Raw genomic sequence first — 224,982 nt, 5'->3', positions numbered from 1 at the left:
AAATCTTCCGAACGGAACTCATGGCGTGGGGGATAGCAGAGGGAGGGCGCTGAGCCAATAGATGCTCCCCCGTGATACGGGGGAGCTGTCACGGAGTGACTGAGGGGGCGAGCGGGAAGTCGGCCGCGTTAGCCCCCTCCGGCCCTCTGGGCCACCTCCCCCGCGTCGCGGGGGAGGAACTGGCGCGCTCCCTAAAACGCCGGCGCGACGATCGCCCGCGCCGCCTGCTCGTCCCGATGGATCTGCTCGATCATCAGGTCCAGGCTGTCGAACTTCAGCTCCGGCCGCAGGAAGGCGACGAGGTCGGTTTCGATGATCTGGCCGTAGAGATCCTCGTCGAAGTCGAACAGCCAGGTCTCCAGTCGCGTCTCCACGACGCCCGTCGTCGGGTTGTTGCCGAGATTGGCGACGCCCGGGACCTCGCGGCCGTCCGGCAGGCGGGTGCGGGTGGCGTAGACGCCGAGCTTGGGGACGACATAGTCCTCGACCTCGACATTGGCGGTCGGAAAGCCCAGCTGGCGGCCCAGCTGCTGGCCGCGCCGCACCACGCCCTCGATCGCGAACGGCCGGCCCAGGATGTGCGCGGCCTGTTCGGGGCGGCCGTCGCGCAGGGCCTCGCGGACGCCGGTCGACGAGAACTTCTCCTCGCCCTCGCCGCCCACGGGCTCGGCCACCGAAACGGTGAAGCCGTACTCGTCGCCATAGGCCTTCATCAGCTCGGCGCTGCCCGAGCGGCCGCGGCCGAACGAGATGTCGAAGCCGACGGCCACATGCTTCACGCCGAGCCCTTCGACCAGCACCTTCTCGACGAACTCTCGGTCGCCGAAGCTGGCCATCTCGAAGTCGAACGGCAGCAGGTAGAAGACATCGACGCCCAGGCCCGCCAAGGCGCGCGCCTGCTGGCCGTGGGTCATCAGCTTGAAGGCCGGTTCGGTCGGGCGGAACAGTCGGCGCGGGTGCGGGTCGAAGCTGACCACGCCTAGCGGGGTCTGGCCGGCCAGGGCGGCTTTCGCGGCCTGGGCGATCACCTGCTGGTGGCCGCGATGCACGCCGTCGAAATTGCCCAGCGCCACCGACGCGCCGCGCGCCTCGGCCGGCAGGTCCTTCCAGGCTTGGATCGTCTTCAGAGGCATCAGGCGGCCTTGCGGGGGACCATGACCACGGCCTCGCCATCGACCACCGGCTTGCCGTTCACAAGGCACACGGTCGAGAAGGTGACGCGGGCCTTGGCCTCGTCGATTTCGGTGATGGTGGCGCGGGCGGTGACCTCGTCGCCGATCTTGACCGGCCGCTTGAAGCGCAGGGCCTGGGACAGGTAGATCGCGCCCGGGCCGGGCAGGGTGGTCCCCAGAACCGCCGAGATGTAGCCGGCCGACAGCATGCCGTGGGCGATGCGCTCGCCGAAGCTGGTCTTGGCCGCGTAGTCGGCGTCCAGGTGGACGGGATTGTTGTCGCCGGTCACTTCAGCGAAGGCCTCGATGTCGGCCTCGCCGACGGTGCGGACCAGCTCAGCCGATTGGCCGACGCTCAGCTCTTCCAGAAACTTACCCTGCATGACGCTTTCCCCTCGGGTTCTTATTGTGCGTTGCACACAGCATAGCGTTCCGAAGCTCGATCACCAGACCAGATCACCGACGGCGTGCGTGGCGCCGACTTGCTCGGCTTCGAGCAAAGCCAGCACCGCTTCCGGGTTCAGGCGGCCGTCCGGGCCGATCGCCTTCTCGCCGTGGATGCCCTTGGCGATGAACAGGCAGGCCAGTTTTTGGTCGTGGGCCCCCTTCACGTCGGTGATGACGCCGTCGCCGACGCACAGCACCCGGTCGCGGTCGACAGGACGACCAAGCAGGCGCTGCGCCTCCGCTAGCGCCAGGTCATAGATCGCGCCATAGGGCTTGCCGGCCATCACCACCTTGCCGCCCAGGCTCTCGTAGAGATCCGCCAGGGCGCCGGCGCAGAAGATCAGCTTGTCGCCGCGCTGCACGACGCGGTCCGGGTTGGCGCAAATGAACAGCAGGCCCCGTTCGGCGGCGACCTTCAGGCGGTCGCGATAGTCCTCGGGGGTTTCGTTCTCGTCGTCATAGAGGCCCGAGCACAGGATGAAGTCGGCGTCCTCGCAGCCGGCCAGGGTCAGGTCGAAGCCGGCCCACAGCGGCGCGTCGCGCTCGGGCCCGACCTTCCAGACCTTGGTCCCGGTATGCGGCGCCAGCAGCGCCCGGGTCGCGTCACCGGAGGTGACGAAGCCGTTCCAGGCCGAGCGGGGGACGCCCAGGCTATCCAGTTGCGCGACCACGTCGGCCGACGGGCGCGGTGAGTTGGAGATCAGCACCACCGGGCCCTTCTCCTGGCCCCACTTGGTCAGGGCCGCGCAGGCTTCCGGAAAGCTCGCCACCCCGTTGTGGATCACGCCCCAGACATCGCAGAGCACCACGTCGTAGCGGTCGGAGAGGGCGCTGAGGCCAGGCGGGAAATCCATCATGCTGGGGCGGTACCGGTCGGGAGGCGGGGCGTCAATGTCGCCGGGCCCTTAGCTGTTCCCCCGCGCGCCGGAATTCAAGACCGCGCGGCGACGCTTCCGAAGACGAGTGTTCCATGGCTATCCTCCCGCAACCTTGGGAGGGGCCGATGACGATACTGATCCTGGGTCTGGTGGTGTTCTTAGGCATTCACTCGGTGCGGATCCTGGCCGCGCCGCTGCGCGACAGCCAGATCGCCGCCAACGAGAAGCGCTGGAAGGGGCTCTACTCGCTGATCGCGGGTCTGGGCTTCGTGCTGATCATCCTGGGCTGGATCGCCGCCCGGCCGACCGCGCCGCAGGTCTATGACCCGCCGGCCTGGGGGCGTCACGCGGCCATGGGGCTGGTCTGGGTCGCCTTCGTGCTCCTGGCCGGCGCGAACGGTCCGGTCGGCCGGATCAAGGCCACGGTGCGCCATCCGATGCTGCTGGGGACCATCGCCTGGGCCAGCGGCCACCTGCTGGCCAATGGCGACCTGGCCTCGATCGTCCTGTTCGGGGCGTTTCTCGCCTGGGCGATCCTGGACCTGATCTCGGCGGTCAACCGGAGGGAGCCGGCGCCGGTCGTGACGAAGCCGATCGCGGACGTGATCGCGGTGGTCGGAGGGACGGTGTTGTACGGGGTGTTCGTGCTCTTCCTGCACCGGCTGCTGTTCGGCGTCTCGCCTATGGGGTGAGGGGTGGCGGGGGTCAAGATGCTCCCCCGCGATGCGGGGGAGCTGTCGCGAAGCGACTGAGGGGGCTAATGCGGCATGGGCCGAGCTAGCCCCCTCCGGCCCTCTGGGCCACCTCCCCCGCAACGCGGGGGAGGAACCTAAAGCGCATCGTGAAAGATCACGCCCAACGTCCGTCTCCGCCCGGACCGCACCTCGCTGACCCCATGCCGCAGCACCCGCCGGTGCACGCCGCGCGTCCCCTCGGCCGGGCGCTCCCGCACCGCGAAGATCACCCCCTCGCCCTGCCTTAGAGGAACCACCTGCGGCGCCGACTGCTGGCGGGGGCGCTGCTCGACGATCACGAACTCGCCGCCGTCGAAGTCGCGGCCGGGCTCGTCCAGCAGGAACGCCGCCTGCAGCGGGAAGACGTGCTCGCCGTAAAGGTCCTGATGCAGGCAGTTGTAGTCGCCGGGGCCGTAGGTCAGCAGCAGCGGCGTGGGCCGGACCTGACCCGCCGCGTGGCAGCGCGCCAGCATCTCGTCCAGCGTCTCGGGGAAGCGGTGGTCCTGGCCCAGCCGCTCGGCCCAGCGATTGGCGACCTGGGCCAGAGGGCCGTACAGGCCCTGCCGCAGCCGCTGCACCAGGTCCGGCAGCGGATAGCTGAAGTACTTGTACTCGCCGCGCCCGAAGCCGTGGCGGGCCATGACCACCCGGCTGCGGAAACCGTCGTCGCGCGGATAGAGGTCGGCGATGTTGGCGCAGGTCTCCGGCTTCAGCAGGGGGCCGGTCAGGGCCCAGCCGCGAGCGTCCAATTCGGCGCCGATACGGGTCCAGTCGAGGTTCACGCGGCCTCGCGGTCGGGCTTGCAGCGCAGGCAGGCGCGGAAGCCGGCGGCGCGGGCGCTCTCTCGGCTATCGTGGAACTCGACGTTCTTGCGCAGCGGCCGCCCGGCGCAGCTGGCGACGCAATAGACGCCGGTGGTGCGAACGGCGACGTAGAAGGCTCCGTCGGCGGCGCGATCACGCGTCTCCCACGCGGCCCAGCGGGCGTCTTCGGTGTCGTAGGCCATGAGGGGCTCCTTTCGAAGGAGACCCTGCCGCCAACGCGTGGCGGCGTCATTCCGATGCTTGCGGCCTTACCAGCCCACCGCGCGACGACGCGGGCCGCCGCGCATGAAGTCCGACGGCGGCTCGGCTTCGGCCAGGATGGCGTCGCGGATGGCGCGGGGCTCGCCGAACAGGTTGCCCTGGCCGTAGCCGATGTCGAGGTCGAGGATCTCGGCGACCTGCTTCTCGGCCTCGACCTTCTCGACGATGACCTCGATGCCGTAGCGGCGGGTCAGCGAGGCGAAGTCGGCGGCGTTCAGGTCGGGCAGGGAGGCGATGACCAGCTTGCCGTCCTGCTCCTCCAGCTCGTTCATCATCATCTGGGCCGCGACCTTCAGGTAGCGCACGTCGGCGCGCGCCAGGTCCTGGAAGTCGATGTCCAGGTCGACGACCTTGTCGAGGCTGAAGCTGAAGCCCAGGCTGGCCAGGCGGGCCATGTGGCGGGCCTCGACCGGGCCGCGGCGCTCGAAAGCGTCCTGGCCCAGCTCGAAGATCACCGCGCCGGCCAGGTCCTTGTTCTCCTGCATGAACTCCAGGAACTGCGGGAAGAAGGCCTCGTCGCCCAGGCTGGCCAGCGAGATGTTGCAGAAGATGCCGACCTTGCGGTCCTGCTTGGCCAGGCGCCGGACGATCTGAACGCAGCGGAACAGCAGCAGATTGTCGATGTTGCTCATCAGGCCTTCGGGCTCGGCCACGGCCAGGAACTCGGCGGGCATCAGCACGCGGCCGCTCTCGTCGCGCAGGCGCGAGAAGCTTTCGTAGTAGACGGTGCGGCGCTGGGGCAGGCTGACGATCGGCTGCAGGTAGAGGTCGACGCGGTTGTCGGCCAGGGCCTCCTGCACCATGCGCAGCAGGCGGTCGCCTTGCGGGGCGCGATCGGACAGCGGGCCGCGCGGGGCGGCGGCGGCGGCGGCCGGTTGGCTCAACTGGCGCTCCAGCCGGTCGTTCATCTTGTGAACGAGGTCTTCCAGGTGGCTGACCTCGTTGGACAGCGCTTCGGTGCGGCGCTGGGCGTCGGCGGCGACGACCTCCATCAGGTCGGTGACGCGGCCGTCCACCTTCTCGACCTGATCCAGCAGGATGGCGTGGGCCTCGCGGACGGTGTCGATGTCCAGGCGCAGGGCCGCGCCCAGGAAGGTCTGGGCCAGCAGGCCGTGGAACGCGAAGCAAAGGCCCAGCATGCCGATGAAGGCCGAGACGCCGACAGCCGGGGTCGCGCCCATCCTCCAGAGGAAGAGGGAGACAATCAGGGCCAGACAAAGATAGGCGCCCGTCAGGAGCGCCAGCATCAGCTTACGCATCATTTCGCCTACACGAATCAATACGAACCATCAGACCGATCCGAGCACCGAGAGTCGAATAGATTAACGCCCCTGCGCCAAACGGTCCCAAGGATCCTTAACGGCTAGCATACACCCGCCTCCGTATTATCGCTGAATCGACATTCGCGCGCTCGACTGATAATCGTTCGCAATCTTATCGGAGCGGTTATGTCCGAAGCGTTCGTCCTGTCCCCAGAATTCGAGCCTGTCGCCGTCGATCCCACTGGGGATCCGGCCGGCGTCCGCCCCCTGGCCGTGGCCGGTCCGGGTGATCGCGGCGTGATCGTCAAGGTCACGGGCGTCTCCGGCGCGGCCGAGGCCGTGGCCGCCGAGGAACTGGAGCGGCGCCTGCTGGAGATGGGTTTCGTCGAGGGCGCGACGATCGAGGTGCTGCACCAGGGCCTGTTCGGTCGCGACCCCATCGCGGTCCGCGTCGACGACACCCGCGTGGCCTTGCGTCGGCGCGAGGCGGGCGCCGTCTCGGTGAAGTTCGACGGACGCTAAGACCTTGACCTCCGACACCAGCGTCGCCGCCACCGTTACCGACACCACTCTCAAGATCGCCCCGCTGGAGCCCGCTCGGGTCGCCCTGGTCGGCAATCCCAATTCCGGCAAGACCGCGTTGTTCAACGCCCTGACCGGCAGCCGCCAGAAGGTCGCCAACTACGCTGGCGTCACCGTCGAGCGGAAGGAAGGCGTGCTGACAGCCCCCAGCGGCCGCCAGATGCGCGTGCTCGACCTGCCCGGCACCTATTCCCTGCGCGCCCGCAGCCCGGACGAGGCCGTCACCCGCGACGCCGTCCTGGGCAAGCTGGCCGGCGAGGCCGCGCCCGAGGCGCTGATCTGCGTCGCCGACGCCACCAACCTGCGGCTCGTCCTGCGCTTGGTGCTGGAGCTCAAGCAGGTCGGCCGCCCGTTCGTGCTGGCCCTCAACATGTTCGACATCGCCCAGCGCCAAGGCCTGCGGATCGACCTCGAGCGCCTGTCGCAGGAGCTGGGCGCGCCGATCGTCACGACCGTGGCGACCCGCAAGCGCGGCCTGCCCGATCTACTCGCGCAGGTCGAGGGCCTGGTCGCCGCCCAGAAGCCTCACGCCGACAGCGTCTGGCGCGAGCCGTCCGCCGCCGAGATCCGCGCCGCCCACGCCGAGGCCCAGCGCATCTTCAAGGCCTGCGTGAAGCCGCCCGAGCGGCCCGACACGGTGACCGGCAAGATCGACGGCGTGCTGCTGCATCCGGTGGCGGGTCTGCTGATCCTGCTGACCTTGCTGTTCGTGATGTTCCAGGCGGTGTTCACCTGGGCCACCCCGGTCATGGACGGCATCGACGGCGCCTTCGCGGCTCTGGTCGAGTGGACCAACGCCCATCTGCCGCATGGCCTGCTGACCAGCTTCATCGCCGACGGCCTGATCGCCGGCGTCGGCAGCGTGCTGGTCTTCCTGCCGCAGATCCTGATCCTGTTCTTCTTCATCCTGATGTTGGAGGACAGCGGCTACATGGCCCGCGCGGCCTTCCTGATGGATAAGATCATGGGGGGCGCCGGCCTGCATGGGCGGGCCTTCATCCCGCTGCTGTCCAGCTTCGCCTGCGCGATCCCCGGCATCATGGCCACCCGCGTGATCGACAACCGCGAGGACCGGCTGACCACGATCCTGGTCGCCCCGCTGATGACCTGCTCGGCGCGCATCCCCGTCTACACCCTGATCATCGGCGCCTTCGTGCCGCACCAGACCGTTTGGGGCGTGCTGTCGCTGCAGGGGCTCGTCATGTTCGGCCTCTACGCCGGCGGCATCGTCTCGGCCCTGGCGGTCTCGTTCGTGATCCGGCGCGTGTTCTGGCGCGGCGCGGTCGAGCCTTTCATGATGGAGCTGCCGACCTATCGCTGGCCGGAGCCCCGCAACCTGCTGACCAATCTGTGGACCCGGGTGCGGATCTTCCTCAGCCGCGCCGGCCGCATCATCCTGCCGCTGATGGTGGCGGTGTGGGTGCTGTCGACCTTCCCCTATCCGCCCGAGGGCGCGACGGGGCCGGCCATCGACTACAGCTTCGCCGGCCGCATCGGTCACTTCATCGCCCCGCTGATGGCGCCCATCGGCTTCAACTGGCAGATGACCGTCGCCCTGATCCCCGGCTTCGCGGCCCGCGAGGTCGCCGTGGCGGCGCTGGGCACGGTCTATGCGGTGGGCGGCGACGCCGACGCGGCGGCCACGACCCTGGGCGGCGTCCTGGCCACCAAGTGGTCGCTGGCCACGGCCCTGTCGTTCCTGGCCTGGTACGTCTTCGCCCCGCAGTGCGCGGCGACCCTGGGCGTGGTCAAGCGCGAGACCAACGGCTGGACCTGGCCGACCGTCATGTTCGTCTACATGGTGTCGCTGGCCTATCTGGCCTCGTTCATCACCTACCACGTCGCCGTGGCGCTCGGAGCGGGCTAGGAGTTGGGCGCGGGCTAGAGCAGCCCCCGCAGCCAGTCGAACACGTCGTCGGGCCGCTCGATCGCCGAGAGGCCCTCGCGCCGCGCCGGCTCGCCCAGGGTCCGCAACCGGCCGGGGGTCATGCCGAAGCGGGCGCGGAAGGCGCGGCTGAAATGGGCGTCGGAGCGGAAGCCGACGCGATAGCCGATCTCGCCCAGGGTCTGCTGGTTGGCCTGGTCGCCGGTGATTTCGTCGAAGGCCTGGTCCAGGCGCCGCGCCTGGATGAAGGCGCTGACCCCGCCGATGGGTTCGAACACCTTGTAGAGCAGGCTGCGCGACACCCCTAGGTGGTCGCGGACCGTCTCCGGCGACAGATCCGGATCGGAAAGGTTCTGGATCACGAACCGCTGCGCCGAGGCCAGCAGCATCTTCTCCACGGGCCGGACGTCGTCGCCGGCGGGCGCGCCATGGGCCAGGATCACCGCGCTGACGAGCGCCGCCGCGGCCTTGCCGGCCAGGGTCAGGTCGGTCGCCGACATCGCCGCCGCGCCGGCCCAGGTCGCCCGGATGTGCGAGCCCAGCAGGCGGCCGCTGGGGCTGTCCTCGCTGACCACGCAGCCGTGGAAGTCGAGGTCGGCCGTCTGGGGCTCCAGCGCCGCGCGCGACAGGATCAGGTGCGCCGTCTCATAGGCCTCGGTGACCATGTCGAAGGGGCGAGCCATGTCGATCAGGCGGATCGCGCCCATCTCGCTGCTGGCGGCGCGGCCGTCATAGTCGCCGCGCCAGCCTCCGGACTCCAGCTCCAGCACGGCCATGACCGAGTCCGACACGTCGGCGGCGATGTGCGACAGCCTGCGCTCGTAGCGCTGCGGCACGCCCGAGCAGCGCGCCAGGACCACGCCGGCCAGGTTGTAGCCCTCCATCCGATTGTAAAAGGCCTCGTCCGGCGTCAGCAGGGTGACATCGAACAGATGGGCGCAGGCTTCGCGATACTGCTGAGCCGCGTCCGCGCGCTCGCGGGCGTCCAGGATCCAGAGGTCGCGACGCGCAGAGTCGGTCATTTCACGTTTAACGGGAAACGTTTGCAAAGGGCCGCGTCAGAGGACGGCAAGGCAAGAGAACGTGGATCTCTGGTCAATGACAACCTGGCCTTGGCGCGCGAGAAGGAGCGGGCTTTCGGGGCGCGCCGGTGGGGAAAATTGGCGAGCCGCGGAGAAGGTCGCCGGCTCTCCGCCAGAGCTGAGGCGACCAGGCTGTCGGGACCCCATCCCGCCAGCTTCGGGAGAGCGGGACGGTCTTGAATTGGTGAATTCGCGACGGTTCCGCTCTTCTTTGAAGCGCGTCCTTGATGGCGCCTAGGCGGCTAGCGCGTGGGGACCGGGGTCTCGCCGCGATAGTCGTAGAAGCCGCGACCGGTCTTCTTGCCCAGCCAGCCGGCCTCGACGTACTTCACCAGCAGCGGGCAGGGGCGGTACTTGCTGTCGGCCAGACCCTCGTGCAGCACGTTCATGATGCTGAGCACGGTGTCCAGGCCGATGAAGTCGCCCAGCTCCAGCGGGCCCATCGGATGGTTGGCGCCCAGCTTCATCGCCGTGTCGATGGCGTCGACCGTGCCGACCCCCTCGTAAAGCGTGTAGATCGCCTCGTTGATCATCGGCACCAGCACGCGGTTGACGATGAAGGCGGGGAAGTCCTCGGCGTTGCTGGTGATCTTGCCCAGCGACTTGGCGAAAGCCACGGCCGTCTCGTAGGTCGGGACGTCGGTGGCGATGCCGCGGATGATCTCCACCAGCTTCATCAACGGCACGGGGTTCATGAAGTGCAGGCCGATGAAGCGCTCGGGCCGGTCGGTCGCCGAGGCCAGGCGCGTGATCGAGATCGACGAGGTGTTCGAGGCCAGCAGCGTGTCGGGCTTCAGGTGCGGCTGCAGGCTGCGGAAGATCGACTTCTTGATCTCCTCGTTCTCGGTGGCGGCCTCGATGGCGAGGTCCGTGGCGCCGACGGCCTCCAGCCCTTCGGCGGGCGAGATGCGGGCCAGGGCCGCCTTCATGGCGGCGTCGTCGATGATCCCACGGCCCACCTGGCGGGCCATGTTCTTCTCGATGACGGCGAGGCCGGCGTCGATCCGCTCGCGCGAAACGTCGTGCAGCTTCACCCCGTAACCGGCCAGAGCGACGACATGCGCGATGCCCGCCCCCATCTGGCCGGCGCCGATCACGCCGACCGTCTTGATTTCACTCATGAACGCCAAGCCTTCGCTCGATATCGCGGCGGGCTGTCGCGCCCACGCCTTCGACTATGCCGACTTTTCTAGCACGAGAAACCACGACGCCGCCAAGGCTTTGCTGCGTCGCAACCGAAGGGCGTCCATTCGCCTCAGTCGGCGGCCGGCGGATAGGCGTGTCGGCGGCCATTCGGGTCCTCTACCTGGCCCTCGCCGAGGTAGGCGGGACCGACCGGCGCCTTGCCGTGGCCGCCGGGGATGTCGAGCACATAAGTCGGCTGGGCCAGGCCCGAGAGCGTCCCGCGCAAGGCGCGCATGATCGCCTGGCCTTCCGCGATCGTGGTGCGCAGGTGGGCGGTGCCGGGGGCGAGATCGCCATGGTGCAGGTAGTAGGGCTTGATCCGCGTCTCGACGAAGGCGCGCATCAGCGCCGCCAGGGTCGCCGGATCGTCGTTGACGCCCTTCAGCAGCACGGTCTGGCTGACCATGGCGATCCCGGCGTCGACCAGCCGAGCGCAGGCGGCGCGGGCGGCCGGGGTCAGCTCGCGGGCGTGGTTGGCGTGCAGGGCGACATAGACGGCCTTGGTCGAGCGCTTCAGCGCGGCGACCAACTCATCCGTGACGGCGGTCGGATCGACGGCCGGGACGCGGGTGTGGAAGCGCACGACCTTGACGTGGTCGATCGCCTCCATCCGGTCGATCAGCTTGGCCAGGCGCCGGGGCGACAGCACGAACGGATCGCCGCCGGTGACGATCACCTCCCAGATCCCGGGCCGGCCGGCGATATAGGCGAAGGCCGCGTCCAGCTGGGCCGGCGTCAGGTTCGACAAGCCCTCGGGTCCGACCATCTCGCGACGGAAGCAGAACCGGCAATAGACCGCGCAGGTGTGGGTGGGCTTCAGCAGCACGCGGTCGGGATAGCGATGGACGATTCCATCCACAGGGCTGTGGATGGAATCGCCGATCGGGTCGCCGTCTTCGCCGGGGCTGGCGATCAGCTCCTCGGGCGCGGGCACGAACTGTCGGGCGATGGGGTCGTGCGGATCGGCCGGGTCGATCAGCTCGGCCATGGCGGGGGTAATCGCCACCGCATAGCGCGCCGCCACCGCCTCCAGAGCGGGGAGGCGGTCGGACGAGGTCAGGCCGGCCTCGGCCATGGACCGGACGTCACGGAGGGTCTTTGCGGTGGGGGACATGAGGCGGCGGGATATGATGGATTTTCGCCGTCGGGGCAAATCCGCCGCCGTTCGCCCTAGCTTCGCCGCTCGCCCTCGGTCGCCGCCAGGAACCAGTCCCGCAGCTTCAAGATCCGCGGCAGCTTGGGATTCTCGGCGCGCCAGACGAAGTTGTGGCCGGTCTCGACATCGACCTCGCCCGGCAGGGGGCGGACCAGGCGGCCGTCCTCGAGGTTGCGTTGGGCGTAGCCGGCGCGCGCCAGGGCGAAACCCATCCCTTGGGCGGCGGCGTCCAGCAGCATGGTCGAAGCGTCGAAGGTCAGGCCTGGCGGCAGTTCGGGCGCCTCTATCCCCATGGCGCGGAACCACGTCGACCACGGCATGTCGGTATGCCGCAGCAGCGGCGCGGCCAGCAGGTCCTCGGGCTTCTCGATCGGATAGCGGGCGAGGGTCTCGGGGCTGCAGACCGGGAAGGTGCGCTCGTCGATCAGCCGGGCGCTTTCCACGCCGGGCCAGGGACCGACGCCGTAGCGCAGGGCGATGTCGACGCCGTCGGTGGAGAGGTTGGCGACCCGGTCCTCCACCCGGATGGTGAGGTCCAGCTCCCCGGTCTCGGCGGCGAGGCGGGCCAACCGGGGCGTCAGCCAGCTGGCGGCGAAGGCCCCGCCCGTGGAGATCACGATCGGCCCGCTGCCGGCGCGGCGGGCGTCCTCGACGCCATGCCTGAGCGTGTTGATGGCCTGGCGGACCTGCTCGGCCAGGGCCGCGCCCGTGGGCGTCGGCTCCATCTGGTTGCCGCGTCGGGCGAATAGCTGGACTCCCAGCTCGTCCTCCAGCTTGCGGACCTGCTGGCTGACCGCGCCGTGGGTCACGAACAGCTCCTCAGCCGCGCGGCTATAGCTCTTGTGGCGGGCGGCGGCCTCCAGGGCGACCAGGGACGAGAAGGGCGGAAGGCGCATCGGCGCGCTCAAGGTTGTTAGTCTGGCTTACAAGTTCGCACAGATACCATCGTTCGCAAAGCGGGCGTGGAAGCGGCATGTTCCTCCTCGCGACGCCGCTCCCCACCGCTTCAGACCGATAGAGGATCACGCCATGAAGACCCTGCTGATCGCGGGCGCGCTGCTGCTCGCCATCGCCACCGGCGCCGCGAGCCATTCGCCCAGCCTGTCCGACCCGCAAGCGGCTTGGGCCAAGCCGGTCGTCACCGTCCGCTAGCCCATGACTGGCGCACGAAAAAAGGCCCGGAGTCGCCTCCGGGCCTTTCATGTTTTCTCCTTCTCCCGCAAGGGGAGAAGGGAAGAGCCTTACTTGCCGGCGGCGGACAGGGCGTCCATCAGCTCCGGCACGGCCGTCTTGTAGTCGGCGACCAGGCCGTAGTCGGCGACCTGGAAGATCGGCGCGTCGGCGTCCTTGTTGATCGCGACGATCACCTTGGAGTCCTTCATGCCGGCCAGGTGCTGGATCGCGCCCGAAATGCCGATGGCGACATAGAGCTGCGGGGCGACGACCTTGCCCGTCTGGCCGACCTGATAGTCGTTCGGGGCGTAGCCGGCGTCGACCGCGGCGCGCGAGGCGCCGACCGCGGCGCCCAGCTTGTCGGCCAGGGGCTCGATCACGCGCTGGAACTCTTCGGCCGAGCCCATGGCGCGACCGCCCGAGACGACGATCTTGGCCGCGGCCAGTTCCGGACGGTCGGACTTGACCATCTCTTCGCTGACGAAGCGGGTCTTGCCGGCGTCGGCGCCAGCGACGCTTTCCACCGAGGCCGAGCCGCCTTCCGCCGCCGCCGCGAAGGCGGTCGGACGGACGGTGATGACCTTCTTGGCGTCGCTGGACTGGATCGTCTCCAGGGCGTTGCCGGCGTAGATCGGGCGCGTGAAGGTGTCGGCGCTGACGACCTCGACGATGTCCGAGATCGGGGCGACGTCCAGCTTGGCGGCGACGCGCGGGGCGAAGTTCTTGCCGCCCGAGGTGGCCGGAACCAGGATCGCGTCGTAATTGCCGGCCAGCGCCAGGACGGCGTCGGCCTGGGCTTCGGCGATCCCGTGACCCAGGGCGTCGGACTCGGCCAGCAGCACCTTGCGGACGCCGGCGATCTTGGCGGCGGCGTCGGCCACGGCCTTGGCGCCCTTGCCCAGGACCAGCACGTCCACGTCGCCCGAGATCTTCTGGGCGGCGGTCACGGTCTTGTGGGTCGCGTCACGCAGGTGCGCGTTGTCGTTATCGGCGATGACGAGAACAGCCATTACAGCACCCCCGCGGTGTTGAGCTTGGACACGAGGTCAGCGGCCGTCTCGACCTTGACGCCCGCCGAACGCTTCGGCGGCTCGGTGACCTTCAGGACCTTCAGGCGCGGCGCGACATCGACGCCGTAGTCGGCGACCGCCTTGGTGGCGATCTCCTTCTTCTTGGCCTTCATGATGTTGGGCAGAGACGCATAGCGCGGCTCGTTCAGGCGTAGGTCGGCGGTGATCACGGCCGGCAGGTCGACGTCCAGCGTCTGCAGGCCGCCGTCGACTTCGCGGGTGACCTTGGCGGTCGAGCCCGAGACTTCCAGCGCCGAGGCGTAGGTGGCTTGCGGCCAGCCCAGCAGGGCCGACAGCATCTGGCCGACGGCGTTGTTGTCGCCGTCGATCGCCTGCTTGCCCATGACGACCAGGTTCGGGTTTTCCTCGGCGACCACGGCGGCCAGCAGCTTGGCCACGGCCAGGGGCTCGAGGTCGGCGTCCGAGGTGATCAGGATGCCGCGATCGCCGCCCATGGCGAGCGCCGTGCGGATCGTTTCCTGAGCTTGGGCGGGGCCGATGCTGACGATGACGACCTCGGTCGCCACGCCTTTTTCCTTGAGACGCACGGCTTCTTCGACCGCGATCTCGCAGAACGGATTCATCGACATCTTGACGTTGGCGAGGTCGACACCCGTCTGATCCGCCTTAACGCGGGCCTTCACGTTGTAGTCGATCACCCGCTTGACCGGGACTAGGACCTTCATCGGTTTTCACCGCCTCCAGGTTTTGCGTTTTCTCCTGCTTGCCAATCGACTTAGCGCTTGTGCGCCGCAATGCAAGTTTCCCTTGGCGTAAGCGTAATGCGTTATCTGCGCGCGGGTTCAAACGGTCGTAGGGATTGCGGGGGCTCGCGCGCGTGGGCGAGCGCGCTCCCAATTCCCTTAAGGACGGAAAGGCGCTAAGGGGCCGGCCATGAACAAGACCTTCACCCGCCTGAAGTACATCTTCCTGGGCCTGTTCCTGCTCTCCAGCGCCGGCGTCCTGGCCTATCACGGCCTGTGGGTGTGGCCGAAGCAGCGCTGCGAAGAGCGCGGCGGCGCCTGGGCTGGCAAGTGGATGAAGTGCGCCACGGTCTATCCGATCGAGACCCTGACCCGCCGCCCGACCAACGTGCCGCCGATCAATGGCGAGCCGAAGCTGGCGCCTGAAGCGCCGGCCGCTCAGGCCGCTCAGCCGCAGAAAAAGTAGTCCGAACCCGCGCTACCGCGTCGCGCCGGGCTTCCACAGCACGTCGGCCTTGCCCTTGTCGTTGGCCCAGCGGGCGGCGACGAACAGCAAGTCCGACAGGCGGTTCAGGTACTTGATGGCCGGCGCGCCGACGATCTCGCCCTCGACGGTCATCAGCGCCACGCAGCCGCGTTCGGCGCGCCGGCAGACGGTGCGCGCCACGTGCAGGGCCGCAGCCGCCGGCGAACCGGCCGGCAGTACGAACGAGGTCAGCGGCTCAAGCTCGGCGTTCAGGAGATCGATCTCGCGCTCCAGCCGTTCGACCTGGCTGTCCAGGATGCGCAGCGGCTCCCATTCCGGCTTGCCGTGCTGCTCGGGCGTGGCGAGATCCGCGCCCAGGTCGAAGAGGTCATTCTGGACGCGCTCCAGGATCGCGTCGAGCACGGGATCGCCTGCGGTATGCTGTCGCGCCTGGCCGATCGCGGCGTTGGTCTCGTCCACCCCGCCATAGGCCTCGACCCGTTGCGAGGCCTTGCTCACCGGCGCCCCGGTCGCCAGTCGCGTCGAGCCGGCGTCGCCCGTGCGCGTATAGATGCGATTCAGCGTGACCATCCGTCGCGGACTCTCGTTCCCTGAGTGGCGTTATCTAGCGAGCGAGCCTTCAAGCGCCCTTCCGCCACCAGAAGGCGGCGGCGACCAGGACGATGATGGCGATGAATTGCAGGAGCACCCGCAACCGCATCAGCTTGTTGGAATAGGAACGCCCGAAGTCGCCGCCGCGAAACAGGGCGTAAAGGCCCGCGCCCAGGGCGATCAGCACCGCCAGAAGGGCGGCCGGGACGAGGAAGTCGAACAGATGGGACATGGCCCTAGGATAAGGGCTCACGCGCCGGCGCGCCATAGCGGCGGTCGATCGGCGAAACCCGTCTCCGTTGAGTTTGTTCGGCGAACTCGTTCGACGGGCAAAATGTCGCAGTGACGCTATGGTAGCGTTCACATATCAAGGTTGAGCGCGTTCACTTACGCATTTTCGCCGGATTTCGCGGTTGCAAACCCGTCCTGCTGGCGTTAAGGCCCGCGCGTCCTATTTAGTAGTCTGCGTTCGTTGAACATGATCAACTCCCCACCGCGGATCGTTCAACGCCTTTCAATGACCCCAGCGGGGGTAGGAGATAGCCGCATGGCTCAGAGCGCCTGCTCTGTGGACATGGTCGAGCCTTCCGCGTTCGAGCGCGAAGAGGCCCTGGCCGAAGTCCGCCAACTGATCACCGATCTGCGCGACGCCGCGCAGGACGGCCGCCAGCTGGCTCGCCGTTACGCCGACGTCCTTCAGAACGTCGTCGATGAGTATTGCACCGAGTTCGAGAAGCGGGCCGAAGCCGCTCTCGCCCGCCTGGAGGCCGCCGCATGAGCTTCGTATCCGTCAATATCGACCAGGGGGCCGAGACCCCGGTGAAACTGACCCGCCGGGCCCTGGCCAAGCAGCGCACCCGCGAGCGCGTCCTCGCCGCCGCCCGCCGCCTGTTCAGCGAGCGCGGCTATGAAGGCGCGACCATCCGGGACATCGCCCAGGCCGCCGGCATGTCGACCGGCGCGGTCTTCGCCAGCTTCGCCGACAAGTCGGAGCTGTTCGAGGAGATCCTGACCGCCGACTACGAGGTCATCTACGCCCAGATGACCCAGGCCGCCCGCAACGCCAAGACGATCGATGAGGCGCTGATGGGCCTGTTCGGCGTCGCCTACAGCTTCCATGTCGAGCAGCTGCCGCTGCTGCGCGCCAGCATCGCGGTCTCGTGGACCCACTCCGAGGCCGCCGAGAGTCGCGCCCGGACGGATCTCAAGCATATCTTCCGCCTGATTGGCGAGGCGCTGCAGCGCGGTGTCGACCAGAAGCAGTTGAAGGCCGACGCCGATACTAAACTGTTGGCGGAGATCGTCTGGGACGTGTATCTCGCCAACTATCGTCGTGCGATTTACGACGGCTGGTCGGTCGAGGCTTTGCTGGCGCGGTTCTCCGATCAACTGAAGATCATCTTCGCGGGCGCTCGCGCCTAACGAATGGCGATCCCGTTCCGGGGGGGACGGGGCCGTGTTTGAAGTCAATCATGACGCTGGCGTGTTCGAGGGGGACGTGCGTGGGCGTAAGGAACGAGCAGAAGGCCGCGACGCGCGAGAAGGTTCTCGACGCGGCGCGCGACCTGTTCAACGAGATCGGGTACGACGAGACCACCATCCGCGCCATCGCGGAGCGGGCGGGGGTCTCGGTCGGCAGCGTGTTCACAACCTTCGCCTCCAAGGCGGAGGTGCTGAGCCATGTGATGAACCACAGGCTCAGCGAGCTCTATGCCGAGTTCGACCGGGTGATCCCGGTCCTGCGGGGCAGCACGGCCGACCGGCTGTGCTCGATCTTCGCCATCCACTACGAGTTCGAGACGCGGCGGGTGAAGCTGTTCCTGGCCCACATCGCCGCCTCGTATAATCCCAGCAACGACCCCGAAGTCGCGCCGTTCGGGCGCAATCCCCGCCTGACCCAGATGCTGCTCGACGTGCTGCGCGACGGCGTCCAGAGGGGCGAGGTGCGCGAAGACCTCGACCTCTTGCTGATCGCCGACACGCTGAAGGCCGCCTACGCCTGGAACTACCGCATGGCCGCCGCCGCCGGCGGGCGCCTGCCCGCCGACCAGATGTCTTCGGTGATGGACAAGCAGATCGCCCTGATCGCCGAGGGCTGGAAGCCGCGCTGAAGGGAGCGTTGATAGAAGCGCCCCCTCCGTCGTGATGCGTATCCGCATCCCGCCACCTCCCCCGTTTCACGGGTGAGGAGGAAGCTGCTCCCCTCCTGCCCCGCTTGCGGGGGAGGTGGCGCGGCGCCGATAGGCGGCGTGACGGAGGGGGCGCTCCAAGGCCGAAATAGGTTCGCCGTTCGGGCCCTTAAGACACCTTGCTCAGCCGCAGGTCCTGGTAGTCGTAGCTGAAGTCGGCCAACGGCGAGACCGCCTTGACCAGGGCCGACGCCACGCGCCCGTCCTTCAGGTCGAAGGTGAAGAAGGCGTCCTCCTGGGTGCGGTCGTCGAAGACCGTCTTGAAGACCTCGCCGTCGAACGGCTCAAGCTTGCCGCGCAGGGCGGGGGTCTTGTCGAACGAGACGTGGAGGCCTTTGGCCTTACCCTTCCCGATCACGCTGATCGTCACCGCGCCGTACCAGGGGTCGCGATAGACGCCGGCATAGGCCTCCAGCGGCAGGCTGGGCTTGGCGCCGCCGCTGGTCGGCGTGGTGGCCTTGGCCAGGTCCTTCAGCAGCTGGGTCTCGTTTTCGGCCTGGACTCGCTTGCTGGAGGCGATCCAGTCGTAGTCGCTCCGGCCTTGCAGCCGGTCGGGGCCGCCAAAGCGCAGCGACCGCAACACGGGCGCCTCCTCGGCGTTGGTCATGACCATGATCCCCGATTTCCGGCCGGGCAGCAGGCCCGTGTAGGAGATGAAGCCCGCGAGGCCCCCGGTGTGCCACAGCAGGCGCTCGCCGCGGTGATCCTGGACGAACCAGCCCAGGCCATAGGCCTGGATCGACGGGCGGACGGGGTTCTCGTCGATCGGACCGTCCGACCAGGTGGTGATCGTGTGAGGCTTCCACATCTCGCGGGCGGTGGGGGCGCTCCAGAGGCGCTTGCCTTCAGGCGTCATGCCCAGGCTCAGCTGCGCCTGCATCCAGCGCGCGATGTCCTTGGGCGTCGAGTTCACGCCGCCCGCCGGCGCGGCGGCGTCGAAGCTGTTATCGAAGGGCAGCGCCTTCTGGGGGCCCAGGCCCCGCGTCGGCGGGCCCAGGCGCGCGTGCGGCGAGGCCCGGCGGGACCTGTCGACCAGGGCTGGGCTGGAGACCGTGCTGGTCATGCCCAGCGGATCGAAGATCCGGGTCTTGATCATCTCCTCCCAGCTCATGCCGCTGACCGCCTCGATCACCGCCCCGGCGGCGACGTAGAGGACGTTGTCGTAGGCGTAGCCGCCCCGGAACTGACCGCCGATCGGCAGGTACTTGAGGCCCGCCACGATCTCGGCCCGGGTGTGGGTCGGCGCAGGCCAGATCATGAGGTCGCCCGCGCCCAGGGTCAGGCCGCTGCGGTGGACCAGGAGGTCGCGGACCGTCATCAGCTTGGTGACGATCGGATCGCTCATCTGGAAGGCCGGCAGGTGCTTGGTGACCGGATCGTCCCAGGCCAGGCGCCCTTCCTCGACGAGCATGCCGATCAGGGCTGCTGTCATGGCCTTGGTGTTCGAGGCGATGCCGAAGACGGTGTTCTCGTCGCAGCGGTCCTGGGTTCCCAGCGTCTTGACGCCATAGCCCTTGGCCAGGGTGACCCTGCCGTTCTCGACCACCGTGATCCCGAGCCCCGGCTGGTCGGGGAAGGCGGCCATCACGTCCTGGGCGAACTGGTCCACCGCCGCGCCGACGGCGCCGGTCTCCTGGGACCAGGCGCGGCTCCCAAGCGCCGCCAGGCCCGTCGTCGCGAGGGCCGAGACGAGGGCGGAGCGGCGGGTCGTGGTCAGCATGGGGGAAAGCCTCTGAGATCAGGGCGCGAGGCTATGCTGATGCTCCGGCGGCGGACAAGGGGCGCGGACATGATCCCTCTCTCTTTGAGAGAGGGAGGGGCCCGCCGCGCAGCGGTGGGAGGGTGAGTGGCGGCAGCGGTGACCGATGCGCCGGCACGCCGTCATGTCTCGCAACCTCTCACCCCAACCCTCTCTCAAAGAGAGAGGGAGCTTGTCCGGGGTGTCCTAGTTCCCCCCGTCCAGCAGCCGCCGCGCGATCACCTGGGCCTGGATCTCGCCGGCGCCCTCGAAGATGTTGAGGATCCGCGCGTCGGCCAGCAGGCGGCTGGCGGCGTACTCCATGGCGAAGCCGTTGCCGCCGTGGATCTGCAGGGCGTTGTCGGCGGCGGCCCAGGCGACGCGGGCGGCGATCAGCTTGGCCATGCCGGCCTCGAGGTCGCAGCGCTTGCCCTCGTCCTTCTGGCGGGCGGCGAAATAGGTCAGCTGGCGCACGCCCATGATCTCGGCCGCCATCATCGCCAGCTTGTTGGCCACGCGCGGGAACTCGAAGATCGCCTGGCCGAACTGCTTGCGGTCCAGCGCGTAGCCAAGGCCGACCTCAAGCGCCGCCTGGGCGACGCCGACCGCGCGGGCGGCGGTCTGGATGCGGGCGCTCTCGAACGTCGCCATCAGCTGCTTGAAGCCCTGGCCTGGGACGCCGCCCAGCAGGTTCCCGGCCGGGACGGTGAAGCCGTCGAAGCCCAGTTCATATTCCTTCATGCCGCGATAGCCGATCACCCCGATCTCGCCGCCGGTCATGCCTTCAGCGGGGAAGGGGGCCTCGTCGGTTCCGCGCGGCTTGGGGGCCAGCAGCATGGAGAGGCCGCGATAGTCGGTGGTGCCCGCCTCGGTGCGGACCAGCAGGGTCATGACGTCGGCGCGGGCGGCGTGGGTGATCCAGGTCTTGTTCCCGGTCACCACATAGTGGTCGCCCTTCAGCTCGGCGCGGGTGCGCAGGGATCCGAGGTCCGAGCCGGTGTTCGGCTCGGTGAAGACGGCGGTCGGCAGAATCTCGGCGCTGGCGATCTTGGGCAGCCAGTACTGCTTCTGCTCTTCGGTCCCGCCGGTCAGGATCAGCTCGCCGGCGATCTCGGAACGGGTGGCCAGCGAGCCGACGCCGATCCAGGCCCGCGACAGCTCCTCGGAGACCACGCACATGGCGGTCTTGCCCATGCCGCTGCCGCCGTATTCCTCGGGAATGGTCAGGCCGAAGACGCCCAGTTCGCCCAGTTCCTGAACGAGCTCGATCGGGATCAGCTCGTCCTTCAGGTGCCATTCGTGGGCGTGAGGCGTGACCTTTTCCTCGGCGAAGGCGTGGAACTGGTCGCGGATCATCTCGAAGGTTTCGTCTAGGCCGGTGTTTTCCAGCGTCGGGCGGCCGCGCGCCTCCGCCAGGCGCTGGGCGATCCGGCTCTTCACGGCCTGGGTCCCGCCCTCGACCATCAGCTTCATCAGGCCGTTGGAATAGAGCCGGTTCAGCACCGCGCGGTCCTCGACCAGATGGGCCGGGCGGACGATCTCGCCCTGGTTCATCGGCACGCCGCCGACCAGCTGGGCGCAATATTCGGAGAACAGCAGCTGGGCCAGCAGGGCCTCGATCTCGCCGAACCGCCCCTCGGCCTCCAGCCGCTCGGCCCAGCCGGCGACCTGGTTCAGGAGCTCGGCATATGAGGCGTACCAGCCATAGCCGTGGACGCGGTGCTGGTGGACGTCCGCCAGCTTGCGGTCGACCTTCCCGCCTTCCGGCGCGATGTGGGCGAGAACGGCGGGCTTGGCTTCGGCCACGAACAGCCCCGCCGCGTCGGCGGCCTCGCGCAGCAGGCCGATCAGGCCGGGAAGAACGGGGTTTTCGGCGTTATCGCGCGCGAGGGTCGTGGTCATGGCTTGCTCCCCTTGGCCAAACAGATGTTTTGCGCCAAACAATTGTTTTCTTTCACCGTGGCGCATTTCGCATCTGCGAGCAATGCCGCGCTGCAGCATAACGATCACAAAACGGGGAGTCCGATGCTCAAGGTCCACCACCTCAACGAGTCGCGCTCGCAGCGCATCCTGTGGCTCTTGGAGGAGCTGGGCCTGCCCTACGAGATCGTCCAGCATACCCGCGATCCCCAGACGCGCCTGGCGCCCGCCTCGCTGACCGCGGTCCATTCCCTAGGCAAGTCGCCAGTGATCGAGGACGACGGACGGGTGATCATCGAGTCCGGGGCGATCATCGACTATGTGATCCGCCGTCACGGCGGCGGCCGCCTGGCGCCGGACATGAAGAGCGCCGACTACGACGTCTATCAGCAGTGGCTGCACTACGCCGAGGGCTCGGCCATGCTGCCGTTGCTGCTGAACATGTATGTCGGCCGTCTGGGCGAGGCCGGCGCGCCGCTGCATCCGCGCATCCAGTCCGAGATCGCCAACCACCTGGCCTTCGTCGACCAGAGCCTGGCGGGACGGGACTTCTTCGTCGGCGACAGCCTGACCGGCGCCGACATCCAGATGAGCTTCGTGCCCGAGGTGGCGAAAGCCATGGGCAAGCTGGCCGACTATCCGAACCTGGCCGCCTGGATCGGGAAGATGCACGCCCGTCCGGCTTGGAAGGCCGCGCTGGAGAAGAGCGGGCCGTACGCCCTGGGGGCGTAGCGGCAGCGAGGGTATTCGTGATGAAGCCGGCCCGAGGACAGATCGATCTCAAGACCCGCCTTCCTGGGCCCCGTGCCCAGGAAGGCAAGTTCCTTGGCTTACCCGCCGTGTTGAATACCGTTTCGACCCCTACTGCGCGTTCGCGACCGCCCAGGAGAAGTCCGTGTGGGTGGTGCGGGTCGTGAAGTAGGCCGGGTCGGTGAAGAAGGCGATCGGCTTGTTGTAGTTCGGCGGATAGGGCGCCTTGCCGCCCACGACCGCCACGCCATGGCAGCTCATGCAGTTCGAGGTCAGGCCGGCGGGGATGCCGGACGAGGTCTCGAGATAGGGGTTGAAGCAGACCTGCATGGTCGAGCCGTCGACCGTCGTGGTCTGGCTGTAGGCCGCGCAGGCGGCGTAGTTGTTCCAGGGCGCGCCCAGGCTGGCGGGCTGGTTCTGCTTGCTGCCGGGGAAGCCGTTCGGGGTGTCGGCGCCGGGCTGCCACCAGAAGGTCTGCCAGGTCCAGAACGGGATTTCCTTGGTGCTGACGTGCATGGCCTGAAGCACGGCGAAATCGCCCTCGGCCACGGCCCTGCCGGTCGAGGTCGCGAACTCCTTGGCCTCGGCCGCGCTGAGCCGCACGGCGTAGAAGGTCGAGAGCGGCGCGTACAGGAAGGTCTTGCACGCGCCGGCCGGACCGGCCGAGGCGATCTCGGCCCGGGTCGCCGGACGCACCGCGCCGACACCCGTCGGGGCCACCAGCACGCAGGTCGTCCAGGTGTCGGGCGTGGGGTTGTTCGGGTTGGTGGAGGCGGCCGGACCTTGCCAGAGCGGCTGGATCGTCAGGCCGGTCGCCTTGACCGTGCTGAACACCGGCTTCAGCTCGACGCCCTCGACCGGGAATTCGTTGATCCCGCGAGCTTCCGGCGTCGTGCCGGCGGGCCAGGAGGCGTTCAGCTTCGCCAGGCCGGCGGCGCTGGCGTAGCTGTAGGTTCCGCCGCCTGGACCTGGTTGCGGCGCGTCGATGAAGGTCGCCGCGGCCGGGCTGAACTTGTTGAAGGCGGTGACGGCGGCGTTGCCGAAGGGCAGGGCGGCCTTGGTCGAGAGCCCGTGGTGGAACTGGTGCGGGACCCGGAAATGGCGAAGCGCGCGCGGCTGGGCCAGGCGCGCGGCCAGGGTGGCGGCGCGCGGTCGCAGGGCGGCCTTCAGGGCGGCCGGCGTGCCCGGGAAGACGTCGTCCGAGGTCGCCCAGGTCTCCCAGATCGGCAGTTGCTGGCCGTTGAAGAACTGGCCCGACGGCGTGGCCATGGCTTGCCACAGGCTCCAGGCGTGGCCGCGGATGGCGGTGGTGTCGCCCGCGGCGATCCAGCCGTTGATGACCGCCGGCGGCGCGGGGTAGTCCGGTCCCGTCGGCAAGGGCACGGGCGTCACGGTCGCGGCCGCCAGTAGCGGCTTGGCCGTGGGCTTGGAAACGGCTTCCTTGGCCAGGTACGCGCCGCCGCCGCCCAGCACGACGGCGATGGCCGTCGCGGTCAGACCGATCCTACGCATGTTCGCCCCCTACAGGCCCGGGCGCCTCGCCGCGTCCAGAAGATGAGGCGCTCGCCCAATGCACCTGTCAAGGGTATCGTCAAGAAACGCTCGTTTCGCGCGTGTCGCGATATCGACGCTCAACATGAACGAACTCTGTCAGTCGGGTCCCCGACGCCGTTCAGCTTCACCCTGTCATGGTCTGTCTCACGGGGTTGATGACCCCGGACACATTCCAAGGGACGAAGGAGTTCTCTCATGTTTGGCCAAATGGCTTTCAAGCAGACCAAGACCATCACCCTGACCCTGGGCGCCGCCGCGGCGGCCCTGAGCCTGAGCGTCGCCCCGCAAGCCAGCGCCGGCGTCGTCGGCTGCAAGGCCTCGGGCGGCAAGCAGGAGGTCGGCGCTCTGATCGGCGGCCTGATCGGCGGCCTGGCCGGCAACCAGATCGCTGGCCACGGCGATCGCGGGACCGGCACGGCCATCGGCGCCGTGGTCGGCGCGGGCGCCGGTTCGGCGATCGGCTGCGACATGCAGAAGACCCGGGCCGAGCAGGCGGTCGGCGGCGTCTACAAGTCGGGCGGCTATCGCTACGCCCGGAACGTCGAGGCCGAGCCGCTGGTCAAGATGGGCCACAAGTACGTCGCCCGCTCGACCCTGAACCTGCGCGCCGCCGCCACCACCCGCGCGCCCCGCGTCGGCGCGGTGAGCTCGGGCGAAACCTTCCAGGCCCTGGGCCGCACGGGCGACGGCAAGTGGATCCTGGTCGGCCAGGACGGCGTCGGCGTCGGCTACGTCTCCAGCGCCTACGTCTACCGCGCCTAACGGGTTCTAGAGTTCAGAGTTTTCGGGGCGCGACCGAACCCGTCCCTCAAGGCGCGTTCCGAGGAGAGAGCCCGTCCGGCCCCCATGCCGGGCGGGCTTTTTCGCGGGCATGATCAATGATCTGCGCGAGCGTCCAAGCAAGTAGATTGTGCTTGTGGAGGACATCGAGCCTCTCGGCTTAACCGCCATCCCTTACTTCGAAGCTGCCCTATTGCGCGCAGTGCCAAGGTGACAGTGGCGATCCAAACCAAAAACAAGCCGACGGGGAGCTTGAGCGCTCCGATCGCAACGAGACCAAGGAAACCTAGGACCAACAGCGCCAGGATTTGTGCGAGCGCAAAGGCCAGATCCCGGACATGGGAATGACCGACTGGCGCTAGTGGTTCGTAAGCCGGTGCATGGCTAAAAACATTTGTCTCGTTTGGATCGAGCCCGAGCCTGTTCGCTTTCCGACGTTGGTAGCGAAGGGAGCCGCGCGAGCGATAGCCAACTCCCGCATCCGCCCTTGCTGCTTGTAGGAACAGCCAAGCGATTACCGCAAGGATCAACACTACGATCGCCATCTCAGCACCCTCACGTCCGCCAGCGCAGCGTCTGTTCCTTGACCGGGTTGCGGAACGGACGGCCCTCCAGCCGGCTCCCAGCCCATTCGCGCTTGCACTGGTGGTACCAGCGGGCCTGGGCGTCGGCGTCGCCCACCCACATCAGCGGCGGATTGTGCTTCAGCCCCGGCGTCTGGCAGTCGACGATCTTGCCGTCCTGGCGCAGGAAGGCCCGGGCCGCGATCCGGATGATGGGATAGAGCGCGACGAAGGCCCAGTGGTCGGACCAGATGATCTGGCTCATCCGGGTCTTGCCGGCGTTGATCGGGGTCATGGCCGACAGGGCCAGCACCTGGCGCTTGCCCACCGTCACATGCTCCCAGCGCAGGGCCGGCAGGCGGAAGGTGATCTCGGTCAGCGGCTCGCCGCCCAGGATGGCGTAGGCCTTGGAGTTCTTGGACGGCTCGTGCCGCACCATGGTGAAGCCGGCCTCGGACGGGCGGAAGGTCTTCTTCTTCTCGTGCTGGCTGGCCTTGGTCCGCCACCACCACTGCTGGTGGACGTAAGGCCCGTGCGCCGGGTCGATCAGGCCCAGCACCGCGTGGTCGACATGGACGTCGTAGTCCAGGCGGTCGACCAGCTTGGGCTTGCCGCCCACGACGCCGGGGATGGTCGGGGGCGGTTCGGGCGGCGAGGTCGCGCGGCGTGGGTCCGAGGCCATCCAGATCCACACCAGGCCTTGGCTCTCGACCACCGGATAGCGCGCCACGCGCACCTTGGAGATGTCGAACTCGCTGTCGGCGGTCAAGGACGGGATCGCCTTGCAGGCGCCGTCCGAACCGAAGCGCCAGCCGTGATAGGGGCACTCGATGCTGTCGCTCCCGTCGGCCTCGCGATGCACGCGGCCGGCCGAGAGGGCGGCGGCGCGGTGCGGGCACAGGTCGCCGATCGCATAGGCCTCGCCCTTGCGGGTGCGGCCCATCAGGACGGGCTCGCCGAGGAACTCGTGCTTGGCGGTCTTGCCGGGCTTCAGGTCGGGCGACAGGCAGGCCACGTACCAGGCGTCGCGGACGAAGCCTTCGCCGAACCGGTCGGGAAGCTTGGCCGTGCGGGTCAGGATCTGGGCGTCGTCGGCGGGCATCGGCGGGGTCCAGGGGAAGAAGGTCTTATCGCGGATCAATGCGACAATCGTGCTGACGCTTGGAACTCAGCGGGACGCGGCGGTCTCGACCAGACGCTGGTAAAACCGGACCATCCGCTCGACATTGGCCAGGGTCAGGTGCTCGTTGGTGCCGTGGATGATCTTGGTCTCGTCGACCGTCAGCACCAGCGGCTGGAAGCGGTAGACGTCGTCGGCGACCCCGCCCATGTAGCGGCTGTCGGTGCCGGCGGTGACCAGGCCCGGCACGACCGGCGCCTCGCTCTCGTCGCCGGCCAGGCCCGCGAGGGTCTTCCAGGCCTCGGAGTCGGTCGAGGACACGGCCGAGGGCTCGTCCGGGGTCTTGGTCCAGGACAGCTCCACCGGCAGGCCGCCGACGGCGTCCTTGGCCCTGGCCATCACGGTGGCCGAGGTGTCGCCGGGGGCGATGCGGTAGTTGATCCAGGCCGTGGCGTCCTGCGGCAGGACGTTCTCCTTGGGCGAGCCCTTCAGCATGGTCGGCGCGATCGTGGTGTGCAGCATGGCCGCGCCGGCGGGCGTCTTGGCCGTCACCGCCACCAGCAGCGGCGAGAACAGCCAGGTGTTGGCCGCGAAGATCTTCACCACCGGCGAGGCGTGCGGGGAGATCGCCTTCAGCATGTCCGCGCCCGGCCCCTGGAACTTCATCGGGAAGCCGTTGTCGTGGATCGCCTGCACCGCGCGGGCCAGGGTCACGACGCCGCCGCCGTCCTTGGGCGGGGCCGAGGAGTGGCCGCCGGCGGCCGGGGCGACGACCTTCATCGTCGCATAGCCCTTCTCGGCCGTGCCGATGATGGCCGCGGGCTTGCCGGTGACCGGGTGGTCGGCGACGACGGCCATGCCTTCGTCCAGCACGAACTGGGCCTTGACCCCGCGCGACTTCAGCAGGGCCGCGGCGGCGCGGGCGCCGACGCCGCGCACCTCTTCGTCGTGGCCGCTGACCACGATCACGGTGCGCAGAGGCTTGAAGCCGCTGGCCGCCACCGCGTCGAGGGCCTCGAACAGGGTGACCAGCGAGCCTTTGTCGTCGATCGAGCCCCGGCCCCAGACGGCGCCCTCGGCGATCACGCCGTCGAACGGCGCGTGCTTCCACTGGCCCTCGCTGCCCGGCGTGACCGGCACCACGTCCTGGTGGGCCATCAGCACGATCGGGGGCAGGGCGGGGTTCGAGCCGGTCCAGGTGTAGACCAGGGTGTGGTCGGCGATGACCTCGCGGGTCATGACCTTGTGCGCCTCGGGATAGGTCGCCTGCAGCCAGGCGTGCAGCTTGTCCCACTCGGCCGGCTGGTCCTCGGCGCGATCCTGGTGGCTGACGGTCTGGAAGCGGACGGCCTGCGCCAAATGGTCGGCGGCCTTGGCCACGTCGACGGGCCGCGCGGCGGCCAGACGGACCGAGGCCGGATCGGCCTGGGCCGGCGCCTTGAACGTCGCGGTGCGGACGGCGACCACGGCCGCCACCCCCAACACCAGACCCACGGCCGTCAAAGCGACCCTTCCGCCCCAGCTCATTTTACGCTCCCCGCGACCTTCCCCCGAAGGCCGGGCCTCATGGACCAGAAGCGACTGTGAGGTCGGACGCGACCGCTGGCAATTGGCGGAACGCGAAAATTTATCCACAGGGTGGGCGGGGAAGGGGGCTCAACGCTCGTGGTTTTTGAGGAAAAGCGTCTTGTATTCAGAGGCTTGATGGAAAATACAGGTTTCTTACGCACGGGGGTCTGGAGCGACCCCAAACTCGGGTCATGACCCAAGTCCAAGCCCAAACCTGGTGCGACCGCCTGCAAGCCAAGCTGATGGCCGCCCTCGACGCCGCCTGGGAGACGATCGCGACCAGCGACGATCCCGACCTGATCAAGCGCGCCCGCGAGCGGGCCAAGGCCTGCGGCGACTTCGCCGCCCACGCCCGCAAGATCGCCGCCATGAGCCCGAAGCCGAAGGCGGCGCGGCCTTCGAACGGGTTTCCGGCCCCGTTCGCGGCGTCGGAAAGCCAGCCTCAAGAACCGCCTGCGCGGAAGCTCGACCGCCTCAAGGGCGGCGCGCGCGGGCGATTATAGGCTCTAGCGTCCTGTTTGATCGCCCCCTGGCAGATACAGGGTCGCGCTCAAACGCGCGGGCGCGACCCTATGCCGGTCAAGCGAGCGGAATTTCTAGAAGACGTATTCGACCACTCCAGGCGAAGCCGTCTGGGCCACGCTGACCAGGTATTTCGGGTCCCAGGCGGCCGCATTGCGGATCCGCAGCACCGCGGTCGTGTCCATCTTGCCGATGAAGCCGATCAGTTGCTCCGGCGGGTAGATGAGTGCGTCGATCTCGAAGCCGCCGCCGGCGTTGGCGATGGCGATCAGGGTCTCGATGGAGATTGGCATGGTTCAGTCCCCCGTCCCGCGTCGCGATGCGCCCCCTATGAGCCTCGCGGTGAGACGGACCGAACATGCCAGTCGGAGTTGAGTATTTGGTAAAAGGCGCGCGGGGCGGTCAGGACTTGCATTGACGCGGCGTTGTCAGCGCACGCGCCAGGACCTTAAACTCGCAGCGGATTGCCATGCGGGGAGGGGTGTTGCGGACAATTTCGTCATGGCTCGCCTTGGCTTTCGGCTTGTCTCTCGCGGTGCTGGAGGTCGTGCGAAATTGGGGTCACTGGGAGTGGTGGCCCTTTTGGCTCGTGGACTATATCTCCGCGTCCATGCTGGTGGCTGGCGGCTTGACCGCCCTGAAGACGAGAGCAACCCCATTGCTCTGTGCGGCCTGGGGATTTTCGTGCGCGATGTTCTGGATGTCGTTTTTCGGTCATCTGGACGAGGCGATGAAATCTCTCGCGCTGCTCACCCCGCGCGACCGGTCGTTGACGACAGCCATTGGCGGCATGTTCGTGATCACGGTGGTTGGCATGACCACCGCGCTGTGGGCCTCCATCATGCCTGAGCGACGACGGTGACCAGCGAGAACTCAGCCCCGAGCGCTAAGATACGCCTGGCTCGACCCGAGGAGGCCGATCGGCTGACGCGGTTGGCCATGACCGCCAAGGCCTCTTGGGGATACGACGAAGCCTTCATGGCGATGTGTCGAGCCGAACTGACACTTACGCCCGAGAAGATGAACGCCTGGACGATCTGGGTCGCCGAGTGCGTTGGCGAGATTGTCGGCATGATCGCCCTCGCCAGCAAAGGGCTGAGCGGCGAGGTCGAGGACTTCATGGTTGACCCCGACTTTCAGGGGCGAGGTCTGGGCGCTGCGCTGATGGGCGCACTGCTGGACGAATGCCGCGCGCGCGGTCTTCAGACCATTGGCTTGGACGCCGATCCCAATGCGGAGGGCATCTACCAAAGGCTCGGCCTCACAACGGTCGGCCAATCGCCGTCGCGATCCATTCCCGGAAGAATGCTGCCTCGCATGGTCTTGGCGGTCTGAACGGCCGAGACGTCTCAGCCGTTCAAAGGGAAGCCCGCGCTACAGCCCGTCGCTCAGCTCCTGCACTTCCTCGACCGTGCGCAGGCCGGGGCGCTGGGCGCAGACCAGCACGGCCATGTTGCCGGGCAGGTGCTTGTTGGCCAGCATCTTCTCGTGGGCGGCCGGGATCTGGTCCCAGGGGAAGACCTCCGACAGGCACGGATCGACGCGGCGGTCGACGACCAGCTGGTTGGCGGCGCTGGCCTGCATCAGGTTGGCGAAGTGGCTGCCCTGGACGCGCTTCTGGCGCATCCACAGGAAGCGGGCGTCCATGGTCAGGTTGAAGCCGCTGGTGCCGGCGCAGATCACGACCATGCCGCCGCGCTTGACCAGGAACACCGACACCGGGAACGTCTGCTCGCCCGGGTGCTCGAACACCATGTCGACGTCGCGATTGCCGGTGATCTGCCAGATCGCCTTACCGAACTTGCGGCTTTCCTTCATGTAGTCGTTGAACTCGGGGCCGTTGACCTTGGGCAGCTGACCCCAGCAGTTGAAGTCGTTGCGGTTCAGCACCGCCTTGGCGCCCATCGACAGCACGAACTCGCGCTTGTCCTCGCTGGAGACCACGCCGATGGCGTTGGCGCCGGCGACGGCGGCCAGCTGGGTGGCGAAGACGCCCAGGCCCCCGGACGCGCCCCAGACCAGCACGTTCTGGCCGGGCTTCAACTCGTGCGGCTTGTGGCCGAACAGCATGCGGTAGGCGGTGGCGAGCGTCAGGGTGTAGCAGGCGCTCTCTTCCCAGGTCAGGTGCTTGGGGCGCGGCAGCAGCTGGCGCGACTGCACCCGGCAGAACTGGGCGAAGCTGCCGTCCGGCGTCTCGTAGCCCCAGATGCGCTGGCTGGGCGAGAACATCGGGTCGCCGCCGTTGCACTCCTCGTCGTCGCCGTCGTCCTGATTGCAGTGGATGACGACCTCGTCGCCGGGCTTCCAGCGCTTCACCTTGGCGCCGACCTTCCAGACGATGCCCGAGGCGTCGGACCCGGCGATATGGTAGGGCTGCTTGTGGCCGTCCAGCGGGCTGATCGGCTCGCCCAGCGCGGCCCAGACGCCGTTGTAGTTGACGCCGGCGGCCATCACGAGGACCAGCACCTCGTCCTCGCCGATCTCCCAGACCGGGACCACCTCGACCTGCATGGCGGTCGAGGGCTTGCCGTGGCGCTCCTTGCGGATGCTCCAGGCGTACATGGTCTTCGGCACGTGGAAGGCCGGCGGGATCTCGCCGATCTCGTACAGGTCCTTCAGGACGGGCTTGTCGATTGTCGCGGTCGTCATCTCACTCCCCATTCCTTCTGCGCTGCAACCCTTTATCGCGGTGCAACAACGCTCGAAGGCCAAACTCGGCTGCGCGCCCGGGCGGTAAAGGCGCTAAAAACACCTCCCCTTCGGGTCATTTTTGGCTTCCGGACGCAAAAATCGTTCCAGAAGATCCCTACGCTGAGACAGATGTTTGAAACTGGCAAGTAGAATCTTGTGCGCCGCAACATCATCGCCCGGGCGCCGCGGCGGAAAGGTTGCGACGGGCGGCGGAGCGGGCCACGGTGGCCGCCGATGATCCATCTGTCCCATCCCGAACCTTCGATCGCCCTCGTCGAGCTGGATGTCGCGCCGGCCAACGTCTTGGCTCTCTCCGAGCGCGCGCGGCTGCTAGACGCCTTCGCCGCGATCGAGGCCGATCCGGCCATCCGGGCGGTGGTGCTGACGGGCCGCAACGGCGCCTTCTGCACCGGCGACGACCTGGCCGAGTCGATGACCCGCGACGTCCCGGCCCAGACGGCGGCGATCCTGCACTTCCTGGAGATGTGCGACCGCATCGCCGCCTGCCGCGTCCCGGTGATCGCGGCGATCGACGGCTGGTGCATCGGCGGCGGGCTGGAGCTGGCCTTGGCCGCCGACATCCGCCTGGCCAGCGACCGCGCCAGCTTCGCCTGCTCGGCGGTGCGTATGGGCCTGACCGCCTCGGCCGAGCGCCTGGTGAAGCTGATCGGCGAGAGCCGCGCCAAACCCCACCTGCTGACCGGCGCGCCGTTCGACGCCGCGCGGGCCCTGGCGGACGGGGTGGCGGCCGAGGTGTGGCCGGCGGCGGAGTTGCTGGACGCGGCGCTCGACATGGCGCGGGTCATCGCCTCGCGCGCGCCGCTGGCGGTAGCGGCGACCAAGCGCGTGGCGTCGGGGGTGACGAGTACGGCGGCCGAGATCCCGGCCCTGGCGGCTTCGGCCGATCACGCCGAGGCGCGTGCGGCCTTCGTGGGGAAACGCGCGGCGGTGTTCGAGGGGAAGTGAGCGCAAAATCCCTCTCTCTTTGAGAGAGGGAGGGGCCCAAGCGAAGCTTGGGAGGGTGAGTGGTAAGGGCCCGGGCCGGCCCCCCGAGCTCACGGGATTAGACTCTGCGATAACTCACGGGCCTCGCCCCACTCACCCTCCCACGCCTGCGGCGCGGGCCCCTCCCTCTCTCCAGAGAGAGGGATTTCAACTCCCTCATTCGCACTCGCGAAACGGATATTGCATCGCAGCAAATCCGGGTTCATGATCGCCGATAATCAAGGCCGCCAGAGCCAAAACCGGGAGCGATCATGACCTCGACGCCGCACCAGCATGCGCCCGATCCGCCTTGGATCTTCCGCACCTATGCCGGACACTCGACGGCCGAGAAGTCGAACGCGCTGTACCGGGCCAACCTGGCCAAGGGGCAGACGGGGCTGTCGGTGGCCTTCGACCTGCCCACCCAGACCGGCTACGACCCCGACCACATCCTGGCGCGGGGCGAGGTCGGCAAGGTCGGCGTGCCGATCAGTCATCTGGGCGACATGCGCCAGCTCTTCAGCGAGATCCCGCTGGAGAAGATGAACACCTCCATGACCATCAACGCGCCGGCCGCGTGGCTGCTGGCGATGTACGTCGCCCTGGCCGACGAGCAGGGCGCGGACCGCAAGAAGCTCCAGGGCACGACGCAGAATGATCTGATCAAGGAGTATCTGTCGCGCGGCACCTACATCTTCCCGCCGGGGCCGTCCCTGCGGCTGATCGGCGACATGATCGCCTGGTGCTATCGCGAGGTTCCCAAGTGGAACCCGATGAACGTCTGCAGCTATCACCTGCAGGAAGCGGGGGCGACGCCGGAGCAGGAGCTGGCCTTCGCGCTCGCCACCGCGATCAGCGTGCTGGACACCGTGAAAGCCGGCGGCCAGGTCCCCGACGAGGACTTCGAGATCGTCGCCTCGCGGATCAGCTTCTTCGTCAACGCCGGCGTGCGGTTCGTGACCGAGCTGTGCAAGATGCGCAGCTTCACCAAACTCTGGGACCAGATCCTCTTGGAGCGCTACGGCGTCCAGGACGCCAAGGCCCGCCGCTTCCGCTACGGGGTGCAGGTCAACAGCCTGGGCCTGACCGAGCAGCAGCCCGAGAACAACGTCTACCGCATCCTGATCGAGGCCCTGGCCGTCACGCTCAGCAAGGACGCCCGCTGCCGGGCCCTGCAACTGCCGGCCTGGAACGAGGCCTTGGGATTGCCGCGCCCGTGGGACCAGCAGTGGTCGCTGCGGCTTCAACAAGTCTTGGCCTACGAGACCGATCTGCTGGAATACGAGGACCTGTTCGACGGCTCCCACGTGGTCGAGGCCAAGGTCGCCGAGCTGTCGAAGGGGGCGCTGGCGCAGCTGGCGCTGATCGACCAGATGGGCGGGGCCCAGAACGCCATCGACTACATGAAGGGCGAGCTCGTTTCCTCCAACGCCAAGCGGGTGCGGGCCGTCGAGACCGGCGACCTGACCGTCGTCGGCGTCAACCGCTGGACCGAAACCGAGGTCTCTCCGCTGTCGGCGGGCGAGGGGGCGATCGAGACCGTGGACCCGAGGCTCGAGGCCGAGGTCGTCTCCCGCCTCAAGGCCTGGCGCGAGGCGCGCGACCCGGCCGCCGTCGAGGCCGCGCTCTCCGCCCTGAAGGCCGCCGCCGCCTCTGGCGCGAACATCATGGAACCCTCGATCTCCGCCGCCAAGGCCGGCGTCACCACCGGCGAGTGGGCCGGGGCCCTGCGCGAGGTGTTCGGCGAATATCGCGGCCCGACGGGCGTCGCGGTCGTCGTCTCGACCGGCGAGGCCGAGGACGTCGAGGCGGTGAAGAAGGAGGTCGAGCGCGTCTCCCAGGTGCTGGGCCGCACGCTGACCTATCTGGTCGGCAAGCCGGGGCTGGACGGCCACTCCAACGGCGCCGAGCAGATCGCCACCCGCGCCCGCGCCTGCGGCATGGAGGTCGTCTATGACGGCATCCGCTCGACGCCGGAGGAGATCGTCCGCCGCGCCAAGGAGACCCGCGCCCACGTGATCGGCCTGTCGATCCTGTCGGGTTCGCACCTGGACCTGGTGCAAGAAGTCATCCGCGTGATGCGCGCCGAGGGCCTGGGCCACATCCCCGTCGTCGCCGGCGGCATCATCCCCGAGGCCGACGCCCTGATCCTGAAGCAGATGGGCGTGGCGCGGATCTACACGCCCAAGGACTTCAAGATCACGCAGATCATGGGCGACGTCGTGAAGCTGGTGGAGGCGACGGCGCTGGCGGAGGCTTAGCGCCGCCCCAACCGCCACGCCGCCAGCACGCCCACCACCGCCAGCGGCAGGAAGGCGGCGAACAGCAGCGGGCCGCGCTGGGCCGCTAGCGTCTGGTCTATGCCGTGGCTGAAGCCCAGCAGGTTGGCCATGGCGCCCGCGCCCGCCGCGCCGGTGGCGCCGCCGATCAGCTGCGAGGTCGGCACCGCGCCCGAGGCCATGGCCTGCTCCTCGGCCGGCGCGCCGCCGATGGTCCGGCGGGCGATGAAGGCGTGGCAGAGTCCAAAGCCCGCGCCCATGACGGCCAGGGCGATGGCCGTCTCGGTCAGGGTTCCGCGCGTGATCGCCCAGGCGCTGGCGAGAGCGCCCAGCAGGATCACCACCACGCCCAGCCGCACGAAGCGGCCGTCGCGCTCGGCGGGCACCTTGCCGACCAAGAGGGCGCACAGGGTCCAGCCCGCGGCGATCGCGCCCACCACATAGCCGGCCAGCAGCGGCGAGGCGTGATGCTGGGCCTGGATGAAGGCGGGGCCGTAGACGGTGAAGCCGATCACCGCCGCCTCGGTCGAGAAGATGGTCAAGAGGCCCAGGCCCGTGGCGGTCGAGAGGTCGGCGGCGCTCTTGGGCAGCAGGCGGTCGTGGGTTCGGGTGTTGACGGCCAGCATGGCGGCCATGCCGAGCGCTCCGCCGATCGCCAGGCCCACGGCCAGGCGGGGCGAGGCGACGACGCCGGCCGCGCCGATCAGGCTGACGGCCAGCACCAAGAGGGCCAGCTGCGGGACGGGCGCGCGGCCTCGGGCGGCGTCGCCGCGCTCGGCGGGCAGCATGGCCATGACCGCGCCGACGAAGATGATCGCCTGGACCACGAACAGCCAGAAGGCGCCGCGCCAGAAGCCGGCGGCGGCGAACAGGCCGCCCAAGGTCGGACCCAGCAGCGTCGCCGCGCCCCAGACCCCGGCGACGGCGCCATAGACGCGCGGCCACAGGCGCTCGGGGAACAGGGCGGTGATGGCGACGTAGCACAGGGCCACGACCGCGCCGGCCCCCAGGCCCTGGACGAGGCGGCCGAGGATGAAGGTGATGAACTCCGGCGCCAGGGCGCTCATCGCGCAGCCGACCGCGTAGACGAGGCCGCTGAACGCCGTAGCCTGCCGCAGACCGAACGCCAGGGACAGCTTGCCCGAGCAGGCGCCGGCCACGATCGAGCCGGTCAGATAGGCGGCCACCGACCAGCCGAAATAGGCGTAGCCGCCGATCTCGCGCGCCACGCTGGGCATGATCGTCGCCGTCACCAGGGTGTCGGCGGCGTTCAGCCAGATGCCCAGGCACAGCAGCGCGAAGCGGGGCGCGAGAGCCTTGTCGATCAGACGCGAGGAGGCGGCGGAGGCGGTCATGCGGGCCAAATGACCGCTTTCGCCGCCCGCGCCAAGGGGTGTTGTGGGGCGGCGTTATCTGCTCTGGCGATCTTCCCGGCGTTCGCCGGAGAGGTTGGGGGTTAGATCAGCGTCTTGGCCAGCGCGATCAGCTGGTCGGTCGCGACGCCCCAGCCCTCGTGGAAGCCCATCTTCTCGTGGGTGTCTCGGTCCTCGACGGTCCAGTGGCTGACCACGGCGCGGTAGTGTGTCTTGCCGTCGCCCAGGTCCTCCAAGGTGATGGTGGCGACCATGAAGGGCTTGGCCGAGGGCTTCCAGGTCTCGGTGAAGGCGTCGGTGAAGACCAGCTTCTCGTTCGGAATGACCTCCAGATAGACGCCGGGCTGGGGCACGCGCTCGCCGTTGGGGCCGTTCATCACCAGATAGCTGTTTCCGCCCGAGCGGACGTCCTGGCGCACGTCCGAGACGTACCAGGGCTTGGGGCAGAACCACTGGGGCAAGAGCTCCGGCGTGGTCCAGCAGCGGTAGAGCGTCTCGCGCGGAACATCGATGATCCGTTCCAGGACGAGGTCGCGGTCTTCCGAAGCGGCTGCGGCGTCGAGGGGCATGGGGCGTCTCCTTGTGGCGTGATCTTGCCTCAAGGACGGACCGATGGCGCGGGGGCCGACAGGGGCGATGGGAAAAATCATCCCCCCAGCGGGGGAGGATTTCCGGATGCTTGACCCAACGTCCGCTCCGTCCCACTGTGTCCAAAATTCAAACAAGTGTTTTATGGAGTCCGCCGTGAACCTCTTCGATCTCTCCGGCAAGGTGGCCATCATCACCGGGTCCTCGCGCGGGATCGGCAAGGCGATCGCCGAGCGGATGGCCGAGCACGGGGCCAAGGTCGTGATCTCCTCGCGCAAGGCCGGGCCCTGCGAGGAAGTGGCCGAGGCGCTGAACGCCAAGCACGGCGCGGGGACGGCCATCGCGGTCCCGGCCAACATCGCCTCCAAGGAAGAGCTGCAAAACCTGGTCGACGAGACCCGCAAGGCGTTCGGCCGGGTCGACGTCTGCGTCTGCAACGCCGCCAGCAACCCCTATTACGGCCCGATGGAGGGGATCAGCGACGACCAGTTCCGCAAGATCCTGGACAACAACATCATCAGCAATCACTGGCTGATCAGCATGGTCGCGCCGGAGATGCGGGCGCGCAAGGACGGGTCGATCATCATCGTGTCGTCGATCGGCGGCCTGCGCGGCAACGCCATCATCGGCGCCTACAACATCTCCAAGGCGGCCGACTTCCAACTGGCCCGCAACCTGGCCCACGAGTTCGGGCCCGACAACGTGCGGGTCAACTGCATCGCGCCCGGCCTGATCCGCACCGACTTCGCCCGCGCCCTTTGGGAAAACCCCGAGACCCTGAAACGCTCGACCCAGGGCGTGCCGCTGCGCCGGATCGGCGAGCCGGACGAGCTGGCCGGGGCGGCGGTCTATCTGGCGTCGAAGGCGGGCAGCTTCATGACCGGCCAGGCGCTGGTGGTGGACGGCGGGGCGACGATCTGACGCCTGCCGGCCGCGCTAAGCTTAACGCGTCCTACATCAGTTCCCGCGAAGGGTGGTCCCGGATTCCGGGATATTCGGTCTTGCGGCGTTTCTTGATTTCACTCGTCCTGCTGGGGACCTTGGCGGCGGGAAGCGTCCAGGCGCAACCCGGCGTGTCGCTGGACCAGCGCCTGGATCAGCTGAGCCGCAAGGTCGGCGTCGATACGGTCCGTCCGTCTTCCGACAATCAGGACGTCGAGCGCGCCGGCGAGGCGGCTCTGAAGGAAAGCGGCCGCCAGCGGCTCTATGACACCTGGCGGGTCCTGTACGCCTACAAGAGCAATCAGGTGCGCCGGCGTTTCGACGCCTGGGCCGAGCGCGCGCGGGCGGTGGCGCGGCGCGACCACGACCCGGCGCTGGCCGCCCTGGTCGAGCTCCAGACGCTGGCCCTCCGACATGAGACCCAGGGCTTCCGCGTGTTCACCGACGCCGACTGGGCGCGGTTCATGGACCATTCGGGCCCCGATATCCGCCTGATGGCCGGGATCGAGCGCGTGCGGCACCTGGGCCAGGTGGGCCGCTGGCGCGACGCCGCGCGGTTGGCGACCGAGCTGACCAACGAGGCCGAACGCCAGGACAAGCTCGCCCAGCCGATTCTCGCCGAGCTTCACCAGATCCACAGCTACACCTTGGCCGACATGGGCGACAAGGAAGGCGCGCTGGAGCACATGGCTCGCGCGGCCGACATGGACGAGGGCGACGTCTTCTTCATCCGCAAGATCGAGCGGCTCTACGACATCGCCTACACCGCCGCCGACCTGGGGGCGATCCAGCAGGCGCGCCGGTTCGCGGCCCTGCATCATCGCTGGGTGACCAGTTCGGGCGACGCGGATCTCGTGACCTGGGACCGCTATCTCTGCGCCAAGATCGCCGCCCTGGCCGATCAGCCTCAGGAGGTCCTGACCTGCCTGGCCGACGCCAAGGCGGTGATCGACCGGCCGGAGCGGCGCCTGCAGGTGATCATGCTGAGCCGCCGGGCGACCGCTTTGGCGCAGCTGGGCAAGGCGTCGGCGGCGCGCGCCGATCTCCAGCGGATGCAGACCATTCCGGAGGCCCTGGGCCCCCGCGACCTCGCCGCCGAGGCTCTGATCAAGGCCTATATCGACCAGGCCGAGGGGCGCTCGGCCCAGGCCTTCCGCGAGCTCGACGCCTGGCGCAAGGCCGACGCCTTGAACACGGCTCGGCGCAACGCCCGCAACGTCGCCGAGATGTCGGCGGCCCTGGACGGCGAGCTGCGGGCCAAGCGCGACGAGAGCCGACGCTTGGCCGAACAGGTCCGCCTGTCGCGCAGCCTGGTCCGCGCCTCGGTCGTCATCGCCCTGCTGCTGGCGGTGCTGGTGGCCGGCGGGATCGGCTGGGCGATACACCAGCGCCGCGCCTCCGGACGCCTGAAGGGCGCCCAGGAGCGCGCCGAGGCCGCCAACCAGGCCAAGTCCGCCTTCCTGGCCGTGATGAGCCACGAGCTGCGCACGCCGCTGAACGGCATGCTGGGCTTGGCCCAGGCTCTGCGGACCGAGGGGCTGACCCCCGAGCAGCGCGAGCAGGTCGACCTGATCCTGGACAGCGGCGACACCCTGCTGGTGCTGCTGAACGACATTCTCGACCTGTCCAAGATCGAGGCCGGCAAGCTGGAGATCGCTCCGACGACCGGCGACCTCGTGGGGAGCTGCGCGCGGCTGGTCGGCGGCTATCAGCCCACGGCCCGCGAGAAGGGCGTGGCCCTGTCGTTCCGGCTGGAGAGCGCGCCGCCGGGCCCGCTGATGTTCGACGGCGTGCGGGTGCGCCAGTGCCTGACGAACCTCGTTTCCAACGCCTTGAAGTTCACCACCGAGGGCAAGGTCGAGGTGGGCCTGGCCTGCTATCCGGACGATAGCGGTCGGGTGCGCGTGCGCCTGCGGGTCTCCGACACCGGCATCGGCATGAGCCAGGAGACGATCGCCAAGCTGTTCCGGCCCTTCACCCAGGCCGACGCCTCGACGACCCGCAACTTCGGCGGCACCGGCCTTGGCCTCAACATCACCCGCCGCCTCGTCAAGATGATGCGCGGCGAGATCAAGGTCGAAAGCGAGGAGGGCCGCGGCTCGGTCTTCACGATCGAGATGCTGGTCGACCCGGCCGAGCCCGTCGAGGCCACGACCGGCGCGGACGACGCCGCCGACGCCGCCGAGGGCTTCGCCGCCCTGCACGGCCGCCGGGTGCTGGTGGTCGACGACCATCCGGTCAATCGCCGGGTCATCCGCCTGTTCCTCGAGCCGTTCGACTGCGAGCTTATCGAGGCCGAGAACGGCCAGGTCGCGCTCGATGTCCTGGCCCAGCGCCCCATCGATCTGGTGCTGATGGACGTCAACATGCCGGTGCTGGACGGCCTGGAGGCCACGCGCCGCCTGCGCCTGGACCCGCGCTTCTACCGCCTGCCGGTGATCGCCCTGACCGCCGACGTGATGTCCGCCCAGATCAAGACCTGCCTCGACGCCGGCTGCGACGCCCACGTGGCCAAGCCGATCGACCTGCGCAACCTGCTGTCGGTGATGGACCGGTGTCTGACCCGGACGCGCGAGGCGGTGGGGTAGGGGAGACTTAGATCCTCCCCCGCGATGCGGGGGAGGTGGCCCGGAGGGCCGGAGGGGGCAAGCTCCGCCTATGCCGCGTTAGCCCCCTCAGTCGCTCCGCGACAGCTCCCCCGCATCGCGGGGGAGCATCTTTCGCGCCGCGGCCAATCGCTCCACCGCCGCGTCCAGCGTCTCGTCGGACTTGGCGAAGCACAGGCGGACGACGCTCGTCACCGGATCCTCCGCGAAGAAGGCCGAGACCGGGATGGCCGCGACGCCGAAGTCCGTCACGCAGCGCTCGCAGAACGTCACGTCGTCCAGGGCGATCCCCGAGGCGGCGAGGTCGACGTTCAGGAAGTAGGTCCCCTGGCTCTCCAGCACGACATAGCCGGCGGCGCGCAGGCCGGCGGCCAGGCGATCGCGGGAGCGCTGCAGGGCGGCGGGCATCTCGTCGAACCAGGCGCGGTGGTGCTCAAGGCCCCAGGCCACGCCCGCCTGCAGGTTCGGCGGCGTCGTGAAGGTCAGGAACTGGTGGGCGGCGGCGAGCGCCCGGGTCAAGGCCGGGGCGGCCATCAGGAAACCGACCTTCCAGCCGGTCATGCCGAACAGCTTGCCGGCCGAGCCGATCTTGACGGTCCGCTCGCGCATGCCGGGGAAGGTCATCAGCGGCCGGTGGCGGCGGCCGTCTAACACCACGGCCTCCCAGACTTCGTCGCAGATGGCGACGACGTCGTGGCGCACGCAGAACTCCGCCAGCAGGGCCAGGTCCTCGTCTGGCGTGACCACGCCGGCGGGGTTCAGGGGACTGTTCAGCACCACCATCCGGGTGCGGTCCGAGAAGGCCGCCTCTAGCATCGCGCGATCAAAGCGCCAGTGCGGGGGCGAGAGGCGGACAAGCTTGGGAACCCCGCCCGCGCGGCGCACCAGCGGCAGGTAGGCGTCGTACAGCGGCTGGAACAGCACCACCTCGTCGCCGGGCGAGATCAGCGACAGGAACGCCGCCGCCAGGGCCTCGGTCGCGCCGGAGGTGACGGTGATCTCGGCGTCGGGATCGAGCTCAAGGTCCTGGGTGCGCGCGTAGTGGCCGGCGACGGCGGCGCGCAGCTGCGGCAGGCCGCGCATCGGCGGATACTGGTTCGAGCCCTCGATCAGCGCCCGCGCGGCGGCCTCGCGGACGGGCAGCGGCCCCTGGTCGTCGGGAAACCCCTGACCGAGGTTGATCGCGCCATGTTGGCGGGCCAGGCCGCTCATGCGCTCGAAGATCGTGGTCGGCAGGTTGTCGAAGACGGGATGGACCATGGGGGGAGTTATTGGGCGAATTACGGTTCGACCAAAAGTCCAAATCCAACCGTCATTCCCGCCCTTGTGGCGGGAACCCCTGGTTCAGTGCGCACGCGCCGCGCCAGCGGACCGCCAGCGGTCCGCCCCACCTTCACTTGCGGCGGATAGAGAGGTTCCCGCCACAAGGGCGGGAATGACGGAAGTTGATGAAGGGGTGGAGATCACCCCGCCGCGGCCTCATCGTCCCAGTCGTCGTCCCAGTCCTCGTCCACCTGCCAGCCGCGCAGCCGGCGCGCCGTGGCGGCCATCAGGAAGCTGGGGATGTCGCCGACGGGCATGGGGCGGCCGTACAGGAAGCCCTGGAAGTGGTCGCAGCGCATCTCGGCCAGCAGCCTGGCCTGGTCGATGGTCTCGACGCCCTCGGCGGTGACCTCGAGGTTCAGGGTCCGGCCCAAGAGGGCGATGGTGCGCAGGATGTCGGCGATGGCCGCGTTGTCCTGCATCTCGGCCACGAACGAGCGGTCGATCTTGATCTTGTCGAACGGGAACCGCCACAGATACGACAGGCTGGAATAGCCGGTGCCGAAGTCGTCCATGGCGATCTTCACGCCCAGCTTCTTCAGCTGCGCCAGCTGCTCCAGGATCTTGGCGCTGTCCTGCAGCAGGAGACCCTCGGTGATCTCGAGCTCCAGGCGCGACGGGGCCAGGCGCGAGGCCTTCAGGGCCTTGCGGACGTGGGTCACCAGGTCGCCGGACACGAACTGGTGGGGCGACAGGTTGACGGCCACGGTCAGGGGCGAGGGCCAACTGGCGGCCGTGCGGCAGGCCTCGTTCAGCACCCACTCGCCGATCTTGCCGATCAGGCCCCATTGCTCGGCGCATTCGATGAACTCGCCCGGCGCGACCAGGCCCCGGCGCGGGTGCTGCCAGCGCAACAGCGCCTCGAAGCCGGTGACCTGGCCGCCCTCGCGGCCGATCAGCGGCTGGAAGAACAGCTTCAGCTCGTCGTTGTCCAGCGCGTCGCGCAGGTCCATCTCCAGCTCGCGACGCTGCTTGATCCACAGGTCCATCGAGGTCTCGAAGAAGCGGTAGGCGCCGCGGCCGTCGCCCTTGGCCTGGTAGAGCGCCAGGTCGGCGTTCTTCAGCAGGCCGTCCGGATCGTCGGCGTGCAGCGGGGCCTCGGCGATGCCGACGCTGGCGCCGATCAGCACGTGGTTGCCGCGCACGTCGTAGGGACGCGAGAGGCTGTCGACGATGCCCCGGGCCAGCTCGCCCAGGATCTCGGCGCCGGGCGAGGGGGCCACGACCACGGCGAACTCGTCGCCGCCCAGGCGGGCCACCAGGCCCATGTCGCCGACGCAGTCGCGCAGGCGGGCCGAGGCCTGGACCAGCAGGTCGTCGCCGATCGGGTGGCCCAGGCTGTCGTTGACGCCCTTGAAGTGGTCGAGGTCCAGGCACAGCACCGCGCAGCCGGCGCCGCGCGGCTCGCGGTCGGCGCGGCCGTGCTCGGTCCAGGCGCGGCTCAGGGCCTGCAGGAACGACAGGCGGTTGGGCAGCTGGGTCAGCACGTCGTAATGGGCCAGGCGCGAGATGCGGGCCTGGTCCTCGCGGGCCTGGGTGATGTCGGCGCCCACGCCGCGGAAGCCGGTGAAATGGCCGTCCAGGTCGTGGACGGGCTTGGCCGACAGCGACCACCAGTGAGTCGCTTCGCCGACCTCGATCGAGACGACGACGTCCCGGAAGGTCTTCTGCTCGACGAACAGGGCCGAAAGGGCCGCGACCGGGCCGTCGGGGCCCTCGGCCGCGCCGCATAGGTCCGACATCGGCTGGCCTAAGAGCTTGGCGCGCTCGACGCCGGCGGCGGCGACCATGCGGTCCGAGACGTAGGTCAGGCGGCCCAGGGCGTCGACTTCCCACAGCCAGTCGCTGGCGCCCTCCTCGAAGTCGCTGAGCAGCAGGCTGACCACCTGGCGCTGGGTCTCCAGTTCCTCGGCGGCGACCAGGCGGTCGACGAAGATCCGGGCGTGCGACAGGCACGAGGCCGCGACCACGGCGTGGCAGAAGATCAAGAGGCCGCCCAGGGCGTAGAGGATCGGGTCGTGGCTGGTCGACAGGGCCCACAGCGCGCCCAGGGCCATGGGCGTCGAATAGGCGATGGCGGCGGCGGGCAGGGTCAGCAGGGCGAAGCCGCCGCAGCCGATCATGCCGGCGATCACCGAGGCGACCAGCATCGGCATCGAACCCTTGAAGCCTTGTTCGGCCGGCATGGTCAGGATCGGCAGGACGCCCCACAGCAGGCCCAGCAGGCCCGCCTGCCAGGTGATGCGGCGCACGCCGCGGGCCGAGACGGCCTTGTTCGGGCTGCGGCGGCGCTGAGAGGCGACCCAGCCGCGCAGGCCCAGCAGGGCGTAGGCCGTCACCGCGCAGGCCCAGAGCGTCAGGGTGTCCGTGTGCGGACTGCCCTGGCCCGCGAAGGCGACCAGTATGGCGATGATGATGTTCGCGCCCATCATGACGGGCGTCATGCGCAGGATGCTCTGCACCTGCTCCATGCGGACGCGGCCGGCCATCGCCTCTGGCAAGGCAGGCAGCATCCGAGACAAAAGCGCGGTCGTTTCTCGACCGACGAAGCTGATCGTGGAACGCAAGTGTCCTGATCCCCCGGGGGCGGTCCGCTCCCCAAGCGAAGAGATATCCGTCGTTTATGTAAACTGGCGGTTAAGTGTGACCGCGCGGATCCGGTGAAGCTGGCAAGCTGTTTCGTCTTGGCGGGGTGAAGGGGCAGGCTGTAGGTCGCTGGCGAAAGTTGGCTCTGAAGCGCGCCCTCCGTCTCGCCGCGTATCCGCGGCGATGCACCTCCCCCGCAAGCGGGGCAGGAGGGGAGAGCTTCCTCCTCACCCGTGACCCGTAGGGCGGCGAAGCCGAACGGGGGAGGTGGCGCGGTGCCGATAGGCGACGTGACGGAGGGGGCGCTTAAATACCCGCTCTGGGTTCGTCGCTTACGACATTGTCCATGAAAAAGGCCGCCGTCCTTGCGAACGGCGGCCCCAATCACGACCCTTGGAAGACTAGTCTTCCTTCGTGCGCTTCTTGCGGAACGAGGGGTTCAGGACCTGCTTGCGCAGGCGGATGTTCTTCGGGGTGACCTCGACCAGCTCGTCGTCCTCGATATAGGCGATGGCCTGTTCCAGGGTCATGCGGCGCGGCGGGGTCAGGCGAATCGACTCGTCCTTGCCCGAGGCGCGGACGTTGGTCAGCTGCTTGGCCTTCATCGGATTGACGTCCAGGTCGTCCGAGCGGCTGTTCTCGCCGATGATCATGCCCTGGTAGGTCTTCTCGCCGGCGCCGACGAACATCACGCCGCGCTCTTCCAGGTTCCACAGGGCGTAGGCCGCCGTTTCACCGTCCGAGTTGGAGACGAGCACGCCCTTGCGCTGCTGGTCGATCGGGCCCTTGTGCGGCTCGTAGTGGCTGAACACGCGGTTCAGCACGCCCGAACCGCGGGTGTCGGTCAGGAACTCGCCCTGGTAGCCGATCAGCGAGCGCGAGGGCGAGAGCAGCTGGATGCGGGTCTTGCCCGCGCCCGACGGGCCCATGTCCTTCAGCTCGGCCTTACGGGCCGACAGCTTTTCGATGACGATGCCGGTGAATTCGTCGTCGACGTCGATGACGACGTCTTCCATCGGTTCCAGGCGCTCGCCGTTCTCGCCGGTCTGATAAACCACGCGCGGACGGCTGATCGACACTTCGAAGCCTTCGCGGCGCATGTTCTCGATCAGCACGCCCAGCTGCAGTTCGCCGCGGCCGGCGACTTCATAGGCGTCCTTTTCCGAGGTCTCGGTGACGCGGATGGCCACGTTCGACTCGGCTTCCTTCAAGAGGCGGTCGCGGATGACGCGCGACTGGACCTTGTCGCCTTCGCGACCGGCCAGGGGCGAGTCGTTGACCGAGACGGTCATCGAGATCGTCGGCGGGTCGATCGGTTGCGCGGGGAGCGCCTCGGTCACTTCCATGGCGCACAGCGTGTCGGCCACGGTGGCCTTGCTCATGCCGGCGATGGCGACAATGTCGCCGGCCTCGGCGCCTTCGTCGACCGGCTGGCGCTTCAGGCCGCGGAAGGCCAGCACCTTGGTGATGCGGCCGCGCTCGATCTCGGCGCCATTACGGTCCAGGGCGTGGATGGCCATGCCGGGGACCGCCTTGCCGCTGGCGATGCGGCCGGTCAGCAGGCGGCCCAGGAACGGATCCGACTCGATCAGCACGTTCAGCATCTGGAACGGCTTGTCCTTGTTCTCGGCGACCTTGGGCGGCGGAACGTGGCGGACGATCAGGTCGAACAGCGGGGCAAGGTTGTCGCTGGGCTGGTTCAGGTCCAGCGTCGCCCAACCCGAACGGCCCGAGGCGTAGATGTGCGGAAAGTCCAGCTGCTCGTCCGTGGCGCCGATCGCGGCGAACAGGTCGAAGGCTTCGTTGTGGACGCGGTCCGGATCGGCGTGGGCGCGGTCGACCTTGTTGATGCAGAGGATCGGGCGCAGGCCCATCTTCAGCGCCTTGGTCAGCACGAACTTGGTCTGCGGCATGACGCCTTCCTCGGCGTCGACCAGCAGGACGCAGCCGTCCACCATGCCCAGGATCCGCTCCACCTCGCCGCCGAAGTCGGCGTGGCCGGGGGTGTCGATGATGTTGATGCGGGTCTCGCCCGCCTCGCCGTTCCACAGAACGCTGGTGCACTTGGCCAGGATGGTGATGCCGCGCTCACGCTCCTGGTCGTTGGAGTCCATCGCCCGTTCGGTCGTGGCTTCGTTGGCGCGGAACACGCCGGACTGGGCCAGCAGCTGGTCGACGAGGGTGGTCTTGCCATGATCGACGTGCGCGATGATGGCGATATTTCGCATGTTCATGGGAACGGACGGACTTTCGGGAGGAATAGGGATGACGCGTCAAGCGTCAGGCGCGCGGCTTTTACGCGACTGCGCTCAATTTATCCACCCCCACCCCTCGGAAAGCATTGTCGCGGGTAACCGGTGTCATCGTCAAACCCTTACCGGGCTTGGCTTTGGGTGATGTTCTCGACAGAGACGGTTTCAGTCGCAACGAATTGTGCGGCGCAACATGACTAAAAATGATGCACTATCTTCCGGCGACCTAACGTAACCCTTGTCGCATAAGGCGTTGCTTCAATCCCCTTTAGAAAAATAGGAATTGAACCGCATTTTTTCACTTGCCCAATTTTGCGTCGCACCCTATAAACAATCCCGTGAGGCGGCGCTGCCGCTTCTGCCCTTCCTGGGCGTTTCCTCCCTAATGAACTGGCCCGGTGGTTTCACCGGGCTTTTTTTTGGCCTGAGCGGCGGTTCGTGTCCTTGATCGACGACAACGCGCCGGGGACGGAGGGGTTTTGGGGATGAATCCCTCTCCCCATGGGAGAGGGCGGGGCCCGCAGCGAAGCGGTGGGAGGGTGAGGGATTACAGACCCGCCCGTATTAAGCGCCCAGGCCCGCCGCGAATCCGCGACGCGGCGCTGCTTCCTGAAAGTTTCGATTTGAGAGCCTTAAGGTTCGGCCGCCAGCGGTGAAGCCCCTCACCCTCCCATGCTGCGCATGGGCCCCGCCCTCTCCCGAGGGGAGAGGGCGTCTTGGCGCTACTTCAGCTCACCCACATCGAGCCCCGCCAGCGCGCGCGTCAGCGCCTCGGCGTCGGCCGTCAGTTTCGCCAGGCCCTCGGTCGGCTCGCGCGTGTCCTCGTCCATATAGAGCGCGCGGTTGATCTCGATCTGCAGGGCGTGGGTGCGCTTGGCCGGGCGGCCGTAGTGCTCGGTGGTGTAGCCGCCGGCATAGGGCGCGTTGCGGGCGACGCGGTAGCCCATGCCTTCCAGCTCGCGCTCGACCAGGGCGGTCAGCTTGGGCGAGCAGGCCGCGCCGAAGCGGTCGCCCAGCACGATGTCGCACGCGCCGCCTCGGCCGCGAATCCCGCGCGCGGCGGCGGCCGGCATCGAGTGCCAGTCGATCAGGATCGCCGCCCCATGCGCCGCCCGCGCCGCCGCCAGCTGGCGGTCCAGGGCGTCGTGATAGGGGCGGTGGGCCAGCTCGATGCGGTCGCGGGCCTCGGCGAAGGTCAGCTTGCGGGCGTAGATCGGCCGTCCCTCGCCGGCGACGCGGGGAATCGCCCCCAGCCCCGCCGCCACCCGCGCCGTGCGACCTTGGGCGTAGTCGGGCAGGTCCTCGTCGAACATCGACGGGTCAAGCTCCCACGGCTCACGGTTCAGGTCGACATAGGCGCGGGCCAGGCGCGCGAGAATCACCGACGCGCCCAGGGCGGGGGCGCCGGCGATGATCCGGTCGACGAAAGCGTCCTCGGAAGCGCGCAAGGTCTCGACCGGCAGGCGGGCGGCCTCGACCATGTCCGGCGGATAGACCTCGCCAGAGTGGGGCGAGGCGAAGACCAGGGCGGTCGGCGGCGGCGCGCCGACGGGCGCGGCGCGCAGCACCTCGAAGGCTGGTCCGGCAAGGGTTTCCAGCGTTTCGGACGGGATCGGCCGGACAGCGCTCATGGCCCATCATCGAAGCGCGCGCCCTGCGGGTCAAACGGCGATTTGTCGAGGATCAAGCTCGGGCGCGATCCGTCCACAGCCCGCGACGTTTAGGTTCATCCCCGATTTACGCTGAACTTGCTAAGGTGCCCAAAGCTACGACTTCTTAATCTTCAGGACACGTGACCTCATGGCCCGCATCCTTCTCGCCGAAGACGACGACTCCCTCCGCGGCTTCCTGGCCCGCGCCCTGGAACGCGCCGGGTTCGAAGTGACGGCCTGCGCGGACGGCGAGGAAGCCGTCCAGCACCTCGACACCAACTGGGACCTGCTGCTGACCGACATCGTCATGCCCGGCATGGACGGCATCGAGGTGGCCCGCCAGGCCGCCGCCCGCGACCCTGGCCTGCGCATCATGTTCATCACCGGCTTCGCCGCCGTGGCCCTGTCGGCGCAGGACCGCGCCCCGGCCGGTTCGAAGGTCCTGTCCAAGCCTGTCCACCTGCGCGACCTGGTCGCCGAGGTGGAGAAGATGATGGCGGCCTAAAAAACCGCTCGAAAAAGTTTTGGGGGCGGCTTGCGCGCCGGCCAAGCCGCCGCTATACCCCCACACCTTCCCGGCCGGGACGTCTTCACGAAGACGCTTCGGATCGCTTCGGCGGACGCGTAGCTCAGCGGGAGAGCACTACGTTGACATCGTAGGGGTCACAGGTTCAATCCCTGTCGCGTCCACCATTCTCCTCCTTTCCTTTCAGTGATTTACGAGCCGTCGGCTCGTGTCGTTCGACGACCGGCTTTCGGCTCGGCGTCAGATCGCGGGCGTCATGGCGGCGCGGATGTCCTGCTCCAGCATCCAGAGGCGATCCTGCCCCCAGTGCGCGGGCCCGCCGCTGACGCGAAAGGTGGGGGCGCCCCACAGGCCCGCGTCGAGCAGCGCGGCGCGATTAGTCGCCACGCGCGTTCGCCAGCCGTCGTCGGCGAGGGCGGCGGCGGTCTGGGCGTCGGTCAGGCCGGCGCGGCGCGCGACATCGAACAGGCCCTTGTCCTCGGCCAGGGCGATCCCATCGGCGAAGGCGGCCTTCAGGCCCAGTTCGGCGAACTCTTCGCCCAGGCCCAGCGGCAGGGCGTGATGCAGCACGGCCAGGGCGCGCTCGGCGCCGGCGCCGACGGGGTCGACGATCGCGCCGAACGGCAGGCCGAGGCGTTCGGCTTCGCGCTTGCAGTCCAGGGCGATGTAGAGGGTCTTGATCCTTGGAACGGCCAGGCCTCGCATGACCATCGGCAGGATGGGGCGAAGGTCGAGCCTTGCGCCATAGGCGCGGGCCAGTCGCCGGATGCGCGGCATGACGAGCCAGGAATACGGGCTGCGGAACGAGAACCAGAGCTCGATGGTCGGCGGCGGCCCGGCCGGCGGCGGACCTAGGGTGGGCTCCAGCGCCGGCGCCAGCGGCGGGGCGCCGGCGTTACGGTCCAGGCCTCGGTCGGCCAGGCGACGCTCGAGGCGGCCGAGGCGATCCACGCCCCAGAACCATTCGCCCTCGAAGTGAAACATGCCGCCCAGGTAGTGGCCCAGGCGTCGGCGCTTGGCTTCGCCGGCGGCGAGATGCTGGTCCGCGAGGCCGGGGGCGCCGTTCGGGGCGGCCATCGTCTCCAGCGTGCGCGGGTCGCCCGACCACAGCGCGTTCCCCGCCGCCTTGGCAATCAGGTCGAAGCGGTCGCCTTCCAGCGCATCCGCCAGGATGGACTGCAGGCGGCCGACTGTCTCCGGCGCGGGGAGGGCGGCGTTGGCGGGGAATTCCAGGCCATACGCCCGCGCCAAACGGGCGGCGTCGCGCACGCCATAGGCTCGCAATCGTTCGCGGTCGGGCGCGGCCGAGTCTTCGGGCGGCGGCGCCAGATAGACCTCGATCTCCGCCGCGTAGCGGGCCCGCAAGCGCGGCAGCATCTGCGCGGCCAGATGCGAATAGGGGTCGTCGGCCTGATGAAAGTACCGAACGGTCGGGCGTTCGCCGCGCAGGCGGGCGGCCAGGGCCGCGCCATCGCGGGCCAGGCGGCGGCGCGTGGGGCTGGTGAGCAGGGTGGTCGCGCTTCGCAGGATCAGGGTGCGCATGGACACGGGGATGGTCTCCGAGAAGCCGGGCCTGAATGACATCTATTGACACTATTGCTGTCAATAGATGCGCGCGGTCGTGACGGCGAGCAGCGGCGCGCCTCCATTCCATCGCCGATTTTTATTGGCACTATGCATGCCATTATGTTCCTCTACGGCCAAAAGCGGGAGGCGAACATGCGCGGACGTTGGATCGGGCTGGGGGCGTTGGGCCTGGTGGTCGTCATCGCCCTGGGGGGCGCCTGGCTCTTTCGCGATCGCCTGGCGCTGATCGGCATGCGTCGGGCCTATGCGTTGGCCCTGGCCACGGATCCCCTGGCGGGCCTGCCCGACGGCCTGCATGTCGGTCTTTGCGGTTCCGGCTCGCCGATGCCGGACCCCACGCGGGCGGGCCCTTGCGTGGCGGTGGTCGCGGGGCGCGATCTGTTCGTCGTCGACTCCGGGTCCGGTTCGACGCGCAATCTGCTGTTGATGAACCTGCCGCCGGCCTCGGTCGCGGCCGCCTTCATCACCCACTACCATTCCGACCACATCGCCGACCTGGGCGAGCTGATGCTGCAGCACTGGGCCGGCGGCGCGGCGCGCGCGCCGTTGCCGATCCATGGCCCGCCGGGGCTTGAAAGCGTATTGAACGGCTTCGAGGCGGCCTACGCCCTCGATCGCGGATACCGTATCGCCCACCACGGCCCGGCGGTGGTTCCGCCATCGGGGTTCGGCGGAGATCCTCATGTCTTCTCCGCCGGCGACGGGCCGGACGTCCTGGTGCTGGAGAAGCCCGACCTGAAGGTCTGGGCCTTTCCCGTGGCCCACGCCCCCGTGGAGGGCGCCGTGGGCTATCGCTTCGAGTACAAGGGCCGCAGCGTCGTCGTCAGCGGCGATACGGGCCCTTCCGAGCGCCTCGTCCGCGCGTCCAGGAACGTCGACCTTCTGGTCCATGAGGGCCTGGCGCCCAACCTGGTGGCGATGCAGGAGTCGGTCGCCGCGCAGGCCGGACGCGGCAACTACGCCCACATCTTCAAGGACATCCTGACCTATCACAGCCCGCCCGAGACGGTGGCGCGCGAGGCGAGGGCGGCGGGCGCCAAGGCCGTGCTGTTCTATCACGTGATCCCGCCCTTGCCGGTGCGGGCGCTGGAGGGACCCTTCCTGGGACGCGCGAAGACGATCTTCGGCGGGCCGATGCGCGTGGGTCACGACGGCGACTTCGCGTCGCTGCCCGCCGGATCCTCCGAGATCCGCTGGTCCAACCGCCTCCAGCTACTCAAGTTCTGAGGTCCAAGCAGAGGCGGGCGGGCTCTCGCCCGTCGGAACGCGCCGGGCGTCAGGTCAGGTTGTATTCGGCCTTGACGTAGACGCCGATCAGGTCGACCCCGAACACGTCGCGGGTCAGCTCGTCGGCGTAGAAGGCCGCCAGGGACTTGGCGTAGACGCCGACGTCGGCCTTGGCGGCCTCGCCCAGCAGCCAGCCGACCATGGCGGCCTTGGTCCCCTGGCCGTTCAGTCCGTCCTGGCCGTAATAGGCGAAGTACTCCGCCCGGGTCATGGTCTGGCCGTTCAGGGTGAAGCTGGCGTCCAGCAGGTCATGCAGCTTCTGGTCGGTGGGGGTCAGGCCGAAGATCGCCGCATAGGCCTTGCGCGTCGCCTCGGTCAGGTTCAGCGCGCCATAGGTCGTGGCGAACGCCGTCGCCCCCTCGCCGACCTTGCCCAGGTTCACCGCGAAGTTGATGTAGCGGTTGCCGTAGTCGAAGCCCTGATAATAGGCGCTGTTGAGGTTGTTGGCGTTGGGGCCGTCCGGCGCGATCAGATAGTCCATGCCGGCGGTCGTCGGCGTCTTGCCGGTGAAGAACTGGTAGGACATCACCGCCACGGACGTCGTGGAGTCCGCGGTCTTGATCACCTGGGCGATGGCGCTGTCATAGGTCCCGCCGGCGGCCATGTCGGCCGCCAGGGTCTTGGCCAGGCTATCGGCGCTGGCGCTCAGCGCGGTCAGGCGCAGCAGGCTGCTCATGGCGCCGGCGACCCGGCTGTCGACCAGCGAGACCGCCTTGTCCGAAAAGGCCAGGCTCTCGACATTGACGACGATGTCCGTTCCGTCGGTCCCGGCGTTGTCCTTCACTTGCCAGCCGCCCGACGCCAGGGCGGTGATGGCGTAGCTGGCGGCCTTGCCGCTGAACACCGCCGTATCGACGCCCAGGCCGCCGTCCAGCGAGTCCGAGCCCTGGCCGCCGGTCAGGCGATTGGCCGCGCTGTTGCCGTTGATGGTGTCGGCGGCGGTCCCGCCGATGGCGTTCTCGATCGTCGCGCCCAGAGCGATGACGACATTGCCCGTCAGGCCGCCGACGCTGGAGAAGTAGCCGGGCCGCAGGTCGATGGTCTGGGCGACCTTGTAGCCCGAGAAGTCCAGGGTGTCGGTCCCGCCGGCGTCCCAGACGGCGAAGACCAGCTTGCTCGTGGCGCTCGAGGCGCTGAACCAGTCGCGATCGGCGGTGGAATTGAAACCGTAGACGGTGTCGCCGGTGCGGGTCGACATGTTGGCGCCATAGGCCAGCTGGGCGGCGGCGATGTCGTCCAGCAGGGGCGCGGAGGCGTAGACGCCGCTGAACGCCCCGCCCGTGTTGCTTTCGCTGAAATAGGACATCACCGTGTACTGGCGGCTGTCCTCGTAATAGCCGGCGTTGGCGGCGTAGGTCAGGGTGGTGTTGGCGGCGGCGTCGTAGTCGCCGGGATGGTCCAGGCCGATCGCGTGGCCCAGCTCGTGCACCAGGACCATGCCGCCGTAATTGGTCGCCGTGGGGTTGGTGTTGTAGCCCAGGGTGGAATTGATCCAGACGTCGCCGGAACGGTTCGTGGGCGAGGTGTTGCCCGGAAAGAAGGCGAAGGCGGCCGCGCCGTCCTGGCCGGAGCTGTAGTTGCCAAACAGGATGGCGGCGTTGTCGCTGTAGGCGGCCGGGCCCGAGGTCCCTTCGCCGACGCGCACGAAGGTGATGTTGGCGACGTCCGACCAGGCGGTCAGGGCCTTTTCGGCCTGCGCGATCTGGGCGGCGTTGAAGGTCGAGAAGCCCGCGGCGTCGCCGGGCATCGTCGTCGGCGCGTTGGCCCGGTACGCGTAGGTGACCGTCGCCGCCTGCTCCAGCAGATTGGACCACCCCGGCTCGCCGCGCAGCAGCTGGGAGGCGGCCTGGGCGATGGTCAGGCTGGTCTTGCCCGCCACCACGCCGGTGCGGGAGTCGGCGTTGACGAAGGCGTTGGGCGTCTCGCCACCGGCGACCGAGGCGAAATCATCCGGGGCCAGAGGAAAAGGTTCAATGCTCACGAAGGTGCTCCGGCCGCCCCAGGGGAAGAAGTATGGGCGGAGCGGATTTTTCCTTCAATCTCAATCTCTTGCGACATGAGGGCGCACTTTTTCAGCCAAGCTAAGCGCTGCCGCATCATGGCTTCGGGCCGCATTGGTTTCACAATTCGCCCCATTCTGTGGCCTCAGGGCAACACCTGAATCCGGTTCGAGCGCGTTTGTCGTCGTGGGTCCCGCTGAGACAAGTCGGGACCGCGACATTCGTAAAGTAGAGGGTAAAGCAATGAACATGCGGTTGCTGGTCGGCGTAGCTGCGGTGGCGCTAAGCGCCGCCTCGGGCGCCCTGGCCCAGAGCGCCACGAGCGGTTGGTACGTCGGTGCGGACGTCGGCTATCACGAGCCGGATTCCGTCAAGGCGACCTCCACCAACAACTATCAGTGGGACTTCAACGGCGACCACGACTGGGCCGCTTTCGGCCGCCTGGGCTACAAGTTCACGCCGAACTGGCGCGTGGAAGCCGAGTACGGCTACCGCCCCAGCGACATCAAGAGCGTCCGCGGCCAAGGCGGCTTCAGCACGGGCACGACGGGCGGCGCCCAGCCGCTGGGTCTCTGCACCGCCGGCGTCGGCCGCACCTCGACGGCTCCGGCCTGCGGCGAGCCTGACGGCAAGTTGAAGGCCTCGACCCTGATGGCCAATGTCATCTACGACATGGCCCCGAACTCCAGCCTGAACCCGTTCATCGGCGCCGGCGTCGGTACGGCCTGGGTCCACAACAAGGTCTACGGCCAACTGTCGGGCGTCCCGGCTGGCGCGGCGATCTACCAGAACACCAGCTTCGATGACGTCGACCAAGCGTTCGCCATGCAGGGCGTCATCGGCCTGGGCTGGAACTTCGCCCCGAACTGGTCGATGGACCTGACCGGCCGCTACCTGCGCACCAGCAAGCTGGACTGGGGTTCGGTGACCCAGAACGCCGGTCCGGCCGGCGGCGGGATCACGGACGTCGGCACGTTCTCGGGCCGCTACAAGGACACCTCGGTGACCCTGGGCCTGCGCTACACCTTCGGCGCGCCGCCGCCCCCGCCGCCGCCCCCGCCGCCTCCGCCCCCGCCGCCGCCTCCCCCGCCGCCTCCGCCGCCTCCGCCCCCGCCGCCGCCTCCGGCTGCTCCGGCCTACGAGTCGCGTGAGTTCGTGGTCTACTTCCCGTTCGATCAGTACGTGCTGACGCCGGAAGCCCAGGCCGTGGTCCAGCAGGCCGCCGACTACGCCAAGGGCGGCAACGCCACCAAGATCGTCGTGACGGGTCACACCGACACCTCGGGCTCGGACAAGTACAACCAGAAGCTCTCGGAGCGCCGCGCCAAGGCGGTGGCCGACGGTCTGGTCGGCCTGGGCGTCAACGCCACGGCCCTGGCCGTCGACTGGAAGGGTGAGAAGGATCCGGCTGTCGCCACGGGCGACGGCGTGAAGGAACCGCTGAACCGCCGCTCGACGGTGTCGATCAACTTCTAAGGTTTTCCGCTCGGAGAAACCTGGGGGCCAGCCGCGAGGCTGGCCCTTTCTTTTTGGCCGTTTTGGAAAACCGGGCCCCAAACGAAAGGACGCTCCCGATGGGGGTCGGGAGCGTCCTGTACGGCGGGCCTAGAGGGCGGCGGCCGCCGCGACGCGGCCGGTTTGAGGGCTCCGGCCTCGTGTCTCGCCTCGAACTATACGCCGCCGACCTGGACGGGCGAGTCGAAACGGGCCGGATCCGCCAGGTGCGACAATTGGCGCGGGAGGGGCGAGGGAAGGTCCAGCAGCCGGGCGATGACGTGCTCGGCCAGCAGCGGCGCCAGGCACAGACCCCGCGAGCCCAGACCCGTCAACAGCCAGGCGCCGTCCGCCCGCGGGCCGGCCAGCGGCAGGTGGTCGGGCACGGTGGCGCGCACGGCCGCTCGGCCCTCGAACGCCTTGCCCTCAAGCCGCGCGGCCAGGTCGGGCAGGCCCTTGGCCAGGGTGGCGAGGTTGCGGGCGTGGTCTTCCTCGCGGACGTCGACGGCCGTCTCGTCGCGATCGTGCGTGGCGCCGAACAGCACGCCGTCGCGGGTGGGGATCGCATAGCCGCCGAACGCCGCCGGCGCGCTGGTCGAGACGCCGGTGGTCCAGCTGGCCTGGCCGCGCACGGGGCGAAGGGGCAGGGTGGGGGCGAGGCTCAGGCTCGCCGCGCCGCCGGCCAGCACGACGGCGTCGGCGCATAGGATCAGCTCGCCCGCCGCGTCCAGCAGCCGCCAGCCTTCGCCGTCGCGCTCCAGCTTGGCGACGCGAGCGGGCAGGGTCTCGCCGATCCAGGCGGCGCGGATGGTCGGCGGCGCAACGACCTGCGCCGAGCTCATCGCCAGGGCCGGCGTCGCCGCGCCCAGTCGCGCTTGGGTCGTCTCCGCATCGAGCGGCGTCATGGTCCCGGGTTCGAAGATGTCCTGGCCCGCCACGGCGGCGAAGCGGGCGGCGTCGCGCTCGGCGCCGGCCAGCTGCAGCACGCCTTCGGCCACGACCGCGTCGGGCGTTGCGGCGTAGAGCGCCGTCGCCCGCGCCAACGCCTGGGCGTAGAGCGCCGCGCGGGGACCGCCGCCGGCGTCGAGGGCGGGGGTGACCAGGCCCGTCGGATTACCCGAGGCCGCGACGCCGTCCGGATCGTCGATCACGGTGACGGCCAGACCCTCGGCCCGCGCCGCCCGCGCCAGCGACGCCCCGGCGATCCCGCCGCCGATGATCGCCAGACTCTCGGGGCGTCGCGACGTCGCGCGCGCTCCGGGCAGCCAGGCCTCCAGCCGCTCGCGCTTGCGCCCGAAACCCGGGCGCTTGGCGATCTCGAAGCCGGCTGTCTGCAGGCCGCGCCGCACGGCGCCGGCCACGGTGAAGGTCGCCGCGCGCGCGCCGGGCGCCGAGCGGGCGGCGACGGCGGCTAGCACCTCCTCGCGCCACATGGCCGGGTTCAGGGCGGGCGAGAAGCCGTCCAGGAACCAGGCGTCGGCCGCGCCGTCCCAGGCCTCCAGCGCCTCGACCACGTCCATCACCGCCAGGTCCAGCACCGCGTCGAAGGCGGGCAGGTCGACGCGATGGAAGCCGCGCGCCTGGCCAGGCCAGGCGTCCAGCAGCGCCCGCGCCGCCTCGCCCAGTTCGGGCCAGTGCGCCAGGATGCGGGCGGCCTCTTCGCGCTCCAGCGGGTGGGCCTCGATCGAGAAGACCCGCAGGCGCGCGCCGGCCGGCTTCTCGCGCCGCCACAGGTCCAGCAGGGCGGCGATGTTCAGGCCCGAGCCGAAGCCCAGCTCGCCCACGACGAAGTCGCGGCGTCCGGCGAACCGTTCCGGCAGGCCGCAGCCTTGCAGGAACACCGCCCGCGTCTCGGCCAGGCCGTCGACGCTGGAGAAGTAGACGTCGCCGTACAGGCTGGACTGCGGCAGGCCGTCCTCGCGCCAGACGAGGGGGCTGGAAGGGGCGGTGGGATCCATGCGGCTGCTAGAGCGCCGGGGCGGGGCGGGCGTCAACGAAAAAGGGCCGCCTCACGGGGAGACGGCCCTCTGAAATTCGCGAAGCGTCGAGCTTAGTGCGCCGCCTTCTTCTCGGCCGGCTTGGCGTCGGCGGCAGCCGTGGCCGAGGCGTCGGCCGGGGCGGTGGTCGTGGTGGCGCCCGTGGCGGCGGCGTCGGCCGGATCGACCGGGGCGTTGGCGGCGGCGGCGGCTTCCTTGTTGGCGTCGGCGGCGGCCTGGTCCTGGGCCGAGGCGGCTTCGGTCACGGTGCTGGCGTCGGCGGCGGCGGCCTTGGCGGCGGCGCTCTCGTCCCCGCCTTCTTCCTTCTTGCCACAAGCGGCCAGCGACAGGGCCGACACGGCCACGCCGGCGATGATGAGCTTACGGAGCATGGTGGTGCGCATGAGGTTTCCCTTCCGAGTCAACGCGTCCTTCGACGTCTTGCCAGAAGGCATAACGTGTTCAGGGCTCCGCGCAAACGCGAGAGCCCGAACGTGTCGCATTATTCATTTGGGATCTGTTGCAGCGCTTCTTCCAGCTCGGCGAAGCTGGGTTGGGCGGGCGAGGGCACGTTGCCGCGACCGATCTCGACCGAGATCTGCGCGGCGTTGCCGTGCAGGTGGGCGACCAGGACGGCCTGGATGATCTTGTAGAAGGCGCCGTCCTCGTTGACCACGGCCGATAGGCGGGTGGCGAACGGGGCGACCAGGCCATAGGCCAGGAACACGCCCAGGAAGGTGCCGACCAGCGCGCCGCCGATCATGGCGCCCAGCACGGCCGGCGGCTCGGTGATCGAGCCCATGGTCTTGATCACGCCCAGCACGGCGGCGACGATGCCGAGGGCCGGCAGGGCGTCGGCCAGGCTTTGCAGGGCGTGGGCCGGCTCGAGCGCCTCGTGGTGGTGCTTCTCGAGCTGCTTTTCCATCGCGTCTTCGACCTGGTGGGGATCCTCCAGGTTCATGGTCATCATCCGCAGGGTGTCGCAGATGAAGTCGACGGCGAAGTGGTCGTGGGTGATCTTCGGGTAGCGCTCGAAGATCTTGCTCTCGTGCGGCTTTTCGATGTGGCTTTCCAGGGCGATGACGCCCTTGGACTTCATCGTCTTGGTCAGCAGGAACAGCAGGGACAGTAGGTCGCGATAGTCGGCCGGCTTCCACTTGGGGCCCTTGAAGATCTTGCCGAAGCCCGCGGCCGTGCCTTTGACGACCGTCATCGAGTTCGAGATCAGGAACGAGGCGATGCCCGCGCCCAGAATACACATCAGCTCGTGCGGCGCGGCCTCGATGATAACGTCCATCTTGCCGCCAGACATGATGAACGAACCGAACACCAGGCCGAAGAGCAGGACGATGCCGATGATCTGAAACATGGTGCGCAGCCGACCCCGAGTTTGAGCCCGCATCATGGGAGTTAATGCTTAATCCAAGGTTCCCGCCGCGACGATTAAGGGCGGGCTCGCGCCGCGACACGTTGCGCGGGCGCGCGGGCGGGTCTAACGATCGTTTGATGACTGGGGAGACATCACAAAGCCGGGACAACCGGACGCCGTTCGCCATCCTGTTTGGCGTGTCCGTCGCGACGGCGATGGGGAACAACGGCATGTTGTCCGTTCTGCCCGCCATCGGCCGGCAGATCGGCATCCCCGACGCCATGGTCGCGGCCATCTTCTCGCTATCGGCGGTGCTATGGGCGATCACCTCGCCGCTGTGGGCCCGTCAGTCGGATCTGCGAGGCCGCAAGCCCTTGATCATGCTGGGACTTTCCGGCTTCTGCGTCTCGATGCTGCTGTGCGCGATCGTGGTGTCGGCGGGCCTGCGTCACCTGGCGCCGCCGATGGTGATCTTCATGCTGTTCCTGCTGTGCCGCGCGCTGTTCGGCGGCGTCGGCTCGGCCGCCAACCCGGCGACCCAGGCCTATATGGCCGACCGCACCAGCCGCGAGGAGCGCACCCAGACCATGGCGACCCTGGCCGGGGCCTTCGGTCTGGGGACCGTGGTCGGCCCGTTGCTGGCGCCGCTGTTCGTGCTGCCGGTCGTGGGTCTGGCCGGACCGATGTTCGCCTTCGCCCTGATCGCGGCGATCATGCTGGTCGTCGTCAAGCGCGGCCTGCCCGAGACCTTCAAACCCGGCCGCGGCGACACGCCGCCGCGCCGCAAGGTCGGCCTGCCCTGGCGCGGCGAGGGGGCGGCGCTGTGGCGCGATCCGCGCCTGAAGCCGTTCCTGATCTATGGCTTCCTGGTGGCCTCGTGCCAGACGGCCCAGACCCAGACCCTGGGCTTTCTGATCATCGACAAGCTGGGCCTGCCGCCGGTCAAGGCGCAGGGCTTCATCACCCTGGCGATGGCGGCGGGCGCCGTGGCGGGACTGCTGGCCCAGTGGGGCCTGATCCGCATGTTCCGCATGGGCCCGCGCGAGCTGATGCGCTGGGGCGCGGGCGCGGCGGTGCTGGGCAATGCGGTGGTGGCCTTCGCGCCGGACTATGCGGCGGTGGCCATCGGCTACGCGATCGCCTGCCTGGGTTACGGCTTCGCGCGTCCCGGCTTCACGGCGGGCGCGTCGCTGTCGGTCCACGCCAAGGACCAGGCCGGCGCGGCGGGGGCGATCGCGGCGATCAACGGCCTGAACGTGGTCGTCGCGCCGCTGTTCGTGCTGCTCTACGAGAAGATCGGCTGGGGGCCGTTCGTGCTAAACGCCCTGATCCTGGCGGCCATGCTGGCCTACGCCCTGCGCCAAGGGGTCCTGCGCTCGGTCAGCGACGTCGGTCCCGAGCGGGAGGCGACCATCGCGGGCCTGGAGCGGACGGACGAGGGGGGCGTCTAGGCCGTCATGCGCTCCAGAGCGCGGCGGTCCTGCAGCACCACGTGGCGGACGGTCGGCAGGGCGATCAGGCCCTCGTCCTGCAGGCTGGTCAGGGTGCGCGAGACGGTCTCGATGGTCAGGCCCAGATAGTCGGCCATGTCCTGGCGGCTCATCGGCACGTCCAGTTCGGCCTTGGCCTGGGTGCGTTCGGCGATGTCCAGCAGCAGACCGGCGACGCGTTCCTGGGCCGAGCGGCGGCCCAGCATCAGCACGTGGTCCTGGCTGCGCTGCAGGCCCTCGGCCGTCAGGCGCAGGATGGCGCGGGCGGCGTCGCCGCGCTTGGCGGCCAGGTCGCTGAGCGCGCCGCGGCGGATCATGCGGATGGTGGTGTCGGTCATGGCCTCGGCCGTGACGCGGTGGGCTTCGCCCAGCTCCAGGCCGAAATAGTCGCCAGCGAAGTGGAACTCGTCGATCTGGCGGCGGCCGTCGCGCAGGATGCGGTAGGTCCGGACCGCGCCCGAGACGACTTGATAGACATAGTCGGCGGTTTCGCCTTCCCCGAAGATCTCCTCGTCGCGGGCGAAGCGCGGGCAGGCGCAGGGCGTTGCGAGGATGGCGTCGAGACCGCCATCGAGGTGGACGGTCGGTTCGAAGCTCTGGGTGCGGATCGGAGACAGCATTGGAAACCCCTCGTTGCCCGAGGGTTATTGCGCCAAAGCAAAAGTCGCGAAATTCGGGGGGGCCGCCTAAGGAAGCCTCGCTAAGGGAAACCCCTTATGCGACGCCCCTTTACAAACCCGTTTTGACCGGGATCAAAGTCAGCGGCCTGTCCGCCTGCGATGATTTTGGTCATGTGCGACCGGCCCGACCTGTCGGACGGCGACGTCCGGCCCCTGATCCTTCTGCTCGTTGCGGACGAGCCTTTGCGCGAGGCGTTGCGGTTCTCCTTGGAGACCGAGGGCTACAGCGTGACGGCGCCGTCGTGCGCCGACAGCTGCTCGTCGTGCCTGGATTGCCGCGCCGCCGCCTGCGTGATCATCGACGACGGCTCGGCGCCGCTGCCGACGCCCGTTCCCGGCCGCTCGACCATCGTCCTGACCAGCGACGCCCAGCGCTTCCAGCGCCAGGGCGTCAAGGATGTCACCGTCGTGGAAAAGCCGCTGCTGGACGACTCGCTGGGCCGCGAGCTGGCGGCGCTGCTGGCGAAGCACTAGGGGCGGGTAGCGCCCCCTCCGTCTCGTCGCTTCGCGCCGATCCACCTCCCCCGTTTGCACGGGGGAGGATGGGGTTTCCTCCTCACCCGCGAAGCGGGGGAGGTGTCGCGATGCGGATACGCATCGTGACGGAGGGGGCGCTCCGCTCCCGAGCCTATCCCCCCCGCACCGACAGCGTCATGCGGACCAGGGCCGCCAGGTTGTCGGCCTGCATCTTGGTCATCAGCTTGGCGCGGTAGATCTCGACCGTGCGGGGGCTGATGCCCAGCTCGCGGGCGATGACCTTGTTGGCGTGGCCGGCGACCACCCCGTCCAGCACCTGGCGCTCGCGCTCTGACAGGCTCTCGATGCGCTTGAGGATCGCCGCCTGGTCGGTGGAGACCGGCGCGGCCTCGACCGACTTGAACGCCCGCTGCAGGGCGTCCAGCATTCGCGACTCCGAGAAGGGCTTCTCCAGGAAGTCGACGACGCCCGAGCGCATGGCCTCCACCGCCATGGGGATGTCGCCATGGCCGGTGATCATCACGATCGGCATCTTGACCTTGAGGGTCGAGAGGCGCGCGACCAGGTCCTGGCCGCTCATCTCGGGCATGCGCACGTCGGTGATGATCACGCCGGGCTTGGCGGTCTCCAGCGCCTCCAGGAAGGCGGGCGCGCTGGCGTAGGCGACGACCTCGAAGTCCGCGGACTCCAGCAGGAAGGCCAGGGAATCGCGAGCGCTTTCGTCGTCGTCGACCACATGCACGACGGGGGCGTCACTCATCGACGGTCTCCTTGGTCTCCGCCGCTTCCGGGGCGGGCGGTAGGGTGAAGCAGAAGCGGGCGCCGCCGGCCGGGTTGGCCTCGGCCCAGATGCGGCCGCCGTGAGCCTCAATGATCGAGCGCGAGATCGACAGGCCAACGCCCATGCCTTGCGGCTTGGTGGTCATGAACGGCTGGAACAGGCGCTCCAGCACCTCGGGCGCGATGCCGGGGCCGGTGTCGTCGACGCTGACCCGCGACCAGCCCTCCTCGGTCAGGTTGCTGCTGATGAGCAGGGCGCGCTTCTTGGGATCCTGAACCTGCATGGCGTCGATGCCGTTGCGGATCAGGTTCAGCAGCACCTGCTGCACCTGAACCCGGTCGGCGAACACCGCGTCGGCCTTGGGATCGAGGTTCAGGCGCACGTCAACCTGACGCTCCTTCTCGCCGATCAGGGCCAGGGCGCTGGCCTCCTCGATCAGCTTGGACAGGCTCTCGGCCTCGCGCTCGCTGGCGCCGCGGCGGACGAAGTCGCGCATGCGGTGGATCACCTCGCCGGCCCGCAGGGCCTGGGCGGCGGCGCGGTCGATGGCGTCGCGGATCTTGGCCTGGTCGCTCTCGCGGCCGCGATCCATCAGGCGGCGCGAGCCGGTCAGGAGGTTGGCGATGGCCGACAGCGGCTGGTTCAGCTCGTGCGCCAGGGTCGAGGCCATCTCGCCCATGGCCGTCAGGCGCGAGACGTGGACAAGCTCGTTCTGCAGCTCCTGCAGGCGGGTTTCGGTCTCCTGGCTCTCGGTCAGGTCGCGGATGAAGCCGGTGAACGAGGGCGTGCGGCCCTTGGTCTCGCCGACCGCCAGCTCCATCGGAAAGGTCGAGCCGTCCTTGCGGCTGCCGACCACGACGCGGCCCGAACCGATGATCCGCCGCTCGCCGGTGCGGGCGTAGCGCTCCAGATAGGCGTCGTGCTGGGCCTTGTAGGGCTCGGGCATCAGCAGGCTGATGTTCTTGCCCACCACCTCTTCGGCGGTCCAGCCGAACATCCGCTCGGCCGCGGGACTGAACGAGGTCATCAAGCCCTGGCGGTCGATGACCACCACGGCGTCGGGCACGGTGTCGAGGATCGAGCTCAGATGGTCGTTGACCGCCGCGGCTCGTCGGCGCGTGGCGTGGAACCAGCCGCCGCCCACGGCCATGCCGAAGCCGACCGACAGGAAGATCGCCGCGCAGATGCCGCTGACCAGGTTGAACGGGATGTCGCGCGTCACCCACCACACCGCCGCCCAGGCGAAGGTGGTCGCGAGCACGCCGGGGCCCACGCCGCCCAGCGCCGCGCTGATCAACACCGCCGGCACGAACAGCAGGAATGACGAGGGGGCCGTGAAGGCCTCGGGCAGGTACAGGCGCGCGACCGCCGTCGCCATCACCGACAACAGGGCCGTGACATAGGCGGCGGGCGAGGGATCGCTGAACAGGGGCGAGGACCGGCCTCGGGCGGGCTTCATCCGCGCAAACACTCCGACGGAAACGCGGCCCTTATAGGCGACGTGGTTTGAGGCAGGTCAAGGCGAGCCGTCCCTCGAATGCTCAAGCTCTTGTCTTCGATCAAGGGAGACGTTCCATGTCCGACGGGCAAACCGCATATCTGGGTATGGTGATCGTGGCGTTCGCCGCCTTCGCGCTGGCGCTGTTCGCGACTCATATCCGAGTGAACCTGAAGTAACCGCGCCTTCAGGGCGTGACGACAAGGCCCGGCGGCGCGACCGTCGGGCCTTTTTCGTGCGCGGCCGGCGCGCCCAGGCGCAGCACGCCGCCGCAGAGGCGGGTGGGCGCCGGGCGGTGGCTGATCAGCACCAGACCCTGGCCGGTGCGCGCCAGGCGGCGCTCCAGGCCTTCGATCACGCGGGCCTCGGTCGCGGGGTCCAGGCCTTCGGTCGGCTCGTCCAGCAGCAGCCAGGGCGCGGGGCGCAGATAGGCGCGGGCCAGGGCCAGGCGGCGGCGCTCGCCGCCCGACAGGCGCTCGCCGTCGTCGCCCAGATAGGCGGCAAGCTCGCCCGGCGCGGCGCGGACGCGATCGGCCAGGCCGGCGTCCTCGAGGGCTTCCCAGAGCGCGGCGTCGCTGGCTTGCGGGGCGGCCAGGCGCAGGTTCTCGCGCACGGTCCCGGCGATCAGCCCGGCGTCCTGCGGCAGCCAGGCGAAGGCGGCGCGGGGCAAGGGCGCGGGCGTCTCGCGCAGGCCTAGAAGCGTTTCGACCAGGGTTGTCTTGCCGCAGCCCGAGGGGCCGGCGATCGCCAGGCGCTCGCCGGGCTGGAGGGTCTGGTCCAGGATCGTCAGCGCGGGCGCTTCGGCCAGGGGCTTGGCGGGGGCGCGCGGCTGATGGCGCAGCAGGGCGTTCAGCCGGTCGCGCGCTTCCCGCGCCGCGCCGTCCTGGTCGAAGGCGTGGGCCAGGCCCGCCAGGGCCTCGACGCTCATGGCGGCGGCCAAGCCCGCCAGGGCGGCCAGCGGCGCGCCGGCTGGAGCCGCGGCGGCCATGGCGCCGGCGACGGCCGCGCCGAGGATGGCCGCCTGGCTCGCCAGCACCAGGCCCTGGGCGCGGGCGGCGGTCAGGCGGGCGGCCTCAAGGTCGGCGGCGCGCTGGTTCAGGGTGTCGCCGGCCCAGGCTTCCAGACCATAGGCGCGCAGCTCGGCCGAGGCCGAGACCAGGGCGGCGGCGCTGTCCTTCAGGGCCCCGACCTTGGTCTGGACGGCGGCGCGGGCGGGGGCGGAGTAGCGGCGGGCCAGGGCGCGGGCCGACAGGATCGCGGCCCCGGCGGCGATCAGGATGACGAGGCTCGGCAGCCAGCCGGCGAAGGCGGTCAGCAAGAGCCCAGCCCCCAGGCCGGCGGCGGCGCTCCAGGGGGCGGAGAGGCGGACGAAGCGGGTCTCGACGGCGTCGACGTCCTGCACCAGCCGGGCCGAGGCCTCGCCCCGCGACAGGGCCAGGGCCTGCGCTGGCGGCGCGGCGGCCAGGCTGGCGAAGACGGCCGGCCGGATGGCGGCCAGGGCCCGCAGGGCGGCGGCGTGTCCGGCCAGGCGTTCTCCGTAGCGGGCGGCGGTGCGCAGGATCGCCAGCAGGCGGATGCCGGCGCTGGGCAGCAGCACGTTGAAGGCGTGGGCGGCGCCCAGGCCCGCCGCGCCGGCGGCGGCGCTGGCGACGATGAACCAGCCCGACAGGCCCAGCAGCAGGGTCGAGGCCGCCCCGACCACCACGGCGCTGAGGATGGCCAGGCGCAGATTGCCGGCGTGGGCGCGCTTCTGGACGCGGATCAGGTCGTCGAGGGGCGTGGACACGGTCTTCTTCACAGCCGCACCACCTTGTCCGCCAGGGCCGCGACGGCCTCGGCGTGGGTGGCGATCAGGGTCGTGCGCCCCTGGGCGGCGCGGCGCAAGGCGGTCAGCATCTGGGCCTCGGCCGTGGTGTCGAGATTGGCGGTCGGCTCGTCCAGCAGCAGGATCGGCGCGGGTTTCAGCAGGGCGCGGGCCAGGGACAGGCGCCGCCGCTCGCCGCCGGAGAGGCCGCTGCCGCGCTCATCCAACACGAAGTCGAGGCCGCCGGGGCGCTGGGCGAGGGCCGGGCCGAGCCCCGCGTCGCGGGCGGCCGCCTCGATTTCGGCGCGCGAGGCGTCGCGGCGCGACAGGGCGATGTTGTCGGCGATCGAGGCGGGCAGGATCAGGGGCGACTGGCCGGCCCAGGCGACGTCCGCCGCCGTGACCGGACGCTGGGCGCCGTCGATCAGGATGCGGCCTTCGCTCAGCGGCGAGAGGCCCAAGAGCAGGTTCAGCAGCGAGCTCTTGCCCGCGCCGCTGGCCCCGACCAGGGCGATGATCGCCCCGGCGGGGACGTCGAGGTCGAAGCCGGCCACGGCCGGCGCGTCGGCCTCCGGATAGCGGATCGTCACGCCCTCGAAGCGGATCGCCGGGGCGGCGGGCAGCGGCGCGACGATGGGGGCGGCGGAGGGCTCTTCGAACGTGGAGAGCCGCGCGGCGGCGGCCTCGGCGGCCTGGCGGTCGTGATAGGCGGCGGCCAAGCGCCGCATCGGCGCGTAGACCTCGGGCGCCAGGGCCAGCACGAAGAAGGCGCGCTTCAGGTCCAGCTGTTCCGGAACGGGGAAGGGCAGCAGGCGCAGCAGGTTGAAGCCGCAATAGACCGCCACCAAGGCCACCGACAGGGCGGCGAAGAACTCCAGGGCCGCCGAGGACAGGAAGGCCACCCGCAGCACCTTCAGCGTGCGTTCGGCCAGGGCCGAGGCCGAGCGGCCGAGGGCGGTGGTCGTCGTTCCCTCGGCCTCGAAGGCCAGGACGACGGGCAGGGCGCGGACGCGGTCGAGGAACAGGCCCGAAAGGCGTTCAAGGGCTTGGAACTGGGCGCGGGCCTCGGCCGCGGCGGCGGTTCCGGCCAGGATCATGGCGGCGATGAACGGGATCAGGGTGGCCAGCATGATGGCCGCGCAGATCGGGCTGGCGATGGCCGCCACCGCGATCATCAGAAGGGGCAGGGCGGCGGCCGACATCCGCGCCGGCAGGAAGCGGGCGAAGTAGCCGTCCATCGCCTCGACGCCCTCCACGAGGGCGGTGGTCGCCTCGCCGGCCGAGCGCCGAGGGCCGCCGAACACCGACCGCGCCAGCTCGGCGCGCAGGTCGGCCTTGGCGTCGGCGGCGGCCCTCGCCCCGGTCCGGGCGCCGGCGTAGGCCAAGAGAGCGCGCAGCAACATCGCCGCCAGCACGCCGGCCAGGCAGGCGGAAAAGATCAAGGGGTTCCGATGATTGGCGATCGCGTCGGCGCCGAACGCCAGGCCGGCCGCGAAGCCGATCGCGGCCAGGCCGTCCAGCAGGCCGACGGCCTTGGACCGGCGCAGGGCCGGGCCGGCGGTCCGGTCTCGCCGCTTCAACCAGGCCTTGGAAACGCGGGGGTGGTCAATCTGTACTATGCCGGAACCCATGGCTTGAGTGTAGGCTGACATCGCCCTCGAACCTTGATCATGATCAAGGTTCGGCGCAACCGATCGGAATAGGACGATGTCCTCGGTCGGCATGCGTATCGACCGTTGTCTCGGAGTTGTCCATGGACCCCGCGGTTATCGACCTGTCGCGACTGCAGTTCGCGTTGACGGCCCTCTACCACTTCCTGTTCGTGCCCCTGACGCTGGGGCTCTCCTTCATGCTGGTCATCATGGAGAGCATCTACGTCATGACCAAGCGCCCGATCTGGCGCACGGTCACCCGGTTCTGGGGGACGCTGTTTGGCATCAATTTCGTGCTGGGCGTGGCGACCGGGATCACCATGGAGTTCCAGTTCGGGATGAACTGGTCCTACTACTCCCACTATGTCGGGGACATCTTCGGCGCGCCGCTGGCGATCGAGGGCCTGATGGCCTTCTTCCTGGAGGCGACCTTCGTCGGGCTGATGTTCTTCGGTTGGGACAAGCTCTCGCGGGTGGGGCACCTGTTCGTGACCTTCATGGTGGCCTTGGGCACCAACCTCTCGGCCCTGTGGATCCTGGTCGCCAACGGCTGGATGCAGAACCCGATCGGCGCGGTGTTCAACCCCGACACCATGCGCATGGAGGTCGCCAGCTTCCGCGACGTGCTGTTCAACCCGGTGGCCCAGGCCAAGTTCGTGCACACCGTCAGCGCCGGCTATGTGATCGCCGCGGTGTTCGTGCTGGGGATCTCGGCCTTCTATCTGCTGAAGGGCAAGTACGTCGGCGTCGCCAAGCGCTCGATGACGGTGGCCGCCGCCTTCGGCCTGGCCTCGTCGCTGTCGGTGGTCGTGCTGGGCGACGAGAGCGGCTACGCCCTGACCGACAACCAGAAAATGAAGCTCGCGGCCCTGGAGGCCATGTGGGAGACGGAAGCCGCCCCGGCCGGCCTGACCGCCTTCGGCGTGCCCAGCCTCGCCGACCGCAAGACCCACTATGAGGTCAAGATCCCCTATGTGCTGGGCCTGATCGCCACCCGCAGCTTCGACAAGCCGGTGGAAGGCATCTTCCAGCTGGTCGCCAAGGCCCAGGACCGCATCGAGTCCGGCGTTGTCGCCTATGGCGCGGTCGAGGCGCTGAAGGCCAATCCCAGCGACCTGGCCGCCCGCGCGACCTTCGAGCAGCATCGCCGAGACCTCGGCTACGCCCTGCTGCTCAAGCGCTATGTCGCCGATCCGCGTCAGGCCTCGCCCGAGCTGATCCAGAAGGCGGCGTGGGACACCGTGCCGCCGGTGCCAGTGATGTTCTGGGCGTTCCGGATCATGGCGGGCATCGGCTTTTTGATGATCGCCCTGTTCGCCACGGCCTTCGTCCTGGTCACCCTGCGCAAGCATGAGACCAAGTGGTTCCTGGCCCTGGCGGTGGCGGCCATTCCGCTGCCCTGGCTGTCGGCGGAGCTGGGCTGGGTGCTGGCCGAGGTGGGCCGTCAGCCCTGGGCGGTGGACGGCGTGCTGCCGACCTTCCTGGGCGCCTCCAGCCTGAGCGTCCCGCAGCTGCTGACCAGCATCGCGGCCTTCACCCTGCTTTACGGCGCCCTGGCGGTGGTCGAGGTCGGCCTGATCCTCAAGACCATCAAGAAGGGGCCTTTCGCCCAGCATGAGCCCGCGCTCGACGGTTCGCCCGAACCCGAACCGGCCGTGGCGTAAGAGGAGCCAGCATCATGGAACTTCCTGTCGATTTCGCCACGCTTCGCGTCCTCTGGTGGGCCCTGGTCGGCATCCTGCTGATCGGCTTCGCCCTCACCGACGGCTTTGACATGGGTGTCGGCGCCCTGCTGCCCTTCGTCGCCAAGACCGACAAGGAGCGCCGGATGGTGATCAACACCATCGGCGCGACCTGGGAGGGCAACCAGGTGTGGTTCATCCTGGGCGGCGGCGCGATCTTCGCGGCCTGGCCGTTCGTCTACGCCATCAGCTTCTCGGGCTTTTACCTCGCCATGTTCGTGGTCCTGGCGGCCATGATCCTGCGGCCGGTGGGCTTCAAGTACCGCTCCAAGCGGCCCGATCCGCGCTGGCGGTCCTTCTGGGACTGGGCGCTGTTCGTCGGCGGCTTCGTGCCGGTGCTGTGCTTTGGCGTGGCCCTGGGCAATGTGCTGCAAGGCGCGCCCTTCCGCCTGAACGACGACCTGCGGGCCTTCTATGACGGCACGTTCCTGGGGCTGTTCTCGCCGTTCGCCCTGCTGTGCGGCCTGTTGTCGGTGGCCATGCTGGTGCTGCACGGCGCGGCCTGGATCACGGTGAAGGGCGAGGAAGGCCCGGTCGCCGACCGCGCCCGCCGCATCGGCGAGATCGCGGGTCTCGCCAGCATCGTGCTGTTCGCGGCCGGCGGTTTCTGGGTGGCGTTCGGGGGCCTTGGCTTCCGGATCGAGGGCCTGGCCGACGCGGCCGGTCCGTCGAACCCGCTGCGCGGCGCCGCCGCCGTGCGGGCCCCGGGCGCCTGGCTGGACAACTACGGCCGCCACGGCTGGACCATCGCCGCCCCCGTGCTGGGCTTCGTCGGGGCGGGCCTGGCGCTGCTGGGCCTGCGGGCCAAGTCGGCCTGGATGGCGTTCGCCGGCTCGTCGGCCTCGGCCGCGGGCATCATCGGCACCGTCGGCCTGTCGATGTTCCCGTTCATCCTGCCCAGCTCGGTCGATCCGCGCTCCAGCCTGACGGTCTGGAACGCCTCGTCCAGCCACCTGACCCTCTTCGTCATGCTGGTCGTCACGGTCGTCTTCCTGCCGATCGTGCTGCTCTACACCGCCTGGGTCTACAAGGTGCTGTGGGGCCGCAGCACCACGGCCGCCCTGACCACCAACCCCGACCTCTACTGAGCCGAAGGAGACAATCCGATGTGGTACTTCACCTGGATCCTGGGCCTGGGCCTGGCCGTCGCCTTCGGCGTGCTGAACGGCGTCTGGTACGAGTTCAATCTGGCCGACGACGGCGACGAAGGTCTGTCGGAATAGCCAACCAAGTCGCGGCGACTCATTTCGGGGCGCCGCGACATTTGGGCGCGCCCGGAACGGGTTTGGCTTAACGCTTGCTAAAGACGGCTCGGGCTTATCTGGCAAGGTGTTCCGGAGCGCGTCGAATCGCGGCCCTGGGACCAGCCTTTACGTTCCCGGGGACCGCTTATGACCGACAACACCGCGCCTGCTCTGGAGCTGATCTCGTTCTGCATCGGCGAGCAGGAATTCTGCATCGACGTGAAGACCGTCCGCGAAATCCGCGGCTGGACCCCCGCGACCCCGATCCCCCACGCCCCGGCCTATCTGCGCGGCGTCATCAACCTGCGCGGCGCGATCATGCCGGTCATCGACCTGCGTAACCGCCTGGGCCTGGGCGTCACCATCCCCGAGACCCGCCACGTGATCGTCGTCGTCGAGTGCCAGGACCGCCTGGCCGGCATCCTGGTGGACGCGGTGTCGGAAACCTTCACCGTGCCGCGCGACAGCCTGCAGCCGGCCCCGGACGTCGGCGAAGAGCTGCGCTATCTCCAGGCGATCATCTCGATCGAGAACCGCCTGATCAGCTACCTGCGCATGGACGACGTGTTCCCGGCGCAGATCAGCGAAGCGGCTTAAGCCTCAAGATGCTCCCCCGCTCGCGGGGGAGCTGTCGCGTCAGCGACTGAGGGGGCGAACGCGGCGAGCGTCCAGCTAGCCCCCTCCGGCCCGCTGGGCCACCTCCCCCGCTCGCGGGGGAGGAACTACCCTCAACTCACCCCTTGCGAACGATCCGCGCCGCCGCGGCGTGGAAGCCGGCTTCAGCCTCGGCGGAGTCGGCCACGGCCGCGTGGCGGTCGCGGGCGACGCCCATGTTGCTCTCGGCGTAGCTCTCCGAGACCTTGCGGGCCTCCTGGGCGCGCAGGGCGGCGTTCGAGGCCTGGGTCTCGTGCCAGTCGGCCAGCGCCTCGGGCGTCAGGTCGTCGGCCGCGTCCGGATGCGGGGCGACATCGCCGAAGCCGATCGCCACGAAGCCGTGGATCACGCCGCCATAATCCTCTTCCGACAGGAGGAAGGTGATCTGCCGCTCCTCGAACTGGCCGGTATAGGTGTCGGTCGAGGGATCGAACTCGCGCAGCACCAGGATGTCGCCGACCTTGAACTCGCGGTCGTTGCGGCGGATCTCGAACCGCTTGTGGCCGGAGCGGACGGCGGCGAAGTACTTGGGCCAGGTCTTCAGTTCGTGGCGATGCATGGTGGGGGAGACTTTTCTGGAAACGGGGAGGCGGGGTTCTGGCGGCGGAACCCTAGCGTAAGGTTAACGGCTCAAACATATCCCCAAACCTACGCGGCGTGGGAGGGGAGCATCGGCTATTCGTCGATACAGACCCGCACGATCTCGGCGCGCAGGTCCGGCAGGCCCAGGCCCTTTTCGGACGAGGTCGCCAGGACGCGCGGGAAGGCGGCCGGGCGCTTGGCGATGGCCTTCAGGGTGTCGGCGACGACCTTGTCGACCTCGGCCGGCTTGATCTTGTCGGCCTTGGTCAGGACGATCTGGTAGCTGACCGCCGCCACGTCGAGGGCGTCCAGCGCCTCCAGGTCGACCTTCTTCAGGCCGTGGCGGGCGTCGATCAGCACATAGACGCGCTTGAGGTTCGCGCGGCCGCGCAGATAGGCGCGGCCCAGATCCTGGAACTTGTCGGCGATCGAGCGCGAGACGCGGGCGAAGCCATAGCCGGGCAGGTCGACCAGGCGCAGCTGCTCGGCCAGCAGGAAGAAGTTGATCTCCCGCGTGCGGCCCGGCTCGTTCGACGCCCGGGCCAGGTACTTCTGGTTGACCAGGCCGTTGATCAGGCTGGACTTGCCGACGTTGGAGCGGCCGGCGAAGGCCACTTCGGGCAGGTCGGCGGACGGCATGGCGTCCATCCGCACCGCGCCCATGATGAACGAGACCGGCTGGGCGAAGAACACCCGCGCCCGCTCGATCTCCTCATCCGTGAACAGGACCTCTTCGCTCATCAGGTCGCGCTAGCCGTCTTGCCCTGCAGGCGCGCGATGATCCGGTCGATTGGGTTCTCGACGCCGTAGCGGCGCATCATCACGTACTGCTGGACGATGGTCAGGACGTTGCTCCAGCACCAGTAGATCACCAGGCCCACCGCGAACTGCGACAGGGTGAAGGTGAAGATGATCGGGAACAGCTGGAAGATGCGCTGCTGGATCGGGTCGCCGGCCGGCGGGTTCATCGCCGTGGTCAGCCACATGGTGAAGCCGTACAGCAGCGGCCAGACGCCGATGTGCAGCGGGCCGCCCAGGAAGGCGCCGATCAGCGGCGCGGTCGCCGGATCCCACGGGATCGCGCCGAACAGGTTGAAGATCGTCGACGGGTCGCGGGCCGACAGGTCCTGGATCCAGCCGAAGAACGGCGCGTGGCGCATTTCGATGGTGACGGTCAGCACCTTGTACAGCGAGTAGAAGACCGGGATCTGGATCAGCATCGGAAGGCAGCCCATCATCGGGTTGATCTTCTCCTTCTGATACAGCGCCATCATCTCCTGCTGCTGCTTGGCCGGGTCGTCCTTGTGCTTGGCCTTCAGCTTTTCGACCTCGGGGGCGATCTTCTTCATCTTCGCCATCGACTCGTAGCTCTTGTCCGCCATCGGGTAGAGGACGAGCTTGAGCACGACGGTCAGAAGCATGATGGCCAGGCCGAAGTTGCCGACGAGGCGATAGAAGATCTCCAGCACGTTGAAGATCGGACGCGTGAAGAAGCTGAACATGCCCCAGTCCACGGCCCAGTCGAAGCGGGGGATGTCGGCCTTGCGGCTATCCCAGAACTTCCACCAGTCGGGCGCCTGGCCGTTGAACTCGTACTTGCGCAGCAGCGGCACGGTCTTGGCGCCGGCGAACAGGCGGGTCTTCTGCGTCAGGGTCGCGCCCGGGTTCAGGGCCTGGGTCGGGCCGACGATGTTGACGTCGTAGATGTCGACGCCGGCCACGTTGGTGAACAGGTACTCGGCCTTGATCGCCTGGTCCTGGTTCGGGATCAGGGCGGCCAGCCAGTACTTGTCGGTGATGCCGGTCCAGCCGCCGGTGGAGTCGAAGGACTGACGGTTCTGGTCCTTCTTCCACTTGGGGTACTTGGCGTACTTCAGCTCTTTCTTCTCGCCGCCCAGATTGCCGATGGCGCCTTCGTGGACGATCTGGGTCTTGCCCAGGTGGTCGGTGATGCCCTGGCGCTGAACGCGGGCGTAGGGCGCCATCTGGTAGGCGTTGGCGCCGGTGTTTTTGACGCTGTCGGTGACGGTGAACATCGCCTGGTCGTCGACCGCGATCACGCGGGTGAAGGTCAGGCCCATGCCATTGTCATAGGTCAGGGTGACCGGCGAATTGGGGCGCAGCACCTGGCCCGGCGCGGCGGTCCAGACGGTGCGGCTGTCGGGCAGGCCCGGCAGGTTCAGGCCGTTCCAGCCGAAATCGGCGAACCAGGCGTGCTCGGCGCCTTCCGGACGGAAGAGCTCGACCGGGGGCGAGTTCTTGTCGGTCGTCTCGGCGTACTTGCGCAGGAAGAGGTCGTCGATGCGAGCGCCCTTCAGGGCGATCGAGCCCTTCAGCGCGGGCGTGTCGACCACGATGCGCGGGCTTTGGGCCTTGGCGGCGTCGCGCGACAGGCGCAGCGGGGCGGGATTGCCGTTGGCGTCCAGCGGCACGCCGGCCTGGGCCGCCGTCTGCTGCTGCGCGGCCTTCTTGGCGCGCAACTCGGCCTCGGCCTTCTTCTGCTGCGGACCCAGGATGAAGAACTGGTACCCGATCAGGATCGCGAACGCGATGGCGAGGAACGCCATCGTGTTTTTGTTGTCGTTCTGCATGGAGCGCTTAACCGGAAACTGTGTGATCGGGTTGTTGGGAAGAGGCGAGGGAAGACGGATCGCCCGACGATGACCGCGAGACCTTGCTTCTCACGCCATCGTGCTCGGCGGCGAGGCTTATCAGCGCGCTTTTGACATCGTCAAGCAAACGTCCCCATTCGCGCGAGCCCGTACCGCCGCGCGCGATGAAGACATAGTCATGAGAAGGCCGCGCATGAAGGGGCAGGACCAGCCGGGCGGCCTCGCGCAGACGGCGCTTGGCGCGATTGCGCTCGACGGCGCCGCCGATCTTCTTGGTGGCGGTGAAGCCGACGCGGACCACCGGATCCTCGTCGGAGCGCTTGCGCATCTGGATAAACACCGCGCCGCGCGACAGGGCCGGGGCCTTGGCCGCCAGCAGGAAGTCGGGGCGCTTGCGCAGCCGTTCGAAGCGGAGCGGGGCTTCAGACATGAAAAAAGCCGCCTTTCCGGCGAGAACCTGAGACCAGGTCTGTGGAAAAGGCGGCTTTGATCATGATCTCGCCTCCCGAAGGAGGAAGAGCAATTAGGCGGTCAGGCGCTTGCGGCCCTTGGCGCGGCGACGCGCGACGACCTTTTGGCCATTCTTGGTGGCCATACGCGCGCGGTAGCCGTGACGGCGGGCACGCACGAGCTTCGACGGCTGGAAGGTGCGCTTCACGACGTGGCTCCGAAATGCAAAACGTTGGACGCGAAGCTTGGGGCCTCGCGAGTGAGGGGCGGTGGATAAAAGAACGGGCGCGGGATGTCAACCTGAGTCGGTTCAGGGGCTTACGGAACGATCACCGCCTTGCCCACCACCTTGCGCTGGGCCAGCAGGTCGAACGCCTCGCGCCAGCGGTCAAGGGGGAGTTCGGCGTGGACGTGCGGCCGGATGCGGCCCTCGTTGGCCATGGCCCATACGGCCTCGGCGTTCTCGCGGCCCTTGTCCGGGAACTGGCGGCCATATTCGCCGGCCCGCACGCCCATCACCGAGAAGCCCTTGATCAGCGGCATATTGACCGAGACCGTCGGAATCCGCCCCGAGGTGAAGCCGATCACCAGCAGGCGGCCGTCGAAGGCGACGCAGCGGACGCTCTCGTCGAACACGTCGCCGCCGACGGGGTCGTAGATCACGTCCGCCCCGTGGCCGCCGGTGATCTCTTTCACCCGGTCGCGGAAGCCGCCCGTCACATTGACCACCGCGTCGGGAGCGTACAGCGCCTGCACCTTCGCCAGCTTGTCGTCGGAGGCCGAGGTGGCGATGACGCGCGCCCCCAGGGCCTTGGCGAGATCGACGGCCGCAAGGCCCACCCCGCCGGCGGCGCCATGGACCAGCACCCATTCACCCGGCTCCAGCCGCGCGCGGCGCACCAGGGCGACATAGGCGGTGAGGTAGGCCGCGCCATAGGCGGCGGCCTCGGCGAACGACAGGCGGGCGGGCTTGGGCTTCAGCGCCTCGGCTGGCAGCACGGCGTATTGCGCGAAGCCGCCCAGCCGCGCGCCGCCCACGACGGCGTCTCCGACGGCCAGGCTGGTGACGCCCTCGCCCAGCGCCGCGACCTCGCCGGCCAGGTCCAGGCCCGGCGTGAAAGGCAGGGGCGGCTTCAGCTGGTACTCGCCGCGCGTCATCAGAAGGTCGGGGAAGTTCACGCTGGCCGCGCGGACGCGCACCAGCACCTCGCCGGGACCGGGAGAGGGCGTCGGGACCTCACGGACCGCGCAGCCGCCGAAGTCGGGCGCCAGGGCCTCGACGACGAGGGCGCGCATCAGTCGCCCCGCGCCTCGAACGTCTCGCGCACCAGGCTGGCGATCTCACGGCAGGCCGCGTCCGCCGCGGGGATCGCGCCGGTGAAGGCCGTGAAGGCGTGGGCCAGGCTGTCGTAGCGGCGATAGCGCACCGGCACGCCCGCGGCCTGCAGACGCTTGGCGTAGGCTTCGCCCTGGTCGGTCAGCGGGTCGAAGCCGGCGGTGGCGATGACGGCGGGGGCCAGGCCCGAGAGGTCTTCGGTGCGGTCGGGCGACAGGCGCGGGTCGGCCGGGTCGGCGTCGGGGCCCATATAGTGGCCCATGAACCACTCCATGGTCTCGCGGGTCAGCGGATAGGCGTCGCCGAAGGTGGTCATCGACGGCGTCTCGCTGGCCACGTCGACGGCCGGATAGATCAGGATCTGGGCCGAGGGCTGCGGCTCGCCCTTGCGCTTCATCTCCTGGGCGACGATGGCCGAGAAGTTGCCGCCCATGCTGTCGCCGCCAATGGCGGGCGGCGCGGCCGAGGCGCCGAAGCGGGCGGTGTTGTCGCGGGCCCAGCGATAGGCGGCCAGCACGTCTTCCAGCCCGGCCGGGAACTTGTGGTCGGGCGCCAGGCGATAATCGACCGAGATCACCGCCGTGCGGACGATCCGGGCCAGGATCGAGCAGAACGCGTGGCAGGTCTCAAGGTCGCCGATCACCCCGCCGCCCATGTGGGCGTAGACGATCAGCGGGGCGTGGAGGTCCTGGTTCTCGGGGCGATAGGCGCGGCAGGGGATCGGACCATTGGGCCCCTCGACCGACAGGCTCTCGGTGCGCACGCCGGGCTCCAGCGGTCCCTGGACGGCGGCCAGGCCCTTGGCGCTGCCGGCCACGGCCTCGGCCGGCGAGAGGGTGGACATCGGCGGCAGCTTCTTGGCCGCTTGGGCGAAGAACTGAAAGCGCGGGTCCAGGGTGCGTCCGCCCTTGTAGACCACGCCGCCGCCCGACATGGCCCGAAGGATCGGGCTGGGCAGCGACAGGATCAGCTTCAGTATGGCTTTCTGGGCGGCGTCCGAGGCCATGTTTCCCCTCCCTTTGTGTTGTTTTTCTTAGAGTTTCGGCAGGGCGGGAACGCCGCCCAGGATCAGCTTGACGGCGAAGTCCGCGGCCGCCCCGGTGTCGACCGGCCGCCGCTCCAGCATCTTGTCGCCCAGCTCGCGGGCGATCGCGATGCAGGCCGAGGTCAGGTAGTCCAGGTCCACTGGCGGGGCGTTGTCGTGCGCCAGCACCCGGGCGAAGGCTTCGCGGACCTCGTCGAACACGGCGGCCAACTCGGGCGTCGAGCGGGCGTGCGGGATAGCCTCGCCGGCCGGCCGGTCCACGCGCCAGCTCTCCTGCTCCTTCGCCAGGAAGTCGAAATAGGCCAGCATCGCCCCGCGCAGGAACGACGGAAAGTCGTCGGCCTTCTCGGACTCGGCGCGCAGCAGCGGACGGAAGCGACGCGCGCCGTCGTCGGCCAGGGCGTCGAACACCTCCTCCTTGGACTTGTAGTAGTTGTAGAAGGTGCCCGAGGCCAAACCCGTCCGGCGGATGATGTCGCGCACCGTGGCCGCGTCGTAGCCCAGCTCGCCGAACACCTCGCGCGCCGCGTCCAGGATGGCCTGGCGGTTGGCGGTCTTTGTCCGCTCGCGCTTGCCCGGCCGCTGGTCGATGTGGGGCTTGGGGAAGTAGGCGATGTTCGACATGGGGCCCGACTCGGAGATGGCGCGATCATGACGCGCCGTCAGGAACGTGACCTCATTCCGCTCCGCCCGGCAAGCCCCCGCGCTCATAAGGGTTTGACCGGCTGTTCGATGTCGTAAACGGCCTCGCTGATCGCCTCCAGCTTCTCGCGGTACAGGGCCTGGGCGTCGTGGAGGCCCTGGTTGTACCAATAGGGACCCAGGCGCTCGGTCACGAAGTCCAGCAGGAATTCGGCGTCGAAGCCCTTCACCTCCAGGTCCAGCTCGTCCCGCAGATAGTGCGAGAGGCCGGCGACCAGCTTGGCGCGGGTGTCCTTGTCGAAGGTGATCTTGGGCATGGGGGCTTTCTTCTCCCTTCCCCTTGATGGGGAAGGGCGGGGATGGGGTGTGCGGCGGTGGATAGTGGCAAGGACGCGTCCTTTTCGGAACCCGTGTCACCCCATCCCAACCCTTCCCCATCCAAGGGGAAGGGCTTTAGCTCGCCAGCAGCGTGTCCGATTTCACCCCCGCCCGCGCCACCACCGGCAGCTTGCCGCCCGCGCTTCGGGCCCGGGCCTCGCCCTTGGCGATCTCCTTCTTCAGGTCGGCGCAGTAGACGTTGAAGTCGACCTGGATGGTGTGGCGGGCGGACTCGTAGAAGTGGCCGGTGTGGCGTTCCTCGTCCTTGGCGATGATCTTCTCCATCTCCGCCCGAGGCGGCGGGGCGTACTGGCCGGCCAGATAGGCGGCGGCTAGCTTGGCCTGCTGCTCGGCGAAGTTCACCAGGGTCGGCAGCGGCTGGGCCAGGCCCATGAAGAAGAGGTTCGGAATGCCCGGCTTCATCATTCGCTTGAACAGCGGGAAACGGTGGTCGGCGTCCGGCAGGAGTTCCGGATCGTCGAAGAACGGGAAGCTGATCTTGTAGCCGGTGGCGAAGACGATGGCGTCGACGTCCTCGACGCTGTCGTCGGCGAAGCGCACGCGCTTGCCCTCCAGCGCCTTGATCGCCGGCTTGAACTTGATGTCGCCGCAGCCCGCGCGGGTCAGGAACTCGCCCGAGACGGAGGGGTGGGCCTCCAACGGCTCGTGGTCGGGCTTGGGCAGGCCGTAGTCCTCCATCTTGCCGATGGTCTTCTTCAGCACCGAGCGGGACAGGGCCAGGCCCAGCTTGCGCGGCATCCAGGCCGGCATGGCGGATTTGTCCGCCGGCTTGCCGTTCAGGTACTTGGGGAACACCCACACCCCGCGCCGGGCCGAGACCCACAGGTTCTTGGCGATCGGGCGCTGCGAGAGCTCGCTGGCGATGTCCATCGCCGAATTGCCCATGCCGACCACCACGACGTTCTTGCCGCGCATGTCGACCGGATCGAACGGGTCGCAATAGGCGTGAGCGTGGAAGGCGGGGCCGTCGAACTCGCCCGGATACTCCGGCACGCGCGGATCCCAGTGGTGGCCGTTGCAGACGAACAGCACGTCGTAGAGCCGTGTCTCGCCGGTCGACAGCGTCACCGCCCACAGGCCGTCGGCCGTGCGCTTGGCCTTCTCCACCCGCGTGTTGAAGGTGATGGTCGGACGCAGGCCGAAGTGGTCGACATAATCCTTGAAGTACTGGAAGAGCTGCGCGTGGTGCGGAAAGTCCGGCCAGTCCCTCGGCACGGGAAAATCCTCGAACGCCAGCCGCCACTTCGACGTGTCGATATGCAGGCTGTCGTAGCAGGCCGACATGCCGTTGGGGTTCTTGTAGTACCAGGTGCCCCCGATATCGTCCGACATCTCGAAGCAGTCGTACGGGATCCCGTAGTCCTTCAGCCGCTTGATCGTCGTGAAGCCGCTGCAGCCGGCGCCGATCACGCAGGCTTTCGGCAGCCGCGCTTGGGGGTTCCTGGTCGCCATCCCACCCTCCTGACTTATCGTTGTTCAGGTGAGTGTACCGGCGTTATGCCAGCCGGCAAGCGGACGTTGCGGAAGGCGGCGCGTCTTCCTTGGCGCGCGTCCGGGGCGCGCGTCCGGGCGGCCTAGCCGCCCACACTTGGGCTGACGCGCTTAGCGCCCGAACGGCGTGGTGGCGTAGGCCGAGGCGCAGGACCGGTTGCACAGCACCCAGTCTCCGCCGCAGCCGGAATACTCGGTGTTGCGCGCCTCGCAGAAGTACCGGGTGCGCGAGCACATCGCGTTGCAGCGATCGAGGTCGCCCGCCGGCTGGCGGGGCGTCAGGGCCCACGGCGCCGGCAGGATGGTCGCGGGCAACTCGTGCGCCGGCAGCACCGAGGTCGAAGTCTTCGGCTTCTGGGCCTGCAGCGCGGCGGCGGGACCGGCGAGCGTCAGGATCAAGAGGGCGAGGAGAGGGCGGCGCATCAGGCCGTCAGGATTACCGGACGGCCGTGAAAGGGCGGTTAAGCGTAGAGTAGCGCCCCCTCCGTCACGATGCGTATCCGCATCGCGCCACCTCCCCCGCTTCGCGGGTGAGGAGGAAACGTCATCCTCCCCCGTGCAAACGGGGGAGGTGGATCGGCGCGAAGCGACGAGACGGAGGGGGCGCTTCCGCTACCCCCGCAGCATCTCCCGCCCCGCCCAGACGCTGTGCGTGCCGCTGCTGAGCTTGTGGGGCAGCGCCACGCGGCAGACGATCTCGAAGCGCTTGGCGTCGACGATCACGCACTCCGAGGTTCCGCGGGTCTCGTCGATGATGAAGCTGACCAGATAGCCGTCGTCCTCGTCGACCGCGCCCACCTTCGGCGCGAACGGCGCCTCGCTGGCGTAGCGGCCCTCCGGCAGGGTGATCGACCAGCTCTCGCCCGTCTCCAGGTCGTGCTTGACGAAGCCGTTGAACAGGAACCAGCCCGGCCGCGTCGTCGTCGAATAGGCGTAGCGATAGGGCTTGCCGGCGTATTTCTGGTTGAACATGCCGAACTCGAGGATCCGGTCGTCCAGATGCTTCTCGCTAGTCTCGCCGGTCTTCAGGTTGAAGCGCCAGCGGTGCAGCTTGGGCAGGAAGCTGTGCTCGTCCAGATAGGCCATCAGGTGGCCGTGGCCGTCGGGCGCGCCTTCCAGCGGGCGCGGGATCGGCTTTTCCTGGAAGTAGCCGTCCAGCACGACCTCGTCGCCGTCCTCGTACGCATTCAGCCAGTGCAGCACATAGGTCGGCTCGGCCTCGAACCAGCGGGGCTCGCCGCCGTGGCGGGGGACGAGAGCGAAGCGGCTGGGCAGGCCCTTGTGCAGGCGCACGGCGTGGATGTCGCGCGCCATCAGCTCCTGGTCCCAGAACACCGGCAGGTCGTTGAGGATCGCCCAATGCTCGGAGAAGGCCATATCATGCGGCAGGCGCGGGCCGGGCAGGGGCACGCCCTGATAGAGCTTACGCTTCCCGTCCGGACCGACCAGGCCGTAGTGCATATAGGGCCAGCTCTTGGAGTAGTTGAAGAACAACAGCTCGCCGGTGTTCTCGTCGACCTTGGGATGGGCCGAGACGCCGTCCAGCGGGGCCCAGGACGCCACGCCCAGGGTCTCCAGCGTCAGAGGATCCAGGCGATAGGCCTCGCCGCACTGGTAGAAGGTGGCGATCGCCTCGCCGTTATGGACGACGATGTCGGTGCTGGCGCTGTCCTTCAGCGATCCGTGGGCGCCGAAGCCGGGACGCTTGGAGGTCCCGGGACCGTCCATCAGCCCGCCCCACAGGCTCTCGTTCACCTCCTGCTCGGCCTCGAAGCAGCGGGTGCGGACGAAGCGGTTGCGATAGGTCGCCTGGCCGCCCTTGAACTCGATCTGGTGGATCATCCCGTCGCCGTCGAACGGGTGATAGCGGCCCAGCGGGTCGTGGACGGGGTTCTCGGTGTTGCGCAGATAGACGCCGTCCAGGTCGGCCGGGATCGCGCCCTCCAGCACCTCCAGGTCCCAGGCGTTGACCTCCTCGTGCTGCGGCGTCCAGGGACCGGTCATGTACGGGTGGTTGGTCGGCGACAGCGACGTCCGCACTGGCGGCAGGCGTTCAAGTTTCATCGGCGGCTCCTCCCGGATTTTGAGAGGAGGTTACGGCTAGTCAGTCTTGTTGTGCAAGTTTCCGCTGCGAACGGCTGAGCAAGATCGGCAGGCATAGCAGGCCGACCGCCGCTCCCCCGACCCAAACGAGACCGGGGAACCAGCCGCGGCTGGCGAAATAGACCTGGGCGATGACCACGGGGCCGATGATCGAGGCCAGGCTGGCTAGGCTGGCCAGCACGCCCTGCAGCCGGCCTTGCTGGTCTTCGCCCACTTGCGCCGACAGCAGCGACTGGATGGACGGTTGGCCCACGCCGCCCAGGCAGAACATCGGCAGCAGCAGGAAGGCCATCCAGCCCTTGGCGGCCAGAGCAATGGCGACATAGGCGAAGGCGTCACAGAGGATGCCGATCGTCAGCGTGCGCCGCTCTCCGAAACGTTCGGCCAACGGCCCGGAGAGGAAGGCCTGGGTCAGGGCCGTGAAGACGCCGAAGCCGGCGAGGGAGAAGCCGATGGTCCACGGATCCCAGGCGAATTTGTCCTCGCCGTACAGCACCCAGATCGTGCCGCCGACCTCGCCGACGATGGTCAGCATGGCGTAGGCCGCCAGCAACGGCAGCAGGGCGGGGAAGGCCGTCGCCCAGCGCAAGGCGCCGAACGGATTGAAGGCCGAGCGGTCGAACGGTCCTGTCCGCCGCTCGCGATGCGACTCCGGCAGAGCGAACAGGGCCAGCAGCAGGTTGACGCCGTTCAGAACGGCCGCCGCGATGAACGGCGCGCGCACCCAGAACCCGCCCAGCACGCCCCCCAGCATCGGGCCCAGGATGAAGCCGACGCCGAACATGGCGCTGAACATGCCAAAGCGTCGGGCTCGCTGGGCCTCGGGCGTGATGTCGGCGATGTAGGCCTGGGCCACGGCCATATTGGCCCCCGTGATCCCCGCGATGGCCCGCCCGACGAACAGCCAGGCCAGGGACGGCGCGAAAGCCATGAACACATAGTCGATGGCCGCGCCCGCCAGCGAGACCAGCAGCACCGGGCGCCGGCCAACCTTGTCGCTGATCGCGCCCAGCACCGGGGCGCACAGGAACTGCATCAGGGCGTAGAGGCCGAGGAAGGCGCCGAACCGCCAGCCCAGGTCGCCGGTGTGGCCGACCTCGCGCAGCAGGCGCGGAATGATCGGCATGACCAAGCCGATGCCCGCCACGTCCAGCGCCACGGTGGTCAGAATGAGGCCGAAGGCGGCTCGCGAGCGGTCGAAATTAAAATTTATCATCGATAAAGTCCCTTATCGGCGATAAAGTCCAAATGGCCCGCGCGGTCAAGTTGATTCAAACGGGAACGTCATGAAGGTCGATCGGCGGCGCATCCTGGATACGGCGCTGGAGTTGCTGAACGAGGTCGGGGTCGACGCCCTGTCGACCCGCGCGATCGCCGAGCGCCTGGGCGTGCGACAGCCAGCGCTCTATTGGCACTTCAAGAGCAAGCAGGCGCTTCTGGACGCCCTCAACGACGAGATTTTGGCGCGGGCGCACGACGGGCGCGCGCCGCGCGAGGGCGAGGCGTGGCAGGACTTCTTCCGCCGCAACGCCAGGAGTTTTCGCACGGCCCTGTTGTCCTATCGCGACGGAGCTCGGATCCACGCCGGCACCGAGGCCGCGCCCGACGACCTCGATCATGTCGAGGCCCAGCTCATGGTGCTGGTGCGGGCCGGGTTTTCGCCGGGGCGGGCCTTGCAGCTCTTCGTCGCCATCAGCCGCTATGTCGTCGGCTGCGTGCTTGAGGAGCAGGCCTCGCCCATCGCCGGCACGGGTCAGCAGACCAGGCTGGACGAAGCCGCCCAGGCCTATCCGGTGATCGCCGAAGCTATCGCCCAGTACCGCGTCGGCGGTCACGAAGGCCTGTTCGAGCGAGGGCTGGACCTGATCGTGCGCGGCGCCGAGGCGGAGCTCGCTACCGCGCCGCGCTGACCCGCCAGACCGCGTTCCCCACGTCATCGGCCACCAGCAGCGCGCCGGACGTGTCGACCGTCACCCCCACCGGACGCCCTTGCGCCTTGCCGTCCTTGTTCAGGAAGCCCGTCAGGAAGTCCTCGACGGGACCCGCCGGCTTGCCGCCCGCGAACGGCACGAACACGACCTTGTAGCCGGCCTGTGGCTTGCGGTTCCACGAGCCGTGCTGGCCGACGAACACGCCGTCCTTGTAGCGGGCCGGGAAGCTGGCGCCCTCATAGAAGGTCAGGCCCAGCGAGGCGGTGTGGGCGCCCAGGGCGTAGTCGGGAACGATGGCGCGCTCGACGAGGTCGGGGCGGCGGTCGCTGTCCTTGACGCGCTTGTCCACGTGGCGGCCGAAGTAGCTGTAGGGCCAACCGTAGAAACCGCCCTCGCGCACCGAGGTCATGTAGTCGGGCACCAGGTCGTTGCCGAGTTCGTCGCGCTCGTTGACAGAGGTCCACAGCTCGCCGGTCGCCGGGTTCCAGCCCATGCCGTTGGGATTGCGCAGGCCCGAGGCGAAGACGCGCTTGGCGCCCGTCGCCAGGTCGACCTCCAGGATCGCCGCGCGGTCGACTTCGTTCTGCATGCCGTTCTCGCCGACATTGCTGTTCGAGCCGACGGTCGCATAGAGCTTCGAGCCGTCCTTGCTGGCGATGATGTTCTTGGTCCAGTGGTGGTTGATCGGCCCGCCCGGCAGGTCGGCGATCTTGCGCGGCGCGGCGGTGATCTGGGTCTCGCCGGCCTTGTAGGGGAAGGCGACGATCGCGTCGGCGTTGGCGACGTACAGCGTGTCGCCGACCAGGGCCATGCCGAACGGCGAATAGAGGTTCGTCAGGAACGGCGTCTTCAGCTCGGCTGCGCCGTCGTGGTCGGCGTCGCGCAGCAGGGTGATGCGGTTGGCGCTGGGCGTGACCGAGCCGGCCTTCTTCATCAGCATCGTCTCGAAGAAGCCGCGCAGGCCGTGCGGGGGCTCGGCCTTGGGCGGGGCGGCGCTTTCGGCGACCAGCACGTCGCCGTTGGGCAGGACCAGCAGCCAGCGAGGATGGTCGAGGCCCGTGGCGAAGGGCTGCACGCGGAAGCCCGCCGGCGCGGTCGGCGTCACGCCCGACGGCCAGCCGACGACGTCCGAAACCTTAACGGTCGGGATCAGGCTCTTGCGCGGCTCGGGCAGGGCCGGATTGGGCCCATAGCCCACCGGACCCGTCTGGGACTGGCTTTGGCCACAGGCCGACAGCGCCGCCATGGCGACGCCGATGATCAAGATTTCGCGAACCCTGCGACGCATAGCCGCCTCTCCCCTTCATCCCGCGTTCAAAGCCAAACGCGTTTCATGTTGGCAGGCAACACATACGGTTCGATCCATGGAGAAGTTCCACACCGCTCCCGCTCCCCGTCGCGCTTTCCTGGGCGGTCTGCTGGCCCTGGCCGTCCCGGGCGTCGTCCCAAGCGCCGTCCAAGCCGCCGCGCGCCGCAAGGCGCCGCAGCCTCCGCCGCTGGTCACCGTGCTCGGCGACTCCATCACCGCGGGACTTGGCCTGGCGCAGGATCGCGCGCTGCCCGCCTGGCTGCAGCGGACCCTGGACGCCATGAAGATCCAGGCCCGCGTGTTCGGCTTCGGCGCCATCGGCGACACGACCAAGGCGGGGCTGTCGCGGGTCGAGCGCATTCCGCCCGAGACCGCTGTCTGTGTCGTCGCCCTGGGCGGCAACGACCTGCTGCAGGGCGCCGACCCCGCCTGGACCCGCGAGAACCTGCGCGCCATCGTCACCCGACTGAAGGCCCGGGGCGTCCGGGTGGTGCTGGCGGGCATGCGCGCGCCGGCCCTGCTGGGGATCGACTACGCCCGCCGCTTCAGCGAGGTCTATCCGGAGCTGGCCCGAGAGGAGGGGGTGTTCTACGCGCCCGACTTCTTCACCGGCGTGATCGGGGTCTCGCGCTACATGCAGAGCGACGGCATCCACCCCAACGCCGAGGGCGCGCGGATCATCGCCGAGCGGCTCGCGCCAGTCGTGGCGCAGGCGTTGCGGGGATAGGCCAGGACCGAGGTCTAACTCAACACCACCGTCATTCCCGCCCTTGTGGCGGGAAACCCTCTATCCGCCGCAGGTGAAGATGGGGCGGACCGCAGGCGGTCCGCTTGCGCCGCACGTGCGCATTGAACAAGGGGTTCCCGCCACAAGGGCGGGAATGACGGTGTTGGAGAGGCGAAATAGGAAAGGCCTCCGTCAGCGATGGCGGAGGCCTTTCCGTTGCGACGAGCCCTATCGGCTACTCCGCCGCCTTCGGCGCGGCGGCGTGGTGCTGGTGGCCGAACAGCTTGTGCATCAGCCGTTCCGAACGGGTCTTCAGGCCGTCCATCAGGATGAACACCACCGGGATGTAGAGCAGCGACAGCAGGGTCGAGGTGATCAGACCGCCGATGACGGCGATCGCCATGGGGGCGCGGAACTCGACCTCGGCGCCCAGGCCGATGGCGGTGGGCAGCATGCCCGCGCCCATGGCCACGGTGGTCATCAGGATCGGCCGCGCCCGCTTGTGGGCGGCGTCGACGATGGCCGTGCGCTTGTCCATGCCGTGTTCCTTCATCGCCATGATCGCGTACTCGACCAGGAGGATCGAGTTCTTGGCGGCGATGCCCATCAGCATCAGGATCCCGATCAGGGTCGAGATCGAGAAGCTGGACTTGGCGATGACCAGCAGGCCGAACGCGCCGCCGATGGCCAGCGGCAGGGCGACCATGATGGTGATCGGGTGGGCGAAGCTGCGGAACAGCAGCACCAGCACGACGTACATCAGGAGGATGCCGGTGATCAGCGCGCCCATGAAGCCGCTGACCATCTCGGCGATGAACTCGGCGTCGCCGGCGGCCACTTCCTTGACGCCCGGCGGCAGGTTTTTGACCGACGGCAGGGCGTGGACGCGGGTCTGGGCTTCGCCGACGACGATGCCGTCCAGCTCGGCGGTGATCGTCGCCACGCGCGAGCGGTCGCGGCGGTCGATCTGCGAGGGGCCGGCGCCGAAGCGCACGTCCGCCACGGCGTTCAGCGGCACGGGGCCGTTGGACGAGGGGACCTGCAGGGTCTGCAGCACCGCGATGTCGCCGCGCGCGTCGTCGTTCAGACGCAGGCGGATCGGCACCTGGCGGTCGCCCAGATTGTACTTGGGCAGGTTCTGGTCGACGTCGCCGATGGTCGCCACGCGCACGGCCTGGGAGATGGCGCCGGCCGAGACGCCGGCGCGGGCGGCCTGGTCGGGACGCGGCGTCACGACGATCTCGGGGCGAGCGATCGCGGCCGTGTTGACCACGTGCGCCAGGCCTGGGACCGAGCGCATCTCGGCCTCGACCTTGCGGGCGGCGGCTTCCAGGGCCGGGCCGTTGTCGCTGACCAGACTGAGCGTGTAGCTGCCGCCGTTCGACGGGCCGCCGCCGTTGTTGCTGCCCGCGCCGATCCGCGCGCCCGGGATGGCGGCGAACTGGTCGACCATCTGGCGGCTGAACGCCTGCTGGCTGATCCGCTGACCCTTGTCGGTCAGGTCGGCGGTGACCTGGCCCTTGTTGACCGCGTTGTTGCGGCCGACCGAGGCGTAGACGCTGACCACTTCCTTGCGGGCCCGCAGCTCGCGGGTCACGCGCTGCACGACGGCGTCGGTCTCGTCCAGCGTGGCCCCCGGCGGCAACTCGATCGAGAACTCGGACCGGCCGCGGTCGGCCTGGGGCTGGAACTCGAACGGCAGGCGGGTCGCCAGGAAGATCGAGAACGCGAACATCGGAATGCCCATCAGCAGGACTTTCCAGCGGTTGTTCAGGCCCCAGTTCAGGCTCTTCAGATAGGGACCCATCCAGGGCGGATCCTTGTCCTCGTGCTTGTGGTCGGCCTTGAGCATGTAGGCGCCCATCAGCGGCGTCAGCAGGCGGGCCACGACCAGCGAGAACAGCACCGAGATACAGGCCGCCAGGGCGAAGGCCTTGAAGAACTGGCCGATGATGCCCGGCATGAAGCCCACGGGCGCGAACACCGCCACGATGGTGAAGGTGGTGGCGACGACGGCCAGGCCGATCTCGTCGGCCGCCTCCATCGCCGCCGCGTAGGGGCTTTTGCCGCCGCGCATGTGGCGGACGATGTTCTCGATCTCGACGATGGCGTCGTCGACCAGGATGCCGACGGTCAGCGACAGGGCCAGCAAGGTGACGCCGTTCAGCGACTGACCCATCGGCGCCAGCACCGCGAAGGTGGGCAACAGCGAGGTCGGGATAGCCACGGCCGCCAGCAGGGTGGCGCGCCAGTCGCGCAGGAACAGCAGCACCACCAGCACCGCCAGGATGGCGCCGATAATCAGCGCTTCCATCGAGGCCAGATAGCTCTCCTCGATGTACTTCACGTTCGAGGTGATCTCTTCGATCTGGACCTCGGGGTGTTCCTTGTCGAGCTTCTCGACGGCCTTGCGGACCTTCTCGGCGGTCTGGACTTCCGACGCGCCGCGCGAGCGGATCATCGAGAAGGTCACGACCTCCTGGCCGTCGAAGCGGGCGCGCGAGCGCGGCTCGGCCCAGTGGTCGGTCACCGTGCCCAGGTCGGCCAGGCGCACGGCCCCGCCGCCGGACAGCGGCACCCGGGTCTCGCGCAGCTGCTCGACCGAGCCGGCCGCGCCCAGGGTGCGGATGGCCCGTTCGGCGCCGGAGATGGTCACGCGGCCGCCCGGCAGGTCGGCGTTCGAGGAGACCAGGGCCTGGCTGACAGCGGCGGCGGTGACGCCGCGCGCGGCCAGGCGGTCGGGATCGAGCGCGACCTCGATCTCGCGATTGACGCCGCCTCGGCGATTGACCTCGCCGACGCCGCGGATGGCCAGCAACGCACGACTGACGTCGTTGTCGACGAACCAGCTGCGCTGCTCGGGCGTCAGGGTCGGGGCCTTGACGACGTAGGTGATCAGGTCGTCGCCGGAGATGTCGACCCGGGTGACGGTCGGTTCCTGCATGTCCTGGGGCAGCGAGCCGCGCAGGTTGGACATGGCGTTGCGCACGTCGTTGGTGACGCGCTCGTGGTCCACGCCCAGCTCGAACTCGATCACCGTGGTCGAGGCGCCGTCCACGATCGTCGAGTTGGTGTGCCGCACCTGGCCCAGGCCCGCGATGGAGTCCTCGATCAGGCGCGTGACCTGGGTCTCCAGCTCGCTGGGCGCGGCGCCGGGGCGCACGGCCGTGACGACGACGATCGGCAGGTCGACGTCGGGATTGTTGTTGATCCGCATCGAGCGGAAGCCCGCGATGCCCGCGATGGTCAGCAGCAGGAACAGCAGGATGACGGGGATCGGGTTCTTGATCGCCCAGGACGAGATGTTGCGCATCGAAGCGTCCTCTAGCGAGCGGGCTTGGGCGAGGCGGCGCTGACGCGCACCAGATCGCCCTCGCCCAGGAATCCGGCACCCTCGACCACGACCTGATCACCGGCGGAGAGGCCGGTGGCGGCGACGCGGTCGCCGGTGGTGGTCAGGATCTGGATCCGGCGGAAGTGCGCCTTCCTGGCGTTGTCGACGACGAACACGCCCGGACGGTTCTCGCGGTACAGCACCGAGGCGCTGGGCACGACGAGCGCGGGCTGGTCGCCGGCGTCGATGCGGACGCGGGCGAACATGCCTGGGCGGAAGCCGCCCATCGACGACAGGGCCACGCGCGCCACGCCCAGTCGGCTGGTGGCGTTGACTTCCGAGGTGACGATCCGAACGCGGCCGCTCATCTCGCCGATCTTGTCGGAATAGACGGTCGCCGGCATGCCGGCCTTCACCGCGCCCAGGTCTGTTTCGGGGATCTCGGCGTCGACTTCCAGGCGGCTGTCGCGGACGATGCGGAAGAGCTCCGAGCCGGTGGTGACGATCTGGCCCTTGGTGACGCTGCGGCGGCTGATCAGGCCGCCGACCGGCGCGCGGATCGAGGTCTGGGCCAGGCGCGCGGCGGTTTCGCCCCGCGCGGCCTCGGCGGCGGCGAGGTTGGCGGCGGCCGTGCCCTGCTTGGCGGTGGCGGTGTCCAGCGAGGCTTGGGACAGGTAGCCCTTGGCCTGCAGCTCGCGGGCGCGGGCCAGGGCGGCCTGGGCCTCGGCCAGGGTGGCGCGGGCGCTGGCGACGGACGCCTCCTGCTGGCGCAGCTGGGCGCTGATCAGGGCGTCGTTCAGCTTGACCAGCACTTGGCCGGCCTGGACCACCTGGCCCTCCTCGGCGTTGACCGACACGGCCGTCAGGCCGCCGGTCTCGGCGCCGACCGGCACCTCTTCCCAGGGCGAGATGGTGCCCGTGGCGTTGATCTGGCGGGCGATCGGCTGGCTGGCGACGCTGACCACGCTGACGGTGGCCGAGGCGGCCGGAGCGGTCTTGGCCTTCTTCGGCTTCTTGTCGCCGCATCCGGAAAGGGCGATCGCGCTCACCCCCAGGACCAAGACCAGCGCGCTCATGGTCGGGCGGCGCCCATTGATCCGGTAAAGCACGTTCATCCCCAGCGACAGTTGTTCGTCGTCGGCCTTCTATCCGACAAACCCCCGGTCGCTGAGTTAATTTGCCGTAAGACGATAAGAAGGTTCAAACACTTGCTGGAGCGGCGCTCTGCGCGGCCTTGGCGCGGGCGAAGGCGGGGCGTTGGCTGACCCGGTTCCAATAGTCGGCGACCGCGGCCGGGAACTCGCCGTCCAGCTTCAGGGCGCTCGCCAGCAGCAAGGCGTAGGCCACCGAGATGTCGGCGCCGGTGAAGCGGTCGGCGGCGACGAAATCGGATCCCTCGAGGATCGCCTCCAGTCCCTTCAACCGGGCCAGGAACCAGCGGGCGTAGTCCTCGGCGACCTGCGGCTGTCGGCGTTCCTCGGGCTCCAGGCGCGCATAGCGCAGCACCAGGGTCTGGGGGAAGGTCAGGGTGGCCTCGCCATAGACCAGGCCGTTCAGATAGGCGCCGTAGCCCGGCTCGTCGGGCCGCACCGACAGCCGCCCGCCGCCGTGGCGCGTCGACAGGTACTCGATCATCGCCGCGGACTCGGTCATCCGCGTGTCGCCGTCGACCAGCAGCGGAATGGTGCCCAGCGGGTTCTCGTCCAGATACGCCCGCGCGTGGAAGCGTGGCGGAAACGGCAGCAGCTTGAGGTCGTAGGGGATCTCCAGCTCCTCCAGCGCCCACAGCGGACGGAACGAGCGCGCGTCGCGGCAGTGGTAGAGAGTGATCATGAAGTCTCTCCATCCCCTCTCCCCTTGCGGGAGAGGTTGGCCGAAGGCCGGGTGAGGGGTTTCTCGGCGTCGCCAGGCGAAACCCCTCATCCGTCATCCCGCGGATGACACCTTCTCCCGCAAGGGGAGAAGGACGCTACAGCCGCTCGACGATCGTGACGTTGGCCAGGCCGCCGCCTTCGCACATGGTCTGCAGACCGTAGCGGGCGCCGCGGTCCTTCAGGGCGTGGACCAGGGTGGTCATCAGCTTGGCGCCCGAGCCGCCCAGCGGGTGGCCCAGCGCGATGGCGCCGCCGTTGACGTTCAGCTTGGCCGGATCGCCGCCGGTGACCTTGAGCCAGGCCGTCGGCACCGAGGCGAAGGCCTCGTTGACCTCATAAAGATCGATGTCGCCGATCCTCATGCCGGCTCGCTCCAGCGCCTTCAGGGTGGCGGGGATCGGGGCCTCCAGCATGATCACCGGGTCGTGGCCGATCACGGTCATGTGGTGGATGCGGGCCAGCGGCTCGACGCCCAGGGCCTTCAGGCCGCGCTCGTTGACGATCATCACGCCGGCCGCGCCGTCGCAGATCTGGCTGGAGGTGGCGGCGGTGATCCGGCCGTCCTCGGCCAGCAGCTTCACCGAGCCGATCGACTCCAGCGAGGCGTCCCAGCGGATGCCTTCGTCGATCTCGTGGCGCTCGGTCTTGCCGTCTTCCAGCTTGACGTCGATCGGCACGATCTCGGCGGCGAACTTGCCGCCCTTGGTCGCGGCCATGGCGCGCTTGTGGCTTTCGAGCGCGAAGGCGTCGAGGTCGGCCCGCGAGAGGTCGTACTTCTTGGCCATCATCTCGGCGCCCATGAACTGGCTGAACTGGATGCCGGGGTACTTGTCCTCGATGCGCGGGCTCTTGTAGGTGCCAAAGCCGTTCTTGTAGGGCAGCTGCGAGGACAGGCCCATCGGCACGCGGCTCATGCTTTCGACGCCGGCGGCGATGACGATGTCCATCGCGCCCGACATCACGGTGGCGGCGGCGAAGTGGATGGCCTGCTGCGACGAGCCGCACTGGCGATCGACCGAGGTGCCGGGCACGCTCTCGGGCAGCTTGGAGGCGAGGATGGCGTTGCGGGCGACGTTCAGGCCCTGCTCGCCGACCTGGCCGACGCAGCCCATGATCACGTCCTCGATCAGCGCCGGATCGGCGCCGGTGCGATCGACCAGCGCGTCGAGAATGACGCCGCCCAGATCGGCCGGATGCCAGCCCGAGACCTTGCCGCCCTTGCGTCCCCCGGCCGTCCGCGCGGCCGCCACGATATAGGCTTCGCCCATGGGTTTCCTCCTCCTTGTGTGGGCGCGCGCGCCCCTGTTGCGAGGAGTGAAACAGGCGTTCGAGGCTATGTCAGCGGTGACGCGGCGTCAGGCCGACGACGGCGCGGCAAGGCCCCGCAGAACAGCGCGGCCATGGTCAGGTAGCTGAACATGCCCCCGCCGGCGACCAGGCTGGCGCGGTTGGGAATCCGGGGGTCGGCCAGGGTCGCCAGCATCAGGATCAGGCTGAGGGCGTGAAAGCCGCAGGCCCACATCGGCCACCACCGGTTCGATCGCAGGGCGATGAACAGCAGCACCAACATCAGGGCGACGTCGACGAAGAACGCGGCGCTCTGGGGGCCGAACCGCAGCTTGCTGTCATACAGCCACCCGGTGGAGAACCACGCAACGATCATGGCCGCGCCGGCCAGCCGTTCGGGCCAGCCGCCTCGCCAAAGCGCGACACCGGTTGAAATGAGCAAGGCCGCGAGGCTGGCCCACTGATAGGGATGGTTGAGCGCCATCGCGTTAGGTTGGCGTCCTTCCGCCAGATTGCAAAGATCCTCGCCAGCGGCAGCCGGCGAGGATCATGCGTTTAATCGAAGCCTGGAAGCTCCGCCACCGGCGCCGAAGGCCGCTCATCCCAGAAGATGAGCTGCGCCGGCGCGGGGGGCGAACCCTAAGGCTTTAGGCGGCGACGGTCAGGCGGCGCTTGGTCTTGGCCATGCCGGCCGGCTTCTCGGGCGCCTGGCCGAACTCGTCGCTGTCGTCGAAGCTCACGGCGGCGAGGCCGATGTCGTGCTGGGCCACCGACAGGTGCTTGTGGGTCGTGACGATGCCTTCGCGCGCCGTGGCCAGCGCCTGCATCGTGTTGACGGCCGACATCAGGGCGTCCTGGCCGATCAGCGCCGAGAGGTTCGCCGCCTGGCGGCTGGCGGGCATCAGGGCGGCGAGGGTGGCCGTGGAAGCGATGGCGGCGTCGATAGCCTTCTCCGCGGCGAACAGGGCGTCTGCCACGGATTGGGCGGCTTGGCGGCGTTCCTTGAGCATGAGCGGTCTCCTTCACGCCGGCGAGACCGGCGCGTTGCCAATGTTGATGGTTGGAGTAGGCGCCCGGCTCCTCGGGCGAGGTCTCTTAAGGCAGCAGGCCTTCGAGTGCGTGGAGCCCCGCCAGGATCGAACCGAACGCGAGCGCGGTTACGATCATCACGGCCGCGATGAAGGCCAACCGAAGCGGGACGCTTAGATGGTTAGGTCGTCCAGCTCCGAGTCCGAAGACGAGAAGTCCGACGGGAACGTCTCGTCCATCACGGCGCTCGCGATGCAGAGGATCTCCCGCATCACCAGCTCGCTGGGCTTGAACGAAGCTTGCTTGCGCGTGGCCGCCACCAGGTCGTGGACCATGGCCGCGCCATCCGGCGTCGCCGACAGGCTCATCAACTGGCGCTCGAGTTCGCTCCAGGTGATGGGCGGCAGCAGCTCGGCCGAATTCAGGGCCGGCCAGCTGTTCCGGAAGCTCATGATGTCCTGGCGCATATAGGTCGCCCGGCCAATGGCTTCTTTCTGATAGGGGGTCAGTTCGGTCACGGGAAGCTCCTTCCTCAGCGAGATCAGGAGACCGTGAAGAAGGGTGTTCGCCTAGCCGCGCCGGATCGGACCCCGACGCGATCGGAGGGGGGGTGACAGGGGGGGGCGAGGGGGGCGTGACAGGGGGAGGGGTAACGGGGGCCGTGGCGCCGGCGTCGGCCTGGCGCGCGCGATCGAACACCCGACGCGCCGCGTCGTAGCGGTCGGCCGCGCCCAGCCGGCGCCGCGCCTTGTCCAGATGCCAGTCGACAGTGTGCTTGGAGAGGCCCAGCTCGCGGGCGATCTCCTTGGAGCTCATGTGCCGATCGACCAGACGCAGGCACTCACGCTCACGCTCGGTGAGACGGTCGAGCGCCTCGACCTGGTCCGTCACAGAGGGATCGCCCTTGTCCATGCCAAGAACTTTAAGGGTCCGCCGCCTTTCGGCCAAGCGTCGCCACATTAAACCTTGGCCATGCGACCCGCGAGTCGTTTTCGAAAGATCACGCCTCGCGGCGGGCGGCCTCGGATTCCGTGCTTGGAGACGCGGCGCGGATCAGCTCCAGAACATCGACGATGATCTCGCGCATGGCCGCCTGGGCCTTGTCGGCGTCGCGGGCGATGATCGCCTCGGCCACGTCCTCGTGCGAGGGGATCGAGGCGGTGCGGCCCTTGATCCGGTTGGTGAAGCGGATCGAGATGCGCAGGGCCGTGTTCACCAGCTCGTGCAGCTCGCGATAGAACGGGTTCTTGGTCGCGTCGAGGATGGCGATGTGGAAGGCGATGTCGGCCGACAGCGGGTCGTCCTCGCCCTCGGCGGCGGCCTTCATCCGGCGAAGGCCCTTGCGGATCTCCTCCAGCCCGGCCTCGTCGGCGTTGCGCGCGGCCAGGGCCGCGGCGGCCGGTTCTATCCCTAAGCGCATCTCGGTGAAGTCGGCCAGCAGGCGCAAGGAGAACTTGCGTTCCAGCAGCCAGCGCAGCACGTCCGGGTCGAGCATGTTCCACTCGGCCTCGGGCTCGACAACGGTGCCGTGGCGCGGACGGGCGCTGAGCAGGCCCTTGGCGGTTAGCATCTTGACCGCCTCGCGGGTGACGGTGCGGCTGGCGCCGAACTGCTTGGACAGCTCCCCCTCGGTCGGGAAGCCCACGGTGGCGTATTCGCCGGTGACGATCGCTTGGCCCAGCTGCTCCACCAGGCCGTAAGTCAGGCTCAGGCCCGGCTGGGTGCGCATTGACGGATCTTCTTTCCTCTGGCGGCGGCCGTGAGATGACCGCCGCTCCCCATGGTGATCGTGTCCGCTGAACCGCGGAATCTATTGGGCCGAATACAGCCGCGCCGCCTGCTTTCGGCAAGAGCGTTCACACGAAGGCGCGCGTCAAAATGCGACAGGCGCCGCATTGGCGATCCCTTTGCGCGCTTGGCCTCGCCGAGCCAGATCCCCATCAGCTCCCCCCGAGCGTCGTTCGCGGATCAGGTGTTCCAGGCCGCGACCAGGGCGGCGGCCCGTTCGCCGACCTCCTGGGCGGTGTAGCCCGGCCGGTAGAGCTCGCCGCCGACCCCGATGCCGGCCACGCCCGCCGCGCGCCAGGGCTCGAGATTGGCCGCGCCCACGCCGCCGACCGCGTAGACCAGGATGTCCTTGGGCAGCACGTCCTTGACGGCCTTGATGTGGCTGGGACCGAACGAGCTGGCCGGATAGAGCTTCAGCGCCTTGGCGCCGGCCTTCACGGCCACGAAGGCCTCGGACGGCGTCGCAAAGCCCGGCATGGCGGTCAGGCCCAGTTCGACGGCGCGCGTGATCACGGTGGCGTCGGTGTTGGGCGTGACGATCAGCTTGCCGCCGACGCCGGCGACCTGGTCCACGACCTCGGGCGCCAGCACCGTGCCGGCGCCGCACAGGGCCTGGTCGCCGAAGGCGTCGCACAGCTTGCCGATGCTCTCCAGCGGGTCGGGCGAGTTCATCGGCACCTCGATGCCCTTGATCCCGGCGGCGACCAGGGCGGCGGCGATGTCTACGATCTCGGTCGGCTTCACGCCGCGCAGGATGGCCACGATGGGGGGCGGAGCGGCGTTGGTCATAAGCTTCACTTCTCTTGGGATCTGGAGATCGCGGAAAGGCCCGCGAGCACGGCCGCGTCGCCGTCGACGACGGACGCGGCCACCTCGAACTTGGCCAGGGCCTGGACATAGAGGTCGCTGAGGGCGCCCGCGCCGATCACGGTCACGGCGTCCATCGGTCCGAACCAGTCGCGGGCCGCGTCGACGTCGGCGCCGATCAAGAGGCCGGAGAGATAGCCCATGGCGTCGGCCGGGCTCATGCCGTCCAGCAACTGGCGGGCGCGGGTCTCGAACATCAGGTGGGGCAGGCGCGCGGCGCCATGCTCGGCGATGCGCGAGAGGCCCAGGGCGAAGCCTTCCGCCGAGCCGTCGGCCTGGCTTCCGCCGCCGGCCGCCAGGGTCGAATGTTTCTTGAGCAGGGCGAAGGTCTCGCCGACGGGGGCGGTGACGAAGCCCGTGACCTTGCCGTCCTCGACCACGGTCCACTTGTTGTGGGTGCCGGGCAAGACGAGCAGGTGACGACCGGTCTGGAGGGTGGGGTTCAGCGACAGGGCGCCGAAGACCTGGGTCTCCTCGCCGCGCATCACGTCGGGACCGCCCAGCGGGTTCACGCAGGAGAGACCAGGGACCAGGGTCACCGGCAGGCCGTCGGCCTCCAGCCGGATCGTACGTTGGGCGATCGCCGCCGGATCGGCGGGGCAGGGGGCGTAGGGGGCGAGCGTCCAGCCGATGCTGGAGCCGACCATGCCGCACAGGATCGCGCCGGCCGGCTTGGCCTCGCGCCAGTCGCCGACCAGGTCGAGGAAAGTCTTTTCGGGGGTGTCGGTCAGGGCCGAAACGCCCGGGCCGTCGCGGCGGTGGATGACGCTCTTGCCCTGGCGCAGCCACAGCCTTAGGCGCGAGGTGCCCCAGTCGCCGACGATCACGATATCCTGGTCCATCAGGCTTTGACCTTCGCTGTCGCGCGTCGCCGTCCCGTGTTCCCGTCGCTCATGATCGTCCCTAACGCCGGGCCAACGTCGCCCGCTTTCGGAGGGGATTTATAGTACAATATTAGGCCGCGCAATCGCGCCGCCTACGACCACTTTGGGACTCGCCAAGGCGGCTCCGGCCGGCGAGTGTCTCCCCAACGACTGATAGCGCTATCAAGGCGCTCGAAGAAGGAGGATGCGGATGGGCGTCTGGCGTTTGGCGGCGGTGGTTTCCTGGAGCGCCCTGATGGCCTCGACCTCGGCGTTCGCTCTGGACTTCGAGCGGACCGCCGACGGGGTGATCGTCACGCCCGCTTCCGGCCCGGCCAAGAAAGTCCGGCTGCGGGTGATGAACGACCGGACGATCCGCGTCACCGCCTCGCCGACGGACGAGATCAAGGTCCCGCCCAGCCTGATGGTGATCGCCGCGCCGAAGACCTCCGGCTTCACGGTGTCGGAGGTCGGCGACAAGGTCGTGCTGAACGCGGGCGAGGCCACGGCCGAGGTGACGCTGAAGGACGGCGCGGTCTCGTTCAAGGACGCTTCGGGCAAGACGGTCCTCGCCGAGCAGGGCCGCTCGGCGTTCAAGCCGCTGACCATCGACGGCCAGGGCTTCTACGCCGTCAGCCAGCGGTTCAATCCGAACACGGATGAGGGCTTCTATGGCCTGGGCCAGCATCAGAACGGCCAGATGAACTACAACGGCCAGGACGTCGAGCTGGCCCAATACAATCGCGACATCGCCATCCCGTTCGTGCTGTCGACACGCAACTACGGGGTGCTGTGGGACAACAACGGGATCACGCGCTTTGGCGATCCCAAGCCCTACGCCCTGGCCTCGCGCGACCTCACGCTATTCGACGCCAGCGGCAAGGCCGGCGGCTTCACGGCCAAGTACTATGTGGGCGGCCAGCTGAAGCTGACCCGCGTCGAGACCGACGTGAACTACCAGCACCTGAAGGACCTGCCGGGCTGGCCGGCCGAGCTGATGGGGGCCGACAAGAAGCCGCTGAAGGGCGCCAGCGTCGTGTGGGAGGGCTCCGTCGAGGCCAAGACCAGCGGCGTCCAGAAGTTCAAGCTGTACTCATCCAGCTACGCCAAGCTGTGGGTCGACGGTCAGCTGAAGATCGACCGCTGGCGGCAGAACTGGAACCCGTGGTTCCACAACTTCACGGCGCCGATGAAGGCGGGGACGCGCCACAAGGTGCGGATCGAGTGGACGCCGGACGACGGCTACATCGCCCTGCTGCACAACGACCCGCTGCCCGCCGCCCAGCAGAGGTCGCTGACCCTCACCTCGGACGTGGCCCACGCGGTCGACTACTACTTCGTCTCGGGGGAGAACCTCGACCAGGTGGTGTCGGGCTATCGCCAGCTGACCGGCAAGGCGCAGGCCATGCCGCGCTGGGCCTACGGTTTCTGGCAGAGCCGCCAGCGCTACGAGACGCAAGGAGAGATCGTCGGGGTTCTCAAGGAATACCGGGCCCGCAAGCTGCCGATCGACAACGTCGTGATGGACTGGCGCTACTGGAAGGACGACCAGTGGGGCAGCCACAGGTTCGACGAGACGCGCTTTCCCGATCCCCAGAAGATGCTGGACGACATCCACGGGATGAACGGCCGCTTCATGATCTCGATCTGGGCCAAGTTCTATCCGTGGACCGAGCACTTCAAGGAACTCGACGCCAAGGGCCACATGTACAGGCGCAACATCGAGCAGGGCGCGGTCGACTGGGTGGGGCCCGGCTACGCCAACTCGTTCTACGACCCCTATTCGAAGGAAGCGCGCGACATCTACTGGCGCCAGGTCAAGGACAGCCTGAAGCGCTACGGCGTCGACGCCTGGTGGATGGACAGCGACGAGCCGGACATGCACTCCAACCTCGACATCCCCGAGCGCACCCTGCGCATGGGGCCGACCGCGATGGGACCGGGCGCCGAGTTCTTCAATTCCTATCCGCTGATCCACACCCAGGGCGTCTTCGAGGGCGAACACGACCTCGATCCCAACAAGCGCAGCTTCATCCTGTCGCGCTCGGCCTTCGGCGGTATCCAGCGCCACGGCGTGGCGGTGTGGAGCGGCGACGTCGTGGCCCGCTGGGACGACTTCCGCGACCAGATCTCGGCGGGGGTGAATCTCTCGATGTCGGGCCTGCCCAACTGGACCACCGACATCGGCGGCTTCTCGGTCGAGGACCGCTACACCAACCAGGATCCCAAGCACCTGGACGAGTGGCGCGAGCTGAACCTGCGCTGGTTCCAGTTCGGCGCCTTCAGCCCGCTGTTCCGCAGCCACGGCGAGTTCCCGTACCGCGAGATCTACAACCTCGCGCCCGAGGGCTCGGAGGTCTATCAGAGCCTGGCCTGGTACGACGCCCTGCGCTACCGGCTGATGCCCTACACCCTGACCCTGGCGGGCGAGACCTACCACCGCGACGCCAGCATCATGCGCGGCCTGGTCATGGACTTCCCCGATGACCTGATGGCGCGAAACATCGACGACGAGTACCTCTACGGCTCGGCCTTCCTGGTCGCGCCGGTGACGGCGTTCAAGGCCCGCTCGCGCGAGGTCTACCTGCCGGCGGGGGCGTTCTGGTACGACTTCGAGACCGGCCAGCGCCACGCTGGCGGCCAGACGATCAAGGCCCAGGCGCCGCTGTCGCGCATGCCGCTGTTCGTCAAGGCTGGCGCGATCGTGCCGATGACCGAGGTCCAGCAATATGTCGGCGAGAAGCCCGACGCGCCGATCACCTTCGTCGTCTACACGGGCCAGGACGGCCGGTTCGAGCTCTACGAGGACGACGGCCTGTCGATGGCCTACCAGCGCGGGGCCTATAGCCGCATCCCAGTCAGCTATGACGAGGCCAGCGGCCGCCTGACCATCGGCGCCCGCTCGGGCCGCTATGACGGCATGGTCGAACGGCGAACGTTCAAGGTTCGCTTCGTCGGTCCGGGCGACAAGCCGACGGACTTCGACGTCGCCGAGGCCGCCATCGACTATGTCGGCCAGCCGGTCGTGGTGACCCGCCGCCAGTAGGGCCCCGTCACGCGCGAGGGAGCCTGCCGGCCTCTTCTTCGTTGGAAGGAGACAAGGAGGCTCCCCCGATGCGTCGCGCTGTTCGTCTTCTGTCCGATATCTGGTCGTCGCTGCTGTTCATCGTGACCATTCGCGCCGCGGCGAAGCCGTGCCGCTCGCGTCGGGTCCCGCCCGCGCCGACGGAGCCGTGCGCCGATCGGGCGGTTCAGGTGCTGTGAATCAGGGTTAATAAATCTATGTTTTGGATTCACTTGGATGTTTCATTTTGAGACATAGTTTTCACATGCCTCGCCGAATTTTCAGTAAAATTCGATTTTACGATTAACAAAATAGTTCGATAAGTTAATTCTATATCTATTTTCTTTAAACGAAGTCGAAAGCACGATTGTGGATACTTGCTGCGGGTAAAACGCCCACCGGCAGTCAAAATGACGTCGGGACACCTCGAATAGGAGTTGTTTCGTTATGGCGCTGAACAGCATCAATACGAACTCTGGGGCCCTTATCGCCCTGCAAAACCTGAACGCCACCAATGCTGAGCTGCAGGTCACCCAGCAGCGCATCAACACCGGCAAGAAGGTCGGCACCGCCAAGGACAACGGCGCCATCTGGGCCATGGCCAAGAACCAATCGGCCACCGCCTCGTCGCTGAACTCGGTCAAGGACTCGCTGCAACGCGGTCAGTCCACCATCGACGTGGCCCTGGCCGCCGGCGACGCCATCACCGACCTGCTCGGCAAGATGAAGGAAAAGGTTCTCGCCGCTTCCGACACCTCGCTGAACACGGCCTCGTTCAACGCGCTGCAGGCTGACTTCAACTCGCTGCGCGACCAGATTTCCAAGGCCGCGACCAACGCCAAGTTCAATGGCAGCAGCGTCGCCGACAGCACCACTCAAAAGCTGACCTTCCTGGCCAACACGGACGGTTCGGCCTTCACCGTGAAGGTGCAGGACCTGACCCTGACGGGCCTGGGTCTGTCGGCTACGTACAGCTTCACCAGCGCGGCCGACGCCAAGACCAAGCTGGCCGACATCGACAAGGCCATCGGCACCGCGACCAACAAGCTGGCGGCCCTGGGCACCAGCTCGACCGGTCTCGACACGCAGCTGACCTTCGTCGGCAAGCTGCAAGACAGCCTGGAAGCTGGCGTTGGCAACCTGGTGGACGCCGACCTGGCCAAGGAAAGCGCCAAGCTGCAGTCGCTGCAAACCAAGCAACAGCTTGGCGTGCAAGCGCTGTCGATCGCGAACTCTTCGAGCTCGTCGATCCTGAGCCTGTTCCGCTAAGAGATACCGAGACGGCGTTCGCGCCGATCTCGACTGGGGCGAGCCTTCGGGCTCGCCCTTTTTCTTTGCCTGAAGGTCAGGTCCCGAACTGGGTGAAGGGCACGCGGTTGAAGAACCGGCGCTCGGCCCCGCGCGGGTCGTCCTCCATGCGGGAGGCGTTGTCGAACACCATCGTCTGGCGGCGCTCCAGCGTATAGGGCTCCCACTTGGGCAGGGCGCCGCCGTTCGGATCGCCGGCGCGGGCGAAGTTCACGAAGGCGTCGCTCATCGTGTTCGACATGGCGACCGACTCCGGTCCCGTTCCGACGATCGAGCCCTTGGCGTCCAGCGTGCCGAACACCAGGCCGATGTCGATCGTGTGCGGCGCGCCGAAGATCCCGCCCTGGATCGGCGACTTCCAATTGACCTGATAGACATAGGCCGGCGCGCCGGCGCGGGCCCGCTCCTCGGCCTGGATGATCGCCGCCTTCCACGAGCGCCCGGCGGTCGAGGCGGCGAAATAGACGTCGGCCGGCGAATAGTTCGGATAGGTCTGGCGGTAGAAGGCCACGACCGTCTCGGGGTCGATGTCGATGCGGGCGTTGAACTGGCCCGGCAGCCTGGCGACCACCTCGTCCCAGGTCTGGGGGAAGGCCTTGGCGTCCCAGCCGATGAAGCCCTTGGTCTCGTCGTGGGTGTTGCCGCACATCATCGGCACGGCCAGCCCCTCGGGCGCGGCGTCGGGGAAGAACGGGTGGCGGGTCAGGCTCCGCTCGTCCAGCACCGGACCCATATAGACCCCGCCCGAGGCGGCGATCGGATCGACGGCCTTCAGGCCGTTCAGCATCTCGGCGGGCGGCAGGGCGCGCAGGGCGGCCAGGTCCTTGATCGCGAGCTTGTCCAGGAACGCCTTGGCGCGGCGGGTGGCGTTGAATGGCCCGCCGACCGTGACCTGCTGGCCGCTCATGGTGGCGGCGCGGTGGAAGAGGCCCTTGGCGGCCGGCATGCCCATCAGGGTGGCGATCTTGGCCCCGCCGCCCGACTGGCCAAACAGCATCACCCGGTCCGGATCGCCCCCGAAGGCGGCGATGTTGTCGCGCACCCACCGCAGGGCCAAAACGAGGTCTAGCTGGCCGGCGTTGCCGCTGTCGGCGACGCTGGGATCGTTGAAGATGCGGGCCAGATAGAGATAGCCGAAGGCGTTCAGGCGGTGGTTTACCGTGACCACCACCACGTCGCCGCGCTTGGCGAGCTTGGTCCCCTCGTACCAGGGGCTGGCCCCCGATCCGCCGTTATAGGCGCCGCCGTGGATGTAGAACATCACCGGCCGCTTGCCGCCGTCCGCCAAGCCGTTCTTCCCAGCCTTCGCCGGCGTCCAGACGTTCAGGAACAGGCAGTCTTCCGAGAGGGGCTCGCCCTCCTCGCCCTTGCCGGTCTGCATCGAGGCCGGGCCGTAGGCGAGCGCGTCCTTCACGTCGGTCCAGGGCTCGGGCGGGACCGGCGGCATGAACCGCCGCGCGCCGCCGGTGTCGGCGCCGTAACGCAGGCCCTTGAAGACGCTGACCTCGCCGTCGAGATAGCCGCGCACCTTGCCGTTGGTCGTCTTGACCACGGGGGACCGCTTCTCGGCCGTGAAGCCGCTGCCGGGCAGGGCGGCGTAAGCGGCCGCGGCGGCGGCGCCAGTGATCAGGGTGCGGCGGTCAGGGTCCATCAAGTCTCCTCCGGCGGCTTCTGACGAGCGCCTCGCCTTAGCGGTATCATGGATGACACCGGTGGCAATCCCTTTGTCGCCGTTGGCGCGTGAGCGCGTATGATCGGCATATTATCGCAAGCGCGCCGCGCGCCGACGTGCTTTGCTCGCGACGTGGACGGGACGAGGAGAGACGATCCATGGCGGCCATCTTCCGACATTTCGCGATCAACGCCGACGATACGGGGCGCGCGAGACGCTTCTATGGCGCGGTCTTCGGCTGGGTTTTCGATCCATGGGGGCCGCCGGGGTTCTACCAGATCAAGAACGCGGGGCAGGGCGTGCTGGGCGCCTTGCAGGACCGACGGGAGATCGTTGCCGGCGTGCGAATGACCAGCTTCGAGCCCAGCTTCGGGGTCGAGGACATCCAGGCAACGATCAAGGCGGTCGAGGCGGGCGGCGGCAAGATCGTCATGCCGCCCTACAAGATCGAGGGCGTGGGCACGCTGATCTATTTCGAGGACCCGGAGGGCAATCTGGTCGGCGCCATGCAGTACGAGCCCGGGGTCTTCGCCGAGGCCGGTGATTGAGCGGCGACGGCTTCGACGTCCGCACCCTGGCGGCGACCTTCTACGCCGGGACCACGCTGGGCGCGCACCGGCACGCCTGGGGGCAACTGGTCTTCGCGGCGTCGGGCGTCATGCGGGTGACGACCGAGGCGGCGGCCTGGACGATCCCGCCCACGCGGGCGATCTGGCTTCCGGCCGGCGTCCCTCACGCCATCGTCGTCCAGGGCGAGGTGGCCCTGCGCACGCTCTATATCGACAGACCGCGATCTGACCCTCTGCCCAAGGCGCCCGAGGCCCTTGAGGTCGCGCCGCTGCTGCGCGAACTGATCCTGCATATCCTGGCGATCGGAATGCTGGCCCCCGACCGCCCCGAGCATGACCGTCTGGCCGGTCTGCTGGTCGACCTGCTGATCTCGGCGCGGCGCGAGGACCTTAGCCTTCCCTTGCCGCGGGACGCGCGCGCCCTCCGCGTGGCGGAAATCTGGCGGCGCGACCCCGCCGACGGTCGCGCGCTGGCCGACATCGCGAGGGAGGCGGGCGCCAGTCTGCGCACCCTGCAGCGCTTGTTCCCCGCCGAGACAGGCCTGTCGCTGGAGGCCTGGCGGCAGAAAGCGCGGCTGATCCACGCCGTGACCCGCCTGTCGGCCGGCGTCAGCGTCACCGAGACGGCGCTGGACTGCGGCTACCAGAGCCCGGCCGCGTTCGCCGAAGCCTTCACCCGCCGGTTCGGCGTCTCGCCGACGCGGTTCGCGGGCAGACGCTAGCCTAGCGCCCGCACCGCCGCCGCGTGCTCGGCGATCACCGCCAGGGTCGAGGCGTCGGTGTCGAAGACGCCGTACAGGCCCTGCTCCTCCTGCGGCGGATCGCCGACGAAGCTCTTGTCGCCGGCCGCGAACCAGGCGTCGGGATGCTGGGCGCGGCCCTCGCCGTTCCAAGCCCAGAAGTTGGTCCCCGCCGTGGGGCCGCCGGCCTTCATGTCGGCCAGGGCCAAGCCGTAGATCGTCCGGTAGAAGCGGTCCTTGTCGGCGGTGGCCGAGCCGGGGGCGAAGGCGCGCGCCTCGCGGATCAGGCCGAACTCTTCGATCACCAGCGGCTTGCCCAGCTGGCGGGCGATGGCGATGTGGCGGGCGACATAGTCGCGGCAACGCGCCTCGCCGGCCTCGTAGGTCGCCGGCTGGTTCTTGGGATCGATCCAGCCCCAGTTGTTGGGCCAGACGTGGGCGGTGACGTAGTCGATCGTCGTCGGCCTGTGGGCGTCGACCACGCAGGCCTCGTTCTCGAGGCAGCCCTTGAGGCCCTCGCTGCCGGTGCAGACCAGGTGGCGCGGATCCAGCGTCTTGATGATCGTCGAGGTGTCGCGGATCCACTGCTGGAACACCGCCATGTTGCGGTCGCCAAAGGCGGCCGTCCCGCCCGGGCGGGGCTCGTTGGCCAACTGCCAGGCCATGATCGTGGGATCGTCGCGATAGGCCTTGCCGGTCACGGTGTTCATCCGGCCGACCAGGCCGCGCAGGTAGCGCAGGAACAGGGCGTTGGCCTTGGCGTCGCCGTAGAAGCGCGCCGAATAGTCGGGATATTCGGGCCACGGATGGGCTGGGTCGCCCTGCTGGAACCACGGGCCGTTCCCGACCCAGTTCAGATAGGCCGGCATGCCGCCCGACCAGTCCCAGAAGTTGTTGACGTAGATGACCGCCTTCATGTCGCGCTTGGCCATCTCGGCCAGCAGGACGTCGAGGCCCTTCAGCAACTCCTGGCGATAGACGCCCGGCTCCTCCTGGAAGGTCGGCGAAACGGCCGCCTTGGCCGGCGAGCGCTCGCCCGCGCCGAGGACGCGGAGGTTGGTGACGCCCAGGCCCTTGAGCCGATCCAGCTCGCGCCTCAGCCGCTCCAGGTCCCCGAACGACGCCGGCGCGCCCAGCCAGGCGCCGTACCAGAGGTTCGCGCCGGCGAAGCGGTAGGGCTTGCCGTCGAGGGATAGACGGCCCTTGTCGACGGCGACGAAGCCTTTCTGGCTCTGAACGGGACGCGCGGCCATCGCCGATCCGGCCGCCAGCAGGGCGGGCGCGGCGGCGAGCAGGCCCCGGCGGGATAGGGTCATGGCGTTTCCTCCGGTCGGGCTCTGACGGCCCCGCGATCCCTCAGTGGGCCTTGGTCGCGTGGGCGACGGTCCAGTCGACGATGGTCGATAGGGCCGTGGGCGCGATGGTCTCCTCGATCTGCATGTACTCGGTCATCATGCCGGTGTTCGCCGTCTGAAGGAGGTGGTTGAGGCCCAGCATCTCCTTGATGGTGACGTCGCCGCCCGCCGGCAGGGCCGCCTTGATCGCCGCGAGGTTCGTCTTGGCGTCGACCTGCAGATCCTTGGTCCCGCCGATCGCCAGCACCGGAACCTTGATCTTCCCCAGCGCCGGGGCCGGATCGGCGGCGAGCATTTCGCGCCAGACCGGCGAGGCCAGCGCCTGGATCTGCCGCCTCTGCGGAGACTCCGGCGACAAGCCCTGGCGGTCGGCCAAGGCGTTGAGTTCGACGCGGGCGGCCGTCTCGCTGACGGCGTCTCGCGCGGTGCGCCACCGCTCCAGCTGGTTCTTCAGCATGATTTCGACCTGGTCCTCGGGCATTCCGCTGGCCGCCAGGATCGCCCGGTTCTGCGTCGCCAGCAGGTCGACGCCCTTCACGCCCGGGGCGGACATCAGGACCAGGAACGCGACGCGCGGGTCCTGGGCGGCCACGAGCGCTGCGATCTCGCCGCCTTCGCTGTGACCGATCAGGCCGACGCGGTCCGGGTCGACGTCGGCGCGCGTCCGCAACAAGGCGACGCCCGCGGCGACGTCGGTCGTCTGGGCCGAGAGCGTCGGCGGCGAGCCTGGGCTGGCCTGCGAGCCGCCCGCGCCGCGGTCGTCGACCCGCAGCACCGCCACGCCCTTGCGCGTCAGGGCGTCGGCCAGCACCAGGAACGGCTTATGGCCGAAGACCGTCTCGTCGCGGTCCTGGGTTCCCGACCCGCTGATCAGGATGACGGCCGGGAACGGCCCCTTGCCTTCCGGCAGGGTCAGGGTTCCCGCCAGCATCAGGCCAGAGGCCGGATTGGGGTAGGCGAGCTGCTCCTCGCGATAGGGGAACGGCGGCTTGGGGGTCTGGGGCCGGTTCAGCACCGGCGCCGTGCGGCTCATGGACAACGGCAGGCTGGCCCCGCCTTGCGTCCACTCGCCCACCAGCGTCTTGCCGTCGGCTGAAAGCGCGCCGTCGAAGCCGATCGGCGCCACGCGGAGCTCGAACCGAAGCTTGCCGTCCTTCAGGGTCGCGGTCGCCGGCAGCGCCCGGGCCATCTGGGCGGGGCTGTCCATCGTGGCCGAGCCGTCGGCCTGGATGTGGAAGACCACGGGCAGCTTCTGCGGCCCCGCATCGAGCGTCCCGTACCAATCCCCCGCGATCGAGGTTGGGATCTGAGCCAGCGCCAGGCTGGGCGCGAGCAGGGCGGCGGCGATGGCGGCCGGCGGCAGGAAACGCATGGGCTTGGAAGCTCCCCCGAGGATGGGGGAGCTTAAGCCGGTCTATCGACGGTTGTGAAGCGCGGCTGAAGTCTTACAGGTTCAGCAGCGCAGGGTCGCCGCCCTGGGCGGTGATGTTGACGCTGAGCGCCCGCTCGACCGCGAAGCGCAGCAGGGCGTGGGGACCGCCGGCCTTGGGGCCGGTGCCCGACAGGCCCTCGCCGCCGAACGGCTGCACGCCGACAACCGCGCCGGTCATCGAGCGGTTGACGTAGGCGTTGCCGGCCGGGACCAGGCGTTGGACGTCGGCCGCGAAGCTCTCGATCCGCGAATGGACGCCCAGGGTCAGGCCGTAGCGGCGGGCCGCCAGGGCGCCGGCGACCTGTTCCAGGTCCTCGGGCTTGTAGCGGACCACGTGAAGGACGGGGCCGAACACCTCGCGCTCCAGGAAGTCGGCGGCGGGGATCTCGGCCAGGACCGGCGCGAAGAACGTGCCGCCGGCGGGGGCTTTGAGCGCGTGCAGCACCTTGGCCTCGCGTTGCAGGCGGGTCAGGTGCGTCTCCAGCGCGCCCTTGGCCTCGGCGTCGATGACCGGGCCGACGTCGGTGACGGCCAGGGCTGGATCGCCCAGGACGAGGGCGTCCATCGCGCCCTTCAGGCCCTCGATGATGTGGTCGGCGGTGTCGTGCGGCAGGAACAGCAGGCGCAGGGCCGAGCAGCGCTGGCCGGCCGAACCAAAGGCGCTGACGATCACGTCGTCGATCACCTGCTCGCGCTGGGCCGTCGTGTCGACGAACATGCCGTTGAGGCCGCCCGTTTCGGCGATGAACGGCACGATCGGGCCTTGGCGTTGGGCGAGCGTCTGGTTGATCCGCCAGGCCGTGTCGGTGCCGCCGGTGAAGGCGACGCCGTCCAGGCCCTCGTGGGCGACCAGGGCCGCGCCGACGGTCTCGCCACGACCCGGCAGCAGGGCCAGGAGGCGCGGGTCCAGGCCCGCGGCGTGATAGAGCTTCACGGCCTCGTGGGCGATCAGCGGGGTCTGCTCGGCCGGCTTGGCCAGCACCGCGTTGCCGGCCGCCAGGGCGGCGGCGATCTGGCCGGTGAAGATGGCCAGCGGGAAGTTCCAAGGGCTGATGCAGACGAACACGCCGCGACCGGCCAGGCGCAGGCTGTTGGTCTCGCCGACCGGGCCCTTCAGGACCTCGCCGGCGCCGAACTGATCCTCGGCCAGCACGGCGTAGTAGCGGCAGAAGTCGACAGCCTCGCGGACCTCGGCGATGCCGTCGCTCAGCGTCTTGCCGGCTTCGCGCGCCAGGATGGCGATCAGCCGCTCGATATTGGCCTCGAGCGCGTCGGCCATGGCGCGCAGCACCTGGGCGCGGGCCGCGCCGCCGGCGCGATCCCAGGCCGGTTGCGCGGCGCGAGCCAGGCGGAAGGCCTCGTCGATCTGCGGCAGCTGGGCCTCGGAGACGGCGCCGACCACGCGGCCTTCGTCGGCCGGAGCGACCACGGGCAGCGGCGGCGTGCCGACGGCCAGCTTGCCGCCGACCAGCGGACCGGCCGACAGGGTCTCGGCGTCGACGGCCGTAACGGCGGCGGCGAGGCGCTCGCGGTCGGCCTTCACCGACAGGTCGAGGCCGGCGCTGTTCTGGCGGCGCCGGCCGTAGACATGGATCGGCGTCGGGATCTTGGCGTGGCGGTCGGGATGGGCCTCGACGGTGTCGATCGGGTCGGTGACGACCTTCTCGACCGGCACCCGTTCGTCGAGCAGGGCGTGGACGAACGAGGTGTTGGCGCCGTTCTCCAGCAGGCGGCGGACCAGGTAGGGCAGGAGGTCCTCGTGACCGCCCACGGGCGCGTAGGCTCGCAGCGTGATCCCGTCATAGAGGTCGTCGGCGGCCTTGTAGAGCGCCTCGCCCATGCCGTGCAGACGCTGGTGCTCGATGCGCACGTCAGCGTTCTTGGCCATGCGCACCACGGCCGCCAGGGTGTGGGCGTTGTGGGTGGCGAACTGGGCGTAGAGGGCCGGGGCGGCGTCGATCAGCGCCTTGGCGTTGACCAGGTACGACAGGTCCGTGGCCGGCTTGGTCGTATAGACCGGATAGTCCGGACGGCCGGCGACCTGGGCGCGCTTGATCTCGCTGTCCCAATAGGCGCCCTTGACCAGGCGGACCATCAGGCGGCGGCCGGTCGCTTCCGACAGGGCGCGCAGGCGGGCGATGACCTCGCCGCAGCGCTTCTGATAGGCCTGGACGGCCAGGCCGAGGCCCGTCCAGTCGCCCAGCTCCGGCTCGCGGCACAGCTTGTCCAGCAGCTTCAGGGACAGGGCCAGACGATCGGCCTCCTCGGCGTCGATCGTGAAGTTCAGGTCGTAGCGGGCGGCGATCTTGGCCAGGCGCAGGGTGCGGGGATAGAGCTCCTCCCACACGCGGTCCTCGTGGGTGGCCTCGTAGCGCGGGCACAGGGCCGAGAGCTTGACCGAGACGCCGTGGCCCTTCTCGGGGCCGGCGCCGTTCGACAGCTTGCCGACGGTGGTGATCGCGTCGGCATAGGCCTTCTCATAGCGCTCGGCGTCGGCGGCGGTGCGGGCGCCTTCGCCCAGCATGTCGAACGAGCACATGGTGTCTTCGTTCGCGGCGCGCTTGATGGCGGCCTCGATCGTGCGGCCCAGCACGAACTGCTCGCCCATGATGCGGATGGCCTGGCCGACGGCGGCGCGGATCACCGGCTCGCCGAGGCGCCCGGCCAGCTTCTTGATGAAGCCGGGCATGTCCTTGCGAGCCTCGTCGTCGGGCTCGACGATCTTGCCGGTCAGCATCAGGCCCCAGGTCGAGGCGTTGACGAACAGGCTGTCGCTGCCGCCCAGGTGGCTGGCCCAGTCGGCCGAGCCGATCTTCTCGGCGATCAGCTTGTCGCGGGTGTCGTCGTCGGGCGTGCGCAGCAGGGCCTCGGCCAGGCACATCAAGGCCAGACCCTCGCGGGTGCCCAGCGAGAACTCCTGCAGGAAGCTTTCGACCACGCCCTGCTTTCGGACGCTGCGGCGGGCCCCGCGCACCAGGGCCTCGGCCTCGGCGCGGACGGCGGCGCGGTCCTCGCTGGAGAGCGGCGCGGCGGCCAGCAGGTCGGCGATCACGGCGGCTTCGTCGCGATACTTGCCGTCGTCGAGGCTATCCCAATTCATCGCGGGCATGGCGTTCCCTGAGGTTAGAATATCGTCGGTCTATCGCGACTTCCGCCAAAGGTGCTTCGTTTGTTGCGCGGCCGCGCCGTACGCTGTTCGGCCTCGGCGCGAAAAACGTTCGTCGGCTCCAGCGCGTGCGTGTGCGCTCGGCGATGAGGATGCTTTGAAAATGGGGAGGGAGGAAGGGACGCCGGTCGGGGAGACGGTCGCGTCCCTTCCTCTCTAGCGCGACGCCCGGTTAGGGGGAGAGGGGCGAGCGTCGCGACGTTCCGACGGCAAAGCCGCCCCACCGACGCCCTGGAGGAGGAGGGGTTGGCGCGGGTGGGCTGGAACGATCGGGGGTGTAACGCTAAGCTTGTCGAAGGTGCTCCGTTTGTGAGCGCTAATTTTCGAAGCTTCTTCGGCAAAAAGGTGCCATGGCCATTTCCGCTCTAGACGATACCGATCGCCGACTACTCAGGGTTTTGCAGGCCGATGGGCGCATCACCAACGCCGAGCTCGCCAAGCGCTGCAATCTCTCGCCGGCGGCCACCTTCGACCGCGTCCGGCGGCTAAAGGAGCGCGGCTACATCACCGGCTACGCGGCGCTGCTGGACCCGGCCAAGGTCGACCGGGCGCTGCTGATCTTCGTGGAGGTGGTGCTGGAGCGGACCACGGGCGAGACCTTCGAGGACTTCGCCGCCGCCGTGCGCCGCGCGCCCGAGGTTCTGGAGTGCCACATGGTGGCTGGCGGCTTCGACTACCTGATCAAGGCTCGCGTGAAGGACATGGAGGCCTATCGCGGCTTCCTGGGCGACATCCTGGTCAAGATGCCGGGCGTGCGCGAGACCCGCACCTACGCCGTGCTCGAGGAGGTCAAGAGCACGGTGCAGCTGCCGCTTTAGCGGGAGGCGACGACCGTCGGGCTGGAGAGCGGGCGGCCGGAAAGGTCGGTCGGGGCGACGACGGCGGAGACGATGGCGGTCAGGGCCAGCAGGCTGGCGAGCACGACGCCGGCCACTTGAGCGGCCTGTCTCGCGGTCTGATCGTTCTTGGCTTTGGTCGTCATGGGTATCCTCTTCCGGCCTTGGCTTCTGCACGCGCGCGGAAACACCGTTAATGTGCAAACGTTTATCGAAGAGGGTTACCAAACGGTAATAAACGGCTTACGCCGTCCCCGGATCGGGTCAGGCGCGGGCCTCCAGATTGAAGAAGAAGAAGGAGGAAGGGGCGGCTCCCGGGAATGGGGGGAGGAGCGCGCCCCTTCCGTTCGTCACCATCGGGGGGGGGGATGATGGTCGACGAACTTCCCCGGAGGCTGCCGGGGAAGGCTTTGGCTCAGCGGGCGGGGGCGCCGCCGCCGAGCGTCTTGTACAGGGTCACCAGGTTGGTGGCCCGATCCAGGCGCGCCGAGATCAGGCCCAGCTGGGCCGAGTACAGCGTGCGCTGGGCGTCCAACAGGGTCAGGGCGCTGTCGACGCCCGCGTCCCGGCGCTGCTGCGACAGGCGTTCGCGGTCGGTCGCGGCGGAGACCAGACGCTCCTGGGCGGCCAGGCGATCGGAGACCGTCTGGCGGATCGACAGGGCGTCGGAGACCTCGCGGAAGGCCGTCTGGACGGTCTTCTCATAGGTCGCCACCGCGATGTCGCGGCTGGCCTTGGCGCTGTTCAGGTTCGCGACATTGGCCCCGCCCGCGAAGATCGGCAGGCTGATCTGGGGCGTGAAGCTCCAGCTGCCCGTGCCGTTCTTGAACAGGTCATTGAGGTCGCCGCTGGTCGCGCCAGTCGAACCGGTCAGGCTGATGCGCGGGAAGAAGGCCGCGCGGGCCGCGCCGATATTGGCGTTGGCGCCTTGCAGGCTGTGCTCGGCCGACAGCACGTCCGGGCGACGCGCCAGGACGTCGGACGGCAGGCCCGCCGGCAGGTCGGCCAGGATCTTGGCCGAGGACAGGTCGCCGGAAGGCAGCAGCTCGGCCGGGACCTCGCCGCCGGTCAGCAGCACCAGGGCGTTGCGGTCCTGGGCCACCTGGGCGGCGTAGGACGCCACGTCCGAACGGGCGGTTTCGGCCTGGGTCTCGGCGGTGCGCAGATCGAGCAGCGAGCCGACCCCGCCGTCGACCTGGCGACGGGTCAGGGCCAGGGACTGCTCGCGCGTGGCCAGGGTGCTTTGGGCCAGGGCCAGGCGGTCCTGGTCGGCGGCCAGGGTCAGCCAGGCGTTGGCCGTCTCGGCGATCAGGCTGATCCGGGTGGCGCGCGCGGTTTCCTCGGTGGCGAAGAAGCTCTGCAGCGCCTGCTGGTTCAGGCTGCGGACGCGGCCGAACAGGTCCAGCTCATAGGCCGTGAAGCCGATGGTGGCGCTGTAGGTCTCGGTGTCGATCGCGCTCCCGGTGCTGGACACCGACGGCGGCGTGCGGGCGCGTTGCTCGCCGAGGACGCCGTTGATGGCCGGGAACAGATTGGCCCGCTGGACGCCATAGGTGGCGCGGGCCTTCTCGATGTTCAGCACCGCCACGCGCAGGTCGCGGTTCTGCTTGAGGGCCAGGTCGACCACGCCTTGCAGGCGCGGATCGACCAGCACCTGGCGCCAGTCGAGGTCGGCGGCCGTGACCGAGCCCGCGGGCTCGGTGGTCGGCGTGGACCAGGTCTGGGCGACCGGCAGGGTCGGGCGCTCGTACTTGGGCGCTAGGGTGCAGGCGCTGACCGCCGTGGAGGCCAGCAGGATCAGGGTGAGGTTACGGAACATGATCAGTGGGCCTCCGTCGACGGCGCGTCGCCTTGGGCGACCGCGGCGTCGTGACCGGCGTGCTTGGGTTTGAAGATCTTCTCGACCACCACGAAGAACAGCGGGACGAAGAAGATCGCCAGCAGGGTGGCCGAGATCATGCCGCCGATGACGCCGGTGCCGATCGCGTGCTGAGCGCCGGAGCCAGCGCCGTTCGAGATCGCGAGCGGCAACACGCCGAACACGAAGGCCAGCGAGGTCATGATGATCGGGCGCAGACGGATGCGGACAGCTTCCAGCGTCGCCTCGATCAGGCTCATGCCCTTCTCGTACAGGTCCTTGGCGAACTCGACGATCAGGATGGCGTTCTTGGACGCCAGGCCCATGGTCGTCAGCAGGCCGACCTGGAAGTAGATGTCGTTGCTGAGACCGCGAGCGAAGGTCGCCAGCAGCGCGCCGATGACGCCCAGCGGGATGACCATGATGACGGCCAGCGGGATCGACCAGCTCTCATAGAGCGCGGCCAGCAGCAGGAACACGACCAGGATCGAGATGGCGTACAGGGCGGGGGCCTGGTTGCCGGCCTCCAGTTCCTGGGCCGACAGGCCGGTCCATTCGTAGCCGACGCCGGGCGGCAGCTTGGCCGCCAGCTTCTCCATCGCCGCGATCGCGTCGCCCGAGCTCTTGCCCGGGGCCGGCGAGCCCTGGAGGTTCACCGACGACAGGCCGTTGTAGCGCTCGAGACGCGGCGAGCCGTAGGTCCAGGACGAGGTGGCGAAGGCGGGGAAGGGGACCATCTGGCCGCTGCCGTTGCGCACGTACCAGCGGTTCAGGTCCTCCGGCGTCATGCGGAACGGGGCGTCGGCCTGGATGTAGACCTTCTTGACCCGGCCGCGATCGATGAAGTCGTTGACATACGACCCGCCCCAGGCGGCGCTGAGGGCGCTATTGATGTCGGCGGTGGTCAGGCCCAGCGCGCCGGCCTTGGCCTGGTCGACCTCGATCTTCAGCTGCGGGGTGTCGTCCTGGCCGTTCGGGCGCACGCCCACCAGGTTCGGATCCTGGGCGGCCATGCCCAGCATCATGTTCCGAGCCTGCATCAGGGTCTCGTGACCGACGCCGCCGGTGTCCTGCAGCTGGAAGTCGAAGCCGGACGAGTTGCCCAGCTCCGACACGGCCGGCGGGACGATCGCGAACACCATGGCGTCGCGGAACTGAGCGCCGAAGGCGCCCATGGCCCGGCCGGCGACGGCTTGGGCCTTGAGATTGGCGGCCTTGCGGTGCTCGAAATCCTTCAGGCGGACGAAGGCGAGACCGGCGTTCTGACCGGCGCCGGCGAAGCTGAAGCCCGAGACGGTGAACACCGACTGCACGGCGTCCTTCTCGCCGATCAGGAAGTGGTCGCGCACCTTGTCGAGGACGGCCAGCGTCTTCTCCTCGGTGGCGCCGGCGGGCAGCTGGACCAGGGTGAACATGGTGCCCTGGTCTTCTTCCGGCAGGAAGGCGCTGGGCAGGCGGACGAACAGCAGGCCCATGGCGACGATGATCGCGGCGTAGACGGCCATCCAGCGGCCGCTCTTGCCCAGGATCTTGCGCACGCCGCCTTGGTAACGCGACGACATGTCGTTGAAGCTGCGGTTGAACCAGCCGAAGAAGCCCGTCTGGTGCTCCTTGTGACCGGCCTCGACCGGCTTCAGCATCGTGGCGCAGAGGGCGGGCGTCAGGATCAGGGCGACGACCACCGACAGGGCCATGGCCGAGACGATGGTGATCGAGAACTGACGATAGATCACGCCTTGCGAGCCGCCGAAGAAGGCCATCGGCACGAACACCGCCGCCAGGACGAGGGCGATGCCGATCAGGGCGCCGGTGATCTCGTTCATCGACTTGCGGGTGGCTTCCTTGGGAGAAAGCCCTTCCTCGCTCATCACGCGCTCGACGTTTTCGACCACGACGATGGCGTCGTCGACCAGCAGGCCGATCGCCAGCACCAGGCCGAACATGGTGAGCGTGTTGATCGAGTAGCCGAAGGCCGCCAGCACGCCGAAGGTGCCCAAGAGGACGACCGGCACGGCGATGGTCGGGATCAGGGTCGCGCGCCAGTTCTGCAGGAACAGGAACATGACGATGAACACCAGCACGATGGCTTCGATCAGCGTCTTGACCACTTCCTCGATCGACAGCTTCACGAACGGCGTCGAGTCATAGGGGACGACGTACTTGTAGCTGGCCGGGAAGTTCTTCTCGAGCTGGGCCATCTTGGCCTTCACGGCCGCGGCCGTGTCGAGCGCGTTGGCGCCGGGGGCCAGCTTGATGGCCATGCCGGCGGCCGGGTGGCCGTTGAACTTGGCGACCGAGGCGTAGCTTTCCGAGCCGAGCTCGACGCGGGCCACGTCGCCCAGGCGCACGGTGGCGCCGCCCGTGGAGTTCTTCAGGATGATCTGGCGGAACTGCTCGGGCGTCTGCAGGCGCGACTGGGCCGTGATCGTGGCGTTCAGGCCCGTGCCCGGCAGGTTGGGCGCGCCGCCCAGCTGGCCGGCCGAGACCTGGGCGTTCTGGGCCTTGATCGCGGTCGAGACGTCGGCCGGGGTCAGGCTGAAGCTGGCCAGCTTCTGCGGGTCCAGCCAGATGCGCATGGCGTATTGCGAACCGAACAGCTGGATGTCGCCGACGCCGTCGACGCGGCTCAGCGGATCCTGGATGTTCGAGGCCAGGTAGTCGGCCAGATCGGTGCCGGTGGTCTTGGGGTCCTCGGAGTAGAGGCCCACGACCATCATGAAGTTCCGCGCCGACTTGGCGACCGTCAGGCCTTGCTGCTGCACTTCCTGCGGCAGCAGGGCGGTGGCGGTCTGCAGCTTGTTCTGGACCTGGACCTGGGCGATGTCGATGTCGGTGCCGGCCTTGAAGGTCAGGGTCACGGTGGCCGAACCGGCGCTGTCGCTGGTCGACGACATGTAGTCCAGGCCGTCCAGGCCCTTCATCTTCTGTTCGATGACCTGGGTGACGCTGTCCTCGACGGTCTTGGCCGAGGCGCCGGGATAGTTGGCCGAGATCGACACCTGGGGCAGGGCGATGCTGGGATACTGCGCGACCGGCAGGGACGTGATCGCCAGCGCGCCGGCCAGCATGATCACGATGGCGATGACCCACGCGAAGATGGGTCTGTCGATGAAGAAACGTGAAAGCATCGGAGGCTGGCCTTAGCGCTGAGCTTGAGCGGCGGCGGGCGCCGAGCCCGCGGGGACGGCCTTGATCGGCGCGCCGGGGCGGACCTTCTGCAGGCCCTCGACGATGACCTTGTCGCCCGGCTGCAGGCCGCTGGTGATCAGCCACTTGTCGCCGACCGTCTGGCCCAGGGTGACCGGACGGGTTTCGGGGCCCTTGGCGCCGACCAGCGTCACCGTCGCGCCGCCCTTGGGATCGCGGCTGATCGCGGTCTGCGGCACCAGGATGCCGCCCGAGGCGACGCCTTGGCTCAGCGCGGCGCGGACGTACATGCCCGGCAGCAGCACGCCGTTCGGGTTCGGAAACACCGCGCGCAGCGTCACCGAGCCGGTGCCCGGATCGACGGTCACGTCGGAGAACTCCAGCGTGCCCGGCGTCGGATAGGTCGAGCCATCCTCGAGCTTCAAGGTCACGGTGGCCGAGTTGGTGCGGCCCAGCTTGCCGCTGGCGAACTGCTGCTTGAGCTTCAGGAGCTCGGCCGAGGTCTGGGTCAGGTCGACATAGATCTTCGACAGGTCCTGGACGGTGGCCAGGGCCGTGGCCTGGTTGGCGGTGACCAGGGCGCCGGGGGTAACGGCGCTCTTGCCGATGCGGCCGGTGATCGGGGCGGCGACCTTGGTGTAGTTCAGATTGATGCGAGCGGTGTCGAGCGCGGCCTTCTGCACCGCGACGGCGGCGGCCGTCTGGGCTGCGGCGGCCTGGGCGTCGTCATTGTCCTGCTTGGACACCGCGCCGCTCTCGACCAGGGTCTTGTAGCGGTCGGCCTTGAGCTTGGCCGACAGGGCCTGGGCCTGGGCCTGGGCCAGCGAGGCCGCGGCGCTGTTGTAGGTCGCCTGATAGGTGGCCGGATCGATCTGGTAGAGCGACTGGCCGGCGTGGACGATCGCGCCTTCCTCGAACAGGCGCGCCTTGATCACGCCGCCGACCTGGGGCCGCACGTCCGAGACCAGGAAGGCCGAGGTCCGGCCTGACAGCTCGGTGGTCAGGCCCACGGTCTGCGATTGGGCCACGATGTAGCCGACCTCTGTCGGTCCGCCCATGCCCATGCCGGCGGCGCCGCCTTTTTGGCCGCAGGCGGCGAGGGTGAGGGCGATGGCGGCGAGACCCACGGCCGTTGTGGCCGCGGTGCGTTGGAAGTGCATATTTGACCCCGGATGCGATGGGCTAGCGAGCTATTGCCCTTGACTAGACCGGCATGATGAACAATCTGAGAATGAACGTTCATTCTCAAGCGGGCTGGACATAGGGACGCAACTGACGCAAGTCAACCTCCATCCCCCGCCGCTGAGGCTGACCTAACGGAAATGTAATGTCGCTTGGGATTTTCAATGGTTGATGAAGCCATTTCTGGCCGCCCGTCACCCGAGTCGCGTCGTCAGCAGATCCTGGACGCCGCGTGCGAGCGCGTGCGCCAATCCGGCTTTCACGGCGCCAGCATGGCCGACATCGCCAAGGCCGCGGGCCTGAGCGTTGGCCAGATCTATCGCTACTTCGAGAACAAGGAAGCGATCATCGCCGCCATCGTCGAGCAGGACCTGGCCGAGATGCGCGACAAGTTCGCCGAGCTGGAGAGCCAGCCGGGCACGCTGGCCGACGCGATCGACGAACATCTGCCCGAGAGCATCGACAAATGCTTCGAGCCGGGCCGCGCGGCCTTGGCCCTGGAGGTCATCGCCGAGGCCGCCCGCAACGCCAAGGTCGCCGCCATCGTCCGCTCCGCCGACGCGCAGGAGCGGGACATGGCCAAGTCCCTGATGGAGCGCAGCCGCAAGCCCGAATGGAGCGACGCCGAATTCCAGGCGCGCTGCGAGGTCATCGGCCTGATCTTCGACGGCCTGCTGATCCGGGGCGTCAACCACCCTGACCTGGATCGCGACACCCTGAGCCAGGTGCTGCGTTCGACCGTGCGCCATCTGCTGACCTGAACCCGCGACGACCGGACCGATTGCCAGGACCGACGCGATCGGCGATGAGCAGGCGGTGAGGTGAAGCCGGCAACGGACTTCGCGAGGCGCTGGGGGGCGCATGAACGAACCGATCGCCGACACGCCGCTAGCGGGTCCGCCCGCGCTGTTCGCGCGCGGCGCCTATATCTCCGGCCTTGACGGTCTGCGCGCCGTCGCCGTCCTCCTGGTGCTGGTCGGCCACTTCGGCCTCGAGAACGTGGTTCCCGGCGGGCTGGGGGTCACCGTCTTCTTCTTCATCAGCGGGTTCCTGATCACCACCCTGCTGACGCGCGAGGCGCACGCCCACGGCGATATCTCGATCGGCAAGTTCTACATGCGCCGGGCGCTGCGGCTCTATCCCGAGCTTCTGCTGCTGGTCGGCGTAGGAGGCGTGGTCGGCCTGCTGTACCATGCTGTCCGGCCGATCGATGTCGCGGGGGCGCTGGGCTATTTCACCAACTACCTGGTGCTGCACGATGAAGCGACGGGCGGCGGTCCGCGCTGGCCGCAGCTGTGGTCGCTGGCGGTCGAGGAGCACTTCTATCTGAGCTTCCCGCTGCTGATGTGGGCCAGCTGGCGGCGTCAGCGGCTGTTCGCCGGCGTCCTGATCCTGGTCTGCCTGGCGACGTTGGCCTGGCGGTTCCACCTGTCGTCGACGGGCGCGCCGTTCGGCCTTCCGCAGGCCGGCGCGGCGCTTCCCTATACATCGCTGGCCTCCGACGCCCGGCTCGACTCCATCGTCTATGGCTGTCTGGCGAGCCTGCTCTTCCAGCGCGCCGGCCAGGGCCTGGCGGCGAGGCCCGGCCTTTCGCTGGCGCTCGGCGCGGCCGGGGCGGCGGGGCTTCTGGCCTCGCTGATCTGGCGCGACGCCCTGTTCCGCGAGACCTGGCGCTACAGCTTCCAGGGCCTGGCGCTCGCGGCCGCCTTCATCGGTCTCTACGCGACCGCGCCGGGCGCCTGGATCCGCGCGACCCTGCTCGATCATCCCCTGCCGCGCCGCCTGGGCGTGCTGTCGTACGGCGCCTACCTCTGGCACATGGAGATCGTCCTGGCGTGCGGCGCCTGGGCTGGCGCGCCCGCGGCGCTCGCGCCGGCGCCGAAGCTGCTCCTGATCGTGGGGGGCACGCTGCTCAGCTTCCTGCTCGCCGAGCTTTCGCTCCGCGCCGTCGCCCCGGTCCAACGCCTGCGGCACAAGCGGTTCGGGCGCTAGCTCTTTCCCTCCGGCAGCTTCAGCCCGCACTTGACCAGTTCTGCCCAGGTCTCCTCGGCGTCGTCGGCGAAGTGCAGCAAATCAAGGTCTTCCTTGGCGATCATGCCGTGCTCGACCAGGGCCTCGAAATTGATGATCGAGCGCCAATAGGCCTCGTCGAACAGCACGATCGGGATCGGCGGCGCCTTGTCGGTCTGGCGCAGGGTCAGGATCTCGAACAGCTCGTCGAAGGTGCCAAAGCCGCCGGGGAACACCACCAGGGCGTTGGCCCGCATCGCCAGGTGCATCTTGCGCATGGCGAAGTAGTGGAAGCGGAAGGTCAGCTCCGGCGTGCAATACGGATTGGGCGTCTGCTCGCGCGGCAGGGTGATGTTGAAGCCGATCGTCGGGGCGCCCGCCTCGTAGGCCCCGCGATTGGCGGCCTCCATCGCGCCGGGGCCGCCGCCGGTGGCGATGACGTTGTCGCGGACGTGGTCGCCGTTCTCGATCTTGGCGCCGCCGCGCTCGGAGACGATGCGGCCAAAGCGCCGGGCCTCTTCGTACCAGCGCGCCTGCTCGGGCGGGCCGTCCTGGCGGGTCCGGGCGCTGCCGAACACCACCACGGTCGAGCGCACGCCCCAGCGGCGCAGGGCCTCGTCGGCCTTGGCGAATTCCAGCAGGAACCGCACGCCCCGCATCGAGTCGCCCAGCAGGAAATCCTGGTCCAGCGCCGCCAGCCGATAGGACGGCGAGGTCAGTTGGGCGTGGTTGTCGGGGGCGTCGGTCGGCAGGGGGACTTCGGTCACGAGGAACACTCAAGGTTTGCGTCGAGGCGCAGACTATGACGGAATCCGTCAGCAAGGTTGACCTGGATCAGGGCGAAGACGCGCCCCGGGCGCTCATCCTTGTTCAGTTTCCTTGTGGATGGCGCTGCGATGACCCCGACCCTGACCTTCCACGGCGCCGCGGGTTGCGTGACCGGCTTTTGCGCTCGTCTCGTCACCGAGCACGCCACGGTGCTGATCGACTGCGGCATGTTCCAGGGCTCCAAGACGCTGAAGGCGCTGAACTACCAGCCGTTTCCGTTCGATGTCGGCAAGGTCGACGCGGTCCTGCTGACCCACGCCCATATCGACCACTCGGGCCTGCTGCCCAAGCTGATGCTGGCCGGGTTCGAGGGGCCGATCTACGCCACGGCCGCCACGCGCGACCTGGCCGCGGTCATGCTGGTCGACGCCGGCGGCATTCAGGAGAATGAGGTCGAGAGCCTCAATCGCCGCAACCAGCGGCGCGGCATCCCGCCGGTCGAGCCGATCTATACGGCCGAGGACGGCAAGGCCGTCGCCGCCCAGTTCCGCAAGGCCAAGCTCGGCGAGCCGGTGGCGATCGCCGAGGGGATCACCGCCACCTGGCACCCCGCCGGTCACATGCTGGGCTCGGCCTCGATCGCGGTCGAGGTCGGCGCGCCTGGCCAGACCAAGACCCTGCTGTTCTCCGGCGACCTGGGGCCTGGCGGCAGTCCATTCATGGATGATCCCGACGCGCCGGCGGGCGTCGATCACCTGATCATCGAGTCGACCTATGGCGATCGCGAGCGCACCGGCTTCGACAGCGCCTCGCGCCGCCAGCAACTGGCCGAGGAGGTGCGGGCCGCGCATGAAGCCGGCGGCCCGCTGCTGATCCCAGCCTTCGCGGTCGAGCGCAGCCAGGAGCTGCTGGTCGACCTTCTGGAGTTGATGGACGCCGGCGAGGTTCCGAAAGCCGACGTTTTCCTGGACTCGCCGCTGGCCATCGAGGCGACGAAGGTGTTCCAGGCGCGCGGCTGGCGGCCGGGCTTGCAGTCCAACCCGTTCGAGGCGCTAAGGCCCTCGAACCATCTGCGCTTCCTGAGTTCGCCGGCCGAGAGCGATGGGCTGGATCGCCTCGACGGCTGGCACATCATCCTGGCGGCCAGCGGCATGTGCGACGCCGGCCGCGTGCGCAAGCACCTCAAGCGGCTGCTGTGGCGCAAGGAGGCGACGGTGCTGTTGTGCGGCTACCAGGCCACCGGCACCCTGGGACGCCTTTTGGCCGAGGGCGCGCCGCGCGTCTCGATCCGGGGCGACGAGGTGCGGGTGCGGGCGCGCATCCGCCAGTTGGACGCCTATTCCGGCCACGCCGACGCTTCGGGGCTGGTGCGCTGGGCGAAAGCGAGGACGCCGGTGGCCGGCTCGGTGTTCATCGCCCACGGCGAGCCCGACGCGGCCCAGGGTCTCAAGCGCCGACTGGCCGAGGCGGGCTTCGCCGAGGACCGCCTGCTGGTCCCCGCGCTGGACGAGACCTTCCTGGTGGGCGAGGGCCCCGCGACCCTGGCCGACCAGGCGCCGCCGCGCCTGCCGCCGCGCGCGGCCGGCTCGCTCGACTGGCACAACCAGCGCGCCGCCTTCCAGCTGGCCCTGGGCGAGGCCCTGAAAGCCGCCCCCGACGACGCCGACCGCGAGCGGATGCTGCATGTGCTGCAGGCGGCGCTGGAGGCGTATCGGGGCTAGTCCAGCGCCCGGTACTTGAACCCCCGGAACCGCGCCGAGCCCTTGCCCGCCGCGTAGATCCCCGGTTTCAGCATCAGGAAGCCGCCGCGCACATTGTGGTGGTAGCCGCTGACCTCCATGCCACGGTCGAAGCGTTTCCAGGTCTTGCCGCCGTCCCCGCTAGTGTGGAAGGCGACGATATGGCGGGTGTTCCGCAGCCGCATCAGCATCTTCGAGCCATGCGGGTTGGCGGGCCGGCCGCGCTCGATGCCGTACTGGTGGGTGACGAAGTTCTTGTCGTCGAAGCCCAGGCCGCAATAGAGCTGGCGGTCGTAGAACAGGATCAGGCCCGCGCGGGTGTCGGGGTCGACCTCGATCTCGCACTCGATCTCATAGGCCTGGTCGCCGTTGACGAAGATCAGCGGCGCGCCGGTCGACGGCGCTTCGCCCGCGCCCTTCAGGGTCAGGACGCCGTTCGCGCGGGTGATGCGCTGGTGCTCGTCCGGACGCGGGTCGAAGAAGTTCCACTGCACGCCGTACTTTTCGGTGGTGAAGTCGTCCGACAGAGCCATGCCGTGCGGGCCGGTCTTGCCGCCTTTCGGCTTGGGGATGGGCTTCGACAGATCGCCGCCGCCGACCTCGAACCAGCCGTCGGCGGTCCAGGTCACCGGGGCCAGCAAGGTCTGGCGGCCCAGGGTGTAATAGCCGTTCTCGTAGCCGTGATAGACGGTCCACCAGTCGCCGCCGGGGCCTTCGACCAGGGTTGCGTGGCCGCGCGACCACCACTTCTCGCTATTGTCGACAGTGCGGACGACGGGGTTGCGGGGGTGGTCCTCCCACGGGCCGGCCAGCGACTTGGCGCGGGCGACGATGACCATGTGGCCGGTCGGCGGACCGGCCGTGCCGCCCACAGCGGTGACCAGGTAGAAGTAGTCGCCCTTGCGCATGACCTTGGGGCCCTCGGGCGAAAAGCCCTCGACATCCCAGTCGTCCGGATAGCGCCACGGGTTATAGACGTGCTCGGGCTGGCCGACGGTGGAGAGGCCGTCGGGCGCCAGCTTGATGCGGTCGCCGCCGGACAGGAACAGCCAGCGCTGGCCCGTCTCGTCGACGATATGGCCGGGGTCGATGTAGCGGGGCAGCTTCAGATCGATCGGTTCGGACCACGGACCCTCGATCCTGTCGGCCCAGATCACGTAGCTGGTGTTGTTGTTCGGCTTCTTGGCCGGCAGGTAGATGTAGTAGCGACCCTTGTGCTTGCAGAGCTCGGGCGCCCAGATCGAGCCGACATTGGTCTTCAGCGTCGTGGTGACCGGCGTCCAGTTCACCAGGTCGCGGCTGTGCCAGATCAACAGGCCCGGATAGGCGTCGAACGAGCTGTGGGTCATGTAGTAGTCGTCGCCGTCCTTCAGGATCGACGGGTCGGGATGGTCGCCGGCCAGGATCGGATTGAGGAAGGTTCCGTCGCCCAGGTCCGCCTTGCGCTGGCCCTCGATCCCCTTGGCCCAGGTCGGGCCACCGCTCGGCTTGCCGGGCAGCGTTCCCATCTGGGCCGCTTCGGTCGAAACGGGCAGGGCGGCCAGGCCGGCGCCGGTCAGGAGCGAACCTAGCGCGCCGCGGCGATTGATGTTGGCCATGGTGTTTCTCTCCCGAACGCGACTTGTCTTGTTGAGCCCAGGCTAGCGGGCGGCACGGTTTTGTCCACCGGTGTCATTCGAGACTGAGCGCAAAAGAAACGCCCGGAAGCCGAGGCCTCCGGGCGCTTCTGAAGATGTTCTCCCGCGATGCGGGGGAGCTGTCGCGGAGCGACTGAGGGGGCGAGCTGGAGGTCGGCGGAATTAGCCCCCTCCGGCCCTCTGGGCCACCTCCCCCTCATAGCGGGGAGGAAGTCAGAGTTCCTACCCCTCCATCGCTTCCAGTTCGCGACCGCGGGTCTCGTGGATCAGCTTCTGGACCAGGAAGAACGAGACCAGGGCGCAGACGGCGTAGAAGCCGTAGGTGGCCGGCAGGCTGGCCTTCTTCATGATCGGGAAGCTGAACGAGATCGCGAAGTTGGCGATCCACTGGGCGAAGCCGCAGACGGCCAGGGCCGAGCCGCGCATCTGGTTCGGGAACATCTCGCCCAGCATCACCCACATGACCGGACCCCAGGAGAGGTTGAAGAAGATCACGTAGAGGTTGGCGGCGACCAGGGCGATCGGGCCGATCGACGGATCCAGGTGCAGGGCGCCGTCGACCAGGGTGGCGGTCGAGAAGCACCAGGTCATCACGCCCAGGGTCACGGCCATGCCGGCCGAGCCGATCAGCAGCAGCGGCTTGCGGCCGATGCGGTCGATCAAGGCGATGGTGGCGAGGCACGCCAGGATCGAGAGCGAGCCCGACAGGATGTTGATCTTCAGGCTGTCGTCCTCGGTGAAGCCCACCGACTGCCACAGCACCGAGCCGTAGTAGAAGACGATGTTGATGCCCACGAGCTGCTGGAACACGGCCAGCACGAGACCCGCCCACAGGATGATGCGCAGCTTCCGGGTCACCGGATCCAGCAGGTCCGAGAACTTCGGCTGGTGGTCGGCGGCCAGCGAGGCGCGGATTTCCGCGACCTTCTTGGCGCCTTGGCCCTCGCCGAACAGGCGCGACAGGATGGCTTCGGCCTTGGCGTCCTGGCCCTTGGCGACCAGGTAGCGCGGGCTTTCCGGAATGCCCAGCAGGCACAGGAAGAAGACGCCGGCCGGGATGACCTGCATCCAGAACATCCAGCGCCAGGCCGGCAGGCCCAGCCAGAACTCGGCGGTCGAGCTGCCGGCGGTGTGGGCCAGGGCGTAGTTCGCCAGGAAGGCGCCCGTCAGGCCGGTGATGATCATGATCTGCTGCACGGACGACAGGCGGCCGCGGATGTTCGCGGGCGTGACTTCCGAGATGTAGACCGGGCACAGCACCGAGGCGGCGCCGACGCCCAGGCCGCCGATCAGGCGGAAGATCACGAAGACCAGCGAGGTGTGCGCCGCGCCGGTGCCCAGGGCGCTGATCACGAACAGCAGGGCCGAGATGATCATGACCGTGCGGCGGCCCCACACGTCGGCCAGGCGGCCGGCCGCGAAGGCGCCGAAAGCGCAGCCGAGCAGGATGGCGGCCACATTGAGGCCCTCGCCCGCTTCGGTCAGGTTGAACGCGGCCTTCAGGCCGGTCTGAGTGCCGTTGATGACGCCGCTGTCGTAGCCGAACATGAAGCCGCCGATCGTGGCGACGGCGACGATCGCGGCGACGAAGGCCATGTTCACCTTCGCCCCGTCAGCGCTCATGCCCGCGCTGGGGCCGGCGTTGGATACACTTGCCACAGGTTTCCTCCCATTGAGCCTTCTTCGGCCCGTTGACGCCCCTACGACCCCTTAAGGGGCCTCTGGTTGGCGCGACCTTAGTGTTACCGGTATCAGCGCGCAAGCGCAGGTTCTGCCGACCATTTGCTCGCGCGTGGGACTCACCTCCGACGGCATGGATAGCAGAGCGGCGCGCAGACGCGAGACCGCGCATGCGGAGACTTTCGTAAGTTGCGAGGCAGTCCCGAGGCGCATCCAGACGGGCGCGGTTTAAAGGCTCAGCCGTTTCTCGTAGCGCCAGACCTTCAGCGGGAACGGGCCGGTCGAGGTTTCGGTCGGTACGACCTCTTCGCGGGCCAGGGTCCATCCGGACTTCTCGTAGAAGCGGGCGGCGCGGGCGTTGCCGATGGCGCAGGCCAGCCAGGCGGTGGTCACGCCGACTTCGGCCAGGCGCCTTTCGGCGTCGGCCATCAGCACGCCGGCCGCGCCCGTTCCCCGCGCCTCGGCGGCCAGGTAGAACTGGTTCAGTTCGTCGCCCTTGATCAGGTGGAAGCCCAGAGGCGCGCCGACGGGGCCCAGCGCCCGCACGCGGGGAAGGGCGGCGGTCATGCGTTCGGCGAAGCTCTCGGGCGTGCGCAAGGCGATCAGCGCTTCGGGGACGATGCTGAGGTGCGCGTCCAGCCAGCCCTGGCGCCACAGCCGGGCCAGCGGCTCCAGGTCCTCCGCCTCGGCGGCGCGGGTCGCCAGGTTCAGCCGGCGCTGGGCCTCTTCCACCCCTGCCTGGACGTCCGCGTCCATGTAGAGCGCCCCGGCCTCGCGCCAGAGGTCGGTGGCGGTCTGACCCAGGTCTTCGCGCGCCAGGGCGCTGAGCCGCAGGGCGTTGGCGAGATCGAGGTCGGCGGCTTCCGGGCTGGCGCGATAGAGGGCGACCGCCTCGTCGGCGGCGGCGAGCGCCGGCCGCGGCTGTCCGGCCTCGCGATCCAGGTCCGAGAGGTGGCGCAGGGCGTGGGCCAGGGGAACGGCGGCGCTCACGTCCCGCGCCTTCTGAGCGGCCTTGGCGTAGAGGTCGCGAGCCTGGTCGGGATGGCCGGCGGCCCTGGCCTGCTGGGCGGCGACGAAGAGCGGTTCGAAGTCTTGCAAGGCGGCGTCCTCCGGGCGGCATCCTGGCAAGCCGTTCGCGCCAAGACCAGAGCCCAGGAAGAAAGCCCCCGGATCGCTCCGAGGGCTTGCTGGTCCGTGTCAGTGATTGTGCCGGGGCAGCTTGGACGCCAGGTCCTGGTACTTGACCGCGAACTCCAGCACGCCGCCGGTCTCGAGCTGACCGGTGTGGGCGCGGTAGATTTCCTGCCAGGGCGTCATCGTCGCCGGGACGGCCGGGATGCCTTCCTTCTTGCGCTCGGCGATCGTCGCTTCGTCCACCAGGGCGTCGCAGCGGCCGGTGTTGATGTCGATGCGGATGGTGTCGCCGGTGCGCAGCCACGAGAGACCGCCGCCGACGGCGCTCTCGGGCGAGGCGTTCAGGATCGAGGGGCTGTCGGCGGTGCCCGACTGGCGGCCGTCGCCCAGGGTCGGCAGGCTCATGATCCCCTTCTTTAGCAGGTGATCCGGCGGCTGCATGTTGACGACCTCGGCCGAGCCGGGCCAGCCGATGGGACCCGCGCCGCGGATGACGAGAATGCAGCGCTCGTCGATCTCCAGCGACGGGTCGTTGATCCGCTTGTGGTAGTCGTCCGAGCCGTCGAACACGATGGCGCGGGCCTCGAAGACGCCTTCCTTGCCTGGCTCTGACAGGTAGCGCTTGCGGAACTCGTCGCCGATCACGCTGGACTTCATGATCGCGAAGTCGAACAGGTTGCCCTTCAGCACCAGGAAGCCGGCCTTCTCGGCGAGAGGCTGGTGGTAGGGGAAGATCACCTCGCGGTCGGTGGTTTCCCGGCCCTGCAGGTTCTCACCCATGGTCTTGCCGGTGACGGTCAGGACGTCGCCATGCAGGCGGCCCTGCTGCAGCAGCTCCCAGAGGACGGCGGGGGCGCCGCCGGCCCGGTGGAAGCGCTCGCCCAGATACTTGCCGGCTGGCTGCATGTTGACGATCAGCGGGATGTCGTAGGCCGCGCGCCAGTCGTCGGCGGTGATCTCGACCCCGGCGTGGCGGGCCATGGCCACGATGTGCGGCTGGGCGTTGGTCGAGCCGCCGGCCGCCGCCACCAGGGCGATGGCGTTCTGGAAGGCCTTCTTGGTCAGGATGTCGAGCGGTTTGACGTCCTCATAGGCCAGGTCGACGATCCGTTGGCCGGTCTTGTAGGCCATCTGGCCGCGCTCGCGGTACGGAGCGGGGATGGCCGCGCAGCCGGTCAGCGACAGGCCAAGCGCCTCGGCGACGGCGTTCATGGTCGAGGCCGTGCCCATGGTGTTGCAGTGGCCCGCCGACGGCGCCGACGAGGCGGCGCGGTCGATGAACTCTTCCTCGGTGATCTCGCCGGCCGCCAGCTTGCGGCGCGAGCGCCAGATGACGGTGCCCGAGCCGACCAGCTCGCCCTCGTGCCAGCCGTCCAGCATCGGACCGCCGGAGAGGACGATGGCCGGGATGTTGACCGTGGTGGCGGCCATGACGCCCGCCGGCGTGGTCTTGTCGCAGCCGGTGGTCAGCACCACGGCGTCGATCGGATAGCCGTGCAGGGTCTCGACGAGACCGAGATAGGAGAGGTTCCGGTCCAGCGCCGCCGTCGGGCGACGGCAGTTCTCGAAGATCGGGTGGACCGGAAACTCCATGGGGATGCCCCCGGCGTCGCGGATCCCGTCCCGTACCCGCGCCACTAGGTCCAGGTGGATGCGGTTGCAGGGCGAGATGTCGCTGCCGGTCTGGGCGATGCCGATGATCGGCTTGCCGCTCCGCAGCTCCTCCGGCGTGATCCCGTAGTTCATGAAGCGCTCCAGATAGAGCGCGGTCATGTCGATGTGGTCCGGGTTATCGAACCAATCGCGAGACCGGAACCGGCGGGGCGTGCGTTCAGGCAAGGCGAACCTCGTGTTGGCGCTGGCCCGCGACATTGACCCCGGCGGCGAACAGACCCCCGGCCAGCGGATACTGGGCCAGGGTTTCGTCGCTGAGGCCCTTGCGGGCGGTGGTGAAGAAAAGGGTCTTCAGGTCAGGGCCGCCGAAGCAGACCTTGGTGACGTTGGGCGCGGGTAGCTCGATGCGGCCGACGATCTCGCCGGCCGGCGAAACGCGGATGACGCCAAAACCGCCCCACAGGGCGATCCACAGGCAGCCTTCGGAATCGACGACCGTGCCGTCGGGATAGATATCGTCGCCCAGCTTGACGTGCACGAAGGCGCGCTTGTTGGACAATGTCCCGTCCTCGGCCAGGTCATAGGCCCAGATGGTCTTTTCCAGGGTGTCGGTGTGGTAGAACGTCTTGCCGTCCGGCGAGACGCACGGGCCGTTGGTGATGCAGATGTCCTTGTCCATCCGCGCCACGCCCTCGGCGTCCATGCGGTACAGCGAGCCGCTTTTCTTCTCCTCACCGTCATGCATCGTGCCGAACCACAGGCGGCCGTTGGCGTCCACGGTGGCGTCGTTCGGACGGTTGTCGAGCGCGGCGTCCTCGACCTCGATCAGCGGCTTGAAGCCGGTGATGGGGTGATAGCGATGGATGCCGTTCTTCAGGCCCACGACGAAACCGCCAGCGTCGGCGAGCGGCGCCAGGAAGGTCACTTGGTCCGGCGCGTCGAAGCTGAAGTGCTCGCCGGTGGCCGGATGGTAGTTGTGGATCTTGCGTTGCTTGATGTCGACGAACCACAGGGCGTCGCCATGCCAGATCGGGCCCTCGCCCAGCGTGGCCTTCAGATCCCAGACGCAGGTGACTTCAGCGGTCATATCAGCCTCTTCAGATCCCTCCCCCTCGATGAGGGAGGGTAGGGTGGGGGGAATAGGACATCGGCGGCCGAACCGCCATATCACCCCCATCCCCCGACCCTTCCCCCATCAAGGCGGAAGGGGGCCTTTGTCAACGCCAGCCGGCGTCGATCCAGTACTCGTGACCGGTGCAGAGCGAGGCGTCGTCCGAGGCCAGGAACAGCACCAGCGAGGCGACGTGATCCGGCAGGATGCGGCCCTTCAGGCACTGGGCCTTGACGATCTCGGCCTCGCCTTCCGGCGTGTACCACTTCTCCTGACGCTTGGTCTTGACGTTGCCAGGCACCACGCAGGTGACGCGGATGTCGTCGGGGCCCAGTTCGCGGGCCAGAGCCCGGGTCATGCCCTCGATGCCGGCCTTGGCGGTTTCGTAGAGGACGAGGTCCTCCAGGCCCAGGTGCCAGCTGATCGAGCCGAAGTTGATGATGGCGCCGCCGCCGCGCTTCTTCATGCCGCCGGCCACGGCCTGGGCCGCGAACACCATGTGGCGCAGGTTCACGCCGATGCGGTTGTCCCAGTACTCGGGCGTCAGGTCCGAGAGGCTGTGGCGGTCGTCGTTGCCGGCGTTGTTGACCAGCACGTCGACGTCGCCGATCTCGGCGAAGACCGCCTTCAACGCGTCGATGTCCATCAGGTCGCAGCGCTTGTAGACCGGCGCGATCGCCGCGTCCTTCGACAGCTCGGCGACCAGGGCCTCTGAGTCCGCGTCGACGATGTCGAGGAAGATCACCTCGGCGCCCTGGCGCACGAAGCCGGCGACGAGGCCAGCGCCGATGCCGCTGCCGCCGCCGGTGATGACGACGCGCTTGCCCTTCAGGCTGGGATAGATGGCTGAGGACATGCTGCTTACGACCACGAGTAGGAGGTTTTTGTCTGGGTGAAGAACTCGACGGCGGCGAAGCCCTGTTCGCGCGCGCCGTACGAGCTGCTCTTCGTGCCGCCGAACGGCACGTGGTAGTCGACGCCGGCCGTGGCCAGGTTGACCATGGTCATGCCGGCCTTGGCGTGACGCTGGAAGTGGCGGGCGTACTTCAGCGAGGTCGTGGCGATGCCGGCCGACAGGCCGAACTCGACGCCGTTGGCGATCTCCAGGGCCTCTTCGTACGACTTGACCCGGATGGTCGAGGCGACGGGGCCGAAGACCTCCTCGTTGTTGATCCGCATCCCGGCTTCCGTATCGGCGATCAGGGTCGGCTGAACGTACCAGCCCGGATTGTCGAGCTTCAGACGACCGCCGCCGGTGACGACGCGACCGCCTTCGCCGGTGGCGATGTCGATGTACTTGTAGCTCGTCTCCATCTGGTCTTCGGAGACGGCCGGGCCGATCTGGGTGTTGGGGTCGAGGGCGTCGCCGACGCGCAGGGCGGCGACCTTCTCGGCCAGCAGGGCCACGAACTTGTCATGGATCCCGTCCTGGACGATCAGGCGCGAGCTGGCGGTGCAGCGCTGGCCGGTGGCGTAGAACGAGCCGTCCAGGGCGATGGCGACGGCGCGTTCCAGGTCGGCGTCGTCCAGGATGATCAGCGGGTTCTTGCCGCCCATCTCCAGCTGCACGCGAGCCTGGCGAGCCACGGCGGCGGCGGCGACCTGGGCGCCCACGCCTTGCGAGCCGGTGAACGAGATCCCGTCCACGTCCTTGTGCTTGATCAGCGCGTCGCCCATCGAGCCGCGGCCGAACAGCATGTTGAAGACGCCGGCCGGGGCGCCGCATTCCTGCATGATGTCGGCCAGCACGTTGGCGGTGGCCGGGGTCGGGCCGGCCGGCTTGATCACCACGGTGTTGCCGAAGGCGAGCGCCGGCGCGGCCTTCCAGGCCGGGATGGCGATCGGGAAGTTCCAGGGGGTGATCAGGCCGTAGACGCCGACGGCCTGGCGGTAGGTCTGAACCTCGACGCCCGGACGGGTGCTTTCAAGGTTCTGGCCGTGGCGGCGCAGGGCCTCGCCGGCGAAGTACTTGAAGATGCGGCCGGCGCGGACGGTCTCGCCGATCCCTTCGGCGACCGTCTTGCCTTCTTCGCGGGCCAGCAGGCGGCCGATGTCGGCGCTGCGGGCGATGATGGTCGAGCCGACCTTGTCCAGGAGGTCCGAGCGGACTTCCGGCGAGGCTTCCGACCACGACGGGAACGCCTTCTTGGCCGCGTCGACGGCGGCGTCGACCTCGGCCTGGCCGCCCATCGGGACCTTGGCGACGACGTCGTTGGTGTTCGACGGGTTCAGGCTTTCGGCCGGGGCGTCGGCCGCGACGCGTTCGCCGCCGATATAGTGGCGCAGGGTGTCGGTCATGGCCGAGCTCCTTGAATTCTGGACTAGAGCAGGCCGCGGCCGGCCAGGTTGCGGATCAGGGCCGAGATGCCGAACGTCCACGGCCTCGCCTTGTCGCAGGTGGTGACCTCGTTCTCGAGCACGCCCAGCTTCGGCGTCGAGACGCGGACGCGGTCGCCGACCTTGTGGGTGAAGCCCTGGCCGGGGGTGTCGCGGTCCTGGATCGGCGCGAACATCGTGCCCAGGAACAAAGCAAAGCCGTCCGGATACTGGTGCTGCTTGCCATAGGCCTGGCCGGCCAGCACGGCCGGATCGCGGCTGATCAGGCTCATGTTCGACTTGCCGTCGAGCACGAAGTTGTCGCGGCCGGTGATCTTCAGCTCGACCTCGGCAGAGCGGACGTCGTCCAGGGCGAAGGTCTCGTCGAACAGGCGGAAGAACGGGCCGATGGCGCAGGAGGCGTTGTTGTCCTTGGCCTTGCTGAGCAGCAGGGCCGAGCGGCCTTCGAAGTCGCGCAGGTTGACGTCGTTGCCCAGCGACGCGCCGCGGATCTGGCCCGAACCGTCGCACAGCAGCACGACTTCCGGCTCGGGGTTGTTCCAGTGGCTGTCGTAGCGGACGCCGACGTGGTCGCCCCAGCCCATCGAGGACAGGGTCGGGCCCTTGGTGAAGATCTCGGCGTCGGGGCCGATGGCCACTTCCAGGTACTGCGACCACAGGCCGTCGGCCATCAGGGCGGCCTTCAGGCGCGCGGCGCCTTCCGAGCCGGGCTCGACGCTCTTGAGGTCGCCGCCCATGCGGTCGGACAGCTGTTGGCGGATTTCCAAAGCCTTCGCCGCATCACCGCGCGCGCGCTCCTCGATCACCCGCTCCAGGGTCGAGACGGCGAAGGTCACGCCGGCGGCCTTCAGGCACTGTAGGTCGACGGGCGCCAGCAGCTTGACCGGCGCGGCGCCATCGGGGTCTTCCCAAACGGGGCGGATGTCGAGGTTTTCCAGCGGACCCTTGTCCTCGCCGCGCGGGATGGCCGCGCCGGGCTGGAAGGCGTTCATCAGGTCGGCGACGGTCGGCGCGACCTTGGACATGTCCTCGACGCGGCCGCCGCGCACCAGCACGGGCGTCGGCCCTTCGCCGAAGTCGATGCGGCCCAGCAGGGTCGCGTTTTTCCAGTCATCCGGAAGGAATTCGCTTACGCCCACGGCGTCGTCTCCCCGTTGTCGAGCGTCTGCACGCGCCGAAACCGTCGGCGGCGCTCGTTGGTCGAAAGCTTGGTAGCGCTAACATGTAACGGCTGCAAGCACGTTGTCAGACCAATCTTATTTCACCCTCTCCGAAGGGAGAGGGCGGGGCCCGCCGCGCAGCGGTGGGAGGGTGAGGGACCAAGGCCTCGCCGCCCGAAGCGTGGTGACGATCGCATCGCCCACACCGCCCGGATCGTTGAGCACGGCCTCGTTCGGAAAGCGGATCAAGAGATAGCCGCACGACTCGAGAATGGCCGTTCTTTCAAGGTCCCGGATCTGGGTTTGCTCATCGTCGTGGAAGCCGCCATCAAGCTCGACGATCACCCGCGCCTCGGCGCACACGAAGTCCGCGACGTAGCGGTCGATCGGGACCTGGCGGCGGAACTTGAAGCCAGCGAGGCGGCGGCCCCGCACGAGGTTCCAGAGGATCGCTTCGGGGCGTGTCTGCTCCCGGCGGAGGCGGCGGGCGCGTTCGGTGCGGCTCATGCCCGCAAGGAATTATGTTCTCGTTTTGTTTTCAAGTTAAGGAATCTGGATTTTCCGAAAGGCGGCTTTGACCCTCACCCTCCCACGCTGCGCGTGGGCCCCGCCCTCTCCCGTTGGGAGAGGGGGATTACTCGCTGACCGGTCCGCTCGAATCCCGCACGATCAGGGTATGCGGGTGCATCAGCTGCCTGGGCTCGCCGCCGCCGTCGCGGTGGCGGCGGATTTCCTCCAGCACCAGGTCCACGGCCGCGCGGGCCATGGCGGCGATCGGCTGGTGGACCGTGGTCAGGGGCGGCCAGATGTTGTCGGCGATCGAGGTGTCGTCGAAGCCGACGATCGAGACGTCGCCGGGAACATCCAGGCCCAGGCGATGGGCGACGCCCGCGGCGGCGGCGGCCATGTCGTCGTTGGCCGCGAAGATCGCTGTCGGGCGCGGCTCAGCCGCCAGCAGCCGCTCGGCCGCCTCCAGGCCCGAACGATAGGTGAAATAGCCCTGCTCGACCCGGATGTCCTTGTCCGGGATCCCGGCCGCCTTCAGGGCCGCCATGAAGCCGTCCAGGCGCTGCTGGCTGACGGTCTGGTTCGGGTGGCCCTTGATGAAGCCGAAGCGCTTGTGGCCCAGGCCCAAGAGGTGCTGGGTCAGCTCCAGGGCGGCGGCCTCGTTGTCGATGCGGATGGTGGCCATGTCGGCGCTGGCCATGCCCGGCGCCACGGCCACGGCCGCGGCGCCGGCGGCCTTGACCTCGGCCAGGACCTGCGGGGACTCGCACAGCGGCGGCGGCAGGATCAGGCCGTCGACGCCGGTCTTCAGCAGGCGGGCCAGGGTGGCGCCGGCCAGCTCGGGCTCGGCGCATTTCTCGATGACGATCTGCGAGCCCGTGCGGCTGCTCTCGTCCAGGGCGCCGACCAGGAACTCCGACAGATAGCCGGTCGAGGGGTTGTCGTAGAGCAGGCCGATGCGGAACGGCGCGCTGCCGGCCAGGCTGCGGGCGGCGGGATTGGGCGCATAGTTGAGCTCGGCGATGGCCTTCTCGACCAGGGCGCGGGTCTCTTCCTTGACGGTGCTTTCACGGTTGATGACGCGCGAGACGGTCATCGGCGAGACGCCCGCGCGGGCGGCGACATCACGGATCGTGGCGCTCTGGGTCGTGCGACGACGCTGGCGCTCGGGCGGTTGGCTCATTCTTGGTCTATCCCTATGCGGGCGGGACACTAGACCGGTTTGGGCGCAGCTTGGAAGACGGCGAAGGTCGAAGGCCTTCTCCCGAGGCGGCGGAGGCGATAGGCAAGCCGAATGACCTCCATCGGCGCGATCATCCTGTGTGGCGGCGGCTCCCGGCGGATGGGGCGCGACAAGGCCGTGCTCGATTGGGGTGGACGGCGCGCCGTCGATCGCGTCGCTGACCTGGCGCGGGCCGTGGGCGCGCGGGCGCTGGTCACGGCCGGCGCCGACCTGGGCCTGCCCTGGGTTCCCGACGATGAGGTCGGCGCGGGGCCGGTGGGCGGCGTGCTGGCCGGCGCTAGGGCGCTGGGAACGGCGCGGCTGCTGGTGCTGGCGGTCGATGCGCCGACCGTGACGGCCGAGGACCTGGCGCCGCTGCTAGAGCGGGGCGGCTTCTACGAAGGCCTGCCCGTGCCGATGGTGATCGAGGCGGCCGCGCTGCCCGGGGACGCAGAGGCGGGTTGGCCCTTGCGTCGACTGGTCGAGCGGGCGGGGCTGGCGGCCTTGCAGGTCCCAGAGGGAGCGCTGGCGCGGCTGCGCGGGGCGAACACGCCGGAGGAGCGGAGCGACCTGCTGCGCCCCTGAGCGCCCCCTCCGTCACGACGCGTATCCGCATCGCGCCACCTCCCCCGTTGCACGGGTGAGGAGGATGCCATCCGCCCTCCTGCCCCCGCTTGCGGGGGAGGTGGATCGGCGCAAAGCGACGAGACGGAGGGGGCGCTTAGCGTCTCAGTACACGTCGCGCCGATATCGGCCTTCGTCGACGAGGCGTTCCAGAGTCTCCGCGCCCAGCACCTCCAGCAAGGCGACATGGACCTCGCGCGACATGCCTTCCAGCGATCCGCAGACATAAATCGCCGCGCCGTCGGAGACCCATTGGCGCAGCGTGTCCGCCGCCGCGCGCAGGCGGTGCTGGACATAGATCCGCTCGGCCTGGTCGCGGGAGAAGGCCAGGTCCAGCCGCTCCAGCGCGCCGGACGCCACCCAGCCCTCGATCTCGTCGCGCAGGAAGTAGTCGTGGGCGGCGGTGCGCTCGCCGAAGAGCAGCCAGTTGCGCTTGGCTCCGGCGGCGATCCGGGCCTTGAGATGCGCGCGCAGGCCGGCCAGGCCCGTGCCGGAGCCGATCAGGATCAGCGGCCGCGCCGGATCGGGCGCATGGAAGCTCTTGTTTGTCCGCACGCGGGCGTCGATCGGTCCGCCCACCTCGGCGAACCGGCACAGCCAGCCCGAGCCCAGGCCCGGCTGGCCGTCGGCGCGGGCGGTCAGGCGAACGATCAGCTCGACTCCGCCGTCGGCGGGCAGGGAGGCGATCGAATATTCGCGATGCGGCAGCGCCGGGTCATTGCGTGGGCCGACCTCGAGGATGTCGCCGGCAGCCCAGGTCGCGCCGTCGGGCGGCGTCAGGCGCACGCGCCAGGCCTCGCCCCCCGGGCTGCCCGGGTTGAGCAGCTCGCGCTCGGCCAGGGTCCAGCGACCATAGGCGGGACGGCTCCAGTCGGGCGCGTCGGTCACGCCGGTGAGCGCCGACAACATGCCTTGCCAGTGGCGCAGGGCGGCCGGATCGCCGTCGTCGACCTCGACGCGGTCGAACAAGGCTTGCGCGCCGGCATGGGCCAGCCAGGCGTCCAGCGTCCGGCCAAAGGCGCAGTAGTGAGCGTAGGAGGAGTCGCCCAGCGCCAGGACGCCGTAGCGCAGGGCGGAAAGGTCGGCGCCGTCCTTCATCACGTCGCGGATGAAGGCGCGGGCGCTGTCGGGAGCGTCGCCCTCGCCGGTGGTGCTGACGACGAACAGGGCGCGGCCCGTGAGGTCGGCGGCGGTGATCTCCGAAAGCGCGCGCAGGGTCACGGGCGCGCCGGCGTCGGAAAGGGCCTTGGCGGTGGCCCCGGCCAGCTCTTCGGCGAAGCCGGTCTGGCTGGCGTAGGCGACCAGTACAGGCTCGCCGGCGCCTTGTGAGAGCGCTTCGGCTGCGCGCACGACAGCACGGCGGCGGAGGGCTTCACGGAGGGCGATCCCGCCGCAGAACAGAGCGTAGGCGCCCGCGACGGCGCCGGCGGCCAGCAGGCGGCGGACCTCGGGCGAAAAGGCGGACAGGTCGGGCATCAGTCCAGCATGGCCCGCAGCGCGGGCGACAGGCGCTCTTCCAGCCCGCCCGAGGCGGCGCGGCTGACGATCAGGGCGGCCAGATCGTGCTGCGCGGCGAAGGCGAGCGCGGCGTCGGGCGCCATCACCGTCAGGGCCGTGGCCCAGGCGTCGGCGCTCATACAGTCCGCCGCCAGCACCGTGACGCTGACGGTCGGGTGCGTGACCGGCGCGCCGGTGGCGGGGTCCAGGGTGTGCGCGTAGCGGCGGCCCTCGTGGTCGAAGAACCGGCGGTAGTCGCCGGAGGTGGCGACCGACAGGTCGTGCAGGGCGACGACGGTCTTCTCGGTGTCGTTGGCGCTGGGGGGGCGCTCCAGCTCGACCCACCAGGGTTGGCCGTCCGGCTTGGCGCCGGTTCCGCGCAGCTCGCCGCCCACCTCGACGAGGTAGCTCTTCACGCCCGCGCGATCGAGCGCGGCGGCGGCCTGGTCGACGCCGAAGCCCTTGGCGATGCCGTTCAGGTCCAGCTTCAGGCCGCCCGGCTGGAACAGGGCCTCGCCGTCCAGCGTCAGGCGCTTCCAGCCGCCGGCCTCGCGCAGGGCGGCGACGGCGCCCGCTTCCGGCGGCGCGCCGGCGAAGGCGCGGGGGCCGAAGCCCCAGAGATCGGTCAGGGCGCCCAGGGTCGGGTCGAAGGCGCCGGCGCTCTGGTCGGCGACTTGGATCGCCCGGCGCAGCACGGTCAGGGTCGCCTCGGGCAACCGGACCCAGCTTCCGGCCGGCGCGCGGTTGTAGCGCGACAGGTCCGACAGCGGCGCCCAGGGGCTCATCTCACCGACGACGGCGTCGAGCGCGCGCTGGACCATGGCCTCGAGCGCGGGAAGGTCGATGGTGGCCGGCAGCACCGCCTTGGCCGACCAGGTCGTGCCCATGGTCGCCCCGCCGAACGCGCGCACGGCGCCGCCCACCGGGCGGGCGGGGGGCGTGGTCAGGGCGGGAACGAGAACGCGGGGCATGGGGAAATCTCATCCTCCCCCGCGCGCGGGGGAGGGGGACCGCGAAGCGGTGGAGGGGGCGTCAACGTGGGGGGAGCGCCCCCTCCGTCACGGCGCGTCTCCGCGCCGCGCCACCTCCCTCGCCGCGCGAGGGAGGAGAGCAGACCTTACGGCCGCTGGGCTTCGATGACGGCGGTGTAGCTGGCGCTCATGCCGTTGCCGGCGAGCGGCGTGGCGGGGCCTTGCGGAGCGCCGCCCATGCCGGGCATGCCGCCCGGAGCGCCGCCGGGGCCGCCCTGGGCGCCAGCCGGACGCGGCGGGCCGCCTTCGCCGCCGCCAGGACCGCGGCCGGTCTCGCCCGAGCGGACCGTGGCGTTGACCCAGTACATGCCCGCTTCCGGCAGGGTGAACTTCACCGCGCCGTCGGCGCCGGTCTTGACCTTGATCTCGCCGGGCGTGGCGCGCCAGCGGGCGCCGCCGGGGATGAAAGTGACTTCCAGGTCGGCGGCCGGCTTGCCGTCCAGCACGAACTTGAAGGTCGCGGGCTCGGTGGCCACCACGTCGGTCGGGTTGGTCACCGGGACCAGCTCCAGGCCCTTGCCGGTCGGCGCCAGGGCGCCGGTCGAGGGCTTGTCGCGGGTGACGAAGGTCTCGTTGCGGCTGGCCATCTTGATGGTCTTGAGGTCGGCGGCGCCGGCCGGGACCTGCTTGGCGAAGTCCTCGGCCGAACCGCGGAAGCGCTTGACCTCGCCGTTCTCGGTCCAGCTGGCCATGACCGAGTTGCTGGCCGTGAAGATCTTGTACGTGCCCGGCTTGGTCAGCTGGACGTCGAAGGTCGAGCGGTACTGGCCGGTCGAGGCGTTCTGGATCTTGTCGGCCGCGCCGTCCGGACCCAGCACCTGGATCCCGTCGGGACGCATGGCCCGGTGGTCGGGATAGAAGAGCTCGTTGGAGATGGCCGCATCGACCGTCACCCAGGCGTTGTCGCCCGACAGGGTGGTGAAGGCCGGCAGCAGCCAGCCTCGGTGGGCCGAGGCCGACATCGGCAGGGCCAGGGCCACGCTGACAGCGGCGACGGCGAGAAGGCGCTTCTTGAAGGTCATGGCTTTTCTCACTTCACGGAGACGGTGACGGCGCCGAGTTCGGCGGAACCCTTGGCGGTGGCGGGCTTGCCGGGCTTGCCCCAAGTGAAGGGCACGCGGACGGCCTCGTGGCCGCCGACTTCGCGGGCGGCCTCGACCACTAGGTTGTACTGGCCAGGCTTGAGGTCCTTCAGGGCGCCCTTGGCGCCGGCGAAGACCAGCTTTTGCGGGCCGGGCGCGCGGGTCGCGCCGCTGACGCCGTCGGCGGGGAAGCTCATCTCGCGGCCGGCCTTGCGCCACCACTGGCGCATGTCCTTCAGCCACTTGGCGCCGTGGTCTTCCTTGTTGTCGGCGTCGTACCAGACGGCCAGGGTGCCGGCGGCGCTGGCGTCGGCCGGGTTCTCGATCCAGATCGAGACGTAGGGCTTGTGGTACTCGGCGACCGACAGGCGCGGGATCTCGACCGTGACGTTGAGGTCGGCGGCGAGGGCGGGGACGCCGGCCGCGGCGGCGCCGGCAAAGGTGAGCAGCGAAAGCTTGGACTTCACGGTGTCTGCCTCAAAGGTGGACGAACAGGATGACGAGGATGACCGGCGCGGCCAGGCCCAGGCCCACCAGGGGCCAGGTCATTGGCCGCGCGCGGGCGTGGAACTGCAGCAGGATCAGGCCGGTGACCGTGAAGATCACGCAGGCGGCGGCGAAGATGTCGATGAACCAGCTCCAGGCCTTGCCGGAATTGCGGCCCTTGTGCAGGTCGTTGAGCAGGGAGACGACGCCGCGCGTCGTTTTCTCGTGCTCGATGGCGCCGGTCTCGCGGTCAATCGATAGCCAGGCGTCGCCGCCCGGGCGGGCCAGGGCGACATAGACCTCTTCGGGCGACCACTCGCCCTCGCGGCCGGCGACATCGGCGCCGACGGCCTTGTCGAGGAAGGGCTCAAGCTGAACGGGCAGGGGGCGCTTGCCCTCTTCCGGGCCCTTGGCCAGCACGGCCATCAGGTCGGGCGGCAGGGTCGCCTTGCGGCTGACGACCTTGGGCTGGGCCTCGATCTGGCCGGCGTGGTTCAGGGTGATCCCCGTGATCGCGAAGGCCAGCATGCCGATCAGCGACACGGCCGCGCTGATCCAGTGCCACTGGTGCAGCTGCTTCAGCCAGAAGGAGCGGCGGTGCTGGTCGGCGGCGGACTTCACGGGCGTTCGAGGAACCTTGGCGATGGAGGCTCGTCCTTACTTGAGAACGAATTGCAATATCAAGCGCGAAGGTGGGGCTCGTGCTTGTTTGGACGCTTTTCCATCGCCCGGGTGTCGGCGAGATGTCCGAATGTCGCCGCGCCGTTACAGCGAAGCTTACTCGTCTCTTTCGTCCGGGCGGCGGAACGTGGCGACCAGCACGTCGCGGATCGCGGGCAGGGCCGGATTCAGCGGGCGGATCGCGGTGACGCCGTGCAGCACCCGGTGGTCGTCGACGCAGACCATGTCGCCGGGCGCGGTCAGGGTGAACGAGCCCAGGCTCGTTCCGTCCGGCGCGTAGATGTCGGTGACGCCGCTGTCGACGTTGCGGCGGTCGACCAGCATGACGATCACCCAGTCGACGCCGTCGCGGTGCGCGCCCTCGGGCGTCGGCAGGCCGGCCATGTCGGCGCGGGCCTCGATGCGAAACTGGTGCAGCTCGACATGCCACGCCTCGGGCGGATCGGCGGTCAGCGGCTGGAAGAGCTCAAGGCCCGCCGCGATCACGCCGCGCGTCACCGGATGGTCGGCGATCGCCTCGGTCACCGGCTCGAACCAGCGCTGCACGCCGCCGTTCAGCGGGTTGTAGTCGCGGCTCTGCCAGTGCGGCTGGTGCGGCTTGCGGACGATGGCGTCGAGCGAGACCGCGAAGGCCGCGAACCGCCGCCGGCGATAGCGGCCGCCGTCGGCCATGAAGCCGTCCAGGGGGAGGTCGTTCCAGCTGTCGGCGAACGCTTTCCAGCTGGCCTCCGCCTCGGCGCCCAGCAGCGCCAGCGTCTCGGGGCCTTCGAAGCGGACGAAGCCGTCGGCGGCCAGCGCGTCGCGCGCGCTCACGCCGTCGCGTCCGACTTGTCCGCCCGCGCCCGCGGCGGAACCGCCTTGGGCAGGCTGGGGGCGGGGGCGTCGGGACGGAAGAAGAGGCTTAGCTTCAGGCTCTTGGCGATGCGCTCGGCCTTCTGGCCGACGACGGCGGCGCGCGGGGCGTCGAACAGGTCGGCGCAGGTCTGGTGGAAGAGGCCCAGCCACGGCGTGAACAGCCCCTCGGTGATCCCCTCGACGGACTGGTGGACCACCATCGGCTGGCCCTTGTAGCGGCCGGTCGTGTTCAGCACCGACGACCAGAAGTCCTTCAGTGTCGAGAGGTGCTGGGGCCAGCCGTCCTCGCCGATCGCGCTCTCGAAGATCGGGCCCAGGCGGTGGTGGCGACGGATGCGGGCGTAGAAGGTCTCGACGAGGAGGTCGATCTCTTCATCCGTGAAGAGAGGAGGGGGAACAGCCATGGCCGGAACATGGGCCGTCCGGGCCCGGGACTGAACCCCGACGCGATCAAACTTGGCTTTCGATTGTTACTTAAGGGGGGCGATAGTTCCTCCCCCGCGTCGCGGGGGAGGTGGCCCAGAGGGCCGGAGGGGGCAAGCTGGGCGGATGCGGCGCTCGCCCCCTCAGTCGCTCCGCGACAGCTCCCCCGCGGCGCGGGGGAGCAACTTCGTCAGCGCCCTCACGCCACCGTCAGCGTCGCCTTCTTCAGATCGACCGAGTTCGGGCCGACCAGGATCGAGAAGTCGCCGGGCTCGACGACGCGCTGCATGTCGAGGTTCCAGAACCACAGGTCCGACGGCTTGATCTCGAAGGTCACCGTGGTCTTGGCGCCGGGGGCCAGGGTGACGCGCTTGAAGTGCTTCAGCTCCAGCACCGGACGGGTGACGGAGGCCTCCTCGTCGTGGATGTAGAGCTGGACGACTTCGTCCCCGGCGACCTTGCCCGTGTTGGTCACGTCGACCTCGACCTTGACGCTCTCGCCCTGGCCGATCCTGGCCTTGGCCAGGCGCGGGGCCGAGATGTCGAAGGTCGTGTACGAGAGGCCGAAGCCGAACGGGTAGAGCGGGGTGACGTCGCCGCCCAGATAGCCGCGACGCGCGGTGGGCTTGCGGTTGTAGTAGATCGGCAGCTGGCCGACGTTGCGGGCGATGCTGACCGGCAGCTTGCCGCCCGGATTGGCGCGGCCGAACAGCACGTCGGCGGCGGCGGCGCCGGTCTCCTGGCCGAGGTACCAGCCCTCGATGATGGCGTCGGCGCGCTCGGCCAAGAGGTTGATCGACAGCGGACGACCGTTCAGCAGGAACACCACGGTCGGCTTGCCCAGGTCGAAGATCGCCTTGGCCAGGTCGTTCTGCTGGCCGACCAGGTCCAGGCTCTCGCGGTCGCCCAGGTGGTTGTCGGCCCAGGCCTCGCGGCTGGTCTGTTCGTTATCGCCCAGCACCATGACGACCACGTCGGCCTTCTTGGCGACCTCGACGGCTTCCGCGATGAGTTTGGCGTTGACGGCCGGATCGGTGAAGTTGACCTGATCCTGCGCCCAGATGCGCTGCTCGGTGATGCGCACGGCCTCGGCGTAGTCGAGGGCGAAGCCTTGCGCTTTGGCCTCGGCGGCCAGGCCTTCATGGATCGACACCACGTGGCGCGGAACGTCCGAGTAGCCGCCGATCGGCGTGTCCTTGGCGTGCGTTCCGAGAAGCGCCAGGCGCTTGATCTTCTTGCCATCGAGGGGCAGCACGCCCTTGTCGTTCTTCAGCAGCACCACGGCCTTGCGGGCGGCCTCGCGGGCCAGGGCGATGGCGTCCGGCGCGGCGGTCTTGGCGTCGGCGGTCTTCTCGTCGCAATAGGGGTTCTCGAACAGGCCGCCCTCGAACTTCATGGTCAGGACGCGCGCCACGGCGGCGTCGACCTCGAACTGCGGGATGCGGCCGGCCTTCACCAGCTCGGGGATCAGGGCGTAGGCCTCGCCGTCGGGCAGCTCGACATCCACGCCGGCGTGCAGGGCGCGCACGGCGGTTTCGCCCAGGTCGTTGGTCAGCTTGTGACGGCTGATCATCTCCTTGATGGCGAAGTAGTCGCTCTGGACCGAGCCCTTGTAGCCCCACTCCTCGCGCAGGACCTTGGTCAGCAGCCAGCGATTGGCGTGCGAGGGCACGCCGTCGATCTCGTTGTACGAGGGCATGACCGCGCGGACCGGCAGCTCCTTCACCGCGCGTTCGAACGGCGGGAAGAAATTCTCGCGCAGGGTGCGCTCGGCGATCTGGGCCGGGCCGACATTGGTGCCGTTCTCGGGCTGGCCATGGCCGGTCATGTGCTTGAGGGTGACGAAGACCTTGTCCTTGGCCAGGGGCAGGGTCGCGCCCTGGAAGCCGCGAATGGCGGCCAGGCCGATCTCGGCGCAGACGTGCGGGTCTTCGCCGTAGGTCTCCTCGATGCGGCCCCAGCGCGGGTCGCGGGCCACGTCGACGACCGGGGCGAGCGCCAGGTTCGAGCCCCGCGCGCGCATCTCGCGGGCGGCGACGGCGAAGATCTTCTCGGTCAGCTCGGTGTCGAAGGTCGAGGCCAGAGCGATGGCCTGCGGAAAGCTGGTCGCGTCGCGGGCGACATAGCCGTGCAGAGCCTCGTCGTGCATCAGCAGCGGGATGCCCAGGCGGGTCTTCTCGACCGCCCACTTCTGGGCGGCGTTGGTGTAGCGGGCGGTCTCCTTGGCGTTGCGGTTGACCGCGCCGTCGTCGGCGCCGGCCGCGGCGCCGATCACCGTCACGGGCTTCGCGCCCTTGCGGTCGGAAGGACGCGAGATCTGGCCCAGGCCATTGGGGAAGTTCTTACTGGCTTCCTCGGCCGAGAATTCACCGTCCGGGGTCTGGATCTTGGACTTGGTCAGCCAGACGCCGATCAGCTGGGCGGCCTTTTCCTCCAGCGTCATGCGGCCCAGGAGGTCCTGCACGCGGGCGTCGATCGGCTGGGTGGGGTCCTTGTAGAGCGGCTTGCCGCCGGACGTCTTCGGCGCCTTGTCGGCGGCGTTGGCGAGCGCGGGCAGGGCGGCGGCCGAGAGGGCGGCGAGGCTCGCGCCGAACAGGCGGCGGGTGATGGCGGTGGTCATCTGGACGTTTCCCCGGGGCTACGCGAATGGCGCGGCGGCTCTTGGGCCGCCTTCGCGCGGCACTATGGGGGCAGTTGTCTGACCACTCAAGCCGGAAATGGTACCGGTCTCATGATCCGGCGGCTAGTGCAGGGCGAAGCCCCCGGCTTGCGGCGGCGCCAGTTGGGTTTCGTCCATCCAGGCGGGCCAGACCGCTGTCGGCCATTCGCCGATCAGGTACTGCGAGCGGACGATGGCCAGCCATTGCCGCAAGGCGTCGGTCGTCAGGGCCAGGCGGGCGCCTTGCTCATCGCCCTCGGGCTTGAAGACCAGGACCACGCCGTCCGGTCCCGTCGCGATGTCGATGCTGGTCACGCAGCCGCCGTGGGTCTGCGCGGCGACGGGCGGTTCGGCGCCGAGAGCGGCCTCGGCGGCCTGCTGGGCGAACTCCTGCAGCAGCGCGTCGCCGCCTTGCTGCTCCAGCCAGCCGACCAGACGAGGGATCAGCACGCCCAGCATGCGCTGGGTCAGCCACAGGACCAGCGTGTCGCCCTTGGCGGTCTCGCCGGACAGGCGGATGCGATCCTCGTTGATCACGTACTGGGTGGTGACGCGTTGAAGTTCCGGCGGGTCCGGTATGGCGGGAGCTTGATCCATCAGGATCGACAGATAGCCGCTCGCGAGGCCGCGCGCCAAGGTCGCCGATTGTCGGGGAGGCCAGACGCGAAAAAGGGCCCGCCGTTGGGAGAGGGGGGTGGCGGGCCCTTTTGGTACGCGTTCAGAGGGAATGAACAGGCGGGAAAATGGCATAATCGCCGGCTTCCCGCCCTTCCCCATTTCGTCGCAGGCTGCGAGACGTTCGCAGCCTATTTGCGCGGCGTCAGGATGTCGTCGAGGCGCGTGGGCGCGCCGGCGATCTTCTCCAGGCGCGGATAGCGCAGACCGCCGCGGTAGTCGATCTTGACGCTCTTGTAGCGCGAGCCGTCCTTGATCAGCAGCTCGACCAGCGGGTTCTCGGGCTTCATGGCGGCGGTGACCGCGGCCTTCAGCTTGTCGCCGTCGAAGGCCTCGCCGTTGACGGCCACGACCGTCACGCCCTGGGTCAGGCCGGCCTTGAACGCCGGGCCGCCCCACTGGACGTCGCTGATCACGCCGTCCGAGCCGACCGACAGGCCCAGCGAATAGCTGAGGCCCGTGCTCTTGGCGCGGCTCTCGGCCGTCTTCGTGAACTCGGTCGGCGTGGCCGTGTAAACCAGCTTGTAGCCGCCGCGCTCCAGGCCATCCAACGGGCCCTTCTCCTGGACCTCCTGGATGCGGGCCTTGAGGAAGGTCGCCCAATCATAGGCGTAGACGCCGTTCAGCGTGCTGACCACGTCTTCGAACGTATAGGTGCGCGGCACGTAGGAGCCGTTGTCGACGCCGAAGAAGGCCTTGGCGAAGTCGTCCAGCGACTTCTTGCCGCCGGTCTTCTCGCGGATCAGGGTGTCGGCGTCGAGCCAGACCAGCAGGCCTTCGGAATAGTAGTCCTCGCTGCGCTGCCACGACAGCCACGACAGCGGCTTGCGGTTGGCAATGATCGGGTCGTTGGTGGTGTCCTGCACCGGACGCCAGTCGCGGCCGCGACGGTTGTCATAGGTGGCGGCCGTGGCGGCGAACGAGTCCATGACCTGCTGCTTGGTCATCAGGCCCGAGCGGGCGGCCAGGACGTTGCCCCAGTACTGGGTCTGGCCCTCGTAGACCCACATCATGCTGTCGCGCATCGGCACGTTCAGGTTCGGGGTCCACAGGTCGGCGGCGCGTCGGAACTTGCCGTTCCACGAGTGGGTGTATTCGTGGCTCAAGAGGTCGCGGCCGACGAAGCTCTTGTCCCACTCCGTGAAGTACTTCGGCGTGACGCGGTTTTCGGAGGAGCGGTGGTGCTCCAGGCCGATGCCGCCGATCTTGTCCGACAGGGCGACCAGGAAGTCGTAGTGATCGTAGTGGTGCGCGCCGTACAGCTTGTAGGCCTGCTGCACGAGGTCCTTGTGGATCTGGATCTGCTCGGGCTTGGCCTCCAGCAGTTCCGGGCTGTCGGCGACCAGGTTCAGGCGCACGGGCGCGGGGCCGGTGGGATCAAGGTCGATCGACTTGAAGTACTTGCCGGCGAAGATCGGGCTGTCGACCAGGGTCTCGACCGTGGTCGTCTTGAAGGTCGTGACTTGGCCTTCGGTCTTGGCGGTCTCCAGCGCCGTGGCCAGCTTCCAGCCTTCCGGCAGCTTGACGCTGGCCTCGATCGGGATCTTCCGGGTGTAGTAGCCGGCCGGATACAGGGTGACCTGCAGCCACTGCAGGTTCAGCATTTCGGGGGTGACCTCGGTGCGGCCGACCTTGGCCTCGACGGCGGTCAGGAACTGGTAGCTGACCTGGATCTCGCTGACCCCCTCTGGCACGTTGACGTGGAAGGCGTGGACGCTGACGACGTCGCGGACCCACGGGATGCGCTTGCCGTTGGCGGTGACCACCAGGCCCGCCAGCTTGTCGAGATCGTTGCGCGGCGAGTGGCCGCCCGGGACCCACTGCGGATACAGGAACACGAAGTCGCCGGCCTTGCTGACCGGGATGGTCGTGGTGACGTTCCAGATCTTGCGATCGAGGTCGGTGGCGTCGACGGCCAGCTTCAGCGCGCCCACGTAGGGGATGTCTTGCGGCGCGGGGATCGGCGCGGTCGGCGCGGCCGACTCCGGCCAGGGCTGCGAGCCGATGGGGCTAGGAACCTGCGCCAGCGCGGCGGTCGCGGCTAGGGACAGGACGGAGACGGAGAAGAACAGCGCTTTCACGAAACACCCCAATGCGGCGCGCGGGCGTGCTCCCGCGACGAGAAGCCGGGATGTTTGTGGCGTTAATACGAGCTTGTCGAGGCCAAGTTGGCCTCCGCATGCGGATTATGGGCTATCGTTTCGAACGTGAAACGAAGCTGCCAAGACGTAATCAAATCCTCCCCCACTAGGGGGGAGGATTTGTGGTTCTGGCCTTACCCCAGCGGATCCGACGAGGTCGGCACGGTCGTAGCGGTCGAGGTCGTCCCCGTCCCCCGATCGACGCGCAGGTTGTTCTGCACGTGGTCGACGCCCGACACCGTCTCGGCGATGGCCTCGGCGCGCTTCTTGTCCTCGCGCGAACGGACCGAGCCCGTCAGGGTCACTTCGGAATCCTGCACCATCACCTCGATCCCTTGCGCGTCCAGCCAGGCGTCGTCGGTGAGGCGGTCGCTGACATCCTCGCGGATGCGCTCGTCCGAGCGGCGGTAGCCCTTGGGCCCACGCCCGCGATGCTCGCCGTCCGCCTGGCGACGCTGCGATGCGTCGCGATCGCCCATCCATGAGGAGACTTCGTCGCGGGCCCGATCGAACCAGGTGCGCTCTTCCTCTTGCGGACGCGCGCGGTCGCGCGGGCTGAGCGAGCGGTAGGGGTTGTAGTCGCCATAGGCGCCGTCGCGCTCGCGGCGCGGGTCGCGGTGTTCGAAATAGCGCTCGTCGCCATAGTCGGCGGTGCGGCTGGAATAGCCGCTGGAGCCGTAGTCGCCGGTGGCGCCGCCGAAGTCGTGGCCGCCGACCCGGCCCCAGTCGCCCGGCTGGCGATAGCCGCTTGCGCCAGCGCCATAGTCCGCGCCGGAGTTCATTCGGCCATAGCCGACGTCGCCGCCTTGCTGGGCCGCGCGCAGGAACTGGCTGCCGCCCCGGCGCTTGTCGGTGCGATAGCCGTCATCGGTGCGGTATCCGCTCTCGCTGCGATAACTGTTGTCATAGGCCGGGTCCCGGCGGCGGCTGGCGTCATAACCATAGCCCCGGTCCTGGTCGAAGTCGGGCTCGACGTCGAAGCGGCCCTCGCGATCGTTCCACCGTTGCGGCATGGGTCTTCTCCCTGGCGTTCTGGACAAGCGGGCGCGACCCAACTGACGGGTGCGTCTCGCCGGAAAGAACGGGCGGGCGCGAACGGCTGTTCCTAATGCCGCGCTTGATCGGTTAATCTGTGGGTAACCTGTGGGGACTCGCGGTATGGCTTGGGACGAGGCCGCTGCGTCCGGTTCTGGCGAAGCGGCCCGCCAGATAAGGTGTCGGGTTCAAGCCCGCGAAGTACCGCTCACCCTCAATGCGTTTCGACGACCGCTTCCTCGAAGAACTGAAGTCCCGCCTTCGCCCGTCCGACGTTGTCGGCAAGACGGTGAAGCTGCGGCGGCAGGGGCGCGAGTATGCGGGGCTGTCGCCGTTCACCAAGGAGAAGAGCCCGTCGTTCTTCGTCAACGACGAGAAGGGCTTCTATCACTGCTTCTCCAGCGGCAAGCACGGCGACATCATCAGCTTCCTGCAGGAGACCGAGCGGCTGACCTTCGCCGAGGCGGTCGAGCGCCTGGCGGCCGAGGCGGGCATGAGCCTGCCCGAGGTCGACCCCCGCGCCGCGCGCGAGGAGCAGAAGCGCTCGTCCCTCGGCGACTGGATGGAGCTGGCCGCCGCTTGGTTCGAGAGCGAGCTGCGCCGTCCGGTCGGCCAGGCCGCCCGCGCCTATCTGGAAAGGCGCGGCCTGCCCGAGAAGGAGTGGAGTCGCTTCCGCATCGGCTTCGCGCCCAACAACCGCACGGGCCTCAAGGACTATCTGATCGCCAAGGGCGCCAAGCCGGGCGACCTGGTCGACGCCGGCGTGCTGATCTCGCCGGAAGACGGCGGCCAGCCCTATGACCGCTTCCGCGACCGGATCATCTTTCCGATCACCGACAGTCGGGGGAAGGTCGTCTCGTTCGGCGGCCGGGCGATGGATCCCGCCGCCCGCGCCAAGTACCTGAACGGCCCTGAGACCAGCCTCTTCCACAAGGGGCGGGTGCTGTACGGCCTGTTCGAGGCCCGCAAGATCCTGCACGCCGGCCAGAGCGCGGGCGAGAAGCCGCCGATGGTCGTTGTCGAGGGCTATATGGACGTCATCGCCTGCCAGCGCGCCGGCGTCCCGGCCGTGGCGGCCATGGGCACGGCCCTGACCGAGGAGCAGATGGAGGGCCTCTGGCGCCTGCATCCGACCCCGACCCTCTGCTTCGACGGCGACAAGGCCGGCCGCCGCGCCGCCGACCGCGCCATCGACCGCGCCTTGCCGCTGCTCAAGCCCGGCCGCTCGTTCCTGTTCTCCATGCCCGTCGGCGGCAAGGACCCGGACGACGTGCTGCGCGAGCAGGGGCCGGCGGCGCTGAAGGCTCAGCTCGCCGACACCAAGCCCTTTGTCGAGGCCCTGTTCGAGCGCGAGCGCGACCTCGAGCCGTTCGACACGCCCGAGCAGCGCACGAACCTGAAGGTCCGGCTGCGCACCCTGGCGGCGACCATCGCCGACAAGGACCTGGCCCACGCCTATAAGGAAGAGCTGCTCGACCGTCTGGACGAGATGCGCGCCGCGCGCCGCCAGGCCCAGACGCCTAGCGAGGCGGGCCGCACCATGGCCCGAGCCCGCTGGGACAACACGCCCCGGCGCGGCGGCAAGGGCCGGCTGGAGGGCTCCACCGCCGAGGGCCGCCAGGCCGCCGCCGCCCTGCAGCAGGCCCCGCGTCCGTTCTCCGCCGCCCTGCTGATCGCCGCCATCCGCGATCCCAAGGTGGTCGACGACCGGATCGAGGTGCTGATGAACCAGGGCTTCGGCGACCAGCGGCTGGACGCCATCGCCCAGGAGCTGGTGAACCTGCGCATGGACGCCGACCACGTCGAGGCGAACATGGTGCGCGGGCGCCTGGCCTCGGCCGGCTATGACGACCAGACCCTGGCGGCGCTGGAGCGCTCGGCCGCCCACGTCAAGGCGCTGGACGCCGCCCAGAGCGCCGCCCAGAGCCCGGAGGACGCGATCCGCGGACTGTGGTCGCAGGCCTTCGACCTCCTGCTGCGGCTGACGGCGCTGGAGCGGGCGGTGGACGACGCCAAGGCCGATCTCGTCGACGACAGCGACTTCCAGACCCTGCTGCGGCTGAAGACCGAGCGCGACGCGGTCAAGCGGCTGATCGACAGCGGCGGCTGGACCGACCCCAGCCTGGTGGCGCAAGTCCTCCACTAGAGTTAGCGGCCCTCAACCTTCCCGGTTGCCTTTCGATCGTGGGAGTTGTGTGTTGAAGCGGCGCGCTTGGGGGGCGGTTCGCCAACCCATGGCCGCGCGCCGGAAGCCACTGCGAGACCAGCTTGTCGGACCTCGAAAGACCGCAGCCGATCCTGACCACCGAGGCGGTGACCCGCGTGGTCGCCAGCGAGGCGCGCTTCCGCGCGGCGATCGAGGCGGTGCAGGGCGTGCTGTGGACCAACAACGCGCGCGGCCAGATGGAAGGCGAGCAGCCGGCCTGGGCGGCGCTGACCGGCCAGACCTTGGATGAGTACCAGGGTTTTGGCTGGACCAAGGCCGTGCATCCCGACGATGTTCAGCCCACCCTCGGGGCCTGGCTGGAGGCGGTGGCCGAAAAGCGCACCTTCGAGTTCGAGCACCGGGTGCGGCGGCATGACGGCGTCTGGCGCGACTGCCGCATCCGCGCCGTTCCGCTGTTCGAGGACACCGGCGAGATCCGCGAGTGGGTGGGGGTCCACACCGACATCACCGAGCAGAAGGCGGCAGCCGACAAGCTGCGCGAGAGCGAGGCCCTGTTCCGCACCCTGGCCGACGCCGCGCCCGCACCGATCTGGATGACCGAGCCCTCCGGCGAGGTCGAGTTCGTCAACGCCGCCTTCGCCGAGCTGGCCAACGTGGAGCGCGGCGACCTGATGGGCCACGCCTGGATCGGGCTGATCCATCCCGACGACGTCGCCCAGATCCTGGTGCGACGCGAGGCGGCGCGGAAGGGGCCGGACCCCTACAGCTTCGAGGCCCGCTTCCGGCGTCACCCCGAAGGCTGGCGCTGGATGCTGGTCAACGCCAAGCCGCGCATCGACGCCAGCGGCGTCTTCCTGGGCTATGTCGGCATGGCCATGGACCTCACCGAGATCAAGACGGCCCAGGCCCATCAGCAGCTGCTGATCAACGAGCTGAACCACCGGGTCAAGAACACCCTGACCTCGATCCAGTCGATCGCCCGCCAGACCCTGCGCTCGGAGGACGTGTCGCCCCGAGCCCGCGACCAGTTCATCGAGCGGCTGATGGCGATGTCGGCGGCTCATAATGTGCTGACCAGCGAAAGCTGGTCGGGCGCGGTCATCGACGACATCCTGCGCGAGGCCTTGAGGCCCTTCGCGGATGATCGCGATCCCGACCGCATCACCATCAAGGGGCCCTCCCTGCGGGTCGAGCCCGGCGCGGCCCTGGCCCTGGCCCTGGCGGCCCACGAGCTGGGGACCAATGCGGCCAAGTACGGCGCCCTGTCGTCGCCGGGCGGCCAGGTCAGCGTCGAGTGGGCGCTGGAGGACGACAAGCACGCCGTGGTCCGCTGGCGCGAGCGGGGCGGGCCCGAGGTCAGCGTCCCGACCCATCGCGGCTTTGGCGCGCGGCTTCTGGAACGCGGCGTGGCTGGCGACCTGGGCGGCAAGCCCGAACTGGTGTTCCTGCCGGGCGGAGTCGAGGCCCGGCTGCCCATTCGGGTCGCCTGACCGCTGCGTCAGGCTCCAAAAGTCTGGACCTGGCGCTGCAAATCTTTGCGGTCCGGGCGCTGTCTCATCTTGACACCGGCGTCACCCACGGCCACATGCCGACTCAAGGATTTGCCACGCAGCTGATTGACATCGCTCGGGCCGCCGGAGCGCGCGCCCTTATCGAAACAGGATGTCACCCTCGCCGCCGCCCCAAGTCCCCAGCGGTCGCTGACCCCTTCGGGAGATGCGCCAGACCGCGCTTATCGCCTTGTGTCTCCGACGGGTCTCTCGCGGAGCGATCTCACATGGCGGCGAGCGCTGGATGGCGGCCTGACGGGAACGTGATCCCTGGGTAAGCGCTGATCAAAGGCGCGGACGAGGCCGGCAAGCCTTTTCGATACGGATTTTTTCGGCGCGCGTCTTGCAGGACTGAAGGCGACGTCGATTGCGGAGAGCTTGATGAGCACCAATTCCTCGGCCGAGACGGAAGCCCCGGAAACCACCGGCGGTGATGGCCCGCTGCTCGACCTGACCGACGCCGGCGTCAAGAAGTTCATCAAGCAGGCGAAAGCCCGCGGCTACGTCACGATGGACGAGCTGAACAAGGTGCTGCCGTCGGAGGAGGTGTCTCCCGACGCGATCGAAGACACCCTGGCCATGCTCAGCGAGATGGGCGTCAACGTCGTCGAGGCCGAAGAGGACGCCGAAGGCGGCGAGGGCGGCGAAGTCGCCACGCGCGACGAAGGCACGGCCGTCATCACCAGCGACAAGCCGGCCGCCTACGACCGCACCGACGACCCCGTGCGCATGTACCTGCGCGAAATGGGCTCGGTCGAGCTGCTGTCGCGCGAGGGCGAAATCGCCATCGCCAAGCGCATCGAGGCCGGCCGCGACACCATGATCCGCGGCCTCTGCGAGTCCGCCCTGACCTTCGAAGCCATCATGGTGTGGCGCGAGGAGCTGGGCTCGGGCCGCATCCTGCTGCGTGAAGTCATCGACCTGGAAGCCACCTACGCCGCGATCAACGGCGTCGCCGCCGCGCCGGCCGCCGATGACGACGAGGGTCCGGCCGAACCGGTCGACGACGAAGCCGGCGAGGCCAAGGCCGAGGGCGCCGAAGGCGAGGACGAGGACGACTTCGACGACGGCGCCGGTCCGACCGTCAGCGCCATGGAAGGCGAGCTGCGCGAAGGCGTGATGGCCATCCTGGACGCCATCGCCAGCGAGTTCGAAAGCTTCCGCAAGCTGCAGGACAAGCTGGTCGGCAGCCGCCTGAAGGGCGAGGACCTCTCGGAAGCCGACCGCAAGGCCTACGAAGGCCTGTCGGCGACGATCATCCAGCACCTGAAGACGCTGAAGCTGAACAACAACCGCATCGAGGCTCTGGTCGAGCAGCTCTATGCGATCAACAAGCGCCTGATCGGCCTGGAAGGCCGCCTGCTGCGCCTGGCCGACAGCTACGGCATCAGCCGCGCCGAGTTCCTGAAGGCCTATTTCGGTTCGGAGCTGAACCCGACCTGGACCGAGCAGGTCAAGGCGATGGGCGTGCGCTGGACCAAGTTCGTCGAGAACGACCAGAGCTCGATCAGCGACATCCGCCAGGAAATCGCCGCGCTCGCCACCGAGACCGGCGTGCCGATCGACGACTACCGCCGCATCGTCCAGACCGTGCAGAAGGGCGAGCGCGAGGCCCGTCAGGCCAAGAAGGAGATGGTCGAGGCCAACCTCCGCCTCGTGATCTCGATCGCCAAGAAGTACACCAACCGCGGCCTGCAGTTCCTGGACCTGATCCAGGAAGGCAACATCGGCCTGATGAAGGCGGTCGACAAGTTCGAGTACCGCCGCGGCTACAAGTTCTCGACCTACGCCACCTGGTGGATCCGTCAGGCGATCACCCGCTCGATCGCCGACCAGGCGCGGACCATCCGTATCCCGGTGCACATGATCGAGACGATCAACAAGATCGTCCGCACTAGCCGCCAGATGCTGCACGAGATCGGCCGCGAGCCGACCCCGGAAGAGCTGGCCGAAAAGCTGGCCATGCCGCTGGAAAAGGTCCGCAAGGTCCTGAAGATCGCCAAGGAGCCGATCTCGCTCGAAACGCCGATCGGCGACGAGGAAGACAGCCACCTGGGCGACTTCATCGAGGACAAGAACGCCGTCCTGCCGATCGACGCGGCCATCCAGTCCAACCTGCGGGAAACCACCACCCGCGTGCTGGCCTCGCTGACCCCGCGTGAAGAGCGCGTGCTGCGCATGCGCTTCGGCATCGGCATGAACACCGACCACACGCTGGAAGAAGTCGGCCAGCAGTTCTCGGTGACCCGCGAGCGCATTCGTCAGATCGAGGCGAAAGCCCTGCGCAAGCTCAAGCACCCGAGCCGCTCGCGCAAGCTGCGCAGCTTCCTGGACTCCTAGGGTCCGTCCTCGGGCTTGTCCCGAGGATCCAGGCGCAAACGAAGACGCCCCGGTCTCAGGACCGGGGCGTTTTTGTTTCTATCCCTCTCCCCCTGCGGGAGAGGGTGGCCCGAAGGGCCGGGTGAGGGGTTGCGCTCCGCTGTCCGGAAAGGCCTTCCGACCCCTCATCCGTCGTCTTCGGCGACACCTTCTCCTCACAACTGCTCCCGCGCCCGTTGCTCCAGCCGGTCGGCCTGGCGTTCCATCGCGTCGGCCTGGGCCGGCATGCGACGGGCCGCGTCTTGCAGCTCCTCGTCCGTCACGGTCTGCCCGCGGGCGCGGTTCTCGGCGATCTGCTTGGCGCGATAGGCGGGGTCGCGCAGGCGGGCGGCCTCCTCGCGCATCTGGCGGGCGCCGGCCCGGATCTGTTCGGCGCCCTTGGCCATGTCGAAGCGGGCCTGCCTCATCGCCGCCGCCCGTGAGCGTTCGGCGACCTTGCGGGCCTCCTCGCCAATGCGGCGGGCTTCCTCGGACGAGAGACGGGCCTGCTGGGCATAGACGCGCGCCTGGGCGCGAGCTTCGCGCGCGGCGGCCTCGATCTCGTCGCGGTGGGCCTCGACCTGGCGGCGGATTTCCTCGGCGTTGATGCGCGAGGCTTCCGCGAGCTGGCGGGACCAGTCGGCCTCGGCGCGCGCCTGCGCCCGGTCCCATTCGGCCTGGGCGCGGGCCTGGGCCACGTCATAGGCCTCGGCCGCATCGGCCGGCGGGGCTGGAGGAGCGGGCGGGGCCGGCGGCGGCGCCGGCGCGGGAGGCGCGGCCTCGGCGGCGGGGGCCGGCGGGGCGGGCGGCAGCGGCGCGCTGGCGACCTTGGCCGGGGGAACGGGCGGGATCGGTGGCGCGATCTGGCGGGTCACGGCGAAGGCGGCCAGCGGCGCGGCGACCAGCGCGATGGCGCCGATGCAGAGCGCGACGGTCAGCGGACGACGGCGGGCGGGCGTGTCGATCATGATGTTGGCGATCCTCGATTTCAGCGTGCGGCTGTCGGCGGCCATCGGCAGCGAGGCGACCGGCGCGAGCAGCGGGGTGGGATGGGCGGCCAGGCGGACCAGGGTGCGGGCGTAGAGCGCGCGGTCGACAAAGCCGAGCGCGGCGGCGTCGGCCGCCTCTTCCGAGCGCTGGCGCAACGTCGCGTGCAGGCGCCAGACCAGCGGGTTGAACCAGAAGATCGCCAGCACGACGCGGGAGATCAGCAGGAAGATCCAGTCGTGGCGCCGCAGGTGCGCCAGCTCGTGGGCCATGATCGCCGGGGCGGTGTGGCGCTCGGCCAGGGTGGCGGGGTCGATCAGGATGGCGCCGGGGGCGACGCCCCAGCTCAGCGGACCGGCCACGCGGTCGGAGCACACGAGGTTGGGGCGGTCGGCCGGCGGCAGGTCCTCGATCGGCGCCAGCCAGGCGGGGCAGGTCACGGGATCTGCCTTCTGGGTCCAGCGGGTCAGGGTGCGCAGGCCCAGGGCCAGCCGCCCGCTGATCAGCGCGGCCCCCAGCAGCCACAGGCCGCCCAGGATCGCGCCGGGCGTCATCCAGCGCGGAGGCGGGGTGGTCGGCGGGGCGGTCGCGACGTCCGACACGGCGGGCAGGGGCGCGTCGATCATCGGCGGCAGGAGGGCCAGTTCGATCGGCGGCAGGGCGTTCATGATCACCGGCAGGGCCAGCAGCAGGCAGACCGTCCCGCGCAGGATGTCGACCCGCTCGACCGGGCGCTGCGTCAGGCGGCGCGAGGCGATCAGGCCCGCGCCCGCGACCAGGCTGGACTTGACCAGCAGCGAGATCAGCAGCGTCCAGGTCATTGCTTGCCCTCCCCACCCTTGGTTTCGACGGCCTTGTCGATCATCGCCTCGAGGGCGGCCGCCTCTTCCGGCGTCAGCTTTTGGCCAAGGCCCAGCAAGGCGCTGGCGGCGCTGGCGGCCGAGCCGGCGAAGAAGGTGTCGATCAGGCGCCGGAGGGCCCCCACGGCGACGGTCTCCGTGGCCTGGGCGGGGCGGTAGGCGACGCCGTGCGCGCCGGGCGAACGCTCGACCAGGCCCTTGCTCTCCAGCCGGGCCAGCAGGGTGCGGACGGCGGAGTCGCTCAAGGGATCGGCGAGGGCGGCGCGGACCTCGGCGGTCGTGCCGGTCTCGAGGCGGCACAGGGTCTCGAAGACCTCGCGTTCGCGTCGGGGCAAGGAGTCGATCAAGGCGGCCTCCGCTGACTGTTCGCTACATTCGTAGCGCTACATTTGTAGCGACGAAAGTGAACTCGTGGTAATGCGGAAGGCGCAAGAGGGGCGGCGTTCGGGGGAGCGCCGCCCCGCTCACCCTTAGGCGTGTTCCAGAGTACGCGCCTGGGGCTGGTGGGTGTCGAGGGCCGCGTTCGGATCGGCCATCTCGGTCACCGCATTGGCGAAGCTCAGATATTCGGCGGCGAAATCCAACGGCAGGATCTCGACCAGCCAGGCGTTCTCGACCCAGACCTCGATCACGTGGAAGTGGCCGCCGCGGTCGCAGACGAAGGCGTCCCAACCCTTGGCCGCGGCGCGGTCCAGAACCGCCTGGCGGTCCATCGAGACGCTGAGCGCGAAGTGGGTCGGCGAGCGGCGCTCGGCGGCCTCGGCCTGGCGCACGAACACCGCGCCGGGATCGCCGTTCGGGACCATGACGCTGCCGGCCGGATAGATCTCGATGGCGGTGCCCATGCCGTCGGCCTTGAACACCATGTGGCTACCCGGATTGGGTGGAAAGTCGACGGCGACGCCGCCCATGATGTCGGCGAAGAATTCCGCGACGCCCTGTGGGTCGATGGCGCTGACGGACAGATGATGGATCACGATATACCCTTGATGACTAGGCGCAGCGGGGCTCACGACGCGCGACGACCGTCACGCGCTTGGCCTTAAGCTCGCCAATTGCTGTTTAAAAAACGGCGTTACGCGCCGGAGCGGCGGGGTTTACGGGCGCTGATCTTGCCGCTCAACTTACAAGACCTTCATGACTTCGAATTAACCTTGAGCATGACGCGGCGTTCGCCGCCGGCGCGTCGGTGGGCGCGGCCCGCGCGCCGCTTCACTTGATCCAGGACAATGCTCGCGAACAGCGCCAGTGGCCTACCGAGGCCGGAGGCGTTTTATGCGTGTCGAGTTTTTTGAAGGCCTGCCCGGCGTCGTGGCGGCTTTGGTTGTCGTAGGATGTATCGCGTCGATTTTCGGGTTTCGAGTGCGGAAGCCCGCAAGGTCTCGGACGCCGGCGGCGCATGAGGTCCCACGGTTCGAAGAAGGCGCCATCGCCGAGCGAGCCGACCCAGACCGTCCCAGCTTTGGTCAGTCCGCCCAGGTCAGGCTGACGCCTCAACTGAACGCGCTGGTCGAACGCGCTCGGGCGCACGGGTTCGAGGCGCTCTACGAGGTGACCGGCGAGGGCGAGGCGGCCAAGCACCGCCTGGAGGTCAGGCGCCCGGATCACCCCGCCGGCCAGCCGCTGCCCTATATCGCCTTTTCGGCGGGCGACGCGGGTCTGGTGGACGTCATCTTTGGCGGGATGTTTCCAGGACCCATCGATCACAACGGGGCGGATACGGAGATCGACTGGCGAACGGTTCGCTGGGACCAGGTCGACAACGTCCTGGCGACCTTCGCGCACAAGCTTTTCGCGCGGTTCGATTAATCCAGCTCAGTCCCGGATCGCGATCAGCGACTTGGTGACGACCAGGATCTTCTCGTCGACGTGACGCGCGTCCGGAAAGAGGAACCGGAACTGGGCCTTGTCCAGCAGGCGGGCGTGCTGGACGGCGCGCATCGCCTCGCCCATGTCCGCCGCCTTGGGCCACCAGCCGTAGCCGCGCCTGAGCAGCATGCGGGCCCGCGCCTGCTCCGACCGCCAGTGGAAGAACGGCGCAGAGAAGTGCGGCTCGATCGGGAACCAGAAATAGGGCGTCTGGACGTAGTAGCGCGGGGCCAGGCGCCGGCACTCGCGGGCGAAGGCCTCCATGCGCGGCCAGTCGCCGACATGCTCGACCACCGAATTGGAATGGACCAGGTCGAAGCTCTGGTCGGCGTGGTCGGAGAGATCGCAGGCGTCGCCGACCACGGCGGTGAACAGCGGATCGTCCACCGTGAACGGCTGCGGATTGAACAGGCTGACCTGGACCTTGCGCGAGACCAGGAAGTCGCGGTTGAACAGCAGCCGCCAATAGGCCGGTTCGCCGCCCAGGTCGGCGATGCGGCACTGGCCGCGCTCGGCGAAGATCTTCTCGATCAGGGCGACCACATGGGCGGCCCGCGCGCGACGGAAGCGCGTCGCCAGCGAATTGGCGTCGCCGGTTTCCTGAAGCGCGTGGATGAGGCTCATGCCGGGGTTATGAACCCGGCGGCTTGAGATTTCGTTAGAACCCGGCCGCCTTGCGGCGCAGGCCCAGCTCGTCCAACTGGGCGGCCTCGAAGGCGCCCTGCTTCTTGGCGGCCAGCACCTTGGCCTGCTCGGCGACGTGCTCGTACTTCTTGAGGTTCTCGAAGGCCTCGGCCAGGGCGTCGCGCGCGCCGACCTCTTCCTCCTGGCACAGCTCGATCTGGACCAGCATCTCGGCGCGGCGGCGCTTATAGCCCTCGCGATAGCCGATCATGTACCAGCCGGCGCCGGCGTCGCCCTCGGCGCGCTTGGCCTCGGCCTCGGCCTCGGCGTCCAGCATGGCGACACGCAGTTCAGCCGCCGTGCGGCGCTCGACGATCTCGGCGAGGCGTTTCTGCAGGGTCTCGACCTCGTGGGTCGAGATGCGGATCAGCGAGGCGGCCCACTTGGTCATCAGTACTCACTCTGCAGGATCTGGCCCAGCATGCCGAAAGAGTCGTCGAGACTGGTTGCCTCTTCCTTATCCTGGCTAAGGAAAGCTTCGATCGCGGGGTTCAGGCGGATCGCGCGGTCGACCACGGGGTCGGCCCCGGCGCGGTAGGCGCCGATGCGGATCAGTTCTTCCATGTTCGAATAGGCGGCCATCACCTGGCGCGCGCCCTTGACGATCTCGCGCTCGTGCGGGAGCTGGCAGCCAGGCATGGTCCGGCTGATCGACTTCAGGACGTTGATGGCCGGGAAGCGGCCGCGCTCGGCGATGGCCCGCTCCATGACGATGTGGCCGTCCAGGATACCGCGCGTGGCGTCGGCGATCGGCTCGTTGTGGTCGTCGCCGTCGACGAGGACGGTGAAGAGCGCGGTGATCGGCGCGGCGGTGGTGCCGTCGGCGCGGATCGGGCCAGGGCCGGCGCGTTCCAGCAGCTTGGGCAGCTCGGTGAAGACGGTGGGCGTATAGCCCTTGGTGGTCGGCGGCTCGCCGGCGGCGAGACCAATCTCGCGCTGCGCCATGGCGAAGCGGGTCACCGAGTCCATCAGGCACAGGACTTCCTGGTCCTGGTCGCGCATGTACTCGCTGATGGCCAGGGTCATGTAGGCGGCCTGGCGGCGGGTCAGGGCCGGCTCGTCCGAGGTGGCGACCACGACGACGGCGCGGCGCAAGCCTTCCTCGCCCAGGGTCTCCTCGACGAACTCGCGGACCTCGCGGCCCCGCTCGCCGATCAGGCCGACGACGACGGCGTCGCAGGTGGCTTCCTTCGCTAGCATCGACAGCAGCACCGACTTGCCGACGCCCGAGCCGGCGAAGATGCCCAGGCGCTGGCCGCGGCAGGTGGTGGTGAAGACGTTCATCGACCGCACGCCCAGGTCCAGGCGCTCGCCGACCCGGCCGCGCGCGTGAGCCGGCGGCGGCGGGGTCTTCAGCGGATAGGGGACCTCGCCCTGGGGCAGCGGGCCCAGGCCGTCGATCGGCTCGCCAAAGGCGTTGATGATGCGGCCCAGCCACGCCTTGGTCGGGCGGACCACGGCGCCTTCCGGCACGATGCGGATCTCCGCGCCCGGCGCGACGCCCTCGACGGGACCGAAGGGCATCAGCAGGGCGCGGGTCTCGCGGAAGCCGACCACCTCGGCGGGCAGGGCGGTCTGGCCCAGGCGCTCGATCTCGACCCGGGCGCCGACCGCCAGGCGCGTCAGGCCGCCCCGGGCCTCGATCAGCAGGCCGTTCACGGCGGCCACGCGACCATAGATGGTCAGCGGGTCGATACGTTCGACGGCGGCGATGAGACTGCGCAAGCTGGACCCCGAAAACCCCACGGCGACGCCAACCTTGGCCGGCGCCTCCGTGTCGCCACAGTCGGGCAACGTGGTTAACCAGGTGTGAAATCAGCGTCCGGAAGCGCCGTCTTTGGGTGCGACCAATTGCTCGGTGAAGAAGCGCGTGACGGCGATGTTGAAGTCGCGGTGGAAGGCCTGGCGGTCGAAACCCGGCGCGCTGGCGCACAGATAGGCCAGATCGGCCGGCGGCGCGGCGTTGCAGGGCGTCAGGAAGTCGAAGTGCCGCGCGCTCGGGACGACGTGGTAGTCGTGCGGACGGCCAAGATCGCGATGCACGGCCTCGGCGTAGTCGTCGCCGGGCAGGATCTCGTCGTCGGTCGCCTTCCACAGCTGGACGGGCGCGGTGATCCCTTTGAGGCCCCGCTTTCTGAAGGTGAAGCCCAGGGCGGGCGCGGCGGCGACCACGGCCTTGATGCGCGGGTCGTGGACCCAGCGGGCGGCCAACGCGTCGGCGGGCGCGGGTCGGCTGGCGGTCAGCTTGCAGTCGAAATTGCCGGGATGCTTCAGGCAGTGCCCGGCCATCCGCGACAGGTTCGGCTCTCCGCCCGCCGCCGCCAGCACCGTGAAGCCGCCGGACGAGAAGCCGAAGGCGCCGACGCGGTCGGGATCGAGCTTCGCCTGCAGCGGCGAGGCCTCCAGCATCCAGCCGATCAGGGCCGAGAGGGCCGCCGGCCGGTCGGCCATGGCCGTGGCGCGGCTCTGGTCGCGATAGTTGTCGCCCGGGTGGGTGAGGGCCGCGACCACGAAGCCGGCCTCCGCCAACGCCTGGGCGGTGTCGGCGTGCCCGCCGAAGAAGCCGCCGTTGCCGTGCGACATGACGATCAGCGGCAGGCGCTCGCCGGCGACCGGCGCGCCGGCGGCGACCGTATGGCCCCAGCTGCCTAGGGGCATGAAGGCGGGCGGGGCGTTCGTGGGATACCAGACCCCGACCTCGACAGGCGGCGCGTCGGGCCGGGGCTCTTGTAGCAGCATGAAGCCGGCGTTGGCGGCCAGGGCGGGGGTGGCGGTCGCCGCCAGCAGGGCGGCGGCGAGGAGGGCGCGGAGCGACATGGCGGTTCTTCGAGCGGATGACGATGTCGTCGCTGTCGCCGGCGGGACGGCGGTCCGCCAGCGCTCCTGCGCGAATGGGCGAATGGGTTCGTGGGCGGGCGAACGGGCTTGGGCTGGCGACTCCGCCGAAGCTGGCCCTATACGAAGGACATGACCGCCGCCCGCGCCACGCCGCCTCTGCTGGGAACCGCCCGCGACTGGGCGGTCGACCTGACGGTCGCCCTGGCCATCGGCGTGCTGCTGGGGCTGATGGGGCCGTTCGGGAGCTTCTTCAACGGCGGGGTTCCGGTGCGGATCGCCTACTGGGTCGGCAGCGTCGTCACCGGCATGGCGGTGATCAGCGGGCTGGCCCGGCTGGGCCTAGCGTTGGCCTGGCGTCGGGATTGGCCGCTCTGGGCGGTGTTGCCGCCCGTCGTGCTGATTGGCGCCTTGCTGCAAGGCGCGCCGCTGCGCCTCGTCGCGGTGGCTCTCTGGCCGGAGATCGGCCGGCTGGTCCCCCCGCTCGTCTGGTACGGCCAGTGCGTGGCGATCACCACGCCGATCGTCCTGGTCTACTACTTCATCCGCATCCGCCCGCTCGCGCGGGCCCACGCGCGCGAGGCGCTGGTCCCGACGGCGGCGCCCGCCCCGACGGTCGATCCCGGCGCCGTCCTCTATCTGAGGATGGAGGACCACTATGTCCGGGTTCGCACCGAACATGGATCCAGACTCGAAATGGGGCCGCTGGCGCGGGTCACCGCCGGGCTCTCCGGCGTCGAGGGCCTGCAGACCCACCGCTCGTGGTGGGTGGCGCGGCGGGCGATCGTCGGCGTCGAGCGGGACGGACGGAACCTGCGCCTGCGCCTCGTCGACGGCCAGACCGCGCCGGTCAGCCGCGCCTCGGTCGCCAAGCTCCGGGCCGCCGGCTGGCTGGCCGACGAAAATCCGTCCTGAACCGCCGCGTCGCGGCGTCGCAGTCTCCGGATTCATCGCGGCCGCAAGGGCGTTCGCGACGCGAGAACAGCGTTCGGAAATCTCGCGACAGAACGCCGCAATTCCACGTCGCCGGCCTCGTGCTACGACCTCGGATTAACGGTTGCCGGCGGGCTGTGAGGCTTGGCGACCAATGGTTTTCGGCCTTAGCGGCGCTGTTTTGCGAGGCCCGGAAACGCTGGGTGCGACGCCTGCGACCAATGTGCCAAAGCGTCAGCGGACGGCTTGCACCCGATTCGCAAATCAGATTAACCATTCGACCAACACGAACATTCACCATTAACCAGTCTTAAATTAACTCTCCGGCAGGATGGTCGAAGGGTTTAACCGGCGGTCATTCCGCCAAGACGTCGAATTACGCCTGAATGGCGTGGAGGGGCTCATGCGCGTACTGTTGATCGAGGATGACAGCGCGACCGCGCAGACGATCGAATTGATGCTGAAGTCTGAAGGCTTCAACGTCTATACGACCGATCTGGGCGAGGAAGGCGTGGATCTGGGCAAGATCTACGACTACGACCTGATCCTGCTGGACCTGAACCTTCCCGACATGAGCGGCATCGATGTTCTGCGCACCCTGCGGGTCGCGAAGATCAACACCCCGATCATGATCCTGTCGGGCTCGTCGGAGATCGACACCAAGGTCAAGACCTTCGCCGGCGGCGCCGACGACTACATGACCAAGCCCTTCCACAAGGACGAGATGATCGCCCGCATCCACGCGGTGGTCCGTCGTTCGAAGGGTCACGCCCAATCGGTCATCAAGACCGGCGACATCGTCGTCAACCTCGACGCCAAGACCGTCGAAGTGAACGGCAACCGCGTGCATCTGACCGGCAAGGAATATCAGATGCTCGAGCTGCTCTCCCTGCGTAAGGGCACGACCCTGACCAAGGAAATGTTCCTGAACCACCTGTACGGCGGCATGGACGAGCCCGAGCTGAAGATCATCGACGTCTTCATCTGCAAGCTGCGCAAGAAGCTGGCCGCTTCGGCGCACGGCAAGCACCACATCGAAACCGTCTGGGGCCGCGGCTACGTGCTGCGCGACCCGAACGAGCAGGTCAACGCCGCCTAAGGCGACTCGCTTCAGTAAGCGTACCCAAGACGCCCGCCGGAAACGGCGGGCGTTTTCTTTTTGGGTCAACGGCTTAGCTTGTGTCTCCGTCCGACCCGTGACAAATCGACCGAAGCGCCGAATAGTCCTTGCCGCCGGTGACCGGCGTGACCAAGGTCCGGCGCGGGCGCTGGGGGGCTTCCCAGCCGTACGCAATTGAATTGCGCGGCGTCGATATCGACGGGGGCACGATGCAGGAATTCGATCCGCGACGCGGCGCCACGCGCTGGGCGCCGAGGCTGTTCACCGCCATCGCCGGCTTGGCCGCTCTGGGCCTGGGCATGAAGCTGACCGCCGACGACGTGAAGGCTCCCGCCGACAAGGCGCCGCTGGACCCCGCCGCCCTGGCCGCCCTGCAGCATGTCGCTTTCGCCGGCGCCGAGGCCCAGCCGGGCTTCGAGCGCCCCGAGAACGTCGAGGTCAAGGTCCGTCCGGGCGAGACCCTGCTGGGCGCCGTGCAGCGCGCCGGCGTCGCGCCGGACGAAGCCAAGCAGGTCGTCTCGGTGCTGCAAGGCGCGATCGACACCGTCAACATCAAGGCCGGCATGGCCTTCGAGACCGCCATCGCCCAGCGCCGCGACCAGCGCGGTCCGGCGCGGCTGATCGGCCTGTCCATGCGCGCCAGCCCGTCCTCGACCCTGACCGTCTCGCGCACCTTCGACGGCGCCCTGCGCCTGCGCGAGCTGGAGGAGAAGGTCCGCGACGAGAAGAAGGTCGCGTGCGGCGAGATGAACGGCTCGTTCTATGAGAGCGTGGCCAGCGTCGGCGGCACCCCGCAGGTGATCAGCCAGGCGGCCAAGCTGTTCTCCCACAAGATCGACTTCTCGCGCGACATCCAGGAAGGCGACCGCTTCTGCCTGGTGTTCGACCGCAAGGTCACCGAGAGCGGCCGCACGATCGAGGCGGGCGACCTGGAATACGCCGAGGTGAAGGGCCAGAAGTTCTACGCCTTCGACCGCAAGGACAGCGACGGCAAGCCGCAGTTCTTCGACGAGCTGGGCAAGAACATCAAAGGCTTCCTGCTGCGCACGCCGGTCGACGGGGCGCGGATCACCTCGGTGTTCGGCATGCGAAAGCACCCGGTGCTGGGCTACACCCGCGCCCACCAGGGCGTCGACTTCGGCGCCGGTACGGGCACGCCGATCCTGGCCGCCGGCGACGGCGTCGTACTGGAGGCCAAGCGCTGGGGCGGCTACGGCAACTGGCTGCGCATTCGGCACGCCGGCAACTGGGACACCGGCTACGGCCATATCTCGCGTTACGCTCCGGGCATCCGTCCGGGCGTGAAGGTGCGCCAGGGCCAGGTGGTGGCCTATGTCGGCTCCACCGGCCTCGCGTCCGGTCCGCACCTGCACTACGAGATCTGGCAGCGCGGCCAGCGGGTCAATCCGATCGGCGCCAAGGTTCCGCAGGGCACGGTTCTGGCCGGCTCGGAGCTGGCCGCGTTCAAGTCCCAGAAGGCCCGCATCGATCGCATGCTGGCCGACGGCGGCGCGGTGCTGGACACGCCCCGGCTGGCGAACCTGGACGGCGGCAAGGGCGAATAGAATTTGATCTGGCGCTAGGCGCGGGCGCGGTCGGCGCGGGAAGCTTGAGCTTAACCGCTTCAGGAGCTTCGACATGGCCAACCCGCCCAAGCCTCGCGGCAATCCGGCCCTGCGCTTCGCGGCCGTCCGCCGCATCCACACCTATCTTGGCTTGCTGATCGCTCCCAGCGTGCTGCTGTTCGCCCTGACCGGCGCGGCGCAGATTTACAAGCTGCACGAGGCGCGCGAGGGCTATGTCCCGCCGCCCGTGGTCGAGAAGCTGGGCATGGTCCACAAGATCCAGGTCTACAAGGCGCGCGGCAAGCGGCCGGGGCCGCCCGCCGCGGAGGCGGCCAAGGCGACGGCGACCCCGGCGGCCGCCAAGCCGGCCGAGGCCAAGGCGCCGGCTAAGGAAAAGCTGGCCACGACGCTGCTGAAAGCGATCTTCCTGCTGGTCTCGATCGCCCTGGCGGCCGCCACCGTGCTGGGCGCCTGGATGGCTGTCGCCTATGGGCGCGAGAAGAAGCTGTCCTGGATCCTGCTGGGGATCGGGACGGTGATACCGGCGGTGCTGATCGCCCTGTCGGCCTGACCCGGGCCGAGGGCGTCAAACCAGGGCGTTTTTCTTTCGGCGTTCAGAGGTGACGTAGCGGAAAGCTTGTCCCTCTGGGTGTCGCGGAAATTTCATCTTCCGAGCGCCCCGTATCGCGGCGCGCGCGGCTTATGGTCTACGCCTTGTTTACTCTAAAGCTCTAAGCCTCCTTCCAACAGGAGGATCCCATGTTCCGACGCAAAGCCGAAGACACCGCCCGCCAAGACGTGGCCAATTTCATCTTCGAGCATTCGCCGGACTGCTACTACGTCATCGAGAATGGGGTCATCGTCGATTGCAATCCGGCGATGGAGCGGCTGATGGGCTGCGCTCGCAGGGATCTGCTGGGCCTTTCGCCAAGCCGCCTGTCGCCGGAGCTGCAGCCCTGCGGCGGGCGCTCGGAAGACCTGGTCGTCTCCCGCATCCAGGAAGCCTTCGCCAAGGGCCACATCCGCTTTGAATGGCTGCACCAGCGCCTGGACGGCCAGATGCTGCCGGTGCTGGCGACCGTCATGCCCGCCAAGATCGGCGGTCGTGACGTCCTGATCGCCTTCTGGCAGGACTACCGCGACATCGTCGCCATGCGCGAAGCCCAGGCCAAGGCGCGCGAGGCCGAGCAGCACGCCGCCGCCGAGCAGGCCGAGGTGGTCAGCCAGCTGGCCCAGGGGCTGAAGACGTTGGCCCAGGGCGACCTCCGCGTCCAGATCGACACCCGCTTCCCCGCCGCCTACGAGCAGCTCCGCGCCGACTTCAACACCGCCGCCTCGGCGCTGGAGAGCGCCGTCGCCCAGGTCTCGACCGGGGTCCGCACCATCACCGGCGGCGCCAACGAGCTGTCGTCCGCCGCCTACGACATGTCGCGCCGGATCGAGCAGCAGGCCGCCAGCCTGGAAGAGACCGCCGCGGCCCTTGACGAGATCACCGCCACCGTCCAGCGGACGGCCGAGAACGCCAAGGAGGCCGCCGAAGTCACCACGGCCGCCCGGGACGCGGCCGAGACCGGCGGTTCGGTCGTGCGCCAAGCGACCGCGGCCATGTCCAGCATCGAAGGCTCCTCGCGCGAGATCGGCAACATCATCGGGGTGATCGACGAGATCGCCTTCCAGACCAACCTCCTGGCCCTGAACGCCGGGGTCGAGGCCGCCCGCGCGGGCGAAGCTGGTCGCGGCTTCGCGGTCGTGGCTCAGGAAGTTCGGGCCCTGGCCCAGCGCTCGGCCGACGCGGCCAAGGAGATCAAGACGCTGATCGGCAAGTCGACCAGCGAGGTCGCCGAGGGCGTGGGCCTGGTCGAACAGACCGGCCGGGCGCTGGAGAAGATCATCGAGCAGGTCGGCGCCGTCAGCCAGCTGGTGGCCGACATTGCCGGCTCTTCACGCGAACAGGCCACGGGCCTGCGCGAGGTGAACACGGCCGTCAACCAGATGGATCAGGCCACCCAGCAGAACGCGGCCATGATCGAGCAGTCCACGGCCGCGAGCCAGTCCCTGGCCAAGGAGGCGGCGGACATCGCTCAGGCCGCGGCCCGCTTCCAGCTGCGCCAGGACGGCGGCTCGACGGGCTGGCGCGCCGATCGCGCGGCCTAAAGGATTACTCCACCCCGGCCACGGCCAGCAGCGCCGCCAGGCCCACGCTCATGCCCTTGACCGTCGGGGCCCTCTCGGTGTCGATCCACTCGTCGAGGGCGTGGGCGCGACCGCCCAGGAAGCCCGCGCCGATGGTCAGGGCCGGCACGCCCAGGCTCATCGGGATGTTGGCGTCCGTCGAGCCCGCGTCCCGCGCGGGCTTGTAGCCCAGGGCCGTGATCGCCGCCTCCGTCAGGACCGAGATCTCGGCCGTCGGCGGCGTGGCGCCGGCTGGGCGCTCGCCGATCACCTTGGCCGTGTAGCTGACCGAGCCCGCGCGGGTCGAGCGGGCGGCGTTTTCGCTCGCCACGGCCTTGTCGAGGATGCCGATCAGCGTCTGGTCCAGCTTGGCGAGCTCGGCCGCGCTTTCCGAGCGCATGTCGAATTCCATGAAGACGTCGTGCGGGATCGAGTTCACCGAGGTGCCGCCCCCGGTGACGCTGGCCGAATAGGTGGTCTTGGGGTCCTTGGGCGGCTGGACCGCGTAGAGGTCGGTCACGGCCTTGGACATGGCGACCATCGGATTGACGATGCCAAACGCGCCGTAGCTGTGACCGCCCGGACCCGAGAAGGTCACGCGGTAGCGCTTCGAACCTGTGCCCTGGTCGACGATCTGCTCGGGATTGGCCCCGTCCATCGAGAAGAAGGCGCTGATCCGGCCCTTATAGGGACCCTTGTTGAACAGGTACCGCGTGCCGCGCAGGTCGCCGGGACCTTCTTCGCCGACATTGCCGACGAACAGGATGTCCTTCTTGGTCTTGATCCCCGCCGCGTCCATGGCCCGCAGATAGGCCAGCAGGGTCGAGAGCGCGCGGGTGTCGTCGCCGATCCCCGGGGCCATCAGCTTGGTCCCCTGACGCTTGACCTTCACGTCCGTGCCCTCGGGGAAGACGGTGTCGAGGTGGGCGGCGATGACCACGAACGGGCCCGCGCCCTTGGTCGCGGTTCCGGGACGCACGCCCATGACATTGCCCTCGGCGTCCATCTCGACGTTGGTCAGGCCGTGGGCCCTCAGCATCTCGAGATAGGCCTTGGCCCGCTTTTCCTCCTTGAAGGGCGGGGCGGGGATCTCGGTCAGGGTGATGATGTCGGCGACCGTGCGGTCGTAGTCGGCGTCCAGCTTGGCGACGGCCGCCTTGAACGCCGACGAGGCGACCAGCTTGCCGACGGTCTTGGCCGGATCGGCTTTTGGCGCGGCGATCGCGGGCGCGGCCGTCAGGGCCAGGGCGAGGGCGGCGAGAGAAGCGGCGTGGCGAAGGGTCATGGCGGCGAATCCTTGGAGACGCCGCCACACTAGACTGTCATTTCACGCGGCGCGAAGGCCCCCGGCGCCGCTAGACCCTCAGCACGGCCGGACCGCCCATCCAGGGGTCACTGATCGAGTCCTTGCCGGTCTCGATGCGACCCGAGACGCGCCGCAGCCAGGTCGGGGCGCCGTCGAGGCGGGCGGTGATGTCGTACCAGCCCTGGCGGGTCGGGAAGACCTTGGCGCGGGTCTCGCCTGGGGCCAGGGCGACGCGCAGGCTCTCGCCGTCCAGGACGTCGACGATCAGGGCGCGAGGCTCCTGGCTCGTATTGATCGCGCTGACCCGCAGGGCGTCGCCTTCGGGGCGCGCGGTGATCTCGACGCCTTCGCTGGTCCCCGCGAAGCGGCGGTGGAAACCGTTCGGACCCAGCACCCAAAGGTCATAGGCGCCGGCCGGCCAAGCGTCCTCCAGGCTGGTCCCGGGGGCCAGGGTGTAGCGGCGCGGAACCGCGTCCAGCCGCAGCCGGTCATAGACGTGCAGCACGGCGGCCTGCTTGCCGGGGTTAGCCAGCTTCAGGCGGGCGGCGCCGTCGCGGACCTCGGCGTCGACGGCCAGGGCGTAGGGCAGGGCGCGCGAGGGACGGGGGCCCTGGCCCTGCACGGGCGCGACCACTGCGGACGGCGTCGGCGGCTTGGTGCGGGAGAGCCCATTGGCGCGCTTGGCGGCGTCGGCCGTCGGCGGCAGGGGCGCGAACGGCTTGGCGTTCGGGGTCTTGAAGTCGAAGCAGGTGGTGAGGTCGCCGCAGACCGCGCGCCGCCAGGGGGCGATGTTCGGCTCCATCACGCCAAAGCGCGTCTCCAGGAAGCGGATCACCGAGGTGTGGTCGAACACCTGGCTGTTGACCCAGCCGCCCCGGCTCCAGGGCGAGATGACGTACAGCGGCACGCGCGGACCCAGGCCGTAGGGGCGGCCCATCAGGTCGTCGCGCTCGGACTTGGCCTCGGTCGGGTTGCGCACGTGGTGATGCATGCCCGTCTCGTCGACCGTCGAGCCGCCCACGGGCTTGCCGTCCGGGCCGCGCGACGCTGGCGAGGGCGGCGGCATGTGGTCGAAGAAGCCGTCGTTCTCGTCGAACATCACAAGGAACACCGTCCGCGCCCAGACCTTGGGATCGGCGGTCAGGGCGTCCAGCACGCGGGCGGTGTAGTCCGCGCCTTGCGCGGGGCTGGACGGGCCGGGGTGCTCGGAGTCGGCGGCCGGGGCGATGATCCACGAGACCTGCGGCAGGCGGCCGCCCACGACATCCTCGCGCAGCTTGTCCAGGTGCCAGGTCGATAGGCCCAGTTTCTTCAGCGTCGGGTCCGAGCCCGGCAGGTCCTTGTAGGCGTCGCGATAGGCCTTGAACCCGGCCAGCGGGTTGTCGGTGAAGTTGTCGGCCATGTCCTGATAGATGCGCCAGGAGACGCCGGCCTTCTGCAGTCGCTCGGGATAGGTGGTCCAGCTGTAGGACTCCTTGGCCCCGCCCTTTTCGGCGAAGTTGTCGTGACTGTTCGAGATCGATGGCCCGCCGGCCTTGCCCGCCGGATCGTTGGTCCCGGTCCACAGGAACAGGCGATTGGTGTTGGTGCCCGTCTGGGTCGCGCAGTGATAGGCGTCGCAGAGCGTGAAGGCGTCGGCCAGGGCGTACTGGAAGGGGATGTCGGCGCGCTGGAAATAGCCCATCGACCAGGGATGCTTGGCGTCCGGCCAGTGGTCCATGCGGCCCTGGTCCCAGGCGTCCTGGGCGTCGGTCCAGCTGTGCGGCGTGCCCTCGACGCGCATGTGGGCGAAGGTCTGGGCGCTGTTCAGCGGGAACGGCGCCAAGAGCTTGTCCTTGTCATAGGCCTGGACGAACACCGAGGCGTCCTTGCGGCCGGCCGCATCGCGCACCGGCGCGGGGAAGCGGTCGCCAAAGCCGCGCACGCCGTTCAGCGTCCCGAAATAGTGATCGAAGCTGCGGTTCTCCTGCATCAGGATCACCACGTGCTCGACGTCCTGAAGCGTGCCGCTGCGGACGTCGGCGTCGATGGCGGCCGCGCGCGCCAGGGCCGGCGGCAAGGTCAGGGCGCCGATGGCGGCCAGCAGGCCGCGGCGATCGATCTGGGGCATGGCGGGACTCCGGTGAACTAGGCCGGAAGTAGCACGACTTCTTTTTCAGCTGTGTGACAACTGGACTAGACCAGATGGTCTACGAAAGTCGCGCCCCCTCCGTCTCGTCGCTACGCGCCGATCCACCTCCCCCGCAAGCGGGGCAGGAGGGAAACGTGTCCTCCTCACCCGTGAAACGGGGGAGGTGGCGCGATGCGAAGCATCGTGACGGAGGGGGTGCTGAAACCTCACTCGAACACGATCACCGACCGCGCCAGTTCGCCTCGTTTCAGCTCATCGAACGCCGAATTGACGTCCTCCAGCTTGATCCGGCGCGAGATCAGCTCGTCCAGCTTCAGCTTGCCCGACATGTAGAAGTCCACCAGGCGCGGCATGTCGACCGGGAAGCGGTTGGAGCCCATGTAGCTGCCCTGGATGCGACGCTCGCCCAGGAAGTCGGGGCCGTGCAGCTCGATCTTGGTGCCGACCGGGATCATGCCGATGATGTTGGCCGTGCCGCCGCGCTTCAGCATCTTGAACGAGGCTTCCGCCGTCGCTTTCAGGCCGATGGCCTCGAAGCTGTGCTGCACGCCGCCGCCGGTCAGCTCGATCACCGCCTTGGCGATGTCGTCGACCTGCGAGCCGTCGATCACGTCCGTCGCGCCGAAGGTCTTGGCCAGCTCCAGCTTGGCCGGCACGCGGTCGATGGCGATGATCCGGCCCGCGCCCGCGATCGCCGCGCCATTGATGGTGGCCAGGCCGACGCCGCCGCAACCGATGACCGCCACGGTCTCGCCCGCGCGGACGCTGGAGGTCTGGATCACCGCCCCGACGCCGGTCGTCACGGCGCAGCCGATCAGGGCGGCGCGGTCGAACGGCATGTCCCTGCGCACGGCGACGCAGGCGTGCTCGTGCACCAGCATCATCTCGGCGAAGGATGACAGGTTCAGGAACTGGGCCATCGGGCCGCGCTCACCCCCCAGATCCTCCTTGAACAGGCGCGGCTCCTCGCTCTTGCTCCGGCGGGTCTCGGGGCTGATGCAGAGGTTCATGTGCCCGGTCAGGCAGACCTCGCAGTGGCCGCAATAGGGGTTGAGGCAGGTGATGACGTGGTCGCCGACCTTGACCGTCCGCACCTCCGAGCCGACCGCTTCGACGATCCCGGCGCTCTCGTGTCCCAGCACGGCGGGCAGGGGGTGGGGGTAGGAGCCCTCGATGAAGTGCAGGTCCGAGTGGCAGACGCCGGCGGCCTTGGTGCGGATCAGCACCTCGCGCGGGCCGGGCTTGCCGATGGCCACGGTCTCGATCTCGAGGGGCTTGCCCACCTCGCGCAGAACTGCGGCCTTCATGCTCGTCTCCCTTTGTTTAGAAGGAGACTAGCGTTCCGCTTGGGGCGAGCGGAAGAGGGAATTCGAACGAATGTTTAGTCGGCTTACGCCGCCAGGGCGATCGGGCGCTCGGGCAGGATGCGGCTGACGGCCAGCAGGACCGTCATGTCGCCTTCGCCCGTGGTGATGACGGCCGAGACCAGCGGGGATTCCTCGACGTCGCCCAGCGACGGCGGCGGGTTGATCGCGTCGGCCTCGACGGTGAAGCTGTCGCAGACGGCGTCGACCAGCAGGCCGGCGACGTCGGTCTGGTTCTCGACCACGATGATGACTTGGCGCGGGCCGTCCTGCGCGGCGCCCTTGCCCAGGCGTTGCGACAGGTCAATGACCGGCATGACCTGGCCGCGCAGGTTGATGACGCCGCGCACGAAGGGCGGCGCGTCGGGCAGCGGGGTCGGCGGAGTGACGCCACGGATTTCACGGACGGCGCTGACGGGCACGCAATAGGTCTGGGCGCCGACTTCGAAAGACAGGACCTGCAGGGCCTGGCCTTGGGCGTAAGACACGGTGGTGGTCATGGCGGTCTCCGGGGAGCGCGAATTTCGTCCCCCTCACGCTCGCGGAAAAAGATGAACAAACCGGTTCCAGGAACCCGACAATTTCGTTCAGGCGCCGTTCAGGCGGGAAGGCCGATCGTTCTCGTGACGCTTAGGGCGGCGCGTCGCGCCGGAAGCGAAAGAGGTCAGGGAGGCCGTCATGGTCCGCAAAATCGTCAACACCCTGGGCCGGGTCGGGGCCGGCGTCGCGGCCCTGTCGCTGGCCGCCGCGGCCACCACGGCCTCGGCCGATCCGCGCTACTATCATCGCCATCACAAGGGCAACGGCGACGATGTCGCGGTGGCCGCGATCGCGGCCGGCGTGCTGGGCCTGGCGGTCGGCGCGGCCTTGTCCGACAACGATCGCCGCGATCGCTACGATGATCGCTACTACGGCCGCCGGGCCTATGCGCCGCCGCCTCCGCCCCCGCGCTACTATGGTTATGGCTATGGCTACGCCCCGCGTCCCTACTACGGCGACCGGGAATGCTGGACGACCCGCGAGTACGATCGCTGGAGCGGCAGCTACTACGAACGCACCGTGTGCCGCTGAGACATACGGACGAACGGGTCGCCGTTGTGAGCCGGCGATCCGCCTTCAAGCCCCAGGTTCCCCCGAGCCTGGGGCTTTTTGTCGCGGCAAAGCTTGGCGGGACTCGACTCCGCGCTCAAATGAGAACAAAAAAGGAACATTACTCCCCCGTCGCAGGAGAGCCCTGATGTCGCCGATCGCTCCGTCGTCCCTCTCGCCAACCGCCCTGGCGCAAAGCCCGTTCGGCGCCGGCCTGCGCCTGACCGACGACCGTCTGGACATCGCCGAGGCGGTCCTGGCCGGCGCCTGGCGCACCTTGCGCGCGGCCGGCTTCGGCGAGGCCGAGGTGCAGGCCCTGTTCGACCAGATCGCCGACCGCCCGGAAGACCTTGCCCGCCGCCTGCGCCGGATGGCGAACGCGGCGGCCTAGGGGCTAGTCGGCGTCCTGCACGCGGGTGGTCGGGCGGTCGTCGCCGGCCGACAGCTCCTGGTGCCAGACGGCCTGCTTGTCCTCGTAGGAGATGCCTTCGGTCTCGCCCGGCAGGCGCTGCTCGCCGGCTGCGCGCTGGGCGGCCTTCAGCGCCGCGTCGTGGCTCGGGAAGGTCTCGGAGAAGGTGTCGCCCACCTTGTAGGCCCAGCCGCCGTCATGCTCGACGATGGTGTAGGTGACTTCGGTCATGGGGCGTCTCCGTGAAGCTTGGACGTCGAAACGGTCCGCCACCATGGGCGGTTCCGATGACGCTGTCTCGTCGGAAAGCGGCGCCCAAGGTTTCGAATTTCGCGCAGGTTTGATCCGCATAACGTTACGCGTTATAAGGAGGGGGGATGATCCGCAGCTTCGCCGACCGTGAAACCGCGCGGGTCTGGGAGGGCGACCGTTCTCGCCGGCTACCCGGCGGCATCCAGGCGGCCGCGTTACGGAAGCTGCGCGTGCTCAATCGCGTGGCGCGCCTGGAGCAGTTGCGGGCGCCGCCGGGTAATCGGCTGGAGGCGCTGCGCGGCGATCGCGCCGGACAGCACTCCATCCGGATCAACGATCAATGGCGGATTTGCTTTCGCTGGCAGGACGGAGGAGCCGAGGATGTCGAGATCTGCGACTACCATTGAGACCCTTCCGGAGGACTGGCTGCCCAACCCCACGCCGGGGGACATCCTGCTGGAAGACTTCCTCAAGCCGATCGGCATGAGCCAGACGGCCTTGGCCAAGGCCATCGGCGTTCCGCCGCGTCGCATCAACGAGATCGTGCTGGGCAAGCGCGCGGTGACGGCCGACACTGACCTGCGGTTGGCGCGCTACTGGGGGCTGTCGGCGGGCTTCTGGCTGAGCCTGCAGATGGACTATGACCTGATGGAGCAGCGCCGGAAGATGGGCGCGGAGTTGGACAAGATCACGCCTCGGGCGGCGTAGTTCGGTTCGCCGAGGTCTCGATCTGCGCCCAATTCTCCAAATAGGGATCGAGCCACCCCGCGCCGCGTCCAAATCGGATATTCATCTTGTCGTAGTCAGGCAGGAAGCGCCTGAAGTCCGTGTCTTTGTGAGACGCGCCGTTCTTGCCGGGTGTCGCTAGCCAGGTTTGGCGAGACTGACGGATTACGGCCGCGACCACCTGGCTCGGTACGATGAAGCAACGCGGCGGATCTGTCAGGGAACGCCCAAAATCTACAAAGGCGTAGAACAGCAGGTCTGACGCGATCTGCTCGTGTTTGGCGCCCATATGCCAACCGCCATCTGATCCCTTCTCCAGTCGCGTCTTGACCTGGATAGCGCAAAGGCGGTCGCCAAGATCGTCGGTTACTACGATGTCGGTGTTGGGAACGCCGACAGGGGCGAGGGCCGCGATGAGTCCTCGCCTCAGGAGTTGGCACATTACGTAGTGTTCGCCCGCCGCGCCGAGAACGGTCGAGGCGGCGACCACGCCCCTAAGCCACCTTCACCCGCGCCGCGCTTTCGGGCAGGTCCGTGCCGAACGCGCGCTGGAAGAATTCGGCGACCGTGGGACGCTCGAGTTCGTCGCACTTGTTCAGGAAGGTCAGGCGGAAGGCCAAAGCCACGTCGTGATCGAAGATCTCGGCGTTCTGGGCCCAGGTGATCACCGTCCGCGGGCTCATGACCGTCGAGATGTCGCCGTTCATGAAGGCGTTGCGGGTCATGTCGGCCACGCGGACCATGGCCGAGATCGTGCGCTTGCCTTCCGTCGTGTCGTAGGACGGGTTCTTGGCCAGCACGATCGCCGCCTCGACGTCGTGTTCGAGGTAGTTCAGCGTCGTGACGATCGACCAACGGTCCATCTGGCCTTGGTTGATCTGCTGGGTGCCGTGATAGAGGCCGGTGGTGTCGCCCAGACCGATGGTGTTGGTCGTGGCGAACAGGCGGAAATACGGATTGGCGCGAATGACGCGGTTCTGGTCCAGCAGGGTTAGCTTGCCGCCGGCTTCCAGCACGCGCTGGATCACGAACATCACGTCCGGGCGACCAGCGTCGTATTCGTCGAACACCAGGGCGATCGGGCGCTGCAGGGACCAGGGCAGGATGCCTTCCCGGAACTCGGTGACCTGCTTGCCGTCCTTCAGGACGATGGCGTCCTTGCCGACCAGGTCGATCCGCGAGACGTGGCTGTCCAGGTTCACCCGGACCAGCGGCCAGTTCAGGCGCGCGGCCACCTGCTCGATGTGGGTCGACTTGCCGGTGCCGTGATAGCCCTGGACCATCACCCGGCGGTCCTTGGCGAAGCCCGCGCAGATCGCCTTGGTCGTCTGGGGATCGAAGCGGTAGGCGCTGTCGATCTCCGGCACGTGCGGATCGCGGTGGCTGAAGGCCGGGACCTTCATGTCGCTGTCGACGCCGAACGCGTCGCGCAGCGTCACCCACTTGTCGGGGACCAGGGTGATCAGCGGATCTTGGGCGGAGCTGGTTTCGGCGAACTCGGGCATGCTTCCCGATTAGCGCCTTGACGCTTGGTTAGGGAAGAGGGCGCCGCGCCGGCGACGCCCTTTCCGGGTCTTTTTTAGCGATTGGCGATGATCACCGAGGCGATCAGGCCCGTGGCGACGGCGGCCAGGACATACTGGTCGTCGACCCTTTGCCAGCGATAGCCGCGCGGCGGGGCGCGCAGGCCGTGACGCTTCCAGTCGCTCACATAGTAGGCGCGGTCGCGGTAACGGGCGTCCAGACGCTGGCCCTTGGCCCAGCGACGGTACTCGCGGCGATCCTCGCGGGCCTCGTGGCGGGCCTGGTCGCGGCGGCCTTGCTCATAGGCGCGGTCGCGGCTGTCGTAACGATTGTCGTGGCGATAGGCCTGGGCCGAGGCGGCGGTCGCGCCGCTGGCCAGCATCAGCACGGCCACCGAAGCGGTCAGAATGCGTTTCATGTCAGTCTCCTTTGTCCAGGATCGAAGCCTACGAGGCTTCACATGGTCCTGGCATGAACGAGTTCGTTCGACTTAAGTTCATGTTTCAAAAGAGAAATGTTGTTGTCTCAATTGTGTCTTTCGAAGCCTGAAGCGAGGTCTTGATCCGTGATCTCTCTGAACCTCCCAAGACTGCTGGCCGCCGGGCGGCGCGAGATCACGGCGGTGTCGGCCCTGCTGGTCGCCGCCCTGGGCGCCATGGCCTTCCTGGGCATCGCCGACGAGGTCGCCGAGGGCGAGACCCACGCGCTAGATCTGGCGATCCTGCGCGCCCTGCGCGTCGAGGGGCGGCCCGAGGCGCTGATCGGGCCGGACTGGCTGCACGTCGCCGCCGTCGACGTCACGGCGCTGGGCTCCGTGGCGGTGCTGAGCCTGGTCATCCTTCTGGCCTTCGCCCTGCTGGCCTCCCTGCGCCGCTGGGGCGAGGGCTTGCTGCTGCTGGGCGGGGCGGTCGGCGGCGTCAGCATCAGCCAGGGCCTGAAGGCGGTGTTCGGGCGGGAGCGGCCGGACATGGCCTATCGCGCGGTCGAGGCGGTCAACGCCAGCTTCCCGTCCGGCCACGCCATGCTGTCGGCGGTGGTGTTCCTGACCCTGGGCGCGTTGGCGGCGCGATTCTCGGATCGCAGGCGGGTCAAGGTGCTGGCGATCAGCGCCGCGGTTCTGGCCAGCCTGCTGGTCGGCGCCAGCCGGGTCTATCTGGGCGTCCACTGGGCCAGCGACGTGCTGGCCGGCTGGTGCGTGGGCGCCGCTTGGGCGATGGCTTGCTGGCTCGTGGCCTATCTGGTCCGGCGAAGGATCAAGTCGTCTTCGGCTTTGGACGCCACCTGAGCTCCAGCGTCGTCCAGACCGCGCCGGCGAAGTCGCCCAGGCCCACGGCCAGCCAGGCTTTGGGCAGCCAGTCGGCCAGCACGAAGGCGCCGATGACCACCAGCGACAGGACGCGAAGCACGACCGAGGCGCGCATATAGGTGCGCTGGCCGGTCCAGCCGGCGACGTGATAGCCCATGGCGTAGGCCAGCAGCAGCAGGCCGCAGAACCGCACCCAGGGCAGGGCGGCGGCGTCCACCGGCGACTTCAGCAGGTGCAGGACCGCGTGGGGCGCGACCGCGAAGGCCAGGCCCGCCGTCGACAGCAGGGCGCCCCAGGTCCAGATGCTCCACGGCTTGCCGAACGGCACCGGTGTCACCGGCGTCGGCGCTTCGACGGGCGCGCGCCACTCCGGATCGCTGTCGGTCATCAAGGAGGTCCCCGCTCGCCGCGTGTCGGCGCGCGACAATGGCCCATTCGCGCCGTGCGCCGCAAGTTTGCCTTGACCGTGTGAGGCGCACGAAAAACAATCTTTCCGAGAACTGTTGGCCGCCGGGGAGGGGAGCCATGGATCTGAGGGCGTTTTTGACCGCGCATGCTCAGGACGCCGCCCTGAGCGATCAGGTGGCGGCCGGGCTGGCGGCGGCGGCCTACAAGGACCCCGCGACGGGGCTCTCGCGGCTGGCGGCGTTGCCGGGCTGGGACATGCTGGCCCAGGCCAATGTCGCGGGCGGCTACGACGCGGCGGCCCTGCACCATCCGGCCAGCCGGAGCCTGGTGGTCGTCAATCGGGGAACGGAGGGGATCAAGTCCTTCGCCGACTGGTGGGCCAATGTCTCCGCGGCCCTGTTCCAGGATCCGGACCGTCAGATCGGACCCGCCGTCGACTTCCTGGGCGAAGCGATCGAGGCGTGTCGGCAAAAGGGGCTGCCGGCCGACCAACTCCTGATCACCGGGCATTCGCTGGGCGGCGGGCTGGCCGAGATCCAGGGCATGCTCGCCCGGGCGATATCGGACCACGCGCCGCCCGACATCCGGGTGGTCGGCGTCGCCTCCGCCGGCTTCGCAGACGCCGCCGCCGGTTTCGCCCATCGCAAGAAGCTCAGCCTCGACCACAGCGTCGAAGGCGCCATCAAGCACTATGTCCGCGAGCTGGACGCGGTGCCACACCATCCCATGCGGTCCATCTTCGGCAAGGACGTGAAGGTCGCTTCGGTCTGGCAGGCCAAGCGCGCCAAACCACCCAAGGGGGAGATCTGGGAATACACCACCGTCTACGACTTCCTGCGCAACCACGATCAGGCGCTCTATTGCGAGTATCTGTCGCTCGGGACGGATCACCATCTCTGGTACAGCCAGAAAGCGCGCAAGGTGGAGCCCCGAACCGGAGAATATCCGACCTGGGATCACACCTTCATCATGCCGCCCGACTTCTAGCCGCGATGCGGCGCGCGGGCGCTTAGGTCCGGCGGGTTATGCCTAGACCAGTCCCGACTTCTGCAGCTGCTTGTAGGCCTTGATCACCCGCTGGAGCTTGTGCTCGGCGCTGCGGTCGCCGCCGTTGGCGTCGGGGTGGCAGCGCTTGAGCAGCTCCTTGTACTTGGCCTTGATCGCCGCGCCGTCGGCGCCGGCCTCGAGGTCGAGGTCCGCCAGGGCCTGGCGTTCCAGCTTGCCCAGGCCCCGCTCGGCGGCGGTGCGCTGCGATTCGGCTCGGCGCTGCTGGGCGCGGAAGATGCCGAACGGGTCGGCGAAGGCGCGGGCGTCGCGGGCCGCCTGGGCGGCGGCCTCGCGCGAGCGGGCGTCGGCCTTGAAGCTCCAGGTCGGGCGGCCGCCGGTCATGCGCTCGGTTTCCTGCTCGGCCCGAATCTGGGCCTCGCTCATGCCGGCGTAGAAGTTCCAGTTCTTGTTGTACTCGGCCGCGTGGCGCTGACAGAACCAGTAGTGCTGGTCGGGGATGTCGCGCGACTTCGGCGCCTTGGCCGAGCCGGGCAGGCGGCAGTCGGGATGGTCGCAGACCTTCTCGCCGGGCTTCAGGCGCAGGACGTCGTTGACAGCCTCGTCCTCGCCGTCCTTCGGGGGGCGGACCCGGATGTCGTAGAATTTGGGGCGGTACTCGAACGGCCGGTTCATGGCGCTTAGAGTAAGCCCGCGCTATTTCCGTTCAAGGATTGACATGCGGGAGTCGCGTCATGGGCGCCGTTGCGGAAGCTATTCGAGGCAAGTTGGAGGCCGCTTTCGCGCCGTCGCGGCTGGAGCTGATCGACGACAGCGACCGCCACCACGGCCACGCCGGCCATAGCGGCGCGGGCGAAAGCCACTTCACCCTGCGCATCGAGGCCGAGGCCTTCGCGGGCAAGGCCCGGGTGATGCGCCAGCGCCTGGTGATGAAGGTGCTGGCCGACGAACTGGCGGGGCCGGTCCACGCGCTGTCGATCGTCGCCACCGCGCCGGGCGAGGCTTGAGTCAGCCCGCGATTTTGAGCTTGCGTGGCGCGGCCGCGGCTGATTGCCTCTCGCCCCGGCGCGATCTTGGCCGGGCAGGCAGGATTAGCATGAGCGCCGACGTCACCTTCACCGCCGACATCCTCGAACAGACCGCCGCCCGGGCGCTGCCCGCGCTTCTGGAGCGGTCCTACGCCCGCTACTCCAACTTCACGGTGGCGGCGGCGGTGATCGACGACGAGGGGCGGACCCACTACGGCGTCAATGTCGAGAACGCCGCCTATCCCTCCGGCACCTGCGCCGAGCAGACGGCGATCGGCGCGATGATCACCGCGGGCGGCTCGCGCCGCATCGCCAAGGTGCTGATCGCCGCCGGCTCCGACGCGGTGGTCCAGCCCTGCGGCGCCTGCCGCCAGCGCATCGCCGAGTTCGCCGCCAAGACCTGTGAGATCGTCTCCGTGCAAGGGGGCGCGCCCACCGCGCGGACGCCTTTCTGGGCGCTGCTCCCGCAGGCCTTCGGGCCCGCCGATCTGGACTGAAAGGGCCGGGGCGGGGCTAGGCCCGGCGCGTTCGGCGTCCCAAAAAACCTCGGTTGCGCCGCTTATTCTGAAACGTTACCAAAAAGTCACATTTTCGAGGCCGTATGGTCAAGTTTGGAAGAAAATTGCTCAAACTTGACCATTAACGCGCTGTAATCTTGGGGTTATAGGGGTATTTTCTACCCCGCGCTGTGAACAGCGTTACGCCACTTTCCCGACATATAGGGTCTTCCCTCTGCCTCATTTAGGCCTTCGAGGGTGGCTGATCGCCACAATCTCGACAAAGATCGACTGGCGGACCCCGCCTCCCGGCGGCGTCCTTTCTATGGATCCGGCCGTCTAACGTCGTTCTCGGCGGGATTGGTGTAAGGCCAAGCTCTGAACAAGGCGGTTTTGCGCAAAAACGTTGCGGCTGTGTATCGAATTGCATGAAATTTGACGCTTTCGCCACATTTTGCTCCAAATTGCCCTCATCCGGGCGAGCGCCAGGGGCGACCCCCGTTTAAACGCGGGGGCAAATTATTTCGGGGGTTCTGAAGAAATGAAGTTTGTTTTGTTCGCGGGCGTCGCGGCTAGCGCGGTCCTCGGCGGTGCGGCTTATGCCCAAGAGGCCACCGGCCAGGCGACCGTCACCGAGATCGTCGTCACCGGTTCTCGCATCAAGCGTCCGCAGTTCGACGGGACCATCCCCGGGGTTCAGGTCACCAAAGAAGAAATCATTCAGCGCGGCTTCAACAACGCCTATGACATCGTGCTGAGCCAGCCGCAGGTCGGTTCGGGCGCTAGCCCCTACGGCAGCAACGGCGGTCAGACCTCCAGCCTCGGCGTCGCCTACGCCGACCTGCTGAACCTGGGTCCGCAACGCACCCTGACGCTGGTCAACGGCCGCCGCATGGTGTCGAGCAACGCCTCCACCCTGTTCGTGTCGGGTAACTACGCCGGCTCGCAAGTCGACGTCAGCGCCATCCCGGCCCAGATGATCGACCACGTCGACACCCTGACTGTCGGCGGCGCGGCCGCCTACGGCTCGGACGCCATCGCCGGCGTGATCAACTACATCATCAAGGACCGCTACGTCGGCGCCGAAGGCCGCGTGGCGTTCCGCACGACCGACAAGGGCGACGCCAACCGCTACAGCTTCAACGCCATCTACGGCTCGAACCTGTTCAACGACCGCGCCAACCTGGTCGTCTCGTTCGAATACACCAAGACCGACGCCCTCTACGCCGACAAGCGTCCGTGGATCATCGACACCGGCACCTCGGTGACCAACGCCTTCAACGGCTCCAAGCGCAACACGGCCTTCTCGCCGACCGTCGCCATCGACGTCGCCAACCTGAACAACGGCGCCTTCCTGCGCACCTCGGACGACGGCATCCCGTCGACGGCCTACGCCTACAACGCCCGCACCAGCATGCAGTGGCCGTCGGGCATCGCCTTCACGCCGTCCTCGGCGACCGGCACTTGCCCGACCGCGATCGTCGGCATGACCACCTGCGTCGCCGGCGGCTCCTCGGTCGCCGTGTTCTCGAGCGCCAGCCAACTGGTCCCCGGCATTCCGACCGGCAACGGCCTGTACAGCACGACCGCGCCCTCGGGCACCTTCCCGAACTTCGCGCCGACCTCGCTGCCCACCGGCGTGACCGCCGCGGCGGTGTTCGCGAAGTACGGCGTCACCCCGCCGGCCGGCCTGACGGCCGCTCAGCAGACCACGCTGGCCGTCAACGTGCTGCAGAGCAAGCTGCCGACCCTGCGTGAATATCTGCTGGCGAACCCGAACACCGACATCAACCTGATCGTCGGCTCGCTGTATGCGAACATGCCGCGCGTCGCGAACACCGACCCGCGCACCAGCGCCCTGTTCCCGTTCATCGCCAAGCCGGTCCGCTTCAACGAAAACGGCGAAGCGACCAACTTCTCGTACGGCTCCATCAATCCGACCGAGCAGGCCACCCTGGGCGTCGCGGCCAACACCAAGGGCTACGACAACAGCCGCTACAACCTGATCCAGAACGCGCAGAAGCGTAAGGTCGGGACGCTGTTCGCCACCGTCGACGTCAATGACCACCTGACGTACTACACGCAGAACATCTTCTCGTCGGTCTCGACGGTGCTGCCCCGCAACGCGATCTCGTCGAACGCGGTCACCACCAGCTCGGTCGAGACCTCGGGTCTGATCGTCAGCATCAACAACCCCTACCTGTCCGCGACCTCGCGTCAGCTGCTGCGCGACTCCGGCGCGGTGAACACCGCCGGCAACTTCATCATGTCGCGCACCAACCAGGACCTCCTGGGCGACAACCCACTGTGGGGTAAGACCGACACCAGCAACCTGGTGAACGGCCTGAAGGGCGACTTCGACCTGCTGGGCCGCAACTGGACCTGGGACGCCTCGTACACCTGGGGTCGTTCGAGCGGCCGCGTCGACTTCAACAGCATCAAGGACGTCGAGTACAACCTCGCCATCGACACCACGCTGGACGCCAGCGGCAAGATCGTCTGCCGCGCCCAGACCAACCCCTCGGCCTATCTGGGCAAGTCGCCGGCCGGCGTGACCGTCAACCTGGTCGACCAGCCGCTGGCCAATGGCATGATCGCCAAGCAGCAGTTCACGCCGGTCGTCACCCAGTCGATGATCGACAGCTGCCAGCCGCTGAACCCGTTCGGCTATGGTCAGATGTCGGCCGCCGCCCGGTCCTACGTGACCACCGCCCAGTTCTTCGCCTTCGAGAACACCCAGACCTTCCTGCAAGGCTCGATCAGCGGCGACCTGTTCAACCTGCCGGCCGGCGCCGTCGGCGTGGCCCTGTCGGGCGAACGCCGCACGACCAACAACGACTACTGGGTCGATGGGATCTCGCAGTACGGCCGCACCCGGTCGGCCGCGATCGCGCGCACCCAGTATGAGACCACCGCCCAGGAATACGGCGTCGAGTTGAACATCCCGCTTCTGGGCGGCGATTTCAGCCTGCCGTTCGCCCAGCGCCTGGAAATCAACCCGGCGGTGCGCTGGTCGAAGCAAACCGGCAACGCGCCGAGCTTCATCAACGCCCTCGGCAAGACGATCGACCCGACTTACGACGGCGACGTCGCCAAGATCTGGTCGCTGGCCGGTACGTTCCAGCCGATCAAGGACATCAGCTTCCGCGGCAACATCACCCGCTCGATCCGCCAGCCGGACGGCGTGGAGCTGTTCCTCGGCGGTCAGCCGGCGTTCACGACGCCGTCGGACCCCTGCTCGACGGCCAACATCGGTTCGGGCCTGAACCCGGCCGCGCGTAAGGCCAACTGTATCGCCGCCGTGAAGGCCGCCGGCTACGCCACCAACGACGCCGACGCCCTGAACTTCCTCAACAGCTTCACCCCGCCGTCGCAGTCCCTGCTGGGCGCCCGCTTCGGCAACATGGGCCTGAAGCCCGAGCGCGGCGAAAGCTGGACGGCCGGCGTGGTTCTTGAGCCGCGGTTCATCTCGGGCCTGAAGATGTCGGTCGACTACGCCGACATCGCGCTGAAGGACCAGCTGAGCCGCGTGTCCCTGGATCAGCTGTCGGCCTACTGCTACGACTCGGCCGCCTATCCGAACAATCAGGCCCAGTTCGGCACCAACACCTGCGACGCCTTCGCGCGTTACGCTTCGGGCTCGGAACCGGCTTCGACCCTGAAGTTCGCGCTGAAGGACGGCTGGAGCTCGACCTATCTGAACCTGGGTCAGACCACCATCCGCGCGGTCAACACGGTCATCAGCTATCGCAAGAAGCTGGCCGACCTGATCGGCCAGGACGGCGACTTTGGTCGGATCTCGATCAGCAGCAACCTGTACCGGATCCTGGAGTACACGATCACCAGCACCGGTCTGCCGGCCGACAACGAGTACTATGTCGGCTCCATCGGCACGCCGCGTTGGCAGACCAGCACCACGATCGGCTACAGCCTGAAGAAGTTCTCGACCAGCGTGAACATCGGCACCGTCAGCGACACCATCCGCTACAACGGTTCGACGCCCGCCACGATCGAGGTCAACCCGTATCTCAATCGCAAGGGCTACGCGGTCTACAACCTGTTCTTCGGCTACGACCTGACCGAAGACCTGCAGCTGCGCTTCAACGTCAACAACGTGGCCGACAAGCGCTTCGAAGACCAACGCGACGGCACGATCTACAGCTCGGCCGGCCGCACCTGGCAGTTCTCGGTCAACGCCAAGTTCTAAGCTGGCGTTCGAACCAGGCTCTTCCCAGAGCCTGGTCCGAAGACCTGGGCACGAGACCAAAAAAGGAGGCTCCCGTCGCGAGACGGGAGCCTTTCTTTATGGGCGACGGGCTTTATGGGGACGGGAAGGGCGCCGCCCCGCCCATCGCGGCGTGGGCCTTAGGCCGTCTGGGCGACCAGGCCTTCCAGCACGCGGCGCAGGTCGGCCTCGCGGAAGGGCTTCTGCAGCACGGCCGAACCCTTGTGGTCCTCGCTGATGCCCGCCTCGCCATAGCCGCTGGCGAAGGCGAAGGGGACGCCCCGCGCGCGCAGCGCGTCGGCGACCGGGAAGATCGGCCGGCCGCCCAGGTTCACATCCAGCAAGGCCGCGTCGATGTCCGCCGAGCCGGCCAGCTTCAAGGCCTCCTCGATCTCGGCGGCGGGGCCGACGACCGTGCAGCCAAGGTCGGTCAGCATGTCCTCGACCAGCATGGAAACGAGCGCTTCGTCTTCGACGACCAGCACCTTCAGGGACGAGAGTGTCTTCATAGATCAGGGCTCCAGCGCGCGCAGGGGCAGCGCCATGTGGCAGACGAGTCCGGAGGCATCATAGGTCAGCTCGACCCCGCCGGATAGCTCGGCCGCAAGACCGCGTTCAAGAAGCCGGGCGCCAAAGCCCCGGCGGGTGGGGGGCTTGACCTTCGGGCCGCCGCGCTCTGTCCAGGTCAGGCGCAGGAGATTGGCCTCCAGCCGCCAGGAGACGATCACGCGTCCGTCCGGAACCGACCAGGCGCCGTACTTGACCGCGTTGGTCGCCAGCTCGTGGATCCCCATGCCCAGGGCCACCGCCGCCTTGGGATTGAGGCGCAGGTCCGCCGCATAGTCGAAGACGACGCGGTCCTCTCCGGCCATGGCGTGCAGCTCTCCGTCGACCACCTCGCGCAGGCTGGCGCCCTCCCAGCTCTCGCGCGTCAAAAGGTCGTGGGTATGGGACAGGGCGATCAGCCGTGACTCGAAGGCCTCGCGGAAGAACTCGGGCGAGGCGTTGGAGCGCAGGGTCTGGGCGGCGATGGACTGCACCGTGGCCAGACTGTTCTTGACCCGGTGGTTCAGCTCGTTGACCAGCAGCTTCTGGCGTTCCTCGGCGCGCTTGCGCTCGGTGATGTCCAGCGAGACCCCGGCCAGGCGCCGCACGCCGCCGTCGTCGGCGGTCTGGGCGGCGCGCCCCCGGGCGTGCAGCCAGCGAAGATCGCCGCTCGGCAGGATGACGCGATATTCGACGTCGTAGTCCGCGCCGTCGCGGATCGCGCTCTCGATCGCCGTCATGATGCGCGGGCGGTCCTCGGGATGGATCGTGGCGATCAGGTCGGCGAAGGTGAAGGTCTGGTCGGGGCGGCGGCCGTAGTTGGCCTTGCACAGGTCCGAGGCCTCGTAGGCGCGGGTGGCCACGTCCAGGTCCCAGGAGCCCATGCGTCCGGAGTCGAGCGCGAACTTCAGCCGCTCTTCGGCGCGGCGGCGCTGGTCCAGCTCATCCAGGGCGGCGGCGTTGATCCGGATCGACTCGATGGTGACGGCGACCTGGGCGCCCAGGCCCATCAGCAGCGCCTCGTCGCGGACGGTGAAGCGCCCGGGCTCGGGATCGCCGAAGAAGAGGCCGCCCAGCACCGCGCCTTGGGGCGTGGTCACCGGGATCGCCAGATAGCTGCGCACCGGCAGGTGGCCGGGCGGCATGCCGCGCCGGGGCGCGTTGCGGCCGTAACGCGGGTCCTGGGTGATGTCGTCCGACCGCACCACGCCCACGCCGTCGAAGGTGGGGGCGAAGACCTCGGTCTTGCGCGGCATCGGGAAGTTTTCGAAGGCCTCGGGCGGCGCGCCGGAGAGGCGATAGAGCGTATAGGACTCTCTGTCCGCGCCCACGACGTTGTAGAAGAAGGCGCCATAGGCCGCGCCGATGATCTCGCGCGCGCCGTCGATCACCGCCTGGACGCAAGAATCGACATCGCTGCTGGAGGCCACGGCCTGGGTGACGCGCGCCAGGGTCTCGGACTTGCGGACCTCATCGGCCAGCGCCGCGCGCGCCTCGGCCAACTGCGCGCGCAGATCCGCCTCGGATCCGCCGCGAATGTCGGTCTTAGCCACGCTGACCAATATGCCCCTCCCATCTGGCCGCCCCTGACCAGCAATGGCCCAAAACGCGTGGTTGGGGATTCGGTTCCGGCGCCCTCAAATGATGGTCACAGACCGTCGTTTTCGTTCAAGGACGGGCTAATGCGTAAGGCGGTCACCTGATTGCGCTGGCGGCGCAGCACCTGGAAGCGATGGCCGTGAAAGATGAAGGTCTGGCCGGGCTCGGGGATCATTTGAGCTTCGTGGATGACGAGGCCGGCGATGGTCACCGCCTCGCCCTCGGGCAGTCGCCAGTCCATGGCCCGGTTCAGGTCGCGGACCGTGACGTGGCCGTCGACATTGACCGAGCCGTCCTGCTGCTTGCGCACGCCGTTCAGCGCCGTGTCGTGCTCGTCGTCGATCTCGCCGACGATCTCCTCGAGGATGTCCTCCAGCGTCACCAGGCCCTGCAGGGCGCCGTACTCGTCGACCACCAAGGCAAAGTGGCTCTTGCGCTTGAGGAAGGCGTTGAGCTGGTCCTTGAGGTTCGTCGTGTCGGGAATGAACCACGGCTCGCGCAGGATGGCGGCGATGTCGAGGCCTTCGACGCCATTGGGCGACTCCGCCAGCGCCTTCAAGAGATCGCGGGCGTGCAGCACGCCGACGATGTTGTCGGGCTCGTCCCGATAGAGCGGGATGCGGGTGTGCTGGGCCTCCAGCACCTCCTCGACCAGTTCGCGGGCGGGCAGGGCCGCGTCCAGCAGGACCATCGACTTGCGGTGGACCATGATCTCCGAGACGTCCATGTCGGACAGGTCCAGCACCCCGCCCAGCATCCGCCGGTCGTCGGTCTCCACCAGGCCTTCGGAGTGGTGGTAGTCGACGGCGCCGCGGATCTCCTCGTGGGCGGCCAGCACGTCGACGGCCATGTCCAGCTTGACGCCGAAGATCCGCAGGGCGCGGCGCACGATCCACTGGATGACATAGATCACCGGGCCGAACAGCCGCACGATCAGCAGGGTCGGCCCGGACAAGGCGCGGGCCACGTCGTCCGAGCGGATGATGGCGACGGTCTTGGGCAGCACCTCGGCGAAGACCAGGACCAGGACGGTCATGGCGGCGGTGGCGACAGCGACGCCCCACGGGCCGGGGATCAGGGTGGTCAGGACCTGGGTCGCCAGGGCTGAGGCCAGGATGTTGATCAGGTTGTTGCCCAGCAGGACGGCCCCGATCATCGTCTCCTGGTCGGAGAGCAGCTTGTTGACCCGCCGGGCCGGCGCGTCGCCATCGCGCTCCAGCTGGTGCATGCGCGAGCGGCTGGCGCCCGTCATCGACGTCTCCGCCGCCGAGAACAGCGCCGAGAGGGTCAAGAGGGCGATGACGATAGGCGCGAGGCCGAGCAGGGCGGTGAGCATGCCCCTGTTCTAGGCCAAGCCAGCGGTGGGCGTTAGCCCCCCGGGTGCAGGCCCGGCGCTTCCTGGCCGGTTCGCGCGACGTACTCGGTGTAGCCGCCGCCGTACTGGTGGACGCCCTCGGGCGTCAGCTCCAGCACCCGGTTCGACAAGGCCGCCAGGAAGTGGCGGTCGTGCGAGACGAACAGCATGGTGCCCTCGAAGTCGGCCAGGGACGCCACCAGCATCTCCTTGGTCGCCATGTCGAGGTGGTTGGTCGGCTCGTCGAGCACCAGGAGGTTCGGCGGGTCGAACAGCATCTTGGCCATGACCAGACGGGCCTTCTCGCCGCCCGACAGCACGCGGCAGGGCTTCTCGACGTCGTCGCCCGAGAAGCCGAAACAGCCGGCCAGGGTGCGCAGGGCGCCTTGGCCCGCCTGTGGGAACGAGCGCTCCAGCGACTCGAAGATCGTCTCCTCGCCGTCCAAGAGGTCCATCGAGTGCTGGGCGAAGTAGCCCATCTTGACGCTGGCCCCGATGGCGACCTTGCCCTGGTCGGGCTCGGTGGCGCCGGCCACCAGCTTCAGCAGCGTCGACTTGCCCGCGCCGTTCGCGCCCAGCACGGCCCAGCGCTCCTTGCGGCGGACCAGGAAGTCGAGGTCCTGGTAGATCGGCCGCTCGCCATAGCCCTTGTGGACGCCCTTCAGGCTGATCACGTCCTCGCCCGAACGGGGCGGGCTCTGGAATTCGAACTGGACGGTCTGGCGGCGGCGCGGGGCCTCGACGCGCTCGATCTTGTCGAGTTTCTTGACCCGGCTTTGCACCTGGGCGGCGTGCGAGGCGCGCGCCTTGAACTTCTCGATGAACTTGATCTCCTTGGCCAGCATCGCCTGCTGGCGCTCGTACTGCGCCTGGCGCTGGGCCTCGCTGAGCGCCCGCTGCTGGTCGTAGAAGTCGAGGTCGCCGGAATAGGTGATCAGCTGGCCGCCATCGATCTCGACCACCTTGCCGATGATGCGGTTCATGAAGGCGCGGTCGTGCGAGGTCATCAGCAGCGCGCCGTCGTAGTTCTTCAGGAACGCTTCCAGCCAGATCAGGCTTTCCAGGTCCAGGTGGTTGCTGGGCTCGTCCAGCAGCATGGCGTCAGGGCGCATCAGGAGGATGCGGGCCAGGGCCACGCGCATCTTCCAGCCGCCCGACAGCAGGCCCACGTCCCCGTCCATGCGCTCCTGGCTGAAGCTCAGGCCCGCCAGCACCTCGCGGGCGCGGGCTTCCAGCGCATAGCCGTCCAGCTCCTGGAAGCGCTCCAGCACCTCGCCATAGCGCTCCATGACGGCGTCCAGCTGGTCGGCCTGGTCCGGATCGACCATGGCGGCCTCCAGCGTGGCCATCTCGGCGGCCAGGGCGCTGACCGGGCCGACGCCATCCATCACCGCGGCCACGGCGCTCTGGCCCGACATCTCGCCGACGTCCTGGCTGAAATAGCCGATCCGCGTGCCTGGATCGATCGAGACGATCCCGTCGTCGGGCTGCTCCTGCCCCGTGATCATGCGGAACAGGGTCGTCTTGCCGGCGCCGTTCGGGCCGACCAGCCCGACCTTCTCACCCTTCTGGATGCCCATCGAGGCTTCGATGAACAGAATCTGGTGGCCGTTCTGCTTGGAGATGTTGTCGAGGCGGATCATGCGCGGGCTGCTAACCCGGCGGAGCGCAGAAAGCCAGTGTTCAGAATCCCTCTCTCATGGAGAGAGGGAGAGGAGGGTGATTGGGTAGCGAAGCTGTGGGCGATTGAATGAGATCGTCGATACTCCTGCCGGCTCACGCGCTGGCCGCTTTTCCGAAAACGGCGGCGCGGGTGCGCGGGCCGCGGAAGGCCGAGACCAAGGCGCCGGTGTCCATCCGCCTGGACCGCTCGGTGGTCGACCACTTCAGGGCGCAGGGACCGGGCTGGCAGAGCCGGATCGACGAGGCGCTGGCGGGGATGATCCGGCGGTAGGGGCTGGGAGAGCGTCGTCGAGATTGGTCAGTGGGCTGGACTCGTGTTCACCCGCCGCCGCGCCGAAGCCGATGGTGGTTTGACGTCTCTGGGAGGGTGATTTGTGGACACCCAGCAGCTTTGAGGCGTTCTGATGCATTCGTCTGAGGCTTGTTTCAACTCCGGTCCGAGCGCGTCCCCGAACGCCCGCTTCGCCGCGATCTGATCAAAGCTGCGGCCGAGGCGCATCCCGCGCCAATCGACCTCATAGGCTCGAAATGTGCCCATGCTATCGCAATTGCTGTGGTTGATGATCTGGGCGGCGACGAGCAGCCGTCGCGGTCCCAACCAGGTTATACCGGCGATGTTAGGCTGCTCGCGATAATCGCAGGTAACGGGATGACCGAAGGCTTGGCGGACTAGGCCCGATACGTCTTTTGCCTTCGGTCCGTCGGGACCGCCTGAGACGACGATGGTCCGATACAGCCCATTGGCGCCGTCGTCGCTCGTGGTGACGAAGAAGGCCTTGGAGTCGGGTGACCAAAGCATTTCGGAGCCAATGCCGGGTCCGATGTCGATGCTGCCGCTGCCGACCTGTCCCTCGGTTGCGATCCTCACCAAGAAATCTTCAGTGTCGATGAAGGTGGCTGTCGCCGCGGACCTCCCGTCAGGCGACACGATCCTTATCGATTTGCCCGGCGCATTCGCAATCTGGTCCCAAATCGGCGTGGCCTGTTGCGCATAGAAGCCCCCCGAAGCCTGGGCCGGAGCGACCGTCATAATCATCGCAATGATGGACGCGGTAAGAGAACGCATAGGGTGAGGCTGCAGGAGCCTCTACGCCCTGTCCATGGCTAAACCGCGCCTTCGCTCAGCAGGAACGCCTTCAGCGCCGCGCGGTCCACGTCCTTGGCGACGAACGCGTCGCCGATGCCGCGCGCCAGCACGAAGGTCAGCTTGCCGCCTTCGGCTTTCTTGTCCTGGCCGCAGTGGGCGATCAGGGCGTCGGCGTGGAAGGGCTCCTTCCGCACGTCGGCCAGCGTCGTCGGCAGGCCGGCGGCCTTGATCGCCGCCTCGGCGCGGGCGGCGTCCTGGCCCGAGCACAGGCCCTGGGCCGCCGAGAAGCGGAAGGCCTGGGCCATGCCGACGCCGACAGCCTCGCCGTGCTTGAGCACGTCGCCAAAGCCCATCTCGGCCTCGATCGCGTGACCGAAGGTGTGGCCGAGGTTCAGCAGGGCGCGGCGGCCGGCTTCCTTCTCGTCCTCGGCGACGATCTCGGCCTTCATCTCCACTGAGCGACCGACGGCGCGGACCAGGGCGTCGACGTCGCGCTCCAGCACCTTGGCGACGTTGGTCTCCAGCCACTCGAAGAAGGCAAAGTCGCCCAGCAGGCCGTATTTGATGATCTCGGCATAGCCGCAGGCCAGCTCGCGGGCGGGCAGGGTGGCCAGGACGTCGAGGTCGGCCAGCACGAGGCGCGGCTGGTGGAAGGCGCCGACCAGGTTCTTGCCGCGCGGGGTGTCGATGGCGGTCTTGCCGCCGACCGAGCTGTCGACCTGGGCCAGGAGCGTGGTCGGGACCTGCACGAAGTCGATGCCGCGCTTGTAGATCGCCGCCGCGAAGCCGGCGAGGTCGCCGACGACGCCGCCGCCGAACGCCACGATCTGGTCGCCGCGCTCCAGGTTCAAGGCCAGCAGGCGGTCGGAGAGGTCGGCGAGACCCTCGAAGCTCTTGCTCTCCTCGCCGGGCGGGATGGTGATCACGTCGACAGCGATCCCGGCCTTTTCCAGGGACGCGGCCAGGCGCTCGCCGTGGTGCTCGCCGACGATCGTGTCGGTGACGATGGCGACGCGCTTGCGCTTGCCCAGCACGGGAGCGATCCGCTCGCCCGCCCGGTCGATCAGGCCGGGGCCGATGACGACGTCATAGGCGCGCTCGCCCAGGCCCACGGGGACGGTGCGGATCATTCGGTGGGAACTCCTTGCGCCAGGTGCTGGCGCAGCCCGGCCAGGATGGCGTCGACCGCCACCCCGTGCGGCGTGTCGCCGGTCTGGACGTGCACTTGCGCCTCGGCATAGGCGGGGTTGCGGACGCGGGCCAGCTCGGTCAGCACGGCCACCGGGTCCTTGCCCTTCAGCAGCGGCCGGGTGTCCTTGCGGCCCACGCGCCGGGCCAAGAGCTCGATGTCGGCCTTGAGCCAGACCGACAGGGCCTTTTCGTTGATCAGGGCGCGGGTCTCGGCGTTGACGAAGGCGCCGCCGCCGGTGGCCAGCACGTGCGGCGGCTCGTCCAGCAGGCGGGCGATCACCCGGCGCTCGCCGTCGCGAAAGGCCGCCTCGCCCAGCTCGGCGAAAATCTCCGAGATCGAGCGGCCGGCGGCGGCCTCGACCTCGTTGTCTGCGTCGCGGAAGGGCAGGTTCAGGGCCGTGGCGAGGCGCCGTCCGACGCTGGACTTGCCCACGCCCATCAGCCCGACCAGGACGATGGTCTTCTGGCGCAGCGGCGCCAGGTCGTCGGATGTCTGAACGGACTCGGTCATGATGCGGTCGCGGGTTTACACGAGGCTGGGCCAAAGCCCAAGTTTGCGAGACCCTCGTCATGCGTCATAACCGTTCCATGATCTCGCTGATGCGTTCCTCGCGCCCGCTGCTGCTGTCCGGCGCGCTCGTCCTGTCGCTTTCTCCTTTTCTTTGGGCGGGAGCCGCGCGCGCCCAGGAAGAGGTCAAGGTCAAGACCCTGGCCGCGCCCGACTACTTCTCCGGCGCCGTGGCCGACACCGGCCTGCCGGGCGACCTCTGGAAGGAGACCGCTCCGGGGATCATGCGCGACGTGCTGCCCAAGCTGGCGGGCCCCAAGCCCCTGTCGCCGGCCTTCGCCAGCCTGGCGCGGCGGGCGCTGTCGACGGGATCGAACGGCCCGGCCGGGGTTGGCGAGGACGTCGAGATGGGCGCGGCCCGGGCCCTGGCCCTGATCGCCCTGGGCGAGGCCAAGGGCGCGGACGCCTTGCTGGATCGCGCCACCGGCGGCCCCGGCAGCTCGGCCCTGTCGATGGCCCAGGCCGAGGCGGCCCTGATCACCGGCAATGACGACAAGGCTTGCCAGGTCGAACAGGCCCTGACCGTCGATCGCGGCGCGGCCTACTGGTTGCGGCTGCGCGCCTTCTGCCAGCTTAAAGCCGGCCAGACCGACGCCGCCCAACTGACCTTCCAGCTGGCCCAACAGCAGACGAAAGACGTCGACTACGCCCGCCTGATGGGGGCGGCCCTGGCCGGGACGCCGCCGGGCGCGGCCAATCTGAAGAACGGGGTGAACTACGCCCTGTCGCGCCGGCTGAACCTGGACGTCCAGTCCGCCGCGGCCCTCGCCACCGCCTCGCCGGCGCTGAAGCCCGTCGCGACCCCGGCCGCCGGCGAAGCGCCCGAGATCAAGGCCGGGCTCGACCTGACCGCCGCCGAGGCCTCGGATCTGGCCTTCCTGCGCCAGGCCAAGACCGTGCCGGCCTTCGTCGAGGCCGCCCGCGCCTCGGCCCCGTCGATCGCGGCCCTCGCCAAGGCCGGCGGCCCGCTGCAGGACCCGGTGCTGCTGGCCCGCGCCGCCGTGGCGACCGGCGATGTCGAGAGCGCCCAGGCGATCCGAGGGCGCCTGACCCAGGACGTGATCCCGGGCGCGACCGCCGCGGACCTCGCCATCCTCGACGCCCTGATCGCCGCCGGCGCGGGCAAGGTCGACAACCAGGTGCTGAGCAACCTCGTCAGCCGGGGCGCGACCGGCAAGCCGGCCCAAGCCGCCGCCGTGCTGCTGTCCAGCCTGGGCGGCGCGATGGACGCCGACGCGCGGACCCAGTTCGCGGCGTTCGACCTTGGCCGTCCCGCCGCCTCGGCCGCGCGGGTCCAGCTCTTGGAGGACGCCGCCGGCGCCAAGCGCAGGGGCGAGGCGGCCCTGCTGGCCTTGTCGCTGGCGCTGGACGCCGGCGCGAACGGCCCCGCGCCGGTCGACCGCGCTCGCATCGCCCACGCCCTCAACCGCGCGGGCCTCTCCGTCGACGCCCGGGCGGTCGTGGTCGAAGGCCTGCTCGGCCTCGCTTACGCCAAATGAGCGCGACCGCGTCCGGCTGGGTCGACGCGTTCCTGGAGATGATGGCGGTCGAGCGCGCGGCCGCCCGCAACACCCTGACCGCCTACGGCAAGGACCTGGAGGACGCGCGGGGCTTTCTGGGGCGCAGCGGACGCGACCTCGACGACGCGGACGCCGAGGCGATCGAGGCCTATTTCCAGGACCTGGGCGCGCGGGGGATGTCGCCCGCCACCGCCGCCCGCCGCCGCTCGGCCGTGCGCCAGTTCTACCGATTCGTGTTGGGCGAGGGCTGGCGAAAGGATGACCCCTCCCGCCGCGTGGCCGCGCCCAAGGCCGGCCGCCCGCTGCCCAAGGTGTTGGAGCGCGAGGAGATCGAGCGCCTGCTCGCCGCCGCGACGGCGAAGGACAGCGCCCAGGGCCTGCGCCTGTCTTGCATCATCGAGCTGATCTACGCCTCGGGCCTGCGGATCTCCGAACTGCTGGCCCTGCCGCTGTCGGCCCTGGCCCGCGACCCGGCCTACCTGATCGTCAAGGGCAAGGGCGGCAAGGAGCGGCTGGCTCCGCTGAACGACGCGGCCCGCGCGGCGGTGAAGGCCTATCTCGAGGGGCGACGGGCGTTCCTGCCGAAGGGCCAGAAGGATAGCCCCTGGCTGTTCCCCTCGCGCGGCGGTTCGGGCCGGCTGACGGCGCGGCGGGTGGGACAACTGCTGGACGACGCGGCCATCGCCGCCGGCATCGACCGCGAGAAGGTCAGCCCCCACGTCCTGCGCCACGCCTTCGCCACCCACCTGCTGGAAGGCGGCGCGGACCTTCGGGTCATCCAGACCCTGCTCGGCCACGCCGACATCGCCACGACCCAGATCTATACCCATGTGGCGGGCGAGCACTTGGCGCAGGTGGTGCAATCCAAGCACCCGCTGGGACGCAAGAAGACGCCGCATTGACGCGCGGGCGGGCGAGCCCTTAGGAAAGCCCCCACCAAATCTACGGGTTTGCCCTCGCCGGCCGCCCTATCCTGAAAGGCCCGCCATGTCGGACGAAACCCGCGACTCCAACGGCAATATCCTGGCCGACGGCGACACCGTCACCCTGATCAAGGACCTGAAGGTCAAGGGTTCGGGCGGCGTGACGCTGAAGCGCGGCACGGTCGTCCGCAAGATCCGCCTGACCGGCGACCCCGAAGAGATCGAAGCGAACGTCGACAAGGTCCGGGGCCTGGTCCTGCGGACGGAGTTCGTGAAAAAGGCTTAGGGGACGGCAATCCTCCCCCCAGCGGGGGAGGTGGCGCGAAGCGCCGGAGGGGGAAGTCCTGCCGAGCTTGCCTCTTCCCCCTCCGTCGTCTCTTCGAGCCGACACCTCCCCCGCTAGGGGGAGGATTTTGAACAGCGCTACCGCCCCTCGTACGCCGCCCGCATCACGGCGATGTCGATCTTCTTCATGCCCATCATCGCGTGGAAGGCGCGCCCGGCGGCGGCGCGATCGGGGCTGGTGGTCATTTCGATCAGCTGGCGCGGGGTGACCTGCCATGACAGGCCGAACCGGTCCTTCAGCCAGCCGCATTGCGACTCGGACCCGCCGTCGGCGGTGAGGGCGTTCCAGTAGTGGTCGACCTCGTCCTGGCCGTCGCAATCGATGACGAACGAGAACGCCTCGTCGAGCTTGAACATGGGGCCGGCGTTCAGGGCGATGATCTTCTGGCCGTCCAGTTCGAACGTCACCGTCATCACCCTTCCGGCCTCCACGCCGCCTGGCGCTTCGCGAGGGTAGTGGGTGATGTCGATGATCCGCGCGTTCGGGAAAACCGAGACATAGAGCCTGGCGGCCTCCTCGGCCTGGGCGTCGAACCACAGGAAGGGCGTGATCTTGGGCATGACGGTCTCCATGGGCGTGAGCATAGGACGGTCGAGCCGGCGACGTCCCGACAGGGTCTTCTAAAAATCCCTATGCGCCGATTGACTGTCGCGACGGGAAGATTGCCTGATCCTCCAGATCGATGGCTGGCCGCTAGGCCTCGCGCGCGATGACCCCATCTGCGGAGCCGGTCCATCCAGACGAAGGAGCATCCCATGAAGACGCGTAAACTCGGCGACGGCCTCGAGGTGTCGGCCATCGGTCTTGGCTGCATGGGCATGGGCCAGGTCTACGGCACGGCGCTGGAGGCGGCCGACGCCCACAAGCTCCTGGCCCGCGCGGTCGAGCTGGGCGTGACCTTCTTCGATACGGCCGAGGTCTATGGCCCGTACACGAACGAAGTGCTGGTCGGCGAAGGCCTCAAGCCCTTCCGCGACAAGGTCGTGATCGCCACCAAGTTCGGCTTCGACATCGCGCCGGAAGGCGCGGGCGAGGGCTTCTCGCGCATGCGCGGGACCAACAGCCGGCCCGAGCACATCCGCGCCGTGGCCGAGGCCTCGCTGAAGCGCCTGGGCGTCGAGGTGATCGACCTATTCTACCAGCACCGCGTCGATCCGAACGTGCCGATCGAGGATGTGGCCGGGACGGTCAAGGACCTGATCGCCGAGGGCAAGGTCAAGCATTTCGGCCTCTCCGAGGCCGGCGCGGCCACGATCCGCAAGGCTCACGCCGTGCAGCCGGTCGCGGCCCTGCAGAGCGAATATTCCCTCTGGTTCCGCGAGCTGGAGGCCGAGGTCCTGCCGACCCTGCGCGAGCTGGGCGTTGGTCTGGTGCCCTACAGCCCGCTGGGCCGGGGCTTCCTGACGGGCGCGATGAAGACCGATCTGGCCGACAACGACTTCCGCCGCAACCTGCCGCGTTTCCAGGGCGAGGCCCTGGCCAAGAACCTGTCGCTGGTCGAAGCCCTGACCCAGATCGCCGCCGAGAAGGGCGCGACCCCGGCCCAACTGGCGCTCGCCTGGATCCTGCATCAGGGCGAACACATCGCCCCGATCCCCGGCACCACCAAGGCCGCGCGGCTTGAGGAGAACCTCGGCGCGGTGGAGCTGGCGCTATCGGCGGACGACCTGGCCCGCATCGCCGCCGCCGTGCCGGAGACGGCGGTGGAAGGTGAGCGCTATACGAAGGCCGGCCTGGCGATGGTGGGGCGGTAGGAAAGTCCCTCTCCCCTTGCGGGAGAGGGGGGCCGCCGGAGGCGGTCGGGTGAGGGGTCGCGCTCCGCTATTCGGAGACGCCTTTCAACCCCTCATCCGGCCCTGCGGGCCACCTTCTCCCGCAAGGGGAGAAGGGAACAGAGGTCGAGCTTGAGCATTCTCCCGCCATGCTCTCGCTCATCCTCGACCTCTGCAACATCCTCGGCGGCTTCCTGCTGGCCATCGGCCTGCTGGTGCTGGCCCCTCGCGTCGGCGACGATTTCGAGCGGTTCGCGGGGCGGCTGGCGCCGTTCCGCTGGATCGTCGGGATCGCGGCGCTGGTCTGCGGCGGTTATTTCCTCATCGTCCACCTGACCAGCGGGCCGCATATCTTCCACTTCGAGGTCGTCGGCGTCGCGGTCGGCGTCCTGCTGCTGTGGGAGCGTCTGCGCGTTGGCCGCGCCCTGCCCGATAGCGCCGCGCGCGGGCCGGGCCTGCTGCTGGCCGTGTTCGGCGTCATCGCCATGATCGTCGGCGTCCAAGGCCTGTTCACGCCGGGCTGACGCCGCGCTTGCCCCCCGGCGCAACCTGACGCCACACTCCCCTCATGGCCGACAACCCCCTCCGCACGCTCGACTCGTTCGAACTGATCAAGCTGGGCAAGGCGTCGGTGACGGTCGGCGGCCTCGTGGCGGGCGTGCTGATCGTCGGGGCCGCGCTGGTGGCCGCGCGCCTGACCTCGGCGGGGTTTCGGCGACTGCGCGAGCGGGCGGCCGGTGACGCCGCCTCGCTCTACGCCGTCGAGAAGGTGGCGACCTACGGCCTGATCGTGATCGGGGTGGTGGTCGGCCTGTCGACCATGGGCTTGGACCTGACCTCCCTGACCGTGTTCGCCGGGGCCCTGGGCGTCGGGGTGGGCCTTGGCTTGCAAGGCGTGATCAAGGATTTCGCTTCCGGTGTCAGCCTGGTGTTCGAACGGCTGGTGGCGGTGGGCGATTTCGTCGAGCTGCCCAATGGCGGGCGCGGGGTGGTGCACGAGATCGGTCCGCGCGCGACCCGCATCCGCACCAACGACAGCACCGACATCATCGTGCCCAACTCGGTGCTGGTGAACGACCAGGTGATCAACTGGACCCTGCGCGGCACCAACCGGCGCATCCGGGTGCCGTTCGTCACGGCGTTCGGCGTCGACAAGGAGAAGGTCCGCGAGGCGGTGCTCAAGGCGGCCAAGTCCGCCCCGTTCACCGCGCCGGACGACGCCACGCGGCGGGCCCAGGTCTGGCTGGTCGGCTATGGCGACCACGCCCTGAAGTTCGAGCTGATCGTCTGGCCGACCGTCGAGGCCGTGCGGCGTCCGGCGGCGATCTTCGCGGCCTATACCTGGCTGATCGACGACGCCCTGCGCGGGGCCGGAATCGAGATCCCCTATCCGCAGCGGGATATCCGCATCCGGGGCCTGTTCGGGGAGGAGGGCGAGGACGCCCTGACCAGCCTGCGCCTTGAGCCCGCCGCGCGTCGCCGCAAGGCCAAGGCGGTCAGGAGCGGCTCCAGCAACGACGCCGCCGCGGACCTCGAACGCGAGGATCCGGAAGAGGCGCCGCCGCCGTCATCTCGACCTGAACGCTGATCATCTTGACGCGCCTGCTGCGCCGCCGCATGGTCTTCGCAATTGCGAAATGACCGCCCAGGAGGGCGGCGTGACAATACGGGGAGTGACCGGCATGAAGACGCCGCGCGGCTTTTTCAAACCCTTGGCGATCGGCGCGCCGACGCCCTATCGCGAGCTTCCCGCCCGCGTGGAGCGGATGATCCACTTCGTGCCGCCGCACCTGGACAAGGTCCGCGCCAAGGTCCCCGAGATCGCCCCGACCGTCGACGTGATCCTGGCCAATCTGGAAGACGCCATCCCCGCCGACGCCAAGGGCGCTGCCCTGGCCGGCCTCGTTTCGATGTCGCGCGAGGTGGACTTCAAGGCTCTGGGCGTCGGCTTCTGGACGCGGATCAACTGCCTGAACTCGCCGTGGCACCTGGATGAGGTCGCCACCATCGTCGAGAAGGCCGGCGACAAGATCGACGTGATCATGGTCCCCAAGGTCGAGGGGCCGTGGGACATCTTCTACATGGACCAGCTGCTGGCCTCGCTGGAGGCCAAGCACGGCGTCACCCGGCCGATCCTGCTACACGCCATCCTCGAGACGGCCGAGGGCGTGATGAATGTCGAGGCGATCGCCGCCGCCAGTCCGCGCATGCAGGGGATTTCGCTGGGGCCGGCCGACCTCGCCGCCAGCCGGGCGATGAAGACGACCCGCGTGGGCGGTGGTCATCCCGGCTATCGGGTGATCGAAGATCCGCACGCGGACGGTTCGCCGCGCGCCAGCGTGCAGCAGGACCTTTGGCACTACACCTTCGCCAAGATGGTCGACGCCTGCGCGGCGCACGGGATCAAGCCGTTCTACGGCCCGTTCGGCGCCATCGACGACCCGGTCGCCTGCGAGCAGCAGTTCCGCAACGCCTTCCTGATGGGCTGCGCCGGCGCCTGGAGCCTGCACCCCAGCCAGATCGAGATCGCCAAGAAGGTCTTCAGCCCCGACCCGGCCGAGGTGGCCTTCGCCAAGAAGATCCTCGAAGCCATGCCCGACGGCACCGGCGTGGCGATGATCGACGGCAAGATGCAGGACGACGCCACCTGGAAACAGGCCAAGGTGATGGTCGACTGCGCGCGGCAGATCGCGGCGAAGGACGCCGAGTATGCGGGGCTGTACGGGTTTTAGGGCGATAAATTAGATGCTCCCCCGCATCGCGGGGGAGCTGTCGCGGAGCGACTGAGGGGGCGAGCGCCATGAAGGCCGAGCTGGCCCCCTCCGGCCCTCTGGGCCACCTCCCCCGCGTCGCGGGGGAGGAACTTAGTTTCGCTCAGTTCCCCCCCACCGTCGTCACCACGCGCGCGCCCTGCGTCAGCAGCTGGTGGATCGGGCAGCGGTCGGCGATCTCGAACAGGCGCTCCAGTTGCTCGTCGGTCAGGTCGCCCTCGATGGTGATCACCCGCTCGAAGCGTTCGTGCGGCGTCTGGTCCTTGTCGAAGTGCGAGAAGACCTCGACGTGCATGTGGCTGATCGTCCAGCCCTTGCGGTTGGCGTAGAGGCGCAGGGTCATGGTGGTGCAGGCCGCCAGGCCCGCGGCGACCAGCTCGTGCGGATCGGGGCCAAGGTCCAGGCCCCCCTGCGCCACCGCGATGTCGGCGACGATGGTCGAGGGACCGGCCGTGACGAAGGTCTGCAAGCCGCCGCTGCCGGTGTCGGTGGCGGTGGCGAACGGGCGGGTGCGGAGGGCTTCGGTCATGGCTCTTCCTTGGCAAGGGTCGCTAGCGAAGCCTTCCTACCACCGCCGTCAAACCCGCGCTTGGACGATCGGCGTGAGGACGAAGTCGGGCTCGTGGTCGGGGCCCAGCGTGATCGAGGCGATCGGGATCACCGGCCGGTCGCTTGCGAGGCCTATTTCGAACCGCGCCAGCAGGGTCGCGAGGATGATCTGCGCCTCGGCCAGGGCGAAGCCCGCGCCGATGCAGACGCGCGGACCGGCCCCGAACGGCAGGAAGGCCTCCACGCCCCACGGGTGGGGCTGGTCGATGAAGCGGTCCGGAACGAACGCGGTCGGCTCGTCCCACAGCTTGCGGTGCCGGTGGATCAGCCAGGGGCTGATGGTGATCATGCAGCCGGGAACGACCGCGTGGCCGCCGATCTCGTCGGGCGCGAGCGCGGTTCGGGCGATCAACGGGACCGACGGATATATGCGCAGTGTCTCGAACAGCACTGAGCGCATCAGCGGCCAGGCCTTCAGGTCATCCAGGCTCTCGACCTGTTCGGCCGGGAACGCTTGGACCTCGGCGCGCACCCGCGCCTGGGTCCTCGGATCATAGGCCAGCAGCACGGCGGTCCAGAACAGCAAGCGCGACGTGGTCTCGAAGCCCGCCGCCAGCATCGAGCTGCATTGGTCGCGGATTTCCTGGTCGGAGAGGGACGCGCCGTCCTCGTCGCGGGCGGCCAGAAGGCGGTCGAGCAAATCGCGGACGTCCGGGTGGGGATCGGCGCGTCGCGCGGCGATCAAGGCGTCCACCGCGTCTAGCCACTGGCGGCCCAGCCGCCGGCGCTCGCCGTCCATGAAGGTCAGGTCGTCCGCGCCCTTGCTGACGAAATCCATCAGGTTGAAGTGCGCGGGCCCCTCCATGTAGCGACGGGCCAGGCTGGCCAGCAGGGCGCCTTCCGCGTCGGCCTGGCGGGAGAAAAGCGCGCGCAGCACCGCGTCCAGCGTCGCTTGATGGAATACTTCCGCCAGATTGGCGCGCGCCTTGCCCGTCAGCGCGGCGGCCAGGCCGGCCGCGGCGTCCTGAAAGTGAGGCAGGAGGCCGCCGATCGCGGCGGGGGTAAAGACCGGCGCCAGGCTCTTGCGCTGACGCTTCCAGGTCGCGCCCTCGGCCAGCAGAAGACCTTCGCCCACCAGGGGGCGCAGCGGGCGATTGGCCTTGATGGGGCGTACATAGTTCGGCGAGGTCAGCACCCGGCGCGCGCTGGCGGGGTCGCTGACGACCAGGCCCGGCTGGCCCAGGAAGCTGTATGGCGTGAAGAGATCGTCGAAATCGGCGTCGCAATAGGCGCCGACAAGGTTGCGGCCCATCTCGCGGGCGATGCGCAACTCACCCAGCAATGATCCGCCCAGCGCGCGGGGATGGACCTTGGGGGCGGGAGGGATAAGCGGCGCGGAGCGGACGAGAGCGTCCATGGAGCGGCCTTCCGGAAGCGGGGCGCGGGAAGAGGCCCCATCCGGAAACACAGCCTAGCGCCGCTTACAACGCGACGCAATAATTCATCGTTCGGTGAATTAGGCGGCCGCCTGATGCTGGCCCGACACATCAAAAGCGCGTTGCGAACCGCGCCACACTTCCACGAAGTCGCAGCGGCGGTGCATGTCCAGCAGCTCGAAGGCGCGGGCGCGCGCGGCGTGATCGTCGGCGCAGGGCGTGACGTCGAAACGGGGGACCGAGCCGTCGGACTCGACACAGAAGAAGGTGAACACCTGCATGGGAACTGTGCGCTCTCATCAGGCGGGACCGCGCATATTCGATGGCGGGGGCCGCGGTGGGCGCGGGCCGGCTTCGCGCCCCGCTACAAAACAACATAGGACTCTATGTCGCGATTCACCAGATCAGGAGAGTCCTGAATCGAGACTCACCTGTTGATCGATGCTGTGGATAAAACCCGGCGGATTCGGGGCGGTTCCCCGACGGAATCTCGCCTCTTTCCCTCGGAGGATTCCGCCACTAGGTTCGCACCCTTTCATTCACGGCGACGTTTGAGAGTCCATGGCCGCCCATTATCTCGATTTCGAGCGCCCGATCGCTGACCTGGAAAGCAAGATCGAAGAGCTGTCCAAGCTCTCCGAGACCGCTGGTCCGGGCGCGTTCGACCTCGAAATCCAGGCCCTGCGTGACCGGGCCCAGGAACTCCGCAAGGAGGCCTACGCCAACCTCGACGCCTGGCAGAAGACCATGGTCGCGCGGCACCCGCAGCGGCCCCACCTGCGCGATTATGTCGCGGGCCTGATCGACGAGTTCGTCGAGCTGCGCGGCGACCGCAAGTTCGCCGACGACCAGGCGATCGTCGGGGGCCTTGGCCGGTTCCGCGGCCAGCCGGTCGTGGTCATGGGTCACGAGAAGGGCCACGACACCACCACGCGCCTGAAGCACAACTTCGGCATGGCCCGCCCGGAAGGCTATCGCAAGGCCGTCCGCCTGATGGACATGGCCGAGCGCTTTTCCTTGCCCGTCATCACCTTCGTCGACACCGCCGGCGCCTATCCGGGCCTGGGCGCTGAGGAGCGCGGCCAGGCCGAGGCCATCGCCCGCTCGACCGAACGCTGCCTGACGCTCGGCACCCCGATGGTCGCCACGATCGTCGGCGAAGGCGGCAGCGGCGGGGCCATCGCCCTGGCCGGCGCCAACCGCGTCTTGATCCTGGAGCACTCGATCTATTCGGTGATCTCGCCGGAAGGCGCGGCCTCGATCCTGTGGCGCGACGGCGCCCGGGCCAAGGACGCGGCGACCAACATGCGCATCACCGCCCAAGACCTGATCAAGCTGGGCATCGTCGACCGCATCGTCGACGAGCCGGCCGGCGGCGCGCACTCGAACCAGGACGCGGCGATCCAGGCCGTCGGCGACGCGGTCGAGGAAGAGCTGAAGGCCATGGCCCACATGAGCGCCGAGCAACTGCGCAAGCAGCGCTCCGACCGCTTCTACGCGATCGGCCGCGCGGGCCTGCAATAGCCGCCGTCCCCGAAGATCCTCCCGCGAGCCGGGAGGATCTAACGCTTGCCTGACCTAAGGGCCGCCTCGGCATAGTCCCCTCAAAACCAGAGGGAGGCTCGCGCGCCATGGCCATCAAGACCCGTTTCACCGAGCTGTTCGGCGTCGAGCATCCGATCGCCCAAGGCGGCATGCAGTGGGTCGGCAAGGCCGAGCTGGTGGGCGCCGTGGCCAACGCCGGCGCGCTGGGCTTCCTGACCGCCCTGACCCAGCCGACGCCGGAAGCTCTGGCGAAAGAGATCGCCCGCACCCGCGAGATGACCGACAAGCCGTTCGGGGTGAACCTGACCATCCTGCCGGCCATGACCCCGCCGCCCTACGCCGAGTATCGGGCCGCGATCATCGAGAGCGGCATCAAGATCGTCGAGACCGCCGGCTACAAGCCGCAGGAGCACGTCGACCACTTCAAGGCCCACGGCGTGAAGGTGATCCACAAGTGCACCGCCGTCCGCCACGCGCTCAGCGCCGAGCGGATGGGCGTCGACGCCATCTCGATCGACGGCTTCGAATGCGCGGGCCACCCGGGCGAGGACGACATTCCTGGCCTGATCCTGATCCCGGTGGCGGCGGAGAAGGTGAAGATCCCGATGATCGCCTCGGGCGGCTTCGGCGACGCGCGCGGCCTGGTCGCGGCCCTGGCTCTGGGCGCCGACGGCGTCAACATGGGCACCCGTTTCTGCGCGACGGTCGAAGCGCCGATCCACGAGAACTTCAAGCGGGCCATGGTCGAGAACGACGAGCGCGCCACGGACCTGATCTTCCGCACCCTGCACAACACCGCCCGCGTGGCCAAGAACGCCATCAGCCAGCAGGTGGTCGCCATCGAGCGGGCCGGCGGCGCCAAGTTCGAGGATGTCGCCGACCTGGTGAAGGGCGCGCGGGGCCGAGAAGGACTGGAAAGCGGCGACGTCGACCACGGCGTCTGGACCGCCGGCATGGTCCAGGGGCTGATCCACGACGTCCCGACCGTGCGTGAGCTGGTCGACCGCATCGTCTCCGAGGCCGAGGCGCTGATCCGCGGGCGCCTGGCCGGCATGGTGTCTTAAGACCTCAAAAGGCAGTCCCGAAGCGATAGGCCCGCGGCAGGCCTAATCCTCCGTCTGAGGGGGATCGCCATGACGCGCCCGTAGGCGGAGCCACGCGTCCAGGGCGACGATCCAAGGAGCTCCAGCCCGAGCCGGGGTCTTCGCACGACCCGGAACCAGGGCCGCGAACCCTTGCGCCAATAGGAGTTTCGCGCGGCCGGACTGCGACCAAACCACGTCGCGCTCAATAGCTACGGAGGTCGCTAAAGTCTAGATCGCACAGCGTTCAAAAAACGATGGTTTCAGTTTTGTGAAAAAACGATGATATCAAAAAGTGTGTGTCTTTTGCCACGCTGAAACTTTGTGAAACAGTAAAGCTTGGCTGGAAAGCGCTCTCCTCTATGTTCACGCCCACAGTAATCTCCCGTTTCGGGTGAGGGGTTGGACATGTCTTATCGTCATATCTTGTTCTCCAGCGGCGCCGCCTTGGCGTGCGCGCTGGCCACGGCCGCGGCCGCCCAGACCGCTGCTCAGGCGCCAGCTCAGGATTCCGCGACCGTCGAACAGGTCGTCGTCACCGGCTCGCGCATCCGCACGCCGAACCTGCAGTCGAACGTGCCGGTGACCAGCGTCACCGCCGCCCAGGTCCAGAACACCGGCATCGTGTCGGTCGGCGACATCCTGAACGAGCTGCCCTCGATCCGCTCGACCTTCTCGTCGTCGAACTCGACCCGTTTCATCGGCACCGCCGGCCTGAACTTCCTCGACCTGCGGGGGCTGGGCACCACCCGGACCCTGGTCCTGCTGAACGGCCGCCGCCACGTGTCGTCGTCGGAAGGCTCCAACGAGGTCGACACCAACACCATCCCGACCGACCTGATCGAGCGCATCGACGTCGTCACCGGCGGCAACTCGGCCATCTACGGTTCGGACGCCATCGGCGGCGTCGTCAACTTCGTGCTGAAGCGCAACTTCGAAGGCCTGCAGCTGCGCGCCCAGGATGGCATCAGCAGCCGCGGCGACGGCAACGCCTGGTTCGTCAGCGGCACGGCCGGCAAGAACTTCGCCGATGATCGCGGCAACGTCGCCCTGTCGGTCGAATACGCCAAGCAGGAAGACATCTACTACAGCGACCGTCGCCAGACCCGTTCGCGCGGCGGCTTCGTGATCGTCGACTCCGACCCGGCCGGTTCGGCGAACGGCTCGGACGGCATCCCCGACCGCATCTTCGTCTCCGACATCCACAGCATGCTGATCTCGGAAGGCGGCACGTTCCAGCCCTCGTGCGCCGGCGGCAACCCGCTGACCTGCCGTCCCGACGGCCGCGCGCGCCTGTTCCGCTTCCAGCCGAACGGCACGCTGCAAGAGGCTGACTACGGCATCGACTTCCGCCCGCTGGCCAACAGCTCGGCCGGCGGCGACGGCTCGACCCTGCGCCGCTATGGCCAGCTGCAGCCCCAGACCCAGCGTCTGGCGGTCAACCTGATCGGTCACTTCGACGTCAACCGCGCCTTCCGCCCGTACGTCGAAGCCAAGTACGTCCGCAACAAGGTCTTCCAGCAGTCCAGCCCCTCGTTCGACCAGCCGCTGCTGCTGAACAGCGGCGACCAGATCAGCCTGGACAACCCGTTCCTCTCGGCCGAGACGCGCGCCTTCATCGCCGCCCGTCTGCCGGTCGGCGCCACCACGTTCCGCCTGAACCGCAACAACCTCGATCTGGGCGTGCGCGAGGAGTCGATCCGTCGTGAAACCTACCGCGCCGTGGTCGGCGCCGAGGGCGACATCGGCGACGCCTGGCGCTACGACGTGTCGGCGACCTACGGCGAGTTCAAGAAGCGGTCGCTGTCGCGCAACAACCGCGTCGAGCAACGCTACGCCTACGCCCTGGACGCCGTCCGCTCGCCGACCGGCCAGATCGTCTGCCGCGTGACGGTCGACCCGAGCGCCCGCGTGCCGTACGCCGACAGCCTGGCGTCTTACGTCGCCGGCGACGTGGCCGCCTGCGTGCCGCTGAACCCCTTCGGCGAAGGCGCGCCCAGCGACGCGGCCAAGGCCTATGTCAACACGACCTCGCGCGCCGACGGCAAGCAGACCCAAGCGGTGTTGAGCGGCTCGATCTCGGGCGACACCAGCCCGTGGTTCAGCCTGCCGGCCGGTCCGATCGGCCTGGCCGCCGGCGCCGAATACCGCCGCGAGACCGCGCACGAGCAATATGACGACCTGGTCCGCGCCGGCGGCACCTTCCTGAACGCCATTCCGATCTTCGATCCGCCGGCGTTCAGCGTGAAGGAAGCCTTCGCCGAAATCCGCGTGCCGGTCCTGGCCGACCTGCCGTGGGCCAAGGAGCTGTCGGTCAACGGCGCGGTGCGCGGCGCCGACTACAGCGGCGCCACCGGCAAGGTCCTGGCGTACAACGCCGGCATGATCTACGCGCCGATCCGCGACGTGCGCTTCCGGGCCAACTACTCCAAGTCGGTTCGCGCCCCGCTGCTGTCGGAGCTGTACTCGGCCCCCAGCCAGAACTTCGCCAGCGTCAGCGACCCCTGCGACATCGCCAACATCGGCTCCGGCACGGCGACCCGCGCGGCCAACTGCGCGGCCGCCGGCATTCCGGTCGGCTTCATCAACGAGGAGGCGCGCGCCTCGACCACCGAGATCACCAGCGCCGGCAACCCGAAGCTGGGCGAAGAGACGGCCAAGTCCTGGACGATCGGCGCCGTCTTGCAGCCGAGCTTCCTCTCGGGGCTGACCGTTTCGGTCGACTACTACGACATCAAGCTGAGCAACGTGATCTCGTCGGTCGCGCCGCAGCAGGTTCTCAACAACTGCTACGACGCCGCCAACCTGAACAACGCCTTCTGCGGCCTGTTCCAGCGGGACCCGACCACGAAGTTCTTCGTGCAGGGCAGCCTGCAGGACACCTCGCTGAACTTCGCCAAGCGTCGCGCGCGCGGCGTCGACAGCGACGTGAACTACCGCTTCAACCTGCCGGAAGACAGCGGGACGGTGAACCTGCGCGGCACGCTGACCTACGTGGTCCAGCGTGACAACTATCCGTTCATCGACGAGCCGAACCGTCCGGACCAGATCCTTTACGAACTGGGCGATCCGCGCTGGGCCTTCAACATCTCGGCCCAATGGCGCAAGGACAAGCTGAGCATCGGCTATCAAGGCCGTTACATCGGCAAGATGTCGGTGGACGTGATCGAGAACATCAAGTCGGTCGGCGGTCGTCCGCCTCAGAACGCCGACTTCGCCACGATCGCCTACTATCCGGACGTCATGTACCACGACCTGACCGCCGAATATGCGATCAGCCGTAACTACACGGTCTATGGCGGCATGGAGAACGTGTTCGACCGTCTGCCCCCGTACCAGCTGACGGGCTCGGGCGAAGGCAGCGGCATCTATGACAACCGCGGCCGCTACATGTACCTGGGCGTGAAGGCCAGCTTCTAAGGCGCGTCGGGTTCGGCGCGATCCGGGCCCGACAGTCTTTCAGGCCACGCAAGGCTGGTCTCGGCGTTCGCGCCGAGGCCAGCCGAGCCGGCTTCGGGGCGGCGGCCGCCGCCTGGCGAGCGTCCGAACTACCCGGATTGGGGAAGTTTCAAGCCCTATTCCCGCAACGAATCCTCCCCTGCGACAAATTGGCCGGATCGAGGGCTCGACGACCACGCCGTCAGGCTCTATCGACCGGAGACCGTTGAAGTTCTCGCGGCGCGGAGGCCGACCATGGCGACCTATACCTTCTCCAAGATCACCGCCGCCGAAGCACAGCGCTTCAACATCCTGACCTTCGACACCCTGGTCTTCACGTCAGGATCGGCGACGGATGTCGCGATCAACTTCTACCCCCAATCTAACGGTTACGGCTCGTACCAACTGACCTTGGGCGCGCGCACCGTGATCTTTCCGCAGGCCGGGGTGAACTTTGGCCTGCCCGCCGCGGCGACGGCCGATCGGATCAAGTTCTCCGACGGCTCCCACCTGTTCATTGGCGGCGCGGCCGACGACTTCTTCGAGCCGACGACGGCGCAGGCCGCCCACGCCATCGCGGCGTTCGGCGGGACCGGCGATGACATCCTGACCGGCGGCGACGCCAATGACCACCTGGTGGGCGGCGTCGGCGCCGACACCCTGGACGGCGCGGGCGGCGATGACATCATCGACGGCGGCGACGGCGCCGACACGCTGTCCGGCGGCGATGGCGACGACACCCTGGACGGCGGCGCGGGCAATGACACGCTGCAGGGCGGCTCGGGCAATGACATCCTGGTCGGCGGCGCTGGCGCCGACATCCTGGATGGCGGTTCGGGCAACGACACCCTGACCGGCGGCTCGGGCAATGACACCCTGACCGGCGGCCGCGGCAACGACACCCTGGATGGCGGGACCGGCGCCGACATCCTGAACGGCGGCCTGGGCGCCGATGTCCTCAAGGGCGGTTCGGGCGACGACACCCTGACCGGCGGCGCCGGCCAGGACACGCTGAGCGGCGGCGCTGGGGCCGATGTCTTCGTCTTCGCCGCCTCGGACTCGCTGCCGTCCGCGCCGGACCACATCCTGGATTTCGACGGCGAGGACGCCTTGGACTTCCAAGGCCTGGCGGCCGCCACGATCACGAACTACCAGCTCCTGGCCAGCGCGGCCACGTTCGACAGCGCCCTGACCGCCGCCAACGCGGCCTTCGCCGCCAAGGCGGCGCTGGTCTATGTCGGGGTGCAGGTCGGCGACGACTTCTACGTGTTCGCCGATACGCTGGCCGTGCACCAGGTCGGCGCGGCGGTGGCGCTGAACGACGTTTCCGGCTTCGATGCGCTGATCGGCATCATCTAGGCCAGCCGGCGCGGGGCTCGTCGTCGTCCTAAACTTGGATGCGCCTGTCTTCTGATGGGCCTGGACCATGCCCAAGCTCGGCGGCGGCGCCGTTCGAGCCTAAAGCAACATGGTAAAAATGTTTTAAGTCAAAAACCTAGCCGACAATCGACAGCGCGCTCCGCGTCGCTGTTCATCGGCGGCCGGACGATCGCGAACCCCGGAAAGCCTTGTGGCGCTTGGGGTTGCGCCGCCCCTTGCGACCCGCTTCAAAAGTCTAGCATGCGACAATAGAGCGCGCGGGCTGCGCCTGGGCTGTTTGCCCGACTGGGCCTATATCAGCCCTTATCGTTTGCTGACCAACGTTCAATGTCACGCAGCAACTAATTAGGAATACAACCGGGGAGGTCCGGCGAACTCTTTGAAATGAAGTACGCTTTTAGGTGGTATTTTGTTCGGGGATTGTCTTTGAGTTTACCCGTTTTGGGTTGTTACTTATGACCTAAAAGGTTGTAAGCCTTGACCCGAAGCGACAGCGATAGTGTACAAGCGTTTACCTTGTTGGGTTGTGCTTGGGAAAATCTCTTGGCGAGCCCGGCGAGTAAACGATCGATTAATAGTAATAAACTATAAGTTGCAACTCTACTTTTTCGACGAGAGGGTGGTTTGTCGAATTCTGTACGGGTTCAGCAATCCATTTGGGTGGTAACGCACTAGGAAACAATTTCGAGGTTTATGCTTTGAAGTTGTCGGCTTGGATCTGAAGTTTCGAATTCATCTCTAATCGAGCGGTTGCTGCTCGAATTGGAACGAGGAAGTTGGCCGGTGAGTGACGTTAGCGCCCTCATGGATAAGTTGAAGTCCACCGTGAACTACAAGCAGTTCGACGCGCCGCGCGCTTCGGACCAGGCTTGGCCGGTTCTCGAGAGGATGGCGCGCGCGCAGAGCGCTCTTTCGCATCCTGAGGCGCCGGCGGCCCCGGTCGCTCAGGCCACCGCCGCCGCGGCTCCCGTCGCGCCCGCTCCCATCGCTCCGGCGCCTGTTGAGGTCCCGCCCGTCGCCCCGTCGCCCGCGGCTCCCGCCGTCGCGGCTGAACCGCCGGCCAATGGCTCGCTGTTCGACCGTCTGCAGGTCGATGGCCGCGCGCGCGGCGGCGAAGCCGAGCTTCCGAAGGGCGCCGCCTTCAGCCGCTATGGCGCGGCCAAGGCGGTCGAGACCGCGCCCCAGGCCCTTTCGGAGATCTTTGAGCGGATCGGGCGGAAGGCGCTCTAAATGGTTCTTGTCGTTGTGTCGTCGCCCAAGGGGGGCGTGGGAAAGACGACGCTTGTCGCCAACCTGGCCGTGGCCCTGCGCCGCCGGGGGCGTCAGGTCACCGCCGTCGATTTCGATTCCCAGAACGCATTGCGCTTCCTGCTCGCCCCGAACCATGAGGGCGATCTGGGCGTCGCGCGTTGCACCGCGCGCGGCCTGCCGTGGTCGGCCGCCCTGGTCAGCGGCGTCGACGGCGTGCGCGTCGCGCCCTATGGCGAGGCCAGCACCGCCGAACGTCTTCGCATGAAGGATCTGCTGGTCGAGGAGACCCTGGCGGAATCCCTCGCCGGCCTGGCCCGCTCCCCCGACGAGATCGTCATCGCCGACACCACGCCGGGCGAAGGCCGCATGCAGGAGCGCCTTGAGGCGCTGGCCGACCTGAAGCTGATCGTCCTGCTGGCCGACGCCGGCTCGATGGCCCTGGTGCCGACCTATCGCGAAGGCCTGATGCTGCGCCCGATTTCGGAGCGTCCCGACACCTTCGGCATTCTGAATCAGGTCGATCCGCGCCGTCGTCTCAGCCGCGACATCGCCGACTTCATCGCCGCCCACGCGCCCGAACGCTTCATCGGCGTCGTCCACTATGACGAGGCGCTGGCCGAGTCGGCCGCGCGCGGCGAGCCCGTGGTCGGCGCCGCGCCGGGCAGCGTGGCCGCGCTCGATATCGACACGATCGCGGGGCGCCTCGATCGACTGACATCACCAGGGTCGTACTGACGATGAACATCAAGGGGGCATCGGACCTCGGCGAAGGCCTGTTCGGCCGCGTCGTGGCTTCCGCGCCGGCGCGCTATGCGATCTTCGCGCTGGCGGCGGTGGTCGTCGTCCTGGCTGTCGTCGTCCCGCTGGACACCAATGGCCAGCTGATCTTCGGCCTGGGCGTCTTCGCGATCTCCGCCGCCATCGGACAGCTCAGCGACAGCCGGAAGATGACCATCGGCCTGGTCGTGGTCTCAACCGCCCTGTCGACACGGTACATCTGGTGGCGAACGACCCAGACCCTGCACTTCGACAATCCCCTGGCCGCCGGCCTGGGGATCGGTCTTTATCTGGCCGAGCTCTATGCCTGGCTGATCCTGGTGCTCGGCTACGTCCAGTGCATCTGGCCGCTGGACCGCAAGGTGCGCGAGATTACCGGCCCGCCCGAGACCTGGCCGACCGTCGACATCTACATCCCGACCTACAACGAGAGCCTCGAGCTGGTTCAGGACACCGTGTTCGCGGCCATGGACCAGGACTATCCGGCCGATCGCTTCAAGGTCTACATCCTCGACGACGGCCGCCGGCCGGAGTTCGAGGAGTTCGCGCGCAAGGCCGGCTGCGGCTACATCACCCGCACCGACAACAAGCACGCCAAGGCCGGCAATCTCAACAACGCCATCCCGCAGACCACCGGCGAGCTGCTCTGCATCTTCGACGCCGACCACGTGGCGACGCGCGCCTTCCTGCAGCTAACCGTCGGCTGGTTCCAGGCCGACCCGAAGCTGGCCCTGATGCAGACGCCGCACTACTTCTACTCGCCCGATCCGGTGCAGCGGAACATCCGCGCGGTGAAGGACATCCCGGGCGAGGGCGACCTGTTCTACGGCGTCGTCCAAAAGGGCAACGACTTCTGGAACGCCACCTTCTTCTGCGGCTCGTGCGCGATCATCCGCCGCTCGGCGCTGGAGGAGACCAACGGCTTCGCCGGCGAGACGGTGACCGAGGACGCCCACACCGCGCTCAAGCTGCAGCGCATGGGCTGGAACACCGCCTATCTGAACACGCGTCTGTCGGCGGGTCTCGCGACCGAGCGCCTGGCGCTGCACATCGGCCAGCGGGCCCGCTGGGCGCGCGGCATGACGCAGATTTTCCGGATCGACAATCCGATGCTCGGGCCGGGGCTGACCCTGGGGCAGCGCCTCTGTTACCTGAACGCGATGCTGCACTTCCAGTTTCCGCTGCCGCGCATCGTGTTCCTGACCTCGCCGCTGGCCTATCTGATCTTCGAGCAGAACATCATCGCCGCGGCGGCCTGGACGATCGTCACCTACGCGATCCCGCACCTCCTGCTGTCGGTGCTGGTCAACGAGCGCATCCAGGGAAAATATCGTCGCGCCTTCTGGGGCGAGGTCTACGAGTCGCTGATCTCGTTCCACCTGGTGGGCCCGACGATCCTGCCGTTGTTCGATCCCAAGAAGGGCAAGTTCAACGTCACCGACAAGGGCGGTCTCCTGGAAGAGGGCTATTTCGACTTCAAGGTCCTGCTACCTCTGCTGATCACCACCGGCCTGCTGTTCGGCGCGATCGGTTCGGGGATCGCCAAGCTGCTGCTGCCGCAGTATTTCGATGTGCAGCTGGGCACGGTGATGCTGAATGTCGGCTGGTCCAGTTTCAGCCTGCTGATCCTGATCACGGCCATCGCGGTGGGACGCGAGACCCGGCAGGTTCGCAAGCACGAGCACCTGGGCGTCGTTCTGCCCACGCGGCTCTATTTCGACGACGGCCACGTCCTGTCGACCGAGACGATGAACATCTCGATGGGCGGCATGGCGGTTCCGGCGCCGGACGATGATGTTATCGAGGGACGGACCGTGACCCACGTGGAGGTGTTCGCGGCCGAGAAGACGTTTGGGTTCCCGGTCAAGATGTTGGGAAGCGGGAAGGGCGGGCTGAGGTTCATGTTCACGGAAATGACGCTGGAATCGCGGCGGCAACTGGTGCGGGTCGTGATGGGCCGCGCCGACGCCTGGCCGTTGATCGACGATCACGTGTCCTGGTCGGCCTGGCAGTCGTTCACCGACCTGATGCGCGCGTCCCTGTCGATCCTGTTCTGGTGGCGCCATCGCGACACGCCGAGGGCGTCGGCGGCCTATAATCGTGTGGGGCCTCGACGCTGGCGGCGATCCTGGCCGTGGGCCTGGGCCTTGGCCTGCTGGGACCGGGCGAGGGCCACGCCCAGACGGCGCGCGCCGCGAGCCGTCCCGCCGCCGCCGCGCCGGCCGCGCCCGACGCCGCCGCCAAGCCCGTCACCGGCGGCGTCCGCACGCTTTCGATGACGCTCGAGGATCTTAAGGTTAACCGGCCGCTGCGCCTGATCGGCTCGGCCGGCGAGGCCGGCATTCCGGTCAACCTGCGCCAGGACGAAGTCGTCACCAGCGCCCAGCTGACCCTGAACTTCGCCTATTCGCCGACCCTGCTGGCCGACCTCAGCCACCTGACGGTGCTGCTGAACGACGAGGTGATCGGCACCGTGCCCCTGACGCCGGACGGCGCCGGCGGCGTGGTCGTGACCCTGCCGATCGATCCAGGCCTGTTCACCAACGAGAACCGTCTCGGCTTCCGCTTCATCAGCCACTACACGCGCAGCTGCGAAGACCCGCTGCACTCGACGCTGTGGGCCAATATCAGCAACACCCGCAGCAAGCTGACCCTGACGCTGCAGCAGCTGTCGGTGGGCGATTCGCTCTCGCGCCTGCCGGGCCCGTTCTTCGACTCCACCGAAGGCCGCCAACTGACGCTGCCGTTCGTGTTCGCGGGCGCGCCGTCCAACGACCTGATCGCCGCCGGCGCGGCGACCGCGTCCTATTTCGGCATGACCGCCAGCTTCCACGGCTTCTCTTTCCCCGTGCTGTACAGCGACCTGCCGAACGGCAACGCCGTCGTGCTGGCCCGCGCCGGCAGCCAGATCGGCGGCTGGGTCGTTCCGGAAGCCTCGGGCCCGACGATCAGTCTCGTGCGCAACCCGCGCAATCCCTACGCCTCGCTCCTCGTGGTCAGCGGCGGCTCCGACGAGGACGTGCTGGCCGCCGCCCGGGTGCTGGCCGCCTCGCCCAAGAGCCTGTCGGGCCAGAAGGCCCAGGTCACGCCGCAGCCCATCGCCCGCCGTCAGCCCTATGACGCGCCGCGCTGGGTCGACACCCGCCGTCCCGTCCGGCTGGGCGACCTCGTGGGCCAGTCCTATCTGGAAGGCGCGGGCCTGCGTCCGGGCCTGCTGACGGCCGAGTTCCGCACCGCCCCGGACCTGTTCTTCTGGCCGCGCCCGGGCGCCAAGCTGACCTTCGGCTACCGTTATCCGGCCGGTCCCTGGCTGGACTATACGATGTCGCGCCTGGATGTGCTGGCCAACGACAAGTACATCCGCTCGATCCCGCTGCGTCCCGAGCGGACCGCCGCCAAGATCCGCGACGCCATCGGCGTCTCGGCGATCCAGCACTCGGCCTCGGTGGACATCCCCGGCTACAACATCTTTGGTCAGAACCAGCTGCAGTTCTATTATGACCTGCACAGCAAGAAGAAGGGCGCCTGCGAAGGCATCCTGCCGATCGGCATCCGCGTCGGCATCGACGCCGACTCGACGCTGGACCTGACCGGCGCGCACCACTTCTCGCGCATGCCGGACCTCGCCTTCTTCGCCAGCTCGGGCTTCCCGTTCAGCCGCGTCGCCGACTTGTCGGAGACCCTGGTCCTGATCCCGCAGGCGCCGCAACCCGACACGCTGCAGGCGCTGTTCACCCTGATCGGCCGCATCGGCGACTCCACCGGCGCGCCCGCCGTCGGCGTGACCATCGCCCGTCCGGGCGAGTCGCCCACCCTGCGCGGTCGCGACGTGCTGGTGGTCGGTCCGCTGTCGCTGGCCTCGCAAGCCTCGGAGCTGTTCCAAAGCGCCCCGGTGCGCGTGGAAGGCAGCCAGCTGCGCGTGGCCTCGACCTCGCCGATCACGCGCCTGTTCTCGCGGTTCGGCTCCAACGTCGACCAGCGCGATCCGGTCGCCGCCGACGCGGCCCTGGTGACGAACAGCGACTTCTCCGGCGTGACCAGCTGGCGCTCGCCGTTCGACAAGAGCCGCGTGGTCGTCGCCGTGCTTTCGGCGAACCCAGGGCGGCTGCCCGAGATCGTCAATTCGATGGCCAAGCCGGAAGCCAACGCCGCGATGCAGGGCGATCTTGCGATCGCGACCGACAAGAGCTTCAACAGCTTCCAGGTCGCGCCGGGCTTCTGGTCCGGTCACCTGCCCTGGTGGGTGGCGGTGATGTGGTGGTGCAGCCGCAATCCTTTGCTGCTGGCCCTGGCGGTGATCGGCGCTTCCCTGATAATCGGGGGCGGATTCTGGGTCGTGCTCGGCGTCCTTGAACGTAAGCGCCTGTCCGACAGGGAAGTGGACCCGCGATGAAGACGATCGCCTGTATCTCGCTGGCGTCGAGCCTGCTGGCCTCGACGGCCATCGCTCAGGTCCAACCCCGCCTGCCTAGCGACAAGCCGGCGGCCCAGCCGCTGGTGCCGGGCGCCAAGACGCTGAAGCCGGAGATGGCGGCCCCGCCGCCGCCGGCTCAGGGCGCCAGCCAGGGCGGCGTGGTCTCCGCGCTGCTGAACCAGGCCGCCGCCCAGCGCAAGCGCGGCCGCAACGACCTCAGCCTCCAGGCCTTGCAGCGCGCGTTGCGGGAAAGCCCGAACAACCCGCAGGTGCTGCAGCGCCTGGCGTCGTACGCGATCGAGGATGGCGATATCGGCGCCGGTGATCGTTGGCTCAAGCAGCTGCGGTCGGCCACCAGCGCGTCGGACGCGCGGGTCGTGGCGTTGGAAAAGGCGTTGAAGGCCCGCACCAGCGCCTCGGTCGCCAGCAACGAAAACGCGGCGGTGGACGATCCGCGCCAAGGCAAGGCCGAGACCAAACCGTCGCCGCCGATCGATCCCAGCGGCGCCTCGCGCGCGTCGGGTTTCGAGGCTCTGCAGCGCAAGGATCTCGCCGGCGCCGAGCGCCTGTTCAACCAGGCCCTGCGCGAGCGCTCCAGCGACCTGGACGCCGCCGGCGGCCTCGGGATCATCCGCCTGCAGCAAGGCCGCTTCGCCGACGCCGAGGAGCTGCTCAAGCGCGCCAGCAAGGGGCCGTCCGGCGACCAGCGCTGGGGCGAGGCCCTGCGGTCGGCCCAGTTTTTCTCGACCCTGTCGCGCGCCCGCGCCGCCTATGAAGGCGGTCGCTACGCCCAGGCCGAGCAGGACGCCCGTCCGCTGGCCAATGGCTCGAACCCCGATCGCATCGAGGCCCAGGTCCTGTGGGGCCAGTCGCTGGCGGCTCTCGGCCGACCGACCGACGCAGAGACCGCCTTCCGCGCGGCCCTCGCCACGGCCCCGCAGCGGCCCGAGGCCATCGCCGGCCTCGCCCAGGCCCTGGCCGACCAGGCGCGCTATGACGAGGCCAGCCAGATCGCCGCCACCCTGACCGGCCCCACCGCCGGCCAGACCCGCGCCGCCATCGAGCGCGCTCGCGCCACCGAACTTCAGAAGCGCGGCGACACCTTCGGCGCCGGCGCGGCCCTGTCGGCCGCCCTGACCGCCAATCCGAACAATCCGTGGTCGCGCTACGACTACGCCAAGTTCCTGGCCGACCAGGGGCAGGAGGCCGAGGCCCAGTCGCTGATGGCCCCGCTGTACCAGTCCAGCGACCCGGAGGCCCTGCAGGCCGCCGCGCTGTACTCGGAATCGCGCGGCCGCAACGACGAGGCCATCGGCCTGCTGCGCCGCGTGCCCGAGGCCAGCCGCACCCGGGCGGTCAAGGACCTGATCGCCCGCGTCGACGCGCTGAGCACCATCGAACAGGCCAGGCGCTGGGGCGCCCAGGGCCGCCCGGTCGATGGCGTCAGCCTGCTGCGCGGTCTGCTGTCTCGCACCTCGCCCAGCTTCGGCGTGCGCGGCCGCATCGCCGAGACCCTGCTGGACCTTGGCGACAGCTATCAATCCACCGCCCTGGCGCTGGACGCCGCGCGTCAGCCGCCGGCCAGCTTCAAGCCGTCGGAGGCCTCGGGCTTCCTGGCGGTGCTGGCCCAGACCGGCCAGGACGCCGCCGCCATCACTCTGCTGAACGCCGCCGCCCAGCAGCAGCCGCAGAGCGAGTATCGCAGCCTGGCGGCGCTCTACAGCGCCCGTCGCGCCGACCGTCTGCGCCTGGCCGGCGACTACGCTTCGGCCTTCGACACCCTGTCGCAAGGCTTCACGGTCGCCCCGCGCGATCCGATGCTGCTGTCGGCCCTGGCGCGCCTGTACGACACCGGTGATCTAGCTCCGCAGGCCGCCCAGACCTACGAAGCCCTGCTCTCGATCAATCCGAACGACTACGAGGCTCTGGCCGGTTCGGCCCGCGTGGCCGTGCGGACGGGCGACTACGACCGCGCCAACGACCTGCTGCGTCGCGCGATCGCGATCCAGCCGAACAATCCCGACCTCTATTACCAGCTGGGTCAGATGGAGCAGGCGAGGGGACGCGAGCGCGCGGCCCTGAAGGCGTTCGAGCGCGCCCAGACCCTGCTGGCGCGCGGTCAGGGCGTCCAGCCCGGCGCTCCCGCCGGCGTCGGCGGCGCCCTGGGCCCGAACCCGTTCGCCGCCCGCGCGATCGCCCAGGCCGCCGACCTCCCGACCTACGGCGCGCCCGCGGCTTCGACCGCGGCGCCGGCCTTCGCCTTGCCGCAGCTTCCGAACGCGGCCGCCGCCCAGCCGCCGGCCTATGCGTCTTACGCGCCCGCGCCCAGCTACGCGCCGGCCTCGAGCTACGCGTCCATCCCCTCGAACTCGCCGCAGAGCGATCCGTCGACGATGGGGATCGGGACCAGCCTGCCGGCCAATTCGAACCCGCCGGCGCTTCCGACGCCGGCCGCGCCGACCTATGCGGCCGCCGCGACGCCGAGCTATTCGGCGTCTCCGGCCTATCAGGCCTCGCCGTACGCCGCCGCCGGACCGGCCTCGCTGGCCCCGCTGCCGACGCCCGCGCCGGCCTATACGCCGCCGCGCGCCTACGCCGCCAAGTCGTCCAGTGCGCCGTTGCCGGCCAACGCGCCGCTGCCGGCAAAGGTCGGCCGCGAGATCGCCGCCCTGCGCCAGTCGACGGCGCCGCAGTTCGAAGGCTCAGCCAACCTCCGCGCCCGCACGGGCGAGGAGGGCACCAGCCAGCTGTTCGAGGCCAACACCCGCATCGCCGCCTCGATCTCGCCGTTCGGGATCGGTCGACTGGGCGTGGCGGTCAATCCGGTGATCATCAGCGCCGGGGCGCCCAAGCAGTCGGCCATCGCCAATATCGGCACCAACCCGCTGGTCGCCGCCGAGGCGATCGTCGCGGGCAACACCATCGTCCTGCCCAGCCTGGACAGCAGCAGCAAGGCCGGCGCCGGCCTGTCGCTGTTCTACGATTCCGGTCCGCTCTCGCTGGACGCCGGCATCACGCCGCTGGGCTTCATGCGCAAGAGCTTCACGGGCGGCCTGACCGGGCGGCTCGACATCGGCGAGGCCCAGGTCCGCGCCACGATCGAGCAGCGCCCGATCACCGACAGCGTCCTGGCCTATTCCGGCGCCCGCGACCTGCTGACCGGCGTGGAGTGGGGCGGCGTGGTCCGTCGCGGCGGCAGCCTGGGCGCTTCGGCGAACTTCGGCTCGGCCGGCGCCTATGCCGACGTGGCCTACCGCCACCTGACCGGTCGCAACGTGGCCAGCAACACCGGCTACGAGATCAACGCCGGCGCCTATTTCCGCCCCATCGACAGCAATGGCGACCAGCTGCAGATCGGCATCAACGCCAACATGCAGGCCTATGACAAGAACCTGCGCTTCTTCAGCTTCGGCCAGGGCGGCTATTTCAGCCCGCAGCAGTTCGTCAGCGTCGCCCTGCCGGTGTCGTATTCGAAGGAGCGCGAGCGCTGGCGGGCCAAGGCCGCCTTCAGCATCGGCGTGCAGTCGTACAGCGAAGACAGCTCGCCGATCTTCCCGAACAGCCCGGCGGCCCAGCAGGCCATCGAGTCCTACGCCGCCTCCGACAACACGGTGCTGGCCCGTTACGACTCGGCCAGCAAGACGGGCGTCGGCCTGACCGGCCTGCTCTCGGGCGAGTACAAGTTCCGCGGCGGCTCGGCCGCCGGCGGCGAGGCCTCGCTCGACACGTTCGGGGCCTACAACGAATACAAGTTCCGCTTCTACCTGCGGCGGATCCTGGCAAGCCAATAGGCCATCTATTAGGAACGACCGATGTTGAAGAGCCTTTCCTCCCGAGCCGCCGCGCCGGAAGCCGCCAAGGTCGCCGACACCGCCGACCTCCGCTACCTGGCCGCCCGCCAGTTCAGCGCCCAGTGGCGCGCCGTCATGCTGGCCATGGCCGATGAGCTGTTCGAGAACTTCAGCGCCCAGGAGGCCTGGGGCTTCTATCGCCAGATCGGCCTGCGGGTGTCGCGCTCGGTCGCCCTGCCGGCGGTGAAGACGCTGGACGAGCTGGAAGCCTCGCTGAACGTCGTCCTGGCCGAGATGGACTGGGGCTATGTCTCGCTGGCCCTGGCCGACAGCGCCATCGCCATCCGCCACCGCGCCTATCCGGGCCAGCATCTGGAAGACGCCAGCGGCCACTGGCGCCGCGCCTTCTGCGCCCTGCTGGAAGGCGTCTACACCGTCTGGATGCAAAGCCAGGGCGGCCGTCCGGAAATGACCGCCACCCACCGCGAGGGCGCCAGCGACGACGTTCTGGAATTCTCGTATGGCTTCTAACCGGCGGGCTATGTTGCTGGTGGCCGCCGTCCTGGGCTTCCAGGCGATGACCATGAGCGCGTGCGCCGCGCCGACGCCCAGCAACTGGGCGGACTACAAGACCCGCTTCCTGCAGCCCGACGGGCGGGTGGTCGACACCGGCAACGGCAATGTCAGCCACTCCGAAGGTCAGGGCTTCGCCATGGTCATGGCCACGGCCTATGACGACCCGGCGACCTTCAAGAAGCTGTGGACCTGGACCGACCAGACCCTGTCGCGTCCGGACACGCGCCTGTTCAAGTGGCGCTACACCCCGGCCGGCGACCTGCACACCCCGGATCCGAACAACGCGCTGGACGGCGACCTCTTGATCGCCTGGGCGCTGCTGCGCGGCGGCGAGCGGTGGAAGCGTCCGGAGTACCTCGAGGCCAGCGCCCAGATCCGCGGCGCGATCTTGAGCAAGCTGCTGGTCAAGCAGGGACCCCGAACCTTGCTGGCCCCGGGGATCGACGGCTTCGTCACCCCCCAGGGCATGATCTTCAACCCGTCCTACGCCATCATGCCCGCCCTGGACGCCTTCGCCGCGCGCGAGCCCAAGTCGCCGTGGCCGATGGTGCGCGACCAGGCCCTGAAGGCTATTCGCGACGCCCGCTTCGGCGCGACCGACCTGCCCGTCGACTGGGTGAAGGTCGACACCGCCGGCGCGATGTGGACCGATCCCGACCGCCCGCCGCGCTTTGGCTTCGACGCCGTGCGGGTGCCGCTCTATCTGTGCTGGTCGGGCCGCTGCGGCGACGCCTCGCTGGATCCCGTCAAGCGCTGGTGGACCTCGTTCCGCGCCGCTGGCAAGCCGGCCCCGGCCTGGATCGACGTGGGCTCCGGCGAGGTCGCCCCGTTCCCCGCCTCGGTCGGCATGGCCAGCGTCGCGGACCTGACCCTGACCGGCAAGGCCTCGACCGCCCGGATCCAGAACGAGGACTACTATTCCTCGTCCCTGCTGATCCTCAGCCAGATCGCCGCCGACGAGCGCCGCGAAAAGGGCAAGGCGGCGGCGAAGCGTTGATCAGCGTTCGGCAAGCTGGACCGTGCGCCATTAGGTCGCCGTGCAGATAACGCTGATCTGAAATATAGTCTGCTTCAGTGCTCGTTTTCATGGCGAGTGTGATTTTAATTACACTCAAAGCTGTGCGCGTCCGCCTCGATATTACTAGTTTTGGGTCGGGCCGCTGTGGTTCTTGGCATAGGTCCGTGTTAACGACGTTTTACGTGAGCCGCCCCCTTCCCCCCGGCGGGTTGGCTTGACGAGAGGCGGAGATTTCCGATGGCTGGAAATATAGCGGAAGGACCGACGCTCCGGACGCCGCTCGTCCGCTCGATCGCGCCCTATCTGATCCTGCTGGCCTTCGTGGCGTTCATGGCCATCGGCTATCACCCCAGCGCCAAGTCCGCCCAGATCGAGACGCCCCTGGCCCTGCCGCGCATCCGCCAGATGGAGCTGAGCGGCGCCCAGTGGACCGTCAAGCGCCAGATGGAGACCTGGGACAACGTCAGCTTCCGCAACGAGCACATCGAGCATCGCCAAGGCCGCGTCGCGGTTTGCGGCGAGGTTCGCCTGGGCGCCGACGCCGAGTTCCAGCCCTACATCGTCGTCAACGGCCGCGCCGCCCTGGCCAACGACACCCGGAACGAACTGCACGCGGTGTGGGTCGAGATCTGCTCCGTCGGCGAGCCCGACCCGCAGGCGGCGCTCTAGAGCTTAGCCTCCGCCCGTCGAAGCCGGTTATGGATGTCGGTCGCGGCGATCGCGGCCTCGGCCGTGGCGACGGCGATCTGGTTCAAGCCTCGCACGACATCGCCGGCCGCGTAGAGTCCGTCCACGGAGGTCTGCTGATGGGCGGTGACGACCAGGCGGCCGTCTTCGTCGCGCGCCGCGCCGGCCTGCCGCGCCAGGTCCTGCTGACTGTCGAAGCCCAGCGCCAGGTAGAGGCAGTCGAAGACCTTGTCCCTCACCGTCACGGCGTCCGGGCCCAGCGCGATGTCCGCCAGCCGCGCGGAAAGCCGCGCGAACACGCCGTCGCCCTCGGCCGGCGCGTCGGGCCTCAGGTCCAGCAGGGTGACCTCCGGCGAATAGGTGGTCAGGAACGCCGCCTCGCGGGCGCCGTGCTCGCTGTCGCCCAGCACGGCGATGCGCTGGCCGGTCGCCTCGTAGGCGTCGCAGATCGGGCAGAGCCGCACCCGCGCGGCGCGGATCGCGTCCTCCACGCCGTCCAGGGCCGGCAGCCGGTCGACCACGCCGGTCGCCAGCAGCACGAACGGCGCGCGCGCGGTCACGGGGGTGTCGGCGTCCTCGCTCTCGAAGGCCAGGACGAAGCCGTCCGCGCCCCGGACCAGGCTCCGCGCCCGGCCCGCGCGCCGCTCGGCGCCATAGCGGTCGGCCTGGTCGCGCAGGCGCGCCAGCAGCGCCTCGCCGCCGACCCCGTGCGGGAAGCCGGGCGTGTTGTGGCTCTCGGGAATCCAGCTGGCCCGCGAGGGCCCGCCGTCCAGCACCAGCGCCTTGCGGTGGAAACGGCCCAGATAGGTCGCCGCCGTCAGCCCGGCGGGGCCGGCGCCGATCACGATCGCGTCGTAGCGGTCCGCATAGGGGGAGATCATGGCGTCATCCAGGGCGCCCCGGCCGTCTCCAGAGCCGAGCGGGAACGGGCCGCCGCCGCGGCGGTTCCCGCTCTCCCGTTACCGCCCCAGCCAGCGCAGCGCCGCGGCGTCGGTGTCGTCGGGCCGGGTGTTGAAGGCGATCCGCGCGCCCGGGGCGCCGCGATGGACGCCGTTGAGCAGTGTCTCCAGCAGAAGCAGGTTGGCCGGCGGATTGCGGATGCCCGCGCCGATCACCACCACGTCGTAGGCGGCGCCCGCCAGGGCCTCGGCCAACTGGCTCCCGGCCACGTCGGGAACGGGCGGCACGTGCAGGATGTCGCACGCGTGGCCCAGCGCCTCCAGCGCCGCCTTGGACGCCTCGACCCCCGCGCGCACCTTGTCGGCGGTCATGCCGGGGAGGATGCCGGGCGCGGTGAAGTCCACGGTGTCGGGGTCTTGGCCGACGATCAGGATTCGGGCGGTCATGGCGGAGCCTTCTGGAAGCAATGACCGCCTGACCCTGAATGGGAGAACGCTGTTCCGCAAGCGGACAGTCGCCGTGCGGCGCTTCATCGGACGGGTCTTGGAACCGTCGGATCGGCTCCTAAGTTCTTAGCGCTCGCCAGCCGGTCGGGACGAAGCGGTCATAGGACCCGGCGCCCGAACCGTCGCTGTCGAGCGTCCATTGGAACGGAGAGAACCATGCGCAACGTCTTCGTGGTCTCCCCCTTCGATGGGGGATGGTGCGTCAAGGTCGCCTCGACAGGCGAGGTCCTGTTCTTCGACACCGGCGGCCAAGCCGAACGCCGCGCCCGCGCCCTGGCGTCCGAAGCCCGGGCGACCTTCGGGGAAGCCGAGGTCTGGATCCACGACGCCGCCGGCCGACTGGTGGGGCGGTGGGTGGATGATCGGTATGAGATCGTCGCCGACCCAGGCGAGGCGGTGGCGGCGTAGGGGGGGATAGGCGCGCAACTGCTACGTTGATGCAGTAGGGCTAGGAGCGCCGAGGTCTCCAATCAATTGCGCGCCTAGCCTTACCGACAGTTCTAGCCGCTCATTCGATATTGAAAGATTTTGATTTATCCTTCGAGAAGGCCTCATCCTCTCCATCGTATTTAATTGAATCCAAAACCTGAGAGCAAACTTTCTCAGATATTTCTTTGCACATTTCTGTGTTCTTGAATATTACGGCGGGATATTGATTTGGGTAATCGTCTGCAACGATGGCGCCCATGAAGAACGATACTCTGTCAGCTATCTCTCGTATTTCTTCATCTCCGCCTCGAGACAATGCCTGGGAAATTCTGAATGTCATATGGGAGGCTAGTCTATTCCCGTGGGCCAGTACGGTTTTCTCGCGGCTGGTATCGGCAGTTGTTCTTGATGCTTCGAGTGCCTCTTCCACAATCCTGGCGATTTCTACGTTTCTCCACACGACCTGGGCGTCGAGATTCTCGGGAAACATCTCATTGTGAAGCGATGAGGATAGATTTTCCCATAACCTGCTAATTTCGCGCTTCGCGATGACAGTAGGCTCGACGCTTTTTAGTGCGCACGCCATGGCGGGAAAGGCTTCGCTGACGCCGAACAGTTTGGGGCCTTTTTCGTCGACATCTGTCTGTTGGATTACATATGTAACCCCATCCATCAGTAGATCTCTTCTAATCCTCTGATGAAGCGCGCTCAAAGCGACAAAATTTCTGCTATCCACCCGGTTTTGTGTATTGGTGGCTCTTGTAATCTCGATTCCTAAATCTGGACCGCCGTTCTCAAGTGATATAACGCGAACTGGTATCATTACGGAATCGAGACTATTTTCTCCTTGTATTTGAGATAGTGATCCAATTGTCTGAGCCCCATTCACAATGGATAATCCGCTACAGACAACGTCTCCAACTTCTCTCTTGGCTCCCCCTATTACGGTCTTTCTAACCTTGTTTGATATTATAGTTACGCCGTTATTAAAGTACCAAAATAAGTCCGGCCTCTGCACTGCCGTGTGGATTATTTCGGAATTGGCGGGTCCACCCTTCCCGAGGAATTGTCTAATGTTTGAGGAGAATAATCTTTGGTTGTACTTATTAAAGAGTGATACGAGGTCGCCTGCTGCCATTTGACCGTAGTAGGCAACATGGGGCTGTTCTATTAGGCCCCACTGAAATATGCGTAGGGTTTCTTCGATCTCATCTCCCTCCACGCCGCTCGCGAGGTAGGAATGTATTTCGGCCTGAGTAAATGTTCTCCTCGTTGCGACTTCAGTTGGCTGATTAAACTCGTCAAGAACGTCTTTTAATGCGGCTTCCTGTGGCGGATCCAGTTGTGTCTCGCTCGAATAAGCCAGAATAACGACAACTCGCGATAGCTCTGCTAGAGCGTTTTCGATTGCGGGCCATCTTTCTTTTATTGGACCGCCGAAGTAATTAGAATTTGATTGGAGAAGCTCTCTTATTCCTTAGCAGAACTTTAGAACGTCGCCCAGTGGGATGCCGCCGTTTGTAGAGTTCTTCCATTTTGATTGCGATATGTAGAGGGTGGATGACTGTGGAGAGTAATAGATAGCGTCTATCCCTCCATCGTTCTCATCATCGACCACAGACGTCGCCGCATCTTCTTCAGTGATATCGGCGTACTTTTGTATGCTGAGGGCGGCCAGCGCCCTCGAAAGAAAGCGATCAGGGTCGCTCTCTGGAGTGTTTATGCGCAGCAGGCTGGTGTGCGGTACAAACCGCTCCATTATGCGAGCCTTAATTTGGTTGAGATGCAACTGAGACAATGGAAGCCCCCGCGCCCGACACGATTCTCCTCAATCGTGTGCTGACGTCCGCTTGTGCGCAAGGGTTGGTTTTGTCCCTGCTGAACCTTGAAATGCGGTTTCACGGCGGGGTGATAAAATAGACTGGCAGGCAGCGCAGGCCGCCCCTACCGCCCCACCACCCCGCGCAACGTCTCCCGCTCCGCCGGCGCGAGCTCGCGCCCGACGTGCTCCACGCACCCCGGCTCCACGCTGACGAACCGCGGCACGGCGCTCGCCCGTAGCCGCTCATCCAGCACCGCCAACCGCGGAACGAGATCGGCGATCTTGTCTTCCGGGCGGGCCAGGTGGGCTTCGCGGCCGGTGGGGAAGGCGACGTCGTAGTTGAGGGCGAAGGCGCCCGGCTTCTCGCCCTTCACGCAGGCGGCGGCGATGCTGGTCGCCGCGCCCCAGGACCAGTATTCTCGCGGCTTGCCGTCCTTGAGCCAGCTGACGCCGAACGGCGTGGCGACGGCGACCTCGGCGCGGCCGAAGACGCCGCCCACGCCGACGCCGGCGGCCACGAGGGCGGCGGACGCGGCGACGATCCCCCATCGCCTGCGCGCGGACATCAGCGGAAGGAACTGGCGATGGCTGACCCCGAACGCGCCCGGGATCAGGGCCAGCGGCGGGAAGGCGATCAGGAAGAAGGCCCAGAAATAGGCCGACGGCTCCTCCTCGCGCCACAGGAGCAGGACGTCCGGGATCGTGGCCACGACCGCTTCGTTCGGCCTGTCCAGCAAGGTCTGGATCGCGTTCAGCCCGAACAGGCCCAGCAGGGTCAGGCCGAACGCCAGAGCCACGCCGAGCGCCTTGCGCCCGACGGTCGCCTGGAAGGGTTCGGGCGCGGGATCGCCCCTGGGCGTCTCGCTCGCCAAGCCCCTAGCGCCGCTTCTTGCGGAACTCGGCGGCCTTCTCCTCGCGGATCTCGGCGCGGAGGCGCTTGGGCGCGGCCTTGTCGACCTCGTCGCCCGTGGCGGCCAGGACCTCGTTGGCGAACTCCAGGTCCATCAGCTTCATGCGCTTGATCTCGTCGCGCAGGCGGGCGGCGGTCTCGAACTCGAGGTTGGCGGCGGCCTCGCGCATCTTGGCCTCCAGGTCCTTGAGCGCGGCCTTGAAGTTGTCGCCGCTGAACGGGCGGTCGTCGGTCTCGGACATGCCCATCGGCACCAGCACGCGGTCGCCGCGCTCGTAGGGGCTGTTGAGGATGTCCTTGATGTCGCGCTTGACGCTTTCGGGCGTGATGCCGTGCTCGAGATTGTAGGCGTGCTGCTTCTCGCGGCGGCGGGCGGTCTCGGCCATGGCCCGCTCCATGCTGCCGGTGATCCGGTCGGCGTAGAGGATGACCTTGCCGTCCACGTTCCGCGCGGCCCGGCCGATCGTCTGGATCAGCGAGGTCTCCGAGCGCAGGAAGCCTTCCTTGTCGGCGTCGAGAATGGCCACGAGACCGCACTCGGGGATGTCCAGGCCCTCGCGCAGCAGGTTGATGCCCACGAGGACGTCGAAGTGGCCGAGACGCAGGTCGCGGATGATCTCGATCCGCTCCAGGGTGTCGACGTCGCTGTGCATGTAGCGGACGCGAATGCCCTGCTCGTTCAGGTACTCGGTCAGGTCCTCGGCCATCTTCTTGGTCAGCACGGTGACCAGGGTGCGGTAGCCCTTGGCGATGGTCTGGCGGATCTCGTCGACCACGTCGTCGACCTGGCTGGCGCCGTCCTTGGAGACCGGGCGCACCTCGACCGGCGGGTCGATCAGGCCGGTGGGGCGGATGACCTGCTCGGCGAAGACGCCGCCGGCCCGCTCCAGCTCCCAGTTC

General features: G+C 68.6%; 200 protein-coding genes, 1 tRNA gene and 8 pseudogenes (2 of these 209 running past the window's edge). 82 read left to right on the top strand and 127 right to left on the bottom strand.

What is annotated here, in order from left to right:
• From CSW60_RS23635 to CSW60_RS08065, 4 genes are all read right to left on the bottom strand, one after another.
• On the bottom strand, positions 1-22 hold the beginning of the coding sequence (locus tag CSW60_RS23635; RefSeq protein WP_181242883.1) for a hypothetical protein. Its footprint begins 23 nt before the window's first position; only the first 22 of its 45 coding nucleotides appear in the window; its start codon is at positions 20-22; its stop codon lies off the left edge, out of view.
• Between the two features lie 169 nt (positions 23-191).
• Complete coding sequence (locus CSW60_RS08075) at positions 192-1,133, bottom strand: bifunctional riboflavin kinase/FAD synthetase (RefSeq protein ID WP_099536771.1); 942 nt, start codon at positions 1,131-1,133, stop codon at positions 192-194.
• Entirely contained in the window at positions 1,133-1,555 is a 423-nt protein-coding gene (locus tag CSW60_RS08070) for a MaoC family dehydratase (protein WP_201722989.1), read from the bottom strand. Before CSW60_RS08070 ends, CSW60_RS08075 begins: the two co-directional genes overlap by 1 nt.
• Before the next feature lie 60 nt (positions 1,556-1,615).
• The gene (locus CSW60_RS08065; RefSeq protein WP_099536769.1) at positions 1,616-2,476 is read right to left on the bottom strand and encodes a TIGR01459 family HAD-type hydrolase; all 861 of its coding nucleotides are present in this window, start codon (positions 2,474-2,476) and stop codon (positions 1,616-1,618) included.
• 146 nt (positions 2,477-2,622) lie between these two features.
• Here CSW60_RS08065 and CSW60_RS08060 point away from each other — a divergent pair, with 146 nt between their 5' ends.
• On the top strand, positions 2,623-3,189 hold the full coding sequence (locus CSW60_RS08060; protein ID WP_099536768.1) for an NnrU family protein: 567 nt from the start codon (positions 2,623-2,625) through the stop codon (positions 3,187-3,189).
• 137 nt (positions 3,190-3,326) lie between these two features.
• Here the strand turns inward: CSW60_RS08060 and CSW60_RS08050 are convergent, their stop codons facing one another.
• From CSW60_RS08050 to CSW60_RS08040, 3 genes are all read right to left on the bottom strand, one after another.
• Complete coding sequence (locus tag CSW60_RS08050) at positions 3,327-4,013, bottom strand: 2OG-Fe(II) oxygenase (protein ID WP_099536767.1); 687 nt, start codon at positions 4,011-4,013, stop codon at positions 3,327-3,329.
• Positions 4,010-4,237, bottom strand: a complete 228-nt coding sequence (locus CSW60_RS08045) for an Ada metal-binding domain-containing protein (protein ID WP_099536766.1) — start codon at positions 4,235-4,237, stop codon at positions 4,010-4,012. The genes CSW60_RS08050 and CSW60_RS08045 overlap by 4 nt, the downstream gene beginning before the upstream one ends.
• Before the next feature lie 66 nt (positions 4,238-4,303).
• Positions 4,304-5,575, bottom strand: a complete 1,272-nt coding sequence (locus CSW60_RS08040; protein WP_099537609.1) for an EAL domain-containing protein — start codon at positions 5,573-5,575, stop codon at positions 4,304-4,306.
• Between the two features lie 189 nt (positions 5,576-5,764).
• Between CSW60_RS08040 and CSW60_RS08035 the strand changes: the two genes are divergently transcribed.
• Positions 5,765-6,100 carry a FeoA family protein gene (locus CSW60_RS08035; RefSeq protein WP_099536765.1) on the top strand — a complete coding sequence of 112 codons (336 nt, stop codon included), beginning with the start codon at positions 5,765-5,767 and terminating at the stop codon, positions 6,098-6,100.
• A gap of 55 nt (positions 6,101-6,155) precedes the next feature.
• Positions 6,156-8,027, top strand: coding sequence for a ferrous iron transport protein B (gene feoB, locus CSW60_RS08030; protein ID WP_099537608.1), 1,872 nt, complete (start codon positions 6,156-6,158; stop codon positions 8,025-8,027).
• A gap of 14 nt (positions 8,028-8,041) precedes the next feature.
• Here the strand turns inward: feoB and CSW60_RS08025 are convergent, their stop codons facing one another.
• The 4 genes from CSW60_RS08025 to gcvA all read right to left on the bottom strand — a co-directional run bounded on the left by CSW60_RS08025 (position 8,042) and on the right by gcvA (position 12,364).
• Positions 8,042-9,067, bottom strand: a complete 1,026-nt coding sequence (locus CSW60_RS08025) for a helix-turn-helix domain-containing protein (RefSeq protein WP_099536764.1) — start codon at positions 9,065-9,067, stop codon at positions 8,042-8,044.
• A 302-nt stretch (positions 9,068-9,369) separates the two neighbouring features.
• Entirely contained in the window at positions 9,370-10,248 is an 879-nt protein-coding gene (locus CSW60_RS08020) for a 3-hydroxybutyryl-CoA dehydrogenase (protein WP_099536763.1), read from the bottom strand.
• Between the two features lie 134 nt (positions 10,249-10,382).
• The gene (locus tag CSW60_RS08015; RefSeq protein WP_099536762.1) at positions 10,383-11,426 is read right to left on the bottom strand and encodes a lysine-2,3-aminomutase-like protein; all 1,044 of its coding nucleotides are present in this window, start codon (positions 11,424-11,426) and stop codon (positions 10,383-10,385) included.
• 56 nt (positions 11,427-11,482) lie between these two features.
• Positions 11,483-12,364 (bottom strand): transcriptional regulator GcvA, encoded by an 882-nt coding sequence (gene gcvA, locus CSW60_RS08010; RefSeq protein WP_099536761.1) that lies wholly within the window; start codon positions 12,362-12,364, stop codon positions 11,483-11,485.
• 133 nt (positions 12,365-12,497) lie between these two features.
• Here gcvA and CSW60_RS24230 point away from each other — a divergent pair, with 133 nt between their 5' ends.
• Entirely contained in the window at positions 12,498-12,620 is a 123-nt protein-coding gene (locus CSW60_RS24230; protein ID WP_255408997.1) for a hypothetical protein, read from the top strand.
• Positions 12,621-12,709: 89 nt separating this feature from the next.
• Here CSW60_RS24230 and CSW60_RS08005 read toward each other — a convergent pair whose 3' ends face one another.
• Both CSW60_RS08005 and CSW60_RS08000 read right to left on the bottom strand, forming a co-directional pair.
• Entirely contained in the window at positions 12,710-13,651 is a 942-nt protein-coding gene (locus tag CSW60_RS08005) for an electron transfer flavoprotein subunit alpha/FixB family protein (protein WP_099536760.1), read from the bottom strand.
• Positions 13,651-14,397, bottom strand: coding sequence for an electron transfer flavoprotein subunit beta/FixA family protein (locus CSW60_RS08000; RefSeq protein ID WP_099536759.1), 747 nt, complete (start codon positions 14,395-14,397; stop codon positions 13,651-13,653). The genes CSW60_RS08005 and CSW60_RS08000 overlap by 1 nt, the downstream gene beginning before the upstream one ends.
• A gap of 208 nt (positions 14,398-14,605) precedes the next feature.
• Between CSW60_RS08000 and CSW60_RS07995 the strand changes: the two genes are divergently transcribed.
• Positions 14,606-14,881 carry a hypothetical protein gene (locus CSW60_RS07995; protein WP_099536758.1) on the top strand — a complete coding sequence of 92 codons (276 nt, stop codon included), beginning with the start codon at positions 14,606-14,608 and terminating at the stop codon, positions 14,879-14,881.
• Between the two features lie 12 nt (positions 14,882-14,893).
• Here CSW60_RS07995 and CSW60_RS07990 read toward each other — a convergent pair whose 3' ends face one another.
• Both CSW60_RS07990 and CSW60_RS07985 read right to left on the bottom strand, forming a co-directional pair.
• The gene (locus tag CSW60_RS07990; protein WP_066680094.1) at positions 14,894-15,472 is read right to left on the bottom strand and encodes a cob(I)yrinic acid a,c-diamide adenosyltransferase; all 579 of its coding nucleotides are present in this window, start codon (positions 15,470-15,472) and stop codon (positions 14,894-14,896) included.
• A 49-nt stretch (positions 15,473-15,521) separates the two neighbouring features.
• Entirely contained in the window at positions 15,522-15,725 is a 204-nt protein-coding gene (locus tag CSW60_RS07985) for a twin transmembrane helix small protein (RefSeq protein ID WP_082769664.1), read from the bottom strand.
• A gap of 342 nt (positions 15,726-16,067) precedes the next feature.
• Here CSW60_RS07985 and CSW60_RS07980 point away from each other — a divergent pair, with 342 nt between their 5' ends.
• The 4 genes and pseudogenes from CSW60_RS07980 to CSW60_RS23075 form a co-directional block, all read left to right on the top strand.
• Positions 16,068-16,271 carry a hypothetical protein gene (locus CSW60_RS07980; RefSeq protein ID WP_197426864.1) on the top strand — a complete coding sequence of 68 codons (204 nt, stop codon included), beginning with the start codon at positions 16,068-16,070 and terminating at the stop codon, positions 16,269-16,271.
• Positions 16,268-16,915 (top strand): TetR/AcrR family transcriptional regulator, encoded by a 648-nt coding sequence (locus tag CSW60_RS07975; protein ID WP_099536756.1) that lies wholly within the window; start codon positions 16,268-16,270, stop codon positions 16,913-16,915. The genes CSW60_RS07980 and CSW60_RS07975 overlap by 4 nt, the downstream gene beginning before the upstream one ends.
• An 80-nt stretch (positions 16,916-16,995) precedes the next feature.
• Positions 16,996-17,604, top strand: a complete 609-nt coding sequence (locus CSW60_RS07970) for a TetR/AcrR family transcriptional regulator (protein WP_099536755.1) — start codon at positions 16,996-16,998, stop codon at positions 17,602-17,604.
• Positions 17,605-17,619: 15 nt separating this feature from the next.
• Positions 17,620-17,737: pseudogene (locus tag CSW60_RS23075) on the top strand (hypothetical protein); the annotation flags it as partial.
• A 54-nt stretch (positions 17,738-17,791) separates the two neighbouring features.
• Here CSW60_RS23075 and CSW60_RS07965 read toward each other — a convergent pair.
• Positions 17,792-19,402 carry a serine hydrolase gene (locus CSW60_RS07965; RefSeq protein ID WP_099536754.1) on the bottom strand — a complete coding sequence of 537 codons (1,611 nt, stop codon included), beginning with the start codon at positions 19,400-19,402 and terminating at the stop codon, positions 17,792-17,794.
• Positions 19,403-19,627: 225 nt separating this feature from the next.
• The gene (locus tag CSW60_RS07960; RefSeq protein ID WP_099536752.1) at positions 19,628-21,322 is read right to left on the bottom strand and encodes an acyl-CoA dehydrogenase family protein; all 1,695 of its coding nucleotides are present in this window, start codon (positions 21,320-21,322) and stop codon (positions 19,628-19,630) included.
• Positions 21,323-21,445: 123 nt separating this feature from the next.
• On the opposite strand from CSW60_RS07960, the gene CSW60_RS07955 reads away from it, so the two are divergent.
• Complete coding sequence (locus CSW60_RS07955) at positions 21,446-22,072, top strand: glutathione S-transferase family protein (protein WP_099536751.1); 627 nt, start codon at positions 21,446-21,448, stop codon at positions 22,070-22,072.
• Positions 22,073-22,201: 129 nt separating this feature from the next.
• On the opposite strand, the gene CSW60_RS07950 is transcribed toward CSW60_RS07955, so the two are convergent.
• Positions 22,202-23,602, bottom strand: a complete 1,401-nt coding sequence (locus CSW60_RS07950) for a hypothetical protein (protein WP_099536750.1) — start codon at positions 23,600-23,602, stop codon at positions 22,202-22,204.
• A gap of 237 nt (positions 23,603-23,839) precedes the next feature.
• On the opposite strand from CSW60_RS07950, the gene CSW60_RS07945 reads away from it, so the two are divergent.
• Positions 23,840-24,406, top strand: a complete 567-nt coding sequence (locus tag CSW60_RS07945) for an SH3 domain-containing protein (protein ID WP_099536748.1) — start codon at positions 23,840-23,842, stop codon at positions 24,404-24,406.
• Positions 24,407-24,979: 573 nt separating this feature from the next.
• Here the strand turns inward: CSW60_RS07945 and CSW60_RS07940 are convergent.
• Together CSW60_RS07940 and CSW60_RS07935 are read right to left on the bottom strand one after the other, a co-directional pair.
• Positions 24,980-26,089: an aromatic ring-hydroxylating dioxygenase subunit alpha gene (locus CSW60_RS07940; protein WP_099537607.1), complete on the bottom strand. Its 1,110-nt coding sequence runs from the start codon at positions 26,087-26,089 to the stop codon at positions 24,980-24,982.
• Between the two features lie 66 nt (positions 26,090-26,155).
• Entirely contained in the window at positions 26,156-27,634 is a 1,479-nt protein-coding gene (locus CSW60_RS07935; RefSeq protein WP_099536746.1) for a M20 family peptidase, read from the bottom strand.
• A 233-nt stretch (positions 27,635-27,867) separates the two neighbouring features.
• On the opposite strand from CSW60_RS07935, the gene CSW60_RS07930 reads away from it, so the two are divergent.
• Positions 27,868-28,179, top strand: coding sequence for a hypothetical protein (locus tag CSW60_RS07930; protein WP_099536744.1), 312 nt, complete (start codon positions 27,868-27,870; stop codon positions 28,177-28,179).
• A 93-nt stretch (positions 28,180-28,272) separates the two neighbouring features.
• Here CSW60_RS07930 and CSW60_RS07925 read toward each other — a convergent pair whose 3' ends face one another.
• Entirely contained in the window at positions 28,273-28,491 is a 219-nt protein-coding gene (locus tag CSW60_RS07925) for a hypothetical protein (RefSeq protein WP_099536743.1), read from the bottom strand.
• A gap of 335 nt (positions 28,492-28,826) precedes the next feature.
• Here CSW60_RS07925 and CSW60_RS07920 point away from each other — a divergent pair, with 335 nt between their 5' ends.
• On the top strand, positions 28,827-29,060 hold the full coding sequence (locus CSW60_RS07920) for a hypothetical protein (protein WP_143324135.1): 234 nt from the start codon (positions 28,827-28,829) through the stop codon (positions 29,058-29,060).
• Positions 29,057-29,533, top strand: a complete 477-nt coding sequence (locus CSW60_RS07915; protein WP_099536739.1) for a GNAT family N-acetyltransferase — start codon at positions 29,057-29,059, stop codon at positions 29,531-29,533. Before CSW60_RS07920 ends, CSW60_RS07915 begins: the two co-directional genes overlap by 4 nt.
• A gap of 39 nt (positions 29,534-29,572) precedes the next feature.
• Here the strand turns inward: CSW60_RS07915 and ccrA are convergent, their stop codons facing one another.
• The gene (gene ccrA, locus CSW60_RS07910) at positions 29,573-30,847 is read right to left on the bottom strand and encodes a crotonyl-CoA carboxylase/reductase (protein WP_099536737.1); all 1,275 of its coding nucleotides are present in this window, start codon (positions 30,845-30,847) and stop codon (positions 29,573-29,575) included.
• A 276-nt stretch (positions 30,848-31,123) separates the two neighbouring features.
• On the opposite strand from ccrA, the gene CSW60_RS07905 reads away from it, so the two are divergent.
• Positions 31,124-31,855 carry an enoyl-CoA hydratase/isomerase family protein gene (locus CSW60_RS07905; protein WP_099536736.1) on the top strand — a complete coding sequence of 244 codons (732 nt, stop codon included), beginning with the start codon at positions 31,124-31,126 and terminating at the stop codon, positions 31,853-31,855.
• Positions 31,856-32,145: 290 nt separating this feature from the next.
• Positions 32,146-34,134 carry a protein meaA gene (locus CSW60_RS07900; RefSeq protein ID WP_099536734.1) on the top strand — a complete coding sequence of 663 codons (1,989 nt, stop codon included), beginning with the start codon at positions 32,146-32,148 and terminating at the stop codon, positions 34,132-34,134.
• Here the strand turns inward: CSW60_RS07900 and CSW60_RS07895 are convergent.
• Both CSW60_RS07895 and CSW60_RS07890 read right to left on the bottom strand, forming a co-directional pair.
• The gene (locus CSW60_RS07895; protein WP_099536732.1) at positions 34,131-35,507 is read right to left on the bottom strand and encodes an MFS transporter; all 1,377 of its coding nucleotides are present in this window, start codon (positions 35,505-35,507) and stop codon (positions 34,131-34,133) included. The two genes, CSW60_RS07900 and CSW60_RS07895, sit on opposite strands and share 4 nt — an antisense overlap.
• A 101-nt stretch (positions 35,508-35,608) precedes the next feature.
• Complete coding sequence (locus tag CSW60_RS07890) at positions 35,609-36,094, bottom strand: SRPBCC family protein (RefSeq protein ID WP_099536731.1); 486 nt, start codon at positions 36,092-36,094, stop codon at positions 35,609-35,611.
• Between the two features lie 175 nt (positions 36,095-36,269).
• Here CSW60_RS07890 and CSW60_RS07885 point away from each other — a divergent pair, with 175 nt between their 5' ends.
• Positions 36,270-37,034: an SDR family oxidoreductase gene (locus tag CSW60_RS07885; RefSeq protein WP_099537606.1), complete on the top strand. Its 765-nt coding sequence runs from the start codon at positions 36,270-36,272 to the stop codon at positions 37,032-37,034.
• A gap of 80 nt (positions 37,035-37,114) precedes the next feature.
• Positions 37,115-39,643: an ATP-binding protein gene (locus tag CSW60_RS07880; RefSeq protein ID WP_099536729.1), complete on the top strand. Its 2,529-nt coding sequence runs from the start codon at positions 37,115-37,117 to the stop codon at positions 39,641-39,643.
• Between the two features lie 87 nt (positions 39,644-39,730).
• On the opposite strand, the gene CSW60_RS07875 is transcribed toward CSW60_RS07880, so the two are convergent.
• Both CSW60_RS07875 and CSW60_RS07865 read right to left on the bottom strand, forming a co-directional pair.
• Positions 39,731-40,921 carry an aminotransferase gene (locus CSW60_RS07875; RefSeq protein WP_099536727.1) on the bottom strand — a complete coding sequence of 397 codons (1,191 nt, stop codon included), beginning with the start codon at positions 40,919-40,921 and terminating at the stop codon, positions 39,731-39,733.
• 203 nt (positions 40,922-41,124) lie between these two features.
• Positions 41,125-43,497: a bifunctional diguanylate cyclase/phosphodiesterase gene (locus CSW60_RS07865; RefSeq protein ID WP_099536726.1), complete on the bottom strand. Its 2,373-nt coding sequence runs from the start codon at positions 43,495-43,497 to the stop codon at positions 41,125-41,127.
• A gap of 225 nt (positions 43,498-43,722) precedes the next feature.
• On the opposite strand from CSW60_RS07865, the pseudogene CSW60_RS24355 reads away from it, so the two are divergent.
• Positions 43,723-43,814: pseudogene (locus tag CSW60_RS24355) on the top strand (hypothetical protein); the annotation flags it as partial.
• Between the two features lie 157 nt (positions 43,815-43,971).
• Here the strand turns inward: CSW60_RS24355 and typA are convergent.
• Together typA and CSW60_RS07855 are read right to left on the bottom strand one after the other, a co-directional pair.
• Positions 43,972-45,804, bottom strand: coding sequence for a translational GTPase TypA (typA, locus tag CSW60_RS07860; RefSeq protein ID WP_099536725.1), 1,833 nt, complete (start codon positions 45,802-45,804; stop codon positions 43,972-43,974).
• A gap of 740 nt (positions 45,805-46,544) precedes the next feature.
• The gene (locus CSW60_RS07855; protein WP_201722988.1) at positions 46,545-47,453 is read right to left on the bottom strand and encodes an N-formylglutamate amidohydrolase; all 909 of its coding nucleotides are present in this window, start codon (positions 47,451-47,453) and stop codon (positions 46,545-46,547) included.
• 169 nt (positions 47,454-47,622) lie between these two features.
• On the opposite strand from CSW60_RS07855, the gene cpdR reads away from it, so the two are divergent.
• Both cpdR and CSW60_RS07845 read left to right on the top strand, forming a co-directional pair.
• Positions 47,623-47,979, top strand: a complete 357-nt coding sequence (gene cpdR / locus CSW60_RS07850) for a cell cycle two-component system response regulator CpdR (protein WP_066681226.1) — start codon at positions 47,623-47,625, stop codon at positions 47,977-47,979.
• A gap of 113 nt (positions 47,980-48,092) precedes the next feature.
• A tRNA-Val gene (locus CSW60_RS07845) sits at positions 48,093-48,167 on the top strand.
• 73 nt (positions 48,168-48,240) lie between these two features.
• Here the strand turns inward: CSW60_RS07845 and CSW60_RS23630 are convergent.
• A complete protein-coding gene (locus CSW60_RS23630; RefSeq protein ID WP_201722987.1) occupies positions 48,241-49,584 on the bottom strand; it encodes a DsbA family protein in 1,344 nt (447 codons plus the stop codon).
• Between the two features lie 135 nt (positions 49,585-49,719).
• Between CSW60_RS23630 and CSW60_RS07835 the strand changes: the two genes are divergently transcribed.
• The gene (locus CSW60_RS07835; protein WP_099537603.1) at positions 49,720-50,814 is read left to right on the top strand and encodes an MBL fold metallo-hydrolase; all 1,095 of its coding nucleotides are present in this window, start codon (positions 49,720-49,722) and stop codon (positions 50,812-50,814) included.
• A gap of 49 nt (positions 50,815-50,863) precedes the next feature.
• On the opposite strand, the gene CSW60_RS07830 is transcribed toward CSW60_RS07835, so the two are convergent.
• Positions 50,864-52,855: a M10 family metallopeptidase gene (locus CSW60_RS07830; RefSeq protein WP_099536723.1), complete on the bottom strand. Its 1,992-nt coding sequence runs from the start codon at positions 52,853-52,855 to the stop codon at positions 50,864-50,866.
• Between the two features lie 262 nt (positions 52,856-53,117).
• Between CSW60_RS07830 and CSW60_RS24305 the strand changes: the two genes are divergently transcribed.
• The gene (locus CSW60_RS24305; protein ID WP_099536722.1) at positions 53,118-54,350 is read left to right on the top strand and encodes an OmpA family protein; all 1,233 of its coding nucleotides are present in this window, start codon (positions 53,118-53,120) and stop codon (positions 54,348-54,350) included.
• A 194-nt stretch (positions 54,351-54,544) separates the two neighbouring features.
• Here CSW60_RS24305 and mnmC read toward each other — a convergent pair whose 3' ends face one another.
• From mnmC to motA, 3 genes are all read right to left on the bottom strand, one after another.
• Positions 54,545-56,326 (bottom strand): FAD-dependent 5-carboxymethylaminomethyl-2-thiouridine(34) oxidoreductase MnmC, encoded by a 1,782-nt coding sequence (mnmC, locus tag CSW60_RS07820; protein WP_099536720.1) that lies wholly within the window; start codon positions 56,324-56,326, stop codon positions 54,545-54,547.
• Between the two features lie 92 nt (positions 56,327-56,418).
• Positions 56,419-56,748 (bottom strand): hypothetical protein, encoded by a 330-nt coding sequence (locus tag CSW60_RS07815; protein ID WP_099536719.1) that lies wholly within the window; start codon positions 56,746-56,748, stop codon positions 56,419-56,421.
• Between the two features lie 98 nt (positions 56,749-56,846).
• Entirely contained in the window at positions 56,847-57,713 is an 867-nt protein-coding gene (motA, locus tag CSW60_RS07810; RefSeq protein ID WP_099536717.1) for a flagellar motor stator protein MotA, read from the bottom strand.
• Between the two features lie 137 nt (positions 57,714-57,850).
• Here motA and CSW60_RS07805 point away from each other — a divergent pair, with 137 nt between their 5' ends.
• Complete coding sequence (locus CSW60_RS07805) at positions 57,851-59,164, top strand: MFS transporter (protein WP_099536716.1); 1,314 nt, start codon at positions 57,851-57,853, stop codon at positions 59,162-59,164.
• On the opposite strand, the gene CSW60_RS07800 is transcribed toward CSW60_RS07805, so the two are convergent.
• The gene (locus tag CSW60_RS07800; protein WP_099536714.1) at positions 59,161-59,823 is read right to left on the bottom strand and encodes a helix-turn-helix domain-containing protein; all 663 of its coding nucleotides are present in this window, start codon (positions 59,821-59,823) and stop codon (positions 59,161-59,163) included. The genes CSW60_RS07805 and CSW60_RS07800 overlap by 4 nt on opposite strands.
• Before the next feature lie 171 nt (positions 59,824-59,994).
• Between CSW60_RS07800 and CSW60_RS07795 the strand changes: the two genes are divergently transcribed.
• Positions 59,995-60,357, top strand: coding sequence for a nucleoside transporter (locus CSW60_RS07795; protein WP_099537602.1), 363 nt, complete (start codon positions 59,995-59,997; stop codon positions 60,355-60,357).
• A gap of 154 nt (positions 60,358-60,511) precedes the next feature.
• On the opposite strand, the gene fixJ is transcribed toward CSW60_RS07795, so the two are convergent.
• The 4 genes from fixJ to cydD form a co-directional block, all read right to left on the bottom strand.
• Positions 60,512-61,120, bottom strand: a complete 609-nt coding sequence (fixJ, locus tag CSW60_RS07790) for a response regulator FixJ (protein WP_099536713.1) — start codon at positions 61,118-61,120, stop codon at positions 60,512-60,514.
• Positions 61,113-62,600, bottom strand: a complete 1,488-nt coding sequence (locus CSW60_RS07785; protein ID WP_099536712.1) for a PAS domain S-box protein — start codon at positions 62,598-62,600, stop codon at positions 61,113-61,115. The genes fixJ and CSW60_RS07785 overlap by 8 nt, the downstream gene beginning before the upstream one ends.
• Positions 62,601-62,826: 226 nt before the next feature.
• On the bottom strand, positions 62,827-64,425 hold the full coding sequence (locus CSW60_RS07780; RefSeq protein ID WP_369801014.1) for an ATP-binding cassette domain-containing protein: 1,599 nt from the start codon (positions 64,423-64,425) through the stop codon (positions 62,827-62,829).
• 8 nt (positions 64,426-64,433) lie between these two features.
• Positions 64,434-66,074: a thiol reductant ABC exporter subunit CydD gene (gene cydD / locus CSW60_RS07775; protein ID WP_099536709.1), complete on the bottom strand. Its 1,641-nt coding sequence runs from the start codon at positions 66,072-66,074 to the stop codon at positions 64,434-64,436.
• Between the two features lie 122 nt (positions 66,075-66,196).
• Here cydD and CSW60_RS07770 point away from each other — a divergent pair, with 122 nt between their 5' ends.
• The 4 genes from CSW60_RS07770 to CSW60_RS07755 all read left to right on the top strand — a co-directional run bounded on the left by CSW60_RS07770 (position 66,197) and on the right by CSW60_RS07755 (position 69,678).
• The gene (locus CSW60_RS07770) at positions 66,197-67,759 is read left to right on the top strand and encodes a cytochrome ubiquinol oxidase subunit I (protein ID WP_099536707.1); all 1,563 of its coding nucleotides are present in this window, start codon (positions 66,197-66,199) and stop codon (positions 67,757-67,759) included.
• 14 nt (positions 67,760-67,773) lie between these two features.
• Positions 67,774-68,925, top strand: a complete 1,152-nt coding sequence (cydB, locus tag CSW60_RS07765; protein WP_099536706.1) for a cytochrome d ubiquinol oxidase subunit II — start codon at positions 67,774-67,776, stop codon at positions 68,923-68,925.
• 18 nt (positions 68,926-68,943) lie between these two features.
• Positions 68,944-69,060, top strand: coding sequence for a cytochrome bd-I oxidase subunit CydX (gene cydX, locus CSW60_RS07760; RefSeq protein WP_099536704.1), 117 nt, complete (start codon positions 68,944-68,946; stop codon positions 69,058-69,060).
• A 168-nt stretch (positions 69,061-69,228) separates the two neighbouring features.
• Positions 69,229-69,678, top strand: a complete 450-nt coding sequence (locus CSW60_RS07755) for a chemotaxis protein CheW (protein WP_099536703.1) — start codon at positions 69,229-69,231, stop codon at positions 69,676-69,678.
• Between the two features lie 136 nt (positions 69,679-69,814).
• On the opposite strand, the gene CSW60_RS07750 is transcribed toward CSW60_RS07755, so the two are convergent.
• The 13 genes and pseudogenes from CSW60_RS07750 to tet form a co-directional block, all read right to left on the bottom strand.
• A complete protein-coding gene (locus CSW60_RS07750; RefSeq protein ID WP_099536702.1) occupies positions 69,815-70,294 on the bottom strand; it encodes an ASCH/PUA domain-containing protein in 480 nt (159 codons plus the stop codon).
• A 116-nt stretch (positions 70,295-70,410) separates the two neighbouring features.
• Complete coding sequence (yihA, locus tag CSW60_RS07745; protein WP_099536700.1) at positions 70,411-71,058, bottom strand: ribosome biogenesis GTP-binding protein YihA/YsxC; 648 nt, start codon at positions 71,056-71,058, stop codon at positions 70,411-70,413.
• Entirely contained in the window at positions 71,058-72,908 is a 1,851-nt protein-coding gene (gene yidC, locus CSW60_RS07740) for a membrane protein insertase YidC (RefSeq protein ID WP_099536698.1), read from the bottom strand. The genes yihA and yidC overlap by 1 nt, the downstream gene beginning before the upstream one ends.
• Before the next feature lie 7 nt (positions 72,909-72,915).
• Positions 72,916-73,359 (bottom strand): ribonuclease P protein component, encoded by a 444-nt coding sequence (gene rnpA, locus CSW60_RS07735; RefSeq protein ID WP_099536696.1) that lies wholly within the window; start codon positions 73,357-73,359, stop codon positions 72,916-72,918.
• 93 nt (positions 73,360-73,452) lie between these two features.
• Entirely contained in the window at positions 73,453-73,587 is a 135-nt protein-coding gene (rpmH, locus tag CSW60_RS07730; protein WP_004622337.1) for a 50S ribosomal protein L34, read from the bottom strand.
• A gap of 110 nt (positions 73,588-73,697) precedes the next feature.
• The gene (locus CSW60_RS07725) at positions 73,698-74,675 is read right to left on the bottom strand and encodes an NADPH:quinone oxidoreductase family protein (protein WP_099536695.1); all 978 of its coding nucleotides are present in this window, start codon (positions 74,673-74,675) and stop codon (positions 73,698-73,700) included.
• Positions 74,675-75,746, bottom strand: a pseudogene (locus CSW60_RS07720) (alpha/beta hydrolase); the annotation flags it as partial. The gene CSW60_RS07725 and the pseudogene CSW60_RS07720, both read right to left, overlap by 1 nt.
• 2 nt (positions 75,747-75,748) lie before the next feature.
• A complete protein-coding gene (locus CSW60_RS07715; protein ID WP_099537601.1) occupies positions 75,749-76,384 on the bottom strand; it encodes a TetR/AcrR family transcriptional regulator in 636 nt (211 codons plus the stop codon).
• Positions 76,385-76,467: 83 nt separating this feature from the next.
• Entirely contained in the window at positions 76,468-76,719 is a 252-nt protein-coding gene (locus CSW60_RS07710) for a DUF2164 domain-containing protein (protein WP_099536691.1), read from the bottom strand.
• Between the two features lie 136 nt (positions 76,720-76,855).
• On the bottom strand, positions 76,856-78,253 hold the full coding sequence (locus CSW60_RS07705; protein WP_099536690.1) for an NAD(P)/FAD-dependent oxidoreductase: 1,398 nt from the start codon (positions 78,251-78,253) through the stop codon (positions 76,856-76,858).
• A 150-nt stretch (positions 78,254-78,403) separates the two neighbouring features.
• Positions 78,404-78,715: a hypothetical protein gene (locus tag CSW60_RS07700; RefSeq protein WP_099536688.1), complete on the bottom strand. Its 312-nt coding sequence runs from the start codon at positions 78,713-78,715 to the stop codon at positions 78,404-78,406.
• A gap of 189 nt (positions 78,716-78,904) precedes the next feature.
• Positions 78,905-80,356 carry a carotenoid oxygenase family protein gene (locus CSW60_RS07695; protein ID WP_099536687.1) on the bottom strand — a complete coding sequence of 484 codons (1,452 nt, stop codon included), beginning with the start codon at positions 80,354-80,356 and terminating at the stop codon, positions 78,905-78,907.
• 40 nt (positions 80,357-80,396) lie between these two features.
• Positions 80,397-81,611: a Tet(A)/Tet(B)/Tet(C) family tetracycline efflux MFS transporter gene (gene tet, locus CSW60_RS07690; protein ID WP_099536686.1), complete on the bottom strand. Its 1,215-nt coding sequence runs from the start codon at positions 81,609-81,611 to the stop codon at positions 80,397-80,399.
• Between the two features lie 70 nt (positions 81,612-81,681).
• Between tet and tetR the strand changes: the two genes are divergently transcribed.
• Complete coding sequence (gene tetR, locus CSW60_RS07685; RefSeq protein WP_099536685.1) at positions 81,682-82,305, top strand: tetracycline resistance transcriptional repressor TetR; 624 nt, start codon at positions 81,682-81,684, stop codon at positions 82,303-82,305.
• Here the strand turns inward: tetR and CSW60_RS07680 are convergent.
• Positions 82,289-83,614: a sorbosone dehydrogenase family protein gene (locus CSW60_RS07680; RefSeq protein WP_099536683.1), complete on the bottom strand. Its 1,326-nt coding sequence runs from the start codon at positions 83,612-83,614 to the stop codon at positions 82,289-82,291. The two genes, tetR and CSW60_RS07680, sit on opposite strands and share 17 nt — an antisense overlap.
• Before the next feature lie 76 nt (positions 83,615-83,690).
• On the opposite strand from CSW60_RS07680, the gene CSW60_RS07675 reads away from it, so the two are divergent.
• Positions 83,691-84,362, top strand: coding sequence for an arylesterase (locus CSW60_RS07675; protein ID WP_099536682.1), 672 nt, complete (start codon positions 83,691-83,693; stop codon positions 84,360-84,362).
• Positions 84,363-84,597: 235 nt separating this feature from the next.
• Here the strand turns inward: CSW60_RS07675 and CSW60_RS07665 are convergent, their stop codons facing one another.
• The 11 genes and pseudogenes from CSW60_RS07665 to CSW60_RS07620 all read right to left on the bottom strand — a co-directional run bounded on the left by CSW60_RS07665 (position 84,598) and on the right by CSW60_RS07620 (position 95,383).
• Positions 84,598-87,675, bottom strand: a complete 3,078-nt coding sequence (locus CSW60_RS07665) for an efflux RND transporter permease subunit (protein ID WP_099536680.1) — start codon at positions 87,673-87,675, stop codon at positions 84,598-84,600.
• A gap of 11 nt (positions 87,676-87,686) precedes the next feature.
• Positions 87,687-88,772: an efflux RND transporter periplasmic adaptor subunit gene (locus CSW60_RS07660; protein WP_236634234.1), complete on the bottom strand. Its 1,086-nt coding sequence runs from the start codon at positions 88,770-88,772 to the stop codon at positions 87,687-87,689.
• A gap of 124 nt (positions 88,773-88,896) precedes the next feature.
• The gene (locus tag CSW60_RS07655; RefSeq protein ID WP_099536679.1) at positions 88,897-89,529 is read right to left on the bottom strand and encodes a glutathione S-transferase family protein; all 633 of its coding nucleotides are present in this window, start codon (positions 89,527-89,529) and stop codon (positions 88,897-88,899) included.
• Positions 89,530-89,665: 136 nt separating this feature from the next.
• Positions 89,666-90,838, bottom strand: coding sequence for an acetyl-CoA C-acetyltransferase (locus CSW60_RS07650; protein ID WP_099536678.1), 1,173 nt, complete (start codon positions 90,836-90,838; stop codon positions 89,666-89,668).
• 65 nt (positions 90,839-90,903) lie between these two features.
• On the bottom strand, positions 90,904-91,341 hold the full coding sequence (locus CSW60_RS07645; protein WP_099536676.1) for a hypothetical protein: 438 nt from the start codon (positions 91,339-91,341) through the stop codon (positions 90,904-90,906).
• 163 nt (positions 91,342-91,504) lie between these two features.
• A complete protein-coding gene (locus CSW60_RS07640; protein WP_099536675.1) occupies positions 91,505-91,867 on the bottom strand; it encodes a hypothetical protein in 363 nt (120 codons plus the stop codon).
• Between the two features lie 192 nt (positions 91,868-92,059).
• Entirely contained in the window at positions 92,060-92,353 is a 294-nt protein-coding gene (locus CSW60_RS23945) for a hypothetical protein (RefSeq protein WP_369801024.1), read from the bottom strand.
• Positions 92,354-92,600: 247 nt separating this feature from the next.
• Positions 92,601-92,798, bottom strand: a pseudogene (locus CSW60_RS24225) (helix-turn-helix transcriptional regulator); the annotation flags it as partial.
• Between the two features lie 88 nt (positions 92,799-92,886).
• Entirely contained in the window at positions 92,887-93,615 is a 729-nt protein-coding gene (locus tag CSW60_RS07630; RefSeq protein ID WP_099536671.1) for a FadR/GntR family transcriptional regulator, read from the bottom strand.
• Between the two features lie 239 nt (positions 93,616-93,854).
• Positions 93,855-94,463: a 2-dehydro-3-deoxy-6-phosphogalactonate aldolase gene (locus tag CSW60_RS07625; protein WP_099536669.1), complete on the bottom strand. Its 609-nt coding sequence runs from the start codon at positions 94,461-94,463 to the stop codon at positions 93,855-93,857.
• Between the two features lie 5 nt (positions 94,464-94,468).
• Positions 94,469-95,383: a 2-dehydro-3-deoxygalactonokinase gene (locus tag CSW60_RS07620; protein ID WP_099536668.1), complete on the bottom strand. Its 915-nt coding sequence runs from the start codon at positions 95,381-95,383 to the stop codon at positions 94,469-94,471.
• A gap of 232 nt (positions 95,384-95,615) precedes the next feature.
• Here CSW60_RS07620 and CSW60_RS07615 point away from each other — a divergent pair, with 232 nt between their 5' ends.
• The 3 genes from CSW60_RS07615 to CSW60_RS07610 all read left to right on the top strand — a co-directional run bounded on the left by CSW60_RS07615 (position 95,616) and on the right by CSW60_RS07610 (position 99,737).
• Positions 95,616-98,450: a TIM-barrel domain-containing protein gene (locus tag CSW60_RS07615; protein WP_099537599.1), complete on the top strand. Its 2,835-nt coding sequence runs from the start codon at positions 95,616-95,618 to the stop codon at positions 98,448-98,450.
• A gap of 68 nt (positions 98,451-98,518) precedes the next feature.
• The gene (locus tag CSW60_RS23445; protein ID WP_161495630.1) at positions 98,519-98,668 is read left to right on the top strand and encodes a hypothetical protein; all 150 of its coding nucleotides are present in this window, start codon (positions 98,519-98,521) and stop codon (positions 98,666-98,668) included.
• Between the two features lie 247 nt (positions 98,669-98,915).
• Complete coding sequence (locus CSW60_RS07610; RefSeq protein WP_099536667.1) at positions 98,916-99,737, top strand: flagellin; 822 nt, start codon at positions 98,916-98,918, stop codon at positions 99,735-99,737.
• 76 nt (positions 99,738-99,813) lie between these two features.
• Here the strand turns inward: CSW60_RS07610 and CSW60_RS07605 are convergent, their stop codons facing one another.
• Positions 99,814-101,427 carry a carboxylesterase/lipase family protein gene (locus tag CSW60_RS07605; RefSeq protein WP_099536665.1) on the bottom strand — a complete coding sequence of 538 codons (1,614 nt, stop codon included), beginning with the start codon at positions 101,425-101,427 and terminating at the stop codon, positions 99,814-99,816.
• Between the two features lie 179 nt (positions 101,428-101,606).
• Here CSW60_RS07605 and CSW60_RS07600 point away from each other — a divergent pair, with 179 nt between their 5' ends.
• Positions 101,607-101,996, top strand: coding sequence for a VOC family protein (locus CSW60_RS07600; protein ID WP_099536664.1), 390 nt, complete (start codon positions 101,607-101,609; stop codon positions 101,994-101,996).
• Positions 101,993-102,739: a helix-turn-helix transcriptional regulator gene (locus CSW60_RS07595; protein ID WP_099536662.1), complete on the top strand. Its 747-nt coding sequence runs from the start codon at positions 101,993-101,995 to the stop codon at positions 102,737-102,739. Before CSW60_RS07600 ends, CSW60_RS07595 begins: the two co-directional genes overlap by 4 nt.
• On the opposite strand, the gene CSW60_RS07590 is transcribed toward CSW60_RS07595, so the two are convergent.
• The 3 genes from CSW60_RS07590 to putA form a co-directional block, all read right to left on the bottom strand.
• A complete protein-coding gene (locus tag CSW60_RS07590) occupies positions 102,736-104,073 on the bottom strand; it encodes a cellulase family glycosylhydrolase (RefSeq protein WP_099536661.1) in 1,338 nt (445 codons plus the stop codon). The genes CSW60_RS07595 and CSW60_RS07590 overlap by 4 nt on opposite strands.
• Before the next feature lie 40 nt (positions 104,074-104,113).
• Positions 104,114-105,484, bottom strand: coding sequence for a S9 family peptidase (locus CSW60_RS07585; RefSeq protein WP_099536660.1), 1,371 nt, complete (start codon positions 105,482-105,484; stop codon positions 104,114-104,116).
• Between the two features lie 73 nt (positions 105,485-105,557).
• Entirely contained in the window at positions 105,558-108,644 is a 3,087-nt protein-coding gene (gene putA, locus CSW60_RS07580) for a bifunctional proline dehydrogenase/L-glutamate gamma-semialdehyde dehydrogenase PutA (protein WP_099537598.1), read from the bottom strand.
• Positions 108,645-109,060: 416 nt separating this feature from the next.
• Between putA and CSW60_RS07575 the strand changes: the two genes are divergently transcribed.
• On the top strand, positions 109,061-109,528 hold the full coding sequence (locus tag CSW60_RS07575; RefSeq protein WP_099536659.1) for an Lrp/AsnC ligand binding domain-containing protein: 468 nt from the start codon (positions 109,061-109,063) through the stop codon (positions 109,526-109,528).
• On the opposite strand, the gene CSW60_RS23440 is transcribed toward CSW60_RS07575, so the two are convergent.
• The 4 genes from CSW60_RS23440 to CSW60_RS07560 all read right to left on the bottom strand — a co-directional run bounded on the left by CSW60_RS23440 (position 109,525) and on the right by CSW60_RS07560 (position 115,711).
• Positions 109,525-109,692 (bottom strand): hypothetical protein, encoded by a 168-nt coding sequence (locus CSW60_RS23440; protein ID WP_161495629.1) that lies wholly within the window; start codon positions 109,690-109,692, stop codon positions 109,525-109,527. The two genes, CSW60_RS07575 and CSW60_RS23440, sit on opposite strands and share 4 nt — an antisense overlap.
• A 269-nt stretch (positions 109,693-109,961) precedes the next feature.
• Positions 109,962-111,365: an efflux transporter outer membrane subunit gene (locus CSW60_RS07570; protein WP_099536657.1), complete on the bottom strand. Its 1,404-nt coding sequence runs from the start codon at positions 111,363-111,365 to the stop codon at positions 109,962-109,964.
• Positions 111,366-111,367: 2 nt separating this feature from the next.
• Positions 111,368-114,532 carry an efflux RND transporter permease subunit gene (locus CSW60_RS07565; RefSeq protein ID WP_099536656.1) on the bottom strand — a complete coding sequence of 1,055 codons (3,165 nt, stop codon included), beginning with the start codon at positions 114,530-114,532 and terminating at the stop codon, positions 111,368-111,370.
• A gap of 12 nt (positions 114,533-114,544) precedes the next feature.
• Positions 114,545-115,711, bottom strand: coding sequence for an efflux RND transporter periplasmic adaptor subunit (locus tag CSW60_RS07560; RefSeq protein ID WP_099536654.1), 1,167 nt, complete (start codon positions 115,709-115,711; stop codon positions 114,545-114,547).
• A gap of 186 nt (positions 115,712-115,897) precedes the next feature.
• Between CSW60_RS07560 and CSW60_RS07555 the strand changes: the two genes are divergently transcribed.
• Positions 115,898-116,494: a TetR/AcrR family transcriptional regulator gene (locus tag CSW60_RS07555; protein ID WP_099536653.1), complete on the top strand. Its 597-nt coding sequence runs from the start codon at positions 115,898-115,900 to the stop codon at positions 116,492-116,494.
• Positions 116,495-116,594: 100 nt separating this feature from the next.
• Positions 116,595-117,725: an acyltransferase gene (locus CSW60_RS07550; RefSeq protein ID WP_099536651.1), complete on the top strand. Its 1,131-nt coding sequence runs from the start codon at positions 116,595-116,597 to the stop codon at positions 117,723-117,725.
• Here the strand turns inward: CSW60_RS07550 and CSW60_RS07545 are convergent.
• On the bottom strand, positions 117,722-118,495 hold the full coding sequence (locus CSW60_RS07545; protein WP_099537597.1) for a TIGR00730 family Rossman fold protein: 774 nt from the start codon (positions 118,493-118,495) through the stop codon (positions 117,722-117,724). The genes CSW60_RS07550 and CSW60_RS07545 overlap by 4 nt on opposite strands.
• A gap of 144 nt (positions 118,496-118,639) precedes the next feature.
• Between CSW60_RS07545 and CSW60_RS07540 the strand changes: the two genes are divergently transcribed.
• The gene (locus CSW60_RS07540) at positions 118,640-120,232 is read left to right on the top strand and encodes an MBL fold metallo-hydrolase RNA specificity domain-containing protein (RefSeq protein WP_099537596.1); all 1,593 of its coding nucleotides are present in this window, start codon (positions 118,640-118,642) and stop codon (positions 120,230-120,232) included.
• Here the strand turns inward: CSW60_RS07540 and CSW60_RS07535 are convergent.
• The 10 genes from CSW60_RS07535 to CSW60_RS07485 form a co-directional block, all read right to left on the bottom strand.
• The gene (locus tag CSW60_RS07535) at positions 120,229-121,848 is read right to left on the bottom strand and encodes a family 43 glycosylhydrolase (protein ID WP_099536648.1); all 1,620 of its coding nucleotides are present in this window, start codon (positions 121,846-121,848) and stop codon (positions 120,229-120,231) included. The two genes, CSW60_RS07540 and CSW60_RS07535, sit on opposite strands and share 4 nt — an antisense overlap.
• A 261-nt stretch (positions 121,849-122,109) precedes the next feature.
• On the bottom strand, positions 122,110-123,546 hold the full coding sequence (locus CSW60_RS07525; protein WP_099536647.1) for a sugar porter family MFS transporter: 1,437 nt from the start codon (positions 123,544-123,546) through the stop codon (positions 122,110-122,112).
• 249 nt (positions 123,547-123,795) lie between these two features.
• A complete protein-coding gene (locus CSW60_RS07520) occupies positions 123,796-124,665 on the bottom strand; it encodes a GNAT family N-acetyltransferase (protein WP_099536646.1) in 870 nt (289 codons plus the stop codon).
• Positions 124,666-124,764: 99 nt separating this feature from the next.
• Positions 124,765-126,540: a xylonate dehydratase XylD gene (gene xylD / locus CSW60_RS07515; RefSeq protein WP_099536645.1), complete on the bottom strand. Its 1,776-nt coding sequence runs from the start codon at positions 126,538-126,540 to the stop codon at positions 124,765-124,767.
• Positions 126,533-127,402, bottom strand: a complete 870-nt coding sequence (locus tag CSW60_RS07510) for an SMP-30/gluconolactonase/LRE family protein (RefSeq protein ID WP_099536643.1) — start codon at positions 127,400-127,402, stop codon at positions 126,533-126,535. The genes xylD and CSW60_RS07510 overlap by 8 nt, the downstream gene beginning before the upstream one ends.
• Before the next feature lie 130 nt (positions 127,403-127,532).
• A complete protein-coding gene (gene xylB / locus CSW60_RS07505) occupies positions 127,533-128,282 on the bottom strand; it encodes a D-xylose 1-dehydrogenase (RefSeq protein WP_099536642.1) in 750 nt (249 codons plus the stop codon).
• A gap of 5 nt (positions 128,283-128,287) precedes the next feature.
• Positions 128,288-129,724: an aldehyde dehydrogenase family protein gene (locus CSW60_RS07500; protein WP_099536640.1), complete on the bottom strand. Its 1,437-nt coding sequence runs from the start codon at positions 129,722-129,724 to the stop codon at positions 128,288-128,290.
• Positions 129,725-129,747: 23 nt separating this feature from the next.
• The gene (locus CSW60_RS07495; RefSeq protein WP_099536638.1) at positions 129,748-130,902 is read right to left on the bottom strand and encodes a fumarylacetoacetate hydrolase family protein; all 1,155 of its coding nucleotides are present in this window, start codon (positions 130,900-130,902) and stop codon (positions 129,748-129,750) included.
• Between the two features lie 117 nt (positions 130,903-131,019).
• Complete coding sequence (locus CSW60_RS07490) at positions 131,020-131,430, bottom strand: endonuclease domain-containing protein (RefSeq protein WP_099536637.1); 411 nt, start codon at positions 131,428-131,430, stop codon at positions 131,020-131,022.
• Between the two features lie 127 nt (positions 131,431-131,557).
• Positions 131,558-132,613, bottom strand: coding sequence for a LacI family DNA-binding transcriptional regulator (locus CSW60_RS07485; protein WP_099536636.1), 1,056 nt, complete (start codon positions 132,611-132,613; stop codon positions 131,558-131,560).
• A gap of 111 nt (positions 132,614-132,724) precedes the next feature.
• On the opposite strand from CSW60_RS07485, the gene CSW60_RS07480 reads away from it, so the two are divergent.
• On the top strand, positions 132,725-133,237 hold the full coding sequence (locus CSW60_RS07480; RefSeq protein ID WP_099536635.1) for a molybdenum cofactor guanylyltransferase: 513 nt from the start codon (positions 132,725-132,727) through the stop codon (positions 133,235-133,237).
• A pseudogene (locus tag CSW60_RS23065) lies at positions 133,230-133,355 on the top strand (hypothetical protein); the annotation flags it as partial. The gene CSW60_RS07480 and the pseudogene CSW60_RS23065, both read left to right, overlap by 8 nt.
• 26 nt (positions 133,356-133,381) lie before the next feature.
• Here the strand turns inward: CSW60_RS23065 and CSW60_RS07475 are convergent.
• The 11 genes and pseudogenes from CSW60_RS07475 to CSW60_RS24300 all read right to left on the bottom strand — a co-directional run bounded on the left by CSW60_RS07475 (position 133,382) and on the right by CSW60_RS24300 (position 145,819).
• The gene (locus CSW60_RS07475; protein ID WP_099536633.1) at positions 133,382-134,752 is read right to left on the bottom strand and encodes a sulfite reductase subunit alpha; all 1,371 of its coding nucleotides are present in this window, start codon (positions 134,750-134,752) and stop codon (positions 133,382-133,384) included.
• The gene (locus CSW60_RS07470) at positions 134,752-135,696 is read right to left on the bottom strand and encodes an FAD:protein FMN transferase (protein ID WP_201723039.1); all 945 of its coding nucleotides are present in this window, start codon (positions 135,694-135,696) and stop codon (positions 134,752-134,754) included. Before CSW60_RS07470 ends, CSW60_RS07475 begins: the two co-directional genes overlap by 1 nt.
• A 194-nt stretch (positions 135,697-135,890) precedes the next feature.
• Entirely contained in the window at positions 135,891-136,838 is a 948-nt protein-coding gene (locus tag CSW60_RS07465; RefSeq protein ID WP_099536630.1) for a DUF4198 domain-containing protein, read from the bottom strand.
• Entirely contained in the window at positions 136,835-137,353 is a 519-nt protein-coding gene (locus tag CSW60_RS07460; protein WP_099536628.1) for a DUF2271 domain-containing protein, read from the bottom strand. The genes CSW60_RS07465 and CSW60_RS07460 overlap by 4 nt, the downstream gene beginning before the upstream one ends.
• 10 nt (positions 137,354-137,363) lie before the next feature.
• Positions 137,364-137,993 (bottom strand): PepSY-associated TM helix domain-containing protein, encoded by a 630-nt coding sequence (locus CSW60_RS07455; protein WP_099536627.1) that lies wholly within the window; start codon positions 137,991-137,993, stop codon positions 137,364-137,366.
• A 156-nt stretch (positions 137,994-138,149) separates the two neighbouring features.
• Positions 138,150-138,866 carry a 2OG-Fe dioxygenase family protein gene (locus tag CSW60_RS07450; RefSeq protein WP_099536625.1) on the bottom strand — a complete coding sequence of 239 codons (717 nt, stop codon included), beginning with the start codon at positions 138,864-138,866 and terminating at the stop codon, positions 138,150-138,152.
• A gap of 59 nt (positions 138,867-138,925) precedes the next feature.
• Positions 138,926-139,312: pseudogene (locus CSW60_RS07445) on the bottom strand (group III truncated hemoglobin); the annotation flags it as partial.
• Positions 139,313-139,530: 218 nt separating this feature from the next.
• Positions 139,531-141,951, bottom strand: coding sequence for a glycoside hydrolase family 3 N-terminal domain-containing protein (locus CSW60_RS07435; RefSeq protein ID WP_099536622.1), 2,421 nt, complete (start codon positions 141,949-141,951; stop codon positions 139,531-139,533).
• 123 nt (positions 141,952-142,074) lie between these two features.
• Positions 142,075-142,626, bottom strand: a complete 552-nt coding sequence (locus tag CSW60_RS07430) for a hypothetical protein (protein WP_236634233.1) — start codon at positions 142,624-142,626, stop codon at positions 142,075-142,077.
• A 170-nt stretch (positions 142,627-142,796) separates the two neighbouring features.
• Positions 142,797-144,758, bottom strand: a complete 1,962-nt coding sequence (locus CSW60_RS07425) for a M61 family metallopeptidase (RefSeq protein ID WP_099536620.1) — start codon at positions 144,756-144,758, stop codon at positions 142,797-142,799.
• 182 nt (positions 144,759-144,940) lie between these two features.
• A complete protein-coding gene (locus tag CSW60_RS24300) occupies positions 144,941-145,819 on the bottom strand; it encodes a BON domain-containing protein (protein WP_099536618.1) in 879 nt (292 codons plus the stop codon).
• Between the two features lie 239 nt (positions 145,820-146,058).
• Here CSW60_RS24300 and dnaG point away from each other — a divergent pair, with 239 nt between their 5' ends.
• The 3 genes and pseudogenes from dnaG to rpoD all read left to right on the top strand — a co-directional run bounded on the left by dnaG (position 146,059) and on the right by rpoD (position 151,898).
• Complete coding sequence (dnaG, locus tag CSW60_RS07415; protein ID WP_099536616.1) at positions 146,059-147,987, top strand: DNA primase; 1,929 nt, start codon at positions 146,059-146,061, stop codon at positions 147,985-147,987.
• Positions 147,988-148,145: 158 nt separating this feature from the next.
• Positions 148,146-149,498, top strand: a pseudogene (locus CSW60_RS07410) (PAS domain S-box protein); the annotation flags it as partial.
• 441 nt (positions 149,499-149,939) lie between these two features.
• Positions 149,940-151,898, top strand: coding sequence for an RNA polymerase sigma factor RpoD (gene rpoD, locus CSW60_RS07405; RefSeq protein WP_099536614.1), 1,959 nt, complete (start codon positions 149,940-149,942; stop codon positions 151,896-151,898).
• Positions 151,899-152,092: 194 nt separating this feature from the next.
• On the opposite strand, the gene CSW60_RS24295 is transcribed toward rpoD, so the two are convergent.
• From CSW60_RS24295 to CSW60_RS07390, 3 genes are all read right to left on the bottom strand, one after another.
• Positions 152,093-153,724, bottom strand: a complete 1,632-nt coding sequence (locus tag CSW60_RS24295) for a M56 family metallopeptidase (RefSeq protein WP_099536612.1) — start codon at positions 153,722-153,724, stop codon at positions 152,093-152,095.
• Positions 153,721-154,110 carry a BlaI/MecI/CopY family transcriptional regulator gene (locus CSW60_RS07395; protein ID WP_099536611.1) on the bottom strand — a complete coding sequence of 130 codons (390 nt, stop codon included), beginning with the start codon at positions 154,108-154,110 and terminating at the stop codon, positions 153,721-153,723. The genes CSW60_RS24295 and CSW60_RS07395 overlap by 4 nt, the downstream gene beginning before the upstream one ends.
• A gap of 123 nt (positions 154,111-154,233) precedes the next feature.
• Positions 154,234-154,740 carry a VOC family protein gene (locus CSW60_RS07390; RefSeq protein WP_099536609.1) on the bottom strand — a complete coding sequence of 169 codons (507 nt, stop codon included), beginning with the start codon at positions 154,738-154,740 and terminating at the stop codon, positions 154,234-154,236.
• Between the two features lie 385 nt (positions 154,741-155,125).
• Here CSW60_RS07390 and CSW60_RS07385 point away from each other — a divergent pair, with 385 nt between their 5' ends.
• Positions 155,126-155,572 (top strand): hypothetical protein, encoded by a 447-nt coding sequence (locus CSW60_RS07385; protein WP_143324132.1) that lies wholly within the window; start codon positions 155,126-155,128, stop codon positions 155,570-155,572.
• 6 nt (positions 155,573-155,578) lie between these two features.
• On the opposite strand, the gene CSW60_RS07380 is transcribed toward CSW60_RS07385, so the two are convergent.
• The 4 genes from CSW60_RS07380 to CSW60_RS07365 form a co-directional block, all read right to left on the bottom strand.
• Positions 155,579-156,256, bottom strand: a complete 678-nt coding sequence (locus tag CSW60_RS07380; RefSeq protein ID WP_099536606.1) for a class I SAM-dependent methyltransferase — start codon at positions 156,254-156,256, stop codon at positions 155,579-155,581.
• Between the two features lie 34 nt (positions 156,257-156,290).
• Positions 156,291-156,707, bottom strand: coding sequence for a flagellar export protein FliJ (locus CSW60_RS07375; RefSeq protein ID WP_099536605.1), 417 nt, complete (start codon positions 156,705-156,707; stop codon positions 156,291-156,293).
• Positions 156,707-158,041, bottom strand: coding sequence for a flagellar protein export ATPase FliI (fliI, locus tag CSW60_RS07370; protein WP_099537593.1), 1,335 nt, complete (start codon positions 158,039-158,041; stop codon positions 156,707-156,709). The genes CSW60_RS07375 and fliI overlap by 1 nt, the downstream gene beginning before the upstream one ends.
• Before the next feature lie 90 nt (positions 158,042-158,131).
• Positions 158,132-159,133, bottom strand: coding sequence for a CocE/NonD family hydrolase (locus CSW60_RS07365; RefSeq protein ID WP_099536603.1), 1,002 nt, complete (start codon positions 159,131-159,133; stop codon positions 158,132-158,134).
• A 150-nt stretch (positions 159,134-159,283) separates the two neighbouring features.
• On the opposite strand from CSW60_RS07365, the gene CSW60_RS07360 reads away from it, so the two are divergent.
• The 5 genes from CSW60_RS07360 to CSW60_RS07340 all read left to right on the top strand — a co-directional run bounded on the left by CSW60_RS07360 (position 159,284) and on the right by CSW60_RS07340 (position 164,923).
• Positions 159,284-160,066: a LytTR family DNA-binding domain-containing protein gene (locus CSW60_RS07360; protein ID WP_099536602.1), complete on the top strand. Its 783-nt coding sequence runs from the start codon at positions 159,284-159,286 to the stop codon at positions 160,064-160,066.
• 421 nt (positions 160,067-160,487) lie between these two features.
• Positions 160,488-161,183, top strand: a complete 696-nt coding sequence (gene ctrA, locus CSW60_RS07355; RefSeq protein ID WP_010920871.1) for a response regulator transcription factor CtrA — start codon at positions 160,488-160,490, stop codon at positions 161,181-161,183.
• 230 nt (positions 161,184-161,413) lie between these two features.
• Positions 161,414-162,769 (top strand): peptidoglycan DD-metalloendopeptidase family protein, encoded by a 1,356-nt coding sequence (locus CSW60_RS07350; protein ID WP_099537592.1) that lies wholly within the window; start codon positions 161,414-161,416, stop codon positions 162,767-162,769.
• A gap of 73 nt (positions 162,770-162,842) precedes the next feature.
• Positions 162,843-163,340, top strand: a complete 498-nt coding sequence (locus CSW60_RS07345; RefSeq protein ID WP_099536601.1) for a hypothetical protein — start codon at positions 162,843-162,845, stop codon at positions 163,338-163,340.
• Positions 163,341-163,528: 188 nt separating this feature from the next.
• Complete coding sequence (locus CSW60_RS07340; protein ID WP_099536599.1) at positions 163,529-164,923, top strand: methyl-accepting chemotaxis protein; 1,395 nt, start codon at positions 163,529-163,531, stop codon at positions 164,921-164,923.
• A 4-nt stretch (positions 164,924-164,927) separates the two neighbouring features.
• On the opposite strand, the gene CSW60_RS07335 is transcribed toward CSW60_RS07340, so the two are convergent.
• Positions 164,928-166,226 carry a M20/M25/M40 family metallo-hydrolase gene (locus CSW60_RS07335; RefSeq protein WP_201722984.1) on the bottom strand — a complete coding sequence of 433 codons (1,299 nt, stop codon included), beginning with the start codon at positions 166,224-166,226 and terminating at the stop codon, positions 164,928-164,930.
• 70 nt (positions 166,227-166,296) lie between these two features.
• Complete coding sequence (locus CSW60_RS07330) at positions 166,297-168,357, bottom strand: phosphocholine-specific phospholipase C (RefSeq protein ID WP_099536598.1); 2,061 nt, start codon at positions 168,355-168,357, stop codon at positions 166,297-166,299.
• Positions 168,358-168,449: 92 nt separating this feature from the next.
• Here CSW60_RS07330 and CSW60_RS23910 point away from each other — a divergent pair.
• Positions 168,450-168,578 (top strand): annotated as a pseudogene (locus tag CSW60_RS23910) (hypothetical protein); the annotation flags it as partial.
• A gap of 6 nt (positions 168,579-168,584) precedes the next feature.
• Here CSW60_RS23910 and CSW60_RS07325 read toward each other — a convergent pair.
• Together CSW60_RS07325 and CSW60_RS07320 are read right to left on the bottom strand one after the other, a co-directional pair.
• Positions 168,585-169,685, bottom strand: a complete 1,101-nt coding sequence (locus CSW60_RS07325; protein ID WP_099536596.1) for a Zn-dependent alcohol dehydrogenase — start codon at positions 169,683-169,685, stop codon at positions 168,585-168,587.
• An 83-nt stretch (positions 169,686-169,768) separates the two neighbouring features.
• Entirely contained in the window at positions 169,769-170,242 is a 474-nt protein-coding gene (locus tag CSW60_RS07320) for a chemotaxis protein CheW (RefSeq protein WP_013080596.1), read from the bottom strand.
• A 178-nt stretch (positions 170,243-170,420) separates the two neighbouring features.
• Here CSW60_RS07320 and CSW60_RS07315 point away from each other — a divergent pair, with 178 nt between their 5' ends.
• A complete protein-coding gene (locus CSW60_RS07315; protein WP_099536594.1) occupies positions 170,421-170,813 on the top strand; it encodes a hypothetical protein in 393 nt (130 codons plus the stop codon).
• A 166-nt stretch (positions 170,814-170,979) separates the two neighbouring features.
• Positions 170,980-171,222, top strand: coding sequence for a hypothetical protein (locus CSW60_RS07310; protein ID WP_099536592.1), 243 nt, complete (start codon positions 170,980-170,982; stop codon positions 171,220-171,222).
• 3 nt (positions 171,223-171,225) lie between these two features.
• Here the strand turns inward: CSW60_RS07310 and CSW60_RS07305 are convergent, their stop codons facing one another.
• Complete coding sequence (locus CSW60_RS07305) at positions 171,226-171,471, bottom strand: DUF2188 domain-containing protein (protein WP_099536591.1); 246 nt, start codon at positions 171,469-171,471, stop codon at positions 171,226-171,228.
• Positions 171,472-171,617: 146 nt separating this feature from the next.
• On the opposite strand from CSW60_RS07305, the gene CSW60_RS07300 reads away from it, so the two are divergent.
• Both CSW60_RS07300 and CSW60_RS07295 read left to right on the top strand, forming a co-directional pair.
• On the top strand, positions 171,618-171,899 hold the full coding sequence (locus CSW60_RS07300; RefSeq protein ID WP_099536590.1) for a type II toxin-antitoxin system RelE/ParE family toxin: 282 nt from the start codon (positions 171,618-171,620) through the stop codon (positions 171,897-171,899).
• Complete coding sequence (locus CSW60_RS07295; protein ID WP_099536588.1) at positions 171,874-172,200, top strand: HigA family addiction module antitoxin; 327 nt, start codon at positions 171,874-171,876, stop codon at positions 172,198-172,200. The genes CSW60_RS07300 and CSW60_RS07295 overlap by 26 nt, the downstream gene beginning before the upstream one ends.
• Here the strand turns inward: CSW60_RS07295 and CSW60_RS07290 are convergent.
• The 3 genes from CSW60_RS07290 to CSW60_RS07280 form a co-directional block, all read right to left on the bottom strand.
• Positions 172,181-172,708: a hypothetical protein gene (locus CSW60_RS07290; RefSeq protein WP_201722983.1), complete on the bottom strand. Its 528-nt coding sequence runs from the start codon at positions 172,706-172,708 to the stop codon at positions 172,181-172,183. The two genes, CSW60_RS07295 and CSW60_RS07290, sit on opposite strands and share 20 nt — an antisense overlap.
• A gap of 4 nt (positions 172,709-172,712) precedes the next feature.
• Positions 172,713-173,723, bottom strand: a complete 1,011-nt coding sequence (cobS, locus tag CSW60_RS07285; protein WP_099536587.1) for a cobaltochelatase subunit CobS — start codon at positions 173,721-173,723, stop codon at positions 172,713-172,715.
• A 74-nt stretch (positions 173,724-173,797) separates the two neighbouring features.
• Positions 173,798-174,160 (bottom strand): RcnB family protein, encoded by a 363-nt coding sequence (locus tag CSW60_RS07280; RefSeq protein ID WP_099536586.1) that lies wholly within the window; start codon positions 174,158-174,160, stop codon positions 173,798-173,800.
• 147 nt (positions 174,161-174,307) lie between these two features.
• On the opposite strand from CSW60_RS07280, the gene CSW60_RS07275 reads away from it, so the two are divergent.
• Entirely contained in the window at positions 174,308-175,027 is a 720-nt protein-coding gene (locus CSW60_RS07275; protein ID WP_099536585.1) for a phosphatase PAP2 family protein, read from the top strand.
• Here the strand turns inward: CSW60_RS07275 and CSW60_RS07270 are convergent.
• Positions 174,996-175,436: a hypothetical protein gene (locus CSW60_RS07270; RefSeq protein WP_099536584.1), complete on the bottom strand. Its 441-nt coding sequence runs from the start codon at positions 175,434-175,436 to the stop codon at positions 174,996-174,998. The two genes, CSW60_RS07275 and CSW60_RS07270, sit on opposite strands and share 32 nt — an antisense overlap.
• A gap of 137 nt (positions 175,437-175,573) precedes the next feature.
• Between CSW60_RS07270 and CSW60_RS07265 the strand changes: the two genes are divergently transcribed.
• Positions 175,574-176,443, top strand: coding sequence for a hypothetical protein (locus tag CSW60_RS07265; RefSeq protein WP_099536583.1), 870 nt, complete (start codon positions 175,574-175,576; stop codon positions 176,441-176,443).
• 42 nt (positions 176,444-176,485) lie between these two features.
• Here the strand turns inward: CSW60_RS07265 and CSW60_RS07260 are convergent, their stop codons facing one another.
• A complete protein-coding gene (locus tag CSW60_RS07260; protein ID WP_099536582.1) occupies positions 176,486-177,136 on the bottom strand; it encodes a J domain-containing protein in 651 nt (216 codons plus the stop codon).
• Positions 177,137-177,195: 59 nt separating this feature from the next.
• On the opposite strand from CSW60_RS07260, the gene CSW60_RS07255 reads away from it, so the two are divergent.
• The 3 genes from CSW60_RS07255 (at position 177,196) to CSW60_RS07245 (ending at position 182,193) form a co-directional block, all read left to right on the top strand.
• A complete protein-coding gene (locus CSW60_RS07255) occupies positions 177,196-177,468 on the top strand; it encodes a BolA family transcriptional regulator (protein WP_099536581.1) in 273 nt (90 codons plus the stop codon).
• Between the two features lie 89 nt (positions 177,469-177,557).
• Positions 177,558-177,986, top strand: coding sequence for a cytidine deaminase (cdd, locus tag CSW60_RS07250; protein ID WP_099536580.1), 429 nt, complete (start codon positions 177,558-177,560; stop codon positions 177,984-177,986).
• 541 nt (positions 177,987-178,527) lie between these two features.
• Positions 178,528-182,193: a TonB-dependent receptor domain-containing protein gene (locus CSW60_RS07245; protein WP_099536579.1), complete on the top strand. Its 3,666-nt coding sequence runs from the start codon at positions 178,528-178,530 to the stop codon at positions 182,191-182,193.
• 158 nt (positions 182,194-182,351) lie between these two features.
• On the opposite strand, the gene CSW60_RS07240 is transcribed toward CSW60_RS07245, so the two are convergent.
• From CSW60_RS07240 to CSW60_RS07225, 4 genes are all read right to left on the bottom strand, one after another.
• A complete protein-coding gene (locus tag CSW60_RS07240; RefSeq protein WP_099536578.1) occupies positions 182,352-182,720 on the bottom strand; it encodes a response regulator in 369 nt (122 codons plus the stop codon).
• A 3-nt stretch (positions 182,721-182,723) separates the two neighbouring features.
• On the bottom strand, positions 182,724-184,310 hold the full coding sequence (locus CSW60_RS07235) for an HWE histidine kinase domain-containing protein (RefSeq protein ID WP_236634262.1): 1,587 nt from the start codon (positions 184,308-184,310) through the stop codon (positions 182,724-182,726).
• A 95-nt stretch (positions 184,311-184,405) separates the two neighbouring features.
• Entirely contained in the window at positions 184,406-185,692 is a 1,287-nt protein-coding gene (locus CSW60_RS07230) for an HlyC/CorC family transporter (RefSeq protein ID WP_099536576.1), read from the bottom strand.
• A gap of 32 nt (positions 185,693-185,724) precedes the next feature.
• Positions 185,725-187,353: an ABC-F family ATP-binding cassette domain-containing protein gene (locus tag CSW60_RS07225; protein WP_099536575.1), complete on the bottom strand. Its 1,629-nt coding sequence runs from the start codon at positions 187,351-187,353 to the stop codon at positions 185,725-185,727.
• A gap of 170 nt (positions 187,354-187,523) precedes the next feature.
• Between CSW60_RS07225 and CSW60_RS07220 the strand changes: the two genes are divergently transcribed.
• The gene (locus tag CSW60_RS07220; protein ID WP_236634231.1) at positions 187,524-187,664 is read left to right on the top strand and encodes a BrnA antitoxin family protein; all 141 of its coding nucleotides are present in this window, start codon (positions 187,524-187,526) and stop codon (positions 187,662-187,664) included.
• Positions 187,665-187,691: 27 nt separating this feature from the next.
• Here CSW60_RS07220 and CSW60_RS07215 read toward each other — a convergent pair whose 3' ends face one another.
• The 3 genes from CSW60_RS07215 to CSW60_RS07205 are packed head-to-tail and all read right to left on the bottom strand — an operon-like array spanning position 187,692 to position 190,182.
• Positions 187,692-188,459, bottom strand: a complete 768-nt coding sequence (locus CSW60_RS07215; protein ID WP_099536573.1) for a hypothetical protein — start codon at positions 188,457-188,459, stop codon at positions 187,692-187,694.
• Positions 188,460-188,497: 38 nt separating this feature from the next.
• Complete coding sequence (gene aroB / locus CSW60_RS07210) at positions 188,498-189,610, bottom strand: 3-dehydroquinate synthase (RefSeq protein WP_099536572.1); 1,113 nt, start codon at positions 189,608-189,610, stop codon at positions 188,498-188,500.
• A complete protein-coding gene (locus tag CSW60_RS07205) occupies positions 189,607-190,182 on the bottom strand; it encodes a shikimate kinase (RefSeq protein WP_099536571.1) in 576 nt (191 codons plus the stop codon). The genes aroB and CSW60_RS07205 overlap by 4 nt, the downstream gene beginning before the upstream one ends.
• Positions 190,183-190,271: 89 nt before the next feature.
• Between CSW60_RS07205 and CSW60_RS07200 the strand changes: the two genes are divergently transcribed.
• From CSW60_RS07200 to CSW60_RS07190, 3 genes are all read left to right on the top strand, one after another.
• Positions 190,272-191,738: a hypothetical protein gene (locus CSW60_RS07200; protein WP_236634230.1), complete on the top strand. Its 1,467-nt coding sequence runs from the start codon at positions 190,272-190,274 to the stop codon at positions 191,736-191,738.
• Positions 191,735-192,661 carry a site-specific tyrosine recombinase XerD gene (locus tag CSW60_RS07195; RefSeq protein ID WP_099536569.1) on the top strand — a complete coding sequence of 309 codons (927 nt, stop codon included), beginning with the start codon at positions 191,735-191,737 and terminating at the stop codon, positions 192,659-192,661. The genes CSW60_RS07200 and CSW60_RS07195 overlap by 4 nt, the downstream gene beginning before the upstream one ends.
• Before the next feature lie 85 nt (positions 192,662-192,746).
• Entirely contained in the window at positions 192,747-192,968 is a 222-nt protein-coding gene (locus tag CSW60_RS07190; protein ID WP_066681534.1) for an alkylphosphonate utilization protein, read from the top strand.
• Between the two features lie 137 nt (positions 192,969-193,105).
• Here the strand turns inward: CSW60_RS07190 and CSW60_RS07185 are convergent, their stop codons facing one another.
• A complete protein-coding gene (locus CSW60_RS07185) occupies positions 193,106-193,588 on the bottom strand; it encodes a VOC family protein (protein ID WP_099537589.1) in 483 nt (160 codons plus the stop codon).
• A 195-nt stretch (positions 193,589-193,783) separates the two neighbouring features.
• Between CSW60_RS07185 and CSW60_RS07180 the strand changes: the two genes are divergently transcribed.
• From CSW60_RS07180 to CSW60_RS07160, 4 genes are all read left to right on the top strand, one after another.
• Entirely contained in the window at positions 193,784-194,782 is a 999-nt protein-coding gene (locus tag CSW60_RS07180) for an aldo/keto reductase (RefSeq protein WP_099536568.1), read from the top strand.
• A gap of 167 nt (positions 194,783-194,949) precedes the next feature.
• Positions 194,950-195,324: a hypothetical protein gene (locus tag CSW60_RS07170; protein ID WP_099536567.1), complete on the top strand. Its 375-nt coding sequence runs from the start codon at positions 194,950-194,952 to the stop codon at positions 195,322-195,324.
• A gap of 44 nt (positions 195,325-195,368) precedes the next feature.
• Complete coding sequence (locus CSW60_RS07165; RefSeq protein WP_099536566.1) at positions 195,369-196,388, top strand: mechanosensitive ion channel family protein; 1,020 nt, start codon at positions 195,369-195,371, stop codon at positions 196,386-196,388.
• A gap of 85 nt (positions 196,389-196,473) precedes the next feature.
• Complete coding sequence (locus CSW60_RS07160) at positions 196,474-197,532, top strand: CoA ester lyase (protein ID WP_099536565.1); 1,059 nt, start codon at positions 196,474-196,476, stop codon at positions 197,530-197,532.
• Between the two features lie 142 nt (positions 197,533-197,674).
• On the opposite strand, the gene CSW60_RS07150 is transcribed toward CSW60_RS07160, so the two are convergent.
• The 3 genes from CSW60_RS07150 to CSW60_RS07140 all read right to left on the bottom strand — a co-directional run bounded on the left by CSW60_RS07150 (position 197,675) and on the right by CSW60_RS07140 (position 199,837).
• Complete coding sequence (locus CSW60_RS07150) at positions 197,675-198,100, bottom strand: OsmC family protein (protein WP_099536564.1); 426 nt, start codon at positions 198,098-198,100, stop codon at positions 197,675-197,677.
• 48 nt (positions 198,101-198,148) lie between these two features.
• Complete coding sequence (locus CSW60_RS07145) at positions 198,149-199,537, bottom strand: cytochrome P450 (protein WP_099536563.1); 1,389 nt, start codon at positions 199,535-199,537, stop codon at positions 198,149-198,151.
• A 99-nt stretch (positions 199,538-199,636) separates the two neighbouring features.
• The gene (locus tag CSW60_RS07140) at positions 199,637-199,837 is read right to left on the bottom strand and encodes a hypothetical protein (RefSeq protein ID WP_099536562.1); all 201 of its coding nucleotides are present in this window, start codon (positions 199,835-199,837) and stop codon (positions 199,637-199,639) included.
• 280 nt (positions 199,838-200,117) lie between these two features.
• Between CSW60_RS07140 and CSW60_RS07135 the strand changes: the two genes are divergently transcribed.
• The 12 genes from CSW60_RS07135 (at position 200,118) to CSW60_RS07085 (ending at position 219,497) form a co-directional block, all read left to right on the top strand.
• The gene (locus CSW60_RS07135; RefSeq protein ID WP_066682057.1) at positions 200,118-201,080 is read left to right on the top strand and encodes an acetyl-CoA carboxylase carboxyltransferase subunit alpha; all 963 of its coding nucleotides are present in this window, start codon (positions 200,118-200,120) and stop codon (positions 201,078-201,080) included.
• Positions 201,081-201,187: 107 nt separating this feature from the next.
• Complete coding sequence (locus CSW60_RS07130) at positions 201,188-202,165, top strand: nitronate monooxygenase family protein (protein ID WP_099536561.1); 978 nt, start codon at positions 201,188-201,190, stop codon at positions 202,163-202,165.
• 426 nt (positions 202,166-202,591) lie between these two features.
• Entirely contained in the window at positions 202,592-205,603 is a 3,012-nt protein-coding gene (locus CSW60_RS07125; RefSeq protein WP_099536560.1) for a TonB-dependent receptor domain-containing protein, read from the top strand.
• Between the two features lie 273 nt (positions 205,604-205,876).
• On the top strand, positions 205,877-206,980 hold the full coding sequence (locus tag CSW60_RS24215) for a calcium-binding protein (RefSeq protein WP_099536559.1): 1,104 nt from the start codon (positions 205,877-205,879) through the stop codon (positions 206,978-206,980).
• Positions 206,981-207,805: 825 nt separating this feature from the next.
• Entirely contained in the window at positions 207,806-208,231 is a 426-nt protein-coding gene (locus CSW60_RS23435; RefSeq protein WP_161495628.1) for a hypothetical protein, read from the top strand.
• On the top strand, positions 208,232-208,987 hold the full coding sequence (gene bcsQ, locus CSW60_RS07110) for a cellulose biosynthesis protein BcsQ (protein WP_099536558.1): 756 nt from the start codon (positions 208,232-208,234) through the stop codon (positions 208,985-208,987).
• Positions 208,988-208,989: 2 nt separating this feature from the next.
• A complete protein-coding gene (gene bcsA / locus CSW60_RS23620) occupies positions 208,990-211,308 on the top strand; it encodes a UDP-forming cellulose synthase catalytic subunit (protein ID WP_201722982.1) in 2,319 nt (772 codons plus the stop codon).
• Entirely contained in the window at positions 211,305-213,422 is a 2,118-nt protein-coding gene (gene bcsB, locus CSW60_RS23890; RefSeq protein WP_236634260.1) for a cellulose biosynthesis cyclic di-GMP-binding regulatory protein BcsB, read from the top strand. Before bcsA ends, bcsB begins: the two co-directional genes overlap by 4 nt.
• Positions 213,419-217,234, top strand: coding sequence for a cellulose synthase subunit BcsC-related outer membrane protein (locus CSW60_RS07100; protein ID WP_099536557.1), 3,816 nt, complete (start codon positions 213,419-213,421; stop codon positions 217,232-217,234). Before bcsB ends, CSW60_RS07100 begins: the two co-directional genes overlap by 4 nt.
• A gap of 21 nt (positions 217,235-217,255) precedes the next feature.
• Complete coding sequence (gene bcsD, locus CSW60_RS07095; protein WP_099536556.1) at positions 217,256-217,765, top strand: cellulose biosynthesis protein BcsD; 510 nt, start codon at positions 217,256-217,258, stop codon at positions 217,763-217,765.
• The gene (locus CSW60_RS07090) at positions 217,755-218,807 is read left to right on the top strand and encodes a glycosyl hydrolase family 8 (protein ID WP_099536555.1); all 1,053 of its coding nucleotides are present in this window, start codon (positions 217,755-217,757) and stop codon (positions 218,805-218,807) included. Before bcsD ends, CSW60_RS07090 begins: the two co-directional genes overlap by 11 nt.
• 258 nt (positions 218,808-219,065) lie before the next feature.
• Positions 219,066-219,497, top strand: a complete 432-nt coding sequence (locus tag CSW60_RS07085) for a hypothetical protein (RefSeq protein ID WP_099536554.1) — start codon at positions 219,066-219,068, stop codon at positions 219,495-219,497.
• Here CSW60_RS07085 and CSW60_RS07080 read toward each other — a convergent pair.
• Complete coding sequence (locus CSW60_RS07080) at positions 219,494-220,396, bottom strand: NAD(P)/FAD-dependent oxidoreductase (RefSeq protein WP_099536553.1); 903 nt, start codon at positions 220,394-220,396, stop codon at positions 219,494-219,496. The genes CSW60_RS07085 and CSW60_RS07080 overlap by 4 nt on opposite strands.
• A gap of 78 nt (positions 220,397-220,474) precedes the next feature.
• The gene (locus tag CSW60_RS07075) at positions 220,475-220,861 is read right to left on the bottom strand and encodes a hypothetical protein (RefSeq protein WP_099536552.1); all 387 of its coding nucleotides are present in this window, start codon (positions 220,859-220,861) and stop codon (positions 220,475-220,477) included.
• A 216-nt stretch (positions 220,862-221,077) separates the two neighbouring features.
• Between CSW60_RS07075 and CSW60_RS07070 the strand changes: the two genes are divergently transcribed.
• Positions 221,078-221,329, top strand: coding sequence for a DUF2188 domain-containing protein (locus tag CSW60_RS07070; RefSeq protein ID WP_099536551.1), 252 nt, complete (start codon positions 221,078-221,080; stop codon positions 221,327-221,329).
• A gap of 100 nt (positions 221,330-221,429) precedes the next feature.
• On the opposite strand, the gene CSW60_RS07065 is transcribed toward CSW60_RS07070, so the two are convergent.
• From CSW60_RS07065 to uvrB, 4 genes are all read right to left on the bottom strand, one after another.
• Complete coding sequence (locus tag CSW60_RS07065) at positions 221,430-222,572, bottom strand: AIPR family protein (protein WP_099536550.1); 1,143 nt, start codon at positions 222,570-222,572, stop codon at positions 221,430-221,432.
• 255 nt (positions 222,573-222,827) lie between these two features.
• Complete coding sequence (locus tag CSW60_RS23060) at positions 222,828-223,148, bottom strand: LysR family transcriptional regulator (RefSeq protein WP_143324131.1); 321 nt, start codon at positions 223,146-223,148, stop codon at positions 222,828-222,830.
• Positions 223,149-223,294: 146 nt separating this feature from the next.
• The gene (locus CSW60_RS07060) at positions 223,295-224,044 is read right to left on the bottom strand and encodes a hypothetical protein (protein WP_099536549.1); all 750 of its coding nucleotides are present in this window, start codon (positions 224,042-224,044) and stop codon (positions 223,295-223,297) included.
• 4 nt (positions 224,045-224,048) lie between these two features.
• On the bottom strand, positions 224,049-224,982 hold the end of the coding sequence (gene uvrB, locus CSW60_RS07055; protein ID WP_099536548.1) for an excinuclease ABC subunit UvrB. Its footprint extends 1,328 nt past the window's final position; only the last 934 of its 2,262 coding nucleotides appear in the window; its start codon lies off the right edge, out of view; its stop codon occupies positions 224,049-224,051.

Origin of the sequence: Caulobacter sp. X (genome assembly GCF_002742635.1) — a bacterium.
Lineage (GTDB): Bacteria > Pseudomonadota > Alphaproteobacteria > Caulobacterales > Caulobacteraceae > Caulobacter.
Note: the sequence above shows the minus strand (reverse complement) of the source record. Positions and strands in the feature narration are given on the sequence as shown.

What these genes read in the sequence shown, in the direction of transcription:
- CSW60_RS23440 (WP_161495629.1), bottom strand. Translation starts at nt 109,692, where the DNA reads ATGACGACCAAAGCCAAGAACGATCAGACCGCGAGACAGGCCGCTCAA.
- CSW60_RS07150 (WP_099536564.1), bottom strand. Translation starts at nt 198,100, where the DNA reads ATGACCGAAGCCCTCCGCACCCGCCCGTTCGCCACCGCCACCGACACC.
- CSW60_RS07350 (WP_099537592.1), top strand. Translation starts at nt 161,414, where the DNA reads ATGCAGGAATTCGATCCGCGACGCGGCGCCACGCGCTGGGCGCCGAGG.
- CSW60_RS07080 (WP_099536553.1), bottom strand. Translation starts at nt 220,396, where the DNA reads ATGATCTCCCCCTATGCGGACCGCTACGACGCGATCGTGATCGGCGCC.
- rpoD (WP_099536614.1), top strand. Translation starts at nt 149,940, where the DNA reads ATGAGCACCAATTCCTCGGCCGAGACGGAAGCCCCGGAAACCACCGGC.
- CSW60_RS24305 (WP_099536722.1), top strand. Translation starts at nt 53,118, where the DNA reads ATGAACATGCGGTTGCTGGTCGGCGTAGCTGCGGTGGCGCTAAGCGCC.
- CSW60_RS07435 (WP_099536622.1), bottom strand. Translation starts at nt 141,951, where the DNA reads ATGACCACCGCCATCACCCGCCGCCTGTTCGGCGCGAGCCTCGCCGCC.
- CSW60_RS07085 (WP_099536554.1), top strand. Translation starts at nt 219,066, where the DNA reads ATGGCTGGAAATATAGCGGAAGGACCGACGCTCCGGACGCCGCTCGTC.
- CSW60_RS07375 (WP_099536605.1), bottom strand. Translation starts at nt 156,707, where the DNA reads ATGACCAAGTGGGCCGCCTCGCTGATCCGCATCTCGACCCACGAGGTC.
- CSW60_RS07610 (WP_099536667.1), top strand. Translation starts at nt 98,916, where the DNA reads ATGGCGCTGAACAGCATCAATACGAACTCTGGGGCCCTTATCGCCCTG.
- CSW60_RS24300 (WP_099536618.1), bottom strand. Translation starts at nt 145,819, where the DNA reads ATGCCGCAACGGTGGAACGATCGCGAGGGCCGCTTCGACGTCGAGCCC.
- CSW60_RS07325 (WP_099536596.1), bottom strand. Translation starts at nt 169,685, where the DNA reads ATGAAGGCCGCAGTTCTGCGCGAGGTGGGCAAGCCCCTCGAGATCGAG.
- CSW60_RS07260 (WP_099536582.1), bottom strand. Translation starts at nt 177,136, where the DNA reads ATGAACCGGCCGTTCGAGTACCGCCCCAAATTCTACGACATCCGGGTC.
- CSW60_RS08060 (WP_099536768.1), top strand. Translation starts at nt 2,623, where the DNA reads ATGACGATACTGATCCTGGGTCTGGTGGTGTTCTTAGGCATTCACTCG.
- CSW60_RS07230 (WP_099536576.1), bottom strand. Translation starts at nt 185,692, where the DNA reads ATGCTCACCGCCCTGCTCGGCCTCGCGCCTATCGTCATCGCCCTCTTG.
- CSW60_RS07295 (WP_099536588.1), top strand. Translation starts at nt 171,874, where the DNA reads ATGTCGAGATCTGCGACTACCATTGAGACCCTTCCGGAGGACTGGCTG.
- bcsB (WP_236634260.1), top strand. Translation starts at nt 211,305, where the DNA reads ATGACGCTCGAGGATCTTAAGGTTAACCGGCCGCTGCGCCTGATCGGC.
- CSW60_RS07715 (WP_099537601.1), bottom strand. Translation starts at nt 76,384, where the DNA reads ATGTCGAACATCGCCTACTTCCCCAAGCCCCACATCGACCAGCGGCCG.
- CSW60_RS23945 (WP_369801024.1), bottom strand. Translation starts at nt 92,353, where the DNA reads ATGCGCCAGGACATCATGAGCTTCCGGAACAGCTGGCCGGCCCTGAAT.
- CSW60_RS07955 (WP_099536751.1), top strand. Translation starts at nt 21,446, where the DNA reads ATGCTCAAGGTCCACCACCTCAACGAGTCGCGCTCGCAGCGCATCCTG.
- CSW60_RS07500 (WP_099536640.1), bottom strand. Translation starts at nt 129,724, where the DNA reads ATGACCGACACCCTGCGCCACTATATCGGCGGCGAACGCGTCGCGGCC.
- bcsQ (WP_099536558.1), top strand. Translation starts at nt 208,232, where the DNA reads ATGGTTCTTGTCGTTGTGTCGTCGCCCAAGGGGGGCGTGGGAAAGACG.
- CSW60_RS07630 (WP_099536671.1), bottom strand. Translation starts at nt 93,615, where the DNA reads ATGCGCACCCAGCCGGGCCTGAGCCTGACTTACGGCCTGGTGGAGCAG.
- CSW60_RS07895 (WP_099536732.1), bottom strand. Translation starts at nt 35,507, where the DNA reads ATGACCGCCTCCGCCGCCTCCTCGCGTCTGATCGACAAGGCTCTCGCG.
- CSW60_RS07300 (WP_099536590.1), top strand. Translation starts at nt 171,618, where the DNA reads ATGATCCGCAGCTTCGCCGACCGTGAAACCGCGCGGGTCTGGGAGGGC.
- CSW60_RS07660 (WP_236634234.1), bottom strand. Translation starts at nt 88,772, where the DNA reads ATGAGCGCGCTGGTCTTGGTCCTGGGGGTGAGCGCGATCGCCCTTTCC.
- CSW60_RS08045 (WP_099536766.1), bottom strand. Translation starts at nt 4,237, where the DNA reads ATGGCCTACGACACCGAAGACGCCCGCTGGGCCGCGTGGGAGACGCGT.
- CSW60_RS07710 (WP_099536691.1), bottom strand. Translation starts at nt 76,719, where the DNA reads ATGCCCAAGATCACCTTCGACAAGGACACCCGCGCCAAGCTGGTCGCC.
- fixJ (WP_099536713.1), bottom strand. Translation starts at nt 61,120, where the DNA reads ATGAGTGACGCCCCCGTCGTGCATGTGGTCGACGACGACGAAAGCGCT.
- CSW60_RS07240 (WP_099536578.1), bottom strand. Translation starts at nt 182,720, where the DNA reads ATGAAGACACTCTCGTCCCTGAAGGTGCTGGTCGTCGAAGACGAAGCG.
- CSW60_RS07180 (WP_099536568.1), top strand. Translation starts at nt 193,784, where the DNA reads ATGAAGACGCGTAAACTCGGCGACGGCCTCGAGGTGTCGGCCATCGGT.
- CSW60_RS07800 (WP_099536714.1), bottom strand. Translation starts at nt 59,823, where the DNA reads ATGCTGTCTCCGATCCGCACCCAGAGCTTCGAACCGACCGTCCACCTC.
- CSW60_RS07145 (WP_099536563.1), bottom strand. Translation starts at nt 199,537, where the DNA reads ATGGACGCTCTCGTCCGCTCCGCGCCGCTTATCCCTCCCGCCCCCAAG.
- CSW60_RS07965 (WP_099536754.1), bottom strand. Translation starts at nt 19,402, where the DNA reads ATGCTGACCACGACCCGCCGCTCCGCCCTCGTCTCGGCCCTCGCGACG.
- CSW60_RS07575 (WP_099536659.1), top strand. Translation starts at nt 109,061, where the DNA reads ATGGCCATTTCCGCTCTAGACGATACCGATCGCCGACTACTCAGGGTT.
- CSW60_RS07725 (WP_099536695.1), bottom strand. Translation starts at nt 74,675, where the DNA reads ATGCGCGCCCTCGTCGTCGAGGCCCTGGCGCCCGACTTCGGCGGCTGC.
- CSW60_RS07590 (WP_099536661.1), bottom strand. Translation starts at nt 104,073, where the DNA reads ATGACCCTATCCCGCCGGGGCCTGCTCGCCGCCGCGCCCGCCCTGCTG.
- CSW60_RS07705 (WP_099536690.1), bottom strand. Translation starts at nt 78,253, where the DNA reads ATGGCGACCAGGAACCCCCAAGCGCGGCTGCCGAAAGCCTGCGTGATC.
- xylB (WP_099536642.1), bottom strand. Translation starts at nt 128,282, where the DNA reads ATGTCCTCAGCCATCTATCCCAGCCTGAAGGGCAAGCGCGTCGTCATC.
- CSW60_RS24215 (WP_099536559.1), top strand. Translation starts at nt 205,877, where the DNA reads ATGGCGACCTATACCTTCTCCAAGATCACCGCCGCCGAAGCACAGCGC.
- CSW60_RS07510 (WP_099536643.1), bottom strand. Translation starts at nt 127,402, where the DNA reads ATGACCGCTGAAGTCACCTGCGTCTGGGATCTGAAGGCCACGCTGGGC.
- CSW60_RS07070 (WP_099536551.1), top strand. Translation starts at nt 221,078, where the DNA reads ATGCGCAACGTCTTCGTGGTCTCCCCCTTCGATGGGGGATGGTGCGTC.
- CSW60_RS08035 (WP_099536765.1), top strand. Translation starts at nt 5,765, where the DNA reads ATGTCCGAAGCGTTCGTCCTGTCCCCAGAATTCGAGCCTGTCGCCGTC.
- CSW60_RS07195 (WP_099536569.1), top strand. Translation starts at nt 191,735, where the DNA reads ATGAGCGCGACCGCGTCCGGCTGGGTCGACGCGTTCCTGGAGATGATG.
- CSW60_RS07755 (WP_099536703.1), top strand. Translation starts at nt 69,229, where the DNA reads ATGACCGACAACACCGCGCCTGCTCTGGAGCTGATCTCGTTCTGCATC.
- CSW60_RS07560 (WP_099536654.1), bottom strand. Translation starts at nt 115,711, where the DNA reads ATGCACTTCCAACGCACCGCGGCCACAACGGCCGTGGGTCTCGCCGCC.
- CSW60_RS07485 (WP_099536636.1), bottom strand. Translation starts at nt 132,613, where the DNA reads ATGAGCCAACCGCCCGAGCGCCAGCGTCGTCGCACGACCCAGAGCGCC.
- CSW60_RS07165 (WP_099536566.1), top strand. Translation starts at nt 195,369, where the DNA reads ATGGCCGACAACCCCCTCCGCACGCTCGACTCGTTCGAACTGATCAAG.
- CSW60_RS07950 (WP_099536750.1), bottom strand. Translation starts at nt 23,602, where the DNA reads ATGCGTAGGATCGGTCTGACCGCGACGGCCATCGCCGTCGTGCTGGGC.
- gcvA (WP_099536761.1), bottom strand. Translation starts at nt 12,364, where the DNA reads ATGCGCCTTCCGCCCTTCTCGTCCCTGGTCGCCCTGGAGGCCGCCGCC.
- CSW60_RS07900 (WP_099536734.1), top strand. Translation starts at nt 32,146, where the DNA reads ATGACCTCGACGCCGCACCAGCATGCGCCCGATCCGCCTTGGATCTTC.
- CSW60_RS07675 (WP_099536682.1), top strand. Translation starts at nt 83,691, where the DNA reads ATGGAGAAGTTCCACACCGCTCCCGCTCCCCGTCGCGCTTTCCTGGGC.
- CSW60_RS07795 (WP_099537602.1), top strand. Translation starts at nt 59,995, where the DNA reads ATGTGCGACCGGCCCGACCTGTCGGACGGCGACGTCCGGCCCCTGATC.
- CSW60_RS07550 (WP_099536651.1), top strand. Translation starts at nt 116,595, where the DNA reads ATGAACGAACCGATCGCCGACACGCCGCTAGCGGGTCCGCCCGCGCTG.
- CSW60_RS07940 (WP_099537607.1), bottom strand. Translation starts at nt 26,089, where the DNA reads ATGCCCGCCGACGACGCCCAGATCCTGACCCGCACGGCCAAGCTTCCC.
- CSW60_RS07340 (WP_099536599.1), top strand. Translation starts at nt 163,529, where the DNA reads ATGTTCCGACGCAAAGCCGAAGACACCGCCCGCCAAGACGTGGCCAAT.
- CSW60_RS07310 (WP_099536592.1), top strand. Translation starts at nt 170,980, where the DNA reads ATGTCGCCGATCGCTCCGTCGTCCCTCTCGCCAACCGCCCTGGCGCAA.
- cydX (WP_099536704.1), top strand. Translation starts at nt 68,944, where the DNA reads ATGTGGTACTTCACCTGGATCCTGGGCCTGGGCCTGGCCGTCGCCTTC.
- CSW60_RS07770 (WP_099536707.1), top strand. Translation starts at nt 66,197, where the DNA reads ATGGACCCCGCGGTTATCGACCTGTCGCGACTGCAGTTCGCGTTGACG.
- CSW60_RS23630 (WP_201722987.1), bottom strand. Translation starts at nt 49,584, where the DNA reads ATGTCATTCAGGCCCGGCTTCTCGGAGACCATCCCCGTGTCCATGCGC.
- CSW60_RS24295 (WP_099536612.1), bottom strand. Translation starts at nt 153,724, where the DNA reads ATGACCTGGACGCTGCTGATCTCGCTGCTGGTCAAGTCCAGCCTGGTC.
- CSW60_RS07570 (WP_099536657.1), bottom strand. Translation starts at nt 111,365, where the DNA reads ATGTTCCGTAACCTCACCCTGATCCTGCTGGCCTCCACGGCGGTCAGC.
- CSW60_RS08040 (WP_099537609.1), bottom strand. Translation starts at nt 5,575, where the DNA reads ATGCGTAAGCTGATGCTGGCGCTCCTGACGGGCGCCTATCTTTGTCTG.
- CSW60_RS07945 (WP_099536748.1), top strand. Translation starts at nt 23,840, where the DNA reads ATGTTTGGCCAAATGGCTTTCAAGCAGACCAAGACCATCACCCTGACC.
- CSW60_RS07805 (WP_099536716.1), top strand. Translation starts at nt 57,851, where the DNA reads ATGACTGGGGAGACATCACAAAGCCGGGACAACCGGACGCCGTTCGCC.
- rnpA (WP_099536696.1), bottom strand. Translation starts at nt 73,359, where the DNA reads ATGTCTGAAGCCCCGCTCCGCTTCGAACGGCTGCGCAAGCGCCCCGAC.
- CSW60_RS23445 (WP_161495630.1), top strand. Translation starts at nt 98,519, where the DNA reads ATGCGTCGCGCTGTTCGTCTTCTGTCCGATATCTGGTCGTCGCTGCTG.
- CSW60_RS07365 (WP_099536603.1), bottom strand. Translation starts at nt 159,133, where the DNA reads ATGTCGCTCCGCGCCCTCCTCGCCGCCGCCCTGCTGGCGGCGACCGCC.
- putA (WP_099537598.1), bottom strand. Translation starts at nt 108,644, where the DNA reads ATGAATTGGGATAGCCTCGACGACGGCAAGTATCGCGACGAAGCCGCC.
- CSW60_RS07540 (WP_099537596.1), top strand. Translation starts at nt 118,640, where the DNA reads ATGACCCCGACCCTGACCTTCCACGGCGCCGCGGGTTGCGTGACCGGC.
- CSW60_RS07695 (WP_099536687.1), bottom strand. Translation starts at nt 80,356, where the DNA reads ATGAAACTTGAACGCCTGCCGCCAGTGCGGACGTCGCTGTCGCCGACC.
- CSW60_RS07615 (WP_099537599.1), top strand. Translation starts at nt 95,616, where the DNA reads ATGGGCGTCTGGCGTTTGGCGGCGGTGGTTTCCTGGAGCGCCCTGATG.
- CSW60_RS07270 (WP_099536584.1), bottom strand. Translation starts at nt 175,436, where the DNA reads ATGACCGACAGCGATCCGGAGTGGCGCGCGCCCGTCGAAGCGCCGACG.
- CSW60_RS07835 (WP_099537603.1), top strand. Translation starts at nt 49,720, where the DNA reads ATGCGCGGACGTTGGATCGGGCTGGGGGCGTTGGGCCTGGTGGTCGTC.
- CSW60_RS07315 (WP_099536594.1), top strand. Translation starts at nt 170,421, where the DNA reads ATGGTCCGCAAAATCGTCAACACCCTGGGCCGGGTCGGGGCCGGCGTC.
- CSW60_RS07185 (WP_099537589.1), bottom strand. Translation starts at nt 193,588, where the DNA reads ATGCCCAAGATCACGCCCTTCCTGTGGTTCGACGCCCAGGCCGAGGAG.
- CSW60_RS07225 (WP_099536575.1), bottom strand. Translation starts at nt 187,353, where the DNA reads ATGATCCGCCTCGACAACATCTCCAAGCAGAACGGCCACCAGATTCTG.
- CSW60_RS07555 (WP_099536653.1), top strand. Translation starts at nt 115,898, where the DNA reads ATGGTTGATGAAGCCATTTCTGGCCGCCCGTCACCCGAGTCGCGTCGT.
- CSW60_RS07655 (WP_099536679.1), bottom strand. Translation starts at nt 89,529, where the DNA reads ATGATCACTCTCTACCACTGCCGCGACGCGCGCTCGTTCCGTCCGCTG.
- CSW60_RS07190 (WP_066681534.1), top strand. Translation starts at nt 192,747, where the DNA reads ATGTCGGACGAAACCCGCGACTCCAACGGCAATATCCTGGCCGACGGC.
- CSW60_RS07565 (WP_099536656.1), bottom strand. Translation starts at nt 114,532, where the DNA reads ATGCTTTCACGTTTCTTCATCGACAGACCCATCTTCGCGTGGGTCATC.
- CSW60_RS07205 (WP_099536571.1), bottom strand. Translation starts at nt 190,182, where the DNA reads ATGACCGAGTCCGTTCAGACATCCGACGACCTGGCGCCGCTGCGCCAG.
- CSW60_RS07480 (WP_099536635.1), top strand. Translation starts at nt 132,725, where the DNA reads ATGACCTCCATCGGCGCGATCATCCTGTGTGGCGGCGGCTCCCGGCGG.
- CSW60_RS07135 (WP_066682057.1), top strand. Translation starts at nt 200,118, where the DNA reads ATGGCCGCCCATTATCTCGATTTCGAGCGCCCGATCGCTGACCTGGAA.
- CSW60_RS07750 (WP_099536702.1), bottom strand. Translation starts at nt 70,294, where the DNA reads ATGCATCGCCACGAACTGAAGACCTGGCCCAAGTACTTCGCCGCCGTC.
- CSW60_RS07980 (WP_197426864.1), top strand. Translation starts at nt 16,068, where the DNA reads ATGGTCGAGCCTTCCGCGTTCGAGCGCGAAGAGGCCCTGGCCGAAGTC.
- CSW60_RS07535 (WP_099536648.1), bottom strand. Translation starts at nt 121,848, where the DNA reads ATGGCCAACATCAATCGCCGCGGCGCGCTAGGTTCGCTCCTGACCGGC.
- CSW60_RS08075 (WP_099536771.1), bottom strand. Translation starts at nt 1,133, where the DNA reads ATGCCTCTGAAGACGATCCAAGCCTGGAAGGACCTGCCGGCCGAGGCG.
- CSW60_RS07330 (WP_099536598.1), bottom strand. Translation starts at nt 168,357, where the DNA reads ATGCCCCAGATCGATCGCCGCGGCCTGCTGGCCGCCATCGGCGCCCTG.
- CSW60_RS07890 (WP_099536731.1), bottom strand. Translation starts at nt 36,094, where the DNA reads ATGCCCCTCGACGCCGCAGCCGCTTCGGAAGACCGCGACCTCGTCCTG.
- CSW60_RS08025 (WP_099536764.1), bottom strand. Translation starts at nt 9,067, where the DNA reads ATGACCGACTCTGCGCGTCGCGACCTCTGGATCCTGGACGCCCGCGAG.
- CSW60_RS07600 (WP_099536664.1), top strand. Translation starts at nt 101,607, where the DNA reads ATGGCGGCCATCTTCCGACATTTCGCGATCAACGCCGACGATACGGGG.
- CSW60_RS07650 (WP_099536678.1), bottom strand. Translation starts at nt 90,838, where the DNA reads ATGGGCGAAGCCTATATCGTGGCGGCCGCGCGGACGGCCGGGGGACGC.
- cobS (WP_099536587.1), bottom strand. Translation starts at nt 173,723, where the DNA reads ATGCCCGAGTTCGCCGAAACCAGCTCCGCCCAAGATCCGCTGATCACC.
- CSW60_RS07475 (WP_099536633.1), bottom strand. Translation starts at nt 134,752, where the DNA reads ATGCCCGACCTGTCCGCCTTTTCGCCCGAGGTCCGCCGCCTGCTGGCC.
- CSW60_RS07075 (WP_099536552.1), bottom strand. Translation starts at nt 220,861, where the DNA reads ATGACCGCCCGAATCCTGATCGTCGGCCAAGACCCCGACACCGTGGAC.
- CSW60_RS07360 (WP_099536602.1), top strand. Translation starts at nt 159,284, where the DNA reads ATGACCGCCGCCCGCGCCACGCCGCCTCTGCTGGGAACCGCCCGCGAC.
- typA (WP_099536725.1), bottom strand. Translation starts at nt 45,804, where the DNA reads ATGAACATGCGAAATATCGCCATCATCGCGCACGTCGATCATGGCAAG.
- CSW60_RS07865 (WP_099536726.1), bottom strand. Translation starts at nt 43,497, where the DNA reads ATGCTGCCTGCCTTGCCAGAGGCGATGGCCGGCCGCGTCCGCATGGAG.
- CSW60_RS07245 (WP_099536579.1), top strand. Translation starts at nt 178,528, where the DNA reads ATGAAGTTTGTTTTGTTCGCGGGCGTCGCGGCTAGCGCGGTCCTCGGC.
- CSW60_RS07585 (WP_099536660.1), bottom strand. Translation starts at nt 105,484, where the DNA reads ATGCGTTTCCTGCCGCCGGCCGCCATCGCCGCCGCCCTGCTCGCGCCC.
- mnmC (WP_099536720.1), bottom strand. Translation starts at nt 56,326, where the DNA reads ATGGATCCCACCGCCCCTTCCAGCCCCCTCGTCTGGCGCGAGGACGGC.
- CSW60_RS07700 (WP_099536688.1), bottom strand. Translation starts at nt 78,715, where the DNA reads ATGCGCCGCCCTCTCCTCGCCCTCTTGATCCTGACGCTCGCCGGTCCC.
- CSW60_RS07625 (WP_099536669.1), bottom strand. Translation starts at nt 94,463, where the DNA reads ATGACCAACGCCGCTCCGCCCCCCATCGTGGCCATCCTGCGCGGCGTG.
- dnaG (WP_099536616.1), top strand. Translation starts at nt 146,059, where the DNA reads ATGCGTTTCGACGACCGCTTCCTCGAAGAACTGAAGTCCCGCCTTCGC.
- bcsA (WP_201722982.1), top strand. Translation starts at nt 208,990, where the DNA reads ATGAACATCAAGGGGGCATCGGACCTCGGCGAAGGCCTGTTCGGCCGC.
- CSW60_RS07665 (WP_099536680.1), bottom strand. Translation starts at nt 87,675, where the DNA reads ATGCGCAACATCTCGTCCTGGGCGATCAAGAACCCGATCCCCGTCATC.
- CSW60_RS07130 (WP_099536561.1), top strand. Translation starts at nt 201,188, where the DNA reads ATGGCCATCAAGACCCGTTTCACCGAGCTGTTCGGCGTCGAGCATCCG.
- CSW60_RS07975 (WP_099536756.1), top strand. Translation starts at nt 16,268, where the DNA reads ATGAGCTTCGTATCCGTCAATATCGACCAGGGGGCCGAGACCCCGGTG.
- CSW60_RS07335 (WP_201722984.1), bottom strand. Translation starts at nt 166,226, where the DNA reads ATGACCCTTCGCCACGCCGCTTCTCTCGCCGCCCTCGCCCTGGCCCTG.
- cdd (WP_099536580.1), top strand. Translation starts at nt 177,558, where the DNA reads ATGAGCGCCGACGTCACCTTCACCGCCGACATCCTCGAACAGACCGCC.
- CSW60_RS07215 (WP_099536573.1), bottom strand. Translation starts at nt 188,459, where the DNA reads ATGCGTTCTCTTACCGCGTCCATCATTGCGATGATTATGACGGTCGCT.
- tet (WP_099536686.1), bottom strand. Translation starts at nt 81,611, where the DNA reads ATGATAAATTTTAATTTCGACCGCTCGCGAGCCGCCTTCGGCCTCATT.
- ctrA (WP_010920871.1), top strand. Translation starts at nt 160,488, where the DNA reads ATGCGCGTACTGTTGATCGAGGATGACAGCGCGACCGCGCAGACGATC.
- CSW60_RS07100 (WP_099536557.1), top strand. Translation starts at nt 213,419, where the DNA reads ATGAAGACGATCGCCTGTATCTCGCTGGCGTCGAGCCTGCTGGCCTCG.
- cydD (WP_099536709.1), bottom strand. Translation starts at nt 66,074, where the DNA reads ATGGGTTCCGGCATAGTACAGATTGACCACCCCCGCGTTTCCAAGGCC.
- CSW60_RS07200 (WP_236634230.1), top strand. Translation starts at nt 190,272, where the DNA reads ATGCGTTCCTCGCGCCCGCTGCTGCTGTCCGGCGCGCTCGTCCTGTCG.
- CSW60_RS07785 (WP_099536712.1), bottom strand. Translation starts at nt 62,600, where the DNA reads ATGAAGCCCGCCCGAGGCCGGTCCTCGCCCCTGTTCAGCGATCCCTCG.
- CSW60_RS07855 (WP_201722988.1), bottom strand. Translation starts at nt 47,453, where the DNA reads ATGAGCGCTGTCCGGCCGATCCCGTCCGAAACGCTGGAAACCCTTGCC.
- CSW60_RS08065 (WP_099536769.1), bottom strand. Translation starts at nt 2,476, where the DNA reads ATGATGGATTTCCCGCCTGGCCTCAGCGCCCTCTCCGACCGCTACGAC.
- CSW60_RS07640 (WP_099536675.1), bottom strand. Translation starts at nt 91,867, where the DNA reads ATGCTCAAGGAACGCCGCCAAGCCGCCCAATCCGTGGCAGACGCCCTG.
- CSW60_RS07935 (WP_099536746.1), bottom strand. Translation starts at nt 27,634, where the DNA reads ATGAGCTGGGGCGGAAGGGTCGCTTTGACGGCCGTGGGTCTGGTGTTG.
- CSW60_RS07255 (WP_099536581.1), top strand. Translation starts at nt 177,196, where the DNA reads ATGGGCGCCGTTGCGGAAGCTATTCGAGGCAAGTTGGAGGCCGCTTTC.
- cpdR (WP_066681226.1), top strand. Translation starts at nt 47,623, where the DNA reads ATGGCCCGCATCCTTCTCGCCGAAGACGACGACTCCCTCCGCGGCTTC.
- CSW60_RS08005 (WP_099536760.1), bottom strand. Translation starts at nt 13,651, where the DNA reads ATGGCTGTTCTCGTCATCGCCGATAACGACAACGCGCACCTGCGTGAC.
- CSW60_RS07645 (WP_099536676.1), bottom strand. Translation starts at nt 91,341, where the DNA reads ATGGCGCTCAACCATCCCTATCAGTGGGCCAGCCTCGCGGCCTTGCTC.
- CSW60_RS07960 (WP_099536752.1), bottom strand. Translation starts at nt 21,322, where the DNA reads ATGACCACGACCCTCGCGCGCGATAACGCCGAAAACCCCGTTCTTCCC.
- CSW60_RS07620 (WP_099536668.1), bottom strand. Translation starts at nt 95,383, where the DNA reads ATGGACCAGGATATCGTGATCGTCGGCGACTGGGGCACCTCGCGCCTA.
- CSW60_RS07090 (WP_099536555.1), top strand. Translation starts at nt 217,755, where the DNA reads ATGGCTTCTAACCGGCGGGCTATGTTGCTGGTGGCCGCCGTCCTGGGC.
- CSW60_RS07280 (WP_099536586.1), bottom strand. Translation starts at nt 174,160, where the DNA reads ATGAAACGCATTCTGACCGCTTCGGTGGCCGTGCTGATGCTGGCCAGC.
- aroB (WP_099536572.1), bottom strand. Translation starts at nt 189,610, where the DNA reads ATGATCCGCACCGTCCCCGTGGGCCTGGGCGAGCGCGCCTATGACGTC.
- CSW60_RS07995 (WP_099536758.1), top strand. Translation starts at nt 14,606, where the DNA reads ATGAACAAGACCTTCACCCGCCTGAAGTACATCTTCCTGGGCCTGTTC.
- CSW60_RS07345 (WP_099536601.1), top strand. Translation starts at nt 162,843, where the DNA reads ATGGCCAACCCGCCCAAGCCTCGCGGCAATCCGGCCCTGCGCTTCGCG.
- CSW60_RS08020 (WP_099536763.1), bottom strand. Translation starts at nt 10,248, where the DNA reads ATGAGTGAAATCAAGACGGTCGGCGTGATCGGCGCCGGCCAGATGGGG.
- yihA (WP_099536700.1), bottom strand. Translation starts at nt 71,058, where the DNA reads ATGAGCGAAGAGGTCCTGTTCACGGATGAGGAGATCGAGCGGGCGCGG.
- CSW60_RS24230 (WP_255408997.1), top strand. Translation starts at nt 12,498, where the DNA reads ATGAAGACCCTGCTGATCGCGGGCGCGCTGCTGCTCGCCATCGCCACC.
- tetR (WP_099536685.1), top strand. Translation starts at nt 81,682, where the DNA reads ATGAAGGTCGATCGGCGGCGCATCCTGGATACGGCGCTGGAGTTGCTG.
- CSW60_RS08000 (WP_099536759.1), bottom strand. Translation starts at nt 14,397, where the DNA reads ATGAAGGTCCTAGTCCCGGTCAAGCGGGTGATCGACTACAACGTGAAG.
- CSW60_RS07930 (WP_099536744.1), top strand. Translation starts at nt 27,868, where the DNA reads ATGACCCAAGTCCAAGCCCAAACCTGGTGCGACCGCCTGCAAGCCAAG.
- CSW60_RS07490 (WP_099536637.1), bottom strand. Translation starts at nt 131,430, where the DNA reads ATGAGCCGCACCGAACGCGCCCGCCGCCTCCGCCGGGAGCAGACACGC.
- ccrA (WP_099536737.1), bottom strand. Translation starts at nt 30,847, where the DNA reads ATGACGACCGCGACAATCGACAAGCCCGTCCTGAAGGACCTGTACGAG.
- CSW60_RS07320 (WP_013080596.1), bottom strand. Translation starts at nt 170,242, where the DNA reads ATGACCACCACCGTGTCTTACGCCCAAGGCCAGGCCCTGCAGGTCCTG.
- CSW60_RS07985 (WP_082769664.1), bottom strand. Translation starts at nt 15,725, where the DNA reads ATGTCCCATCTGTTCGACTTCCTCGTCCCGGCCGCCCTTCTGGCGGTG.
- CSW60_RS07905 (WP_099536736.1), top strand. Translation starts at nt 31,124, where the DNA reads ATGATCCATCTGTCCCATCCCGAACCTTCGATCGCCCTCGTCGAGCTG.
- CSW60_RS07815 (WP_099536719.1), bottom strand. Translation starts at nt 56,748, where the DNA reads ATGCGCACCACCATGCTCCGTAAGCTCATCATCGCCGGCGTGGCCGTG.
- CSW60_RS07125 (WP_099536560.1), top strand. Translation starts at nt 202,592, where the DNA reads ATGTCTTATCGTCATATCTTGTTCTCCAGCGGCGCCGCCTTGGCGTGC.
- CSW60_RS07265 (WP_099536583.1), top strand. Translation starts at nt 175,574, where the DNA reads ATGGATCTGAGGGCGTTTTTGACCGCGCATGCTCAGGACGCCGCCCTG.
- CSW60_RS07605 (WP_099536665.1), bottom strand. Translation starts at nt 101,427, where the DNA reads ATGGACCCTGACCGCCGCACCCTGATCACTGGCGCCGCCGCCGCGGCC.
- CSW60_RS07170 (WP_099536567.1), top strand. Translation starts at nt 194,950, where the DNA reads ATGCTCTCGCTCATCCTCGACCTCTGCAACATCCTCGGCGGCTTCCTG.
- CSW60_RS07305 (WP_099536591.1), bottom strand. Translation starts at nt 171,471, where the DNA reads ATGACCGAAGTCACCTACACCATCGTCGAGCATGACGGCGGCTGGGCC.
- CSW60_RS08070 (WP_201722989.1), bottom strand. Translation starts at nt 1,555, where the DNA reads ATGCAGGGTAAGTTTCTGGAAGAGCTGAGCGTCGGCCAATCGGCTGAG.
- CSW60_RS07990 (WP_066680094.1), bottom strand. Translation starts at nt 15,472, where the DNA reads ATGGTCACGCTGAATCGCATCTATACGCGCACGGGCGACGCCGGCTCG.
- CSW60_RS23435 (WP_161495628.1), top strand. Translation starts at nt 207,806, where the DNA reads ATGGATAAGTTGAAGTCCACCGTGAACTACAAGCAGTTCGACGCGCCG.
- motA (WP_099536717.1), bottom strand. Translation starts at nt 57,713, where the DNA reads ATGTTTCAGATCATCGGCATCGTCCTGCTCTTCGGCCTGGTGTTCGGT.
- CSW60_RS08015 (WP_099536762.1), bottom strand. Translation starts at nt 11,426, where the DNA reads ATGTCCCCCACCGCAAAGACCCTCCGTGACGTCCGGTCCATGGCCGAG.
- CSW60_RS07680 (WP_099536683.1), bottom strand. Translation starts at nt 83,614, where the DNA reads ATGCGTCGCAGGGTTCGCGAAATCTTGATCATCGGCGTCGCCATGGCG.
- CSW60_RS07925 (WP_099536743.1), bottom strand. Translation starts at nt 28,491, where the DNA reads ATGCCAATCTCCATCGAGACCCTGATCGCCATCGCCAACGCCGGCGGC.
- bcsD (WP_099536556.1), top strand. Translation starts at nt 217,256, where the DNA reads ATGTTGAAGAGCCTTTCCTCCCGAGCCGCCGCGCCGGAAGCCGCCAAG.
- CSW60_RS07875 (WP_099536727.1), bottom strand. Translation starts at nt 40,921, where the DNA reads ATGGTCCATCCCGTCTTCGACAACCTGCCGACCACGATCTTCGAGCGC.
- CSW60_RS07380 (WP_099536606.1), bottom strand. Translation starts at nt 156,256, where the DNA reads ATGAGCCTCATCCACGCGCTTCAGGAAACCGGCGACGCCAATTCGCTG.
- cydB (WP_099536706.1), top strand. Translation starts at nt 67,774, where the DNA reads ATGGAACTTCCTGTCGATTTCGCCACGCTTCGCGTCCTCTGGTGGGCC.
- CSW60_RS07140 (WP_099536562.1), bottom strand. Translation starts at nt 199,837, where the DNA reads ATGCAGGTGTTCACCTTCTTCTGTGTCGAGTCCGACGGCTCGGTCCCC.
- yidC (WP_099536698.1), bottom strand. Translation starts at nt 72,908, where the DNA reads ATGCAGAACGACAACAAAAACACGATGGCGTTCCTCGCCATCGCGTTC.